Annotated in this window: 215 protein-coding genes and 17 pseudogenes (2 of these 232 only partly in view); 130 read left to right on the plus strand and 102 right to left on the minus strand. The window is 55.7% G+C overall.

Translation table 11 applies throughout. The features are described 5' to 3' along the window. From QFZ34_RS05540 to trbI, 4 genes are all read left to right on the plus strand, one after another. Window positions 1-646 carry the 3' portion of a conjugal transfer protein TrbF gene (locus QFZ34_RS05540; protein ID WP_307278997.1) on the plus strand. 17 nt of this gene lie to the left of the window's left edge, so the window shows 646 of its 663 coding nt (coding positions 18-663); its start codon lies off the left edge, out of view; the stop codon is at window positions 644-646. Window positions 647-723: 77 nt separating this feature from the next. Then, window positions 724-1,503: a P-type conjugative transfer protein TrbG gene (gene trbG / locus QFZ34_RS05545; RefSeq protein WP_370878714.1), complete on the plus strand. Its 780-nt coding sequence runs from the start codon at window positions 724-726 to the stop codon at window positions 1,501-1,503. Continuing rightward, window positions 1,503-1,958: a conjugal transfer protein TrbH gene (trbH, locus tag QFZ34_RS05550; protein ID WP_307277932.1), complete on the plus strand. Its 456-nt coding sequence runs from the start codon at window positions 1,503-1,505 to the stop codon at window positions 1,956-1,958. Before trbG ends, trbH begins: the two co-directional genes overlap by 1 nt. 12 nt (window positions 1,959-1,970) lie before the next feature. Then, the gene (gene trbI, locus QFZ34_RS05555; protein WP_307277935.1) at window positions 1,971-3,284 is read left to right on the plus strand and encodes an IncP-type conjugal transfer protein TrbI; all 1,314 of its coding nucleotides are present in this window, start codon (window positions 1,971-1,973) and stop codon (window positions 3,282-3,284) included. A 371-nt stretch (window positions 3,285-3,655) separates the two neighbouring features. On the opposite strand, the gene QFZ34_RS05560 is transcribed toward trbI, so the two are convergent. Next, complete coding sequence (locus tag QFZ34_RS05560) at window positions 3,656-4,054, minus strand: type II toxin-antitoxin system VapC family toxin (RefSeq protein WP_307277938.1); 399 nt, start codon at window positions 4,052-4,054, stop codon at window positions 3,656-3,658. Continuing rightward, window positions 4,051-4,302, minus strand: a complete 252-nt coding sequence (locus tag QFZ34_RS05565) for an AbrB/MazE/SpoVT family DNA-binding domain-containing protein (RefSeq protein WP_307277940.1) — start codon at window positions 4,300-4,302, stop codon at window positions 4,051-4,053. The genes QFZ34_RS05560 and QFZ34_RS05565 overlap by 4 nt, the downstream gene beginning before the upstream one ends. A 700-nt stretch (window positions 4,303-5,002) precedes the next feature. Between QFZ34_RS05565 and QFZ34_RS05570 the strand changes: the two genes are divergently transcribed. Further along, complete coding sequence (locus QFZ34_RS05570) at window positions 5,003-5,314, plus strand: DUF736 domain-containing protein (protein WP_307277941.1); 312 nt, start codon at window positions 5,003-5,005, stop codon at window positions 5,312-5,314. Between the two features lie 420 nt (window positions 5,315-5,734). Here QFZ34_RS05570 and traG read toward each other — a convergent pair whose 3' ends face one another. The 3 genes from traG to traC are packed head-to-tail and all read right to left on the minus strand — an operon-like array spanning window position 5,735 to window position 8,145. Continuing rightward, window positions 5,735-7,648: a Ti-type conjugative transfer system protein TraG gene (traG, locus tag QFZ34_RS05575; protein ID WP_307277943.1), complete on the minus strand. Its 1,914-nt coding sequence runs from the start codon at window positions 7,646-7,648 to the stop codon at window positions 5,735-5,737. Next, a complete protein-coding gene (gene traD, locus QFZ34_RS05580) occupies window positions 7,635-7,850 on the minus strand; it encodes a type IV conjugative transfer system coupling protein TraD (protein WP_307277946.1) in 216 nt (71 codons plus the stop codon). The genes traG and traD overlap by 14 nt, the downstream gene beginning before the upstream one ends. Window positions 7,851-7,854: 4 nt before the next feature. Further along, a complete protein-coding gene (gene traC / locus QFZ34_RS05585) occupies window positions 7,855-8,145 on the minus strand; it encodes a conjugal transfer protein TraC (RefSeq protein WP_307277949.1) in 291 nt (96 codons plus the stop codon). A 274-nt stretch (window positions 8,146-8,419) separates the two neighbouring features. On the opposite strand from traC, the gene traA reads away from it, so the two are divergent. From traA to QFZ34_RS05625, 8 genes and pseudogenes are all read left to right on the plus strand, one after another. Further along, the gene (gene traA / locus QFZ34_RS05590; protein WP_307277953.1) at window positions 8,420-11,719 is read left to right on the plus strand and encodes a Ti-type conjugative transfer relaxase TraA; all 3,300 of its coding nucleotides are present in this window, start codon (window positions 8,420-8,422) and stop codon (window positions 11,717-11,719) included. Beyond that, window positions 11,716-12,246: a conjugative transfer signal peptidase TraF gene (traF, locus tag QFZ34_RS05595; protein ID WP_307277955.1), complete on the plus strand. Its 531-nt coding sequence runs from the start codon at window positions 11,716-11,718 to the stop codon at window positions 12,244-12,246. Before traA ends, traF begins: the two co-directional genes overlap by 4 nt. 16 nt (window positions 12,247-12,262) lie before the next feature. Further along, window positions 12,263-13,406 (plus strand): annotated as a pseudogene (locus QFZ34_RS05600) (conjugal transfer protein TraB). Window positions 13,407-13,423: 17 nt separating this feature from the next. Continuing rightward, window positions 13,424-14,032, plus strand: a complete 609-nt coding sequence (locus QFZ34_RS05605; RefSeq protein ID WP_307277956.1) for a TraH family protein — start codon at window positions 13,424-13,426, stop codon at window positions 14,030-14,032. A gap of 190 nt (window positions 14,033-14,222) precedes the next feature. Beyond that, a complete protein-coding gene (locus tag QFZ34_RS05610; protein ID WP_307277958.1) occupies window positions 14,223-14,888 on the plus strand; it encodes a helix-turn-helix transcriptional regulator in 666 nt (221 codons plus the stop codon). Between the two features lie 216 nt (window positions 14,889-15,104). Next, window positions 15,105-16,155 (plus strand): annotated as a pseudogene (locus QFZ34_RS05615) (class I SAM-dependent methyltransferase). Window positions 16,156-16,186: 31 nt separating this feature from the next. Next, a complete protein-coding gene (locus tag QFZ34_RS05620) occupies window positions 16,187-17,587 on the plus strand; it encodes a hypothetical protein (protein ID WP_370878692.1) in 1,401 nt (466 codons plus the stop codon). A 102-nt stretch (window positions 17,588-17,689) separates the two neighbouring features. Continuing rightward, window positions 17,690-18,214, plus strand: coding sequence for a GNAT family N-acetyltransferase (locus QFZ34_RS05625; RefSeq protein ID WP_370878715.1), 525 nt, complete (start codon window positions 17,690-17,692; stop codon window positions 18,212-18,214). Here the strand turns inward: QFZ34_RS05625 and QFZ34_RS05630 are convergent. Then, the gene (locus QFZ34_RS05630) at window positions 18,162-18,620 is read right to left on the minus strand and encodes a hypothetical protein (RefSeq protein ID WP_307277966.1); all 459 of its coding nucleotides are present in this window, start codon (window positions 18,618-18,620) and stop codon (window positions 18,162-18,164) included. The two genes, QFZ34_RS05625 and QFZ34_RS05630, sit on opposite strands and share 53 nt — an antisense overlap. A gap of 636 nt (window positions 18,621-19,256) precedes the next feature. Between QFZ34_RS05630 and QFZ34_RS23315 the strand changes: the two genes are divergently transcribed. Then, complete coding sequence (locus tag QFZ34_RS23315; protein WP_370878693.1) at window positions 19,257-19,613, plus strand: glycoside hydrolase family protein; 357 nt, start codon at window positions 19,257-19,259, stop codon at window positions 19,611-19,613. 302 nt (window positions 19,614-19,915) lie between these two features. Beyond that, window positions 19,916-20,134 carry a hypothetical protein gene (locus tag QFZ34_RS05635; protein WP_307277968.1) on the plus strand — a complete coding sequence of 73 codons (219 nt, stop codon included), beginning with the start codon at window positions 19,916-19,918 and terminating at the stop codon, window positions 20,132-20,134. A gap of 35 nt (window positions 20,135-20,169) precedes the next feature. On the opposite strand, the gene QFZ34_RS05640 is transcribed toward QFZ34_RS05635, so the two are convergent. The 4 genes from QFZ34_RS05640 to QFZ34_RS05655 all read right to left on the minus strand — a co-directional run bounded on the left by QFZ34_RS05640 (window position 20,170) and on the right by QFZ34_RS05655 (window position 23,025). After that, window positions 20,170-20,445: a hypothetical protein gene (locus tag QFZ34_RS05640; RefSeq protein WP_307277970.1), complete on the minus strand. Its 276-nt coding sequence runs from the start codon at window positions 20,443-20,445 to the stop codon at window positions 20,170-20,172. A gap of 167 nt (window positions 20,446-20,612) precedes the next feature. Next, window positions 20,613-20,822, minus strand: a complete 210-nt coding sequence (locus QFZ34_RS05645) for a cold-shock protein (RefSeq protein WP_307277973.1) — start codon at window positions 20,820-20,822, stop codon at window positions 20,613-20,615. 505 nt (window positions 20,823-21,327) lie between these two features. Next, window positions 21,328-21,888, minus strand: a complete 561-nt coding sequence (locus QFZ34_RS05650; protein ID WP_307277979.1) for a Clp protease/crotonase-like domain-containing protein — start codon at window positions 21,886-21,888, stop codon at window positions 21,328-21,330. Window positions 21,889-22,836: 948 nt separating this feature from the next. Then, window positions 22,837-23,025: a hypothetical protein gene (locus QFZ34_RS05655; protein ID WP_307277981.1), complete on the minus strand. Its 189-nt coding sequence runs from the start codon at window positions 23,023-23,025 to the stop codon at window positions 22,837-22,839. Window positions 23,026-23,599: 574 nt separating this feature from the next. Between QFZ34_RS05655 and QFZ34_RS05660 the strand changes: the two genes are divergently transcribed. From QFZ34_RS05660 to QFZ34_RS05670, 3 genes are all read left to right on the plus strand, one after another. Next, a complete protein-coding gene (locus tag QFZ34_RS05660; protein ID WP_307277984.1) occupies window positions 23,600-24,076 on the plus strand; it encodes an Hsp20 family protein in 477 nt (158 codons plus the stop codon). 58 nt (window positions 24,077-24,134) lie between these two features. Then, window positions 24,135-24,431 (plus strand): DUF982 domain-containing protein, encoded by a 297-nt coding sequence (locus QFZ34_RS05665; protein WP_307277987.1) that lies wholly within the window; start codon window positions 24,135-24,137, stop codon window positions 24,429-24,431. 668 nt (window positions 24,432-25,099) lie between these two features. Beyond that, on the plus strand, window positions 25,100-25,528 hold the full coding sequence (locus QFZ34_RS05670; protein ID WP_307277990.1) for a hypothetical protein: 429 nt from the start codon (window positions 25,100-25,102) through the stop codon (window positions 25,526-25,528). Between the two features lie 706 nt (window positions 25,529-26,234). On the opposite strand, the gene QFZ34_RS05675 is transcribed toward QFZ34_RS05670, so the two are convergent. The 6 genes from QFZ34_RS05675 to QFZ34_RS05700 all read right to left on the minus strand — a co-directional run bounded on the left by QFZ34_RS05675 (window position 26,235) and on the right by QFZ34_RS05700 (window position 31,345). Further along, complete coding sequence (locus tag QFZ34_RS05675) at window positions 26,235-26,819, minus strand: suppressor of fused domain protein (RefSeq protein ID WP_307277992.1); 585 nt, start codon at window positions 26,817-26,819, stop codon at window positions 26,235-26,237. Window positions 26,820-26,877: 58 nt separating this feature from the next. Beyond that, the gene (locus QFZ34_RS05680) at window positions 26,878-27,138 is read right to left on the minus strand and encodes a hypothetical protein (RefSeq protein WP_307277996.1); all 261 of its coding nucleotides are present in this window, start codon (window positions 27,136-27,138) and stop codon (window positions 26,878-26,880) included. Then, window positions 27,138-28,949 carry a Hint domain-containing protein gene (locus QFZ34_RS05685; RefSeq protein ID WP_307277999.1) on the minus strand — a complete coding sequence of 604 codons (1,812 nt, stop codon included), beginning with the start codon at window positions 28,947-28,949 and terminating at the stop codon, window positions 27,138-27,140. Before QFZ34_RS05685 ends, QFZ34_RS05680 begins: the two co-directional genes overlap by 1 nt. 339 nt (window positions 28,950-29,288) lie before the next feature. Then, entirely contained in the window at window positions 29,289-29,609 is a 321-nt protein-coding gene (locus QFZ34_RS05690; RefSeq protein ID WP_307278002.1) for a hypothetical protein, read from the minus strand. Window positions 29,610-30,374: 765 nt separating this feature from the next. Beyond that, on the minus strand, window positions 30,375-30,740 hold the full coding sequence (locus QFZ34_RS05695; protein WP_307278005.1) for a DUF982 domain-containing protein: 366 nt from the start codon (window positions 30,738-30,740) through the stop codon (window positions 30,375-30,377). A 278-nt stretch (window positions 30,741-31,018) separates the two neighbouring features. Further along, window positions 31,019-31,345 (minus strand): hypothetical protein, encoded by a 327-nt coding sequence (locus QFZ34_RS05700; protein WP_307278008.1) that lies wholly within the window; start codon window positions 31,343-31,345, stop codon window positions 31,019-31,021. 150 nt (window positions 31,346-31,495) lie between these two features. On the opposite strand from QFZ34_RS05700, the gene QFZ34_RS05705 reads away from it, so the two are divergent. Beyond that, window positions 31,496-31,690, plus strand: coding sequence for a hypothetical protein (locus QFZ34_RS05705; RefSeq protein ID WP_307278011.1), 195 nt, complete (start codon window positions 31,496-31,498; stop codon window positions 31,688-31,690). A 614-nt stretch (window positions 31,691-32,304) separates the two neighbouring features. On the opposite strand, the gene QFZ34_RS05710 is transcribed toward QFZ34_RS05705, so the two are convergent. After that, window positions 32,305-32,658: a DUF982 domain-containing protein gene (locus QFZ34_RS05710; RefSeq protein WP_307278014.1), complete on the minus strand. Its 354-nt coding sequence runs from the start codon at window positions 32,656-32,658 to the stop codon at window positions 32,305-32,307. A 209-nt stretch (window positions 32,659-32,867) separates the two neighbouring features. Between QFZ34_RS05710 and QFZ34_RS05715 the strand changes: the two genes are divergently transcribed. Together QFZ34_RS05715 and QFZ34_RS05720 are read left to right on the plus strand one after the other, a co-directional pair. Further along, window positions 32,868-33,365 carry a YciE/YciF ferroxidase family protein gene (locus QFZ34_RS05715; RefSeq protein WP_307278017.1) on the plus strand — a complete coding sequence of 166 codons (498 nt, stop codon included), beginning with the start codon at window positions 32,868-32,870 and terminating at the stop codon, window positions 33,363-33,365. A gap of 60 nt (window positions 33,366-33,425) precedes the next feature. Further along, window positions 33,426-33,662: a DUF6894 family protein gene (locus QFZ34_RS05720; protein WP_307278019.1), complete on the plus strand. Its 237-nt coding sequence runs from the start codon at window positions 33,426-33,428 to the stop codon at window positions 33,660-33,662. Here QFZ34_RS05720 and QFZ34_RS23320 read toward each other — a convergent pair. The 8 genes and pseudogenes from QFZ34_RS23320 to QFZ34_RS05755 all read right to left on the minus strand — a co-directional run bounded on the left by QFZ34_RS23320 (window position 33,583) and on the right by QFZ34_RS05755 (window position 37,223). After that, window positions 33,583-33,930, minus strand: a complete 348-nt coding sequence (locus QFZ34_RS23320; RefSeq protein WP_370878694.1) for a DUF6678 family protein — start codon at window positions 33,928-33,930, stop codon at window positions 33,583-33,585. The genes QFZ34_RS05720 and QFZ34_RS23320 overlap by 80 nt on opposite strands. After that, window positions 33,866-34,093, minus strand: coding sequence for a DUF6678 family protein (locus QFZ34_RS23325; RefSeq protein WP_370878695.1), 228 nt, complete (start codon window positions 34,091-34,093; stop codon window positions 33,866-33,868). Before QFZ34_RS23325 ends, QFZ34_RS23320 begins: the two co-directional genes overlap by 65 nt. A 247-nt stretch (window positions 34,094-34,340) precedes the next feature. Further along, complete coding sequence (locus QFZ34_RS05725; protein ID WP_307278022.1) at window positions 34,341-35,201, minus strand: FkbM family methyltransferase; 861 nt, start codon at window positions 35,199-35,201, stop codon at window positions 34,341-34,343. 130 nt (window positions 35,202-35,331) lie between these two features. After that, the gene (locus QFZ34_RS05730) at window positions 35,332-35,508 is read right to left on the minus strand and encodes a hypothetical protein (protein WP_307278025.1); all 177 of its coding nucleotides are present in this window, start codon (window positions 35,506-35,508) and stop codon (window positions 35,332-35,334) included. After that, window positions 35,501-35,743: a hypothetical protein gene (locus QFZ34_RS05735; protein ID WP_307278028.1), complete on the minus strand. Its 243-nt coding sequence runs from the start codon at window positions 35,741-35,743 to the stop codon at window positions 35,501-35,503. The genes QFZ34_RS05730 and QFZ34_RS05735 overlap by 8 nt, the downstream gene beginning before the upstream one ends. Next, a complete protein-coding gene (locus QFZ34_RS05740; protein ID WP_307278031.1) occupies window positions 35,740-36,093 on the minus strand; it encodes a hypothetical protein in 354 nt (117 codons plus the stop codon). The genes QFZ34_RS05735 and QFZ34_RS05740 overlap by 4 nt, the downstream gene beginning before the upstream one ends. A gap of 22 nt (window positions 36,094-36,115) precedes the next feature. Then, window positions 36,116-36,535: a hypothetical protein gene (locus QFZ34_RS05745; protein ID WP_307278034.1), complete on the minus strand. Its 420-nt coding sequence runs from the start codon at window positions 36,533-36,535 to the stop codon at window positions 36,116-36,118. A gap of 11 nt (window positions 36,536-36,546) precedes the next feature. Further along, window positions 36,547-37,223, minus strand: a pseudogene (locus QFZ34_RS05755) (SOS response-associated peptidase). Window positions 37,224-37,564: 341 nt separating this feature from the next. Here QFZ34_RS05755 and QFZ34_RS05760 point away from each other — a divergent pair. From QFZ34_RS05760 to QFZ34_RS05770, 3 genes are read left to right on the plus strand one after another with little or no spacing between them, the layout of a single operon-like run. Beyond that, entirely contained in the window at window positions 37,565-38,326 is a 762-nt protein-coding gene (locus QFZ34_RS05760) for an ImuA family protein (RefSeq protein WP_307278044.1), read from the plus strand. Further along, window positions 38,241-39,764, plus strand: coding sequence for a DUF6504 family protein (locus QFZ34_RS05765; protein WP_307278047.1), 1,524 nt, complete (start codon window positions 38,241-38,243; stop codon window positions 39,762-39,764). Before QFZ34_RS05760 ends, QFZ34_RS05765 begins: the two co-directional genes overlap by 86 nt. Then, window positions 39,761-43,027, plus strand: coding sequence for an error-prone DNA polymerase (locus QFZ34_RS05770; protein WP_307278050.1), 3,267 nt, complete (start codon window positions 39,761-39,763; stop codon window positions 43,025-43,027). Before QFZ34_RS05765 ends, QFZ34_RS05770 begins: the two co-directional genes overlap by 4 nt. Window positions 43,028-43,247: 220 nt before the next feature. On the opposite strand, the gene QFZ34_RS05775 is transcribed toward QFZ34_RS05770, so the two are convergent. Beyond that, a complete protein-coding gene (locus QFZ34_RS05775; RefSeq protein ID WP_307278053.1) occupies window positions 43,248-43,580 on the minus strand; it encodes an NUDIX hydrolase in 333 nt (110 codons plus the stop codon). A 464-nt stretch (window positions 43,581-44,044) separates the two neighbouring features. Between QFZ34_RS05775 and QFZ34_RS05780 the strand changes: the two are divergent. Next, window positions 44,045-44,211, plus strand: a pseudogene (locus tag QFZ34_RS05780) (IS5/IS1182 family transposase); the annotation flags it as partial. Between the two features lie 13 nt (window positions 44,212-44,224). On the opposite strand, the gene QFZ34_RS05785 reads toward QFZ34_RS05780, so the two are convergent. Further along, entirely contained in the window at window positions 44,225-45,217 is a 993-nt protein-coding gene (locus QFZ34_RS05785) for an ornithine cyclodeaminase family protein (protein ID WP_307278056.1), read from the minus strand. A gap of 137 nt (window positions 45,218-45,354) precedes the next feature. On the opposite strand from QFZ34_RS05785, the gene QFZ34_RS05790 reads away from it, so the two are divergent. Next, entirely contained in the window at window positions 45,355-45,816 is a 462-nt protein-coding gene (locus QFZ34_RS05790; protein WP_307278060.1) for an Lrp/AsnC family transcriptional regulator, read from the plus strand. Window positions 45,817-45,909: 93 nt separating this feature from the next. Here the strand turns inward: QFZ34_RS05790 and QFZ34_RS05795 are convergent, their stop codons facing one another. Beyond that, complete coding sequence (locus tag QFZ34_RS05795; protein ID WP_307278064.1) at window positions 45,910-46,179, minus strand: helix-turn-helix domain-containing protein; 270 nt, start codon at window positions 46,177-46,179, stop codon at window positions 45,910-45,912. Between the two features lie 124 nt (window positions 46,180-46,303). Here QFZ34_RS05795 and QFZ34_RS05800 point away from each other — a divergent pair, with 124 nt between their 5' ends. The 7 genes from QFZ34_RS05800 to pepT all read left to right on the plus strand — a co-directional run bounded on the left by QFZ34_RS05800 (window position 46,304) and on the right by pepT (window position 55,210). Then, window positions 46,304-46,882, plus strand: a complete 579-nt coding sequence (locus tag QFZ34_RS05800) for a hypothetical protein (RefSeq protein WP_307278067.1) — start codon at window positions 46,304-46,306, stop codon at window positions 46,880-46,882. Window positions 46,883-47,175: 293 nt separating this feature from the next. Then, window positions 47,176-48,807, plus strand: a complete 1,632-nt coding sequence (locus QFZ34_RS05805) for an ABC transporter substrate-binding protein (protein ID WP_307278071.1) — start codon at window positions 47,176-47,178, stop codon at window positions 48,805-48,807. A 6-nt stretch (window positions 48,808-48,813) separates the two neighbouring features. Continuing rightward, a complete protein-coding gene (locus QFZ34_RS05810) occupies window positions 48,814-49,791 on the plus strand; it encodes an ABC transporter permease (RefSeq protein WP_307278073.1) in 978 nt (325 codons plus the stop codon). 12 nt (window positions 49,792-49,803) lie between these two features. After that, window positions 49,804-50,679, plus strand: coding sequence for an ABC transporter permease (locus tag QFZ34_RS05815; protein WP_307278076.1), 876 nt, complete (start codon window positions 49,804-49,806; stop codon window positions 50,677-50,679). Next, the gene (locus QFZ34_RS05820) at window positions 50,676-52,535 is read left to right on the plus strand and encodes a dipeptide ABC transporter ATP-binding protein (protein ID WP_307278080.1); all 1,860 of its coding nucleotides are present in this window, start codon (window positions 50,676-50,678) and stop codon (window positions 52,533-52,535) included. Before QFZ34_RS05815 ends, QFZ34_RS05820 begins: the two co-directional genes overlap by 4 nt. A gap of 81 nt (window positions 52,536-52,616) precedes the next feature. Then, window positions 52,617-53,852 (plus strand): CapA family protein, encoded by a 1,236-nt coding sequence (locus tag QFZ34_RS05825; RefSeq protein WP_307278084.1) that lies wholly within the window; start codon window positions 52,617-52,619, stop codon window positions 53,850-53,852. Between the two features lie 65 nt (window positions 53,853-53,917). After that, complete coding sequence (gene pepT, locus QFZ34_RS05830) at window positions 53,918-55,210, plus strand: peptidase T (RefSeq protein ID WP_307278087.1); 1,293 nt, start codon at window positions 53,918-53,920, stop codon at window positions 55,208-55,210. A 52-nt stretch (window positions 55,211-55,262) separates the two neighbouring features. Here the strand turns inward: pepT and QFZ34_RS05835 are convergent, their stop codons facing one another. Next, window positions 55,263-55,529, minus strand: coding sequence for a helix-turn-helix domain-containing protein (locus tag QFZ34_RS05835; RefSeq protein WP_307278090.1), 267 nt, complete (start codon window positions 55,527-55,529; stop codon window positions 55,263-55,265). 352 nt (window positions 55,530-55,881) lie between these two features. Between QFZ34_RS05835 and QFZ34_RS05840 the strand changes: the two genes are divergently transcribed. Beyond that, window positions 55,882-56,253 carry a transcriptional repressor TraM gene (locus QFZ34_RS05840; RefSeq protein WP_307278092.1) on the plus strand — a complete coding sequence of 124 codons (372 nt, stop codon included), beginning with the start codon at window positions 55,882-55,884 and terminating at the stop codon, window positions 56,251-56,253. Here QFZ34_RS05840 and QFZ34_RS05845 read toward each other — a convergent pair. Next, window positions 56,201-56,917: an autoinducer binding domain-containing protein gene (locus QFZ34_RS05845; RefSeq protein WP_307278095.1), complete on the minus strand. Its 717-nt coding sequence runs from the start codon at window positions 56,915-56,917 to the stop codon at window positions 56,201-56,203. The two genes, QFZ34_RS05840 and QFZ34_RS05845, sit on opposite strands and share 53 nt — an antisense overlap. A gap of 653 nt (window positions 56,918-57,570) precedes the next feature. Between QFZ34_RS05845 and QFZ34_RS05850 the strand changes: the two genes are divergently transcribed. From QFZ34_RS05850 to QFZ34_RS05880, 7 genes and pseudogenes are all read left to right on the plus strand, one after another. Further along, window positions 57,571-58,323, plus strand: coding sequence for a FadR/GntR family transcriptional regulator (locus QFZ34_RS05850; protein WP_307279000.1), 753 nt, complete (start codon window positions 57,571-57,573; stop codon window positions 58,321-58,323). 59 nt (window positions 58,324-58,382) lie between these two features. After that, window positions 58,383-59,288, plus strand: a complete 906-nt coding sequence (kdgD, locus tag QFZ34_RS05855) for a 5-dehydro-4-deoxyglucarate dehydratase (RefSeq protein WP_307278097.1) — start codon at window positions 58,383-58,385, stop codon at window positions 59,286-59,288. A gap of 75 nt (window positions 59,289-59,363) precedes the next feature. Beyond that, the gene (locus QFZ34_RS05860; protein WP_307278100.1) at window positions 59,364-60,872 is read left to right on the plus strand and encodes an ABC transporter substrate-binding protein; all 1,509 of its coding nucleotides are present in this window, start codon (window positions 59,364-59,366) and stop codon (window positions 60,870-60,872) included. A gap of 74 nt (window positions 60,873-60,946) precedes the next feature. Next, the gene (locus tag QFZ34_RS05865) at window positions 60,947-61,861 is read left to right on the plus strand and encodes an ABC transporter permease (protein ID WP_307279003.1); all 915 of its coding nucleotides are present in this window, start codon (window positions 60,947-60,949) and stop codon (window positions 61,859-61,861) included. A gap of 10 nt (window positions 61,862-61,871) precedes the next feature. Further along, window positions 61,872-62,789, plus strand: a complete 918-nt coding sequence (locus QFZ34_RS05870) for an ABC transporter permease (protein WP_370878697.1) — start codon at window positions 61,872-61,874, stop codon at window positions 62,787-62,789. After that, window positions 62,786-64,455, plus strand: a pseudogene (locus QFZ34_RS05875) (ABC transporter ATP-binding protein). Before QFZ34_RS05870 ends, QFZ34_RS05875 begins: the two are co-directional and overlap by 4 nt. Window positions 64,456-64,613: 158 nt before the next feature. Beyond that, window positions 64,614-64,913, plus strand: coding sequence for an I78 family peptidase inhibitor (locus tag QFZ34_RS05880; RefSeq protein ID WP_307278102.1), 300 nt, complete (start codon window positions 64,614-64,616; stop codon window positions 64,911-64,913). Window positions 64,914-65,398: 485 nt separating this feature from the next. Here QFZ34_RS05880 and QFZ34_RS05885 read toward each other — a convergent pair whose 3' ends face one another. Then, complete coding sequence (locus tag QFZ34_RS05885) at window positions 65,399-66,289, minus strand: LysR family transcriptional regulator (protein WP_307278104.1); 891 nt, start codon at window positions 66,287-66,289, stop codon at window positions 65,399-65,401. Window positions 66,290-66,395: 106 nt separating this feature from the next. Here QFZ34_RS05885 and QFZ34_RS05890 point away from each other — a divergent pair, with 106 nt between their 5' ends. Further along, complete coding sequence (locus QFZ34_RS05890; protein ID WP_307278106.1) at window positions 66,396-67,064, plus strand: NAD(P)-dependent oxidoreductase; 669 nt, start codon at window positions 66,396-66,398, stop codon at window positions 67,062-67,064. A 456-nt stretch (window positions 67,065-67,520) separates the two neighbouring features. On the opposite strand, the gene QFZ34_RS05895 is transcribed toward QFZ34_RS05890, so the two are convergent. Beyond that, window positions 67,521-67,763: a hypothetical protein gene (locus QFZ34_RS05895; protein WP_307278109.1), complete on the minus strand. Its 243-nt coding sequence runs from the start codon at window positions 67,761-67,763 to the stop codon at window positions 67,521-67,523. A 438-nt stretch (window positions 67,764-68,201) separates the two neighbouring features. Between QFZ34_RS05895 and QFZ34_RS05900 the strand changes: the two genes are divergently transcribed. After that, on the plus strand, window positions 68,202-68,834 hold the full coding sequence (locus tag QFZ34_RS05900; protein ID WP_503128819.1) for a DUF8467 domain-containing protein: 633 nt from the start codon (window positions 68,202-68,204) through the stop codon (window positions 68,832-68,834). Between the two features lie 224 nt (window positions 68,835-69,058). Here QFZ34_RS05900 and QFZ34_RS05905 read toward each other — a convergent pair whose 3' ends face one another. Continuing rightward, the gene (locus QFZ34_RS05905) at window positions 69,059-69,745 is read right to left on the minus strand and encodes a hypothetical protein (RefSeq protein WP_307278114.1); all 687 of its coding nucleotides are present in this window, start codon (window positions 69,743-69,745) and stop codon (window positions 69,059-69,061) included. Between the two features lie 277 nt (window positions 69,746-70,022). Here QFZ34_RS05905 and QFZ34_RS05910 point away from each other — a divergent pair, with 277 nt between their 5' ends. Next, window positions 70,023-70,262, plus strand: coding sequence for a hypothetical protein (locus QFZ34_RS05910; protein ID WP_307278119.1), 240 nt, complete (start codon window positions 70,023-70,025; stop codon window positions 70,260-70,262). Between the two features lie 51 nt (window positions 70,263-70,313). On the opposite strand, the gene QFZ34_RS05915 is transcribed toward QFZ34_RS05910, so the two are convergent. Further along, on the minus strand, window positions 70,314-71,081 hold the full coding sequence (locus QFZ34_RS05915) for a helix-turn-helix domain-containing protein (protein ID WP_307278122.1): 768 nt from the start codon (window positions 71,079-71,081) through the stop codon (window positions 70,314-70,316). 181 nt (window positions 71,082-71,262) lie between these two features. Here QFZ34_RS05915 and QFZ34_RS05920 point away from each other — a divergent pair, with 181 nt between their 5' ends. Both QFZ34_RS05920 and QFZ34_RS05925 read left to right on the plus strand, forming a co-directional pair. Next, window positions 71,263-73,518 (plus strand): marine proteobacterial sortase target protein, encoded by a 2,256-nt coding sequence (locus QFZ34_RS05920; RefSeq protein ID WP_307278125.1) that lies wholly within the window; start codon window positions 71,263-71,265, stop codon window positions 73,516-73,518. Beyond that, complete coding sequence (locus QFZ34_RS05925; protein WP_307278128.1) at window positions 73,515-74,126, plus strand: class GN sortase; 612 nt, start codon at window positions 73,515-73,517, stop codon at window positions 74,124-74,126. The genes QFZ34_RS05920 and QFZ34_RS05925 overlap by 4 nt, the downstream gene beginning before the upstream one ends. 725 nt (window positions 74,127-74,851) lie before the next feature. On the opposite strand, the gene QFZ34_RS05930 is transcribed toward QFZ34_RS05925, so the two are convergent. Next, a complete protein-coding gene (locus QFZ34_RS05930; RefSeq protein ID WP_307278130.1) occupies window positions 74,852-75,325 on the minus strand; it encodes an SRPBCC family protein in 474 nt (157 codons plus the stop codon). A gap of 37 nt (window positions 75,326-75,362) precedes the next feature. Then, window positions 75,363-76,232, minus strand: coding sequence for an SDR family oxidoreductase (locus tag QFZ34_RS05935; RefSeq protein ID WP_307278133.1), 870 nt, complete (start codon window positions 76,230-76,232; stop codon window positions 75,363-75,365). A gap of 96 nt (window positions 76,233-76,328) precedes the next feature. Between QFZ34_RS05935 and QFZ34_RS05940 the strand changes: the two genes are divergently transcribed. From QFZ34_RS05940 to QFZ34_RS05960, 5 genes are all read left to right on the plus strand, one after another. Further along, window positions 76,329-76,511 (plus strand): hypothetical protein, encoded by a 183-nt coding sequence (locus tag QFZ34_RS05940; RefSeq protein WP_307279033.1) that lies wholly within the window; start codon window positions 76,329-76,331, stop codon window positions 76,509-76,511. A 294-nt stretch (window positions 76,512-76,805) separates the two neighbouring features. After that, entirely contained in the window at window positions 76,806-77,597 is a 792-nt protein-coding gene (gene xth / locus QFZ34_RS05945) for an exodeoxyribonuclease III (RefSeq protein ID WP_307278136.1), read from the plus strand. Window positions 77,598-78,790: 1,193 nt separating this feature from the next. Then, window positions 78,791-78,988 carry a hypothetical protein gene (locus tag QFZ34_RS05950; protein ID WP_307278139.1) on the plus strand — a complete coding sequence of 66 codons (198 nt, stop codon included), beginning with the start codon at window positions 78,791-78,793 and terminating at the stop codon, window positions 78,986-78,988. 860 nt (window positions 78,989-79,848) lie between these two features. After that, window positions 79,849-80,331 carry a PDDEXK family nuclease gene (locus QFZ34_RS05955; protein ID WP_307278142.1) on the plus strand — a complete coding sequence of 161 codons (483 nt, stop codon included), beginning with the start codon at window positions 79,849-79,851 and terminating at the stop codon, window positions 80,329-80,331. Then, window positions 80,318-81,808: a ParB N-terminal domain-containing protein gene (locus QFZ34_RS05960; protein WP_307278145.1), complete on the plus strand. Its 1,491-nt coding sequence runs from the start codon at window positions 80,318-80,320 to the stop codon at window positions 81,806-81,808. Before QFZ34_RS05955 ends, QFZ34_RS05960 begins: the two co-directional genes overlap by 14 nt. Window positions 81,809-82,406: 598 nt before the next feature. Here QFZ34_RS05960 and QFZ34_RS05965 read toward each other — a convergent pair. The 11 genes from QFZ34_RS05965 to QFZ34_RS06015 are packed head-to-tail and all read right to left on the minus strand — an operon-like array spanning window position 82,407 to window position 91,010. Beyond that, window positions 82,407-83,189, minus strand: a complete 783-nt coding sequence (locus tag QFZ34_RS05965) for an HAD family hydrolase (RefSeq protein WP_307278148.1) — start codon at window positions 83,187-83,189, stop codon at window positions 82,407-82,409. Next, window positions 83,167-84,072 carry a Pycsar system effector family protein gene (locus QFZ34_RS05970; RefSeq protein WP_307278150.1) on the minus strand — a complete coding sequence of 302 codons (906 nt, stop codon included), beginning with the start codon at window positions 84,070-84,072 and terminating at the stop codon, window positions 83,167-83,169. The genes QFZ34_RS05965 and QFZ34_RS05970 overlap by 23 nt, the downstream gene beginning before the upstream one ends. After that, complete coding sequence (locus QFZ34_RS05975) at window positions 84,069-84,635, minus strand: VUT family protein (protein ID WP_307278151.1); 567 nt, start codon at window positions 84,633-84,635, stop codon at window positions 84,069-84,071. The genes QFZ34_RS05970 and QFZ34_RS05975 overlap by 4 nt, the downstream gene beginning before the upstream one ends. Beyond that, window positions 84,628-85,365 carry a 7-cyano-7-deazaguanine synthase QueC gene (gene queC, locus QFZ34_RS05980; protein WP_370878698.1) on the minus strand — a complete coding sequence of 246 codons (738 nt, stop codon included), beginning with the start codon at window positions 85,363-85,365 and terminating at the stop codon, window positions 84,628-84,630. The genes QFZ34_RS05975 and queC overlap by 8 nt, the downstream gene beginning before the upstream one ends. After that, window positions 85,352-85,708 carry a 6-carboxytetrahydropterin synthase QueD gene (gene queD, locus QFZ34_RS05985; protein ID WP_307278154.1) on the minus strand — a complete coding sequence of 119 codons (357 nt, stop codon included), beginning with the start codon at window positions 85,706-85,708 and terminating at the stop codon, window positions 85,352-85,354. Before queD ends, queC begins: the two co-directional genes overlap by 14 nt. Next, window positions 85,705-86,337 (minus strand): 7-carboxy-7-deazaguanine synthase, encoded by a 633-nt coding sequence (gene queE / locus QFZ34_RS05990; RefSeq protein ID WP_307278157.1) that lies wholly within the window; start codon window positions 86,335-86,337, stop codon window positions 85,705-85,707. Before queE ends, queD begins: the two co-directional genes overlap by 4 nt. Continuing rightward, complete coding sequence (gene dbpB / locus QFZ34_RS05995) at window positions 86,337-87,440, minus strand: DGQHR domain-containing protein DpdB (protein WP_307278159.1); 1,104 nt, start codon at window positions 87,438-87,440, stop codon at window positions 86,337-86,339. The genes queE and dbpB (QFZ34_RS05995) overlap by 1 nt, the downstream gene beginning before the upstream one ends. Beyond that, window positions 87,358-88,725 (minus strand): tRNA-guanine transglycosylase DpdA, encoded by a 1,368-nt coding sequence (dpdA, locus tag QFZ34_RS06000; protein WP_307278162.1) that lies wholly within the window; start codon window positions 88,723-88,725, stop codon window positions 87,358-87,360. Before dpdA ends, dbpB (QFZ34_RS05995) begins: the two co-directional genes overlap by 83 nt. Then, entirely contained in the window at window positions 88,722-89,846 is a 1,125-nt protein-coding gene (gene dbpB / locus QFZ34_RS06005; protein WP_307278165.1) for a DGQHR domain-containing protein DpdB, read from the minus strand. The genes dpdA and dbpB (QFZ34_RS06005) overlap by 4 nt, the downstream gene beginning before the upstream one ends. Next, window positions 89,843-90,778, minus strand: a complete 936-nt coding sequence (locus QFZ34_RS06010) for a hypothetical protein (protein ID WP_307278167.1) — start codon at window positions 90,776-90,778, stop codon at window positions 89,843-89,845. The genes dbpB (QFZ34_RS06005) and QFZ34_RS06010 overlap by 4 nt, the downstream gene beginning before the upstream one ends. Beyond that, window positions 90,762-91,010, minus strand: coding sequence for a hypothetical protein (locus tag QFZ34_RS06015; protein WP_307278169.1), 249 nt, complete (start codon window positions 91,008-91,010; stop codon window positions 90,762-90,764). Before QFZ34_RS06015 ends, QFZ34_RS06010 begins: the two co-directional genes overlap by 17 nt. On the opposite strand from QFZ34_RS06015, the gene QFZ34_RS06020 reads away from it, so the two are divergent. Continuing rightward, window positions 90,997-91,857 (plus strand): HNH endonuclease, encoded by an 861-nt coding sequence (locus QFZ34_RS06020; RefSeq protein WP_307278172.1) that lies wholly within the window; start codon window positions 90,997-90,999, stop codon window positions 91,855-91,857. The genes QFZ34_RS06015 and QFZ34_RS06020 overlap by 14 nt on opposite strands. Next, window positions 91,857-93,014, plus strand: a complete 1,158-nt coding sequence (locus QFZ34_RS06025) for a DGQHR domain-containing protein (protein ID WP_307278174.1) — start codon at window positions 91,857-91,859, stop codon at window positions 93,012-93,014. Before QFZ34_RS06020 ends, QFZ34_RS06025 begins: the two co-directional genes overlap by 1 nt. Here the strand turns inward: QFZ34_RS06025 and QFZ34_RS06030 are convergent. Together QFZ34_RS06030 and QFZ34_RS06035 are read right to left on the minus strand one after the other, a co-directional pair. After that, window positions 92,978-95,215 carry a hypothetical protein gene (locus QFZ34_RS06030; RefSeq protein WP_307278177.1) on the minus strand — a complete coding sequence of 746 codons (2,238 nt, stop codon included), beginning with the start codon at window positions 95,213-95,215 and terminating at the stop codon, window positions 92,978-92,980. The genes QFZ34_RS06025 and QFZ34_RS06030 overlap by 37 nt on opposite strands. Next, complete coding sequence (locus QFZ34_RS06035) at window positions 95,206-95,979, minus strand: hypothetical protein (protein ID WP_307278180.1); 774 nt, start codon at window positions 95,977-95,979, stop codon at window positions 95,206-95,208. The genes QFZ34_RS06030 and QFZ34_RS06035 overlap by 10 nt, the downstream gene beginning before the upstream one ends. 486 nt (window positions 95,980-96,465) lie before the next feature. Between QFZ34_RS06035 and QFZ34_RS06040 the strand changes: the two genes are divergently transcribed. Next, the gene (locus tag QFZ34_RS06040) at window positions 96,466-97,539 is read left to right on the plus strand and encodes a hypothetical protein (RefSeq protein ID WP_307278183.1); all 1,074 of its coding nucleotides are present in this window, start codon (window positions 96,466-96,468) and stop codon (window positions 97,537-97,539) included. Window positions 97,540-97,599: 60 nt separating this feature from the next. Next, a pseudogene (locus QFZ34_RS06045) lies at window positions 97,600-97,773 on the plus strand (ISL3 family transposase); the annotation flags it as partial. Between the two features lie 128 nt (window positions 97,774-97,901). Here the strand turns inward: QFZ34_RS06045 and QFZ34_RS06050 are convergent. From QFZ34_RS06050 to QFZ34_RS06065, 5 genes are all read right to left on the minus strand, one after another. Then, entirely contained in the window at window positions 97,902-98,399 is a 498-nt protein-coding gene (locus tag QFZ34_RS06050) for a DUF2569 family protein (RefSeq protein ID WP_307278185.1), read from the minus strand. Window positions 98,400-98,837: 438 nt separating this feature from the next. Beyond that, a complete protein-coding gene (locus QFZ34_RS23330) occupies window positions 98,838-98,942 on the minus strand; it encodes a BrnA antitoxin family protein (protein ID WP_370878716.1) in 105 nt (34 codons plus the stop codon). A gap of 41 nt (window positions 98,943-98,983) precedes the next feature. Beyond that, the gene (locus tag QFZ34_RS06055; protein ID WP_307278187.1) at window positions 98,984-99,217 is read right to left on the minus strand and encodes a hypothetical protein; all 234 of its coding nucleotides are present in this window, start codon (window positions 99,215-99,217) and stop codon (window positions 98,984-98,986) included. 1,757 nt (window positions 99,218-100,974) lie between these two features. Next, on the minus strand, window positions 100,975-101,343 hold the full coding sequence (gene tolA / locus QFZ34_RS06060; protein ID WP_307278189.1) for a cell envelope integrity protein TolA: 369 nt from the start codon (window positions 101,341-101,343) through the stop codon (window positions 100,975-100,977). 143 nt (window positions 101,344-101,486) lie between these two features. Then, window positions 101,487-101,630 carry a hypothetical protein gene (locus tag QFZ34_RS06065; protein WP_307278192.1) on the minus strand — a complete coding sequence of 48 codons (144 nt, stop codon included), beginning with the start codon at window positions 101,628-101,630 and terminating at the stop codon, window positions 101,487-101,489. A 574-nt stretch (window positions 101,631-102,204) separates the two neighbouring features. Here QFZ34_RS06065 and QFZ34_RS06070 point away from each other — a divergent pair. Then, window positions 102,205-102,408, plus strand: coding sequence for a CsbD family protein (locus QFZ34_RS06070; protein ID WP_307278195.1), 204 nt, complete (start codon window positions 102,205-102,207; stop codon window positions 102,406-102,408). A gap of 575 nt (window positions 102,409-102,983) precedes the next feature. Here QFZ34_RS06070 and QFZ34_RS06075 read toward each other — a convergent pair. Next, window positions 102,984-103,472: a LysR family transcriptional regulator gene (locus tag QFZ34_RS06075; protein ID WP_307278197.1), complete on the minus strand. Its 489-nt coding sequence runs from the start codon at window positions 103,470-103,472 to the stop codon at window positions 102,984-102,986. 317 nt (window positions 103,473-103,789) lie between these two features. Continuing rightward, entirely contained in the window at window positions 103,790-104,269 is a 480-nt protein-coding gene (locus tag QFZ34_RS06080; protein WP_307278200.1) for an Lrp/AsnC family transcriptional regulator, read from the minus strand. An 85-nt stretch (window positions 104,270-104,354) separates the two neighbouring features. Here QFZ34_RS06080 and QFZ34_RS06085 point away from each other — a divergent pair, with 85 nt between their 5' ends. After that, window positions 104,355-105,317, plus strand: a complete 963-nt coding sequence (locus QFZ34_RS06085) for a DMT family transporter (protein ID WP_307278202.1) — start codon at window positions 104,355-104,357, stop codon at window positions 105,315-105,317. A 138-nt stretch (window positions 105,318-105,455) separates the two neighbouring features. Here QFZ34_RS06085 and QFZ34_RS23335 read toward each other — a convergent pair. Together QFZ34_RS23335 and QFZ34_RS06095 are read right to left on the minus strand one after the other, a co-directional pair. Then, window positions 105,456-105,623 (minus strand): annotated as a pseudogene (locus QFZ34_RS23335) (aldo/keto reductase); the annotation flags it as partial. A 77-nt stretch (window positions 105,624-105,700) separates the two neighbouring features. Continuing rightward, window positions 105,701-106,583 (minus strand): annotated as a pseudogene (locus QFZ34_RS06095) (NmrA family NAD(P)-binding protein). 256 nt (window positions 106,584-106,839) lie between these two features. Here QFZ34_RS06095 and QFZ34_RS06100 point away from each other — a divergent pair. From QFZ34_RS06100 to QFZ34_RS06105, 3 genes are all read left to right on the plus strand, one after another. Beyond that, window positions 106,840-107,739: a LysR family transcriptional regulator gene (locus tag QFZ34_RS06100; RefSeq protein WP_307278207.1), complete on the plus strand. Its 900-nt coding sequence runs from the start codon at window positions 106,840-106,842 to the stop codon at window positions 107,737-107,739. 1,061 nt (window positions 107,740-108,800) lie between these two features. Then, entirely contained in the window at window positions 108,801-109,049 is a 249-nt protein-coding gene (locus QFZ34_RS23340; RefSeq protein WP_370878701.1) for a DUF982 domain-containing protein, read from the plus strand. Between the two features lie 277 nt (window positions 109,050-109,326). Beyond that, entirely contained in the window at window positions 109,327-110,199 is an 873-nt protein-coding gene (locus QFZ34_RS06105) for an AraC family transcriptional regulator (RefSeq protein ID WP_307278210.1), read from the plus strand. Window positions 110,200-110,244: 45 nt separating this feature from the next. Here QFZ34_RS06105 and QFZ34_RS06110 read toward each other — a convergent pair whose 3' ends face one another. The 4 genes from QFZ34_RS06110 to QFZ34_RS06125 all read right to left on the minus strand — a co-directional run bounded on the left by QFZ34_RS06110 (window position 110,245) and on the right by QFZ34_RS06125 (window position 113,541). Continuing rightward, window positions 110,245-110,874, minus strand: coding sequence for a glutathione S-transferase family protein (locus tag QFZ34_RS06110; protein ID WP_307278212.1), 630 nt, complete (start codon window positions 110,872-110,874; stop codon window positions 110,245-110,247). Between the two features lie 576 nt (window positions 110,875-111,450). Next, window positions 111,451-111,714 (minus strand): hypothetical protein, encoded by a 264-nt coding sequence (locus QFZ34_RS06115; protein ID WP_307278215.1) that lies wholly within the window; start codon window positions 111,712-111,714, stop codon window positions 111,451-111,453. 65 nt (window positions 111,715-111,779) lie between these two features. After that, window positions 111,780-112,346 carry a GNAT family N-acetyltransferase gene (locus QFZ34_RS06120; protein WP_307278218.1) on the minus strand — a complete coding sequence of 189 codons (567 nt, stop codon included), beginning with the start codon at window positions 112,344-112,346 and terminating at the stop codon, window positions 111,780-111,782. After that, window positions 112,339-113,541, minus strand: a complete 1,203-nt coding sequence (locus QFZ34_RS06125; protein WP_307278222.1) for a metallophosphoesterase — start codon at window positions 113,539-113,541, stop codon at window positions 112,339-112,341. The genes QFZ34_RS06120 and QFZ34_RS06125 overlap by 8 nt, the downstream gene beginning before the upstream one ends. A gap of 585 nt (window positions 113,542-114,126) precedes the next feature. Here QFZ34_RS06125 and QFZ34_RS06130 point away from each other — a divergent pair. From QFZ34_RS06130 to QFZ34_RS06160, 7 genes and pseudogenes are all read left to right on the plus strand, one after another. Beyond that, window positions 114,127-114,630 (plus strand): DNA-binding transcriptional response regulator, encoded by a 504-nt coding sequence (locus QFZ34_RS06130; RefSeq protein ID WP_307278225.1) that lies wholly within the window; start codon window positions 114,127-114,129, stop codon window positions 114,628-114,630. Window positions 114,631-115,008: 378 nt separating this feature from the next. After that, window positions 115,009-115,920 (plus strand): helix-turn-helix domain-containing protein, encoded by a 912-nt coding sequence (locus QFZ34_RS06135; RefSeq protein ID WP_307278227.1) that lies wholly within the window; start codon window positions 115,009-115,011, stop codon window positions 115,918-115,920. A 384-nt stretch (window positions 115,921-116,304) separates the two neighbouring features. Next, entirely contained in the window at window positions 116,305-122,358 is a 6,054-nt protein-coding gene (locus tag QFZ34_RS06140) for a CLIPPER-2 domain-containing protein (RefSeq protein WP_307278230.1), read from the plus strand. Then, window positions 122,355-126,128 (plus strand): TonB-dependent receptor, encoded by a 3,774-nt coding sequence (locus QFZ34_RS06145; protein WP_307278231.1) that lies wholly within the window; start codon window positions 122,355-122,357, stop codon window positions 126,126-126,128. Before QFZ34_RS06140 ends, QFZ34_RS06145 begins: the two co-directional genes overlap by 4 nt. Window positions 126,129-126,227: 99 nt before the next feature. Beyond that, window positions 126,228-126,515, plus strand: coding sequence for a hypothetical protein (locus QFZ34_RS06150; RefSeq protein WP_307278234.1), 288 nt, complete (start codon window positions 126,228-126,230; stop codon window positions 126,513-126,515). A 1,165-nt stretch (window positions 126,516-127,680) separates the two neighbouring features. Next, a pseudogene (locus QFZ34_RS06155) lies at window positions 127,681-128,442 on the plus strand (GntR family transcriptional regulator); the annotation flags it as partial. A 43-nt stretch (window positions 128,443-128,485) separates the two neighbouring features. Further along, window positions 128,486-129,034, plus strand: coding sequence for an aminotransferase-like domain-containing protein (locus QFZ34_RS06160; protein WP_307279036.1), 549 nt, complete (start codon window positions 128,486-128,488; stop codon window positions 129,032-129,034). A gap of 58 nt (window positions 129,035-129,092) precedes the next feature. Here the strand turns inward: QFZ34_RS06160 and QFZ34_RS06165 are convergent, their stop codons facing one another. Further along, entirely contained in the window at window positions 129,093-131,276 is a 2,184-nt protein-coding gene (locus tag QFZ34_RS06165; RefSeq protein WP_307278237.1) for a TonB-dependent siderophore receptor, read from the minus strand. Between the two features lie 230 nt (window positions 131,277-131,506). Between QFZ34_RS06165 and QFZ34_RS06170 the strand changes: the two genes are divergently transcribed. From QFZ34_RS06170 to QFZ34_RS06185, 4 genes are read left to right on the plus strand one after another with little or no spacing between them, the layout of a single operon-like run. Next, entirely contained in the window at window positions 131,507-132,283 is a 777-nt protein-coding gene (locus QFZ34_RS06170) for an ABC transporter ATP-binding protein (RefSeq protein ID WP_307278240.1), read from the plus strand. 6 nt (window positions 132,284-132,289) lie between these two features. Continuing rightward, complete coding sequence (locus tag QFZ34_RS06175) at window positions 132,290-133,273, plus strand: FecCD family ABC transporter permease (RefSeq protein ID WP_307278243.1); 984 nt, start codon at window positions 132,290-132,292, stop codon at window positions 133,271-133,273. Beyond that, window positions 133,270-134,301, plus strand: coding sequence for a FecCD family ABC transporter permease (locus tag QFZ34_RS06180; RefSeq protein ID WP_307278245.1), 1,032 nt, complete (start codon window positions 133,270-133,272; stop codon window positions 134,299-134,301). The genes QFZ34_RS06175 and QFZ34_RS06180 overlap by 4 nt, the downstream gene beginning before the upstream one ends. After that, a complete protein-coding gene (locus QFZ34_RS06185) occupies window positions 134,298-135,251 on the plus strand; it encodes an ABC transporter substrate-binding protein (protein WP_307278248.1) in 954 nt (317 codons plus the stop codon). Before QFZ34_RS06180 ends, QFZ34_RS06185 begins: the two co-directional genes overlap by 4 nt. Before the next feature lie 8 nt (window positions 135,252-135,259). Here QFZ34_RS06185 and QFZ34_RS06190 read toward each other — a convergent pair whose 3' ends face one another. Continuing rightward, on the minus strand, window positions 135,260-135,994 hold the full coding sequence (locus QFZ34_RS06190; RefSeq protein ID WP_307278251.1) for a sucrase ferredoxin: 735 nt from the start codon (window positions 135,992-135,994) through the stop codon (window positions 135,260-135,262). Between the two features lie 437 nt (window positions 135,995-136,431). Between QFZ34_RS06190 and QFZ34_RS06195 the strand changes: the two genes are divergently transcribed. Further along, window positions 136,432-136,737, plus strand: coding sequence for an NIPSNAP family protein (locus QFZ34_RS06195; RefSeq protein WP_307279013.1), 306 nt, complete (start codon window positions 136,432-136,434; stop codon window positions 136,735-136,737). Window positions 136,738-137,030: 293 nt separating this feature from the next. Here QFZ34_RS06195 and QFZ34_RS06200 read toward each other — a convergent pair whose 3' ends face one another. From QFZ34_RS06200 to QFZ34_RS06215, 4 genes are all read right to left on the minus strand, one after another. After that, the gene (locus tag QFZ34_RS06200; RefSeq protein ID WP_307278254.1) at window positions 137,031-137,540 is read right to left on the minus strand and encodes an Hsp20/alpha crystallin family protein; all 510 of its coding nucleotides are present in this window, start codon (window positions 137,538-137,540) and stop codon (window positions 137,031-137,033) included. 98 nt (window positions 137,541-137,638) lie between these two features. After that, window positions 137,639-138,118 carry an Hsp20 family protein gene (locus QFZ34_RS06205; RefSeq protein WP_307278257.1) on the minus strand — a complete coding sequence of 160 codons (480 nt, stop codon included), beginning with the start codon at window positions 138,116-138,118 and terminating at the stop codon, window positions 137,639-137,641. Between the two features lie 375 nt (window positions 138,119-138,493). Then, a complete protein-coding gene (locus tag QFZ34_RS06210; protein ID WP_307278260.1) occupies window positions 138,494-138,790 on the minus strand; it encodes a DUF982 domain-containing protein in 297 nt (98 codons plus the stop codon). Window positions 138,791-138,993: 203 nt separating this feature from the next. After that, the gene (locus QFZ34_RS06215; RefSeq protein WP_307278263.1) at window positions 138,994-139,611 is read right to left on the minus strand and encodes a TetR/AcrR family transcriptional regulator; all 618 of its coding nucleotides are present in this window, start codon (window positions 139,609-139,611) and stop codon (window positions 138,994-138,996) included. Between the two features lie 88 nt (window positions 139,612-139,699). Here QFZ34_RS06215 and QFZ34_RS06220 point away from each other — a divergent pair, with 88 nt between their 5' ends. From QFZ34_RS06220 to QFZ34_RS06295, 16 genes and pseudogenes are all read left to right on the plus strand, one after another. Then, entirely contained in the window at window positions 139,700-140,473 is a 774-nt protein-coding gene (locus QFZ34_RS06220) for an SDR family oxidoreductase (RefSeq protein ID WP_307278265.1), read from the plus strand. A gap of 135 nt (window positions 140,474-140,608) precedes the next feature. Further along, window positions 140,609-140,886, plus strand: a pseudogene (locus QFZ34_RS06225) (transporter substrate-binding domain-containing protein); the annotation flags it as partial. Window positions 140,887-141,219: 333 nt separating this feature from the next. Next, a complete protein-coding gene (locus tag QFZ34_RS06230; protein ID WP_307278268.1) occupies window positions 141,220-142,110 on the plus strand; it encodes a LysR family transcriptional regulator in 891 nt (296 codons plus the stop codon). Window positions 142,111-142,243: 133 nt separating this feature from the next. Beyond that, window positions 142,244-143,047, plus strand: coding sequence for a carbon-nitrogen hydrolase family protein (locus QFZ34_RS06235; RefSeq protein ID WP_307278270.1), 804 nt, complete (start codon window positions 142,244-142,246; stop codon window positions 143,045-143,047). A gap of 11 nt (window positions 143,048-143,058) precedes the next feature. Next, a complete protein-coding gene (locus tag QFZ34_RS06240; protein WP_307278273.1) occupies window positions 143,059-143,730 on the plus strand; it encodes an RraA family protein in 672 nt (223 codons plus the stop codon). A gap of 35 nt (window positions 143,731-143,765) precedes the next feature. Further along, window positions 143,766-144,806 (plus strand): ABC transporter substrate-binding protein, encoded by a 1,041-nt coding sequence (locus QFZ34_RS06245; RefSeq protein WP_307278275.1) that lies wholly within the window; start codon window positions 143,766-143,768, stop codon window positions 144,804-144,806. A 32-nt stretch (window positions 144,807-144,838) separates the two neighbouring features. Further along, entirely contained in the window at window positions 144,839-145,954 is a 1,116-nt protein-coding gene (locus QFZ34_RS06250; RefSeq protein WP_307278277.1) for an ABC transporter ATP-binding protein, read from the plus strand. Further along, the gene (locus QFZ34_RS06255; RefSeq protein ID WP_307278280.1) at window positions 145,951-146,832 is read left to right on the plus strand and encodes an ABC transporter permease; all 882 of its coding nucleotides are present in this window, start codon (window positions 145,951-145,953) and stop codon (window positions 146,830-146,832) included. The genes QFZ34_RS06250 and QFZ34_RS06255 overlap by 4 nt, the downstream gene beginning before the upstream one ends. Window positions 146,833-146,837: 5 nt before the next feature. Beyond that, the gene (locus QFZ34_RS06260; RefSeq protein ID WP_307278284.1) at window positions 146,838-147,632 is read left to right on the plus strand and encodes an ABC transporter permease; all 795 of its coding nucleotides are present in this window, start codon (window positions 146,838-146,840) and stop codon (window positions 147,630-147,632) included. A gap of 707 nt (window positions 147,633-148,339) precedes the next feature. Continuing rightward, entirely contained in the window at window positions 148,340-149,398 is a 1,059-nt protein-coding gene (locus tag QFZ34_RS06265) for a Fic family protein (RefSeq protein WP_307278287.1), read from the plus strand. A gap of 620 nt (window positions 149,399-150,018) precedes the next feature. Then, window positions 150,019-151,167 carry an epoxide hydrolase family protein gene (locus QFZ34_RS06270; protein ID WP_307278291.1) on the plus strand — a complete coding sequence of 383 codons (1,149 nt, stop codon included), beginning with the start codon at window positions 150,019-150,021 and terminating at the stop codon, window positions 151,165-151,167. 735 nt (window positions 151,168-151,902) lie between these two features. Then, on the plus strand, window positions 151,903-152,877 hold the full coding sequence (locus QFZ34_RS06275) for an MBL fold metallo-hydrolase (RefSeq protein WP_307278294.1): 975 nt from the start codon (window positions 151,903-151,905) through the stop codon (window positions 152,875-152,877). A gap of 470 nt (window positions 152,878-153,347) precedes the next feature. After that, on the plus strand, window positions 153,348-154,034 hold the full coding sequence (locus QFZ34_RS06280) for a cytochrome P460 family protein (protein WP_307278297.1): 687 nt from the start codon (window positions 153,348-153,350) through the stop codon (window positions 154,032-154,034). A gap of 34 nt (window positions 154,035-154,068) precedes the next feature. Further along, window positions 154,069-154,488: a cupin domain-containing protein gene (locus QFZ34_RS06285; RefSeq protein WP_307278299.1), complete on the plus strand. Its 420-nt coding sequence runs from the start codon at window positions 154,069-154,071 to the stop codon at window positions 154,486-154,488. A 63-nt stretch (window positions 154,489-154,551) separates the two neighbouring features. Next, window positions 154,552-155,157, plus strand: a complete 606-nt coding sequence (locus QFZ34_RS06290) for a sulfite oxidase-like oxidoreductase (RefSeq protein ID WP_307278303.1) — start codon at window positions 154,552-154,554, stop codon at window positions 155,155-155,157. Further along, the gene (locus tag QFZ34_RS06295; RefSeq protein WP_307278306.1) at window positions 155,150-155,887 is read left to right on the plus strand and encodes an FAD-binding oxidoreductase; all 738 of its coding nucleotides are present in this window, start codon (window positions 155,150-155,152) and stop codon (window positions 155,885-155,887) included. Before QFZ34_RS06290 ends, QFZ34_RS06295 begins: the two co-directional genes overlap by 8 nt. Window positions 155,888-155,981: 94 nt before the next feature. Here the strand turns inward: QFZ34_RS06295 and QFZ34_RS06300 are convergent, their stop codons facing one another. The 3 genes and pseudogenes from QFZ34_RS06300 to QFZ34_RS06310 form a co-directional block, all read right to left on the minus strand. After that, window positions 155,982-156,899 (minus strand): YeeE/YedE thiosulfate transporter family protein, encoded by a 918-nt coding sequence (locus tag QFZ34_RS06300; protein WP_307278308.1) that lies wholly within the window; start codon window positions 156,897-156,899, stop codon window positions 155,982-155,984. Then, window positions 156,899-158,126, minus strand: a pseudogene (locus QFZ34_RS06305) (bifunctional alpha/beta hydrolase/OsmC family protein). Before QFZ34_RS06305 ends, QFZ34_RS06300 begins: the two are co-directional and overlap by 1 nt. A 221-nt stretch (window positions 158,127-158,347) precedes the next feature. Then, a complete protein-coding gene (locus QFZ34_RS06310) occupies window positions 158,348-158,872 on the minus strand; it encodes a DUF417 family protein (RefSeq protein ID WP_307278310.1) in 525 nt (174 codons plus the stop codon). A gap of 117 nt (window positions 158,873-158,989) precedes the next feature. Here QFZ34_RS06310 and QFZ34_RS23345 point away from each other — a divergent pair, with 117 nt between their 5' ends. Further along, entirely contained in the window at window positions 158,990-159,466 is a 477-nt protein-coding gene (locus QFZ34_RS23345) for a MarR family winged helix-turn-helix transcriptional regulator (RefSeq protein WP_370878717.1), read from the plus strand. 168 nt (window positions 159,467-159,634) lie between these two features. After that, on the plus strand, window positions 159,635-160,618 hold the full coding sequence (locus tag QFZ34_RS06315; protein WP_307278313.1) for a LysR family transcriptional regulator: 984 nt from the start codon (window positions 159,635-159,637) through the stop codon (window positions 160,616-160,618). Here the strand turns inward: QFZ34_RS06315 and QFZ34_RS06320 are convergent. The 4 genes from QFZ34_RS06320 to QFZ34_RS06335 all read right to left on the minus strand — a co-directional run bounded on the left by QFZ34_RS06320 (window position 160,615) and on the right by QFZ34_RS06335 (window position 163,276). Next, window positions 160,615-161,313 carry an FMN-binding negative transcriptional regulator gene (locus tag QFZ34_RS06320; protein ID WP_307278315.1) on the minus strand — a complete coding sequence of 233 codons (699 nt, stop codon included), beginning with the start codon at window positions 161,311-161,313 and terminating at the stop codon, window positions 160,615-160,617. The genes QFZ34_RS06315 and QFZ34_RS06320 overlap by 4 nt on opposite strands. A 201-nt stretch (window positions 161,314-161,514) precedes the next feature. Beyond that, window positions 161,515-162,054 (minus strand): DUF417 family protein, encoded by a 540-nt coding sequence (locus tag QFZ34_RS06325; RefSeq protein ID WP_307278317.1) that lies wholly within the window; start codon window positions 162,052-162,054, stop codon window positions 161,515-161,517. 479 nt (window positions 162,055-162,533) lie between these two features. Continuing rightward, the gene (locus QFZ34_RS06330; RefSeq protein WP_307278320.1) at window positions 162,534-162,668 is read right to left on the minus strand and encodes a hypothetical protein; all 135 of its coding nucleotides are present in this window, start codon (window positions 162,666-162,668) and stop codon (window positions 162,534-162,536) included. A 215-nt stretch (window positions 162,669-162,883) separates the two neighbouring features. Continuing rightward, window positions 162,884-163,276: a winged helix-turn-helix transcriptional regulator gene (locus tag QFZ34_RS06335; protein WP_307278323.1), complete on the minus strand. Its 393-nt coding sequence runs from the start codon at window positions 163,274-163,276 to the stop codon at window positions 162,884-162,886. Window positions 163,277-163,357: 81 nt separating this feature from the next. Between QFZ34_RS06335 and QFZ34_RS06340 the strand changes: the two are divergent. Both QFZ34_RS06340 and QFZ34_RS06345 read left to right on the plus strand, forming a co-directional pair. Next, window positions 163,358-164,090 (plus strand): annotated as a pseudogene (locus QFZ34_RS06340) (SDR family NAD(P)-dependent oxidoreductase). A gap of 618 nt (window positions 164,091-164,708) precedes the next feature. Beyond that, window positions 164,709-165,008: a hypothetical protein gene (locus QFZ34_RS06345; protein WP_307278325.1), complete on the plus strand. Its 300-nt coding sequence runs from the start codon at window positions 164,709-164,711 to the stop codon at window positions 165,006-165,008. A gap of 168 nt (window positions 165,009-165,176) precedes the next feature. On the opposite strand, the pseudogene QFZ34_RS23410 reads toward QFZ34_RS06345, so the two are convergent. From QFZ34_RS23410 to QFZ34_RS06355, 3 genes and pseudogenes are all read right to left on the minus strand, one after another. After that, window positions 165,177-165,328: pseudogene (locus tag QFZ34_RS23410) on the minus strand (GMC oxidoreductase); the annotation flags it as partial. 29 nt (window positions 165,329-165,357) lie between these two features. Then, window positions 165,358-165,507: a hypothetical protein gene (locus QFZ34_RS06350; RefSeq protein ID WP_307278327.1), complete on the minus strand. Its 150-nt coding sequence runs from the start codon at window positions 165,505-165,507 to the stop codon at window positions 165,358-165,360. Between the two features lie 88 nt (window positions 165,508-165,595). Further along, window positions 165,596-166,505 (minus strand): annotated as a pseudogene (locus QFZ34_RS06355) (LysR family transcriptional regulator). A gap of 187 nt (window positions 166,506-166,692) precedes the next feature. Here QFZ34_RS06355 and QFZ34_RS06360 point away from each other — a divergent pair. The 4 genes from QFZ34_RS06360 (at window position 166,693) to QFZ34_RS06375 (ending at window position 169,741) form a co-directional block, all read left to right on the plus strand. Further along, window positions 166,693-167,655: an MBL fold metallo-hydrolase gene (locus QFZ34_RS06360; protein ID WP_307279015.1), complete on the plus strand. Its 963-nt coding sequence runs from the start codon at window positions 166,693-166,695 to the stop codon at window positions 167,653-167,655. A gap of 25 nt (window positions 167,656-167,680) precedes the next feature. Further along, window positions 167,681-168,265 (plus strand): dioxygenase family protein, encoded by a 585-nt coding sequence (locus tag QFZ34_RS06365; RefSeq protein WP_307278330.1) that lies wholly within the window; start codon window positions 167,681-167,683, stop codon window positions 168,263-168,265. A 33-nt stretch (window positions 168,266-168,298) separates the two neighbouring features. Continuing rightward, window positions 168,299-168,577: a twin-arginine translocation signal domain-containing protein gene (locus QFZ34_RS23350; protein ID WP_370878703.1), complete on the plus strand. Its 279-nt coding sequence runs from the start codon at window positions 168,299-168,301 to the stop codon at window positions 168,575-168,577. Window positions 168,578-168,643: 66 nt separating this feature from the next. Continuing rightward, on the plus strand, window positions 168,644-169,741 hold the full coding sequence (locus QFZ34_RS06375; protein WP_307278332.1) for an aldo/keto reductase: 1,098 nt from the start codon (window positions 168,644-168,646) through the stop codon (window positions 169,739-169,741). Between the two features lie 458 nt (window positions 169,742-170,199). Here QFZ34_RS06375 and QFZ34_RS06380 read toward each other — a convergent pair whose 3' ends face one another. Then, a complete protein-coding gene (locus tag QFZ34_RS06380; RefSeq protein ID WP_307278334.1) occupies window positions 170,200-171,084 on the minus strand; it encodes an NmrA family NAD(P)-binding protein in 885 nt (294 codons plus the stop codon). Between QFZ34_RS06380 and QFZ34_RS06385 the strand changes: the two genes are divergently transcribed. The 3 genes and pseudogenes from QFZ34_RS06385 to QFZ34_RS06395 all read left to right on the plus strand — a co-directional run. Continuing rightward, a complete protein-coding gene (locus QFZ34_RS06385) occupies window positions 171,083-171,211 on the plus strand; it encodes a hypothetical protein (RefSeq protein ID WP_307278337.1) in 129 nt (42 codons plus the stop codon). The two genes, QFZ34_RS06380 and QFZ34_RS06385, sit on opposite strands and share 2 nt — an antisense overlap. A 36-nt stretch (window positions 171,212-171,247) precedes the next feature. Next, on the plus strand, window positions 171,248-172,288 hold the full coding sequence (locus QFZ34_RS06390) for an AraC family transcriptional regulator (RefSeq protein WP_307278339.1): 1,041 nt from the start codon (window positions 171,248-171,250) through the stop codon (window positions 172,286-172,288). 107 nt (window positions 172,289-172,395) lie between these two features. Continuing rightward, window positions 172,396-172,735 (plus strand): annotated as a pseudogene (locus QFZ34_RS06395) (DDE-type integrase/transposase/recombinase); the annotation flags it as partial. Between the two features lie 32 nt (window positions 172,736-172,767). On the opposite strand, the gene QFZ34_RS06400 reads toward QFZ34_RS06395, so the two are convergent. Next, window positions 172,768-173,619 carry an SDR family oxidoreductase gene (locus QFZ34_RS06400; protein WP_307278342.1) on the minus strand — a complete coding sequence of 284 codons (852 nt, stop codon included), beginning with the start codon at window positions 173,617-173,619 and terminating at the stop codon, window positions 172,768-172,770. A 402-nt stretch (window positions 173,620-174,021) separates the two neighbouring features. Here QFZ34_RS06400 and QFZ34_RS06405 point away from each other — a divergent pair, with 402 nt between their 5' ends. The 8 genes from QFZ34_RS06405 to QFZ34_RS06440 all read left to right on the plus strand — a co-directional run bounded on the left by QFZ34_RS06405 (window position 174,022) and on the right by QFZ34_RS06440 (window position 183,153). After that, window positions 174,022-174,945, plus strand: a complete 924-nt coding sequence (locus QFZ34_RS06405; RefSeq protein WP_307279019.1) for an AraC family transcriptional regulator — start codon at window positions 174,022-174,024, stop codon at window positions 174,943-174,945. Window positions 174,946-175,786: 841 nt separating this feature from the next. Continuing rightward, complete coding sequence (locus QFZ34_RS06410; protein WP_307278344.1) at window positions 175,787-176,707, plus strand: SDR family oxidoreductase; 921 nt, start codon at window positions 175,787-175,789, stop codon at window positions 176,705-176,707. A 273-nt stretch (window positions 176,708-176,980) separates the two neighbouring features. Further along, a complete protein-coding gene (locus QFZ34_RS06415) occupies window positions 176,981-178,012 on the plus strand; it encodes a methyltransferase regulatory domain-containing protein (RefSeq protein ID WP_307278347.1) in 1,032 nt (343 codons plus the stop codon). 115 nt (window positions 178,013-178,127) lie between these two features. Beyond that, window positions 178,128-178,589, plus strand: coding sequence for a hypothetical protein (locus QFZ34_RS06420; RefSeq protein ID WP_307278350.1), 462 nt, complete (start codon window positions 178,128-178,130; stop codon window positions 178,587-178,589). A 630-nt stretch (window positions 178,590-179,219) separates the two neighbouring features. Continuing rightward, window positions 179,220-180,293, plus strand: a complete 1,074-nt coding sequence (locus QFZ34_RS06425; protein WP_307278353.1) for a porin — start codon at window positions 179,220-179,222, stop codon at window positions 180,291-180,293. A 310-nt stretch (window positions 180,294-180,603) separates the two neighbouring features. Further along, window positions 180,604-180,948, plus strand: coding sequence for a hypothetical protein (locus tag QFZ34_RS06430; RefSeq protein WP_307278355.1), 345 nt, complete (start codon window positions 180,604-180,606; stop codon window positions 180,946-180,948). A gap of 63 nt (window positions 180,949-181,011) precedes the next feature. Next, the gene (locus QFZ34_RS06435) at window positions 181,012-181,650 is read left to right on the plus strand and encodes a DedA family protein (protein WP_307278357.1); all 639 of its coding nucleotides are present in this window, start codon (window positions 181,012-181,014) and stop codon (window positions 181,648-181,650) included. Window positions 181,651-181,734: 84 nt separating this feature from the next. Continuing rightward, window positions 181,735-183,153 (plus strand): HlyD family type I secretion periplasmic adaptor subunit, encoded by a 1,419-nt coding sequence (locus QFZ34_RS06440; RefSeq protein WP_307278360.1) that lies wholly within the window; start codon window positions 181,735-181,737, stop codon window positions 183,151-183,153. A gap of 117 nt (window positions 183,154-183,270) precedes the next feature. On the opposite strand, the gene QFZ34_RS06445 is transcribed toward QFZ34_RS06440, so the two are convergent. The 7 genes from QFZ34_RS06445 to QFZ34_RS06475 form a co-directional block, all read right to left on the minus strand. Then, window positions 183,271-185,472, minus strand: coding sequence for a xanthine dehydrogenase family protein molybdopterin-binding subunit (locus QFZ34_RS06445; RefSeq protein ID WP_307278362.1), 2,202 nt, complete (start codon window positions 185,470-185,472; stop codon window positions 183,271-183,273). Window positions 185,473-185,500: 28 nt separating this feature from the next. Continuing rightward, a complete protein-coding gene (locus QFZ34_RS06450) occupies window positions 185,501-186,193 on the minus strand; it encodes an Isoquinoline 1-oxidoreductase subunit (RefSeq protein WP_307278365.1) in 693 nt (230 codons plus the stop codon). Next, a complete protein-coding gene (locus QFZ34_RS06455) occupies window positions 186,190-186,657 on the minus strand; it encodes a (2Fe-2S)-binding protein (RefSeq protein WP_307278367.1) in 468 nt (155 codons plus the stop codon). Before QFZ34_RS06455 ends, QFZ34_RS06450 begins: the two co-directional genes overlap by 4 nt. A 306-nt stretch (window positions 186,658-186,963) precedes the next feature. Then, window positions 186,964-187,095 carry a hypothetical protein gene (locus QFZ34_RS06460; RefSeq protein WP_307278370.1) on the minus strand — a complete coding sequence of 44 codons (132 nt, stop codon included), beginning with the start codon at window positions 187,093-187,095 and terminating at the stop codon, window positions 186,964-186,966. Between the two features lie 39 nt (window positions 187,096-187,134). Further along, window positions 187,135-189,354 carry a xanthine dehydrogenase family protein molybdopterin-binding subunit gene (locus QFZ34_RS06465; RefSeq protein WP_307278372.1) on the minus strand — a complete coding sequence of 740 codons (2,220 nt, stop codon included), beginning with the start codon at window positions 189,352-189,354 and terminating at the stop codon, window positions 187,135-187,137. 3 nt (window positions 189,355-189,357) lie between these two features. Beyond that, window positions 189,358-189,810, minus strand: coding sequence for a (2Fe-2S)-binding protein (locus QFZ34_RS06470; protein WP_307278375.1), 453 nt, complete (start codon window positions 189,808-189,810; stop codon window positions 189,358-189,360). A 12-nt stretch (window positions 189,811-189,822) separates the two neighbouring features. Next, a complete protein-coding gene (locus QFZ34_RS06475) occupies window positions 189,823-190,254 on the minus strand; it encodes a c-type cytochrome (RefSeq protein ID WP_307278377.1) in 432 nt (143 codons plus the stop codon). A 478-nt stretch (window positions 190,255-190,732) separates the two neighbouring features. On the opposite strand from QFZ34_RS06475, the gene QFZ34_RS06480 reads away from it, so the two are divergent. The 10 genes and pseudogenes from QFZ34_RS06480 (at window position 190,733) to QFZ34_RS06525 (ending at window position 201,748) form a co-directional block, all read left to right on the plus strand. Next, a complete protein-coding gene (locus QFZ34_RS06480) occupies window positions 190,733-190,990 on the plus strand; it encodes a hypothetical protein (RefSeq protein ID WP_307278380.1) in 258 nt (85 codons plus the stop codon). Window positions 190,991-191,125: 135 nt separating this feature from the next. Continuing rightward, window positions 191,126-192,379, plus strand: a complete 1,254-nt coding sequence (locus QFZ34_RS06485) for an efflux RND transporter periplasmic adaptor subunit (protein ID WP_307278383.1) — start codon at window positions 191,126-191,128, stop codon at window positions 192,377-192,379. 12 nt (window positions 192,380-192,391) lie between these two features. Further along, window positions 192,392-195,537: pseudogene (locus QFZ34_RS06490) on the plus strand (efflux RND transporter permease subunit). A gap of 146 nt (window positions 195,538-195,683) precedes the next feature. After that, window positions 195,684-196,403, plus strand: a complete 720-nt coding sequence (locus tag QFZ34_RS06495; protein ID WP_307278386.1) for a response regulator — start codon at window positions 195,684-195,686, stop codon at window positions 196,401-196,403. A gap of 11 nt (window positions 196,404-196,414) precedes the next feature. Then, window positions 196,415-197,914: an ATP-binding protein gene (locus tag QFZ34_RS06500; RefSeq protein WP_307278389.1), complete on the plus strand. Its 1,500-nt coding sequence runs from the start codon at window positions 196,415-196,417 to the stop codon at window positions 197,912-197,914. A gap of 331 nt (window positions 197,915-198,245) precedes the next feature. After that, on the plus strand, window positions 198,246-198,383 hold the full coding sequence (locus tag QFZ34_RS06505; protein WP_307278392.1) for a hypothetical protein: 138 nt from the start codon (window positions 198,246-198,248) through the stop codon (window positions 198,381-198,383). A 521-nt stretch (window positions 198,384-198,904) separates the two neighbouring features. After that, window positions 198,905-199,519, plus strand: a complete 615-nt coding sequence (locus QFZ34_RS06510; RefSeq protein ID WP_307278395.1) for a hypothetical protein — start codon at window positions 198,905-198,907, stop codon at window positions 199,517-199,519. After that, window positions 199,510-199,983 (plus strand): hypothetical protein, encoded by a 474-nt coding sequence (locus QFZ34_RS06515; protein ID WP_307278398.1) that lies wholly within the window; start codon window positions 199,510-199,512, stop codon window positions 199,981-199,983. Before QFZ34_RS06510 ends, QFZ34_RS06515 begins: the two co-directional genes overlap by 10 nt. Window positions 199,984-200,141: 158 nt before the next feature. Beyond that, window positions 200,142-201,143 (plus strand): XdhC family protein, encoded by a 1,002-nt coding sequence (locus QFZ34_RS06520; protein WP_307278400.1) that lies wholly within the window; start codon window positions 200,142-200,144, stop codon window positions 201,141-201,143. Beyond that, complete coding sequence (locus QFZ34_RS06525) at window positions 201,098-201,748, plus strand: nucleotidyltransferase family protein (RefSeq protein ID WP_307278402.1); 651 nt, start codon at window positions 201,098-201,100, stop codon at window positions 201,746-201,748. Before QFZ34_RS06520 ends, QFZ34_RS06525 begins: the two co-directional genes overlap by 46 nt. 223 nt (window positions 201,749-201,971) lie before the next feature. On the opposite strand, the gene QFZ34_RS06530 is transcribed toward QFZ34_RS06525, so the two are convergent. From QFZ34_RS06530 to QFZ34_RS06545, 4 genes are read right to left on the minus strand one after another with little or no spacing between them, the layout of a single operon-like run. Beyond that, entirely contained in the window at window positions 201,972-202,343 is a 372-nt protein-coding gene (locus QFZ34_RS06530; RefSeq protein WP_307278404.1) for a nuclear transport factor 2-like protein, read from the minus strand. Between the two features lie 13 nt (window positions 202,344-202,356). Beyond that, complete coding sequence (locus tag QFZ34_RS06535) at window positions 202,357-203,259, minus strand: SDR family oxidoreductase (protein ID WP_307278407.1); 903 nt, start codon at window positions 203,257-203,259, stop codon at window positions 202,357-202,359. Between the two features lie 38 nt (window positions 203,260-203,297). Continuing rightward, entirely contained in the window at window positions 203,298-203,828 is a 531-nt protein-coding gene (locus QFZ34_RS06540) for a DUF1097 domain-containing protein (protein ID WP_307278410.1), read from the minus strand. A 52-nt stretch (window positions 203,829-203,880) separates the two neighbouring features. Further along, a complete protein-coding gene (locus QFZ34_RS06545) occupies window positions 203,881-204,618 on the minus strand; it encodes an SDR family oxidoreductase (RefSeq protein ID WP_307278413.1) in 738 nt (245 codons plus the stop codon). A gap of 112 nt (window positions 204,619-204,730) precedes the next feature. Here QFZ34_RS06545 and QFZ34_RS06550 point away from each other — a divergent pair, with 112 nt between their 5' ends. Continuing rightward, a complete protein-coding gene (locus tag QFZ34_RS06550; RefSeq protein ID WP_307278416.1) occupies window positions 204,731-205,633 on the plus strand; it encodes a LysR family transcriptional regulator in 903 nt (300 codons plus the stop codon). Window positions 205,634-206,170: 537 nt separating this feature from the next. Here the strand turns inward: QFZ34_RS06550 and QFZ34_RS06555 are convergent. From QFZ34_RS06555 to QFZ34_RS06565, 3 genes are all read right to left on the minus strand, one after another. After that, window positions 206,171-206,863: a class I SAM-dependent methyltransferase gene (locus tag QFZ34_RS06555; RefSeq protein ID WP_307279022.1), complete on the minus strand. Its 693-nt coding sequence runs from the start codon at window positions 206,861-206,863 to the stop codon at window positions 206,171-206,173. A gap of 426 nt (window positions 206,864-207,289) precedes the next feature. Then, window positions 207,290-208,180, minus strand: a complete 891-nt coding sequence (locus QFZ34_RS06560; RefSeq protein ID WP_307278419.1) for an NAD-dependent epimerase/dehydratase family protein — start codon at window positions 208,178-208,180, stop codon at window positions 207,290-207,292. Then, on the minus strand, window positions 208,177-208,638 hold the full coding sequence (locus tag QFZ34_RS06565; RefSeq protein WP_307278422.1) for a MarR family winged helix-turn-helix transcriptional regulator: 462 nt from the start codon (window positions 208,636-208,638) through the stop codon (window positions 208,177-208,179). The genes QFZ34_RS06560 and QFZ34_RS06565 overlap by 4 nt, the downstream gene beginning before the upstream one ends. 402 nt (window positions 208,639-209,040) lie before the next feature. On the opposite strand from QFZ34_RS06565, the gene QFZ34_RS06570 reads away from it, so the two are divergent. From QFZ34_RS06570 to QFZ34_RS23425, 3 genes are all read left to right on the plus strand, one after another. Further along, a complete protein-coding gene (locus tag QFZ34_RS06570) occupies window positions 209,041-209,511 on the plus strand; it encodes a DUF2147 domain-containing protein (RefSeq protein WP_307278424.1) in 471 nt (156 codons plus the stop codon). Window positions 209,512-209,691: 180 nt separating this feature from the next. Beyond that, the gene (locus QFZ34_RS06575; RefSeq protein ID WP_307278426.1) at window positions 209,692-210,420 is read left to right on the plus strand and encodes a glycosyltransferase family 25 protein; all 729 of its coding nucleotides are present in this window, start codon (window positions 209,692-209,694) and stop codon (window positions 210,418-210,420) included. A gap of 195 nt (window positions 210,421-210,615) precedes the next feature. After that, window positions 210,616-210,939 (plus strand): hypothetical protein, encoded by a 324-nt coding sequence (locus tag QFZ34_RS23425; protein WP_503128820.1) that lies wholly within the window; start codon window positions 210,616-210,618, stop codon window positions 210,937-210,939. 222 nt (window positions 210,940-211,161) lie between these two features. Here QFZ34_RS23425 and QFZ34_RS06585 read toward each other — a convergent pair whose 3' ends face one another. From QFZ34_RS06585 to QFZ34_RS06600, 4 genes are all read right to left on the minus strand, one after another. Further along, window positions 211,162-211,671 (minus strand): nuclear transport factor 2 family protein, encoded by a 510-nt coding sequence (locus QFZ34_RS06585; protein WP_307278429.1) that lies wholly within the window; start codon window positions 211,669-211,671, stop codon window positions 211,162-211,164. A gap of 100 nt (window positions 211,672-211,771) precedes the next feature. Beyond that, window positions 211,772-212,548, minus strand: coding sequence for an SDR family NAD(P)-dependent oxidoreductase (locus QFZ34_RS06590; RefSeq protein WP_307278431.1), 777 nt, complete (start codon window positions 212,546-212,548; stop codon window positions 211,772-211,774). A 76-nt stretch (window positions 212,549-212,624) separates the two neighbouring features. Continuing rightward, window positions 212,625-213,518 (minus strand): NmrA family NAD(P)-binding protein, encoded by an 894-nt coding sequence (locus QFZ34_RS06595; RefSeq protein WP_307278434.1) that lies wholly within the window; start codon window positions 213,516-213,518, stop codon window positions 212,625-212,627. A gap of 65 nt (window positions 213,519-213,583) precedes the next feature. Then, window positions 213,584-214,009, minus strand: coding sequence for a MarR family winged helix-turn-helix transcriptional regulator (locus QFZ34_RS06600; RefSeq protein WP_307278437.1), 426 nt, complete (start codon window positions 214,007-214,009; stop codon window positions 213,584-213,586). Window positions 214,010-214,198: 189 nt separating this feature from the next. Between QFZ34_RS06600 and QFZ34_RS06605 the strand changes: the two genes are divergently transcribed. Continuing rightward, on the plus strand, window positions 214,199-214,603 hold the full coding sequence (locus QFZ34_RS06605) for a hypothetical protein (RefSeq protein WP_307278440.1): 405 nt from the start codon (window positions 214,199-214,201) through the stop codon (window positions 214,601-214,603). 72 nt (window positions 214,604-214,675) lie between these two features. Here the strand turns inward: QFZ34_RS06605 and QFZ34_RS06610 are convergent, their stop codons facing one another. Together QFZ34_RS06610 and QFZ34_RS06615 are read right to left on the minus strand one after the other, a co-directional pair. Then, on the minus strand, window positions 214,676-215,647 hold the full coding sequence (locus QFZ34_RS06610; RefSeq protein WP_307278443.1) for an alpha/beta fold hydrolase: 972 nt from the start codon (window positions 215,645-215,647) through the stop codon (window positions 214,676-214,678). A gap of 97 nt (window positions 215,648-215,744) precedes the next feature. Then, entirely contained in the window at window positions 215,745-216,431 is a 687-nt protein-coding gene (locus tag QFZ34_RS06615) for a glutathione S-transferase family protein (protein WP_307278446.1), read from the minus strand. Window positions 216,432-216,538: 107 nt separating this feature from the next. On the opposite strand from QFZ34_RS06615, the gene QFZ34_RS06620 reads away from it, so the two are divergent. Beyond that, window positions 216,539-217,111, plus strand: coding sequence for a TetR/AcrR family transcriptional regulator (locus QFZ34_RS06620; protein ID WP_307278449.1), 573 nt, complete (start codon window positions 216,539-216,541; stop codon window positions 217,109-217,111). A gap of 200 nt (window positions 217,112-217,311) precedes the next feature. Here QFZ34_RS06620 and QFZ34_RS06625 read toward each other — a convergent pair whose 3' ends face one another. After that, complete coding sequence (locus QFZ34_RS06625) at window positions 217,312-217,467, minus strand: hypothetical protein (RefSeq protein WP_307278452.1); 156 nt, start codon at window positions 217,465-217,467, stop codon at window positions 217,312-217,314. Window positions 217,468-217,983: 516 nt separating this feature from the next. Here QFZ34_RS06625 and QFZ34_RS06630 point away from each other — a divergent pair. Further along, window positions 217,984-218,287: pseudogene (locus QFZ34_RS06630) on the plus strand (cation transporter); the annotation flags it as partial. Between the two features lie 246 nt (window positions 218,288-218,533). Here the strand turns inward: QFZ34_RS06630 and QFZ34_RS06635 are convergent. Continuing rightward, on the minus strand, window positions 218,534-222,277 hold the full coding sequence (locus QFZ34_RS06635) for an autotransporter domain-containing protein (RefSeq protein WP_307278455.1): 3,744 nt from the start codon (window positions 222,275-222,277) through the stop codon (window positions 218,534-218,536). A 411-nt stretch (window positions 222,278-222,688) separates the two neighbouring features. Here QFZ34_RS06635 and QFZ34_RS06640 point away from each other — a divergent pair, with 411 nt between their 5' ends. The 6 genes from QFZ34_RS06640 to fhuB all read left to right on the plus strand — a co-directional run. After that, window positions 222,689-223,477 (plus strand): DeoR/GlpR family DNA-binding transcription regulator, encoded by a 789-nt coding sequence (locus tag QFZ34_RS06640; protein WP_307278459.1) that lies wholly within the window; start codon window positions 222,689-222,691, stop codon window positions 223,475-223,477. Between the two features lie 461 nt (window positions 223,478-223,938). Continuing rightward, on the plus strand, window positions 223,939-224,454 hold the full coding sequence (locus tag QFZ34_RS06645) for an RNA polymerase sigma factor (protein WP_307278461.1): 516 nt from the start codon (window positions 223,939-223,941) through the stop codon (window positions 224,452-224,454). A gap of 103 nt (window positions 224,455-224,557) precedes the next feature. Then, complete coding sequence (locus tag QFZ34_RS06650; RefSeq protein ID WP_307278464.1) at window positions 224,558-225,553, plus strand: FecR family protein; 996 nt, start codon at window positions 224,558-224,560, stop codon at window positions 225,551-225,553. 158 nt (window positions 225,554-225,711) lie between these two features. Beyond that, window positions 225,712-228,156 (plus strand): TonB-dependent siderophore receptor, encoded by a 2,445-nt coding sequence (locus QFZ34_RS06655; protein ID WP_307278468.1) that lies wholly within the window; start codon window positions 225,712-225,714, stop codon window positions 228,154-228,156. 56 nt (window positions 228,157-228,212) lie between these two features. After that, window positions 228,213-229,046, plus strand: coding sequence for an ABC transporter substrate-binding protein (locus tag QFZ34_RS06660; protein ID WP_307278471.1), 834 nt, complete (start codon window positions 228,213-228,215; stop codon window positions 229,044-229,046). Continuing rightward, window positions 229,036-229,919, plus strand: the 5' end (the start) of a protein-coding gene (gene fhuB, locus QFZ34_RS06665) for a Fe(3+)-hydroxamate ABC transporter permease FhuB (RefSeq protein ID WP_307278474.1). Its footprint extends 1,102 nt past the window's final position; 884 of the gene's 1,986 nt are visible here — the first part of the coding sequence; it begins with the start codon at window positions 229,036-229,038; its stop codon lies beyond the right edge, outside the window. The genes QFZ34_RS06660 and fhuB overlap by 11 nt, the downstream gene beginning before the upstream one ends.

The following is a 229,919-nucleotide window of genomic DNA, read 5'->3' on the forward strand; positions in this document are numbered from 1 at the left end:
AGCAGAAAACCCCTATATGGCCGCACGGCTGGAGTGGAATGAGCGCTACGGCTCCTATATCCACGCGGCAAGGACATGGCGGATCGTCGGCATGGCCGGCATGTTGATGGCGGTAATCGGCTTCAGCTATGGGCTTTTCCAAAGCACCCAAGTGAAGCTCGTCCCCTACATCGTCGAGGTCGACAAGCTCGGAACCGCCGCAAGTGCCGGCTTCCCGCAGCAGATCGAATATGCCGACCCGCGTGTGGTGCGGGCCACGCTTGGCGGTTTCGTTTCAAATTTTCGCTCGGTGACTCCCGATGCGATTGTACAAAAGCACTATATCGACCGCACCTATGCGCTGCTCAGAACTTCGGACCCCGCGACCGAGAAGGTGAACAACTGGTTTCGCGGCAATTCTCCCTTTGAAAAGGCCAGGAACGCCACCGTAGCGGTTGAAGTCACCAACATCGTAGCGCTGTCAAAACAGTCCTATCAGGTCGACTGGACCGAATATGAACGCGACCGGAAGGGCAAGGAAACTGCGGTTCGACGGTTTCGAGGCATTGCCACAGTCACCCTCAATCCACCACAAGATGAAAGCATCATCCGGCTCAATCCGCTAGGTCTTTACCTGCGTGACTTCGACTGGACGGCGCAGCTTTAAAAGGTATGAAACCAGACATGAACGTCAGCGCAATCTCCGCCAGGGCCGTCCTGATTGCATCCATCACCCTCCTTGTCATGACCACATTCGTTCCGGTCGCTCTGGCTCAGAGCATGAGCGCAAATGAAGCGAAAGGTACAAACATATCCGGCCAATGGCGGGGAAGCCGCGGACTCGTCACGAAAGGGGCGGATGGCAAGGTCATCTTTCTTTTCGGGGAAGTGCAACCATCCGTCGTCTGTTCACCATTGCAGGTGTGCGACATCGAACTTCAGGCCGGCGAGGTGGTCCGTGACGTGCTTGTCGGCGACACAGTGCGCTGGAAGGTTGAACCCGCCACCTCGGGTGCAGCCGGTGGACAGGCGATTCATCTGATTGTTAAACCCTCCGAGTCTGGCCTGGTCACGTCCATGGTGGTGACAACATCGCGGCGAACCTATCACATTCAGCTCAAATCGCATGCAAGGCAGTATATGGCACGTGTGGGTTTCGAATATCCCGAAGACGTTTCGGCGAAAGTCTCTGACATCAATGCACGGCTGGAAACCGGCACGATTTCCGGCGCCGGTTTGCCCCCAGAACAATTGAATTTCGGCTATTCACTTTCCGGAACAGCAAGCTGGCGCCCTGTGCGCGTCTACAGTGACGGATCGAAAACCTATATCAAGTTCCCAAAATCCGTATCAGCCCAGGATGCACCGGTTCTGTTCGTCGTGTCGGGGGGCCAGAACCGCGTTGTCAACTACCGCATGAAAGGCGATATGATGATGGTCGACTACAATATTGACCGTGCCGTACTTGTCTCCGGCGTCGGCTGGAAGCAGCAAAAGATCACCATCAAGCGGGGAGGGCGGTGATGCGATTGCGTTCACCTGTTCGCGCCATGATGGTTGCCGGGTTTCTCGCCTTTGTTCTTTCAGGGTGTGCATCGGTTGCACCAACGAGATTGATCGCGCGCACTGCGCTGCCTGAAATCTCCGATACTGCCGCAGGCGCGATCGCCGGCGACATGGTCAGTCGTCTTGCCGAACAGGTGGGGCCCCGGACAGCTGCCGTTGCCTTGAATCAGGATGATACGCCGTTCGGACGGGCGCTTGAGGCAGCGCTCAAGGGCTGGGGCTATGCGGTTGTCGCCGACCAGAAGGCCGAGGATAGAACAAAACTCATCTCGCTTGTCTATGCGGTGGAGCCGTTCGAGGGACAGATGCTTGCACGGCTGTCGACGGCGAGCCTGAAGATCGGCCGCGTTTACAGCATAACAAACGTAGGCGCGACGCCGACAAGCCCGCTTTCGGTTATGCAGAGCAGCTAGAAAGGAGCGGTCATGGTGCAATCGCTGCAGCTTGGCGGAACGCAAAACAGCAACCAGGCCACCAGCATGCGGCGCGTCAATCGCCTGCCTGTATTCGTCCTGATTTGTCTGGCTGTCGCTTTTCTCGTCATCATATTCTTTGGTCTTACGGGACGTGGGCTTTATCCTGGTGACGAACCAGGCATTGACCAGTCTGCGGGATACCCGGCCTCTAGCTATGCCGATCAGTTGAAACAGGGTGTGGCCGACGGCATCATTGGCGAGCCTCAGCCGTCCCCAAGCTTCCAGCCCTCTCCCGTGGAAACGAAGCCGGACACATCCGCCAACCCTTTCGGGATGCAGACAAACCATACGGGCGAATACCAAAAGCGCGATAGCGGCCTGGAAGAGGACGAGGTGTGGCGGGCACGTCTTCAACGCGAGCAGGACGAACAATATCTGCGCGAACGGCAACGCCAACGCATGGCGCGTCTGCAAGCGAATGCAGCAGCCCATGATGCCCCTCTTGCCCTTGACCCTGGCAAGTTTGCAAGCAGGCCGGGCGATGCGACGGACACGTCCAATACACTCAAATCTTCATACTCCGCATCTCAAGCTTCCGGCTCGGACCTTTATGCCGCAGCGCTGAGAAATGGTCTTGCCGGTCAAAATTTTGATCCGAACGGCCAGGCATCCAAGCAAGACTTCTTCAATTCAGACATCAGGGAACTCGGATATTTGCCGAACCGGGTCGTCCCGCAGCAATCGCCCCATGAGCTCAAGCGCGGGTCGGTCATTCCTGCAACGCTGATCAGCGGCATTAACAGCGATCTGCCCGGCCGGATCACCGCACAGGTCAGCCAGAACATCTACGACAGTGCAACCGGCCACCGCCTCCTGATCCCGCAAGGAGCCAAACTGTTTGGCCGGTATGACAGCAAGATCGCGTTCGGGCAAAGGCGGGTTCTTGCTATCTGGACGGATATCATTTTCCCGAACGGCTCGACGCTTCAGATAGGCGCAATGGCCGCTGCCGATGTGCAAGGGTATGGCGGCTTCAAGGACAAGGTGAACAACCACTATTTGAGGACGTTTGGTTCGGCCGCCCTCATCGCGGTGATCGGAACGGGAATCGACATGGCCCTGCCTGAAAGCTCTACGCGTGCGACTCAGGATACCGCATCCGACGCAGCCAGGCGAAACTTTGCAGAATCCTTCGGACGTGTCGCCGAGCGCACGATCAACCGAAATCTCGACGTCCAGCCGACGTTGGAAATTCGCCCGGGCTATCAGTTCAACGTCGTTGTCGATCAGGACATGGTTTTCCCGGCGGCATATGGAAAATAGCGTGTCTGATATTTACGAAGCGGAAAACTAGTCGACGCGCACGATCACTTCGGTTGGTTGGCGATGAGGTAGCGCTCGGCTTAGCGATGTCAATGACTGTCGGCTACAATGATGAGGAGAGGGGAACAACGTGCATATTCGATCTATGAGTTAGCCCGATAATTCCAGGTTTCAGCCACGTTGCTGGCCAAAACATGCGATTATTGCTACATATCAGGGCCACCTGCGGGCTATTGGCAGAAACTTGCGTTTGGAAAGACGCCGGTAAGAGGCTCTCGACAATCTCCGGCAGACGAAAGGTGACTATCTTACAAACCCAGACAGCCGGGTGCCCAGTTCTGCGACCGTCGTGCTAATAATGCGAGGCGCTGTCAGGACAGGAGCTGCGCCACCTGTCCTTGATCTGTCAGCAGTTCAACTGCCTGTTTATCGAACGACATAAAGGTTTCGCCGCCCGACCAATTGCCCTCATATGCCATGATACCATCCGCGAAATCACCACCAGCTTCTAGAATGGCGAGTCCGGCCTCAACAGCAGGACGATTCATCACAACATTTCCAGCATCCAGCAAATCACGGATCGTCAGGGCTACATCTTCCTTCGGGAGCTTCGCTCCGCGCCGTAGTATCCAAACCAGCTCACACAGGCACGGCAAGGCTACCGCGATAAGGGAAGCCTCTTTGAGAAGATTGCTGGCGGCACGGCCTTGCTTTGCGTCGTCCTGTAAAACAGCGCGCGCGAGTATATTTGTATCAACTGAGATTTTCATTCTTCACCCGCCCAACCAGAGGCGGCAATCTCGTTCATTTCGTCAATCGTCATCGGCTTTCTGACCTTGCCCGCATGCCGACTGATGAAACTATCAATTGTGCCTTTCGGCCGCGCCGCTTTCACCCGAAGCTCACCGCCCGGCAGTTTGTCCAATTCTATCCGTTCGCCGGGCCTAATGCCGAGATGTTGCAGTAAATCCCGCTTTAGCGTGACCTGTCCTTTCATTGTAACCCCTAGTGAAGTCACGACTCTCTCCTTTTTGCTCAGTAGGTCATGTACAGTAATGCAAATTCTCATTACTTGCAAGTGGGATTGTTTAGATGGGTGCAAAGCAATCGCGAGGGCTCAAGAAGGCCTAGCGGTCTTTACGCCATCAGGAAATTTCCCACAGGGACGAATGATTGCTGCGGCAAAGATAAATGGTTGACGGTAGGCCCATCTGATCATGTACGCTCGAATGCCAGGTCTTGATCTGACCATGCCGACTCCATATCTGTCTCCCCCCGTCTGTGCTCATTGGAAGTCCATGTGACCTCGTTCGCTTGCGTCTCTTTTTTGATTGCCAGGCCGGGGCAGGCTGCTTCCGATAAGCGGCGGCGACATTGGCGCGGGTCACCGCCATGCCATTTCGCTCGACGTAATCTGGTGACGAGGGACATGCGTCCAGGGTTCCTTCCATTGCAGTCCAGGCCACGTCCTTCGCGGGCTCGATGGGGCATGTCTGATCGGAGACCGGCTTCGCCTCGACCGTTATCCGCAACGGCCATCCGCAGCTTTCTTCCCCTGCGAACTGAGTTCGCATTCCTCGCGAAACAACAAAGCTGCTTCCTGCCGTCCTCCACTGCGTTTCGGCCCCTGCGGGGTGCGGTCCGATCGTCGCCGATCTTTGCGACAGCCATCGAGGCCGCGATGGGCGCGGCCCGAAACAAGCGAAAGGAACAAGACAATGGCTACCATCGGCACCTTCACCTCCACCGAAAACGGCTTTACCGGCTCGGTCCGTACCCTCGCACTAAACGTCAGGGCCCGCATTGCCCGCATCGACAACCCCTCCGACAAGGGCCCGCACTACCGCATCTATGCCGGCAATGTTGAGCTCGGTGCGGCATGGCAGAAGCGCTCCAACGAGAGCGAGCGCGACTACCTCTCGGTCAAACTGGACGACCCGAGCTTTCCCGCTCCGATCTACGCCACTCTGACTGAGGTGGACGGTGAGGCAGCCCTGCACCTCATCTGGTCCCGTCCAAACCGGGATTGAAGCCATCGGTCCAGGGGCTCCGCCAGCGAAGGCGGGGCTCCACCCGGGGTTGCCAGGAAGCACACGGGCATGTGGGCCTGGCATTCGTGCCGGACGTGAGCGATCCGGTCGCAGCGCAATCAATGCCCGGACGGAAACAAGACGGTTTTTGCTAACGTCCGGAATTGCGCACACGCCTCAGTCACGACTTCCACACGGTGGTAATGCTTGAGGAAATGGCTCGCGCAACCCAACCGGTTGAATGGCAGGGCAAAGCCGCGCCCGGTTACTTGTCACGGTGATCACGATAGCTGCTTTCCTTGTTTAAGCTGGGCGATTGCTCGACCCATCTGCGGATTTTCCAGGGTCGATATCATCCAACGCCTTTTCGCGCCGATCATCCCGTTCCGAAACGAACACAATAGGTTCGTCGCATCGATACTATGTTCTGTAAAAACGGCTTTTGCCGACGACCGATTTCATATCACTGCGCCGGAACCAGATCGCGCGACCGCATCGCAGCGGTGGGTTGCCCGCTGTAAACACGATCTGCTCGTCAGACCGCATTCGCATGATTTCATGCGGCAGGATCAGGCGGCGGACCGAAAGCTGTTTGGATCGCGAGCGTGACGATCCCCGCATCCCGGAGGAACGGTTTGTCTGGTCAACCTCGACCGTGGTATCGCCGCAACGCCTGGAAAGATACTCTGCTGTTTCCGGATCGTTGATCGCCGCAAACGAGATCCAGGAAGCGGACTCGAACCATTTCGAAGTCGCGTCGCGGCCGCCATAGGCCTCACGCATCTGTCCCAGTGACTGGAAGATCAAGATCAAGGTGATGCCGTATTTGCGTCCGGCATCGCGCGCGGTTTCAAGGATGCGCAGATAACCGAGGCGGGCTGCTTCATCAAGCAGGAAGAGTGTTCGGCCGGTCAACTCGCCCTTGCGGTTGTAGACCGCGTTCAAAAACGAGCCGATCACCACCCGGGCAAGCCCGGGATGCGCCTCGAGCACCTTGAGATCCAGCGTGATGAAGATGTCTGTCTCGCCTGCGGCAATGTCATCGGTCGAAAATGCACTTCCAGATACGAGGGCGGCATAGTTCGGATAGCTGAGCCAGTGCGTCTCCTTGACTGCATTGGCATAGACGCCGCTGAATGTTTCCGGTGTCATGGCGATGAACGGAGCTACATTTTCCTTCACAAAATCTGAATCCGACTGGTCATGGATGCGCGCGAGCCGCTCCCGAAGTTTCGGTTCGGGTTCGGACAGGTTGACGCGGACCTGTCTCAGACTCTGGTCCATCACATGCAGGTTCCCGGACAGGCAGACGTCGGCGATGAGGGCAATGAGGAGTTGCATCGCGGATGCGCGAAAGAAATCATCACGGGCGGATGCCTGCCGCGCACTGTCTGTCATCACCCAGGTCGCGACGGCAACGATATCCTCTTCTTTCGAATTGCCAAAGCGGCCGATCCAATCGAGCGCGTTGAACCCTGTTTCAGGATTTCCCGGATCAAGCACGATGACATTCCGGCCCGCCTTGCGCCGGTGCTCGACCACCATCGGCGCGACCTCGCCTGACGGATCGAGCACAACGAGACCGCCTCCCCATTTAAGTGCTGTGGGAACGGTGACGGATGTCGTCTTGAACCCTCCCGATCCCGCAAAAACCACGCCATGCGTTGAGCCGAATGTGGCATCGAAACAGAGCATCGGCGCCTTGCCACCAGTCCCCCAGGTCTGCGGCGCGTCGGCCCTGAACGCAATATCTGTGACGCTGTCGCGGTCAACGCGGTAACGTTCGCCGACAACAATGCCGCCCGTTTGTGGAAACAACTTTGCCGCCTGTTTCATGCTCATCCATTGGCTATCGCCATGGATTGCACGCTTGCCCCCGATACGGCGCGGCGCGGGTCTGACAAAAGCGGCATTGCCTATCAGCGCAACTCGCAACGCAAATATACCCGCAAGCAGCGTAACGCATGCGCCGATCATGATCGCCGAATCCGCATAGACGAGGACCGATTGACCCTTTGGCACATTATCGGACAGTTCGACCAGGCGGACGCTTTCGCGGATCGCAGCAATGACAACCGTCAAGAAACTTGCGCCTGCAACACTCCATCCGGCAGCCTTGATGTTCGCTGCGCTATTGGCGGCAAACAAGGTGAGGGTTCCGATGACGCCAGCCGTAACGTAAGGCACGGCAAGGCCAATACGGCCGAGTATCATGCGCGCCTGATCGGATTTTCCAAATGCGGCCAGCCAATGTTCGATGCCCGCCATTGCGAACATTGACGCTATCATCAGGGATGCGGGCATTGCTATCAGCAGCAGCTTACGCATCGTCATGGCCGAACGCCTGCGCGCCGATTGCTGTCAGGCGGTCACGCTCTTTTTCATCGTCAGCAAGACGAATGCCAGCGTCGATCAGAAGACCAAGCAGGAGGGCGCGTTTCTCATAACGCAATCCCGCCTTCACGATCAGCCCGCCGAGTTCGATTTTCCCGCGGGTGTCCTGTCTGCGAGCCTCGGATGTCGTCAACCGTTTCATCCGCTCAAGCCTCGCCAGCGCTGTTTTTAATCGCGCCGGACGGGAGCGGCAACGAACCGTTTGCAGCGCTTGATCCTGCCGGTTTCGCCTCGGCCGAGCCGTTTCGGTCCGGGCGAAACCGGGCGGCGAGCTCTTCGAAGGCTCTCAGTAGTTCCGTTTCGTCAATCGCAATATCGCCGATCCCCGCCTTGAGGGCGAGGCGGCCGATGCGTTCTGCCTCACGCGTCTCGGCCTGTCGCAACTGGTCCTGAAGGAGGGCGATTTCTTGCCTGATCTTCGCGGATGGTTTCTTCATTGCGGGTCTTCCTTTCAAGATTGCTGCGGAAATTCCTTTTGGGGTTACAAGCCGCTCTCGGCTTGCAAGGATTGCGCAGACAAGCGCAACGCGCATCCCCGTTTATTCTACAGTCGGCAAGGCCGGCACTTTGGTAGATCATCCCCTCCGTTCCAAAGGAGCGGTCCAAGGGCGCAGTAATACGTCGCTGTCGCGACCCCTTGGCTGACATGGCCCGGTGTCAGCCGCTTCCGGACGAACATGATGCCTGTTTTGTCGTCGGAGAAGGTTTGCCTTGGCTATCACCCATTTCACACCCCAGCTGATCGGACGCAGTGCCGGCCGCAGCGCGCTCCTGTCGGCCGCCTATCGTCACTGTGCGAAGATGACCTATGAGAGAGAGGCGCGGACGGTCGATTATTCCAACAAGCGCCATCTTGCCCATGAGGAGTTTCTGCTGCCACCCGGTGCGCCTGATTGGGCAAGAGCGCTGGTTGCTGATCGTTCGGTTGCCGCAGCGGCAGAAGCCTTCTGGAACCGGGTCGAAGCTTTCGAGAAGCGCGAGGATGCCCAGTTCGCCAAGGAGTTCATCATCGCGCTGCCGGTGGAGCTGTCGAAGGACGAGAACGTTGCACTGATGCGTCAGTTCGTGTTCGAACAGGTCCTGTCTCGCGGGCAGATTGCCGACTGGGTCTATCATGACGATCCCGGCAATCCGCACGTTCACCTGATGACGACGCTCAGACCTTTGACCAAGGACGGTTTCGGCGCCAAGAAGATTGCCGTCATCGGTGAGGATGGCCAGCCCGTACGCACAAAACAGGGAAAGATCCGCTACCGGCTTTGGGCCGGCGAGAAGGAGGAGTTCCTGCAGCAGCGAGGTCGCTGGCTTGATCTGCAGAACGAGCATCTGGCGCTGCGCGGTTTCGAATTGCGTGTCGACGGGCGCTCCTATGCCGAGCGCGGCATTGAGCTTGTTCCAACCACGCACATTGGCGTTGCGGCCAAAGCCATCCAGCGCAAGGCGCAAACACAGGGATGGCAGCCATCGCTCGAAAGGATTGACCTTCACGATGCATCAAGGAAAGAAAACGCCGCCCGGATCATGCAGCGACCACAGATCGTTGTTGATCTTCTGTCCAGTGAAAGAAGCGTCTTTGACGAGCGCGACATTGCAAAGGTCCTGCACCGCTATATTGACGATCCGGTCACCTTCCGCAACGTCATGGCGGCCATTCTTGACAGCACAGAATTGCTCCGCATCGACCGCGATGCCATTGACATTGCCACCGGCGCGCGGATCCGCGCCCGCTATACGACGCGCCAGCTGATCCGGCTGGAAGCGGCAATGGCAAAGCGTGCGATGTGGCTGAGCGAACAAGACAGCCAAGGTGTGCAGGCACAGGATCTTCAAGCGGTCTTGGCGCGCCATCATCGCCTCTCGTCCGAGCAGAGAACGGCGATCGAACATGTCACCGGCGGTGCACGGATTGCCGCTGTGGTTGGCCGTGCCGGTGCCGGCAAGACCACGATGATGAAAGCTGCCCGCGAAGCCTGGGAAGCCGCCGGTTACCGCGTCGTTGGCGGAGCGCTCGCCGGCAAGGCGGCCGAGGGGCTGGAGAAGGAAGCCGGTATAAAAAGCCGGACTTTGGCTTCATGGGAATTGCGCTGGCGCGAGGGTCGCAGCGCGCTGGATGAACGAAGCGTCTTCGTGCTTGACGAGGCTGGCATGGTGGCATCGAGACAAATGGCCCTCTTCCTTGAAGCGGTGGTCAGGTCCGGCGCCAAACTCGTGCTTGTCGGCGATCCCGAACAGCTCCAGCCGATTGAAGCCGGTGCATCGTTCAGGGCGATCGCCAACCGCATTGGTTACGCGGAGCTCGAGACCATTTATCGGCAACATGAAGACTGGATGCGTACGGCCTCGCTCGCGCTTGCCCGGGGCCGTGTGGCGGAAGCCGTCCTTGCCTATGAGGGCAAGGGTCGCGTCATTGGCGAAAGTCTCAAAGAGGATGCCGTGGCGCGGCTCATTGCTGACTGGAACAATGACTATGATCCGGAAAAGACCACTTTGATCCTCGCCCATCTTCGCCGTGATGTGCGCAAGCTGAACGAGCTCGCCCGCGACAAGCTCATCGAGCGCAGGATTGTTGGAAAAGGACATGCATTTGCGACCGGGGAGGGTGTCCGTCACTTCGATATCGGTGACCAGATCGTGTTCCTGAAAAATGACAGCGGGCTTGGTGTCAAGAACGGCATGATCGCCCGCGTCGTTGAGGCGGCACCCGGCCGCATTGTTGCCGGGATCGGAGAGGGGAATGAGCGCCGCCAGGTCACGATCGAGCAGCGTCTCTACACCATGGTCGACCATGGTTACGCGACGACAATCCACAAGTCTCAAGGGTTGACCGTCGACCGCGTCAAAGTGCTGGCCTCGCTCTCGCTTGATCGTCACCTCGCCTATGTGGCGATGACCCGCCACCGCGAGGATATGGCACTTTATTACGGCACGCTTTCCTTTGCAAAAGCCGGCGGTCTGGTCTCGCTCCTTTCGCGCCGTGCGGGCAAGGAGACGACGCTCGACTACGAACGCCATGAGCTCTACCGGCAGGCGCTGCGCTTTGCCGACAATCGCGGCCTGCAGATTGTCCGTGTTGCCCGCACCTTGCTTCGTGATCACCTCGAATGGACGCTGCGCCAGACACGCAAGGTAGCCGGGCTTGCCCGGCGTCTGCGCAGTGTCGGCGAAAAACTCGGCCTTGTTGAAATCAGCAATACCCCTGCCAGAAAGGAGATCAGGCCCATGCTCGCCGGCATTCCCTTCAATCCTTCTGCCCTGGAGGAAACAGTAGAGCAGAAGCTTCTGGCCGATCCCGCCGTCAGGAAACAATGGGACGATGTGTCCGACCGTTTCCGCTATGTCTTTGCCGATCCCGAAATCGCTTTCCGAGCAATGGACTTTCATGGGGTTCTGACGAACGACAAGGTTGCAAGGCAGACGCTTGAGCGCCTTGTCGCTGCTCCCGCCACCATCGGGCGGCTTGCCGGCAAGACCGGACTGTTTGCCTCAAGCCTGGACAAACAGGCGCGGCGCGTTGCCGAAGCCAATGTGCCGGCGCTCAAGCGCAGCATTGAAAAATACCTTGATCTGCGCCAGGCGGCGCAGGAGCGGATAGGCAAGCAAGAACAGGCGCTGCGCCAACGCCAATCGATCGACATTCCGGCACTCTCGCCGGCGGCGCACCTTGTGCTCGAACGGCTTGGCGACGCCATCGACCGCAATGATCTGCCGGCAGCCCTCGGCCATGCGATCAGCAACCCCGCGATCAAGGCGGAGATCGACATCTTCGGCAAGGCCGTGGCGGAACGGTTCGGCGAGCAAACCCTGTTGATGAATGCAGCGCGCCATGCCTCAGGCAGCCTCTTCGACAAGGCCGCAGAGGGGCTTGCTCCGGCAGAACGCGAGAAGCTTGTAAAAGCATGGCCGCTCATGCGCACCGCCCGGCAGCTTGCCGCCCATGAGCGCACCGCAGAAACGCTGAAAATGACCCAAAGCCTTCGTCAAGCCCAACAGCAGCAGGTGTTGAAGCAATGAGACGGGCGAGCGCCATCATTATCATCACCGGCACCGCCCTCGGCTTCCTGGCGGCGGTCGGAACCGCCTGGTTTTGTGAATTTCGGTTCAACCTGACCCCCAGCGAGCCACTCGGATTGTGGCGTATCATCCTGTTGAACCGGCCGGCTAGGAACGGCGACCTGGTCTTCGTGTGCCCGCCTGAGAGCACATTGTTCCACAAGGCGCTCGAGCGCGGCTATCTCAGGCGCGGGCTTTGCCGCGGGGGCTACGCGCCACTGATCAAGAGTGTGGTCGCAACATCGGGCCAGCATATCAAGATCGACACGCACGTTACTGTTGATGGCACTCCTGTGACCAGTTCGGCCGTGCGAAAAAGCGATGGCAATGGCCGTCCGGTCAGTCCCTTTTCAGGCGGTGTCGTTCCACCCGGGTTCATCTTCCTCCACTCACCCTTTGCGAGCTCCTATGATTCACGATATTTCGGGCCGGTTCCGGTCAGTGGCGTGCTTGGTCTTGCCCGGCCGGTCCTTGTCTGTAATCCCTGATCGGCTGCACGGCCCCATCCTTGTTACGTTGTCAATCACCATCGGAACGGGTGGCTGGAGCGGCTATGTGCTTGCGCTTCCGGCAGTCCTCCTCTTCCCGGCGCTTTGGGCGCATGCGCGATCGCGCTGGATGGCGGCCCTCGTGTCGGCGGGATATTTTCTGGCAGCCACCCGAGGCCTGCCGCAGGGTGTTGCCAATTTCTATGGCACTGATCTGTGGCCCGGATTTCTGCTCTGGATCGGAGCCTCGCTGTCTTTTGTTGCCGTGCATGCTGCACTGTGGACCAGGCATCCAGGAAGAGGAAGGGCGGTGCGGTATTTGATAGCGGCCACACTCATGGCCGTACCACCCTTGGGGATTGCCGGCTGGGCTCATCCGGTAACTGCCGCGGGCATGGTGTTGCCAGGCTGGGGGTGGTGGGGCCTGACGATCACTACAGCTGGCCTCGCCATCATGACAACTCGGTGGGGGTGGCCGCTCGCCGCTCTTGTATTCGCAGGGTTTTGGCTCTGGTCCGCTGCGACGTGGACACCGGCAGATCAAACCGAAGGCTGGCAGGGGATTGATCTGCGACAGGGCAAATCGCTCGGCCGCGATATCGCGCTTGGCCAGCACCTGGAGCTGATCGCATTGGTTCGCGTCGCAGCAGGTCATGGCGCTCGCGTTGTCGTGTTGCCTGAGAGCGCACTCGGCTTTTGGACTCCGACCGTCCAAAGACTCTGGCAGGACGGGCCTGCGCGGGTCAAAAATCACAGTGATGGCAGGTGCCGCCGTCGTCGATAAGGCAGGCTACGACAATGTTCTGGTCGCGGTTTCGGATGATGAGGCAGAGATTGTGTACCGCGAACGCATGCCGGTACCGGTTTCAATGTGGCAGCCATGGCTTGGCTGGATGGGGCGGGCCGGCGGCGCCCGCGCTTACTTCTTTGCCAATCCGGTCGCGCAGCTCCAGAACAGGAAAATAGCGCCTCTCATCTGCTACGAGCAGCTCATCATCTGGCCCATCATACAGTCGATGCTGCACGTGCCCGACCTTATTGTGGCAACCGGAAATGTCTGGTGGACCTCTGGCACCTCAATCGCTGCCATCCAGCGAACCAGTGCAAGTGCCTGGGCGAGGCTGTTCGCCATTCCCATCGTCACCGCATTCAACATGTAGAAGGAGGAATTATCGCAATGCTCGACGCTGCCCTTATTCAGCAGTGTGCTGATCCGTCGCTTGAAACCTCGCTCGTCCAACATTTTATCGCGCGGGCGGGCTCTTCCGATCCGCTTGCCGTGACCGTCCGCTCCGGAAACCGCGTCATTCTCGTTGAAAAACCCGCCACTCCTGATGAGGCAGTGGAACTGATCCGCCGGAACGTCGCCCGCAATATTGTGCGCGTCGGAATTACCCAATATCCGGCTGGTCTCGGCATCGTTGAGGCCGCCCAGATCGAAACCGACCTGGTCGACAGCTGTGCGAATATCCGCATGGGGACGGCTTTGTTTGCCAAGGTCGATCGCATCGTCCTGAAATGGTACGGCGCTCCGGCGAACGAGGCGTTTGAGGATGCCATCATCGCATGGCAGACCGGCTATTTCGAAGGGAATGCGGTTTTTGGAGCGGCCGATCCGGGCGGCAACGGGCCTGTCGTGCCGGTACAAGAACAGACGGCTGCGGCGCTGGAAGAGGATGAAAATGAGCGGCCGCAGCATGAGGCCCGCCCGGGTACCGAGGCCGAAGACGACCCGAACAGGGCGGCATTACGCGTCGATCTCTCCGCAATTGGTGGCATCAAATGATGTGCATCCGATCAGGTTCCGGCGCACCGCAATTCGTCAACAAGAAATATCTCATGGCCTGCGCCGGATCCTCGACCGGATGGAAACCTGCAATTTCAGTGCACTGTAGAGGAACATGATGGAAAATCACCAACCGTCGCCGTTGCCATGGTCGTTGGCAGTGTTGCAAAAAGTGGGCAGCAAAAGGGATATGGATCTGGCCCTTGCCAAAATAAGGGACCGTTTCCGGTTTGCTCACCTGACCTTCCTCGTGGTCCGCTCCGCAAACCGGACAGACAGCTACCCCTTCTGTTGCACGACCTATCCAGACGAATGGACCTCCCTTTATCTGCGCAACAACTATTTCGAGATCGATCCGGTGATCGAGCTCAGCCGCACAGGTTTTCTCATGCTCGATTGGTCAAATCTCGACCGGCGCTCCTCGAGGATTCGGGACTTTTTCGCTCAGGCTAATTCATTCAATATCGGAAGGCATGGTGCTACCCTCCCGATCAGAGGACCGGGCGGCGAACGCTCTCTCTTTTCCGCCACATCCAACCTGCCGAGGCTCGAATGGCGGCAATTGCGTATCGCGAGCAATCACAACATCCAGATTCTGTCCCACTACCTGCACGAGAAAGTGCTTTCCCTGACGGAGCTGCGGGAAAGCAGCAACTACCGGACGCTCTCCAGACGCGAGCAGGAGTGTCTTCAACTTCTGGCGCAAGGTCTCGTCCCCAAACGCATTGCTCCCAGATTGCATATTTCGGAAAGTGCCGTGCGCCTTTATCTTGGATCCGCCAGACGCAAACTCAATGCCGCGACGATCTATCAGGCTATCGGAAGGGCAAGCTTTCTTGAGCTAATCTGGACCTGACCGCCTCTGCATGTGGTCTCTCCCAATGCCTCAGGCGTGTTTTTTCCAACTGCAATCCGCTCGTCAATCTGTCGAAATCAACAGGTTGCGCCGTCGCCCCTCATCCATCAGTTCTACCCGACCACGGATAGCCACAGGAACCCCTGTAGCGGGCTGGTTTCCAAAGCCTGGACTGGAGCGGCACCTGTCGTTTGGCATGATAGCGAGGATTACGCCATGGTGGACACAAGGACGATAGATGCCTGGCGGAGGGCTCCGCGCATCAATTCGTTTGCCGCCTTCTTTGAAAGAACCGCAAGCGGACTGGACGGGGCTCCGGACCTCGGCAAGCCGGAGCCTGCGATGGACCTGCTTTCGTTCGATCTCGACTGCATGTTGTTCTGGGACACGCATCGGCGTTTGTGGGGGCATTTCGACAGCCATTATTTTGCAAGCATTCCCTTTCGCCTCGAAGAGGAATGCCGCCTGGGCGCGGCGATCCTCTTGTTTGGCCAGACGGTATGGGCGCGAAGTGGCCGGCCTGCCACGATCTATACTCTGGGGGCAGGCGCCGGCACACTTGCAAGGGCATTGGCAAAGCTCGGGGACGGGCGTCTGAAAACGCTCAACTGCAGTCCAACAAAGGGAAACTGGGTCTGTTTTTTTGCGCGAAGAGGCAGCGACGATGCTCACTTTTACCATGGACCATTCTTCCAACTGGACGATGAGCGTTACGAGACAGATCAAACGCTTGAACCGTTCAGGGACGGATATGATGTGTTGCTGGAAGATACGACCTTTCAGATGTATGGCCCCGACCGGGACAACCAGACAGCTTTCATAGCGCCTAGGGTGAAGCGGGGCGGCGTCCTGGTGCAGGTGCAGAAACTGAACCACCCTAACCTTCAGGTCTATCTTGAGCGGGAACGTCAGAAAGACAGGGAGTTCAAGTCGAGGTTTTTTTCTACGGAGCAGATAACGGAAAAGAAGCGCGCTGTTCTGGATACGATGAAAGATCTCCAGGTCGATCTCGAGCGAACGCAATCGGCACTTCAACGGCATTTCCGCTACGCCGTCCTCACGTGGAACAGTGGAAATTTCTACACCATCGTCCTCCTCCAATTGCCTGGGATCGGTCCGTGATTTCGTCACATCAATGGTAAAGCCGGCGCTGCCGTCAGAGTTTTGCTACGAACAATTGCCGCGCATTCTCGTAAATGATGAAAATGATCCGTTACCCTCGGACTGGACATGGCGCGCACCCTGGCCGATCGGCGGTGAAATGTGAACGGCAGTTTCTCAAGCAAGAGTAGATGCAAATGAGCAGAGAGCTGCGAGATTCGGGTTGCGATAATGCTGTAGAGGAGGTCAGAAGAGCGTTGTCTTTTCTTCTGCCCGATCTTGACGGGTTCTGGAGGCGTTCGCTCAAGGATTATGCCTGTGCAATTTATGACAAAGGTGCCCGCGGCCAATGTCAAGTTCGCGACGAGGCAATGATCAGGCTGCAAAAGTTTGTCGCGCGCATTGCGACAAGGTCAGGAGCCAGTCTAGCCGATGCAGAGCGTGCAAGTGCGCAAATTGCGGATTTGCCGATCATACAAAGCGGTCCTCACTGTCATTTGCTGATCGAGACGGATGCCTTCTATACGCACCTGTTCAGCGCACTCGGCCTGGTGGCCCACCATTGCTCATGGCATATCTGCTACAGTTCTTCGACGGTGAAGTTCGTAGAAAAATCCAAAAAGGGCCCCGGATGGCTTTCGCTCGGCAGCGAGGCGGTAAATGTTTTCGGTCTGTCGCGAAGCCGGATGGATCCTTTCAGTATTTGCGGTTTCAACGGGCGCTATCGATTTACCCTGTCCGGGCAAAAGGGTGAGCCAGCAAATGCTGCTGTCGCTAAGCTCAAAGTTATTTTGCCGGAGCGGGACTTTCCGTCAGCAGCCGAGGCGATCAAAGCTGCCAATCAGATTCTGTGGCGCAGATCATTTCCTGCGTCCCTCGGATTGCTGCAATTCGACGATATCGACGTTGCTGACCTCGTGGCGGAACATTTTGAGGATAAAGCATCCTGGCTGTCGGCCAGTTTTGCCGGCGCCGGTCTCTTCGCGAAAAACATACTAGGCGCGTCGAGACAGCTCAATGCAGGACCATGGGCGGGATGGGTGCGTCAAACAACGGATTTTTTCTGGGGCATGGAGGGCGGCAGGATATATCCCCTGCGTTTGAACGACGGATTCCTCTCGGGCGGATCCGATACGAGCTTGAAGATAAGGTTTGAACCCGAAAGCATTGCAATCTCATTGCGCCAACGCAAACTGGTGCCCAATCTCCTGGTGACGTTTCTAGTGACGTCCATTCTTCCCGGGGTTCGTGTCCTCGGCGGCTGCCGGCAGGTCGTATATTATCCCCTCATGCGCTATCTTGTTGCCACCGCACTCGTGGCTTCAGATGATCGCGATCTGCTTGACGCAATGCGTGCTGACGAGCGTCCGGGCATGTGGGGACACCGCGTCTTGCGGCCACCGGACGGCTGTCCATTTCTGGAGATCGAGGAAAGCGGCGATGCGTTGGAGGTGGCTGCAAGATATGGCGGCAGACCGCTTGAAGGGGCCTGCGGTAACCTTGCCAGTTTTACCGGTGATCCCCTTTGGGCAGAATTATCCACGCATATCCGCCGGCGTGCAATTCATCCTGCTTCCCCGGAGTGGCAATGGGCATAGTTCTCATGGGTTCCGGCGCGAATGCGACTGGAGGACTCTCGAACACCGTCGCTGACCCGTACCGAAAGAAACCTTCATTTATTGGAGTTGTCCATGGATACAATGGAAATATTGATCAGGCGGATTTTCCCTGATGAGTTCGAGATCTTCCGGCGCATCCGCCTCGAAGCCCTTCGTTCCGAACCGGCTTCATTTGCAAGCCGCTTCGAGGATTGGGTCGCACTTTCCCATGAAGAATGGCGTCAACGACTGCATGATCCCGTCTTTGTCGTTTTCAACGCGGACGAACCGGTCGGTATCATGGGTTTAGTGCGCGAGCGCCCGGCAAAAATGGCTCATCGCGCCACGCTCGTCATGGTGTATGTGCGGGCAAGTTTCCGCGGTACAGATTTGGCCGTGTCGCTTCTGGACGTGGTCCTCGATTTTGCAAAAGGAGAGGGGATCTGCCAGCTTGAACTCGCAGTCAGCGCAGAAAATTCCGCGGCGTTGCGCTTCTATAATCGCTACGGATTTATTGAGGTTGGCCGGATTCCCGGCGGGCTCCTGGATCGTGACAGGGAAGTTGATGAGGTCTTTATGGTGCGGCGGTTGAGAGCTGTACAGCCGTGCGACGCTGAGACAGTTTGAAGTGTGTGGTTATCGTGAACGCTGCTGCAGTACTCCCTCGCGTTGCAGATTTAGTGGAGTTGGCAAGCACTGGTGGAAGAACAATCAGTTCGAAATGGCTTGGAGACGGTGTCCGAAGGTCGGGCGGGTAATATGGCAGGATGATATTGGTGCTGAATGGATAATGGTAGGCGGCCCACAAGCCTCGGAACTGGAATTGTCCTCGAGGAGCGTCAATCGCGATCCGGTACTGTTTGCCCGACGGCATTTCCAGCGTGGTCGATCCCTCCAGTAATGCGGCAGCCAACACTTGGGGCTCGCCGTCAAAATCGCCTTTCGGGAGTGTCTGACCGTTGATGACCTCGAACTGCAACGTCGCGTGAACTTCGTGCCGCGCACCGTCTGCCAAAATTAAAATGTAAGGCATTCCAGGTTTTCCTTTAGGTGGACCCGAGACGCTCTGTTGCAGAAGTCTATCGGAACCGCGTCGAGTGCCCCCCGGCAAGAGCGAAACCGGTTCCATTCATTAAAGTTCCAAAAGAAAACCAGCACCAAGGCTGGGCAAATTAAGTTCGTCACAAATGGCGCTCGAAAGGCGTGGCTGAACACCATAGGTCACAACGCGCAGGATTGAATTTAGCTACACCGTACCCCAAGCGAGGCCTGATCCCTATGGGACACTTCGGAGTGGCGGCATCAGGCCCCTAGCCGACTTACGATCAGCATTACCAACAATAGCACTTTTCAAAGTTGACCACTACTAACACGATAGCCCGGTGCATGTTCAACCGAACAATGCCGGCCCAGAGCAATCGACACCGCAGCCATAATTACGATGGCCAGAAGATAGGGCCACGTTCGACTGAGATAAGGTTTGTCCTCCGGGTCCATGTTCTGTGATCTCTAGGCTGACCAATTCTGCATCACTACATCTGATTCAGCAATAATCAAATTGTTCCAATTTAACTCAGGAAATCAATCATGAACACCAATCAGCGGGCGGGAGGCTATTGCTGCGCGTGAAGGAAATGTACTGACCGCATACGTGGCTGTCTGACCATAGGTGTGGGCCATATTTCAGCCGCAGGCCGCCGGTCGTCAAGGCGGGCATGAAAATAACCACTGCCGAGTCCGATGCGTACTTTTCCGCGAACTGGCAATCTTCCAATCCTTTGTACTTAACGCCGGCAAGCTCGATATGAACCAGAATGAGTTTGACGTTCTAGTATCGCTCGCCTTCAACATTGGCGGCAGGACATCCTCGAATTCCACATTGATCAAAAAAGCTGAATGTGGGAGATCCTCCCGGCGCAGCCGATCAGTTCCTTGTCTGGAACAAGGTAGGCGGATAAAAGGGCTCCGTCCCCGCCGAGCAGCGAAACGCAAGCTGTTCCTTACGCCGGAATGCCTAGATGCATAATCTGCGTTTGCCGGCAAAAGCGGCCAATCCGTCCATCGAAACGAACGGGCGAATTGTAAAATTGTTGCGAAGGCCTAAAAAGGGCGAAAGAATAGCAGCGATAGTTACTGCCTTTGATCATCTGTATTCTTCCGGGCAAGTTTGACTCCAGTTCCCGGTTGACGAAACGCGAAGCCACGTCTTCCGTGTCAAGCATTCCTTGTTCGAACAAGTGCAATTTCAGCCGCGCCGCTTTGTCTAAATGCGCTAGGCAGCGTTTTCACACGAACCATGTTAGTATGAACGTAAGGGGAGCGAAAATTATGCAACAGTCCGATGCGGGAGGCAAATATAATACGTCCCTTAAAGAAGGCGATCCCGTGCAGGTATCGCAGAACGCCACAGGGATGGCAAAATGGTTCGAAGCAACGGTCATATCAAATTCGGAGGCGGCCTTGACTGTGAAATTTGCAGATAATATTCAAGAGGTGGTGCCTTGGAATTCAGGACGAATACGGGAATCCGGAGGGGTGCGAGAATAAACATTTCCGTATACGCAGGCCGATGATGGATTAACCTATGCACGATCAAACGTGAAAGAAGTCAACAAGGTCGTAACGAAATTGCTGGCTTTCTCTTTCACAAGTGTTTCTGTCCATTGATCGGATCCCCGAAGCATCAAGCCGCTGTAGATGCTGTCGACCGCAGCTTCTTCAATACGTTTGATATGGGATTTGAAAACCGCTTCATCTCCGGTTTTGTAGATATCACGCACGACCATCCGCAAAATCTCCTGCATGGCAATTTGCCAAGCTGTATTGATCGCCTGCAATTCATTCGCTGGATCTGGCATCGAAAGCTCCGTTGGGCTTAACTGTTTCTGGAATTGCCAGAAGCGTTTTGGCCCCGTCATAAGTGCTTTGAAAATAAAAAAGGCCAGACACATGCCTGACCTTCCCATTTAGTTTGCTTTCAACAGTGCCGGTACATCCGTGGTCAAAGGAAAGCAGGTACCAATTTTTAGATCGCCTGTAGATTGCAAGCTGACATTTTGCCGGACTTGTTGTCGCGCTCAAGGTCGTATCCGACCTTCTGGCCCTCAACGATCTCACGCAGACCTGCGCGTTCGACAGCGGAAATATGGACAAACGCGTCCGTTCCCCCATTGTCTGGTTGGATGAAGCCGAAGCCTTTAGTGGAATTAAACCATTTAACTGTGCCAGTGGTCATAACGAACCCTTTCATAGCAATTATAGATACCGCAATGCAAAAAAGCACGGTGGATGATGATTTCGATTTTGAAGGGGAAGTTCGTCCAGGGCACGTTGCCATCGTGCAATAACAAAAGTCTGACAAGCAATATCGACAATAGACAAATACGCCCAGAGTCTGCCAATGTCAAATCAACTTTCTCTTCTATCCTCAACTTGAAAAGCTCTGGCTTGCGACCACTCGCATAACCGAACCCGGTAGCCAGCGCTGCATGACGGAGGTTGTGACTCGCCCATTTGGTGGGTCACTATTCCATCTTGAAGGGTCTGTCCTGCATGAGTTGTTGGACCGGCCTGTTTATCAGTTCCTAATCAATCCGGTCTATCTGACCGTCATGTTTAAACGCGCCAGCGCTCTTGTGTTGACCCGCGATACCAGTTGATTTCGCAACGCTCCGCAAGCCCACAGGGCGGCCCGGTGCGACCGCGTTGTGGGTTCTGATGCTGATAACTTCGTTCCTTCGTCATAACAACCGGGCGATGAGCCCCAGCTCACGTGCTTCATCCGAGCTCAGGTAGTAATTTTCCTTGGCTCGCTCATAAAGGGTCTCGGCATCGATCAGACTGCCTTTGGCCAAGTCCTCGAAGCCTTCCCATTCAAGCCGGTGCGCCGTTTCAAGAAGCGCTACCTGCTCTTTGGCAATTTGTATCATTGCACGCATTGGACCGTCGAAGTTCACGGATTTTGTTATACGACGTTCATGGACCAGGAAGGTTGTATCTTTGGTTGCAAAACGATTAGGGGCCGGGAAAGCACCCATAATAGTCATTCCCGCTGAGTACACGATCGTTTTCCCGATAAAGTAGGCGGCCCTTCCGGAGTCGCGTATGAAGAGCGATATTTCGAGAGCGATACGACGAGCGATGTCGGCGTCCCCACCTTCCGTCATTACTTCGAGAACCAGATCTTCATTTGTGAGGCGAATTTGTGCGAGGGCATTGAGTACATCCCACAAGGTGCCGCTTGAAATATTGCCAGCTATGCGAATGTTAGGTTGATAAAGCAGGGTAGCGTCCGCGAGCATAATGTTCGTCCTATGATGGTCAGGGCAACACAGAACACGCCATTTTTGTATAAGTTCCCAAAACTCATATTGCTCACGAAACTCGCGGCGGGAATTCAAAGTTATGATTTTATGACTGAGCAATCAGACCCACCAAAAAGCAGCCGGTTCGACGATGAAGAATTTACGCAATATTGAACTGGCATTGCGTCATGCTTCAAAACGCCTTGATCGCGATCCGGCCAATCATCCTCGTACGCAAGAGATGAGGGCATTTATTGCCGATCTTTTTGATCGGGGTCACCGTGATTTTGAACTACGAGAAAGGCCTGGCTAAAAAGATTGAAGTGGCGTCTCCTGAAATCGAGGGTGTCACAACAAACCCTACTTGAAGCCTGTCTCAGTACACAATCGCCAGGTTCTATCTCGGCGAAATTAGAAATTGACCTTGCGCGCGGTAAGGACATTCGTCGCGAGACCGTGACCGTAGAGACGGTGATGATTTGGACAAATCGCTAACCGCTCCATTTATGAGGACATGTTGGTCTGGATGATCACGGGGGGGCTAAGGTCCATAGAAGTTCAAGGGCCTGGTACTGATGAGCGACTGGTTCCAGGTGCGGCGATAGGTAGTGTGAGTAGAGATACTCTTAAGCGTTTGATGATTCGTCGCACGATTAAGCAACATCTCGATAAGGAAATTCGGTTCGCTGCAGTCAAACATCATCCCACACATTGGTATTTGCTGCTTATTGGAATTAGTTAAAAGCCTTTCCCATTATGTAGAACAACGTTTGGAACAAGTGGGTTAATGCAAGTATTAAGTCTGGGGTGACTTTTCTACGGTCGCCCGCTCGATAACAGTCTGTTGGTTTGCCGACCGTAGAAAGCCCCACAGACGAACTGGAGAAAGCTGGACGTTTGGCCATGACATGATGTCGTGCTCCAAGATAATTCAGCCCCCAAGTATCAGGAAACAGCTAGCAATGAGGCCACCGCTGCTGCGCCGATCAATGCAATTTGGGCAAATTTCTCGGCAACGGCTTTTTGTCCTGCATTGTGCTGCGTGTCGCCGAAAATTACGATACATGTTGCCGCCAAACCGCTCGCTGCCGTTAGTGAAATAGTGGCGAAAAAAACGAGATTGAGAGAGATCATTGTAACCTCCAGTTGATCATTACGACCATTATCGCTCAGTTCTGGGAGGCGTGGATAAGTTTTAGATTATTTGGAAATATCCTGTTTCGGGCATTGTTGACGCAGTTTGGTTCGGCGGCCTCGGCGGAGATGGCCAGAGAGAACGAAAGGCATAGCCGAACTGATTGGCCGATGACCGGGTTTCAGGAATGGATCTGAAGTGGCAAAATAAATACATCGGCCGCGACAGCAGCGTTAAACGGTATCAATATAAGCGTTGAAATGTACGCGATTTGCTTGAACGCTTTGAAGTTCATCTGCTGAGCCCCAAGATGGCAATCATGCCTGCGAATGAATTACTATTCTACATTTCCGCGATTATGCCCTCGTGTGCAACTCTGCGTTAAAATTGTATAAAAAAGGCCAATCGAGTAGTTCCAGGTGAGGCGGTTTTCCCGAATTTTTTTCCTGAATCCTTGAATTCAATTTGGCCAAAACTAAATCATTTTGCGTCGATCGCATAAGTAGGATCGACACCGCTGGAGGCCTCAACTTCGGCGTCTCAGCGTCATGTTGCTTCAAGGAGGATATGGCAATGACAGCAAATTCTAATTTCGCTCCACTGTTCCGGTCCAGTGTTGGTTTTGACCGGGTGTTCAATCTCCTGGAGAACGCTCAGCGTGCACGGTCGATCAGCGACTGGCCTCCGTATGATATCGCGAAGACCGGTGAAGATACCTACAGGATCACCGTCGCTGTCGCAGGCTTCTCACAAGACGATCTGGATCTGACGTATCAATCCAATCTCCTCACGATCATCGGGAAGAAAGAAGAGGCGCAACAGTCTGAGTATCTTCACCGAGGCATTGCCGGGCGACCGTTTGAGCACAGGTTCGAGCTCGCCGATCACGTGCGTGTGGTAGGCGCGGGGCTTGAGAATGGTCTGCTTTCAATTGAATTGATCCGAGAGGTCCCGGAAGCCATGAAACCACGCAAGATTTCAATTGGCACGGAAAAAACGGTCTCGGTATCGAAGGAGTTAGAAAAGCCCAAACATCAAGAAGCGGCTTAGCATAAGCAACCGGGGAGGGCGCTAAGAGCCTTCCCCTTATATAAAGGGAACAACTGTCATGATGGAGAAGTATTTCACGAGGCCCGTTTCCATCCTTGTTGGCCTCGGCGTGCCGACAGATATCCGCTCTGTTATGGAAGCATACCAGCTGCTGAATGACTGGCCAGCCCATAGCCGGGATACTGCGCATAGCCTTGCTTTGAATGCTTGCAAAGGCGTGCTGACAGGTACGATTGAAGCGGAAACAGCTCGTGGACTATTTATCGCTTTCGCGAAAAAGCACGACTTACTCACACCTGAGATTGGCCCCGTGTTAGGCCATAGGCACGGCGGAGGAAATCTGCGCGTCCTGTAATTGTGCAGCCCGGTGTCCATTGTGGATGCCGGGCTTTTTTTGGTCTGTTCATTTGCAACTATCCCTGCACATTGGTGCGCTTGCGGCAGTCTTCGGACCTCTGATTATTCTCTAATAAAATCCGCAAGCTGCACAATGCTTTCCCGTTCCAAGGAGACCCAAACAGTCGTGTCTCCGCCGGATACCTTCAGAACATGATATGTAGTGCCATCCTTTCTCTGGCGGAGTTGGCAGTCAAGAAATCCTTTACCCAGTGAGGTATCGATCGCCAACTGCTTGATAATCGGATCGCTAACGAGCCCTTTAACAAGTGCAGCAGATTTCGTGATTCTCGAAAACATCATCACACTCCAGTTAACCTTGTTATAGCGAGAGATTATCATGAGATGGACCAAAGGCGAGCCAGAGCCAGAACACCTGACACAATAGGCGTGGTGCACAAAGACCATGGCCCGATGCTCGCAACATGGCAGCCCCATCGTGGCGTCTTCATCGGGGTTAAGCCAACCGGCGATACACCATTATCAAGGTTGCGCCACTCCAACCGGCGACAACCATTGTTTATCACAAGATGTTTGTAAGGTCGTGACTGCAATCCAACGTCTAATAGATTTGTTTAATGTTCTGTTTTAGGCTCACAAAATCATGAACCGGAGATCGAGACCGCAATGCGCAGTTCTCTACTTTGCACTTTGTGCAGTCTCTTTTTGACCGTGGAAAGTGCCTTCGCGTTGCCAAAAACTCTGACCGCGACACAACTGGTTGATATTTGCAGTTCATCAACAGTTTCAGCCGCGGCGGCAAAAGGTGACCAATTAAGTTGGCAAAGAATGAGCGATGCGGATTTCAATGAATGGCGCACCGGCTTTCTTGCTTACAACGGCGGGTCAGTCGATATCGTTGGATGGCACCACGGACAAGGCGAGCACGTCGTGAGTTTGTCGTTCTGGATTGCGCAGGGCCCCAATAGCCACAAGGCATGCAACTACAGTCTGGGCAGTGATGCCGGTTTGTTGGGTGGGTTGACAGAAATTTTGGGCGCACCGGAGACGCGGTTGAGGGAATGGCTGGAAACGCTTATTGGAAAACAGAGCTGATGGAAGTGTACTTTACACAGGTTGGGACAAGTACATTGGTAAACATCAGCTATAAAAAATAGCAGAGATTTAGCGATGATCGCGGCATGCTGCTATTGAAAGCTATTCGTGAGGGTTAGTCTCTGCCCCGGTAAATGAATAAGCCAAGTGTAATCAGGCCCAGCATTGCAACAACATAAATCAAGATTTCGTCGGTCAAACAATCTCTCCCGTCCGGACAATCGGACAGGTTAGCATAAAAAGAATGGACTTGGTCAATCGCCTGTCAATCCTGCCAGTTATCTCCAGCCAAAATAATTCCAGACAACTCGGTCAAGTATTAGCAATGGCAACAAATTAGCTGCAAATAACGACAGGGCAATCTTGTCTCGTAAAAGCAAACCTATTGTTGCAAGGATTACGCCTGGTACGTTGAATAAAATCGCAACCAAAATCGAGAAAACTGCTGCTGAGCCTGCACCGGATGGGGCGCCTGCCGATGCTCCCAAGGATAATGCGTGAGGTAGCAGGGAGATCGCCGCACAAGTTGCGGAAATCTTAGTGCACCAAAGAAACCCATATTCTCGAAAAAATGGCACGACACGTCCTTCCCTGCCACCGCTGTATCAGAGTGCTGTTGAGAACCCCTTGCTGCCGTCACTAAAACTTTAGGTGAATTCATGCTCAAGCGTCTTTCAGCTAGAGCGTTCGCCTGTTTGATTTGCAATCACATGACGCTGGTGCGCATCACATCAAAGTAGTTCACGCCAGCAACGTCGAATGCTGTCTTCAATGCGTCAATACCGAGTTCCACCGTATACTGCACTTCTGCATTGGAGATCGGAATCAACCAGTAGAACTTGATGGACTTGTTCTGAAATGGGAGGTTTTCTAAAGCCGGTCCATCCAAATAGGGTAAGGAAACCAAGCCGTGGGAGCATGTCGAGCCTTGCAACCATGGGCGACCGAAATTCACCGTGTGCCAAAGATCCAATGGCTCCGAAGTGCGGTGAAAATGTACAGTGACGACTAAGAGTTCCACAATCTCTGGTGAATCCACAGGGCTGAAAATGTGTAAACCAACTGGGGTGGCGTCGTATGCTCTCGACATACCGCACGTAACAAAAGTCCACATATTTCGGTCAGCAGTAGGCGGATATTTTCTTATTTGAAATGTAGACCCCAAGTCATCAATTGGGCCCTTTTCAAAGGTGCAGCGCATCCCGGATCTATCCCAGACCTTGTCGTAATGGCCAGCAATTCTGTCCGCCAAATCATCTAGCTCTCCGGTTTGGCCACGGGATTTGAACACCTCGCTTACACCGAGAGTGATATAACATGCTCAAGCGCCTACCAACCCGCGAGAAGTTCTAATGGCCACTAACCGCAGCATCTTTGAGCAACTGTTGGCCAAGTACGATCAAACGCTTGCCGAGGCGTTCTTTCATGGTATCGAGGTTAAGTCCGAGATCATGCTTCGAATATTTGTAGAGCGCTTGGAACGCGGTGATTGCCGGTGCTGTAGAAGCGATGCGGCTTGAGGATGTCTGCGAGAACGACGGCGATGCTGGGCCGAGAGCAATCCCTGCGATAAGGGCGATTCTGAAAAATGGTTTCGTCGAATTGGCCATTATTCGTCTCCTGCATTGAGATAATCCAAATCCACGCTCAGAGTCGATGGAGACTTGAACAGTAGGTTTGGAAATGCAGATGCTGGAGCGAATAGAGCGCAAGCAGCAACCATTCCCAGTGGTGCCGTTTCAACACTTTCACGCCGTTCACTTGCGATGATGGGTTTTAACCATCGCTGCTGACCGCCAGCATTCACGCTCAACTCCAAGCATCTGCTTCCATAAAGGTCTGCGAATAACGTATCTGGCACCCTTAATAAACCTTTGGTCCATCGCCATAATTTGTTGTCGTAAGATTCGACGGGGTGGCATTGCTGATCCAGGTAAACGTCCGCCATCTCAATACGACGGCATTGTCCTTTGTCATCGCTGATCTGGAACCCATTGAAGGAGATACCAAGTTTTCGCGTGTCTCCGCCGTCAGACCACTCCGCCGGTATAAACGTTTCTGATAAAATATGGACGTCCCGAGCATTTGATGGAATCTGGAACCGCATCAGATTACCGGTGCCCTGCGGATTAATACGCATGCCATCGGCAACAACATGAATATCCATATCACTTGTCGTCGACCAGCCGAGTAGCTTTGCTCTTTCACGCAACCGAATAGCCACAGCTTCTACGGATGATCTATCCAACGTCAGGGGGCGACAATATTGTGCGGTAACCTCGCAGATGTCGATTCTGCGCCGCTTGTAAGAGCTTTGGTGGAATAAAGCCCGGGTCCCGCAATCAAGATAGCTTTCGGTGGGCAAGCCATTGGCTATCAGGATGTCATGGCATTCGAGCTCCACATGCCAGTAAGTAATTTCAGCGACATCCACCTGTTTGATTGTCGCACCGTTAATGAGATAACCGATTGGAATAAGCACTTCATCCAGAACTCGCACGCAGACGGCATGCCCGGGGGAGATCCACAAATCGGCGTATGGCTGTTGCTCACCAAAGGCATTGGCTTGAATACGAACCGGGCGGGATATCTCGTATTGGCTCGAGCGCGTGCGTTTCAGATTGTAACAGCCAAGCCAGACAATCGGACGCTCAGCACCGCTTGACGTGACCACCAAGTCACCAACTTTTAGCGCCTCAACGGCGACATCGCCTCTCGCCGTGCGGATGAGAGTTCCTTCCACAAAACACGGAGCGTTTGGATCCACTTGGAGTGTGGTGATTTTTCCAGTGCCTACATCGAAGACCAGATCGGAGACGTTTACGTTAACACCAAACTTGAGCGTATAGGTGCCCGCCGTTGTCGTATAAGTCACCGTATGACCGTCTAAGGACATCCCGGTTATGCTGGCGCCATTCACATTGAAATTGATAACATTGTGCATGTAAAAAGCTTCAATGGTCCCGTCAAACTGAGTGGAGAAAGAGAATACAGAACTCTCCACAGGCGAATGGTCGGGATCAACCGATGCCATCTTGATGGTTTGGGTAGAATTTGTGCCATTCCACTCATAAGAAGCTCCGCTGCCAATCTCAACTATCCCTGTGGCTGAGGACACGCCAGAACCGGCAATGAAATTGGCGCCATGCAAATATATCAAACCGCCCGAAATCACTCCGGGATTGAGGTATCCGACCAGTATTGAGTTGCTGACCAGCAGCGAGGAGTTGTTTAATACTAAACTAGCTACGTCCACGACATAGGAAGTAGTGCTGGTGTTGTTCAGTATTGCAACATCATCCATTCCTGGAATGCCGTTATCCCAGTTCGACGAAGTGTTCCAAGGATTGAAAATCGGGTCGACGTTGGGATTTGACCACTGCATGTTGTCAGTGCCGCCAATCCAAGTAGTTGTTACCATGATCCCTTCCAATCAATAAATCTATTCACGCCGGATCTGGCGAAAGCCTCATGAGAGCACTTCGAACAGCACCGATTGAGGCGTTGACCTCCAGGCTTTCCCTAAAACCAACTATTCCGTAGAACGTTCAAGCCTTTGCGCGATGACGTCAGACATGATGCGACGGCTTCGTCAGTTGTAATATTGGCTGAAGCGAATAGAGCGCGATTGGCGTCAAGGGATCGCCTCTTGCATTACAGTCCATATCTGACACGACGCGTCAGGGGGAGATTTGCCCTGCTAGGCTCTGTGTCGCATCCTGTCCTTGCGCCACTTCAAGTTTGCGAGCTGGCTGTCCCATTATTGACGCGATAGGTCATCCGGCCTTTCCGCTGATCTGCTTCGTCTCTTTTGTTCCCTGATACGGCGCTGGGCTGTGCGTTTGTCTTTTTCTCGTTTTTGCTCCAGTGCCATTTCGCGGTTCACCACCAACGTGCTGATGATACCTGGGTCTTTAATTCCACGTTTGTAGAAGTCTATGATTGTAGCTGCCATGCGCTCACTATACTCGTGGGTGTGAGTATCCCGGCTCAATGTTTGAGAGGCTAGGCGTTGAGCTTCCACCAGAATTTTAGACTCAGATTCGGTGTATCCCAACGCGACGAACGTTTGAATAAACACTTCTAGTTCCTTATGAGTTTTGGTTTTGGAAAACTCATATTGCTGCGGAAGGTTCCGCCGATGTTTGGAGTTTAAGTGTTCGTGTGATTGGACTGGTGCCGCTGAGCCGGTCTCAGTCGAAACTTTTCAGCGTCTTCAGAACGGTCAGCGGATGCATCTCACGATAGTCCTAAAAAATCTTGACGATAGCCCGCTCGCTGCATCCGGCAGCATGTGCAATATCTGCGAGTGACACATCTTTGTCTGAGTTCGCTTGCATGAATGCTTCGGCATTGACCAGATATTTGGGCAGGATACGCGAAGTCTGGCATGGTTCCTCCGCTCAAGCCGCCAACGTCAATGCAATAGTTTGCTAGCGGTGGTTTGACTGAATGAAGGAATTCAATCTGAAGCAATTGATCGTTTGTTTCATCGCGGAGTCGGCAGAGCTCGATCTTAATTGCCATCCCGGCCAATCTGCCGAAATCACGCTCACCACCTATGAGAAACTTTTCTATAGAAGACCGGAGGCTCGCAGATCTATGGTTTGAGTTCCGGCCAAGGATTGCACACGTTCGTTCCAGAGCGCGAGCGATGATAATTTCATCAGATTTATAATCTCTGTAAGTAAGCTTCGTCATTGGCATGCTCCCCGACTTGGCGGGAGCACGTAGGTCTCTCAAGCACCAGTGACCATCGTTTGGCTGGCGACACCTTAAGTGTCTATTAGCAGATAGAACTTGTCAATTCGCGCCGTTGGTGGGTGTGGGAGGCTTGGCGCTTTGGTTAGTTTTCAACGGGGAAGCGCCAAGCCAGTTGCCGGTCGGGTGGTTCCTTCGGCAACCGCATAAAAATGCAGTGTCTACCAAAAAGTTCCGAATTCACGGGGTGCTCCTTAGGCTCGCCGCGGCATCTTTCCTTGCGCCACTTTTCCTGTTTGCCGGTTGATGGCGGTCGGCCAACTGCTTCGACGTAAATGTCAGCTTCCTTGGTGGCTTCAATGAAAGCCATTCGGGCGACGCCAGGTGACAGATTGCCGTCATAACATTCCAGCAAGGCATGCTTGACGATATCAAGCCTTTCGGTATCCGTACCCGGCCACTCATTCACAATGAATTCTGCCGCCTGCATTATGGAGGTTATTACCTTCATCTTGCCGAGCTGGCGGGGTCACTACGGTTACTTCTTTGAACGGAATATCTTCCATGAGGCGCTTAAACGACTCTTGCTGTCGCTCAGTTCCTAATCTAAGCGCTCAATCTGGCCATCGCTCAATTTAAACACGCCATCCTGACCACCTTGAGCATTAAAGTCCCTCTCAAGTTCGTCCCATCGCCCGAGCAGCAATCCACACTCGCTGCAATATATTGGCGTGTGGCTCATAACGTTTTCTGGGATTTCCAGATAAATCGTTCCGCAATTCCTGCAGTTCAGTTTGTGGTTGAGTCTGTCCATTCCTGCGATATCCCGTCGTGGCTGATCGCTTCGTCGCTCGCATAGACATCATCGTCAGCAAGTGCTCCACGCGTTCGAGCCATGTCAACCAAGCTCATTTCTCGGCTTATTGCCATTGAACTCAGGATGCTCGCACGGCGAACACCTGTATCGAAAAACGTCATGATGCTTCGCGCAAGACGATCACGTTGGACGTGGGGACGACTTCCTATTTGCTGAAATGCCAGTTCATAGGCATTCGCCATTATATCCCAGTCGAGGGATGAATATTTGTTGGGGTAGACATGTCTACGAAAAGGCATAATCGTGCTCCTCCCACTAGGCGAAGAGCACACTTCGTCTCTCAAGCATCAACCGCCAGTTCAATGCTCAGTGTTGGTGCCGCTGCCAGTATATATCTCACCGCAAATTAGTCCATGCTTTATCCCGCAGGGAACTAATTCTGATGCGGCATGTTCTATGACGAACCGAGGGGCAGTGTTGTGGATGGTGACGAGGCAAAAAAGAATGGAACCAATGCGGACACTCTGCGCTTGCAAATGCAAAAGTCGACTTTTGGCCGGGCAATGCAATCCGCACAAGCTCCTATTATGTTGGATGGAAAGTTTGCCGATCTATTAAAACGCTTACATGAAGCCGAGAAGTAGGGGTGTTGACCTCTCGGAGACGAACGAGGCGCGAGCTTATGACTTGCCATCGCTCTTATGCTCCCCACAGCACCAGACAATGCCGCACCGACCTGAGCAGCCAGTGCTGCCCCACGCCTTGTGTCTTTTATGAACAGCCGATGCAACCATATTTCGAGACCGGCGATTACTTGCTGCGGCTGAGCAACTAATAACTGCAAATTCGACCAAATTATTTACTTTATAAATTGCTTGCACTTGTCTGTACCCGAATCCCCTCATTGATGGATAAATAGCGTCTTTGCTACCGGGGAATTGGGGAACCACATGAATGAAAGATGGATACGGCCAGACCGGTCAGACGCCGACACTTTTTGGCTGGCGTAAGTTGCGCCGTACTGATCATCAGCCTGCGATGGTCAGCTTCTGCTGCGGAGTATTTCGTGAGCAAATGATGCGCAACCGCGGGCGGCTATCGGCCCGTCACGCCGGACGGCGCACGTCAGACAAATCCCATGGTATCGTCAAGCAACCACGGCTGACGTTTCCGACAAGGTGGATTCGAGGTGATGCTAAACGCTTGTGCGGATCTGCCGGGAAAATGTTGTTTTGCAGGCTGTTGCAAAAAATCCGCTCTATTTGATCGTCAAGTTCATAAGGACTTTCGGATCAGGAATTATTTCGTCTAGCGGAGAGGCCTGCCCATCAGCCAGCGGCAAAGTAATCAGCTCGGCGGCAGTGTCGAGCACCTTTTTAATTTTTGTTCTTCCAATGTGTATTCCAGCTTCTTTTGCGGCCGCTACAAAAGCAGCCCGGGCTTTGTGCTTAGAGGCTTTATTGTTAATTGCGTCCAAACAAATTTGCCTCGCATGATCTAAGGTCGAGCTTTGATAGGCGGGCCAATTCATGAGCAGATACTCGGTGGCTTCTTCGAGCGTTCTGAAGGTTCGGGGGCCGAATTCAGATTGAATTTTGACAGGTCGGAACATTTTAGTCTCCCTTGTGACGAGGAGTAATAACTTTGGCGATCGCTCTGGGTTCCCAAATTTTTAAAGTGCGAGACGACCTAGCTCAGTCGGTTCTTAAAAGAAGTTTTGACCTCAATTAAGAGCTTGGCAATTTTAAAGATAAAAACGGAACTCAACGCATGAAATCCCGTTGCTCATGTCTCAACCAAACCAGCAAGGGAGACGTGAACATGCCACAAGCAAAAACTCTGGAAACACTTTTTCATGAAACACTCAAAGACATATATTATGCGGAGCGAAAAATTCTAAAGGCGCTGCCCAAAATGGCTAAAGGCGCGACCACGCCAGAATTGAAAGCAGCATTTGAGAAGCACCGCGATGAAACGGAAGTTCATGTAGAACGCTTGCAAGGCGTTTTCGAAGCCATAGGTAAGCCTGCTCGCGGCAAGACCTGCGAAGCTATCGAAGGGATTATCGCCGAGGGCGAGGAAATTCTCGAAGATTTCAAAGGCCAGCCAGCACTCGATGCCGGACTTGCATCAGCGGCACAAGCTGTCGAGCATTATGAAATTGCCCGATATGGCACTCTTGCTCGCTGGGCGAAGGAACTTGGCTATACCGATGCCCATAAGTTGTTAGTCGCTACGCTTGGTGAAGAAGAAGCAACCGACGAGGCACTATCGGCGCTGGCTGAACGTTCCCTCAATCAATCAGCCTTGGCGGCATAATGCGATACGGCTGGGCGGCGCAAGGCGCGCGCCCCCAGCCGTACCGCAGGGAGTACGTTGATGCTGTATCGCTACGAGTTTTTTGAAGGAACAAGCCGGGACACTGTTCGCGACATCGAACTCAAAAACGATCTTGCAGCCATTGAAGAAGGCTATCGAACAGCCTACGAAATGGTCAAAGACGGGGTAAAAACCGGCTTCGATAAGTCAAGCTGGTCTATACAGATTTTTTATGATCGAAACACATTGGTGGGAACGATTGCCAACTCCCATCAGAAGCGTAACCGTAAATCATAAAGTACCCGTCCTTGCTTACAAACGGAATTTGGTAGCGCTTGAGAATTGCAAGTAATTCTGCTTCGCAGGAAACAACATCAGGCGAGATCAGTTGTCCCCTGTGTTTCAAATAGCGTGGGCGAATTTTCAGCCATTCAATGGAATACAGCGGATAGAGAGTTTCTACCGACCAGTCCCCCCAGGAACCTACATCCTCGCGAAACTCAAGGCTTGGTTCCGGGCCAGCTAAATCCTTGCGAACGTAGGGCGGACAAAATGGGCAGTTCATTCTCAATCGCTGTCTGTAATTCCATCCATTTTGTGTCGTTCATATAGGAAGTCAGTCCACGCCGCTGGATTTCCCTCCTGAACTTCCTCGCGAAATTTTTGGTCCAGCGTTTTTTCCATTTGGAGAACTTGAAGAGCAATGGAGAGATTGGGAAGAGCTTCACGGCTTCCCGCTAGCGAGGTTTATGGCCCCTGGATCATTCCAGCACCAATGTTTAATGCTCCTGCAAAACGGGAGGTACGGTGACTTCTTTGAAGAGTTTATCTTCCAAGAGTCGGTGAACGACTCTTGCAGCGAATCAGTTCCCGCTATTGCCAGGACGTAAAGTGGTTATGGTCAAGTAAACCATCGGGGGATATAATAAGAAAGTGTACAATTGCGGTCTGTCTTGTGGACCATGGAATCGAGGTTTATCCCTTACCGCTGTCCCTAACCTCTTTCGAATCAATCCTGCCCCGCCTGTTCAACACCTCACGAAGCCAGTGCGGCAAGACGATATCAAACTTACGTCGCAGAAATTTTTCCAACCGGGTGCGCGCCTTAGGCTTCGCCATCAGATGCGGGTTAGGCAGCGAACAGAGATAGTACATATTGATTTCATGTGCCTCACACCAATGGGCGCTTTCATCAATTGAGAATAAGTATCCATCAACCGGCAAAGCGTCTAGCAGCGCAAAGCAATGGTCTTTGGCGCTCGGAAAAAGAAAATTATGGATCTCGATATCCAGCACAGGCAACTGTCTGAGCAGTCGACGCGCGCCATGCAGCGCCGCGACTTCATGGCCTTCTACATCGATCTTGAGAAAATCAACATCCCCTAACAACGCATCGTCTAGAGCAATAACCTCTACCGTGAAGTCGCCGTCTGGGGCGTGGATCATCTCGTCGTTCAGTATCACATTGCTGGTGTCGGCTAATACTTTATGGGTGCCGGTTTTGTCGCCTATTGCCTTGCCGTGGGCCGTTATGTTCGGCATTCTATTTAAGACTGCATTCTCTCGAACGACTTGGGCGTTACTCTCCAGTGCATCAAAGGCCGTCACTTTCCCTTTCGGTCCAGTCTTTTGCGCAAACAGCACGGTCATGAGGCCGTGATGCGCGCCGCAATCAACGACGTGAGATCCGGGCTTGACGAAGTGCAAGCATTTTTCACGTAGTAAATTATGGTTATCGTCAACGGTAATATACCATTCGTACCCCACTGCATCGGCGATGGAGAACGGGATTGTTCTATCCCGATATTTGATATCCGCCACGAAGGGATAGTTCATTCCGTTGCCCCATCATATGCCCCTCGATCGAGATTAGATTGAAGTTATCGTTGAATCAATCCGATTGCTCCAATGCACGAATGGTCCGGTGCAAGGTATTCTGGCTTAGGCGAGGGCGGTATTTCAGACATCAGAACTTTTTCGATAAGATAGGGTCATATTCCAGGGCAAGTATGACCATGACCAACAGGACCATTGCGACGCAAATAAACCCAAGTTGATAGTAGCCGTTCGGCCAAACCACCTTGGACTCTTGAGATTTATCAGCCCACACCGCCTCAATCTCTTCGTTTTGCTTTTCAGACATCGGGTTTCTTCATTAATTTCGACATATGTATTCTCACAGACTCGGCCACTGTTGAATCAAGGGCGAGCGCAGTATTGTCAGCCACGGCAATCATAGCGGTTAAAACCTCGGCCTTCGTCCAGCCCAAGGTGTTCGCATCTCCCAATATCTTCAACAGCGCATCCTCGATAGCCATCTGAGAGTCGATTTCTCGTTCCGGATATCGACCTTCCAACCTTGGAGCGATGATGATCATGTGCCATCGCCCTCAAATGCTGTCTCGTTGTAAACGGGATCGTTTGCAGCCGCATTGGTATAGAGAACGTGCAGCTCACCCTCGGTTTCGTCTGGCACACCCGTGAAAATGTAAATCTCGCCAAGTTCGGGATGATTGGCCCGGACAGCCTCAAAAGGAAACTCGGTCGAATCGGCAGACTCGGCGATGGTGATATTCTCTACAATTTCCTCGCCGTGAGATTCGACATTGAACGAACCGGGCAGTTCCTCAACGTCAGTCATATTCGCTTCGACTTCTCCCATGTAATCTTCATCGAAATAGCTCTCGATGCTGTAGGTTTTCCCGCGAAATCTGACTTTCCAAGGCATGGTACTTCTCCTTTTGCTCAGGTCATCGCAGAATGTGCGAAATGACAATGTCTGCAAATATGAAGGTGACGACGATTGATGCTATTTGAATCCCGCCAATCGTTCCATGCACCTGAGTACTGGCAATTGATCCTGCCGACTGATTGGGAAGCAACCCGGGCGGAACACAATGCTTATGTGACTCGACGCTCCTGACTAGCTTGTCATAGTTCCTGTTGACATACAGCAAAAAGAAGGTCGCTGTGGCGAGGAATATGAGAATTAGATTCAGAACAAAAGATGGGCTTGTATACTCGATCAGCCATCCCTTGAGCGTTGCGGGTAGCGGATCACCGATTGATAGTGCAGCGCGAACAGCGATAAGAACGAGCAAAAGTACCAACTCGACGATGAAGCCGATCTGGAGTTTACGTTTTGCGTCACGTTCGAAATATCCGGTCATCTAGAAATCTCTCAGAGCAAAAGCGGCTCTTCTTCGATCTTCTTTGGCGGCGCTAGAACAATCAAATCGCTGTCAGGCAGAGGGCGCTGCAGTTGCAGTGCTTCGCGGGGTGACCCGTTGAGCCAGATGTCGAATTCTTCTCTTGTGCGAAGGATGACCGGCATCGCCTTCTCGTGAATCGGTTTGACAACAGCATTGGCATTGGTCGTTAAAAACCCGAACACCTCAACATCAATCTGCCCCTCTTTGGCTTTCCTGATACCGCGCCAAGGCGTCCAGAGACCGGCAAAGCAAAACATGGCTGATCTTCGTTCAAAGCAAACCAATGCAGGGGTTTGCGCTTGGTGACTGGATCTGGCTTCGGTCCGTACTCTGAAAAACTGGCCGCCGGCACAAGGCATCGAAACTCTTTCCCAAGCCATTTTTTCCAGTGGTAAAAATGGAGGTTGCGAATGTTTGTGGTGCTGTAGTTCACGCCTGTGCTGGTGACAGCCTTGTCGGGCGAAGGCATTCCCCAGCGCAACATGGCTAGTTCCCGTTCCCCGTGGGCATCGTTCCTGACGATAGGAGCGGGATAGTCCGGAAAAATTTCCAGATCGAACTCGGTCATATTCGTCAGATTGCTGCGCGTCTTGAACAGGTCGGCGACTTCCTGGTAGCTGCTTTTGTGCCTGTAGAGGTTGCACATCAATCATCCCCCTGAGCTGCCTTTGCCGGTCGCGCATGCCTTGTGACTGGCCCCGTGACCAATATTCTATAGGGAGGTCCTTCCCGCCACCTTTTTCTTCCAGGCAGTCGGTCCATCGCCTTCCCGCAAGTTGGGCAGCTTTACGATTTCCTATATCAAATCGTTCAATTGCAGCGACAGCGCCGCCATTTACTTAAAAATTTAAACCTGTTTTGAATCCGTGGCTTATCCTGCAGGCTGGCATAAACCTCGCAAATTCAGTTGACTCCACACTACGAAAGTAAGAACAAAAAGGGAACAATAAAATCCGTGTGCGCATTACAGCGCCAAAAGGATCGTGAATGAAAGACGCTCTAACCACACCTGTCCTTGCCCAACTTCGTGACCGTATTGAACGGCTGCATGGAGGAAGGGCGCGTGCAGCGGAGGTTCTTCCCTTTGGCGTCAAATCGATAGACCGCGTTTTGCCAGGTGGAGGGCTTGCACTTGGCAGCCTGCATGAAGTGGCCGGCGGCGGCAATGGCGCGGTCCATGGTGCGGCTGCAGCCCTGTTTGCAGCAGGCATTGCCGCCAGAACCAAAGGCAAGGTGCTTTGGTGCATTACCCGGCAGGATTTGTTTGCTCCGGCGATTGCTCAAGTGGGGCTTGGAAGCAACCGCGTGATCTATGTGGAGGCGGGCGACGAAAAGGCCGTGCTTTCCTGTTTTGAAGAAGGTCTTCGCCATGGTGGTCTCGGCGCTGTCGTGGCCGAGGTGGCGCGGCTATCAATGACCTCATCGCGGCGCTTGCAGCTCGCAGCAGAGGGATCCGGCACGATCGGTATTGCAGTGCGGCGTTGGCGGCGACAGGCAGAAGCCGCTGATTTCGGCCAGCCGACAGCATCCGTCACCAGATGGCGGGTAACCGCGCTTGCCTCATCGCCTTTGCCGGTGCCCGGCGTCGGCCGTGCACGCTGGCAGCTGGAACTGATCCGTTGCCGTGCCGGAGAATCTGCCGATTTTGAAGTGGAGGCCTGCGATGACAAGGGTCGTCTCGCTCTTCCTTCCGACGTGGTCTACGGATCGCCTCAGAAGGAAATTGGGCGACGCCGCGCCTCCGCCTGAGGTTCCGCTCGTCCTTATTGGCCGTGATGCCCGCCGCCGTGTGGTGAGTGCCGTCAACGGGGCAGCGCTAGGCACCGGATTGCGCGTCGGCATGGCGGCGACCAAGGCGCAAGCCTTGGTCAGCGGGCTGGTGACCATGGACGCGGATCTCAAAGCCGATGCCGAAGCGCTGGAACGGTTGGCGTTATGGGCCATGCAGCGCTATGCGCCCATCGTTGCTGCCGATCATCCAGATGGCATTGTTCTTGATACGACAGGTGCCGATCATCTGCTTGGCGGGGAAGAAGCTATGCTCAGTCAAATCGTGCAGCGGTTCGGGGCCTCGGGCATTTATGCCTGCGCGGCCATCGCCGATACATGGGGTGCGGCCCACGCGCTGGCGCGAACGAGTGCCGCACCCATATCGATAGTGCCATCGGGCTCCAGCGCCGCGGCTCTTGAACAATTGCCAATCACTGCACTGCGACTATCTGCCGATACTGCCGAGAGCCTGCGCATCCTCGGCTTCACCACAATAGGACAGCTTGATATGACGCCGCGCGCACCTCTGACCTTGCGCTTTGGGCCCGAGCTCGGACGACGCCTTGATCAGGCTTATGGACGGATTGCCGAACCGATTGACCCCGTCCGCACGTCTGACCTGATCGAGGTGCGCCGTGCCTTTGCCGAGCCCATCGGCGCTAGCGAAACCATCGCCCGCTACATTGGTAAACTGGTTGAACAATTATGTGCCTTGCTGGAAACAAAAGGTCTTGGAGTCAGACGGCTGGATCTGTTGTTGCACAGGGTCGACAACCGCATTGAAGCTGTCCGGGTCGGCACCGCACTTGCCGTGCGCGATGTGAGGCGGCTGACACGGCTTCTTTGCGACAAGATCGGCACGATTGATCCGGGCTTCGGGATCGAACTCATGACCCTTGTTGCAACAATTGCCGAGCCTCTTGGCATGAAGCAGACAATTTCATCATTGATCGAAGAACCGGAGGCGGATGTCTCGGCACTGATTGATACATTGACGAACCGTGTCGGGGAAACCCGGATTTACCGCGTTGCATCGGTGGCCAGCGATGTTCCCGAGCGATCGGTCAAACGGGTTCCGGCACTTTCACCCGATATTGCAGAAACCTGGCCATTTGATTGGCCGCGGCCGACGCGTCTGCTGAAATTTCCCGAACGGATCGAGACCGTGGCATTGCTGCCGGACCATCCCCCCGCATCCTTCACCTGGCGGGGCATTCGGCACCGCATCAAGCGGGCCGACGGTCCTGAACGCGTATTTGGTGAATGGTGGCACCGTGATGCCGAGATGTCTGCTGTCAGAGATTATTTCATTGTCGAAGACGAGGCGGGAGAACGGTTCTGGGTCTACCGGGCAGGAGACGGCGAGGACGCTGACACCGGATCACACCATTGGTTCATGCATGGACTATTCGGATGAACAATAATCGCTACGTGGAACTGCAGGTCACCTCGCATTTTTCCTTTTTGCGCGGAGCCAGTTCCTGCGAGGAACTCTTCACCCAGGCCGCAGCCCTGGGGATCGAGGCACTTGCCATAGCCGATCGCAACAGTGTTGCCGGGATTGTCAGAGCCCATCAGGCCGCCAGGGACACGGGTGTCAAACTGATCGTCGGGTGCCGGCTTGATCTTTGCGATGGCATGTCGGTTCTGGTCTACCCGACGGATCGCCCGGCCTATTCGCGTCTTTGCCGCCTGCTGTCGCTTGGAAAAAAGCGCGGCGGCAAGGCGAGGTGCATTCTCGATTGGTCCGATGTCGTCGCATATTGCGAGGGCATGATTGCCGTCCTGTTGCCGGACCGGGCTGATGACCTTTGCGCCGTCCAGCTGCGCAAGCTCAAGGACGCTTTTTTTGACAGGGCCTACGCGGCGTTGACCTTGAGGCGGCGGCCCAACGATCAGCTGCGGTTGCATGATCTGTCCAATCTCGCCGCACAGGCTGGCGTGCCGACCGTCGTGACCAATGATGTGCTCTTCCATAGTCCCGAACGCCGCATCCTACAGGATGTCGTCACCTGCATCCGTCACAATGTCAGCATCGATGATGCGGGCTTCAGGCGGGAGCGCCATGCCGATCGCTACCTGAAGCCGCCGGAAGAAATGGCGCGCCTGTTCAGCCGCTATCCGGAGGCACTGGCCAGGACGCTCGAGATTGCCGGCCGCTGCCGGTTTTCCCTTGACGAACTTGCCTATCAATATCCGCAGGAGCGAACGCATCCGGGACTGACATCCCAACAGGCATTGGAGAAGATGACCTGGGAAGGCGCGGCCGTCCGTTTCCCTGAAGGGCTGCCCGATAAAGTGGTGGCATCATTGAAACATGAATTGAAACTGATCGAGAGCCTCGGATACGCACCCTACTTTCTCACCGTCAATTCCATTGTCCGCTTTGCCCGCTCGCGCGACATTCTTTGCCAGGGCAGGGGATCGGCGGCCAACAGCGCCGTCTGCTATGTGCTTGGGATCACGGCGATTGATCCGGAGCGCAATGATCTCCTGTTTGAGCGCTTTGTCTCCGAAGAACGGCGTGAACCTCCCGATATCGATGTCGACTTTGAACATGAACGCCGAGAGATCGTCATGCAGTGGGTGTTCGACACCTATGGGCGCAATCATGCCGCGCTTTGTTCGACGGTCATCCGCTATCGATCCAAGGGGGCATTGCGTGATGTCGGCAAGGCGCTCGGATTGCCGGAAGACGTCACCAAAATGTTGTCCTCACAGGTTTGGGGCTGGGGAGAAGATATCGAGACAAAGCATGCCGAGGGTCTCAATCTGAACATGACTGATCGCCGATTGCGGCTTGCGCTTGATCTGGCGCAACAATTGACCGGAGCACCCCGGCACCTGTCGCAACATCCTGGCGGATTTGTTCTCACCCATGACAGGCTTGATGAGCTGGTTCCGATCGAGCCGGCGGCCATGGCGGACCGCCAGGTCATCGAGTGGGACAAGGATGATATCGACATTCTCAAATTCATGAAGGTGGACTGCCTGGCCCTCGGCATGCTGTCCTGCATGAAACGCGGCTTTGATCTTCTTTCCGAGCACAAGGGCATCAACATGGATTTGGCAACCATCCCGGCCGAAGATTCACGCACCTATGCCATGATCCGGAAGGCAGACACGCTCGGAACGTTCCAGATTGAAAGCCGTGCGCAGATGTCGATGCTGCCACGGATCCGCCCCCGTACCTTTTACGATCTGGTCATTCAGGTGGCCATTGTCCGCCCAGGTCCCATTCAGGGAGATATGGTGCATCCCTATCTGCGGCGGCGGGAGGGCAGGGAAGAGGTCATTTATCCCAAGCCGGAACTGGAAAAGGTCCTCGGAAAAACGCTCGGCGTGCCGTTGTTTCAGGAACAGGCGATGCGTGTGGCCATCGAGTGTGCGGGCTTCACGCCCGGCGAGGCAGACCAGCTGCGAAGGGCGATGGCCACCTTCAAGCACACGGGCGGTGTGTCCAGATTTGGCACCAAGCTCATCGAGGGCATGGTTGCCAATGGGTATGAACGCGAATTTGCCGAGCGCACCTTCAAACAGCTGGAAGGCTTCGGCTCCTATGGGTTCCCCGAAAGCCATGCAGCATCATTTGCCTTGATCGCTTACGCGTCTTCCTGGCTGAAATGCTGGCATCCTGACGTCTTTTGCGCCGCGCTTTTGAACGCACAGCCCATGGGATTTTACGCTCCGGCCCAGATTGTCCGCGATGCGCGCGATCATGGCGTGGAAATCAGGCCCGTATGCATCAATGCCTCCCGCTGGGACTGCACCCTCGAACCAACCGATATCGACGATAAATTTGCCGTCCGTCTCGGCATGCGGATGGTCAGGGGGCTGGCAAACAGGGATGCCGCCAAAATCGTCATGGCCCGCAACGATGAACCCTTTAGTTCTGTCGATGATCTATGGCGAAGGGCAGGCGTATCGCCATCATCACTCGTAAAGCTTGCCGAAGCGGATGCCTTTCAAGCTGCGTTTAGCCTGGCACGACGTGAGGCTCTTTGGGCAATCAAAGCGTTGCGCGATGAACCGCTGCCCCTCTTTGCCAGCGCTTCGCACCGCGCCGCGCAAACGGTTGCAGAATTGCGCGAACCTGCGGTGCAACTGCACCCGATGAAAGCGGGAGGCGAGGTGGTGGAAGACTACCGGCATGTGGGATTGTCCCTGCGTGATCATCCGGTGTCATTTCTCAGGCAAAACTTGCAGCAACGCCGCATTATAAGCTGCGCCGAGGCCATGCAGTCGCGCGACGGCCGATGGGTGGAAACGGCAGGGCTTGTTCTGGTTCGCCAGCGTCCCGGATCGGCAAAAGGTGTCATGTTCATCACCATTGAAGACGAAACCGGCATTGCCAATCTTGTCGTATGGGTGAAGGTGTTCGAAAAGTACCGATCCCTCGTGCTGTCGGCCGGTATGATGGGAATCAAGGGTAAAATCCAGCGCGAGGGCGATGTCGTTCATCTCGTCGCCAATAAACTGACTGACCTGTCATCAGAACTGGCCAGCGTTGGCGATCGGGATTCAGCCTTTCCCCTGCCGCACGGGCGCGGCGATGAGTTTCACCATGGCAGCCCCGCGCCGGATGCAAGGACGGTTCCAAAGGGCATGAAAGCCCGCGATTTTTATGATCCCTATGCCCACATCGATACCATCAAGGTGAAGACGCGCGATTTTAAGTAATCGATGAATTGGATTATATGTGCAGATATCTCACTGCCGCCAGCGCCCCATCGAGGTCTGTTAAGTTTCCTTCACTGACGACTGACAGGAAAGCTTCCTTATCAAAGCAGATATGGTTTTGCCAGGTCTTGTGGTTCGTTCATCGGCTCAGCCACTTTTACAGCATCAAGCATGAGATAAATGTGTTTGCGTGCAGTCGAATATGCAGAGATGAAAGTCGTCACCAAATGGACGAGGTCTCGTCGTAGCCGACTTCCTCGATGGTCTCTCTGCGGGCGGCGACTTCCGGACCTTCATTTTCGTCAACACAGCCGCGGGGAATTTCCATCAGATATTTTCCTGGGCCCGCGCGAAACTCCTTCAGCATTACAAAACATCCTTCCGATGTCACAGGCAGGCAAACTGCCACGGCTGCTTCTTCACGGATAAAGAAGGTTGCGGTGTTCCCGAGAGGCGTGCGCTGGCGGATGCGCTTTACCGTTAGAAATGGGTTCGAATAAACTGTTTCTGTTTCGAGAATTTCTGGTGCCGGGTCATCCTTGTTTGTCATCATTTCTCTCTTCCGAGTGCTAAGTGCAGGAGTCGGTGGCTCACTAAAAATACCCTTCTTAGCTGCGGGTCCCGGATTGAATTCATCATTCCCATACCAACGTACAATAACCGAGGGCGAACGATTGGACTACCTTCTGTAAGTCAGCCTCTTCCATCCCCTTTGAGGAGGGTCTACGCGGGCGAAGCATATCAACCCGCAAAGTGGATCCTCCCACGATCCGCACTCCAGGTCATCTTCTCATGAAGGCGGCCTGGCATGCGGAAATGGATTTATGCTGGCCAAATACCGGCATAACGATTGAGATATTGATATCGTTAAAACGTTGAGTTGCAGACGGTTATCGGGAAGATGAATCGGAGACAGTGAAGCGATAAGCAATAAAATAATGCTGTTTTCAGCTTTTACGGTTTTCGCCTGCTCGTATTCCGGTGGCTGCAGAAGGTGAGCCGCTTCTAATATTGCCTGCCGCACCAAAATATCCACTGGACTAAGACCTGTATGTCCAACGTCACCTAATCGAATGCTTTTCCAAACTGAAGCGGCTCAGAAGAGTTGCAACGCGCTTCGCAAGACGGCGAGAAACTACCTCGCCGTCGTCACCATCGCAGCAATCGTCCTATCGATCAGATAACCGTCCAGAGCGTCTAGAGAGAAATAGCTTGGCCCAATCCCAGGTGTTTGGCCTCGCGGTAAGCGAGGTCGGCTGCCACCATATCCTCCATTGCGACGCCCATGGCCTTATAGATAGTGATCTGCTGATCAGAAGTCCGACCCTGGCGCCGCCCCAACAACATCGCACCAAGATCAGTGCCTGTCGCGGGATCAATATTTGCAAGTTCACAGCAGCCCACGGGTGTTGGCGCGAACGAATCCCGTGTCTCAACAAAGAGGGTGCCGCGCGCCATCAAATCGATCGGAAGTTCGCCGCCGGGAGGGGCGACACCAACCGAGGACACGTGCGTTCCTGCTTGAATCCATTCAGCCGATATCGCGGGAACGTAGGAGTGCGTCGCGAGGCACACAACGTCTGAAGAGCGTATCGCCGCCTCGAGGTTCTCGACGGCAGTGATACCTGGATGACGTGAAGCCAGCGCCTGCGCATCAGCATAATCTTTCGAGAAAACTCGGATTTCCTGGAAATCTCGAACGAGCGGCAACAGGTGAAGGTGCTGGCTGGCTTGAACGCCCGCGCCCACGACCGTCACGACTTTGGCATTGCGTCTGGCGAGTTCTCGCACCGAGAGGACCGCTGAACCAGACGTGCGTACGGCGGTGATGTAGGTACCATCCATAATGCAAACAGGCATTCCTGTTTCTGGATCAAAGAGATGTATTGTTGCAAGGTGACTGGGGATGCCCCGGGCGATATTGCCTTCGAACACATTGACCAGTTTTACGGTCAAATGCATCCCCTTCATCCAGGCCGGCATCGCCAACGAATAGCCTGCATTCGGAATATCGAGTTGTGGCCGCGCTGGATTGACGACACGGCCGTCGGAGAGCGCTTTGAACCCATCCGCCAGCGCGTCGAGCAGCTTGCGCAGGTCGATACATGTTTTGACCTCCGCTTCGCTCAGCGAGAGTATCTTGATCTCACCCTTGGTGTGCGTGCTTAAGGCAGATTGGGTCCTGTGCATAATGTTGCTTGCCTTCGTCTGGTTGGGGTTTAACTTCTTTCCAACCGTATTGCGGCAAATGATGCGAAGAAATATGGTAGTTTCTGCTTCTTTGCGTGATTATCACGCGATGCAACCCAAGAAAGTGTGAATTAGAAATGAGTGACTTGGACCGTGTCGATCGGATGCTGCTCGGGCTGTTGCAAGAAGATGGTCGGCGAACTGTTCTTGACCTCGCCGAACGCGTTGGATTGTCGCCCACCGGCGCATCGCAGCGCATCAAGCGGCTTTTCAGTGAAGGCTTTATCCGCGCTGTGCGTGCCGTGCTCGAGCCTTCCAAGATCGGACGCGGCACACTCGTCTTTATCGAGGTAAGGCTCGACCACACCGCGCCGCACGTCTTCGACCGCTTTGCACAGGCTGTTGCGAAGGCACCCGAAATCATTGAATGTCATATGGTGATTGGTGGCTTCGACTACCTGGTCAAAGCACGAATAGCGGACATGGCGACGTTTCAGGAATTCCTGCAGCGGGTCATTCTGCCACTTCCCGGCGTCAGAGAGACCCACAGTTACGCATCAATCGGTGACGTGAAGCCTGACGCATTGTTGCCGCTTTGACCTTTCCGATTCTTCGGGACGGTTGAGACTGTAAATCCAGTCTAGACGGAATTCTCGGCGAGCTCTGCTTGATAGGTGACATCGCCCAACACATCAGCCTTTCGTGGTTTCTTGCTCGTCATTCCCGCTTCTAAACCGCACGCCTACGCCGCCGCCATTGCGAGCGATGAACTCTATGCCGGCTTCCTCTAGAGTTATTCTGATGAGTTTTAAATTTGCTGCCGTAATGGACGGCCGCCCGTCTTCAGATTCTGAACGGCGTATCGTCGTAACTCCAATACTTGCAGCCTTTGCGAGATCATCTGCGCTCCATCGGAGGAGTGCTCTCGCTGCTCGAATTTGAGCTCCCGTTATTCCGTTCATTTTTTTCTATTTCTCATTGAAGATAATACGCCAACATGATATGAAAACAACCAAAGCGGCTGAAAGCGGTGTTTCGACCACCGCCTTCAGCCTAACCACTACCAAGCTGTAAGGAGCTCGGATCATGGCTGATTCCGACAATAGCAGAACTTTGCCTCCGGTCACGCGGAGAGATTTCCATTTGGCGCTGGCGGCGTCTTTACCCACATATCCGCACCTTGCTGCCGGGATTACCGCACCGGCAGAGGCTTGCGATGACGATCCGGCGGTCATGACGTGGCGCGAATGGTGCGCTGCACGGCTGGACGCAAGTAAATCGTGCCGGCGCCAGCAGAAGCTTGAAGCGAAACTCATCTCAATGGCCGGCTCGCCGCAGAGTGCAGCCGATGCCTGGAAGACTGCCGATGAGAAGCTAGGGTACAGCAGAGCCCTCGACCGGGAGCGGAAGGCATTTATCGCCGAGAACAGAGTTGCAGAGATTTTGTGGTACACACCGGCCCAAACAATCATGGGCGCAACTGCCAAGTTGCACGCCATCGTCGACAAGTGGCAGCCTGATGCTGCCTGCGACGAACATCCCTGGCCGCAAATCCGCGCTGTCATTGCCGACCTTTTGAAGATCGACGCGCAAATGTCGCTTCAGAGAAGCGGGCGTGATCAGGTGTCGCCGCCGAGAAGGCGGATGGCGACCGGGGGTGGTTAGCATGTCGCCCGCGGCCGGCAACGGTCACTCCGTCCGGCGGAGCAAAACGTATGGGTTTCTTCATCGTCATAGCCCTTTCAACCCGGTCAATGCGGGCGCCTTCTTCAGTTTCCGAATAACGCATTGTCCGTCTTCACAAAGGGAGTGATTCCGTACTGAAGCGTATTCATCTACAGAGAATACTCTTCAAAAACAGCAAAGCAACGGCCCGGTATCGCGCCGACATGTGGTGGAAGTCCTTCCGCCGCAGTGGGCCAACTGCGTTCAGAATCTTAAAAAAGAGGGAACTTATAATGAAATCAGGAAACCCGTTTCGTTTATGTCTTTTGTCGGCCCTGCTGATTGTGATCCTGTCGTGGATCAGTTTTTCCGGTGCGGCACGGGCACAGGAAGGACTTCGGATCGCGACATCGTACAAGTTGATGACGCTTGATCCGCATTACGCCAACCTCAACGAGAATACCTCGCTGCTCTCCCATATCTATGAGCGGCTCGTCTATCAGGACGAGCATCTTGACCTGAAGCCTGGCCTTGCCGTCTCATGGGCTGCGACATCCGAAACGCGGTGGCAGTTCAAGCTGCGGGACAATGTGCGCTTTCATGACGGATCGCCGTTTACGGCGGATGATGTCGTGTACACGATCGAACGCATCCGGGACTTCGTAAAATCGCCGAGTGGCGGCTTTCGCTCCTATGTCAGCGCAATCAAGTCGGTGTCAGTGCCCGATCCCCTGACTGTCGTCATCGATACCAACGGCAGTGTTCCCAACCTGCCATTATCATTTTCTTCCATCTTCATTATGCACCGGCCGGGGCCGGGGTTTCAGACGACGGAGGAACTCAATGCCGGTGGTGCCTCCTCAGGCGCGGGCGCTCCCGTCGGTACGGGCGCACCCGTCGGCACGGGGCCTTACAGGTTCGCAAGCTGGAGTTCCGGGGAGATGCTCAAGCTAGAGCGAAACAATGACTACTGGGGCGACAAGCCTGCCTGGCCAGAAGTCACGTTCAGGATTATTGAAAGCCCCGCTGCCCGTGTTGCTGCCCTGACCACCGGCGATGTCGATGTTGCCGACGCCATCCCGGCCCGGGATGTGGCATCCTTGAAACAGCGCGGCGCCAGAATTGCGAGCGTCGGTGCAGCCCGCATTAATTTCCTCCAGTTCGATGTGGAAAGAAACACACTCCCCGGCGTGACAGGCAAAACGGGAGTTGAGATACCCAATCCCTTCAGGAAACCCTTGGTGCGGCGTGCGCTTGCCATGGCGACGGACCGGGGTGTTCTGGTTGACAAGATTCTTGCCGGTTACGGCACCGCTGCAGCACAGGTTTTTCCGAACGGGCTTCCCGGCACCTCCGCCAATCTGAAGCCCGAAGCTCCAGATTATGACAAGGCCAAAGCCCTTCTGGCTGAAGCCGGCTTTCCCGACGGTTTCAGTGTTGTTCTGGCAGGTCCCGCGGGCCGTTATCCGGGTGACGGCGAGAGCATCCAGGCAATCGCCCAAAGCTGGGCCCGTATCGGGGTGGCCGTCCGGCCCGCTGCCTCTCCCTTTTCTGTTTTCAACACCAAGCGTGCCGCCGGCGATTATGGGCTCTGGTATGGTGGCACCTCCGGCGAGGCGGTCGATGTCATCCTTCATGCACTCCTTGCTTCACCAGGTCCGCAGACCGGCAGCGGTGCCTTGAATTTCGGGCATTATCGTAACCCGGCTTTTGACCAGATGCTGGCAAAGGCGCAAAGCACTCCGGACGGCCCCGCGCGCAACAAGGCCCTTGCCGAGGCGACGGATCTGGTGATGGCCGACCAACCCATCATCCCGCTCTATCACTTCCACCATATTGTCGGTTACGGCAAGCGGGTTGCCTCCTATGCGATGCATCCCCGCGGCTGGACGACCGCCATGCAGACATCTGCCGTGACGGAGTAAGCGATCATGGCCCTCATTTCAGCTGCCCTGGCAAGGTTGTCGCAAGCCATCCTTCTTCTCTTCGCCATGTCGTTGATCGGCTTCCTTGGCATTCACAGTGTCGGCAACCCGGTCTTCAACATCGTCAACATCGAAACGGCGACGCCCGAGGATATCCGCAATGCCACGATCGCGCTTGGACTGGATCAACCGATCTGGCACCAATACGGCGTGTTCATCGGCAATGTGGTACGGGGGAATTTCGGAACCTCGTATATCTATCATATGCCGGCCTTGGCACTTGTCATCAGCAAGCTGCCCGCAACACTTGAGCTTGCCTGCGTCGCAATGCTCGTTGCAGCACCCATCGGCATTGGTCTTGGGCTTCTCGCCGGCAGGCAAAGCGGAACCGCTTTTGACCGGATTGTTCTCAAGTCCAGTGTATTTGCCTTGAGCATCCCGTCTTTCTGGCTCGCCATGATGCTGATCCTTGGCGGCGCTGTCCTGACCGGATGGTTTCCGTCCGGCGGCAGAGGCGCGACGCTTGGTTTGCTCGGACAGGAATGGAGTATCCTCACCCGCAACGGGGTCTGGCATATTGTCCTTCCCGCTTTGGCGCTTGCCATACCCAATATCGCACTGATCGCGCGGCTTTCGCGCTCGGGCACGATTGAAGTTGAAAGTCTCGACTTCACGCGGTTCTGCCGCGCCAAGGGCCTTTCCTCAAGGCGGATACTGCTTCGCCATACCCTTCCGAACATCAGCGTGCCGATTGTGACGATCATCGGCCTGCAGTTCGGCGGCATGCTGGCCTTTGCGGTGGTGGTGGAATCGATTTTCGCGTGGCCGGGTATCGGCAAGCTCCTGATCGACTCCATCCAGCTCCTCGACCGGCCGGTGGTGATGGCGACGCTGACCTTCATTTCGGTGATTTTCGTCGCCCTCAATGCCTTTGTCGATCTCTTTCACGCCGTGCTCGATCCGCGCGTGCGCCTGTCCTCATAAAGGTGAAGTCCCATGAAAACCGAAATCCTTCCGGCCCTGAAAAAGCCCCGCTATCGTGAGGTCCTGACCATCCCCATGATCGTGCTTGCAGCCTATATCGTGCTTGCACTTGCCGCACCGGTCATCGCGCCGCAAAACCCCTATGATCCGCTGCAGATCTATGGATGGGAGGCCTCGTCTTCTCCGGGCACGCCCGGCACCGGCGGCTATCTCTATCTGCTGGGAACGGACGGGCTGGGACGAGACATCCTCAGCACCATAATTTATGGCCTGCGCATCAGCCTGGTGGTTTCGGTCACAAGCGCTGCCATTGCCGCCCTGATCGGACTGACCGCCGGCGTCAGCGCTGCCTGGTTCGGCAGCTGGGTCGATATCGCCATCATGCGACTGGTCGATCTTCAGCTCAGCCTTCCGACCATTCTGGTCGCCCTGGTCGCCATTGTCACGCTCGGCCCCGGGATCGACCGGATCATCCTGGCCCTGATCATCGCGCAATGGGCAACCTATGCCAGACTGGCGCGCAGCGTCGCATTGAGCGAGACGAACAAGTCCTACATGGATGCCGCCCGCCTCATGCGGCTGCCGACGCCCCGGATTATCTTTCGCCACCTTTTGCCCAACAGCATTGCACCGGCTGTGACCCTCATCCCCATCGAGATCGGTCATGCAGTCGCACTTGAGGCAACCTTGTCCTTTCTTGGCCTCGGCGTTCCAATCGACAAGCCTTCGCTCGGCTCGGCCGTCGCAGCCGGGTTCCAGTACCTTTTGACCGGACAATACTGGACCAGCCTCTTTCCCGGTCTCGCGCTGTTCGGCCTGATCGCCAGCATCAACCTTGTCGGCGAAGAGGTCCGGCGCCGTCTTGATCCAAGGAGCCGCCCGCTATGACATTTGAGAGCCGAACAGCACCTCTTCTTCAGGTGAAGAACCTTAATCTGCGCTATTCTTCTGCGCCCGGACCGGTGACGATCCTGCAGGATGTGAGTTTCGAACTCGGGCGCGGCGAAATCGTCGGCATCATCGGCGAGTCGGGTGCCGGAAAGTCGACCCTTGGCAACGCCATTCTCGGTCTGCTTGCTCCCGGGTTCCAGCGGGTGTCGGGATCGATCGAACTGGACGGCAAGCCAATCAATGCCATGCAAGGGAAGGGCGACACCATGGCAGGAGATGGCGATGCCATCAGGGGCCGCAGGATATCCGCCATCTTCCAGGACCACACTGCCTCGCTCGATCCCTTGATGAGCGTCGGCGCACAGGTGCAGGAAACGATCCTGGCAATCAACGCTTCTGTTTCGAGAAGGCAGGCACGCACCCGGGCTATCGAGCTCATGGCCCGCGTCGGCATTCCAGAGCCTGAGCGCAGATACGGCAATTATCCGCATCAATTCTCCGGCGGACAAAGACAGCGCGCTGTCATCGCTGTCGCGCTTGCGGGTTCTGCCGACATCATCATCGCCGACGAGCCGACCTCGGCACTTGATGCCACAGTTCAAAAGCAGATTTTGAAGCTCCTGCGAACTCTCGTCGATGACACCGGCATTTCCATCGTCCTCGTCACCCATGACATGGGCGTGGTGTCCGAGATCACCGACCGGGTCCTCGTCATGAGAAAGGGCAGGGTGGTCGAACAGGATCGCACTGCGGTCATTCTTGATGCACCCGCAAATGACTATACGCGCTCCCTGCTTGCCGCAGTTCCGCGATTGCGGATTTCGGCGGCAGCGGGTTGCGCGCAGTCGAGTGGCAGCGGGACCGTCCCGGCGGAGGCAGGCGAGGGCAAAGGGCATGATAATCTGGCCATTTCCACCAAGGCGGGCAAGGAGACCATCCCGGCAGGGACCCATGGCCGCGCGCCGCACCTGCCCGGCCCCGGAAGCGTCGCGGCGGCTGCCGGCAACGGTCCAGAAAACGGCAACAGGTCCATTTCCACCAATGTAGGCGCGGACAACACCATGCTTCTCGTGGCAAAGGGTGTTTCCAAAACCTTCGCTCGCCAAGGGTTCGCGTGGGGCCTGTCCCGCAACAAGGCAAGTTTCGCATTGCGCAATGTCAGTATTGAGCTGCCGCGTGGCGCGATCACCGGCATTGTCGGCGAGAGCGGAAGCGGCAAGACGACGATCGGCCGGATCATCGCCGGCCTTGATATGGCGCCGGCAGGGACGGTCACGATCGGCAAAGACGCATTCGATGTTTCGAAACGAGGCGGACGCAACGGCCTTCTTGGCCGGGTTCAGATGATTTTCCAGGACCCTTCGGTGTCGCTCAATCCGAGGATGAGTGCCGGCGAGACATTGCGCGAGGCCATTCGCTTCGGTGCAAAAGCCGGTCCCGAAGACGAGCCCGCCGCCGCTGCCACCATGATGGACCGGCTCGGTCTGGCCCGCAGTCTGCTTTCCCGTTATCCGCATCAGCTCTCGGGCGGTCAGAAGCAGCGCATCTGTATTGCGCGGGCGCTTTTGGCACGCCCGCAGATCATCATCGCGGACGAGCCGACCTCGGCGCTTGACGTGTCCGTACAGGCCGAAATCATCGAGCTTTTGAAGGACACCATAACAGCGCAGCACATGACGATGGTCTTTATCTCCCATGATCTGGCCGTCGTGCAGCAGCTGTGCAGCTGCGTCTACATCTTCAAGGACGGGCAGGTTGTGGACTCCGGATCCTCCGACTTCGTCTTCTCACAATCCACACATCCCTACACACGCACCCTCATCGACGCCCGGCCCGCCCGGTTCACCTGTTGAGGGACAAGGAAACAAGCATCGACAGAACGCTTCCCACACCCGCGTTGCGGACATCAAAACAACACTGCACGAAGGCAACTCATGAATGACAGGTTCACATTGGCCGTTACAGGCCAGTCGCTTATAAAACACGATATTCGCAGTCTCGGCACCCCGGCATTTGATGAGGTCCGGCAACTGCTGCATCACGCAGATCTTTCATTTACCAATTTCGAGGGGACGATCCTTGGAAGCCATGGCGGCTGGCCCTTGAAAGGGTCATTCTTTGGCTGCAGCGACGCCGTCGTTCTCGATGCTTTGCAGGCAACCGGTTTTGGCGGGCTTTCGCTTTCCAACAATCACGCCTTCGACCTTGGCCCATCCGGTGTGCTTTCAACCCTCGAAGAGGTGGAGAAGCGCGGCTTTCTCCATGCCGGCCTTGGCCGCAACCAGAGCGAGGCGTCGCGGGCAGGAAGCGCGACGATCCGGGGAAGATCTGTCGCCATCGTCGCGATGGATGGCGGACCAGGTCCAGATTTCATGTATGCAGCCAATGCCGGCAAAAATCGACCGGAAAGGCCCGGTGTCAACAGGCTTGGTCTGTCACAGATCATCGAGCTCGATCACAAAGCCTTTGACCAGATGCGGGTCGTCAGGGAAAAAGTCGGCTATACGGCGATCGACCTTACCAATGACAGTCAGCCTGATGATCCACCCTTTGTAGACCCGCATGAGGAGATCGGACTTGGCCGTGCAATCTTCAAACGGGCGCCAAGGTGTGGCAGGAGTGTCAAAATCGATGAAGACGATCTGGCCCGCAACCTTGCGGCAATAAAGGCCGCTGCAAGCGATGGATGCCTTGTCATGGCCTATCTGCACCATCATCACTGGGCCTCAAACTGGTATCAGGTGCCGGACTGGGTCAGCGCCGTTGCCAGACAATGTATTGACGCGGGCGCCGCCATGTTCGTCAGCCATGGCGCGCCCGTGCTGCAACCGGTGGAAATCTATCGCCAGCGCCCGATTTTCTACAGCCTTGGCAATTTCATCTTCCATGTCAGGTCGCAAACGTCGGCGTGGCATGCACCCGAGGTCTGGGAGAGTGTTGTTGGCCTGTGCGCCTACGGAGACGACAACACGCTGATCGACATCCGGTTTTATCCCATTGTGATCGGCGGAGAAGACAGCCTTGGCGGTCACTCCCTCGAGGGCCGATTGGTTCCTCACCTTGCGACGGGGGCAAGCGCGACACGAATCCTGCAGCGGTTCAAACGCCAGTCGGCAGATAGGGGCGCCGAGATCGACCTTGCTGACGGGATTGGCATCCTGCGCGTCTGAGCCTCGGATACTCAAGACCAATGCGCTGCAAATCATCATTCCGATACCACTGAAGAAAGATCAAAATGTCTTCGACCCGGCAACCACCAGGTATCCGCGACGAACTTGTCAGCCGCTTCTTCCGGTATGTAGCGATAGAAAGCCAGAGCAATGCTGCTTCACCCGATCTGCCATCGTCTGCGGGCCAGCTTGAACTCGCCAGACTGCTTGCCCGTGAGATGCGTGACCTCGGTATTGAGGAGGTCATCGTCGATGAGCACGCCATCCTCACAGGGGTGAAACGCGGCAACTGCCCGGCCGCACCGCCTGTCGGCTTCATCGCCCATCTCGATACCGTTGATGTCGGTCTTTCTCCGGTTATCCGCCCGCAGATCAAGCGTTTCGAAGGATCGGACCTTTGTCTCAACCCCCGACAAGACATCTGGTTGCGCGTCGCCGAACATCCGGAGATTCTTCCCTGGAAGGATGAGGACATTATTGTCAGCGATGGTACAAGCGTCCTTGGTGCCGATAACAAGGCAGCCATCGCGGTTCTTATGACCCTGGTGGCACGGCTGGAGCGGTCAAAGCGCCACGGAGACATTTTTGTCGCCTTTGTTCCCGATGAAGAAATCGGATTGCGCGGTGCGAGAGCGCTCGATCTTGATCGATTCCGATGCGATTTCGCCTACACCATTGATTGCTGCGCGCTCGGCGAAGTGGTCGTCGAGAATTTCAATGCCGCATCAGCCGATATTGTCTTTACCGGTGTCACCGCGCATCCAATGTCGGCAAAGGGCATTCTCGTCAATCCGCTGCTGATGGCTCTCGATTTCATCTCTCACTTCGACCGTCACGAAACACCTGAATGCACACAAGGCCGCGAAGGCTATTACTGGTTCAAGGATATCGTCGCCAATGAACAAGAAGCGCACCTCAAAGTCATGATCCGTGATTTTGACAAGCAAGAATTCGAGCGGCGCAAACGGCGCATCGTGAATGTCGCCGACCTGGTGAGATCGCAACACCCCACCGGAACGGTGCATTGCCAGGTGGCCGACACCTACCATAACATCGCTGATCACCTGCATGCCGACCCTCGCCCGGCACAATTGCTCTTTCGCGCACTCGAAAATCTCGGGATAGAAAAAAAGCTTGTACCGATGCGCGGAGGAACCGACGGGGCGGCGCTGTCAGCCCGTGGTTTGCCAACCCCCAACTTTTTCACCGGCGCCTGTAATTTCCATTCGCGCTTCGAATTTCTGCCTGTGTCAGCGTTCGAACAATCCTACAAGACCGCTCTCATGCTGTGTACGCTCGCGGCAGAAGAGGGCAGCGGACACTCGGTCTCCAAGTTGATAGGCGAGGTCCATGATTAAGCACGATGATCGGAATTTATCTGAAACAGCGGTGAGTTTACACGCGTTGCGATCATACATCGGAGGATGGATTGAATTCCGATTTGGCTGTCTTGCTGGCAGCGGAACGGTGCCTGGAAACGAGGAGCTCGAATGCTTCCACCTCAAGGATTTTTGCGATGCCGTCCACCATATCGATGGTCGGGCTGTAAACGCATCTTTCCAGGGAACTGATGTAGGTGCGATGGATGTTTGCACGGTGCGCGAGTTCCTCTTGCGAAAGCCCCCTGGCGTGTCGCAGCGTCCTGAGATTGAGCGCAAAGATCTCTCGAATATCCATGATCCGGAGTCATGCGCGTTGCAGTGCATTCAGCTACAGAGTATACTCTGCAATCGATATCGCCCGCCGCTGCGTGGGCCTCGTCTTCGCAAACGGCGAACTCGTTCAATGGTTGAGCACGAAGTTCTAATGGGGAATCGACACCGATGGACGAAAACGAGAGACCTGGAAACGTGCGCGAACTCGGCACACGTTCCATCATTCTGACGCGATCATTGTTGAAGATCATGAGTGACGCTGTATGCATTGAAGTGTTACATATGTTTGGTACACGATTCAGAGGTTCCGTTCATCCAGCTTCCGTACAACGTTGCTGGCCAAACAAATCAAGATCAAAACTGGCGAGATACGCGTGAAACCAAAATCCAGTAATCAAACAAGTAACAATTTTGACCGCACAAGCCTTACATCAATGAGCAAGGTTGAATTGGAGCTCTGCGTCATTGACGCCATTCGCGAACATCGGCGCCTGTTGGAGTCCGATCAGATCGTCTATGAAGAATGGGAAAGCGCCAGGGCAGACCCCCAGGTACCTACGGAGCAGATCGAAAGACTTGCTGCAGAATGTCTTTCGCGTCAGGAAAGAACTGCTGCTCAACAAAATCACTTGTCCGAACTCCTTGATCTGTTGGGATATATACCCAAGGTGCCGGAGGACAGCCCTGAAGAAGTCAATAGCGCTCAAGAATACCCATGTCTTTCGCGATCCCGATTGCGTGATTGAGATTGGTCGCTTCAAGTTTTGCGCGCACATTATCGAGATAATATTGAATCGTTCGATGGCGCTTGTTTGTCAGTACGGCGATGTCCGGCATATATTTGCCCTCCGCCGACCATTTGAGACAGACGAGTTCCATTGGTGAGAGCAGAAGCTTCGGCATGCTGAGGGGGCGCTGCGCCACTGTACGCCAGCGATGGTGGATATAGAGCACCGCCCGTTCTGCCCTCCTCGGGTCGCCGATAATGGTTGCATCGCATTCCGGCTGAGAGGAAGCGAAGGTGAGCATGAGGGTGGAACCGTAGCTGCCTTCAACCGGAATTGTAATGCCGGATCGAATATCAAACATGAGCGCCTCGGAGCGAAACTGTTTTTCTTCCCTCGACAGATCGCCGCGAGGCCAGGCGTCTGCCGACCATGCAAAGGGTTTCATGTGCCGCTTGGCTGTCGTTACAACCGGATCGATACGGGAATATCGATTTGTAAAATAAATTGACTGCCATTCCGCAGGATAGGAATTGAAAGTCTTGATTTCATTTCCGGCCGTTTGAAGATAGGCGAAACGCTCGAACCCGCACGCAATCGTGAAACTCTTCATTGCGCTTTCAATCATGCGTTCGTCGATAGCGACATCGAGCGTGTCAATGAGCGATTGAAGTTGTCCGTCCAAACCTAGGGTCTCCTTTTGGCATTGCAGATCTTTGGCGCCAGCCGGGAACAAATCGAGTGCTGATAGTAAAGATAATCGATGCGCCCCGGGTTAATCAAGCCGCTCCAGGTTGCGATTTGATACCTCTTTCACAAAAATTGTGGGTATGGCGCGCGCACACAAAGGTTCGGATATTCCAGGTTTAAGGTGCGACTGATCAAGCAAACCCGGCGACATGGCGGCGGCAGACCGGCTTTCTCGTTTTCGGCTTCCACTACCCGTTCCCGGGCCTTCTCGATACTCAAGACGGCCTCCGGCTATGCCTTGGCCCCTCCGTTTTAATTCGCTGACGCATGGAGCCCCCACCAAAGACATCGCACGCGCACTCCGATCAGGTTTCTCGCGATGCCGTTTATGCCTCCGGTTGCAGCGATCGGTTCCGGACACGACCCCTACTGCCGCTGACGCAAATGACGCCGTGAAGTTGGTCGCTCCGGCCAGTTTACTGGCTTGCATTAGCATGCAGCATGAGAGGTGCAACGCATGCGTCGACAGAGATTGAATATTTCCCCGGCTGCCCCTGTACCAACATCGACCATTCCCATAAGATGAAATCACAAGGAACGGGTCGAGGTCATATGATGACTGAAGTAAAATCGGATATACGCGGGCAGATGCTGAACATGAAGCGAAGCGGCGGGCGCCCTTCCTTGTCCTTTCAGGTCGCCGATGCGATACGGGGACAAATCGAGGCCGGCTACTATGCCCCCGGTGACAAATTGCCGACCGAGCCGGCGCTGATTGAGAAATTCGGCTTCAGCCGGACAGTGATACGCGAGGCCATCGCGGCGCTGCGCGCCGACGGCCTGGTGGAATCCCGGCATGGGTCGGGCGTGTTCGTGATCGGGCCGCGCCAGAGTGATCCGGGCCTGCGTCTGTTCACAGAGGAAACAAGCAAGATTTCCGACATTATCGAGGAGCTGGAACTTCGTATCGGTATCGAGGTGGAGGCTGCTGCGCTCGCCGCAGTGCGCAGTTCTCCGGCGCAGGAGGCCGAGATTCAATCGCAGGTCAACATCTTTGCGGGACTCGTCGCAGAAGGCAGACCAACGGATGAAGCCGACTTCCAGTTCCATATGGCGATTGCAGCGGCCACGAACAACGCACGGTTCCGCACATTTCTGGAGCACATCGGCCGGCGCATGATCCCGCGCGTGAAGTTTCGCACCGTTATGGGCGGCGTCGATCCTTTGCCCAGCAGGGACGGACCTATCCTTGACGAGCATCGCAAAATCGCCGAGGCAATCATGGCGCGAGATCCGGATCGGGCGCGGGAGGCCATGCGCCGCCATCTCGTTACAGGCATCAAACGCTATCGTTCGCTCACGCCATGGCAAAATGAACAAAAAGAAGATGAGTCTGGTTGACTCATCTTAAAAGTCATCATATGACTTCCTGCAGAATGCATCTGTTGGGAGGGAATAGAGTGTCGCCTGAAGAAATCAAGTCGCGAGTCGGTTCAGGGCTTTTGTCTTTCCCCGTCACACACTTCACATCGGACTACCACCTCAATCTGGACAGTTACCAACGGCACGTTGAATGGCTTTCGGGTTTTGAAGCTGCTGCCCTGTTTGCCGCCGGAGGGACCGGTGAGTTTTTCTCGCTTTCACCGGCCGAGGTCGGACATGTCACGCGTGCAGCAAAGCAAGCGTCAGGCGAGGTTCCGATCATCGCCGGGTGCGGCTATGGCATGTCACTTGCCCATGAGACGGCGAGGATCGTCGAAGGCGCAGGCGCAGACGGGATTCTCCTCCTGCCACACTATCTGACTGAAGCGCCGCAGGAGGGCATCTTTGCGCATGTCAAAGCAGTCTGCGATGCAACCGGCCTTGGCGTCATTCTATACAACCGCGCCAATTCGGTGGCCAATGCCGATACGGTGGCGCGCCTGGCAGATGCCTGTCCCAACCTGATCGGGTTCAAGGACGGAACCGGCAAAGTGGACCTGGTGCGTCATGTTACGGCCAAGCTGGGTGACCGGCTCTGCTACATTGGCGGCATGCCGACCCATGAGCTCTTCGCAGAAGGTTTCAACGGGGTCGGCGTAACGACCTATTCCTCCGCGGTTTTCAATTTCGTCCCGAAACTCGCACAGCGCTTTTATCGCGCGATGCGCGCGGGCGACAGAGCCGTCATGGAAGAGATACTTCGCAGTTTCTTTTTTCCTTTTGCAGCCTTGCGCGACCGCAAGGCCGGGTACCCGGTTTCCATCATCAAGGCCGGCGTCGATCTCGTCGGCTATGGACCCGGTCCCGTACGCCCGCCGCTGATCGACCTCGATGGCGAGGAACGGGAAATACTGCGCCAACTGATTGCCGCCGCGGGCGGCTGACCGGCAAGTTCGGTCGGCGCCCGGAGACGGTGCCCCGATCCTGATATCGTCATCGTTTCATCTGGGAGGAATGTAATGAAAAGGACATCTATTCGCATTATCGCAGGAGTACTGGCAATTGCCGGCTGGACCGGCCCTGCCGCGGCGCAAAATGGCGCTCAGATCAATATCGTTCTGCCTGAACAACCGGCAAATCTCGAACCATGCGGCACCATTATCACCAATGTCGGCCAGATCTTGAGCCGTAACGTAGTCGAGCCGCTGACCATCATCGATCCGGCCAGCGGTCAGCCGGTCGCCAGTCTGGCAACAGAATGGACGCAGGTCGACCCCAATACGTGGAGATTCAAGCTGCGCGAGGGCGTGACGTTTCAGGACGGCGCCCCCTTCAACGCCCGGGCCGTCAAGTTTTCCATCGAAAGGATGACCGGCGGCAAGGTCACGTGCAGCAACATTGCCAAGTTTGGCGACGCCAGGCTTACCGTCACCGCAATCGATGACCTGACCGTTGAAATCAAGTCTGACACGCCTCAGCCCATCTTGCCGACCCTGCTCAGCGTGATCATGGTTGTCTCTCCGAACACACCGGCGGACAAGGCGGTAAACGACCCCGTCGGTACCGGTCCTTTCAAGCTCTCCAGCTTTACGTCCCAGACCGTCGTACTGGAGTCATTTGACGGCTACTGGGGCAAGAAACCGGCCATTGCCAAAGCAAGCTATGTCTGGCGTCCCGAATCGTCCATCCGTGCGGCGATGGTTCAGACCGGCGAGGCCGATCTGACACCGTCCATCGCGATCCAGGATGCAACAAATCCGGATACCGATTTCGCCTATCTGAACTCGGAGACCACGGCGATCCGCATTGATGCAGGCTTCGCCCCACTTGATGATGTTCGTATCCGCAAGGCGCTCAACCTGGCCATCGACTGGGAAGGCCTGTCCCAGCTCTTCGGCAAGGATGCGCAGCGCGCCTCGCAAATGGTCGTCAAGGGTATCAATGGTCACAATGATGCCCTGGCGGCCTGGACCTTCGATGCAGCAAAGGCCCGCGAGCTGATTGCCGAAGCCAGGGCAGCCGGTGTTCCGGTCGATACCGAAATCGAGCTGATCGGGCGCAACGGCATCTATCCGAACGGCTCAGAAGCCATGGAAGCAATGATGGCGATGTGGCAGGATGTCGGACTGAATGTGAAACTGACAATGCTCGACGTGAATGACTGGTTGCGTTATCTGCAAAAACCCTTCCCGGAAGGGCGCGGCCCCAATCTCCTGCAGATGATGCACGACAACAACAAGGGCGACGCTGCTTTCACGATTCCGATTTTCTATACCTCGGTCGGCAGCTATTCGACCATGAACAATCCAGAGCTCGACAAGGATGTGGCAGATGCCATGGCTGCGACGGGTGAAGACCGGACAGCAAAGTTCAAGGCGATCTTTTCCAAGGTTCACGACAACCTGGCTGTCGATATCCCGATGTTCCACATGATCGGTTACACCAGGGTGGGAACAAGGCTGGACTGGAAGCCGGACATCACCACCAACAGTGAAATACCGCTCGCCAATATCGGCCTGAGGAACTGACCCATTCCGATGTCGGGACCGGGCGCGGTTTTCGCGCTCGTTCCCACTCCAGATGAATCCAGAGGCTTCGTATGATGTTAGGCTATATGGGCAGGCGCGCGTATCACAGCACCATTTCAGTAATTGGGCTCCTGACGCTTGTCTTCTTTCTCACGCGTTTGACCGGTGACCCGTCGGCGCTCTATCTGCCTCTGGACTCAAGCATTGAAGCGCGCGAGGCGTTTGCACGCCTCAATGGCCTCGACCAGCCCATCCATACACAATTCCTGCACTATCTGCGCAACCTCCTTTCTTTGGATTTCGGACAATCCTTGCGCCAGAACCGCTCGGCCATAGAGGTGGCACTGGAGGCGTTCCCGGCTACCTTGAAACTCGCAATTCTTGCCATGACGCTCTCTACCGTTCTTGCTGTTATTGTTGGTGCGCTGGCCGCGGCGCGCCCCGGAAGCCTGTTCGACCGCGTTGCCGGACTGGTTTCGCTCACCGGCGCCAGCATGCCCGATTTCTGGATCGCGATTGTCGGGATTCTCGTTTTTTCCGTTGGCCTTGGTATGCTGCCGACCTCCGGTACCGGTACGGCCCTGCACTGGATCATGCCGATCATCGTGCTCATGCTTCGCCCGTTCGGTCTTCTGGTCCAGGTGGTGCGCGGCACAATGATCTCGGCACTTGCTGCCCCCTATATCAAAACGGCTCACGCCAAGGGGATGAAGCGACGGCGCATCATCTTTGGACACGCATTGCGCAATTCCCTGCTGCCCGTCATTACCGTTGCCGGCGATCTTGCCACCGGTCTCATCAACGGCGCGGTGGTTGTCGAGACGATTTTCGGCTGGCCCGGCATCGGCAAACTGATGATCGACTCGATCATTCAGCGCGATTTTGCTGTGGTGCAGTCGACAATCCTGGTCACTGCCATTGCCATCTTTATCGTCAATATCGCGATCGACCTTCTCTACGTCGCTCTCGATCCGCGCATTCGCTACTGAGGAGCTCGATATGGCCGACGTGACGATGCCGCTGCCGAAACTGCCTGGAAATCTGCGCCAGCTGGCAATTTACCTCAGGCGCGACAAGCTTGCACTGTGCGCAGCGCTCTTCCTGATCTTGCTAATTGCCTGCGTGGCCTTCGGACCCCTGCTTGTCGGCGAAGCGGCAAGCAGGCTGGGCCTGAGGCAGCGCAATCTGCCTCCCTTTTCTCTCGATCACGGATTCATCTATTTTCTCGGTGCAGATACGCTTGGCCGGCCGATCCTGGCGCGTTTGATCGTCGGTTCGCAAAACACTCTTGGCATCGCGGCTGCCGCCGTGTTCTTCTCGATGTCTGTCGGCGGCGCGCTGGGCCTTGTTGCCGGTTATTCGGAACGCTGGTACTGCCACGCCATACTGCGTCTGGCGGACGTCATTATGAGTTTTCCCTCATTGCTGCTTGCGCTGATCGTCCTTTATACGCTCGGCCCCAGCATGATGAACCTTGTTATCGTTCTGGCGATCACGCGCATGCCCATTTTCATACGAACCGCGCGGGCAGAAGTGCTCGAACTGCGCGAGCGCATGTTTGTCAGCGCAGCCTTGTCCATGGGCGCAAGCTCCCGGCGCATCCTGTTTTGGCATATCGCGCCTCTGGTTCTCCCGACGCTGGTCACGATCGCGGCCATCGACTTTGCAACAGTGATCCTGGCTGAATCCTCGTTGAGTTTCCTCGGCCTTGGCATTCAACCTCCGGACTTCACCTGGGGCGCGATGGTGGCTAACGGACGCGGTTATCTGGCCTCGGCATGGTGGATCGCCTTCTGGCCAGGCCTTGCAATCCTCCTGACTACCCTTTCCCTGAACATTCTCGCCAGCTGGGCCCGGATTGTTGCCGATCCTCTTCAACGCTGGCGTCTGCAATCGCTGCGAAAGGCTCCCCGATGACCGGTACGGGCAAACCCATTCTCCGGATCGAAAATCTGACAGTGGACTTCCTGTCCGAGGGTGACCCGGTACGGGCTGTCGACGATGTTTCTTTCCATGTCTGTTCGGGTGAAACGCTGGTTATTCTCGGGGAGAGCGGATCGGGCAAGAGCGTGAGTACCGGAACAGCCATGGGGCTGATCGACTGCCCGCCCCGGCGATATTGTCAGCGGTTCGCTGGTGTTTGACGGTATCAATCTTTCCAATCTTGACGAGGAAGAGCGGCGTGCGTTGAACGGCCGGCGCATCGCCATGATCTTTCAGGATCCGCTGGCCTATCTCAACCCGGTCTATACGGTCGGCCGGCAGATCGCAGAAGTATTCGAGAGCCACAGCGAACATGGGCGCGGATCGGTGCGCGACAAGGTCGTGCAACTCATGCAACGGGTTGGCATCCCTGAACCTGAAAAGCGCATTGACCATTACCCGCATCAATTCTCCGGCGGTCAGCGCCAGCGCGTGATGATTGCCATGGCAATTGCGCTTAAACCGGATATTCTGATCGCCGACGAACCGACGACCGCGCTCGACGTTAGCGTCCAGGCGCAAATCCTCGACTTGCTGCGCGATCTTCAGCGCGAAACCGGCATGGCCATGATTATGATTACCCATGATCTTGAGGTTGCGGCTGCCATGGCGGATCGTATTATCGTCATGAATGGCGGCAAGGTCGTGGAAAGCGGCAATGCCGAGGAGGTCTTTACCAGTCCGGGCCACGCCTATACACGCCGCCTGATGGCGGCGGTGCCACAACGGGACCCCGGAAGGCAGCGCGTGTCCACCGCGGTCAAGGGCGACGTTCTTTTACAGGTCGAGAACCTCAGCAAGCACTATATGCTGACCTCGGGCCTTTTCATGCCCAAGCGGGAGTTCAGGGCGGTGGATGATGTCAGCTTTGTCCTGCGCCGAGGCCAAACGGTTGGAATTGTCGGCGAATCCGGGTCGGGAAAATCCAGCATCGCGCGCATGCTCTTGCGACTGAACGATCCGACGTCGGGCAGGGCGCTGTTTGCGGGCGAGGATATATTCCAGCTCGAGGGCAAGGCACTCAACGGCTTTCGCAGGCGGGTCCAGATGGTGTTCCAGGATCCCTTCGGCTCGATGAATCCGCGGATGAATGTGCGGGCAATTATTTGCGAGCCGCTGGTGATCCACCCCGGACATCCTGCCGCGTTCGCGCTGGAATGATCGGGTGGTTGAGTTGCTGCAGCTTGTCGGATTGAAAGCGGAGCACGCCGACCGTCATCCTCACCAGTTTTCAGGCGGCCAGAGGCAACGCATTGCTATCGCAAGAGCGCTCGCCAGCGATCCGGAGCTGATCGTCTGTGACGAGGCAGTATCCGCTCTTGATGTCTCCATCCAGATGCAGGTGATCGAGCTGTTGAGCGAGCTGAAAGAGCGGCTCGGCCTTTCCTACCTCTTCATCACCCATGATCTGCCGATCGTGCGCGAGTTTGCGGACCGCGTGATCGTAATGCAGCAAGGAAAGGTCGTGGAAGAGGACGATACGGAGGATTTGTTCGCCTCCCCTCGGCATCCCTATACGCAAGCACTGCTGAGTGCGGTACCGAAACCGAGATGGATGGCCGGTCGATCCGCAAGCGAGGTGACAGGCACAAGCCGATGAAACGTTCTCGAGCATTCTAGATTATCTTGAAAAGGCCACACAGCTGCTGGCATGGTAACGTTAGCTAGACTGAAGCAAAAATCCACAATGACAGCGGATTCGTGAGGCATGGATCCGCCCGCGATCGAGTTTGGATAAATACATTGAGGTCAGATCACATGTCGAGAGCAAACCGGACCATCTCCATCCTTCTCATTGGGCTCTTACCAGCGCTTGCATCGTGCAACGACAAATCCGTATCGCTTCAACCGGCTCAAGGTCTGTGTAGTGCCGATGCCGCCCGGAAACTGGTCGGGAAGCCCAAGCCGACAGACGCAGAAGCAATGCGTCTGTCAAATTCAAAGCTTGTGCGGCAGATAGAGCCGGGCCAGATGGTCACCCATGACTACAGGCAAGAACGGGTTACGATCGAAACGGATCCAGCATCCGGCCGCGTTGTTGGAGCGACTTGCGGCTAGGTAAAATCAGGAATTGTTCCTCTGGAACAACGCAGCACTTGTAAAACTGCATGAAATAGTCGGCGGTTCGCTTCCGATCAAGGCGTTCGACGTTATCAGCCACTCAGTGCTAATCCTGCTGTTTATGGTATCAGTTTGACCATCTTTTCATTTCCCGGTGATCCACAGATTTGGCCGGAGATCCGCGATTAGCCGCGCCTTACGAACACTTTTGTCGTTGCAGCAGTCTCGCCAGCATCTGCGCGGCGTGCTGCTTTCTCACTCGCCTCGTACGCGACTTGATGCTGATTAACAGAAGCGTTCGGAAGACAACTCGAGTGCATTACCGCTGGTCAAGAGATTACACGTGCCGATGGACGCTTCACGGCCGCTGGTTCAACCTTCGTTTGTGGGCTGTCAATCTTTCGAGCAGGCTGCGGAGAGCTGGGCGGCCCACAATCAAGCTCTCCTATCTGTTTCCCGAAGGTATGCGGGGCATGGATGTCCTATCTTCCGATATAGGACGCCAGTTCATCAGGCGTCCCATTGGGAAACGCTTGTTTCAGAAAATCCAGGAAGGCGGAGACCCGAGCGCTCAGCAGTCGCCGCGAGGGGTAGAGCGCCCAAAGCGCGATATCGGATCCCTCGATATCTCCCCAATGGGTCAGGCTGCCGTCATTCAGATCGTGGGTCACCAGCGAAATCGGCAGACGGGCCGCACCGACACCGGCGCGAACGGCATCCCGGACCATGATCAGCGAAGACAAGACAAGGACCGGTTCGATCTTGATCTTCGCCGGCCCTTTGGGGGTGGTAACACTCCAGGTCTGCCGGTCGCCAGACCCACGGACGACTCCCGGAGCCGCATTCTCTCCGGCGAGACGAGGCAAATCAGGGCTCGCGACGACAACCAGGCGATCATGAAGGAAGGCGCGACCAACGAGGCTTTCATCCGGATCCGGATTGACCCGAATAACCAGGTCATAACCTTCCTCGATCATATCTACGGCCCGATCCTCCGTGGTGACTTCAAGCTTCACGTCCGGATATTTGAGGGCAAATCCCGCGGCGATCTTGCCCATGGCGGTCTGCGAAAGAAGAAGTGGCGCGCTTACCCTCAACCGGCCGCGGGGTTTCTCCGCCCCTGAGACAATAGCGGATGCCGTCTCGTCGATCTCTATAAGAAGCGCCGCTGTCCGTTCGTGAAGGGCGCGTCCTTCCTCGGTGAGTTTCAGGTTGCGGGCGCCGCGCTCGAAGAGCCGGAGCTCAAGCGCAGCCTCCAGCTCCGTTACCCGCCGCGACAGCGTCGCCTTCGGGCGATTGGAGGCTCTCGCTGCTTTACCAAAGCCCCCGTGACGGGCCACGAGATTGAAATCCGCAAGTGCGACGAGATCCATGAGTGTTCCAACTGTGAGACAGAGTGGCCAGATTGGGAGTCTATTGGACGCACCATGAACCGTGCATATTCGGGGTGTCAAGCAAATCCAATACGGAGATATCGAAATGACAACGTCCGCTCCTCAGTCAAATCTGGCCGCGTTCCCGAAGATCGTCATCCTGGGTGCCACCGGCCCGACAGGTCGCTATATCGTAGCCCAAGCTGTGGCCAGCGGATACGACGTCACCGTCCTGGTCCGTTCGCCAGAGAAGGCAGCTGAACTCAAGGGCGCCAAGATTGTCGTTGGCGATGCCCGCGACGAAAAGGCCCTTCGCCAGACCCTCAAAGGCCGCGATGCGGTGATCAGCGCCCTTGGTACGCCAGCGAGCCCTTTTCGTGAAGTCACGCTTCTGTCCACCGCGACCCGCGCGCTCGTCAATGCCATGAAGGCAGAGCAGATCTCAAGGCTTATCGCGGTTACCGGGCTTGGCGCCGGCGACAGCAAGGGACATGGCGGCTTTCTCTTCGATAACCTGATCTATCCTTTGCTTTTGCGGAAGGTCTACGCCGACAAGAACCGCCAGGAGGCGATCATACACGGAAGTGATCTCGACTGGACCATTGTCCGTCCTTCGATCCTGAACAAAAAACAGGAGCACAAACCGGTCCGAGCTCTGACCGATCTCAGCGACGTACATGGCGGTACGATCTCGCGTAAAGACGTTGCCACCTTCCTGCTCGATCAAGTCACCTCGAGCACATGGCTCAATAAAACGCCGTTCATCACATGGTAACCGCGAGATCCAAATTGAAGCCAAGATCTCCACTGCGGCCCGATACGAAGCTGAGTTTCATGAACTCAAGGGCTTGGAAGGCCAAAGGAACGCCCGCACCAGGAACGTGATGGATCAGTTGAGGGTGCCCTGAGACATCCTTTAATTGATGCCAAAGCAGACAAGGAGAAACCTGTGTCTGATCAACGCGGTGGGCGATAGCGCAGTGGCCATTGTATGTTTGGCGACATGCCCCATGTCTCCTGGAGACAAAAGTTTTCAATATACTTTGAAGGGTAGTGGATTTAGGAATGCCTGGCGCCATGGTGAGCTCAACGGGGAGCGCGGTCGGATGGTGCTTCGGCAAACGGGGGCCAAGAACGTCTGGAAGATGGTAAAAGTTCCGACAATCAAAAGCCAATGGACACGCGTCATTTATAAGGCTTGGTTGTCTTCACCACATTCCTCATTGACCTATCAGATATTTTTACGTTTTCGTAACCGGCCGAGCTCCGTTTCTACTGAGCGTAGTGTATTGGCCCCAAGAGCCAGTCCCATCCTATCGGCCACTTCAACTATGGCGGACAGGATTTCATCCCGGTCCCAACCGGCCTCTTGGGCGTCACCGATGATGTTGATTATTTCATCTTCGACAGCACGTTGACACTCTGCAAAGCGCTCGGGGTGGCGGCGGTCGATGCGTGGTCGCATTATGGACATGCTTTCCCTCCAGTAGCCGATTCGGCTTGTTTGAGCGATGGTATTCGATCCCGAGTTGCGCACGCAAGCAGTGCGCCGACTCAGCAAATGCCGACGACTGCTAATGTCTGAGCCTGCGACAACAATGTCATCAAATTACGGACATCGCGTCAGTGCTTGAGCGAACATGCCTCACAGTTTCAGCTGCGGCGCAACTGGGCAGTGTCCACTCAGCGGTTTCGTTCGAAACGTTATGTGGACCGACTACGAATAAGAGTGCTTGCAGTACTCACGCGAAGTCAAATCGCTTTGCCAACGTTGTAAGCTGTCCCCGGACATATCTCTAGTCGCTGAGAATCGATCATTTTGCCCTGCGCCGTGACTGGCCTTGCGCGGCTATTCGAGCTCGTTGAATGTACCCTCCATGGAGCTATCGGCGAGTCAGTTAATGGGGAGGTTATGGGCTTGAGGAAGCAGAGGCGGTTCGTCATGCATCCAGACGATGAAGAGGAATTTGAACAGGAGGTGCTCGCAGAAGAGGGTGTCGTATTGGTTGATGGGCCGATCTGGACATCCGATTCGCCAGCCAAATTGAACTCACTTGATCGGATAGGAAACTATTGCATCATTTGGTCCGCGCTGGATCGTCCATCCCTGAGTGCGCAGTACAAGGGAGGTGAATGGCATTGCGATTCAGAGATGGCGACCATTCAGTTTCTCCGGAGCAGGATACATGGCGATCTGCTTACCGAGGGTTCGCTTTCCATCAGCACTGACCCGGCTACACAGACCGAGTCGAGGCGGATAGAGAAACGTTTTCATTCCTATTTCATGCACATGAAATCCAACTATTGGAACTCTGCTGTTTGCTGGTACAGCTTAACTCCGTTTTTGCCGGCGGCGCCTGGCCGCTCGGCAAATCCAGGCATGCCTGATTCCAATGTTTGGGTTGGTCCTCACGCCCTCCGTTGGTTGAGGGCCGACAAGCATCGCCGCGTCAGGCAACATTCGAGCTTCGGTGCTTATGCTGTTCTTGGCGAGGACGTTCAGAGGCTTATTTCGGGTAGTTTGCCCACACCAGACCTCTCGTAGCTCTGCGGCACGGTGTTTTGCACTTCGCTGGAGTTTCGGTTGAGCCAATATCCGCGACGGCCAAAACCGAAGAAATTGCCTATGCCGATCAACCCATGAACCAGCCGGGCAAGGATCGGCAAAGCCACAGCGTGGGAATGCCCTGGCTGTCCCTTGCGGCAATGGTTCACTGCAGGCCTGCGACGTCAGGCGGAAAAATTATCGCGCACTTCCAAAAACCACTTCTAGCTATCCTGTTGACTGATCAATTTATGGCGATGGGTTATCCATTGACCAATATATATGAGCAGTGCACACCCGATGGGCGAGCCCACTTCGCTGACGACTGTACCCAAAGTTTTAGGGAGCGTAAGAGCTGTCCCCATTGATACAGAAGACGAATAAGTCAGAAAGGCAATTGCCCCACCAAATACAACACCGATCAATACCCCTGATCCGATGTATCGGTCGATTTTTAGAGAATCTTGCTGGACAAGCTTCGCCAAAAGCCAACCCAATATCCCGTATTCAATTGCGCGAAGAATACTGATTGTCGCCAGGGAAAGTACTGCCGGCTGATCCGCTACCTTCAATATTCCATTCATGGTTTTCTGCGCTGATTTCGCGAAAGCAACTGCAATCGGCGCTGATGCCAGTGCGATGAGTCCCGCCACGGACGCGCGAGCTTTGCTCAGGAATACGCCGATGCTGACGCCTGTGCAGACAAAGAATGACCATGTGACGCCTTGAGCCAAATCAGAGATAAACAAAACACCCGCAGGGGCGCTGCCTCCGGCTAGTTTGGCGGCAAGTATAAACCCTTGCATGACAAACCCCAACAGGACCGAGAGCAATGCAACTGTCGCAATTTGGCGCAGGGCATCATCGCCGATTGTGCGCGTTGGTTCGTGTTCCAAACGATCTTGTGCCAAGGTCATCCTCCCCAAAATTCACCAGAGCGCAGAATATCACGAAAACCAAACCAGCACAGGCTCTCCGCTTGCTTCAGTCGCCTCGGCAAACTGTCCTGGTCCGATGGTTCCCGTGAACAAGATTCCAGGGAGCACCCACCAGGTTTTCAGTTCCTCTCGCAAAGCAGGCAATTTGGCCGCTAGGCCTCACACGACGCTTTGCAGCCAAAAGGAAGAATTCGTTTCGGCCTTGCAACATTAATGCTAAGCGGGCGGCGCTGTACTTAAAGGAAGCGTTATGAAGAAATTGATTCTCGTTTTTTTGACGATTATTATTGCGGTGATGGCTCTTGCCGGCTCTCGCTGGTATCGCTACGTCAGCAACACGGACAGCCCTTACGATGAAATTGGCATCACCCTCAACAATGCCGCGCCAGACCTGATCAATAGATGGGGATGTGCCATGCTTGAAACCCGTTTTGCCAATTCCATACCACCATATGGTTGCGCTGGCGAAAACGCCACGCAGTGGAAGTAAAGACGATGGTTTCTCGGTTGGGTCAGCTGTTCAGTTATCCCGTACAACCGATCATTGCGCTGCTACACCAGGCAAAAACATGGCGAACGGTTCTTCCACAGCGCGCCTGAGAAAAGCGGCATAAGGTGCAAAACCTGCTTGATCAGGACTTATTCGGCCCATCGGAGCCTCGGCCAGTGTCTTCATTGGAATATAGACTATCGGGGCAGCCACCGGTGTGAGTTGTGCGCCCCGTCCAGCCTGCAACGTGGTAAGTATTCCGTACATTTCACCGGTAATGGAAGGTCGGGACCCAATGACCAATCTCTGCTGACCGGATGTGTTGGTAGACAGATAGATATGGCCGGAAAGATTGGGGATTGCCACTGTACCCTGTTGGGTGAAAGCAGCGTCTAATCTGTCTTTTTCATTGAACAGGATATTGGAAGAGGCGTTGCTCCAATGAATCTCGGTGCAATAGGCAAAGATCGCCTGCCTGTCACCGAACGATGGGCGGATCGTCAGATAAAGACCTTCTATCCACGCCACCGATGCCCGTGAGTATGCCCCAAATTGCTCATCTGCATGGCCATTTGAAACGGCAGACGAAACATTCTGTACGTCTGCAGGCCGCAGGCGCATGGCCAGCGCCTCTTCCAATCGTATCGTCGTTGCCAGCGTAAACGGTCGGTGGCCTGATAGGGCCTTTTCCAGCGTTGAAAGGCTTATCTTCGCAAGATCGGCCAGATGCTGCCTCGAGATTCTGCGACGCGCCAATTCTTCACGAATTCGCGCGGCAACAGCCAGGTTCTGTTTTTCGGAAAGTTCGTCGCTATCCATTCACCTGCCCGAATATGTAAGGGTCCGCACATTCCGTCACATATCCACACATCGCGGCATCCGGCAAGGCTGGAGATGGCGCATGCGTGCGGAACATCACGGAAGCTTACGCTGGCGGCAAAATGGCACGTGGATGAAATGGGGAAAGCTTCCCGACGGGAGCATCAACAGGAGCTTTCCGATGAACCCTTTAACACTCAACCGCAAAAAAAGATCAATACCCCGCTGGGTGGGGCACAGTTGCCGAGCAATTGGCCTGATCAACCTTCTCGTTCTGCCACTGATCGCACTTGCTGCGACCCTGTTTTCTGCAATTCCTTCGCGTGCAGAAGTTTCTTCTTTTCAAACACAACAAATGACACTTGATGACGTAAAATCCGGTTCGTTGCTTTTGCAGGGCACCGCGCCAGGCCACTATGTGGAAGCCACCCGCGTGGCGACTGATGTTGACATCGTTGTCAGCGGCCCGACGGCTCGCACTCGCATCACCCAGATATTCACAAACCCTTCCAATGACTGGGTCGAGGCTGTCTATGCATATCCTCTGCCGGAGGACAGTGCAGTCCACGGTCTTAAGATGGTCGTCGGCAAACGCGTTATCATGGGAGAAATCAAGGAGCGGCTGGAGGCGAAAGCCATCTACGACAATGCAAAGGCAGTTGGTCAGAAAGCCAGCTTGGTGGAAGCGGCGCGACCTAATCTTTTTACCAACTCGCTCGCCAATATCGGACCGCACGAACAGGTCGTCATACAGATCGATCTACAGGAGCCTGTCCGCCTTTCAAACGATGTATTTTCCCTTCGCGTGCCGCTGGTTGTTGCACCTCGCTATAATCCTGCCCCAGTAACGCAATCAGCGGATGTCTCCGCCAACAGCAACGGTTGGAGTGTTGTGCTTGATCCCGTTCCTGACCGCGAAAAGATTACATCTCCTGTGCTCGATCGCCGTATCAACGCACCAGTAAATCCGGTGAGTATCAAGGTTCGTCTACAGGCGGGATTTAACCTTGACGAAGTCAAGAGCCATTTCCATTCTGTAAAGACGGAAACCATCAATGCCCAGACGCGGACTATCACTCTCCTTGATGGCACCCATGCCGATAGAGATTTTGAACTGACCTGGAGGCCGAAGGACAGCAAGGTTCCCGCAGTCGGACTTTTCCGGGAACATGTCGGCGACGAAGATTATGCCATTGCCTACGTAACACCTCCCGTCATCCAGCAGCAGAAAGATGCACGTCCCCGCGAGATTGTCTTCGTCATCGACAATTCCGGCTCCATGGGCGGTCCTTCCATGGATCAAGCCAAGGCCAGTCTGGATTATGCATTGAGCCGTTTAAAACCCGCCGATCATTTTAACATCATCCGATTTGATGACACAATGAACCTACTTTTTGTTGACACCGTCAAAGCCGATGCCAGGAACGTTTCCGTGGCTCGTGAATTTGTTGGCAGCCTTCAGGCATCCGGCGGTACTGAAATGCTTGAGCCGTTACGGGCGGCGTTGAATGACCCCCGTCCGGCCGATCAGTCTTTTGTCCGCCAGATTGTTTTCCTCACCGATGGTGCTGTTGGCAATGAACAGCAACTCCTGGACACAATTGCCGCAAAACTCGGTCGCTCACGGGTTTTCATGGTCGGCATCGGCTCGGCTCCGAACAGCTACCTGATGAACCGCGCAGCTGAGCTCGGTCGTGGCAGTTTTACGTTCATTGGTTCGGGCGAACAGGTCAATGACCGTATGCGTGATCTGTTCGTTAAACTGGAAAACCCTGTTGTAACCAACCTTGTCGCAACATTCTCGTCCGGCAATGGGGACATGACACCATCCCCATTGCCCGATCTTTATCAGGGCGAGCCTTTGGTCATCGCAGCAAAGCTTGGCTCACTTTCAGGAGTTCTTACTGTAAAGGGAACGATTGGCAGGCAGCCTTGGGAGCTGACGGTTCCAGTAGCCAATGCTGCGACCGGTGAAGGCCTGTCTAAGCTCTGGGCGCGTCGCAGGATTTCCGATGCGGAAGTCGAGAATACGCTTGGCATCTCTGGCATCGACGAAACCAACAAGCGCATTCTCAAGCTGGCTCTTGACCATGGTCTAGTAACCCGTCTTACCAGCCTGGTTGCGGTCGACAAGACACCGTCACGCACTCAAGAGCAGCCTTTGACACGCTCTGACGTTCCGCTGAATCTTCCGGCGGGCTGGGATTTCGACAAGGTCTTCGGTGAGCACGCGGACCGCAAAGCTGATATCGATATACAAAATATCAAGCAGATCGCTTTGAACAAGGCGTCCGAGGTGGCCGGAGACGTCCAAGGACAGCTACCTCTGCCTCAAACTGCAACCGATGCTGAACTACGCATGCTTGGAGGGCTTCTGCTCCTCTTGGCCAGTGCCGGTCTGTTCCTCAACCGTAAATTCGGACGCAAATCATCATGATAGCGATGCCAGAAACATCCAAGGGCTGGGCGGTCTTGCGCCCAGCCCTTAGGCTCATAACTATGATGGCTGCTCTTACCGGTTTCATGCTTTTCGGCCAGGGCATTTGGGTGCATGCGAAGGCTGAGCTCGCACAGATACTCCTGGAACGCGCATTTGCCGAAACGCTCGCAACCGGCAAGACTGTAAAACCATGGTCCTGGGCTGACACATGGCCTGTTGCCCGCATAGAGGTTCCCCGCCTGGCTGAGAGCGCTATCGTGCTGCATGGTGCAAGTGGTCAAGCCTTGGCTTTTGGCCCCGGTCATCTCGAACGAAGCGCTGAGCCCGGCGGCGATGGCACGACAGTCTATGCCGCACATCGCGATACACATTTTGCGTTCCTAAAGAATGTGGGTATCGGCGATGACATCATGGTCACAGGAAAGGATGCCCAAGCCTTCCACTACCGGGTGACGGAAACGGCAATCGTTCGGTGGGATCAATCCGGGGTCGACGCCGAGGCACTCGGCAAAAATCTCGTGCTTGCTACCTGCTGGCCATTCGACAGCATCACGTCCGGTCCAATGCGCTATCTCGTGAAGGCGACGCTTGTTCCGGGAAATTGAAAAGTGGCTCTTCAGCCACCCCATCGGCTGGACGACGCAAATTCCGCGTGTTTGCAAAAGGGGCGACGACGCAGCATTTTGAAGCAGTTATCCCAAAGATAATTATCAATCATTGGAACGCTAATCCTTGCCCCTGTGCGATAGCTTGAGTCGATGGATTTGACCCGAAGCATTTCACCAAGATGCAAGACCATCTGGACGGGCGCACGTTGGGAAAGGCGACCCGATATGCCAACGATGGTGAAATCTATTACTGCATCGCGTCAATTCTCAAATTTGCCCCTTTATCCGAAGATTTGGATTGTCTCGGATAATCAGAACCACAATTTATCGATGAATTTGCGTAGGCTGGCCCGCGCGAGCAGGACTTTATCGGGATTATTTTTCCATGTTGGACAATGTCCCAGTTGCCGGCAAGGCTGGCTGATATTACAGCGTAATCTCAGTACCGGAGATATTTATGCGCACTGCGAAGAGTGCGAAACGGGGTTCATCACCCCAGGCGATCTATGGCCGCCCTTAAATGGCTTTCTCATTGTTCTCGAAGAACATGACGACGAGACTGAGAATCCTTCCAAAGAAATATCCATAACGGTCTGGACGAACTTTATTGTAATAAGGTTCCCCTTGAGTAACGCTGCCGGGCTTGCCGGATAATCAAGAGGTGCAAGCTCTGCACAAATGGCAGAGCGCCGAGATGGCTCACGGCGCCTTGCCGCGGTGCGTCAGAGGCTGCCCTCCGCAAGCAGCTCTCGTGTCCGTTTCAGGGTCGATAGCAGGGCCGATTTGTATCCCTTTTCGCTGTCGAACTGCGTCTGTTCCGCATGTTCTTCCGGACCATTCGGAACTTTGCCGCGCAGGCCGATGTAGCAATAGAATTTCAGCTGCAGGGCCCCTGTTTCATCTTCGAAGATTTCGTTGATGATCGCGCCCTCACGTGGACCAGTGGCTTGAAAGAAGGTGACTTTGCTATGGGGTTCAAGGGTGATGATCTCCCTGATGTCGAAGTGAGCGATGGTGGCTTCGCGCACGAAATGCGTCGCACTCTCCTCGATGACATCACAGCGGGTGCAGAGGCCAGCCGGGAGAAAGAGGCGCGCATCGCGTGCCTTCAGTTCCAGTCCCTTCCAGACTTGCTCGCGGGTCAGCTTTGTTTCGCCTTCGGGATTTACGGGGATGGTAGCGGTTGAATAGATCATGACGATGTTCCTTGTTTGGAAACGGTAGACGGCAGCCTCAGGCAGAGGGAGCAGTATCCTTGGCGAAGTCGCGATAGGAGCGGAGCGGGCGGCCGAGAAGTGTTGTCAGGCGCTCGACGTCGCCGCCCTCGGGCAGCATGCCGTCGGTCAGGAAGCGCTCGCCCATCATGCGCATGTCGTAGGCCATCCACGGCGGCATGAACTGCTTCAGGCTCTGCTCGAAGACTACAGTGTCACCGCCTGCATAATTGATCTGGCGGCCAAGAGCGTCGGACCAGATGGCGGCGATATCCGTTCCTGTGAGTGTGTCAGGACCGACAAGATTGATGCGATCGGTCGGAAGCGCTTGAGGAGCCTGTTCGCGACGCAGCAGTTCAATTGCTGCAATCTCCGCGATGTCGCGGACATCGATCATGGCGAGACCCTTGTCACCGACGGGCATCGGGTAGATGCCATAGTCCGTGATGACGTCTCTGATTGTCAGATCGTTCTGGATGAAGTAGGCCGGGCGCAGGATAGTGGCATTCATGCCCATCTGCTCGATCATCCGCTCCACGCCGAACTTGCCGGCAAAATGCGGGACGTTGACGTAGATGTCGGAGTGAATAACCGACAGGTAGACGATCCGCTCAACGCCGGCCGAGCGGGCAACATTGAGCGCGATCAGGGCTTGGGTGAATTCATCGGATACCACGGCGTTCAGTAGGAAGAGCGTTGAGACGCCTTCGAAGGCCCTCCGAAGCGCGTCGACATCGAGGAAGTCGTCTTTGGCAACGGCAACATCGGTCGGGAAGTTTGCTTTCGAGGGATCACGGACGAGAGCGCGAACGTCTGCGCCACGATCGACAAGGCGTTGAATGACTTGGCTGCCGATATTGCCGGTGGCGCCGGTCACGAGGATAGTCATGGGATTTTCTCCGGGGTTGATATTGCTTGACGCCCCGAATATGGATGGATCAATATCGATCCAATAGATCGCTTATCTAGACACTCCGTCTCACTGTTGGAACAGAAAACGGATCTCGTCGCGCTTGCTGACTTCAACCTTGTTGCCCGCCACGGCGGCTTCGGTAAAGCCGCACGAGCCACCGGGCGGCCGAAGGTAATCAAACAGAATCGGTTAGTTTGTACCGCGAGGCGGCAGATCAAGGTCATGCCGGAGCGCAATATCGACTGGGTCAAATGAGTGAGTATGGTATAGGCTGTGGGAAAATCGGTAATAGGAACCACTGTAGCAATTGGCTGACAAATCGGCTGTCCATCTCGAAGAACAAGGGTTTGGTGTGCACAGGCAACGGGAGATCATGATGGCGAAGCGCAAGCTCATCCACATTGGAACCGACAAACACGGTGAGCGGAAAAATGAAGAGAGCACGTTCACTTTGTCTGTCAATGTTGGTCAATTCCCATCCTCCGACAAGTACAAGGTAAAAAACGACGCCAGGTCTGGCTCGGGTTACCAGAGCGATCATAGATCCACGTGAAAATCGCCACCTACAATGTCAACGGCGTAAACGGCCGTCTTGATGTCCTTCTCCGTTGGCTCGGCGAGGCGGAGCCGGACGTTGTCGTTCTTCAGGAGCTGAAAGCGCCGGACGCCAGATTTCCCGCCAAGGCTATCGAGGCTTCGGGCTATGGCGCGGTTTGGCACGGTCAAAAATCCTGGAACGGCGTCGCCATTCTTGCCCGGGGAAAACAGCCGCACCTTACGCGAAAAGATCTCCCTGGAGAGCCCGAGGATGAGCAGAGCCGGTTTATCGAGGCCATCGTGGACGGTATTGTGATTGGCGGCCTTTATCTTCCCAATGGCAATCCTTATCCCGGCCCGAAATTCGACTACAAGCTCCGCTGGTTCCGGCGTTTGCATGACTATGCCGCGGAGCTCCTGGAACTTGAGGTTCCGGTCGTGCTGGTGGGCGACTACAATGTCATGCCCACGGAACTGGACGTCTATAAACCGGAGCGCTGGAAGGACGACGCCCTGTTTCGCACAGAAGTTCGGGAGGCCTACCAAAACTTGATCAATCAGGGCTGGACTGATGCGCTGCGGCAGATGCATCCGGGAGAACGGATCTATACGTTCTGGGACTATTTCCGCAACGCCTACGGACGCGACGCGGGCCTGAGACTCGACCATTTCCTACTCAGTGCCGATCTTGCAGGACGATTGGCAAAGGCCGAAGTCGACAAGCACGTGCGCGGCTGGGCCCATAGCAGCGATCACGCGCCAGTGTGGATTGAGCTAAATGACAAGATCAAGCGGAGAAAATGAAATGTTGACCAGCAAACGATTTCCGCAGCGGTCTGAAAAACCTGTTAGATCGAGCGGCGGCTTCGGATCTAGGCATCCATTGCCCCTGGAACCGAATATGAGACTTGACTGTGTGCGCTCTGCAATTGCGCTTTGCTAAATTGGCCGATCATGAACAGCTAACTCGCACCCGTCGCTAGATGGTTGTGGCACAAGCACGCATTCCTGTACCGGATGTGCATGGTATTCATCGCGGCGAACGACTTGAGGCTGTCACAAAGGCCGAACGGCTTCGTAATTGGGTGACTTTGATCGAGAACCTGTACGGAAACTGAGTTCTCCCATTTGGCTCCAAGAAGCTTACGCTGCTGGCGTAATCCTTTAGCGTGCTCGAGCGCATGAACCTGGTTTTGCTGAAATCGCTATTGCGGCTACCGCGGATGCCAACGGCCTAACGGTGTTAACCGCTAACGAAAAGCACTTTGGACCGATGGGGGTAAAATGGTGGAATCCGTTGAAGGAATTGCCGCTTTCTTCATAAAGAATGCAGTCCCTGTAAAGCTTAGGTGAATCTAGTTGCGCGTCCGGAACGTGGACCCAATTCAAAAATCTCACTATCGAATGGGTCTGTACAAAATAGAAAGTCCTGGGAAAACGGTCGTTTGAAAATGCCGATAATAGAAAAAACGCGCATGTTTACAGGTGACAGAATGCCCGAAACGCAAGGAAAATGTGCGTTTGCACAACGCAGGATCGCTTTGAACCTTGGGGCAGAGTTCTGTGGCTAAACCCTTTCATTGCCGCTGCCGGCTTATTGTATGCATAGTCCGATAAGATGAAGCTAAGCCGTAGTTAGGTGCTATTAAACAAAAAATATTAACGTAAACAAGATGTTAAGTTCTTGATAGTTTGGTTAGGCGAAGATGCGGTCCCCAGGCCGGATGTGGCTGTGGCTTTTACTTAAGAACTGCAATTTTGCAGTTCCAAGGTAAAAACGATCGCTTTTTTACTTTAGGACTGCACTGCGAAAGTGTCGGCGGCGGTTCTCGTGAAGCGTCGGTGCTGCAGGAATTCCTCATACCGATCAAGGGATACCTGTAGGTCAAGGCGTTATTATCGGCGGGCAGTGCGAAAGTCGCGGCTCGGCATTTGTCAGAATGTAAGCCGGGGACGAGGGCTCGCCTTGTGTCATAAAATGATGGGATACACCTTTTATGATACTTACATTCCAGGACGGGATAAATGACACTCTATTCGCTTTGGCGGCGGCACGCGAACGTTGTCACATAGACGGACGTATAGATGACAGCCGTGATCGGCTATGCACGGGTGTCAAAAGCGGCATTTTGCCCGACCATGGACTATCGGCTGGATGGGACGTCGGCGTTCGCAATTTGCAACTTGATGGTTGAAATTGTTAGCGAAAAATCAAACGCTTTTTATCAACTAAACCTAACGACCATCTGACGTTTTTCAAATTGCACTTCTTAATTAAAAGCCACACCAGGTTTCAGTGGCGGCTGCGGCTTCTGGCTAACGATTTCAATTTGTGTGGCTCACAGACTGTTAGTGGCGATCGGGTTATTAGAACGCAATTGAACTGCAGCCGGAAGAATCCATGCTCTAGGGAGGTACCCTGGCGAGAGCAGACCATGACTTTTGCACGTCGGCGTTGCGGAAATGGACGTTCCTACCGCAGACGCGTTTGGTGGCCCAACTCGATAGATAGGTCACCGTTGTCTTAGGTTGGGCCATAATGCCCCATCGGGTAGCTACTGGAGCCAGGCAACTTTAGATGGGGCGTATGCATCGAGACGACTAGCTTCTTTTCTTCAATTTAGCCAAACGGCAGTAAGTGCCACAAATCGTCGAGCGGTCGAGTAGGGAAGGGGGAGCGAGGGCTTCGAGCATATTAGGCCGAGGCTAATCGGACCAAAGTGCGTACGTAAACGACTTCAAGCGAGCACCAGAACAAAATGGGAAATCATGTAGCGAGTGCAGTCAATCTCAAACTTCGTGTGAATCCACTTTAATTTCAAAGTGGCGCGCCACGGTTCAACGCACCGAGATTCTTCGGTCAGAGCGGATTTTGTCCTCTGTCCGGTGGCCGTGCTCCGTATTGCCGGTCGGCAGACTAATCAAACATCACGTTCTCGCCTCGCAAATCTCTTGGCCCTTAGTCAGAACACAAAATTCGCAACGCCTAAAATAAATCTTCTCGCTGTCTATACAAATCTCCGAGATTTATGATAGTTAGGTGGAGATTAACCGATTGCCGAAAGAGATTAGTGTGATTGCAGACGATGACAACGGTGCTAAGGAACGCGAAGTCCGTGATTATTTTGCCCAACACTTGGGTCGATCACGTCCGCACGAGCATCTAGCAAGGAAAGAGCAGGGATATGTTCTCTCACGTCTGAGAGCCGACATGCGGACAATTGACCTCCACGACACGATCCGCGAGTGGGAATTCAAACTTCACGCAGACTATCGCGCAATCGGCCAGATTCTGACTTACGTCGCCCTTGCCCGAAGAGAACTTGGCTTCCGGGCCGTCCGTGGCGTCGTCGCTGCATTTTCTTTTGCCGATGAAGTCTCGTTGGCAAACGAGGTGATGAACCTGAACCTTGAACTCGTCACGCTTCCCGATTGGATGCGCGGCGCCGGCAACGTCACAGGGCGGCCAACCAGATTTATGCTTCCCACAATACCGAATATTCAAACCAGAGCGAGGAACGACAATGAAAATTCCTAATCTTACACCCCAAGTCATTCACACAGATTCTATTCCCAAGGATCCAGCCTATGGCGGCCTGAGGATCCTCAGGGTTCAGGACGATCCCCAGGCTCTGCAGGCCATGCAGACTGGCGCTTACGAGTTCCAATCGCCGGCGGCAGGATACAGCAACGTCAATGGCATCCTTTCGAGGAAAGGATTCATTGCAAAAGCCGGCCAGTCACGGGTCGCTGTGACACTGAACATTTCGCTTCAGACATTTGTCGATCTCGTCAAGTACGATCCGTCGAACCCGCCGCCACAGGATTACAATGCGCTTGGCATGAAAGACATGCACGATCGGACCCAGAGCGACTTCAAGGGCCAGAAGGCGGCGAACAAGAATGATTTCAAAGACTATCTGCTGGAGGGGATCCGCGGCGACCGCACGCTGTTCTTGCCCACCATATCTGGATGGCAGTCGTCGAAGGTGTTTGACAGAACGGTATTCGTCGTTCTCGATGAAACCAACCCTCATGGGCTCTACGGGATGGCGTATCTTCCCAAAGCACCCGTCATGCAGGCGGATGGCCAGACGCAGACTGCGGCACTTTTCGCCGTGGCAAATTCCAAGGATGCGATCGATGCTGGTGCCCTGGACGACATGATCATAACGCTGGAAGTCGAACTTAACGTCGACGAACGCAAGGCCGGCCAAAGTTTCGCTGATCGCAATGGCAGGGGGTCGAAGAAAAACAAGAATCTGGTTATCAGCCTTGATACCTCGTCTGCCCTGAGCGAGCTTCGCTTTGCAGCACAGCAAGGTACGGTTTTCGAGGAAAGGCTTGCGACGGGTCGAAACACCAGCACGAGCGAAACCGCCACGAAATATATTGTCGATCTCAGCACCATGGAGCAGATGCTGCTGAATGTCATAAGCCAGGGGCGCATCAAGCCGGAACATTTCAAGCGGTTCCACGTGCCCTATTTTGAGCCGTTCGCCAGCGATTTTCTCACGATGCTTGGCGAGCAATTCTCGGCCCAGTGGCTGGAAAACACACCGGCAAACAGTGATCCATTCCGTCGCATCTACGTCCATGGCTGGCCCTTCGCCTTGAAGGCAATCGCCTTGGCGTATCACCGGGCTCGCATTGACGAGATTGGTCCACTGGCTGCGGCAATCGGTGTTCCGGACGCCAGCAAAACCGTTGATGAAGCGTTCAAGGCGGAAGTCGAAAAGCAAAAGAGCAACTGGGAGCAAAAGCCCGTCATATCGCTCGAGGAGTTGCGCGATCGTCTCACAAAAATTCGGTGGGAACGGTATCGCAAGCACTGGACCGATCTGACCGGAACAAAGATTAAGGATGGCAAGATACGTCGCCTTCCCCTGAAAAGCGCCGGTGGGAAAGATATGGCCGTTGGGCAGGCACAGAACACAGCTTATATTATCAATGCTGTTGTCGATAAGATCCTGTCTGACAATTGGGCGGACCTGACCCAGGCTATTGATGCCTAGTCAAAAATCTCATTGATAAAAAATAGGCGCGATTTCGCGCCTATTTTGCGTTTTCAAGTGCGTTCAGTATCCATGCTCGAACGTCGTTGAGCGAGTATAATCCGACTTGGCTTTTCCCCGTTTGCCGATCGGCTATATCCCAGTAGGTGTGAAATGGACCCCTGGTATAACTGCGGCCTGGTTTTCTTGCGATTTGGAATCGGCCATTGTCAGCTTGATACCCGTCGGACGTACGTTTTAAAGTGACCTTCGATGTTGTTCGGTTCATCTTGTTGCCTCATATCGTGTACATGATATTGTAGGCGTATCATGTACACGATATCTCGTCAATAACATGTACACGATTTAAGGTGATCTTGACTCGAAATATTTCGCATGCGATCCCGCAAGCCATGGGCCGCAAAAAGAGATTTTCGGAGAACATCAACCTTACTTTGCCGGACGGTGCAAAGGCGCGCATGGACGCGCATCTCAGGCAGGGGGAAGATCGGCTGGCCTTTATTAGGGCAGCTATTGACGCTGAGATCTCCCGCAGAGAGAGTGATAGTTCAGACGACGTCAAGCCGTCATCATAGGGCCAAGACGATATGGTCCGTCTTCAGGCGCTGGCGAGGACAGTGTCTGCTGCAGATTCAAACGTAGCCGCTTTATGAGAAATTGAAGCGTCGGAGCCAATTTCCCATATCGGTCTGAATTTGCCCTCGACGTGGATTGCCTCAATGCCGGCTGCCGCCGCTGGGATAATATCGCGAGTGATCTGATCGCCAATCATGAACACCTGAACCGCAGGACCGAAAAGCCGTTTCAGGCGGATAAACAACTCTTTGCGCTTCGGAGCATCGATGACGCGATCGATATATCCGTCAATATTGTTTGCCCGTAGCACATTTTGGACCCGCTGCCTTCCGCCCTCGGTGACGATGACAAGTGTCGCTCCGGCACGGTGCATCTTTTCCAACCCCTCGGGGACACCGGGCAAAAGCTTAGGCGTGCTGCGAAGATCTGAAAAGTACCGGCTTTCGATCGCTGCAACGGCATCATCCGACAGCGGTATCGCGGTCGGATCACTCCATGCTGTTCGCGCGGCAGTGGCTGGGTCGCTTCCGTCGAGCCTGTGGCATAAGGCAGCGATCAGGAGACGAGGTGGGTAACGAAGGCCGAGATGATGACGGGATGCCAGTTCTTGGTCCACCTCTCGCACATAGGCGAGCCGGTCAGGTGCACCGACGTTTTTCTGCAGTGCCTTGGCGATACCCGTGAGCAATTGAAGTTGAGCAACTGCGAAGACGCCGTCCGTATCCCAAAGGGTATTGTCCGCGTCCAGACATACCACCTGGGTCGATACAGTGCCCTCTCTTCTATTGGCAGTTGCGATTAGCATTGAGTGCGGCATCTTTTTGGCCTGTGGCACAGTCGTTGGTGACCGCGCTTCGAATCATAGCATTAGAATCCTTTTGTGGCGGGCTTACAAAGACAAACGTTGCACTGAACGCGATTAGCCAAAAAAGCAGGACCTTGATTGCCCATGATTGCAGCTGTTGGGCGGGCTCTAGGTATCTTAACTTGTCGGCCACTTTCGTTGCCACCAAATAGGCCTCGGTAATGTAGTTTTTAAGGTATGCGAGCTGCAAGTCCCCCTTAAGCTTACTGGGGTCTTCGGACAGGAAGGCCTTGCTCCAGTCTTCCGGCGAGACCTCGGCGATCGGCTTGAAGAACACATAGGATTTTGGTTTTCCGTTCTCGCTGGCGACCTTGGGATAGCGGAACCTGGCGCGGATCGCATGAAACGTGACCAGTGCGCCGGATACCGCCAGTAGCCCAAATACGATGAAGAGAACGTACGACAAGGGCACAAGCGCATCGCGGTAGGTCGCAGAGTTGCCGATGGAAAAACCGTCCAAGAAGGTCCGTAAAGGGTAGGTGTCGGCAAACCGGGCGAACAGTACGCCCGAAAAGGCGCTCAGAAATGTGATGATAGTCAGCAACCGCGTTGCTTTGCCGTCCTGATAGTCGGTCAATGCTTTGACTTCGTCCAACGACTGCCTGGCGAGTTTCAAGGGGGATTCCAGATTTCCATCAGCCGGGAGCGTCAAGTGTGCGAGTTCGCGGCTGGCGCGTTCAAGCACTAGGTTGGTTGTAAGATGTTTGACCTCACCGTCTTGAGACACCTGCGGATAGTGCTCGAAGTGATGGCCCCTCAGCGCGTGCCAAATCGCTTGAAACGGACCGACGGGATCTTCTGCGTTGGAAATGTTTTTGGTCATGCTGGATAGAGCCCCAATTTGCGATCGCGTTTACGAAGCATGACAAGGAATGGAAGGCTCGCTACGACCATGATGGCCTTTCCAAGAACCTGGCCAGCGAGAAAGTCCAACGAACCGAAGGCCAGCCAGAGAAACATGGCACTGTCGACGATCAACCCGACGACGCTGCTGCTGAGCGCCGCAATGACCAAGCCGCGACGCTGCAAAGGCGTGAAGACGAAAAGATCGGCGATCTCCGAGGCCAAAAAGGCTGAGGCCGAGGCAAGGGCGAGGGCAGGGGCGGTGAACGTGGTTGACAAGATCGCGCCGACCACAATCGCCGCCACCGACCAGACCAGTCCGAGACGCCTTTGAACCAGGTCACGAAGCACAAGCGCCAGACCAACAAGCAGAACGCCGCTCGGCGCCGTTAGTCCAAAGCCCACTGGGATCAGGCACGGCCCATTGGGGACACAAACCGTTCCAACGTGACCAATCATGTAATTGGCTGCTGGCACGCAGGCTGCGAAGGCAAGTAGAAATACAATGCCTTCGACGTGACGAATACGATCTGCATCAGCCATGAGGCGTCTCCACCGTGCGGGTTTTCTCCGCGACAAACTTGTTATAACCCTTGGTACGCAGGTCACATGCTGGGCACACACCGCATCCGGAGCCCCAATCATGCCGTTGGCCGCGATCGCCGAGATAGCAGGTGTGGGTATCCTCGACGATAACATCTATCAACCGGGGTCCGCCCAAGCTGCTCGCAAGCTGCCAGGTCGCCGCCTTGTCGATCCACATAAGCGGTGTCTCGAGCACAAATCGCCTTTCCATCCCCAGATTGAGGGCAACCTGGAGCGCCTTGATCGTGTCGTCTCGGCAATCCGGATAGCCTGAATAATCGGTTTCGCACATGCCGCCGACCACATGCTTCAGACCCCGGCGGTAGGCAAGTGCGGCGGCGAACGTCAAAAAAATCAGATTTCGGCCCGGCACGAATGTGTTGGGGAGCCCCGTGCTCACCATCTCGATTTCGATGTCTTTTGTCAGTGCCGTGTCGGAAATCTCGCCCAGCGCAGAGAGCGAGATCGTGTGATCCTCGCCAAGGCGGTTCGCCCAGGCCGGATTGATCCTGGAGAGTTCGTCTCGCAGTTTCGAGCGGCAATCCAACTCCACTCTATGCCGCTGGCCATAGTCAAATCCCACGGTTTCCACGCGTGGAAAACGATCGAGTGCCCAGGCAAGGCAAGTCGTGGAATCCTGTCCACCGGAGAAAAGAACTAGCGCACCTTGTGTCTCAGTCGCCATCATATTCCGCCCAGCAAAAAGGAGTTTCGAAGACCTTGACCGACGACAACTGATCAAGACGTGGTTTGGCTCTTTCCCAGATCCAGACCGCGATATTTTCCGCCGTCGGATTTGAAAGCCCATCGATGTCGTTCAAGGTGTGATGGTCTAACTGTTCCAGCAACGGCTTGAACGCGCTTTCGACATCAAAGAAATCGATCACGAAGCCAGTATGCGGATCCACCTTACCAGAGAGTTGTACGTCAACGCGGTAAGAGTGCCCGTGCATCCGGTGGCACTTGTGGGTGCTGGGAACATTCGGCAGGCGATGGGCCGCTTCGAAGGTAAAAGCTTGCGTGATTTTCATGGGATACCAATCAACTTATGGGTCTGGAGGCTCAGCCGCCACGGGGGATTTTCGAGACAGTAGGCAGCAATCGCAGCGGTATTCTCAAGCCGTAAGGGGCCGTCCATCGGCTGAAGCCAGTGGTGATCAAACGACAAACTAGCGAATTGATCGGGACGGGCATCGACCTGAGGGTAGACAAGCTTCAGTTCGTTTCCCTGCATCTGTTTTAATTCAGAGCCCGCTTTTGGGCTGACACAAATCCAGTCTATCCCGGCAGGAGCTTCGATTGTCCCGTTAGTCTCGACGGCAATATGAAAGCCGGACTCATGGACGGCCTCAATCAAAGGAGTGTCGAGTTGCAACAGTGGTTCGCCGCCAGTAAATACAACGAAGCGTCCTCGATCTCCCGGTCCCCAGGTCGCGGCGATCGCCTCGGCTAGAACTGCTGCATCCGGAAATTTGCCGCCGCCAATTCCATTCGTTCCAATAAAATCGGTATCGCAGAATTGGCAGATCGATTTCGCGCGGTCCTCCTCCCTTCCCGACCAGAGATTACAGCCCGAAAATCGGCAAAAGACCGCAGCACGCCCTGCCTGCGCGCCTTCACCCTGAAGGGTTTTAAATAGCTCTTTGACGGCATAGGTCATCAGGCCTCCGGCAGACCGCTTAGCGGCTCAATGAGGGCAGCGCGGCGCGCTTTCGCGTCGGCGCGCACGATTGTAATCAGGTATTGCGCTAAGCTGACAATGTCTCGATTGACGTTTTGCACCGATTTCCAGTGGCGCTGGTCATCAGACGCGAATTCCCAATGGCCCGAGGTCCAAGCCGTTTTGCCAACGAGTGATGAAAGGCCCTTTGAGAAATCCTGCCATGTGCGGGCGCCGTCCAGCAACGCGAGCACTTCCATGACATAGCCAAGTGCCATTATACCTGCGCCATGGACGAGGCGGGACGTCTTTGGCGTATGATCCTTCCAGTCGTCCTTGAACACGTATTTGACGGCGGCGTAGAACTGATTGATCACCTCGAAGCAGAGATCCTCCCCATTGGGTTCGCGGATCATTTCCCGCATGACACCGTCTGTCGCGGAATTCATCACTACCCGCTGGATGGCGGTATCGCGGATGATGCCGGCAGGGTTGGTGTGCTGATGGATCATTCCCTTGAGCGACGACTTAGCATCAAAATTGAGCCGGGCCACGAGTTCAGCGGCAAATGCGCGATCGCCGAGACGTCTTGGTAGTCCTCCGACTGTCGGAAGCAGTTCATAAATCAGCGACTTCGGCAATGGTCGTGTGTTGTTGATGAGGACGAATTGGCGGCGAAGTTCGGCTTCGTCTTCGCAGACGACGCCCGATATAAACACCTGGAAATCTTTGTCAGGTAGTTGTGAGAGTGCGGTAAACCGCTGTTGTCCATCAACGACGAAGCCGACAGGACCATCATCCGATGTTATCTTGACCACGCAGCGTCCAAGGTCATCAAGATCTTCGATCTCCATGCCCGATGTGAATGCCACAACGATCGGATTGGGCAGGATCGCCTCCGACTTTTCCAGATAATCACGGATCTCGCGAATATGGCCGGCGATCTGCGGCCGCTGAAAACCACTGAGTTTGCCGTTACTGTCACGCGCAACGCGCTCGATGAAGGCAAACTGCTGTAGTTCAGAGGCAAGGGCTGCAAACGAGACTACTATATGCTGATCGCTCTGCCGCGCCTTGATTGCCTGGAATTTGAATGTCGTCATTTACTTCACTTCTGCATGGTAGCTTGCGGACGAGGGCCTCATAGACCCCGAGATTATGAATGCCGCGTCGTTTGTTTCGATTGCTGGCTCGGAAAATCACGACTTCAATGGAGAGCGATTTGCAGATCGGGCATCCGCACATCTTCCACGGCCTGTCAGTGAGCGTGCGCTTATAACGGCTTCGCAATTCGTCTATCGCCTTCACCCCGGGAAGATCGCCAATAGGCGCGCCCATCAGCGCCGGCGCCGCGTAGGCGATCACGGCTTCAAGGGTATCTTCCAGGCCCAGATCGCCACGGTCATAGGAGCGAAGCGCGTTTAACGCATCGGCTTCCATTAAGACTAGCTTCTCTTGGTTCAGGGCGCCCTGCTTAGCCAAGCGTTGGAGCTTTGGATTTTCGAGCGCCTGGGGCACGCGTATGGCGGTGTAGTAAGCCAGAGCGCCGCTTGGCGTCGGTAGATAATAGTTCGCTTTTGCATCCTTAAAGGCACGGATCAGCGGCGAAGTGGTGTCGAAACTGGTAATGTTGAAGGGCTGAAAGCTCTCGATTTCATCCGCCTTTGCAAATCCTAGGATGTGGAGCCGTACGTTTTGCGGAATGACCTCGCGGATGGCGCGCAAGCAGGCTTTAATCTGTGGCGCTTTCAATGGCACCGTGCCGCCGAGGGCCAGATAGGTATAGCCCATCGCCACAAGCCTGCGAGCCGCTTCTGCCATGCTTCCCGGTGACCATCCCTGGATTACGCCGAGGGGAATGAAGCGACCGGACATGTGTAATGTCGCCCTGAGGAACTCTGCCGCGTTTTCCAGTGTGATGTCGAAGCGACTGCGGGCTTCTGCCGTACCGCCATCGAAGCCGGTCAGGCTTTCATCAAAGTCGAAGATGATATGGTCGACTGAACAGCCATGCGTGAAGCGGCCGTCGTCATAGAATTCGGCGGTATCCTCCGGCGTATAAGGAGGCCGCTCGTCTTTGTGATAAGTAAAGGCTCCGCAGTCACCGAAGATAGGAAGCCGATCGAACGGCGGCTTATCAAGCCTCAAAAACTCTCGCGCGCCAACGCGGCGAAAGCGCATTGCCTGAGCCTCAGTGTATTTGCCTCCGACCGCTGCCCCCCCAACGATACCGCGGGAGACAAGCATGCCGTCATAAGGTGCATATCCCATTAGCTCGTGTGGATAGGCATCATCCCAATAAGGGGTTCGCCCCTCTGCATATCGATCGCGGAGAAAATCATATCCGGGATCTACGTGATCGAGACTGTCGGCGAAAATGAACTTCATCGGTTCGGCCTCGACAGCCTGCGATCCAGTTGCATCAAATGGTCCGCCAGCTTGGTAATATGTTGCGGCGTCCCCTGAATCTCGTTCCAAGCCCAGCCAAGATCTGCCCACATACCGTCCGTCCAAGCGCAATGGGGTTCTAGTCGCCTCAGCGATTCGCGGATTTCCACGTCTGGATTTTCCGAACTATCTGCTCGAAGCATAATTTGATCCATCAGTGCGCCCATCGCCTTGATACCGGCCGAATGCATTAGACGACTTTCGATGGGAGCCAGGCCCCAAGCTGTTGGGAATGTATCGCGCACAGCAGACCAATAGAGCGCCAGTGTCTCGAACATAGCGTCCGGGTTCGCTGTCTCCGGGGAATGCTTATATTGGCTAAGTGCTCCAAGCGGCGGTCGCAGATTCTGTTTGATCGCCGCTATAAGAGCGGTATCGCTGATAACGCTGGCGTCCTCCGCATTGTCGGATGCACGTTTGATTAGTTTATAGAACGGGGATTTCGGCTGCCTGTTGAGGAGATTGCAGAGTTCGCTCGGCAGTCGGTTGACCGCAAGATCTTTAGGAAGAAGGGTCCCGACCTCTGGCAGCAATTCGTTTATCAACCTCACATCAAGAGCTTTTACTTTGTTTACAAGAATGAATTGTTCCCGATGGATTTGCAGGTCCCGTGACACGAATCCAATCACTGGCACGGGAAATCGGCTGTTTTTCGCTTTGGCAAGCGCAAGTGAGCGCTGCTGCCCGTCCACAATCCACGCGGCCCGGTCGCCTGCTGTTCGGAAAGGAATGGTGAGGGTGCCGGAAACTCCAACCTCGGCCAGACCATTAGGTTTTGGCCCACGCGACGGCTCAAAGTGGATCTCGGGGGAGAACGCGAGAGTGATGGCATTCGGAAAAAGAACAGGACCGCTATCGAGGAACTCAACGATTGAATTTACGTGACTGCGGATTTCCTTTCGTTGGAAGCCTTTCAGGTCCTTTTCGTCCCTGTGGATTCGGCTGATATCGGCAACGCGCGTCAGATCAGATCCGTAAAGGAAAAATGCATAGACATCGATTGCGTCGCCCTGCTGCGTCCTGACCGCACGCACAACGAGGCTCTCTGTCTCAGATATCATGCGAGCCCCCCTTCTTTTCGCACTTCTGCCGCAAGACGAGCAAATCGCTTTTGCTCACAAGCAACGGCCAGTTCATCTCGCAGCACCCGTAGAAGTTTTGTGGTCGATCCGCCGGTTCGATCCCAATGTTGGCGAAGCAGAGTTTTGATATCCGTATCGGAACGGCGCACGCCCGATGACACGTTTGGGAGGCTCCAAGGCATCAAGAGACGCTCGACATGTTTCGTCTGGCTGACAATGCCGCCGTGTGGTTGGTCCGTCATGACCGTCGTTGCGAAATGGTGAAGCGCTCGGGAAGTGAAATCGATCATTGTTCCGCGGATCGGACTTTGCGGGCCATTCAGCCTCGTGTCGTATGGCAGAATTTGGGCCGCAAGTCGTCCAGGAAGCGTTGTGTTTGCTGATCCCGCGAAAATTCTTAGGCGGTCCAACGTTTCGTCGGGTAGATCCAGCAGAATCGGCTCAAGCATTCTGAGATAGGCTAAGCCAACGGCGAGGAGGATCAGTCCATCGGTGGATATCAGAGTGGCGCGTACGTCGTCCAGGTCGATGAGCGTTTGCCACCAATCTGCCCCGGACACGCTAGGCTTGATGTGATCCAGTACGCAATCTGCCGACCCTGGTGATACTGTGAGGTTGTAAGCAGGAACCGGTTGCTCCGATCCTAGAAAGCCCAGCCCGGCCGAAACGACATAGAGTCGAGCTTTGACGCAAGCTGCCGCAGAGACAGCCAGTGAAAAGGAGCGCCCGCTGTAGAGGTCCTGTGCGACTGAAATCTTCGGGGCTAAGGAAAGACGATTTTTCCACTCGGCGCTCACATCAGAGAGGTTGCCGAATGGGAGGCTACGAGCCTTCGTTCGAAAATCAGCCTCGTGATGCTTACTGTTGGCGCAAGCGGTGATGATTGCATGCATATCAGTTCCAGCCGACATCACGGCGCTCATGGGTGTAGCAATTCGATACTGGAGATAACTGCGGCGGCGATAATAGGTCAACCCAGAAACTGCGACGTTTATTTAGCAGCCCCTGAGAAACTGCAGAGTGTGACATCTTCGCCACTTTCTTATTGTTTGACAGTTGTAAAAAGCGTTGGCTTTTGGAAGCGTTGGGCTGTAACTTCTCCGATACCTGCACTGCATTTTGATGGCTCATGATTGAATTCATTGACAACTCCGAACCTTGGCGCCCAACCACCTCGGGCGAACGTTTGCTGTTTTTGCTCCTCACAAACCATAAGGAAGCGCGCTACCTCTCCAATGTTCTTTCTGAATCTGGACTTCGATTTGCGAGACGATATGGCGATTGGTCGAATTTTCTGGTTGGCGCTTCGCTGCTCCATGTGCAGCAGCGGTTGATAAAACTCGGCAATGACGTAAGAGACACCGTACCAAACCGTCTTGATCAAATTCGCGAACTGAGAGCACGTACTTGCGATATCCTACAACTGACGCCGATTGAATACGACGCAGACTTTGGTGAACTAATCCAAGAGGTCCTTATCAGTGCTGAGCAGATCCATAAAGAACCGAGCGCCGGGCTAAAGAGACTTGTTTGCAAGGCTGGGAGTCAATGTTGCTACAGTTGCGGTAGATTGTTCGGAGGTGTTTATGAAGATGCACCAGCGGGGTTGAAGGCAACGGCGGATCACGTCTGGCCGCGGGCGTTAGGCGGCGACTCTGTCGAGCAGAACTTGCTACCGGCTTGCGAGTCCTGTAACTGCATTAAAGGCCATCTGGCGACTTGGCATATGGCGTGGATTCAGCCGATCGTATTTTCCGATATCGACGAAATGAACGGACCGCCACCTATTCCGCGAGAAGTGCAAATGGCACTTCACATGCGCGCAGCGACAGCCTATGCCCGCGCGAATGGCACGACGCTTCGAGACGCTTTTCTCACGATTGGTCCACGGGATCGCCCCGCGAAAATTGATCAGGATCAAGGCTATGATTTCTTCAATATGCGTGTCCACGACGAGGCGCGCACAATGATAAAGTGGATTCCAGGCTGATGCAGTATGAATACGATGCTTTCGTTTTCCAACAACGCGCCGATGGAAGCGGGCCGCTTTTCGCCATGTTCCAGGCTCCAGCAGGCGAGGTGGATGCCTGGGCGGACGTCGATCGACTAGGCCCCGACAATAAACTTGGACCCCAACGCGAACCAAAAAAGAGCCGGATTTCGAGCATCAAGCGGTTTTTTGCCGATGATCCGAACAATACGATTCCGACCGCGATTGTCGTCGGGCTGAAAGGCGTTGTTGTCGAGGTGCAAGGGAACATCTCGAAAATTAAGTTCGAGGCGGTGGTAGATCAGCCGAAGCCAGGCCTGATCATCGATGGTCAGCATCGTTTGCGCGGTCTCCAAGCCGTCAGTGATGCCACATTTGTGCCGATCGTCGCCATACTCGAGGCAACAGATCTCGAAATGGCTTTCCAGTTCCTTGTAATCAACAACAAATCGGCCAGGGTCCCTCCCGATCATATACGAGCGCTTGCGCTGAATTACTCGCAGGATCAACTCGAAACGCGCCTCCGGACCGCTCGGCTTTCCCAGAATCCAAATCTAGGGTCCGTAGGCGTTTTGGATGAAGACGACGAAAGCCCATTTCGCGGTATCGTGGACTGGCCGAACAATCCCGCTGACTCCCGGATCATCGCTCCGTCGGCCGTCGAGTCAATGGCGGCTGAGGTCAGATCACTCGGCTTTGGCGAACTCGAAGATTTGGATAGTGTTAACGCGTTCCTGATTGCGATGTGGTCCGTGATTAAAGAAGAATGGCCGAACCTTTTCGTGAAGGGAAGCAAACTCATGTCGAAGGTGGGGTTGATTTGTATCACGCAGTTCGTGTGCACCACGATGAAAACGTGGGCACGTAATCCGCATCTCCGGACTCAAGTAGATCCTGGCGACCCCGATAAAGTTAGAAATGTTACGCGAGATGTCTTAAATACTCTCAGCCCCCGTTTTTTTGAAGCAGATTGGACAAGCACCAGCTACGATACCCGCGCGGGACGTGATCAGATCATGAACGATCTTGAAGCCCTTTCCTTCAATGTCGCCAACTCGGAGCACTGGTATGAAGGATTGAAAATAATCGATCGAAATTGGCTTCAAGTGCATCTTTCTGATCACGCAGGTGCAACTCCTCCAGTGGATGCGGTCTGAGGGGCATAAGCACTCGTGCGTCCGTGCTCACGGGTCTGCATCATGACGGCCGCATCCGTGATGCAAAGGAGGTCAGGATTTCCAATATGTGTGTAACGGATGCTGTCGCCTTCGGCTAGGGTTCTGGAAATGTGCTTTTTCAACGCTTCTTTATCCAAGCCTGTTGCATCGAGTAGCTTTTGTTTCGTTTCGGACCACCAGTCGGGGTCCCTAGTATGAACGAGCATGTTGATCGAGCCTCTCAGGGGGAGTGCTCGATCAACATCAACCACTTTCTCTTTCTCTAGTCGGGTCATCAGGTCTGATAAAAAATCGAGCCGCAGCATGCCGCCGACAATCTCACTCCAGAGAATCGGGCGCTTCGACTCACCGACCACGGCCTGAGTGTACCAAGCTGCTCTTAATGCAAGACGAGATGCCAACGACGCAGCATTCTTCGAGCGAACGGGGAGGAATGTTCCTACCACGGATATTGCGCCGCATGCTAGAAAGCCAGCGCCCGCTGTTGCATGCGTACGGTCCGGAGACTGCGTGTCACAGGCACTCAGTAGCACAACTGGTGGAGGGCGCATTTGACCGCGGAGTTGCCAGATATCGATTTTTTCAGCGCCGATATGTAGGACGCCGACGCCGGTATTCTTATCATGCGATCCATGGCCATCGAAAATCATCATTGCGCCACGAAATCCGTTGATAGCGGCGATGAACTCTTCGCTCGTGTTGACCCAAACTTGGTAAAATTTCAGCCGCGCGTTTGAATTAGTCGCTATCACACTCATCGCCTGTCTGACATCATTTCGGATCGGATCGCTCGGACCGAAAGATGAGACGACGAGAACTTCCGCAAAGGCGTCTGGTGGAAGATAAAGTGTTTGGTTGTTTGCAAGCTGCGTCATCATCAAATTGCCGGGCGTGGCAGGAATGCGGGACACATTGAGAGCAATGCTCATAGGAAGATCGCCGATTGGTAACCATTCCAGCGGCGCATCTGCAACCAGTTTAACGCCCGTTTGACTGCTTGCGATGATGTCAACCAAATCAGCGGGAGCGTGGCGTTGCAGTGACCGTTGAACCGACTGAAATACTCGTTCAGCCTTGTTGCTACCATTGACGGTTCCACCGCCTCTAGCATAACCCGTAAAATCGCGTAGTTCCGTAGCCCTATTAACTCCGTTCGGTAGCCGCACCGTCGACGCTAGCGTCGAAGCTGCTCGCAGGCTGACAGCCAGGGTCTGGGCGTTCAATTCCTTCGTGCGCATACCAAGGATGTATTGGCCGGCAGGCAACATCAGGGGCGCTACGTCGGTCCCCGACCCTTGGAACATGTATCCGGTTTGTTGTTGAAGGAGGCGGATCGTTTCTCTAATGCCGGGCGGTTCATCACCGGTCGGTCGAGGAAGGCGTTCGCGTGTGTGTGCATACAGTGCGGGCGCGAGGACAATCCGGTCTGGCTTCGGTGGGTAGGAAAGAAAGGCTGGAACTAGTTCGCCGCTATCTTGAACCGCAACCACTGCTAGAGCGGCCTCCACCATCGCCTTAATGTGTGGGCGTTCATCTCTAGGCGGTGAGGTGAGGGTTTTCTCTCCTTGAAATTGATATCCCAAAGACTGCAGTACGATCAGGTTTGCGATAGTGCTGTTATGGGGTTTGGCAACCATAGCAAGAATAGGCGCCTTGGGTGCGTGCCAGGCAGACAAAGTCGTCGAAAGCTCGTCGACTGGTAACTGCGCGTTCAAAAGCCGAAGCTTTTCCGCGACTGCGCGTAAGTGATCGCGGACATGGATCCATCGCGCATTTTCTGGCCTTAGCGACCTTTTCCCGGTGGTGGAAATTTTCAGGATGGGAAAGGTTTGACGTTTCTCCCATTCGGTAACAGCGGAAAATGCCTTGGCGGTGCCCGTCATCACGACCCAAAATGGGTCGTCTTGCGATATGGTCAATTTGAGGAAATTGCTCAGCGAGAGAGGGGTCCAACTCCACCCGTGTCCCGTCAGCCGCCGTGACTTTCTTGCTTGGAAAGACAATCCGAAGTCGAAAACATCTGCGGGCAAATGTGGTATCAACCGCATAGCCCACCCCATGTCTAGCATTCCCGGAGATATACCTTGGAACAAACTGGCATCTTCCAAGCTGTCGTCGGTCAGCACGATGACGTAGCGTATTGCGTTAGAAAGGCTATGCGGGGACGTCTTTATTTCCATTTGGCGATCTGCTCTTTGCCTGTCGAGGTCAAAACTGCGCTGAGAAAGGCGCTTGATCTTTCATGGTCGATTTCCCTGCGACGAGCCTTAATAATGTGGTGCGGTTTCGGATCGCCACTAATATCTTGGACTAAGATAAGTCCGACCCCATGCTTCGCGCATTCATCGCGCACTCTTATCTCTTGCTCAGGCGAGGCAAGTGTCCAATCTTTGGGATTGAGAGGAAAAACGACGTAGGCCTTCGTAGCTGCACTTGTATGTGAAAGCGCCTCAAAAACTGCGAGCACGTTTGAAGAATCGGGACGTTTGACTTCAAACGTCACCACGTCGAATTCGTGCCCGATGGTGAACGGAAATTTCTTATGAGATACCAAAGTGAAGTCAGGGCGCGTCCAGGGGCCGACAATTTTCGCGTTTCGACGCGCTGTGTTTTCAACGAGAAATTCGGAGTTGCTGTAATTATTACCCAGCCAGATCGCCTTGATCTGTTTTTCGACCTCCGGGTAGTAGCTCTCCTCGCCGATAACGGCGTCCGCGGCGCTAACCCCTCTTGCCAATCCGATGTATCCTTGCCGCTTAGTGACGAGTAGCTTTTTAGCGATGCCGAGTTTCAGTGTTGCATCGGCTATTCCGTCGTCGTTTGAACAAACATAGCGTTTTAACCAAGTCCGAGTTAGGTCCGCTTTCTCCGCAACCAATTTTTCTACGATGGTGATCAGTAGTTCCAATGTACGAAGCGACGGCGGGGTGTTGAGTTCTTCCATTTTTTCGTTCCAGCTTAAAAATCTCGTCTATAGTTGTCTTACGTGATAATTAAGAAAACGCTGAGTCCAGAAATCACAACTTGTATGATTTCAAATATTATTTTCAGAACAATACACAGATCCGTATTCTTTCATGGCAAATGTTGGAGTAAGATCCAATTAGCCACTGTTTGTTGGTGCGCATTGAGCTTATGCCATGGGTAAGGGAGCCCAACTACGCATATGCATCATTTAATCGTCACTGCCGACTTTGTAGTGATCTGATCATTGAAGGGCCTACACAGGCACGAAATCGGTTTGTCGGCTAATTCCAGTGGCGATGATGCCAGCAGCCATTTGAGACGCATACAGCGACTCGTTGACAGATTACTCGCATACCCTTGATCTCTGACACGGCACATTTGCCGTGCTGCTGCGGAGATGGTTGATCGCGACGCGATTTCGGTAATAAACTCTCATAAAATGTCCTCGATCAGGAGACGAGCCGTGAAGCGCAAGAAGCGAAATCCAGAAAAGTTCGATCCTGTAGAGTTGTTCACGGCCATGGGCCGCAACTTTGACTACAAGCTTGATGCCGAGGGAGACATTCGAGACTTCCTTGATCGGGTGGGCAACTCTTTAAAAGCCTCGATCTCGAATCCTGCGATGCTGCACGGGAAGCGAGTGGAAACAATGTTCGCCCACGTCGCTGGTGCTTTGGGGAGGTGTAGACTGATCAAGCAGGAAGACGCTGGTGCGGTGTTCGTGAACGGCGGCGATCTTGAAATCCCGGACTATCGTCTCGTCCTCACCGACGGAACTGCTCTTCTGGTCGAGGTGAAGAATTTCCGATCGAAGGACTACAGGAAGGGCTTCGCGATCCGCGCCGACTACCTCTCGAAGCTCGAGGCATACGCCGCACTGAACGGCCTCCCGCTGAAACTGGCAGTCTACTTTCCGAACCCTAACACATGGGTACTTCTGTCACGGCAATCATTCACTGCCGATGGTGATATCTTTCGTGTCAACTTTGTCGAGGCGATCGCCCGAAACGAGATGGCCCTGCTAGGGGACCGAATGATTGCCACGCTCCACGACTTACGCATCGACTTTCTAGCCGACCCAGCCGAGTGCTCGACGCCTGACGCGAACGGAGAGGTCCAGTTTACCGTACGTGAAATTCGCATGTCTTGCGCAGGTAAGGGGGTAACGGACGAAGCCGGTAAGAATATTGCGTTCTATCTCATGCGGTACGGCGAGTGGGTCGAGCAGGAGAACACGGCCATTTTTCAGGACGGGAAGGTAGTCGGAATGCGCTTCACGTACGCGCCGATGGAGCCGGTGGAGGAGCAAGGTCCACATATCGCGGGCACACTGAGCAACATGGTTAGCAACGCATACAAGGAACTCACTGTCCAGAGCGGAGCCGTGGTCGCCCTAGACGTAAAGCATGATCCTGACGTTTTCTCACTGGGCATTCCGGAAGGCTATAAAGGATCGCTGCCGCTCTGGCAGTTCATCCTGCAGCCGAACTACGACCTGCGCGCACGCGGAATCGAGCGGGAAGAGCAGGAAGCCTAGCGCGGCTAGGCTGCGGTCACTGCCGCCTTCATCTTGTTCATGGTGTGCAAATGAGCACGGAATTTTAGATTGGGCGTCGGCAAGGATGAAGCTGCGGTTCATGCGGCAATCGTCGCACCCTCGTTCAATGGCCAGACCGAAGGGCCGATCACCAAACTCAAGCTCGTCAAACGACAGATGTACGGTCGCGGAAAGCTCGATTTGCTCCAAGCAAGATTGATCGTAGCCATTTGATCATGCGATGCACCAAAACTGCGTCAGAGCCAATTTTGCATGCCGAAACACATGTATGAGGCGAGTAACGTCCACTAAGGCCGGGTTTTTGTGCAGATATGGTCAAGGCAGCGTTCAATATCTGTGTGCTATTGAATTACGAATGTTTCTTTCACCCGTTTTGATCGAAGCAGATACGGTACTACGATGGCACAGACCGCAATGTCTATCGCAGCTGTCCTTATAGGCGTTCGCGCCGCTCTCATTACTTCGGAGATATCACCTGCAACCGGTGTGTAAGCTATAAGTATATATACGATCCAAAAGGTTGAGAATACCGCCTGAAAGGTCACCAGTCGGATCATCCATTTCGGTGCACGAACATCTGTAGCTAATGCCAGCTTCAAGGCATATAAAGCCACTAACGCCACTGCAATTGTTCCGATCAGGACAAAGAGCACTAACCACCATGTTTTCGGCGTGTATGAACTCTTTAGTCGTATAGACAATGTTTCGGGACTGAAGTAGGCGGATCGCAGTAAATCTATGAAACTCCATAGCCCGTCAAGCACATTGCCTGATATCAGAATAACCAGAAATATTAGCCAACCACCAATTGGTATAGAGCGGCCATCAACTTTGTTCACAGAGGTTCCAATCAAGTTAGCAAATCACTCAATCATTCGAGGTATCGGAGGTGTGTAGCAACTACCCTCTTGAGGTGTAACATCAATCTTATCGCCCGCTTTCAAGGATTCCTCCGGTTGACCAATAACAGCAACAACCTCGCATTCAAATTTCTGCCCTCGGTATTCTCGAGTGAAGGCGATTCTCCCGAGCAGTCGAGGCGGACTGCTTTGTCTAGTTAAGGTTGAACGTGTTCTTTCCGTTCGCCAAACCTCAAGAAGAGTTCCTACAACGCGGGGATTGTGTTCGACCCGGTAGGATGTGATTTGTTCTATCAGAACAATTGCACCTATTGCTAAAATGAGGCTACCTCCCCGATACAGCCAGCGCCATTTTCGCCATAGTTTCTCTTCGACAGAGAGGGTTTTTTCTCCGACACTGGTTTGGTCTTGTTCAGATCAAGCACCTGCGGCGTTGCGTAAAGCATCGTTCATTTTACGTTGCCAGCCTTCGCCGTCTGCTTTGAACTTGTCAATTACATCGTAATTGGTTTTAGCTCGCATACGGGGCCAATTCACCAACGGCAATGATCGCACCTGGATACCTATTTCTTAAACTCTCGATAATACAGGAACCCAGAAATTGCAGCATAGGTTGCTGCGATCACTGCAAGTCCTATAGCTTCGGAAAGAGCTCGTCCCTGATATTCGACTGCTATAGCGATAAATCCAAAGCAAATAGCAAGGCAGGTGCATAGTGCTTTCCAGTCGCTATTTTGAATAATCCATTTTGCGATTTCCAGCAGGCGAGTTTGAATTGCAAGATAAATTTGAAGCATTGTCGCCGCTCCTCATGCCATGACGGCAACTAGAACCCAGTACCATTGTGTAGAACAAGATTTGGAACAAGTGGGTTATTGCAGGTATCAAGTCTCGGCGTGACTTTTATGCGGCCTCCCGCTTGATAATAATCCGTTGGCTTGCCGATTCGAATTGCAACTTTGCACGCCGTTTCTGTTCCGCTGATGTTAGCCACAAATTTACATCAGCCATTTTAAACGAACCGTAACGGCCAGAAACAATCCACACTCGTTCGATAGTCGCTGCGGAATATGGATGGCTGTTAACATATTCGACTTCGCGATTGAGTTCATATTCCACTGCACCTATGCTGATTGCTAACGCCAGTGCATAGAAGCATATCGCGCCTTTCCGCTTTAGTAGGAACGCTTTCAACTCAAAATGCCGTCCGGATTTATATCCCCTTCGACCACGGCAACAAAGTCTCCCAGCGCAGTCACCCCTCCAAAAACAGTTCTTTCCCAGACCAGCTATACACAAGCTACCACTGTGTAACATGGGACGTATGCAAGGGGCTCAGCTTATCCACCGGGTTACTCGTGACAGTTTGGTGACACGATACATCCTCAATTTGAGGAAGAAGCCCATTTTAAGCGATAGTGGTTGTATTGATTGACGCACCCGACAGGATTCGAACCTGTGCCTTCGAGGGCAGCAAGTCCCAACTATCCGACTTGTGCACTACCTTCAGCGGCTATGCCGCGAATGCAAACCCGAATCCCATCCAGTGTAATCATAAGAAGGCTGGCGCCGCTGTTGCAGCGTAAAACGGGATTTCTAATTTCGTAATGTGATCAAACGCTTCCTGCAAGAAGATTAGTCATTGTAGAACTTCAGGCAACAATCAATTTTGCTGGAAATTCGCCTATTATCGGCATTTTCAAAGGAAGGTGTTCTGATGGGAATCTCTTTGTACAAACCATAAGCTCACACGACGACAGCTGTATCGTTGACGCTCAGCCACAATCGCTTTGATGAGTTCTTGGGCAATGTGATCACTTTTTCAGGCCAAGCTGTTTGTGCGTTCTTCTTGTTGCCTCCGAGCTACGGGAGAGTAGTGGGAAGTGTGCTGTTAATGCAGCCGAGGACGTGGGCTCGATGGACGTAGACCGAACCAAGGTTGATGTGACCAAGTTGAAACCCAAATTGAACGGCTGGAAACTCAAAACGGCGGCGTTCGGGATCGCATGACGCGAATGAAAGTCACGCTTTCAAATATGGCGATCAACATTGACCGCGTTGCGCGGTACGTGACAGCACTCAAGCGCCGCGGGGAAACCCGCAAAGGTGATTGATGCTCGTTGGCCAGCGTGATCAAAATCTGCAGGTTATGAATGAGGTTGGAGAAAATAGAGCGTGACCGATGAACTGCAATTCCATAACTGTAGGAGTCCAGTCCTTGTCTGAACCATTCAAGAGGTTTCCGCCATGAAACAGAATGAAACCAACAATCATTTTGAAGTTCAAAAGTTTAAGGATGAGATGAAAAACCCTCAAGACCATGCTTTTAGGATCCGAACAAGAAAGGAGATGTCCAAAGGACGGTGGGAATCGGTTTCGTTGATCGTCGTCCTGATCGCGGTTGTGTTAGGTGCTTATCTGTTCCTTTAACATTATCCAGCTTTGGGCTGGCCAGTTATGCCGGACATCATATCAAGCTTGAGATGCTACCGAGCGTCTGGTGACGCCGTTTCAGCCAACAGTATTTCACCGATCGGATGAACCGTTCTAGTGATTACGGATAGAAAGTAAGAGTCACCTGACTCCATTGATCATACTTGTCTGGAGGTAGTTTAAACGGTTGAGCACGATATACCGATCGCAGCGCTCGGTTTTTCATTTTGTTCCGAGTTATAAAATCGCCGCCTTTGCCAGACACCGCTGGAGTGTCGATGATCTTACCGGCGCGGCTCAGTCGAATTTTCACTACGACGACAATATCTCTGTTTCCTTTGATCTCACTTTCACTCAATAAGCCAGCTCTGCCCTCCGTTCTGTGTTGTGGATCCGGTGCGGGTGTCTGTGAGAATGAAGGCGATGATAGGCCGAGAGCAAATCCACCGATGAGGATAAGTCTGAAAAATGAGTTCGGCCTTTGTGCCATGATTGGTCTCCCGCATTGAGATAATTCTAATCCACGCTCAGAGTCGATGGAGGACTTGGATAGTAGGTCGAAAATGCAGGTTTTGGACCGGCTGGAGCGCGTAGAGCGGGATAGGAGAGCCCCGCTGTTCGCAATATGTATTTCTAACGATAGGAAGTCGGATTTGGCACAGAACGATCATAAGTGAATTTATCTACCACACTTGCTCCGACCACATCGAAGGGTTCGCCCTTATCGACGACAGTCATTTTTCTGGTGAAATCAATTGCGCGACCCGTCTCGGCCAATATCCTCACTCCGAACACTGCACTGCGACGATTCCGCTGCCATTGCCCGTTGAATGAGACGACCATTTTACCATCGACGATTGTGTCTGGCTGGCGGACGCAGTTTGAAAAGGTGGGCGGGTCAGAGTGAGCGATCATTAGCGGTCTGGGATACCGGAACCAATTGCCTTTCGTGTCACTTTCAAACATGTCGCGACCATTGAATCTTTGTGCAAGTAAAAGACGATCCGAGGTCCCACCCGGTGGTGTCCACACCAGAGTAACCTGATACCGGCTGACACTTCTACTGTCGTTGTAGATTTTGTTCACTTCGGCGCATGAGCTGTCTGCAATAGCTGGCGACGTGGTGCTAAGTCGCCATCAAAACAATGAAAGTCCGACCCAGCATTACTATCCCCGCGGCTATAGCGGTACAATCCGTTGCTGACCGAGTGAAATCAAGCCGCCATACGTATCGGTCAGACATTTTCCGGCGTTTCCCATCGGCCGTTCCACCCGGTTAAGCCCGAAAAGATCGGAACTTTTCGCTCCGCAACCACGTTGGTCTGACATCACCGACGTGGAGGAAAAAATCATGGCATGGGATCGTGTTGAAGGTAATTGGAAGCAGGTCAAAGGCAAGGTCAAAGAGCAGTGGGGTAAACTCACTGATGATGATCTTGACGTAATCAACGGGAAGCGTGAGCAGCTCGAGGGAAAAATCCAAGAGCGCTACGGCAAAGCCAAAGATGAAGCCAAGCGGGATGTCGACACTTGGTATGACTCTCAAACTTGGTAAGTATGACTCGATTGAAGAAGCCCTGGTGTCCTTGCTGATGCCGGGGCTTTTTGCGTTGTTATTGAGGCTTGGGCAGTGACTTCGGTTTTGAACGCTTCGATAGCTTTGGTTGCAATCGCAGGTTTTACCTTCCAGCTTGGCCTGATTCTGCAAATAGTCTGCCAGATGCGTTCCGTCCTTCTGTTTTCCTCTACGTCCAATCCGTGGTGCTCTGCGAGAATGCTGTTCGAATAACGTCGGACATGGCATTACTTGCAACATTCGCGGTGCGGGGATTTCGCACCAGCACAACATTTGTAGAATCAATCACCGGAAAGCCGTCGTTCTCATCCAAGGCACGACAGTTCATAGGAATCTTACTTCGCGCAAGTGGCGCAATTGCGAGGCCTGATACTACCGCGGTTACCAGCCCTCCGCTGGTATCGCACGTATAAGCGATCCGATAATCGATATTGTTCTTTTCCAATGATCCGAGGGCGGATGTTTTGCACCAGCTCGATTTATCATAAAGCGCAACCGGAACAACGCTATTGTGGTGAACGCAATGCGCCTCCGATGTTACCCAAACCGTAGGGTCACACATAAAGGATTTCTCCTTTAGCCGGATGTCCTGGTTCAAAGACAACTGCAATATCAAGTTCGTCTAAACCAATAGCTGCAAGCTGCTCAACCGAGTATCCGCATTTCACCGTAACTTCGACTTCAGGATGCCGGTTGGAAAAAGCTGCCAATGCCCGAGGAAGGATCGTGTCCCCGTATTCCTCAGGAATACCGATCCGAACTGGTCCATGGAGTGGCGTGCACCTCAGCGTAGCGACAGTGTCATCTAATAGTCCGATAATTTTGGTGGCATTGACCATCAACTTTTTACCGTGGGTCGTCAGTGTGACTCCTCTCGACCCGCGCTGAAAAATGCTCTCTCCAAGCGTTTCTTCCAGCTTTTTAATTTGAATGCTGATGGCGGATTGCGTTCGCCCGAGTTGCTCTGCCGCGCGCGTTACATTGCCACTGTTGGCCACAACGACAAAGGTCCGAAGAAGTTCACTATCAAGTGTCGTCGACATCCGAGCTTTCATAAAAAATAATAATGTCTCTCATGATTTCTATCAATTTTCATAATGTCAATCTTTTCCTCATTGTTAAGTTGAAACTGCTGGAGAGGAAATAAAATGGCGCATTGGCCGACGTGCTTGAAGGCATTTCTCGATAATCGCAAAAAGGCTAACGATCGTCGAAGATGGTTTCTTAGCATACTGAACAAGCCCGAGTTGCTTAGAGATATTGGAACAGACCCCCACAGTGCTCGACGTCTGGCCGGCGGCTTGTATTCCCGATGGCGTCAAACCTGGTTATGAAAAAATCACCCGCTGTCATGACTTTACTATAGGGGTGGCAAGCGCCGTTTGACGGAGGTTCCCTTGATGACAGCCGTGCTGGTGACGGCGTGCTCGGAAAGCGCCTCTAGAACATCGTCCATCTGTTCGATCGACTGAACGACCAGGCGGGCAAGGAATGGATCGTCACCGGTGATCTTGTCACACTCGATGAATTCCGGCCGTTCCTGAATCAGCCGTTCGACCAGATGCAGTTTGCCGGGTAGCGGTCTGATCCTCACCATTGCCCTGATTTGGTAGCCGATAGCGCGTGTATCCACATCGAGGGTGAAGCCTCGAATGACGCCAGCAGCTTCCAGCCGGCGAACACGTTCTGACACGCTCGGCGCGGACATGCCCACCAGACGGGCAAGCTCGCTCATCGACAGGCGGGCATCGGAATCGAGCGCGGCAAGAATGCGGGCGTCTGTCGCGTCCAGCGTCGATTTTCCGGTTTGAAGTTTCTGGGGTGGTTTTGCCTTCGACATGAAAGGCAATCTATGCGAACTGCTCTTGTCATTCCATATAAATCAGTCGGATCGCATTGCATGATGACTCCAACAGGAGAAAATCATGCTGCTTGGAATCATTGCTGGCCTGACCACGTGTGCGTTATGGGGCCTAACCTTCGTCGCTCCGCGCGCCATAGCACCATTCACGGCATGGGATTTGACCATTGCCCGCTACGGAATCTTCGGCTTGGCCTGCCTTCTTCTGATGGCCGATCGACGGTTTCGGCCCGTTGGCATTGCCACGCCACGGGTTCTGATCGGGTTGCTGCTCGGCGGGGCGGGATATGTCGGTTACTTCGTCAGCGCCGCCTTTGCCGTCCAACTTGCAGGGGCAGCAATCCCGCCGGTCATCATCGGCACCATGCCGGTGTTTCTGGCGATCATCGCTAATTTTCGGGACCGTTCTGCACCGTGGCAGACACTTGCCTTACCTTTAACGTTGATTGCAAACGGCGTGGCGATCGTCAACGTCGCGGCGATCAGCACGGCAAACGCTGCCGGTACTGCTTCGATTCTACTTGGTATGCTTGCCAGTTTGGCGGCTCTGTTGATCTGGATTGCCTACGGGCTGGCAAATGCAGCAGTGATGCGGTCAGCCGATGCTCCGGATGGTCTGCAATGGACAGGGGTACAAGGTATCGGTGCAGCGATCGGAAGTCTTGTCCTGCTACCGCTGGCATCTTTCGATCTGGTAGGCACGGCATCTCATTCGGAGACTCTCCGATTTGTCGTCTGGGCACTCGTGATGGGGCTGGCAGGCTCGTGGTTCGCGACGTGGTGTTGGGTAGTTGCCTCCCGTCGCTTGCCGCTGGCACTCTCCGCCCAGCTCATCGTTGCCGAAACAATTTTGGGCCTCGGCTACGGATTCATGTTCGAGGGCCGTTATCCATCTCTGGCCGAAGCAATCGGAGCGGTTTTGCAATTCGCCGGCGTCTGCTCCGCCATCGCAGTTTTCGGTAAGCCACCCGCTCTGCATGTCTTGCGTCAGAAACTCCCTCGGGACACAACTGAAGAAACTGCCTGAAATAATCGGTGGTTCGACACCTCTCAAGGCGAAGAAGCGTCCCGGCGCGGTGACCGGCGCAGGGTATCGGGGGAGCTTGTCATGCCAGAGCTTGGTGGTGACGAAGAGGTCCGCGCGGTTTATGCCGTAGGCCGCCAGCGCCGCGCTGACGGCGGTTTCATTGCCGTACATGGCGGCGGTATCGATGTGCCGGAAGCCGAGTGCGAGGCCGCATTCTACCACGAATCGGGCGGCATCGCCCGGCATCCGGAAAGTCCCCAGTCCTAACCGGGGGATAGCGACACCGTGAGTTTCAATCGTTTCCATGATCGTTCCTTTCAAGCTGCGAGGGACGCGGCGCCGGCAGAAGCCGTCCGGGTCCGCTACCCGTTCTCGCGGCGCGCTCAGGCGGTCCCGCTCGCGGTCGCCTGTCGGACCAGCGCTTCGATTACCTGCTCAAGTGGCGTGGTTCCCCTCGTACGGTTTCCGCGGTCAGCCTTGAAGTCGATCCAGCCTTCGTTGAATCCGTCGAGCATACGCATGCGCGGCTGTGGGTTACGCGAACCCTGAGCACGGAACAGGCCCTCCCAGTTGGCCCGCGGGACGATCTCCACCCGCACCGGATGCCCGAGCACCGACGCGAAGGCATGGGCGAGATCGTTGGGCGAGACCCGAGCTGGGCCTTCCAGTTCCCACCACGCGCTTGCCGATCCATTGCTCGCGGATCAGCTCTGCGGCGACCCGGCCGATATCTTGCGTCGCCACCATGGCGAAGGTCTTGTCGGCAGGCTGGAGGAAGCTGTGCAGCACGCCTTCGTCGCGGGCTGAGGCCACGTCCCAGGCCGCATTTTCCATGAACCAGCCGGGTCGCAGGAAGGTGACAGGAAGATCGAGTTCGCCGAGGGCTTCTTCCAACAAAGTCCGCTGGCTCAACAGATTGTCCATTTCTGCATCGGCGCCGATGGTGGAGAGGCAGACAACCCTTTCCGGGCGGGCAGCAAGAAGAGCCGTCGTCAGAACTTCATTCTGCTTTGCCGCCTCCGGATAGCCAGGCGCCGGATCAAACTCCGACGGCGGCAGGATGAAGACGCCAGTGGCGCCCTTGAACGCGGCGGCAAGCTGCGTCGCGTCGCCCATGTCGGCAAAGGCGATGTCGCAACCGCGCTTGCGCCAGATTTCCGCTTTTGCGGGATCGCGCAGCACTGCACGGACCGATTCTCCGGCTTCGATGAGGGCTTTCGCCAGCGCACCGCCGACCTTGCCGGTAATTCCTGTAATCGCAAACATGATATGTCTCCTGGTGTTGGGGGCGGGAATGGATCAGACGAGGCCGTCGTAGAGGCCATGCTCAAATGTGCCGTAGAGCTCTGCAAGGCCAGAGACTTTCGCGGTTCCGCCATGCCGCTGGCGCCATCCGGGCGCTGCGGAAGTATCTACGGGGCGCAGAAAGATGATTCACGCGCATTAAAATCAAAGATAAGATGACTTCAAATCATCATGATAAGACGGTCGGCGAAGACCGGCCTAGCGACGGAGAGAAAGCATGAGTTTCGACACACGGCTGCTGACCGGGGTCGGCGTTTTCGGGGCGGTGACGGAAGCGGGCAATTTCGTGCGGGCCGCGGATGTTCTCGGCCTCACGCCATCGGGGGTCAGTCGTGCGGTAGCGCGGCTCGAACAACGCGTCGGCGTCAGATTGTTCGACCGCAATCCGCGTGAAGTTACGCTCACCGAAGAGGGTGCCCGCTTTCATGCAAGGATAATACCGTTGCTGGCCGGGCTGGAGGAGGCGGCCTCCGAAGCCGCCGGTTCGGCGGCATTCGTTGGCGGGCGACTAAGGGTTTCGATCGATCCCTGGTTCGCGCGCGTGGTGCTGGTGCCGAGGATCGGTGAATTTCTGGCGCGCTATCCCGCTCTGACGCTCGATCTGACCACCAGCAACTATCGCGAAGAGATGATGAGCGGCGCGGACGTCGCTGTGCGTTTCGGTCCGCCGGACGAATCGTCGCTGATCGCGCGCAAACTGCTGGACGTACCGGTGCTGACCTGTGCCGCCCCAGGCTATCTTGCCCGCCACGGAGTTCCAGCGACGCCCCACGATCTGATGCACCACGATTGCATCCTATTTCGCGACCCGCAGACCGGACGACCGTTCACCTGGGAATTCCAGGGGGACAACGGTGCCATCGAGATCAAGGCAGCGGGGCGGTTGGTAATGGACGATCCCTCCGCTGCCGTCGCGGCCTGTCTTGCGGGGCAAGGCATATTCCAGAGCTTTGCCATCGGTCTCGACGAGTGGCTTGAGAGCGGGGCCCTCACGACGATCCTGAGGGAATGGTCCGGCGAGCAATTTCCGCTCTACGCTTATCATCCGTCACGCCATATGCCGCCGGCCAAGGTGCGGGCATTTCTGGATTTTGTTCAACGAATTGCGGCGACGTAGCGCAGGGCATTGATCGACTTTATCCGGCGTTCGGCCACGACCTTTGGCATCAATCCTGCAAGCCAAAATGCAACGCGACAGCATGTCGGTGGTCGACAACGAACTCAAGGTCTAGGGTCCCCTGTGTCGGTTCGCATGAAACCGGGGCGAATTTAAATAATTGAGTCTGCGGAGTTCCTTAGCGAAACCTACCTAGACTTTTGATTCGCCTCATCATTTGACCGGCAGCTCTTTAGTGGATCGTAAATAACCTTCCTTGGGCTGGCTTGACTCTTTCGAAAGAGCGGAACAAAAGAGGAACGCAAGCAATTTTAGGGGACATGAAGTCCATGCAACGCGAGCCGGGAAAGGTCCGTGAACGATGTCGCGTGTCGAGCAATACTAGGCAAAATCTTACCCTCTCGGCGGTTCATTACAGTTCTTTCTTTAAAGGGTTTATCTTCCATGAGTCGGTGAACGACTCTTGTAGCGATCGGTTCCGGTGTGATTGACATGTGATAGGGTCTTAAAAGCCGTGGTGGAGGATTGGCGTGAGAAACTTTGTGTTGGTTTGTTTGATCATCTGTGTATCAGGCTGCACAACCGCTGTTCCGTCTACCACGACCGATCCCGCAAAAGTTCCTGCTGACTTCCTTCATCGACTTCGGCTTTTGGCACGATTATGGAAGGGTTATTCTCCAAGCGCTAACTGAGTTGCGGCTGTCAATTAGGCTGATGAGTCCCCATTGTCGTTTGAGGGAAAGCAATAATATCTCTCCAAAGACAGATGAATGCACCGCACTCACGGCAATGAACAGGTGAATCGGCGAACTCTTCGACAGGGACTTCCGTAAAGATGACGCTGCATTCATTGCAGATTATTGGTTTGACGAGCTTCTGCATATGCGGCTGACCAGAAAACAGATGCAGGAGCCAGATGTATTCGCACAGCAGCGGCGGCAGGTGTGTTGTTAAAGTGGAAGTAATTGTCCAGTTTACCATGCATTCAAATTGATTGCTACGACAGCGTACTGTGAAGTGTTTGGGCTGGAACTTTACCGTCAGTTCCAGCGTTTCGAACCATGGACACATATCTCTTCGATCCGATAATTGCACGCACAGTAAGAGGCCAATATCGAAAGATTGCCTCGGTGCAAGAAGCGTTAGACTTTCTGGAAAATAATTGGCCGGACGAAAGCGCTATACTGCGAGAGCAAGCCCGGTATGCTTGCACGAAGTGTATTGAATACGATCTTCCGACGAACAATGCCCGCACGAGTTTCATCTCGGCGATAACGAAATCTGGCATTTTGGTTACGGATTGGAATTAAACCGTTCCTTCGTCCTTATGTTCCCCGCAGTACCGGACAATTCCATATATACATTATCCCGACCGGGGGCGTGCTGGCCTCGCACTCGACCCATCGTCCAGCGGAGGGACTGCTTTCTGGTCGCCCTTGCGCTGCTCGCCTAGAGATGCTGCTGCGGGGCATGTGGTGGGCCTCTTGCGTCTCAGTTTCTGGTAGCAAAAGATGTCCCGGGTCGGGAGTTCAGCAGGATTTGTCGGTTCGACCCATGCCATAGTGTTCATGCACTGGAGTGAAGAACATGAGCACATCTAAAGCCCAACAACGATACGAAGCACGACTGAATCGGGTCATCGATTATCTTTACACTCACCTTGAAGAGGACATCCGTACTGAGGATCTTGCCGGGATCGCCTGCCTCTCAACTTACCACTGGCACAGGATATATGCCGCCATGCGCGGCGAGACCATCACAGCGACGATCCGGCGGCTCAGGCTTTCGCGGGCGGCTGAACGGCTCGCGAACTCGGACATGGCGCTTGAGATGATAGCCGAATGTGCCGGCTACAGTTCGGCGGATGCCTTTGGACGCGCCTTCAAAGATGCCTATGGGAAGAGTCCCGTCGACTATCGTCTGACCGGCAGCCACGTCGCATTCAAAGTCGCTGTGCTTTCCGAGGACAGCGCCGGGTTTCCTGTTTCCATAGAGACACTCCCTCCGGTCCGCTGTGCCAGTATCACCCATAGCGGCGCCTATATGCAGATCGATCACGCAATGGGGAAGTTGTTCGCTGCGCTTGGAGCGCAGGACCTTCTGGCGCCAGATCAGCGGATGCTGGCTATTTTTCACGACGATCCCGACCTCGTGCCAGTCAAGGACCTGCGGTCTCAAGCCTGCGCCCCGGTCGCCGATGGTGTCAAGCTTGCCCCACCAATCGAGGAAATGGTTGTGCGCGGCGGCCTTTATGCGCGGCTGCGCTATCAGGGCCCCTATGGCGATATGAAAGGTGCCTATCGCTGGTTGCTCGGTGTGTGGCTTCCGCAGTCCGGTCACGAGGCGGACGACGCTCCGATCTTCGAAGCCTACCTCAACAATCCGCAACAGGTCGCGCCCGCTGAACTTCTGACAGACATCTGTTTGCCGCTAAGGTGGATCGGCGGTTCTGACGGTTGAATAGAGGCGATCAACACTCCCACTTAGATCTCAAATGCCGGCCGGTTATAGAGAAGTTGGACCGGGGAGGATATCGTAAGGATGGCGCCAGCCCGGCAATTGTTTGAGCCGCGCCTTCCAGGCCTCAATGGCGGGGAACTCTGAAGATTCAATTCCGGTTGGTTCTGGCATGAATACATAGCCTGCCAGAGAGATGTCGGCGATCGTCGGACGGCTGCCCAGAATAAAATCCTTGCCGACAAGGTGCTTGTCGACAATGCGATAGGCGCCAACCGCTCGTTCCCTGAGGAAGGCCGTAACCGGGGTTTCTTCGGACTTCTTCACCCCGACCATAAACCGCAGGGTTGCATAGTAACTTGTGAACTTGTGATTGTCGAAAAGCATCCAGCGCCAGATTTCGCGCGCCTCGTCATCCGACGTTGGCCCGAATTGTCCGGTAGTCTTTGCCAGGTAGTCAAGGATCACCCCGGACTGGCTTAGCTTCAGGCCATTGTGCTCAAGAACCGGCGCTTCGCCTTGTTCATTGACTTCGCTACGGTATCGGTCGGTGTGTGTCTCTCCGCCCAGATAGTCAACAAACACGCTCTCCCAATCTGCACCCGCGAGCTGCAGAAACAAAGCGACTTTGTAACTGTTGCCCGATAGAGCAAAGCAATGGAGCCGGTAGTCAGACATGGCGTTCCCCCAATGGCGCGCGCCTGTGCGCGGTTCTGTGGTGCATCGCACGGTCCCGGCCGCAAATCCAGATGTCTCCGATCGAGGCTCGAAAATAAGTTGGTTTTCTGGTGCGTCGGCGCTTTGGCCAGCTTCCTAGGGGAGTGAACTATCCCATGCGATCGAAATAACAGGTCGGCGGTTCGAGCCTCATCTAGGCAAGCGATCGCTAAGGATCCGTCGGCTGTTAGCATCCGCAATACCAAAGTTTTTAAGCTTTGGGTCCGGACGCGAGGGTCTTTTCCACTTGGCCAGATGGTTCGTTCTTCCACATCAACATCGGCTGGCGTGATAACGATATGGTTCAATCAAGTTAAGACAAAAAAGAGCCGGACTAGAAAGCCCGGCTTTAATTGTGAAGGTTAAAACCTCCAGAGGGGAACAGCCGACGCGGAAAAATGGGAGGAGCCCGCGTCGACTGATTTTGATGTAGGAGGGCTGCATGAGGGTTTCAAGCCAGATTGCGCAAAACCTTTCTTTATTTTCAATGTCTGGGTGAACAGCTTGGGGCATTGCGTCGAGAAAGTTGCCAGCGAGCTATTGCAGTCCAACCAGCGCGATCGCTCGTTCGTGTCTGCCGAGGATTTCGGAGACGCTTCGAGATCCGGCTCGATGAAGCTCAAACGCCGTCCCGATCTCGGTTGGAAGGGCTTGATCAGCCTTGATCGTCTCCAACGTCACGGCTCCAAACTGTTCGAGCCGTTGAACGGCACCCTTTTCGACACGGTGCAGCGGGTCTGCTCCCATTCGGACATTTCGGTGACCGGAATTATAAGGGATGCAAATCAGCCCATGTTTCATGGAGTATCTTTCGCGAACTCCCAATTTTTCACCCTTAAGCTGCAGAGTTTTGGAGCGCTCGAAAATCAGCAATTGTCTAACATATTGCGGGTAACATCTTCCAGTTTCTGAGCGCTCGGCCACTGGTATCGCACATACACAACTTCGGGGTAGCGAGCCATTACGTTTCGCTTTTCGGCTATCATATGCCCGTTCAATTTCTCGTAGAAGTGGCGCGCTGGATAATTGGCAGCAAGAGTGAGCAGATGAATTGGCTCAATTCTCCTTTGCAACGAGAACTTTCCAATGCTCGCCGTCAGGAGGCTACAAGCCACCCCTTTTCCTCGATGCGCTGGATTAACGTACAGATTATGAAGGTATGTTCCGAACTCTTTTTCTTCATCGAGCAGGAAACACGAAAAGCCTGCCAAGCCATCGTTGGAAAATGCCAGTGTTAGACACAACCTCGCAGGATCGATGCCTTGCGAAAGACGCCGGTGCCAGAGGTTCGCTTTTTCATCAGGTAATATATCAGCCAAATATGTTTCCGGAAGCATACCCGCATAGGCTTGCTGGCTGACATGAATATGAAGTGCAGTTATCGCATTTTGATCGTCTGATGTGGCGTCTCTGATTGAGATTTCTCTACTCATTTACTTTACCTGTGCTAGTGGCAAAATTCTCAGAAGCAGAGACGACTTTACGCTTTTTGTGGCCTTCAATCGCGGCGAGGGCTGCTCCCGCAAGCACCAGGGGGAGAGCGGTCAGAAATGCTGATGAGATCGGCATGTCGAACAGAAGTAGATCTGCCAGAATTGGCCACAGGATTGCAAGATATTCGAACGGCGCAAGCAGCGATGCTTCGGCGTGGCGGAACGAAAGCGTCATCGCAATATGTGCGAAGCCTCCCAGCAAGCCAGCGAGAATGAGGATGGGAAAAGCATACGAGTCAGGCATAACCCAGCCAAATGGCACGCTCGCAATGCCGCCCATCATTGACCGCGTGCTGGTGCGCTTCTCAACGAGGGCAGTTTCTATGCCCCCAACAACGTCTCGCCATTCTACGGCTTTCGACACATCAATGGTCAGGCGTTCGAATTGTGCAATGCTCGTCAATCGCTCTTCGATGGAGATCGAGCGATCATCGCCGATCGTCACTAGGGAAACGGTCTTTTCGCCGGCCTCGTTGATGTCACGGCCCTGCGGCATACCCGGCATAATGACGGTCCGCTGTCCGGCGTGCTGCGAACGCTGATGGATGTGACCAAGCGCCCAATAATCGAAGCCTGAACTGTGCAGATCGGCAACGTTGCAGGGACCATAAGGGTCATGGCCGGAAGCACCGGCAAGACTGGTGTGCATGATCCCGATATTCACAGCGTCCGGGAGAGGCGGTTTATACTTTGGCAGTAGGCTGTCCGGAGCCTGCGGTTTGGCAAAGCTCAAGCCATGGATGGCAATATCGAAACCATTCTGCCGCAGCTCGAGGGCTTCGGCGCGGGCACCAAAGATTTTCACCGAGGGCGGCAGAACCAGTTCCTGCGTTATTTTCGACAGCGCGTCGTGATTGCCGCGGATCTTATAAACGCTAATGCCGGCCTCATGCAGTCGCTGCATTTGCGTTGCCAGGAACCGGGCGGTTTTCATGGAAGTCTGATCGCCGTCGTAAAGATCGCCCGCAATAATCAGTGCATTGACCTGCTCCTCCAGGCAAAGATCAATGATTGCGATCAAGGCCTGACGCGTGGCATCGCCGATCAGACTGGCAAGATCCGGATCACGCAGCGATAAGGAACGGAGCGGCGAGTCCAGATGAATGTCAGCAGTATGAATGAAGCGAAACGGCATGTAATCCTTTAGAGTCGAGGGAGAACCGAGCAGTGGTACTGTACACGTTCTAAAAAATGCGTCAGCGGCGCAGCGTCCATTCACGGACGTTTTCAGTGGATTGATGCCGATATGAGTTTGACCTGCGGCTATTGGATCCACCGTTGTCTGGTTCATGTTCTCAATAAAACACACGGCGCAATGAGCGCAATGGTCAAGTTTTTGCCCGTTGGGAGGGGGGCAAACCGATCAAGGCCCTAGTAGTTATTGAATGATCGAAATGGGGGCCGCTGGCGGACCGACAGCTGTTGGGTATTGGGCTAGTCAACGGCGAGGTTCGCTGGGAGATGTTTAATCGAATAGCTTGAACGACCGAAATGAAGGCGCGTTCCGGACGTGGCTGCACTGGCGTAGCGGACGGACATCCACGATACACGCCTTTAATTTGCCAGCATCGTCAGGCGAGATTAGTGTTCCGTATGCAGGATTGCATTTTAACGGCGGAGGACAATGCAACGAATTTAATTTGAAATTTTATCTATTTTGCCGCAATCATCTTATGGCCAGTTCAGCAACTGCACTGGCCAGTTCTTGTGGGGCACTCAAATGAGTTTATCAGACCCGACGCCAGCAAAGCCCATTGTGGTGCTCCTTGTGGAAGAAGAGTTAGTCCTGCGCTTTTTTATGGCTGAACTTCTGGAGGATGCCGGGTTTTCTGTCGTTGCAGCCTCCACGACGAAAGAGGCAACTTTGGCGCTAGCAACCCATCCTGAAATCAACGCCGCTATTGTCGAACTGACATGCGCCGGACCAACAGCCGATATGACTCTCGCAGAAGTGATAGCCCTGCAATTTCCCCGTATAGCGCTGTTTTTAACGACGGGCCCTGTTCCCGCTGCCATTGAACTGCCGCTACGTGCGACGGTGCTGTCGAAGCCCTACGATCCTCCAAGGATTAGAGCCCTTATCGAGCAGGCAGTGGAAAAGGCTTCAGTACATACAGAGCCTTTCATTCCAGCCAGATTGGAAGCCTCGGTCACGGCGCTTGAAAAGCCCCAATCACAACAGAAGTCTAGGCCGAGCGAAGATCCGCAAGGCGAAAGTGGTTGATCCTGATCGGGTCGTTTAGGCTCGCCCATTTAAGTTCCCCCAGGGCAAGTTATGAAAAATTTTAGTCTGGTGCATTGCGCCTACTTAAATATAAATATTTGATTCAAATAGAGTTTGACAGGTAGAGCGCAGGCTCGGGAAGAGTTTCATCCTTTTTGTCATCACTGAAGAAATATTAAAGCCATTTACATCTTTTGATTTATGTGATTTGCGTATTCTTACGACGGACACCGGCATGTGCCCAAGCCTTGCCGGTGCAGTTGATCTTAACCCCGCTGTTCGACGTCACTCACCGAGGAGTAGCGTAATCACCTGCACGCTTTGCGAGCAAGTGAAGAAGTATAACTGAACCTAAATTTTGACGCTTGGCTCTTGATCATGAACGGCCCGACACACCACTCGATAGTAGAAATTGATCTTGACAATGAAACGGGCCTTCTATCTTCCATACCGGAGGGAATCGGACGTCGTTTTGAAACGTCGGTCGGTGGTGTTGCCAGCGTAACGAGGCCGCCAGGTTCCATGGTGTTTCGCACCAATGCAGAGTTTGCAAGCGTGCTTCTTGCTCCTGTGCCCAATATGGAATCCGCCTTCGCCAGCGACAGAGTACAGGTGTTTGACGCTCCCGTCGGTACGCTGATCGTCAATCCTTCCAATGTTGACCGCGTCATCCGGTGGTCCGTTACCAAGCAAAATGCTGCCATTGCATTCAGCAAGAAAGCCTATACCGATCTGGCGACCGCCGAGCTTGATGGCGGAAACTGGGAGTTGCAGCCGCCCCGTTTTGGGCATGTCGACGTAAAAGCGCTGCGGATTGCCGCGGCAATGGCCGCAGAGATTTCAGACAGGGCGATGAATGCCCTCTATCTGGACTCATTGTTTACCATATTTGGCATCCACCTGATAAGGACGTATTCGCAACCGCGGGCCGCTGGGCCTGCAAAGCGAAAGCCACTTCCGAAAAATGTGGCAAAACAGGTGATCGAATACATGCATGCGCACTTGGCGGAAAGCGTGACGATCACCGATCTCACCCGGATATGCGGCCTGTCTCCGAGCTATTTTATTCGGGCCTTCACTTTGACCTTTGGCGTCGCACCCTATCAATATCTGACAATGATCCGGCTTGACCGGGCGGAACGGCTACTGATTGAAACTACGCTCACAATCGAAGATGTGGCATTACAGTGCGGCTTCTCCAGCCAAAGCCACCTCACCAACATGATGAAACGCTTTAAGCACGTGACGCCAGGTCAAATAATCAGGACGCGCCGTCCGGCGCAGCGATAGTAGAGCCGCGCTGAACCGCGGAGGTACTGTTGCACGGCTGCAACGTCATTAACCTACGCTTCACTTTTTATAAAGAATCGCAACCCTTTGTGCAGCATCGTACAAAAAGGGCAACATTGTGTAATCACTTTGGCAAAAATATGTGCTGAACATTAGCTCGATTGAGATGGATTTTGAGCCGAGTTGATTCGGAAATGCACATTTAAATGCGGCGCCCAACAAAATCAGCAGGTTACGGAATATCTATTTCAATCAGGGGCCTTGGGGACTCTTAACATTGCATGCTTGAGCTGATGCTTCGCGAGTGCGGAGCATCGTCGGAGAATTAAGGCGTTTCGAAGGCAGCGTTGCGACGCGCTTTCGGCGAACGGAGATACTGTGCCTATGAAAAAGGTCGCTGTTGGCGGTGATTCATCAAGTGTCATTGGTCGGAAAAGTCGAGCGCGGCTGAGGTGGTCATGTTTCGCCGCTGGAGTGCTTCCCTTTCTTTTCTCGCTTAGCTCCCTGACCCAAGGCGCTATGGCAGCACCCGGAACGCCAGGCGTGCCTCAAGCTGCTCCTGTAATCTACACCGATAATTTCCAGAATCGCCCGGGACCGACCCCAATCGTCAGACTGAACGGCTATACAAGCAGCGGCGGTCAGACCTATACGGCCAATCCCAATTGGCTGTCGATGTGCAATGGCTGGATCGCGTCAGCAAATCAGTCGACAACAGCAGCAGCTCAGGTGGCTGATTGCGGCAACAGTCAGGGTGTGTGGAACCAGACACAGCGCCTTTCGTGGGCGCTCGGCATGCATACCGGGCAGAGCCAGGCGGCGGCCCGAGGCAACTATGCCGTCTCGGCGTTCACATCCGGTAACCCCGGTGCGGGACTGGTGGAATTCCAGACAGCGACGAATATCCCATTTGTCACCAGCAACCGTTTCATTACGTTCGGTGTCGATGTGGCGGCCGTCAACTGCCAGGTATCTGCACCATTGCTGCAGTTTTCTCTGCTTAACGGCAGCGGCGGTGCTACGCCGGTCGGATCGCAAATCAACGCATGTACAAGCGCCACAACGCAGAACGTGCCGGCTCTGGGCGTTGCAGCCGCGGGCGATATCAATACAGGAACCTACACCTCCAACGGAGCTGTTCTGATCAGCGGCGACTCGTTCGGCGTAAGAATGGTCAACAACAATGGCAGCGGCACCGGCAACGACCATGCCTTTGACAATATTCGAGTGCTCGACGCCACGCCCCAGCTCGACAAGGCTTTCTCGCCAACAAATCTGGCCGTTGGCGAACGGTCAACCTTGACCCTTACCATCACCAACACGAGTGAACGGGGCGCCAAGAATGGCTGGTCGTTTACAGACAATCTTCCGGCTGGCCTGACCATCATAGCGCCGGCCGCAACTACGACCTGCCCCTCGGGTGTGGTCAACGCGCCGCTCAATGGCTCAACAGTTGCAGTCTCCGGCAATCTTTCTGCCGGCATGGCATCTTGCACCGTAACAGTGGCAGTGACGTCTGCGACGGCAGGTAGCTACACTAATGATGCATCAAATATCAGCGACGGTGTCGGCGTAAGCCCTCCCGGCAGCTCGACCGTGACATTCGGCGCAGCTTCCCTGACCATCGACAAGACCGGAACGCTCAATGATCTCAACGGCAACAGCCTGATCGATCTTGGCGAAAGCATCAGCTATTCCTTCCTCGTGACCAATACCGGCACCGTGATGTTGACCAATGTCACCGTGAATGATCCTCTCATTTCGACATTCGATCAGGGTCCACAGACGCTGGCGCCGGGCGCTACCTTTACCTTTACGAGCACATATACGCCGACCCAAGCGGATATCGATGCGGGGCAGGTGACAAATACAGCCACCGGCACCGGTACAACACCAGGCGGCGGCACTGTTGACAGCCCGCCCGACACGGTTGTTGTTCCGCCGGATCAGACACCCGGCATGACGATCGACAAGACGGGAACGCTCAATGATCTGGACGGTGACAATCTGCTCGATGCGGGCGAGACGATCAGCTATTCGTTCCTGGTGCGCAATACCGGCGCAATCACGCTGACCAACGTCACCGTGAATGACCCGCTGCTGACCAATGCCGGTATATCGGTTACGCCTGCGCCGCAGACGCTGGCGCCCGGTGGCAGTGTCACCTTCACGGCCGTCTATACGCCGAGCCAGGCTGAGATTGATGCTGGTTCAGTGTCGAATACGGCAACGCCCACGGGCACGCCTCCTTCGGGTCCTCCGGTTGAAGGCCCGCCCGACACGGTTGTCGTTCCTCCCGATCAGGCGCCTGGCATGACGATCGACAAGACCGGCACGCTCAATGATCTTGATGGCGACGGGTTGCTGGATGCGGGCGAGACGATCAGCTATTCCTTCCTTGTGCGCAACACGGGTGCGGTGACGCTGACTGATGTCACTGTCAACGATCCAAAGGTGGCTGTCATCGAGGCGCCGCAGACACTAGCTCCCGGCGCGACCTTCACCTTTACTGGCACTTATACGCCGTCACAGGCGGAAATCGATGCAGGCTCGGTCTCCAATACCGCCACCGGCACCGGTACTCCGCCCTCGGGTCCACCCGTTGAATCACCGCCCGATACGGTTGTGGTTCCGCCGGATCAGGCGAGAGGTATGACCATCGAAAAGACCGGCACGCTCAACGATCTTGACGGCGATGGCCTTCTCGATCCAGGCGAGACGATCAGCTATTCCTTCCTGGTGCGCAACACCGGTGCGGTAACGCTGACCGATGTCACCGTCAACGATCCAAAGGTGGCGGTGGTGGAAGGCCCGCAAACGCTTGCGCCGGGCGCCACCTTCACCTTTACCGGCACCTACACGCCAAGCCAAACAGAAATTGACGCGGGTTCCGTCACCAATACGGCCACCGGCACCGGTACGCCGCCTTCCGGTCCCCCCGTGGAATCGCCGCCTGATACCGTTGTCGTTCCTCCAGATCAAACGCCTGGCATGACGATCGACAAGACTGGTACGCTCAACGATCTTGACGGTGACAACCTCCTCGATCCGGGCGAGACGATCAGCTACGCGTTCCTGGTGCGCAACACCGGCAATGTGACACTGACCAATGTCACTGTGAATGATCCCAAGGTCGCGGTTGTCGAAGCGGCGCAGACGCTGGCACCAGGTGGCAGCTTTACCTTCCATGGTACCTATACGCCGAGCCAGACGGAAATCGATGCCGGTCAGGTGTCTAATACGGCGACGCCAACAGGCACGCCGCCATCTGGTCCGCCGGTGGAAGGTCCGCCCGATACAGTCATCGTGCCGCCGGATCAGGTTCCGGGTCTGACCATCGACAAGACCGGTACGCTCAACGATCTTGACGGCGACGGCCTTCTCGACCCGGGCGAGACGATCAACTATGCTTTCCTTGTCACCAACACTGGCAGCGTGACGCTGACGGGCGTGACGGTCAACGATCCGAAGGTTGCGGTTGTCGAGGCGCCGCAGACATTGGCACCGCGTGGCACCTTCACCTTCCACGGCACCTATACGCCGAGCCAGAGTGAAATCGATACCGGTCAGGTGACCAATACGGCCACAGGCACCGGGACGCCGCCATCCGGTCCTCCAACGGAAAGCCCGCCCGACACGGTTATCGTGCCACCGGATGTTGCATCAAGCATGACCATCCAGAAAACCGGTACGCTCAATGATCTTGACGGTGACAATTTGCTCGATCCGGGCGAGACGATCAGCTACGCATTTGTGGTGCGCAACACCGGCAATGTGACGTTGACGGGTGTCACGGTCAATGATCCGCTGCTGATCAATGCTGGCGTTGCCCTGGATCAGGGGCCTCAAACACTGGCTCCTGGTGGCAACTTCACCTTCACCGCGACCTATACGCCGACCCAAGGTGATATCGATGCAGGCTCCGTCTCCAACACGGCGACGCCGACCGGGACGCCGCCTTCAGGTCCTCCCGTGGAAGGTCCGCCCGATACGGTCATCGTTCCGCCGGATCAGGCATCGGGCATGACGATCGACAAGACGGGTACGCTCAATGATCTTGATGGCGATGGCCTTCTCGATCCAGGCGAGACTATCAGCTACGCGTTCCTGGTGACAAACACCGGCAATGTGACGCTGACGGGCGTGACAGTGAATGATCCGCTGCTGATCAATGCCGGCATCGCACTCGACCAGGCTCCGCAGTCCCTCGCTCCTGGCGCTTCGTTCACCTTCACTGCCACTTATACGCCGACGCAGGCACAGATCGACGCGGGACGTGTCTCCAACACGGCAACCCCGACAGGCACGCCGCCTTCGGGTCCCCCGGTTGAGGGTCCGCCCGATACGGTTGTTGTTCCGCCGGATCAGGCATCCGGCATGACCATCGACAAGACCGGTACGCTCAATGATCTTGACGGTGATGGTCTTATCGATGCCGGCGAGACGATCACCTATTCATTCGTGGTCCGCAATGTCGGTGCGGTTACGCTGACGGGTGTCACTGTCAATGATCCGATGCTGCAGAGCGCGGGTGTTGCTCTTGATCAGGGTCCCCAGACGCTGGCTCCCCGCGGCAGCTTCACCTTCACGGCGACCTATACGCCAACGCAGGCGCAGATTGACGCGGGCCGTGTGTCCAACACGGCAACGCCGACGGGTACGCCGCCTTCGGGGCCGCCGGTAGAGGGTCCGCCTGACACCGTTATTGTTCCGCCAGATCAGGCGTCAGGCATGACGATCGACAAGACCGGCACGCTCAATGACCAGAATGGCAATAATGTCATCGATCCGGGTGAAACGATCGATTACGCCTTTGTGGTGCGTAACACCGGTGCTGTGACGCTCACCAATGTCACTGTCAATGATCCGCTGTTGCAAAATGCCGGTATTGTGCTTGATCAGGCTCCGCAGACGCTGGCGCCGGGTGCAAGCTTCACCTTCACGGCAACCTATGCACCAACGCAGGCCGAGATCGAGGCTGGCAATGTCTCCAATACGGCCACCGGCACCGGCACGCCGCCATCCGGACCACCAGTGGAATCGCCGCCCGATACGGTTGTCGTGCCGCCTGTCGAGCTGTCACGTCTGACCATCGAAAAGACCGGCACGTTCAATGATGTCGACAGGAACAGCTATGCCAGCATCGGGGATACGGTAACCTATACGTTCACGGTGACGAATACCGGCGGGCAGGTCATTACCGGTGTAACACCGGTGGATGCGGGGCCGACCTTCAACGGCAAGCCGGCGACGGGAAGCCTGTCGCCATTTACGCCGGCAAGCGTGACCCTTGCCGCCAAGGCATCGCAGACGTTCACTGCGACCTATACGCTGACGCAGGAAGACATCGACAATGCTGCCGGAATTGCCGATGGCATCAAAAACGCCGCGACAGCTGAAGGTGTGACCGGCGGCAATCCTGTGCCGTCGAACACATCGTCCACCACCGTCACGATGCCGGCGGCCGAACCTTCCGACATCAGCATCATCAAACAGGCGGGATTGCGTCAGATCAAGCGGGGCCAGAAGGCTCCGTTCACGATCAAGGTGACCAACCACTCCAGCAGAAATGCCGGTGCGGTGTCTGTCACCGACATCATCCCGTCCGGCTTCCGCTTCGTCGAGGGCTCGGCAAGCGTTGATGGTGTGGCGGCAACGCCCAACATCAATGGCCAGCGTGTCCGCTTCGACAATGTCGTGCTTGGGCCGAATGCCGAAGTGATCATTCGCGTGCAGATGCTGGCTTTGAGTTCTGCAGGACCTGGCAAGCATACCAACAGGGCCACTGTGAATGGTCCTGACGGTGACGCTCTGGCGCCGGAGGCCCGGGCCGATGTCGAGATCATGATCGAACCGGTGTTCGATTGCGGTGACATTGTCGGCAAGGTGTTCGATGACGCTAATGAGAACGGCTATCAGGATGATGGCGAGCTCGGATTGCCGGGCGTGCGCATCGCGACCGTCCGCGGTTCGCTGATCACCACGGACAGGCATGGACGCTTCCATGTTGCCTGTGCGGATCTGCCGGATTCACGCATTGGCTCCAACTACATCATGAAGCTTGATCCGCGCACATTGCCGACCGGTTACCGCGTCACCACGGAAAACCCCCGGGTTATCCGTTTGACGGCCGGCAAGATGTCAACGCTCAACTTCGGCGCATCGATTGGCCGTGTCGTTCGCCTCGACCTTTCCGATGCTGCTTTCGAGCGGGGCACGGCAGTGCTGCGCAAGCAGTGGGACAAGGGTCTCGATCAACTGATCGAGACGCTCGCAGCCGAGCCGTCAACCTTGCGCATCGGCTATGGCGCAACGGCAGACAGTAAACTTGCCAAGGCACGGATCAAATCCATCGAGGAGGAAATCACGCAGCGATGGAAATCGGTCAAAGGCAGGTACGAACTCAACATTGAGACCCGCGTGGAGGCAGCCCAATGAACACCACCCTCATGAGCTCGAATGCACGCAAGTCCTTGTTCGCTCCTCGTGCCTATGGCAAGCGCAATTTGCTCCTCGCCGGCTGTGCGGCGCTCGCCCTCCATGCAATGGTACCCTCGGCCATTGCCCAGGAAAACTCGCCTCTGCGTGGCAAGGTGATCGACAACAGCCGCGTTGTGACCACACCGATCCCTGCCAATGTTGAGCAGGAACAGCCGGGCGATGGCGGAGAAATCCCGTTCTCGATCAGCGTCGATGGGGCACCCGTGGTTGAAAGCGGGTCGCCGAAACAGGGGCGGGTGACGGCAAAGAAGCCGGATTTGCAGCGCAAGGCCGATGTCGGCCTGAGCGCGGTTGATATCCAGGTCAAGTTTGATGGCCTCGACGCCCGCCCGATCCTCAACGTGTCGACGACACCGGTGCGCCGTGCCTATAATGTCGGCGAGCCGGTGACGTTTTTGGCAACAGCCAATTATCCGGCCTTCATCAAGCGCTCGGAAATCCGCATCTTCGAAAAGGATGAGCCACTGACCGGCGATCCGGTTGACGTCATACCCGTGAGCGTCAACAGCCAGGCCAGCTGGGTGATGCCCAAATCCGAGGACGACAAGACCCGGTTCAAATATATCCTGCGTGTCTATGACGGGGAAGGCCGTTACGACGAGACCCTGCCGCGCTCGATTGCGCGCACCGACCGGGAGCTGCCGAAGGAAGAGAGCAAGATCACCGATGCTCCTGCGCCCGGCATGGGCGAGGACAATACCGGTTCGCGCAACATCCAGGTGCATGGCGGCGCGGTGACAGTCTACGGGCGCAATGTGCCGGAAGGCTATCAGGTCCGCGCCCTGGATGATGTGGTGCCGCTTGACCGCAATCAGTCTTTCGTCATGCAGCGCATCCTGCCGCCCGGCGAACATGATGTCGACGTGGCGGTGCTTGGCTCGCTGAAGGGAAGCGCGCTCGATTTTAGCCGGCAGATCAATATTCCGCAAAATGAGTGGTTCTATGTCGGACTGGCCGATCTTACCGTCGGAAAGCGATCCGGCGATGCCAATATTGAAGCGGTCCGGCCTGGCGAATATGACAAGGTCTATACCAGGGGCCGCCTTGCCTTTTATGTCAAAGGCAAGATCAAGGGCAAATATCTCCTGACGGCTGCAGGCGATACCGGAGAGGACGATATTGATCATCTCTTCCGCGGTCTGGACGACAAGGATCCACGAAGCCTGCTGCGCCGGGTCGATCCCGACCAGTATTACCCGATCTATGGCGATGACTCGACTGCCTATGAGGATGCGCCGACCAATGGCAAATTCTATGTGCGGCTTGATCGCGGCGACAGCCATGTCATGTGGGGCAATTACAAGGCTGTGATCAAGGGTACCGAGTTCATGCGTTCCGAACGGGCGCTTTATGGTGCAAGCGCCGTTTATAATTCCGAAGAGACCACATCATTCGGCGAGCGCAAGAGTGAAGTGAACCTTTACGCGGCCCAGCCCGATACATTGCCGCAGCGCGATGAGTTCCTTGGTACGGGGGGCTCTGCCTATTTCCTCAAGCAACAGGACATCACCATCGGTTCGGAGACGGTGACGGTTGAATATCGCGATCAGGTGACCGGACAGGTGATAGAGCGCAAGACCCTCGTCTATGGCGAGGACTACACCTTCGATTATCTCCAGGGCATGCTCATCCTCAAGCGGCCGCTGTCTTCATCGACCGGCACCAGTTCTCCGGTGCGCGAAGGGGCGCTTGGTGGCAACAGGGCCTACCTGATCGCTCAATATGAATACAGTCCTGCCTTTGGCGAGGTTGATGGTTACGTCTATGGCGGGCGCGCACAACACTGGTTTGATGAAAAGGTTCGTATTGGTGTTACCGGCATGAACGAAACCACCGGCGTTGCCGACCAGCAGGCCTATGGCGCCGATATCAAGATCCGCCATTCAGAAAAAACCTATATCGAAGCCGAGATTGCCCATTCGAAAGGACCTGGCTTCGGCACTTCCCGCTCCACAGATGGCGGCCTGACCCTCAGCGATGTGGGGACGACCGGCACGCGCAATCATGCTGCAACAGCAGTGCGCGCACGTGGTCAGGTGGCACTTCAAGAGATCACCGGCAATGGCATGAAAGGCACGATCGGTGGCTATTACGAGGAAAAGGAGGCAGGCTTCTCGACCCTGTCGGACCAGATCTCGGTTGATCAGGTTATCTGGGGCGTCAATGCCGATGTCGACATCACCAAGGATGTCGATCTGAAGCTGACCTATGACGACTTCAAGGAGGGCCGTGATTATGACGACTTCTATGACCGGGACATTGGCGGCCGCACCAAGCGCAAGGGCGAGGCGGTTATCAGCAAGCAGCTCAACGAGTACTGGAAAGCGTCGTTCGGTGTTTCCTATACCGAACTGCGCTCTCCCATTGCACGGCTATCGGGCAAGAATGGCTATGATGGCGAACGGCTCGATGCTGGCGCTCGGCTCGAATATGCTCCCGATGCCGATCACAAATATTATGTGTTTGGCCAGGGTACACTCGATCGCTCGGGCGATGTGAGGCGCAATGACCGCATCGGTATCGGCTCGAAATATCAGCTGACCGAGAAGATCGCACTCGAAGGCGAAGTCTCCTACGGCAATACCGGCTGGGGCGCTCTTGGCGGCATCACCTACTCGCCAACGGCCGATGACAATTACTATGTCGGCTACCGGCTTGATCCGGACCGTGGTTTTGATCTTGACCGGGTCTACGATCTGGAGGGAACCGACAAGGGCACCTTCGTCATCGGCATGCGCCGCAAGCTTGACGATACGCTCTCCACCTATGCGGAAAACAATTATGACCTGTTCGGGCGCCGCAACTCTTTGACCAAGACCTATGGCGTCGTCTACACGCCCGACAAGAAGTGGACCATCGACGGCGGCTTTGAGGCCGGAACAATCGAGGACGATACGCTCGATCCAAATACCGGCCTTGAACGGTCCGACTTTGACCGCAAGGCGATCTCGATGACCGTGGGCTTCAAGGATGAGGAACGGGGGATCAATGCGCGTATCCGCGGTGAAGCCCGCTTTGAAGAGTCAGACGACGATAGCCGCAACCGCAACACCTATCTGTTTGCAACAGGCCTCAGCTGGAAGACCAGCGAGAACTGGCGGGTTCTGGCCAATGTTGATGCGGTTTTGTCCGACTCTGACAGCGAAGGGTCGTTCCGCGACGGTGATTATGTGGAAGCCTCCTTTGGCTATGCCTACCGGCCGGTTGACAATGACCGCCTCAATGCGCTGTTCAAATATAGCTGGGTCTATGATCTTCCCGGTGAAAACCAGGTCAGTGCAATCACCGGTGATGATTATGGCCCGGCGCAGCGCAGCCACATCATCTCGGCTGACTTCACCTATGATCTCGTTCCCTGGCTGTCGGTCGGCGCCAAATACGGCTTCCGCTATGGCGAAGTCAGGGAAAGGGTGCTCGATGGCGATCGCGGTTCCTTCTCCGGATGGGAAACCTCCACAGCCCATCTGGGAATCATCCGCACCGATCTGCATATCGTCAAGAACTGGGATGGTCTCCTGGAAGCTCGTGTCATGCATATGCCGGAAGCCAAAACCACAGATTATGGCGCGCTTGTCGCGCTCTATCGTCATGTCGGCGAGAACTTCAAAGTCGGTGCCGGCTACAATTTTGGATCATTCTCCGATGATCTGAGAGACCTTACCCTTGATGACGAAGGCGTGTTTTTGAATGTCATCGGAAAGTTCTGAACACAGGTAAATGAGAATCCTCCGCTTCAGATTGGAGCGGAGGTATAACCAACGGTGTCATTCGAGATTGCTCCATGAACCCGGCGAGCGGCACCTGCCATGAATGATATGATGTGCATCGAAACCATGCTGACGCGGGCGGAACTCCATGAACTGGTCTGGCAGTATCCGATCGGTGAGTTGGCCCGACAGTTTCAAGTTCCAGCCACGTCGCTGGCCAAAACCTGCGACTATTACTACATATCAAGACCACCTGCGGGCTATTGGCAGAAACTCGCGTTCGGGAAGATGTCGGAAAGAGAGGCTCTCGACAATCTCACGTTTGCGGCGGAGGAGAAGGTAACGATCTATAATAGCAAGGGAAACCTAGACAGCCGTGTGCCATGATAGACCTTCCCGTTGTCAAGTTGCTGGAACCGCTGAAATGCACCGAGTGCGGATACCTTCACGCTGTGGTGCCCCTTGAGGACTCAGACCGATCACCAGTTCATTGCCGGGAGTGTGGCGCCTTCCTGTGTTTCTGGGCTGACGCCCTGGCAATGGCGAAACTCGACATTGGGCGCAGTGCCATGCTGGAGGTATTAGCGACCCGCGACCCGATCGCTTGTCTCAATGCCGCTTTGGTGCAGCTTCTGGACAATGGGAAAATGTTGCCATCGGCAATAACCAAACTTTTGGACGAGCCAGGACAATAATCGCTTTGCGTTTGCCGCTTGTTTGATGGCATTTCGGGCGCGGTCGCCCGCGTGACGACTGCACGAACCACTCGATCACCTTCCAAAGGGCATGGTGCTTGCCGGTAATGCCCTCTGCCGCGTGTCGTCTGCTTACCAACATTAAGTGGACTTCATCGCCAAACTAAACGACAGCTTTGGGCATCAGGCGACCTTAATTGAAATGGCTCGATGAGGCGCAAAGAAGCCATCGCATCAGCACGCATGCTTAGATTTTCCAACCTTCAATATGCTTGGGCAGTTTGTAACCAAACGTTGTAGAACGCCGTCCGCCACATAGTATAATGCGGTCAGTGGATTGTCATTTCAATACAATAGCTTAATGGGTATTGTAGACATTTGTGCTACAATCGAAATCGGTGAAAATTAGCCTATTATCGGCATTTTCAAAGGAAGAGTTGCTGATAACTTCCCTGCTTGTACGCAGCAGTAATCCGTAGGTGGTGGCCGACGAAGCAGCGCTTCACGTCGTTATGGATGCGATTGCCCGATAGAGCTGTAACCGACGGAGGCGCGTCGATTATGGCATCAGAAACGATAAATAACGTCTGAAGCCTGGCCCACATCATTCAGTAGATGCTCCAATAGTTTTGTTATCCTTGAAGGAGGACTCTGGGCTTCGCGATAAGTCCGCAACTCTCAGTTGAACTTTGTTGGGAACGGCTTTGCCGGTTCGGGCCCTCCTGAATGAGGAGGTTGCGGTCGATGCCATTTTTAGCCTTTTCGGAGAATCTGCGTTCGATCAGGGCTACCTACTTTCTGTTGAAAAATCAGAAAACCGTCCTAAAGAGGGGCGCAAGGGTTCATAGGAAAAAATGATGCGTCTCAAATCACCTTGGAGTGCCCGACTTGCAGAGAGCGAAGGAAATCCTTCCCATCGTTTGCTGGAGGCGCTGTCCCAGGACATTTTATCTGGGCATCTGAAGGGGGGAGACAGACTTCCTCCGCATCGCGAACTGGCATGGACGCTTCGCCTCGGTGTCGGCACTGTAACCAAGGCGTATGCGGTTCTTGAGCGGCGCGGTCTTGCTCGAAGCATCAAGGGAAAAGGAACCTTCGTCGCCGAACTACAGTCCGAAATGGGACAGTTGATCGATCTGTCCGTCAACGCCATCCCGCCTATGCTCAGCGACCGTTTGCTCGCAAGAACATTGTCAACAGTCGCCCGTAAGATCGATGCCCAGCATGTTCATCTGAGACCTCCTCTGGCAGGCCATAATGCTCACCGCAGGATCCTCGGTCGATGGCTTGAAAGCCTTGGCGTCATTGCTGAACCGAACAGGATCATCCTGACGGGCAGCGGCCAGCAGGCTCTGTGGCTTGCGTTCGATACCTTGTGTGGGGGTAGGGGGCTGATTGTGACGGAGCGGCTGAGTTATTCAGGCGCAATCGCCCTCGCACGTCATAGGGGGCATCCGATCCAAGGTGTAGAGATCGACCCAGAAGGCATGGTTCCAGCGGATCTTGCGCGCGTGCTCGACAGACAAACCGGCGATCCACGCCGCAGACTAGTCTACGTCACCCCGACGCTCCACAATCCGACGACCGCATCGATGAGTTCGGTTCGCCGGCAGGAAATCATCGAGGTCTGCCGAAAGCGAGATGTCCCCATTGTAGAGGACGGTGCTCTATACGCTGGGTGTAACGCCCGAACGCCCGCCTCTGGTGGCGTTGGCGCCAGACAATGTCTTCCACGTGACAAGTCTTTCCAAGACGATGACATCAGGCCTTCGGTTGGGTGTGCTGGTCTTGCCTCCAAAATGGATCAGCCGCGCGGAAGAGGCTTTGCAAATTCTACCGCTGGCCGCGTCGCCACTCGATTATGCGCTGTTGGAAGAGTGGTTCTCCAGCGGGGTCGTGGATGCAACGCGCGTATCGCTTCAGACCGAAGCCGAACGCAGAGCAAATCTTGTCATCTCGCTCCTGCCTAACAGGAAAGTGGTGACTGACCCTACCGCATTTCATGCGTGGATGCCCATGCCGCACGCGCAGGCGGAAACCTTCGCTGCATCTGCTGAATTGATGGGTGTGCTCGTAACACGGCCGGATGCGGTACGAGCCAACCCTGAGGATGGCGACACCGGCATACGCCTGTGCCTTGGTAGCCCATCCCTCGACGAGCTTTCAAGAGGATTGTCAATTCTGGCGAAATTCCGAAGCGGCGCTTTATAGGCTCGCTTCGAAATTATGATCGACGTTGTTTGGACCGGTGCCTGGGCGTCACGATCGCTTACCAGCGGATCCGGGCAGAGGCCATGATCTCGCGGCCATCACCATATCGGCAGATGGCGAACTCGCAATAGGCGTAGTCCTTGCCGAACAAGTTCGTTGCGTTGAGCGACAAAGAAACGTTCTCGTCCACATCATAACGAACCAGTGCGTCAACCAGAGCATAGCCGGGGATGGGGCGATCGATCCCGGATGCCTTCGTCTCGCCTTTGTAGCGAATGCCGCCGCCAATGCTCAAACCTTCCATCCCCAATCGAGCGAAATCATAGGTCAGCCAAAGAGAGGCCTGATGATACGGCGTATCTTCACTGCGTCGTCCAATTTCGGAGGCAACTTCGCTGCGGGTAATTCTGGCGTCCGTATAGCTGTAGGAGGCCACCATCGTCAGGTCATCGGTAAGGTCGGCCTTCACTTCCAACTCCAGGCCGCGAGCACGCTGCTGGCCGATCTGGGTAAGATCGCCAGCAAGATTGCCCGATACGACATTATCTTGCGTCAGTTGATAGACGGCGGCGCTGAACAGCATGTCGGTGCCCGGCGGCTGGTAACGAATGCCTGCTTCGATCTGCTCGCCGGTCGTAGGGTCGAAGTTTGCATTGTTGGTATAATCGGCAACCGAGACGGGGAAGAAGGACTGGGCATAACTGACGTAGGGAGCGAGCCCGTTCTCCGCTTCGTAGACAAGACCCGCACGCCACGTTGTTTCCTGGGTGTCGCGGCTTACGGAGTCGCCGTTTCTGTGAGCCGTGAATTTCTGATCCGCCCAATCATGGCGCAACCCCAGCAGCACATTCCATCGCCCGTAAAAATTGATCTTGTCCTGAAAATAAACGCCATGTTGCGTGGTTTCAGTTTCGCCGCCACGGTTGCGAGCAGGAGAGCGATCAATCGTGAAGCCTGTTCCATACACTGGATCGTTCAAATTGATCGGAGCAACAGCAGCGCGGAAGTTATCTGAATCGTAGTTCGTGTCGTAAAAATCGTAACCCATGACAAGTGAATGGGACAGTGGGCCCGTCTCGACATCGAGCTCGATATTTGTGTCGTGGGTGAAGCCTCTGGCGCGGTCGTGCCGATCACTATACTGCCGGGCAAGCATACCGGTCGTAGCCGCGGTGTTGATTGCGGCCGCACCCGTTTGTGCCATCAGATACCGCCAATCCAAGTCTGTCTGATAGTAACGCGATTTCGACGAGAAGCGCAGGTCATTATCGAACCGGTGTTCGAATTCGTAGCCAAGTGCGCTCATGTCGCTGGCCATGCGGTCGTAACCCGGTTCTCCGATAAATTCATCCCGCCCGACGAAGGACGGACCGTTCCCGATTCCCTCAATCAGTTGATAGGGAATTGGCGCGGAAAAGCGCGTGCTGCTATGCTGATAGAAGCCCAGAACCGTCAGCGATGTGTCCTCGTCCGGGCTCCACTCAAGTGCCGGAGCAATGTAGAAGCGATCGTCATTGATCGCATCCACGTTGGTATCGCTATCGCGTCCCATCACTGTCAGACGATAGGATAGCGTATCGGTTATCGCGTCGCTGAAGTCAGCGGTCAGTTGCTTGCGGTTGTGGGAGCCACCTTCAAACCCGATTTCTCGAAGTGGCTCATCGGTTGGACGTTTGCTGACACCATTGATGAAGCCGCCGGGAGAAAGTTGCCCGTAAAGAACAGAGGACGCGCCGCGAACGACGTCCACGCGCTCTAGGCCAAAAGGCTCCTGCGTGCCGTCATATGAGTTGTTCTGAAGCCGCATTCCGTCGCGCAGCAAGCCGCCTGTTCCCGGCTCCACATCAAAGCCCCTGATGCGGAAACGATCCGCCACACGGGAGAATGTGCGCGGCTGGGCTGTAAAGCTTGGCGTATAAGAGAGTACATCAGCCAAGGTGCGCGCATCGCGATCCCTTATTTCGGTGGCGGACACGACCGACAGCGATTGGGGTGTCTGCAGTATGGGCGTGTCTGTTTTCGTGCCGCTGCTGCTTGTTTGCGCGACATAACCATCAATGGGCGCCGTGGAGCGCTCCTTGGCGTTCAAGACGATAGTCTCCAGGACTATAGAATCAGCCGTACCGTCCTGGGCAAAGACATCCTCTGCTGCCAAACCTGCCCAGGAAAGAACCGCAATGGACACCAATGCTGAAGAGCAGGAGAGAGCTCTGATGCTGAATGTTTCGAGATACCGACGCATTGAACCCTCAATATTTCAAGACGATGCTTGACCTTGTCGTGCAAACATGACAGTCGCACTCAGGTATGATGAGGGGTCACTATCATGGGATGCACTTTGGGAAAAATGCTAAAGTGTCTCAATACACTTTTGCCGTTGCGCGCGGTTTGCGATCCGGTGTTACAGGTGGCCAACAGAGTGTTAATTCATGTGCGTTGCTGGTTTTAACCTCGGCGAGCGGATAACCAATTATGATCTCGATCAGCGACCTACACGTATATCACGGTAGCGCCCATGCGCTTCGAGGCATCGATCTCGCGATTTCAGAGCAAAGGTTCACGGCCTTGATCGGGCCCAACGGATCAGGAAAATCGACGCTTCTGGGCGCCATGGCTGGAATAGTCCGTGCAGAAAGTGGAACTGTTGCTGTTCAAACACGCGACGTTTCCTCCTATTCGAGACGTGAATTTGCGCGTCTTGTTTCCTTTCTCCCGCAAAAGATGCACATACCGGCCGGGTTGAGCGTTCGCGAGCTGCTGGTGCAAGGGCGTTTTCCCTGGCGCAATTGGCTGGGCGGATGGTCGACGAGCGATGAGCAAGCTGTCCATCGCGCAGCTGAATTGTGCCAGATTGAAATCCTGCTCGACAGGCCGCTTTCAAGCCTTTCCGGCGGACAAGCACAAAGGGCATGGATCGCGATGACATTGGCACAGGACGCTGAGGTCATCCTTCTGGATGAGCCGACGACGTATCTTGATGTTGCAAATCAACTCGGTCTTCTGGACCTTTTATCCATCCTGCGCGATGCCGGCCGAACAGTGGTGGCGATCCTTCATGATCTCAATCAAGCGGCGCGTTACGCGGATGAACTCGTCATGATGCGTGATGGCCTGGTCGTGGCGCAGGGACAGACCCCGCGGATTTTCAACGACCGGAATATCGAGAAGGTGTTTGGCATCCGCTCAAAAATGTTGACGGACGCAGAGACCGGAGATGTATTTTGTATTCCATCTTCGCTTTCGAAGTAGGCCGATATGCCGTTCGCCAGACATGTCGGTCAATTTATCGTTGTTTTTGCTGTTCTCGCCATAGCGGCGATTGTGCATCTGGCGCTGGGCGCACGAGCGCTTGAATGGGAAGTTGTCTGGAACGCTTTGCTCTCTCCGGACAGGGCAGATCCTCTTCATAATATTGTCCTCGACCTGCGGTTGCCTCGTCTTTTCAGCGCACTGATCGTTGGGGCAGCTCTCGGCTTGGCGGGTGCCCTGATGCAGGGGCTAACGGAGAATCCCCTTGCGGACCCGGGCCTGCTTGGCATCAATAGCGGCGCGGCCTTCTTCGTGGTCGTTGGACTTTTAGTTCTACCAGGCAATACGCTGGCAATGGTTCCGTTCCTTGCCCTTGCAGGCTCAATCGTTGCCGCCTTCCTCGTTCTTCTCAATGCGGGCACGGAGCAAAATCAGGCTCGCCTTGTCCTGTCCGGCGTCGTCACAAGCGCACTTTTCAGCGCGCTAACATCCGCCATTCTGCTCCTTGATCAACAGGGGCTGGAGACGCTAAGGCGCTGGCTCGTCGGCTCTTTGGCTTTCGAAACCAGCGAGGCTAGATGGCAGACGCTACCTCTCCTGGCCGTCGCCGTCGCCATTACCGTCTGTAATGTTGCCGGTCTCAATCTGTATCGATTGGGTTCGCATACAGCCGCCTTGATGGGTTTGCGGGCTGGCCGCTTTCGCTTTTCAATCCTTTTGGCAATCGTCCTCTTGTCGGCCTCGACGGTGTCCATCGCCGGTCCTATTGGTTTTGTCGGCCTTGTTGCTCCTCATGTTGGTCGCCTGCTGTTTGGTGGAGACTACCGATCTCTCGTCATTTCTGCGCCCCTCACTGGTGCGCTGATGGTTGTAATTGGCGATGTGGTCGCGCGCGTCGCCGTCAGACCGCTCGAACTCAACACAGGTATTGTCACGGCACTGGTTGGGGCACCTGTATTCATCGCCCTCGTTTTGCGGAGGGTCAAATGACAGGCGTCTCCGTGAACGCAGACCAAAGGTCAAGAGATCGCCGGGCTCGTATGGTTCTTGGCCTTTTCCTGTTTTCGACACTGGTGGTCGCTTTCCTCTCAGTCACACTTGGCAGCTATCCCATGACGCCCGGAGACGTTTTGCGGGCAATAGTGACGCCGCAAAAGAATGATATCGTGCGAACCATCGTCTTCGACGTTCGCTTGCCTCGGATCCTGCTGGCCATTTTGTCGGGCGTGGCGATGGCGCTTTCCGGCGTTGTTCTTCAGGTACTGACCCGCAACGCGCTTGCAGCGCCCGGGTTGGTGGGAGTTGAAGCCGGAGCCGGTACGGCAGTTTTGTCGGCCATGATCGTCTGGCGTTCAGACGTCACCACCGAATTCTATCCTCTTGCGGCCTTCGTCGGCGGGGTCTTCGTCGCTTTGCTCATCGCTTCACTGTCCTGGAACAGGGGTGTCTCACCTTTACGGCTTGTACTTGTAGGGGTCGGCATTACGGCGATCTTGAGCGCTGTGGCCGATACGATGATAACTTACGGACGCATCGACCAGGTGGAGTCAGCGCTGCTTTGGTTGGCAGGAAGTTTACACAATGCAGGATGGGGCAACGTCCGCGGCCAGTTTTTGTGGCTCGTGCTTTCAGGGGTGCCCGTTCTGGCGCTCTACCGCCATTTTGACCTCTTCCAACTGGGTGATGCGGTCGCAAGCAGCCGCGGATTGGATACTGGTCGGTTTCAGCTTTTTGCCTTGTTGTTCAGCGTAATGTTGACAGCGTCCGCAGTTGCCAATGTCGGAACAATGAGTTTTATCGGGCTTCTTGCCCCGCACGCCGCGCGCCTTCTTGTCGGCGATCGGCACCGTTTTCTGCTCCCCCTGACCGCCGTCATGGGGGCATTGATCGTGCTTGTCGGCGATACGATCGGCCGCACGCTTTTTGCGCCGCTGCAAATTCCCGCTGGTCTCGTCGTGGCGGTTATTGGCGCGCCATATCTTCTTTTCCTTCTGTCGCGGAGAGGGCAGTCCCGATGAAAATACGAATAGTGTTTGTGGCTCTGCTATGTCTGCTTACAGGCGCTGCTGCTAGTTTGGCGGGGGAGACGAGACGATTTGCCAATCAGTTTGGCACAGCAGAGGTGCCGGTTGCGCCTCGCTGCGTCGTCTCGTTGCATGATTTCAGCCTGACCACCCAGCTTTTGGAATTGGGGATCACGCCATGTGGTTCGTCTGGCCGCAAGAGGCTGTTTGACGAGACGATCTTTCGCGGCGCCTCCCAACGTTACGACACGTCGGCAATCCGCTATGTCGGCACCCATCAGGCACCGGATATCGAAACCATTGCAGCCCTGAAACCGGACCTCATCGTTGGCCTGTCATATCACAAAGGATTACGCGGCAAGCTTTCATCCATTGCGCCAGTGGTTTTGCTGCCGGTGCGCGAAAAAGGCATTATGGTCTATGCGGAGCAATTGGCGGATCTCGTTGGTAAGAGCGCGCGCTATCTGGAACTACAAAAGGAATATCGCAGCCTCGCCGGTGAGTTTGCCAAGCGTGTAGACGATCCGGACACCATCACCGTAACCCCCATGGAAATCTACCGCGACGGTTTCAGGATCATCGGTCGCGGCGGAATGGAACAGGTCATCGCCGATTTCGGCCTCGGCCACGTACCTGCATTCAACAACAGCTCTCGCGACATTCCCTATAGTCTCGAGCGGCTAAGTGATTTTGACAGCGATGTCATCATTGACACCTATGAAGAGATGCTTGGAGAAGAAGCGGAAACAAAAGCGTTTCGTTCCACCGCACAATGGCAGAACCTTTTCGCTGTTCGTAACCGCCAATTCCTTTATTTCAACCGCAGCCGCTATGGCGAGACGATGAACGGGCTGATCGGGTCCGCGACCCTGCTTCTGTCCCACATCGGCGAAAGAAAAATCCTGAAGCAAATCGACGGAAACACATCACCTCAGCATAACTGATCAATTGGTCAGTCTAGGGGTTCGACAGAAACAACACGCCAGCGATCCGCCGTTTCGCCGGAGCCGGCTTTAATTGTGCTGCAGCGAGTATTGACCTCATAACGCAATTGCTCCAACCGAATGCGCACGCTCAGCGACGATACCGTTGCCATAAAAAGAGCCTCTCCTGTTGCGCGCGCAGGCACAGCATTCTCGTACAACCCGACATCCGCGGCAATACCTTGAAGAGCAGCGAAAGACAGTGCAGCATGTTCAGCTACCTGCGCTGCCGGATCAAGCGTCGGATTGCCACGATAGGCGGGTAGGAACGGGACACCCCTGGAAATGCTCTCAAGAAAATCAGGGACATTTCTCGGCTCAAGTCGGCCATAGCGCTGCCGCAAAGGCAGAACCAGAAGCGATGCCGCAAAACGGCAGCCGCCAAGATGCGTTGATTGCAACACGCGGAATCTCCTGGGATCGGCAAGTTCCTTCAGTGCCTTCCATGTTGCAAAGCCATATCGCGCGCAGCACGGATCCTGTTTGCTGTCTGTACAGCAAAGGATGGCAAGGCGGTCGTCAATCTCACCGTCGAACGTGCCCCCGGCTGCAATGTTGAGAAGCTGGCTTGCCGATGTCTCTGGTGTGGCAAACCGTTGGGATCTACCATCGTACGAAAAGCTAATCTCATCTCCGTCAACGAGAGCAACGTGAATGCCGGCCGCGTTTGCGATGGTGATTGCCTCTGAGAGGATTTCCGGCATTTCGCTAGAGCTGGTTCTGGGAACTCGCCAGTGGCGGCGAGGCCAATGTAAAAGCGCGTAGCGCTGGGCAGCAACTCCGGACCCGGGCAAAGGCTCCCCGCGGTCGTTGCAAATGTCTCGGCAGAATTGATGAGAGGTCATGATCCGAAGAACTTAGGAGATAATTGCTCGTACCGACAAGGCCAAAAGGCCCCGAAATACCAACGAACTTGTGATCGGGGATCGGCGTTATGGCTGCGGGAGGGAGTCGCCTCCGATTTCCGTGGTCGATTTTATGGGTATCCCGGTCAATTCCAAGGCGGATTGTGTCATGCGGAATGGATCGACTGGTTCAGGAGCCGGCGCCTTGATTTCCAGCTTGCACTTGACGGAGAACGGGACCAGAAGCGGGCAGGCAGCGCATGCAACAGCAAATACGGTATCGAAGGAGTTTTTTATTGATTACCTGCTACATCAGATACGTCATTGACCCCCACAAGCTTTCCGAGTTCGAGCAATATGCGCGGCTCTGGATCCCGATCGTCAACAGGATGGGCGGGACGCATCATGGGTACTTTCTACCAAGCGAGGGCGCCAACACTATCGCCTTGGCTCTGTTCAGCTTCCCAAGTCTTGCGGCCTACGAGGATTATCGGATCAGGATGGCTACTGACCCCGAGTGCATCGCTGCCTATGAATTGGACAAGCGCAATCGTAGCATCATCAGCTACGAGAGGTCCTTTATGCGTCCGCTGTGGGTCTAGAGGACAACGGCCGCCAACATTTGAGGTGCACCAACCTGACCTTCGCTTCTTGATTGAGCAGCTTGGACTGGAGCGCGACGGCTTGAAATGCGAGCAACGGCGTCCTCGGGAAATACAGACCGGCCTACAGACAGAGCTTTCCGCCGGTTATCATTCGAGGAACGGATATCGGAAGCCCACATCGCGGTTGAAGTGTGAAATGTCTCTCTAACAATCTCCATCCTCTTATATCCTTACCTGTTGGCGAAGGATGCCGGCGGCCGCCACCAGGCCGGCCGCTGGCGATTTGGTTGTTAGCTGTTGATCGCGATGCGCTTGACCTGCGTCTGCGCCCGTTCGCTCTTGGTCAGTGTCAGGGTCAAAACACCGTTCCTGAAGCTCGCATCGACCTTGTCTTCCTCGACCTCGATCCCAAGCGGGATGCGGCGTTCGAAGCGGCCGTAATAGCGCTCGGAGAATTGCTTCTCCTTGTCTTCCGTCTCGGAGCGTTTCTCGCCCTTCAGCGTCAGCACGCCATCATTGAGCAGTACCTCGATGTCATTTTTATCGAGACCAGGAATCTCAGCAGTCACCTTGATTTCCTTGTCGCTCTCCGAGACCTCAACGCTCGGCCAGCCGGCACCGAACGCGGAGCCGTTGCCGAAGGACGGCAGGCCTGAACCGAAGTCGCGGAAGACGTCATCAAACAAGCGGTTCACCTCGCGATGAAGCGACAGAAATGGATCGCGGTCATCATTGCGCAGAAGGCTCGGAACCCGGTTGCCATTGTTGCGGCTCCAGGGAATCAGATCACGTACACTCATGGTTTTCTCCTTTTCGTTCTATCGATGAACAATCGTTCCTGTCAGCGCCGGGACGATGCCCGGCGCCGTTCGCTTATGCAGGGATGGGTTATTCTGACCTAAGCAGCCTGCAGTTCGGCTTCGATCTGCTTTGTCTCGGCCCCAGGCAGCGCCGGTCCGGCAGCAATCTCGATCCGACGCGGCTTCATCGCTTCAGGGATTTCGCGCTTGAGATCGATGGTCAGCAGGCCGTTGACCAGGCTAGCGCCCACGACCTTAACGTGATCGGCAAGCTCGAAGCGACGCTTGAAGGTTCGCCCGGCGATGCCGCGATGCAGATACCGGCTGTCATCCTCGCTCGCCTTCTGTCCCGACACCACGAGCATGTTCTGCTCTTGGGCGATATCGAGTTCGTCCTGCGAGAAGCTGGCCACCGCCATGGTGATGCGGTAATCGTCCTCGCCGGTCTTGACGATGTCGTAGGGGGGCCAGTTGTCGATCGTTTCGACGCGGCTTGCGGCATCGAGGGCATTCAACATTCGGTCGAAGCCGATGCTCGACCGGAACAGGGGAGAAAAGTCGAAAGTAGTGGTTCTCATAGCCACATCCTCCATTGAAGCAATATGGGTACAAGGTTTAAATTCCGCCGACGATGTCCTCATCGCTCGACGGGCCGGTCCCGACGGGGCGCCCGGCAGCATCAATTTAGTTTTGGTCATCTGGCTGTTCAAGAGGTTGCCGGCCGGCAATACGAGATTTTTTCGGCCAGCGCATACCTATAGAAAACTAGCAACACGCTTGAAAACGAGACGAGCGATGTATGGCTGAATTGCGCGCGGCTAAGCGATGTCCATTGGAGCTTGCGACAGGGAGAGGATTGTTCAGTCAAATTTAAAAACGGTTATCAAATGAAAAACCGAACGCCGGTTCGGCGCGAAAAAGTGTGTGACCAAGCACATCTGGAGCAGTCATGGCTACCTGCCCGATGCGTTCTGCTCATTGGGCTGCCGTAGATGCAAGGGTATATCTTTGACGTTGGCAAGCTTGCCGTGCCTCTTGAGAAAGCGGCGGAAATTATCTGCGACAGCTTGAGCCGGGAGTTGGCCACTCGCTGCCTTCCGGCAAGCGTCTACCATCACCTCGTAAACAAGGTCGCGCCTGTCTTGCGGCCATTCTTTGAGGAAATCAAAAACGTCATCGAGCCCGGTGATCTCCTCAATGTAGTGCTTGCGCTGAACGTAGAGCGGCTGCTCGAAAGTTTCGAACGCCATCGTTTCCCTCCTTTCGTATCAATGAGCGCGGGTGATTTAGGAATAGCAAATTCGGGCATCAAGAGGTCGATTTAACGCCTTGGACCTGGCCTTGAGTGTCGGCGGTTCAGGCCCTTTAAGGCGCCCGTGTGCGAACCATCGATAAAGTCCCGCGACGCTTGCGGCTGTACGAACACCGTCATGGTCTTTCGGCCAAACTCCTATTAGGTGCCACGCTTTCCGGGCCAGGCCGTGAGTGCGAGATCGATCAGCCGCTTCAGCCGCGCATTGCAAGCACCATCGCAGGCCTGCGCGGACATCCCCTGGATAACCGCACCATAGAAGCGGGCGAGCGTATCGGTATCGGTTTGTGACGGCAGTTCACCTTCGTCGACGGCACGGTCAAAGCGGGCTTTGAGAGTCTGGATCGACGTCTCGCGCAATGCCGCCGTCATCTTCGCGACTGACGCATTCTCTTCCGCATATTGCAGGACGGCGGTCGAGACCATACAACCCCGCGGCTTGTCCGGCTGGGTGTCACCGTCTGCGATATCGTATAGGTAGCGGCCAAGGGCTTGGTAAACCGGGAGGTTGGATTGCAGAATTGCCAACCGGCGACTGTTTTCACGGGCAATGCTGAAGTCGAGAGCCTGACGGTACAATTCCTCCTTTGATCCGAACATCGAATAGAGAGTTGGCGGATTGATCCCCATAGCTTTCGTGAGGTCGGCGGTCGAGGTTCCTTCGTAACCACGCTCCCAGAACAAGCGTGCCGCTATGTCGAGCCCGATGTCGCGATCGAGCACGCGCGGTCTGCCTCGTTTGCGAATTGGATCCGTCATTAAAATAGTGATCCCTATTAAATAGTTGACAGAAGGTTTCCCGCTCTTACTATAGGGATCACTATTTAATTTAGCAACGGAGTGATCCATGTCCCAAAGACTAGCAAACAAGATAGCTCTAATTACCGGAAGTTCGCGTGGTATCGGCCGCGCGGCTGCCTTGGCCTTTGCGAAGGAGGGTGCGGCGCTGATTGGCGTGCACTACACCGCCAATGCAGATGCTGCCAATGCCACCGTACGCGACATCGAGGCGCTTGGTGTCAAGGCCGTCGGTGTGAGGGCCGATCTCAGACAGGGCAAAGACGCGGCCGACAGCCTCTGGGCGCAGTTCAGCGAAGCTGCGCGAACCGCGACGGGCTCGTTCGCTCTCGATATCCTGGTGAACAATGCTGGCATTGCGCCCGCACTGGCGTTGAAGCAGACGAGCGAAGCTGCTTTCGACGAGGTGATGACGATCAACTACAAGGCGCCGTTCTTCCTGATTCAGGCAGTGGCCGACTACATTCGTGACAACGGCCGCATCATCAATATCTCCACCGGGTTTACGCGGATCGCGACGCCGACCCATCCCGCCTATGCGGCCTCCAAGGGGGCGCTTGAGACATTGACACTGGCGCTGGCACCTGAATTTGCAGCTCGCGGGATTACGGTCAATGCCGTCCTGCCGGGTGTAACCGAGACGGATATGAATGCCGAGTGGCTGGCATCGCCGGATGCGCGCGCCGGCGCTGAAGCCCTCTCGGTCTTCTCACGTGTCGGAAAGGCGGAGGACGTCGCCGACGTCATCGCCTTCCTCGCATCGAACGATGCGCGTTGGATAACGGGCCAGATGATCGATGCGACGGGCGGCGCCCGTATCTGATCGATCCCGATGCCACGCTTGCAGTTATTCGAACCGCGGCAGAGGCTGCTTCCTTGACGGGGTGCCGGTGAAGGTCCAGTACCGATCAGTTCACCACAGGAATCGCGCTTTTTCAGCGCGATCTCGCCTTCACTCGACGCTACTCTAGTAACCGCTGCAGTCAGCGGCCAGGCTGAAATGGTTGCGACGTCGGCGACAATTGTTGTCAGCTTGTCAAGCGCAATCCGACTCTCGATTTCAAACCCAAATTCGTGATCCGCACTTTCGATCTCGCTATCGGTGTTCGCAAAGGTGAACCGGAACTGCTCGGCAAGCTAAACGAATGGATAGAAGCGAATTTGAAGAACGGTAAGCTAAATGAGATATACGCGAAGTTCCATGGGACTTCGCTTCCAGAGAAGATCTTGAAGTGATGAATGTAGGTGGGTGCGATTAGCACCCGCCTATGGCCTCCGCACCGCCGATACAAGGTGCATACATGCCTATTGCAAAAACCTTGCTGTTCAACGATCGTATGAAGACAAAACACGATAGTTGTCAAATGGATACGCTGATCTGGAGGGCAGGTCCCTCAATGACAACCACGGCAGGATCTTAAGAGAAAGCGCTGCCTTAACAGGCAACGTTTTTCGCCTTGGGAACAGTATTGTTGGCTATCCAGTGTGATCTTGGATTTTCCGCCAACATCGAGCATTAAGCATTGGCATCAATATTGTTTTGCAGGAAGATGGCGGAAAGGGACCCATATGAACCTGCGTTTTGTTGAAACATTTCTCTGGATCGTGCGCTTGGGAAGTTTCAGCGCTGCGGCTGAAAAACTGAACACAACACAGGCTTCGATTTCCAACCGCATAGCTACACTCGAGCGCGAGCTCGGTGTTCAGCTGTTTGATCGCGATATGCGCACGGTCAAATTAACGCCAGTCGGACAGCAGGCTGTTTCGAAAGCCGAGGACATCGTAAAGGCTGTCAGCGAGTTTCGCGAAGCCATTGCCGATCCCACAAGTCTCAAAGGTTCAGTCAGCATCGGAACTATCGATTCAATCGTGCATTCGTTTTTGCCGCGTCTCGTAGAGCGTGTCCAAGAGCGCTATCCGGGAATCGCCATCGATCTTAATGTCGACACCAGCCTTAACATGGCGCGAGAAATTATTGAGCGGAAAATCGATTTGGCTTTGATCATGGGCCCCGCGCTTGATCATGGATTGATCAATATCGATCTTGGCACGTATCGTTGCGTGTGGGTAGCAAGCCCGAAATACCGCTTGGCGGGGAAAAAACTTACGCTTGCGGACCTTGCAAGTTATCCATTGCTGGCCTTTTCAAAAGGAAGCGTTCCTCATCATGGGCTGTTGCAGCAGTTTCGCGAAGCTGGGCTTGAGGCACCGGCGATCTCGAATTCCAACTCGCTTGCGACCATCATGCGCCTTGCCAAAGATGGTCTTGGCGTCGCGCCTCTGCCGCGCGTGATCCTGGGCGAGTATGTTGGCGCAGGTGCATTGGAGATTCTTGACGTCACACCGGCTTTTCATCCGCTTACCTTCCATGCGGTCTACGCCGATCATCCGGACAGTCTTCTACCGTCGATCATTGCCCAGATGGCAGCTGAAGTATCGCTCTGCCTGGCGGACGCTTAAGCGCATACACATGCGACACAAGCGGCAAGCGGCGGACGCATAAGAAAATTCTATAGGACTGCTCAATTATTTCGAGTTTGTCTCACCGCAACATTTTGCGCACGATCCATTCATTGAAAATGGAGGAATGAGCGTGAAAGTCAGTCTAGTGCAAATGAACTCGCAGGACAGTAAGGCTGCAAATCTTGAAACAGCCGCACGTTTGATCAATGAAGCCGTTGCGAATGAGGCACCTGATCTCATCGTATTGCCCGAATATTACGCATTCCTTGGTGAGGGCCGGGACAATATCTATGCCAATGGTGAGACGTTTCCGGATGGCGACGGCTACCGGCTGATGTCGGGCCTGGCAGCAAAGCACAGTGTGACGATTCATGCTGGCAGCATCGTCGAACAGGATGGCAACAAATATTACAACACGACGATCGTTTTTGGCCCCGACGGTAAGGAACTGGCAAAATACCGCAAGATTCACTTGTTCGATGTGGATACGCCAGGCGGCACGATCTACCGTGAGTCAGATACGATCAGCCGCGGCGAAGAGGTCGTCACCTACCAAGTAGGAGACACAAAGGTCGGTTGCGCCATTTGCTACGATGTGCGCTTTCCTGAACTGTTCCGCAAACTGCGCGACGAGGGTGCCGAAGTCATCGTTCTTCCCGCAGCCTTCACGCTGATGACCGGCAAGGACCATTGGGAGGTGCTTGCCCGCGCCCGCGCAATCGAAACGCAGACCTATTTCCTGGCGGTTGGGCAGACACTCTCCCACGCCGAGGGGCGCAAATGGTGCTGGGGCCACTCCATGGTCATCGACCCGTGGGGCCATGTCGTGGCGCAATGCTCAGATGGAGTTGGAACAACCAGTTCCAAACTGAACCTCGGCCACGTTACCAAGGTGCGCGGTGATGTACCCGTTGCTCGCCACCACGTTCTTTGAGAGGTCAGACCATGTTTGAAGTCAATGAAATGCCGCGCCAGATCGATGCTGATTTGATCAAGCTCATGGAACGGGTCGAGACAGCAACGATTGGGCACTTCCTGCATTCAGGGTTCGTCGATCGAGAGATTCGCGCGGTTCTGCCGGAAAAACGTGTTGCCGGAACCGCTGTCACCATCCGGATTCCGCATGCGGATTCGACTATCCTGCACTACCTGACCAAGATTGTCCGTCCTGGCGATTTCGTTGCAATCGAACGGTGTGGTGATGATCGCCATGCCTGCTGGGGCGGCGTTGTTACACATGCGATGAAACTGGCTGGCGTTGTCGGCGCGGTAATTGATGGTCCGGCCACGGATTTTTCCGAGATACGCAAGGTGGAAATGCCAATGTGGTGTCGTGGACCGTCACCGATAACGACCAAAATTCTGGGCTTGGAAGGAGCGATTAACGTCCCGGTTACGGTTGGCGGTCAAGTTATCAAGCCGGGCGATGCGATCATTGCCGACGAAAGTGGCGTTGTGATCCTGGCACCATCCGAGGCGCGGGCTGCCGCTGAGAAGGCGCTCGGCATGCAGGAAAACGAAATCGAATTGCTCGAACGCCTGCGCAATGGCGAATTCCTTCCCGACATTTCGGGAGCAACGAAAATCGTGGAGGGTCAGAAGCGTCAGGTCGCTTGATCGATAACAATCAACTCAAAAAAACAGGGAACGAGATGATGTTTGCAAGACTTTCAATGGCTGTTTCAGCACTCACAATCGCTGCGATATCCAGTGCCTCTGCCGAGACAGTGACACTGACGGCCTATAGCGGGATATTTCAGGAACATTATACCAAGGCCGTTATCGAGCCTTTCATGAAGAAATATCCCGATATCACCGTGCAGTTTTACGGCATGCCAAATTCGGCTCAGATGCTTGGCACTTTGCGCGCACAAAAGAGCAGTCCGCAGATCGACGTGGCCATTCTTGATGTGAGTGTGGCCAAGGCTGGCGCGGACGAGGGCATTTTTGACAAGATTGACGAAAGCGTCTCGCCGAACGTCAAGGACCTTTATCCTAATGCACGTGTGGAGGGTGTGGCCGGGGTCGGCGTTACCTTCGACAACCTTGTCCTGATCTACAACACGGATCAGGTGAAGGAGGTGCCCAAGTCTTGGAACGCGCTTTGGGACAAGCAGTATGAAGGCAAGCTGATCATCCCCTCAGTCCCGGATATTCAGGGAACGACTTTCACCATCATTTCGAACAAGCTCGCCGGTGGCACTGATTACAAGACAGACCTTACAGCAGGCATTGCCAAAATCGGCGAGCTTGCTCCCGGTGTTCAGACATGGGAACCTAAGCCAGATGTCTATGCGCCTATTGCCAATGGACAAGCAGCCTTGGGCATTGGCTGGAATGCCCGTGCGCAAATTTATTCACAGACGTCTGGCGGAAAGCTGGGTGTCTCATTGCCCGATGAGGGCAGTGGGTTTCAGATCAACACGATCAATCTCGTAAAAAATGCTCCGGCCGGAGACGCGGCGAAAAGATTTATCGATTACGCGCTCAGCCCCGAAGCACAGGCAGCGTTTACCAGCGAAATGTTTTATGCGCCGACAAACTCCAAGACAGTCGTTGCCAAGGAAGCCATCGAGCGCACAGCCGCAGACGATATGGACAGGATGATTGATATCGATTGGCTGGCCATAGCGAAAATTCGAGATAACATCACCGAGCAATGGCGCCGCCGTATCATCCCGCTCAGCCGCTAATCCCTGTCAGCGACGAAAATTTGGAGGCTAGAATGATGCATCAAACCATCAAAGGCAGCGGCGTTGAAACTGTCAGAGACCCTTATCTTTGTCTCGAAGGCGTCAACAAGAAGTATGGCTTGGTTGAAGTCATTTCCAATCTGAACCTTGAGGTTCGGAAGGGCGAGCTCATTGCCTTGCTCGGCCCATCCGGTTGTGGCAAGACGACGACGCTACGCATGATTGCTGGTCTTATCTCACCGACCGCTGGCAAGATCGCGGTCGATGGTCGCGACCTAACCCATATCGCCCCGCATGGCCGCGATATGGGACTGGTCTTTCAAAGCTATGCGCTGTTTCCACACATGACGGTGGCCAAAAACGTGGCCTTCGGCCTGGAAATGCGTGGCCTGTCGCGCGCGGAAATCAATATAAAAGTTGCCAGGGCACTTGCCATGGTCCAACTCGAACATCTTGCCGAACGAAAGCCTCGGGAACTCTCGGGCGGCCAGCAACAGCGTGTCGCATTGGCTCGCGCTCTCGTCATCGAACCATCGATACTCCTACTTGACGAACCGCTTTCAAATCTCGATGCGAAACTGCGCGATGAGATGCGGACGCAAATCCGGGATATTCAGCAGCAACTCGGCATCACGACCGTTTTCGTGACACATGATCAAGTAGAAGCCTTGAGCATGTGTGATCGCATCGTTGTTATGAAGGGCGGGCTTATCGAGCAGGTTGGAACGCCACATGAAATTTATGAACGTCCCGCCACACCGTTCGTGGCTTCCTTTGTCGGCCGGACAAATCGTATCAAAGGCAAGCGGAACGCTGATGACGGCATACGAATTGGATCATCGACAATCCGGTCCGCTAATTCTGCGGAGCAAGGCGACGTGATGGTGATGGTGCGTCCGCATCGCATTCATATTGATTGGGATTTGGCTGGGGCAGAACAACAGACCGAAACAGCAAACCGGATGGCTGCACCGCTCTCGAGAGTCACTTTCGTTGGTGACGTCATCCAGTATCATTTTGATGTTGATGGTTCAGATTTCATTGTTGAGCAGTCGACTATGAAGTCTCAGGCAAACCATCGTCCGGGCGTGAAGGCAGTGCTATCCTGGAATATTGAGGACACGCTCGTCTTCGGAGTAGATCAATGACGGCAGTAACTTTTGACCTGCCTGTCAGCGTGCAGAAGTCGTCCAGCACGGCCAGCATAGCTGTCGGCTTGCTATTGCCGATCGCATTGGTGAACGCCATCGGCTTCATTCTCCCCGTGCTCAATCTGGCAAGAATGTCTTTCAACGAAGCCCTGCCGGGTGGTGGTATCGCGGAGACGTTTACCGTCGGCAACTGGACGGGATTGCTCCAGGATAGCTTCTATATCGAGTTGATCACCAATTCGATCATGGTCAGTTTGGCAATTACCCTCGCAACCCTGTTGGTGAGCTATCCCATTGCCCTATATCTTCATCGTGCGTCGGGTGCTTGGCGCACATTCTTGACGGTGCTCGTCATTTCGCCGCTTCTGACTTCGGCGGTGGTGCGGACCTATGGCTGGATCGCGCTCCTTGCCGAACAAGGTCCCGTTGCCAATGTGATTGCAGCGATGGGGTTTCAGCCGCCACGGATGATGTTCAACACCACCGGTGTCGTCATTGGACTGACCGAGATCCTCATGCCCTATATGATCTTGTCGCTAATGGCCGGATTCGGTCGGCTTGACCCCAAGGTAGAGGAGGCGGCCCGAACACTTGGCGCGACACCTTTCAGGACGTTCTGGCGCGTTATCCTGCCTCTCACTCTGCCAGGCATCGCTCTTGGCTGCCTTCTTTGCTTTGTCCTTGCCATTTCCTCCTTCATTACGCCGAAGCTTATGGGTGGCGGACGGGTGTTTTTGCTGGCGACGGAAATTTACGATCAGGCAATCGTAACGTTGAATTGGCCGCTGGCTGCGACGCTGTCGATGCTGGTGCTCATCATTTTTGGAGCGGCATTGGCTGTTTATTCGCGCATCCTGCGTGTGATCGAAGGATAACGATAATGGAAGAAAATCCAACCTCCTGGTTTATGCGTGTGACCGTGACCATCCTGTTTCTTTTTCTGCTGGCGCCGGTCCTGCTTGTATTTCCGATTTCCTTCAGCGGCGATCAGGTTCTCGCCTTTCCGCCAAGCTCGTGGTCATTGCGGTGGTATGAAGCCCTCCTTGGACACACCGTCATGATGTCGGCGTTCCTGACCAGTCTTGGACTTGCGGCCGTCGTTACCAGCCTCTCGTTGATTGTTGCGATTCCTGCTTCCTATGCGATCGTTCGGTTGAAGGTCACGGGATCGGAATTCCTGTTCAACCTGTTCACCGCGCCATTGCTGTTGCCGACAATCGTTCTCGGGCTAGCCATACTGATAATTTTCGCTTCTATGGGTCTCCTGGCGACGTTCACAGGCCTTGTTGTCGGCCATCTGGTGATCACGCTTCCCTATGCGTTGCGGGTGCTGTCCGTATCGCTCGGCAATCTCAACCTTTCATGCGAAGAGGCGGCTTCATCACTCGGAGCCAAACCTCTAGCCGTTTTCAGAAAGGTTACCTTGCCGATGATGGCGCCGGGCATCGTCGCCGCAACCGCGCTCTGTTTCCTCGTTTCGTTTGATGAAGTGGTCATCACGCTGTTCTTGACAGGCCCGAGAATGACCACGCTGCCAGTTGAACTGTTCCATCATGTCGAGAGTCAGGCTGATCCGCTGGTAGCGAGTGTTTCGGTTCTTCTGATCCTGATGACGTTGGCAGTAGTTATGATCGTAGACCGGACAATGGGTCTGACGAAAGCCTTTATGAAATAGTGGGTCCAAACGTCTGACTTGGCAAACTGTTGCAGCCCACACTCCTGCATGCCGTGCCTCTTGTTCTTCTGTCGCACGGAACCGGCGCTACGGCAGACCATTGGAAGGGGCTGGGCCATCGGTTGGCGCGTAAAGGTTCGTTGCTCTGAACCACCGCCCTAAGCGACAAAGCACTCAGTGGATGTTCATTTCAATACAAGCCTTTAATGGGTATTGTAGCCATCAGCGCTACAATCGAAAGTACCGGAAATTCGCTTATTATCGGCATTTTCAAAGGAAGGTTTCCTGACAACTTCCCTGATTGTAAGCATCATTAATCTGTACGTCGTGCGTTCGTCTCCACCGAAAGCGGGCAGGCATGTGTCGAGCGTAATTTTGGGGAAGCGCAGTTTCGGCATGGTAGCCAACTTTAAGCAGCCTTCACGCCGGCCTCGTAGAGGAAACCCAATTAAGCACCAGTGTGACACCGGCAAACAAGGTTGACAACGCCCTCGGTCAAGCTGGATGCCCGAGCTTCCCGGCTCCGATCTCTCTGAGGTCAAAGCGGAGATGGCACCAACTGATCTGGGCCGGCTCCAACGCAATTGAGGTCGTCACCGGCGGGGCCTATTCTCTTTCTGATCAGAATTGCAAAAATGCCTTTATTGGATGGGAATGGATGGATTAATGGATGCTGCCGTGCCATATCTGTTTTTGGATGGAAACGGATGGGTTATTGGATGCCAGCGCACGATCTCTCGAAATTGCGGATCACCCCCGAGGTTCTCTCGCTGATCGCCCAGATTGACGAATTCAAGGGAGCGTGGCGTGCCTTGGGTCGCATCGCTCCTGACCGTCTCTCCAGTTTGCGGCGGGTCGCCACGATCGAGAGCATCGGTTCGTCAACCCGTATCGAAGGCGCAAGACTGACCGACCGGGAAGTCGAAAGACTCCTTTCGAACCTGCGCATTAGTTCATTTACAAGCCGCGATGAGCAGGAGGTTGCAGGCTATGCGGAGGTGATGGAGACCATCTTTTCGGCCTTCGACACAATCCCGCTTGATGAAAATCACATCCGCCAGCTCCATCGAGACCTTCTGGCTCACTCGACCAAGGATGAGCGTCATCGGGGCAGCTGGAAGGCACTCTCCAACAATGTGGAGGCTTTCGATGAAGACGGTCGGAGCCTGGGCATCGTTTTTGAAACCTTCGAAACACCCGGCCGAATGGCCGATCTCGTAGCCTGGCATCAGGCTCAGGAGAAGGACGGTATTTTTCATCCTCTTCTCGTCATCGCGGTTTTCATCGTTGTTTTTCTGGAAATCCACCCATTTCAGGATGGCAATGGTCGCCTTTCACGGGCCCTGACCACGTTGCTGCTCCTGCGGGCTGGCTATGCTTATGTGCCCTACAGCTCTCTCGAAAGCGTCATCGAGCAGAACAAGGAGGCCTACTACCTGGCCCTGCGCCGTACGCAGGGGACGATCCGCACCGATCAGCAGGATTGGAACCCCTGGGTTGAGTTCTTCCTGAGAAGTCTGCAGAAACAGAAACAACGGCTGGAGCGCAAGATCGAGCGCGAACGCATCCTGCTGGGCGACTTGCCGGAGCTTTCCGTTGCGATCCTCGAACTTGCACGTGAGCGTGGTCGTGTGACCGTGTTGGAGGCGGCCAATGCCACGGGGGCAAGCCGGAATACAGTGAAGGATCATCTGCGGGCGTTGACCGAGCAGGGAAGCCTGACCCTGCATGGCGCTGGTCGAGGTACCTGGTACGGCCTGAGCTAAACGGCAGAGCGACCGGCGGAAGGCCGCTAAACTATATTGTGCAGACGGTAAATGCGTCACGAGGATGGGAGAAAAACTCCCAGATGGAGAACCGCGCGATCGTTATCGACATGTATTCGCCACAGATTGTCATCCGGGCCGGGGAAAAGCGGCGGAGACTCGAATGAAGAAGCTTCCCGCCGCTTGTCGCCAATCTTCTGGAATTCGCCGATGATGCTCATCCCGTCAGTTCGTAGGCAATGCGACTTCGGATCAATTTCAGCTATTTAGTACCAAGACGCTGCTGGTCAATGGTTCGCATACGTCAAGGCGAGCACCCAAGTAGCGAAACTGAGAAACCAAATGCTGGACTCCGTCCCTGCTAGCAAGCTTACCGCCAATGGACTAGAAGGACATATGTCAGAACGGGACGATCATACCATCCGGAGGCGACGGTTGCCCCAGGTTGCCTAGTAATCACGCGGCCAAGGTGTTCAATAGCGTTAGAGACGGCGCTAAGGCCGCAAGGCCTCAGGCTGGCCTTGATTGCACCAGTCAAGCTCCTGTGCTGGAAAGGGCCGATGCTCCGTCAAGATGGATATGGCTGTTCAAGCGTTCGCGGACGATTCGAGGAATAAGATATGATCATTCGTCCATTCACGATCGCGGTTCCCGCCGAAGCTCTTCTGGATCTAAAGCATCGTTTGTCCATGGCCCGCTGGCCTAAAGCACTTGACGACGCTTCCTGGGAGGACGGAGCAAGTCTCGCCTTTCTCCGCAAGCTGATGGATCACTGGCAGAACTGCTTCAACTGGCGCGCCGAAGAAGCGCGGCTTAACCAACTGCCGCAATTCGTAGGATCGGTCGATGGCACCGATATCCATTTTATCCACCAAAAGGGCGTTGGGCCGGCGCCTTTGCCGCTGATCCTCACTCATGGCTGGCCGGGTTCCTTCACCGAGTTCGAACGCATCCTGCCGCTCCTGACAAATCCCGGTGCCCATGGTAACGATCCGGCGGATGCTTTCGATGTGGTGGTTCCCTCGCTTCCCGGCTATGGATTCTCGTCCGCGCCTGCAGAGTCGGGCGTTGGATCACGCGACATCGCCGGTCTTTGGCATGAACTGATGACATCGCTCGGATACGAACGGTTTGGTGCGCAAGGCGGCGACATCGGCTCAGGCGTGTCCACGTGGTTGGCGCGGCTGTTTCCGGACAAGGTTCTTGGCGTTCATCTTAATTACGTGTCGGCAGGGTTCCGTCCCACTCTGGCTCCCGGTGAAGAGCCGACGGAAGAAGAACGGGCCTACCAGATGAGAGCTGCATCATGGGCCGCGACCGAGGAGGCATATTCGGCGATGCATTCCACCAAGCCGCAGACTTTGGCTTTCGCGCTTTCGGATTCACCCGTGGGACTGGCAGCCTGGATTTCAGAAAAGTTTCGGGCGTGGACGGATTGCGACGGTGATCTTGAAGGCATTCTCTCGCTGGATACAATTTTGACCGATATCTCGATCTACTGGTTCACCGGCAACATCAATGCCTCGCTCCGACTTTACAAAGAGAACCGCCTCGACCCTCTCATCTTTGCCCCAAATGAGCGACTGACGCCGCCTTTGGGGATCGCGCATTTCCCCAAGGAACTGCCTATCCCGCCGCGGTCGTGGGTCGAGCGGGTCGCCAATGTCACACGATGGACTGAAATGCCGAGGGGCGGCCATTTCGCCGCGCTTGAGCAGCCGGATTTGTTGGCAAATGAGATCAGGGAGTTTTTCCGGCCGCTCCGCTGAGATTGAGGTGGACGACGCGGCTGCGTTTCGCGATAGAACCGGATGATGCGGCCAGATTGTGGGCAGCACCCCGCCGTCGAGCCTGAGATTAGCACCTGTTATGTAGCGCCCGTGGTCTGGCGAGAAACGAAATGGTGTCAGCGATCTCTTCCAGAGTTCCCACATAGCCAACTGCCACCCAAGCAAACATCTGCAAAAGCGCTTGCTCAATCTGTTCCCGTGGTTCATCTCTGGCATTCCGTTGCTCGGTTGCGACGTCGCGCATCAAATTCCTTCAAAGCGGCCAAACTCTGGACAATGCCATCGCTGTGATCGGGCCAATGAGGTCGTGGCTGTGCAGGTCGGCCACGGACCGGACGTGGCCACGTTGATTGAAATGGTCTTATGCGGTGTGAATCGCGCAATGATTGACTACGACAGAATGCCAGGTCGCAACAGTTGCCGTTAAGCTGACGAAAACCGCGTGTGTCGACCATTCCTCGGTAAATCGCTGCCTGTTGTGATCGAAAGAGCTGACACAGCCTACAATGATGATTGCGCATGGTACCATACGCGATGCGCATTGGCCTGTTACAAATCGAATATGTATTGCTATCTATACGTTTGATTGAGGGCAAGTTTCTGCTTAATCGTATAGTCCGAGCCGCATTATTTGAGTATTGGTGGAGTTGCCGAACCTTCGCCTCAAGCTATTTGACACCCCAATTATTCTTGCTCGGAAACCTTGGAGACGCCATGCACACCCGCCGTTCACTCCTGATCAATTGCGCTAAGATTGCCCTCGCTGCCGGGACGTCAACTGCGGTTCCCGCAGCTGTCTTCGCCAAAGCGCCTATGGTAGGCAAGCAAGCGGCTGGCTTCTACCGGGTCAAACTCGGCTCCTACGAAATCACCGCACTCTCTGACGGCACAGCGAAACTACCAATGTCGAAGATCTATAAAAACATTGGCGAGGAAGAGGCGGAAACATATCTGGTCGACAGATATCAGGCAGGCGCGGCGGAAGTTTCGGTCAACGCCTTCCTTGTCAATACCGGAGAACGGCTTGTCCTAATAGATGCCGGCACTGGAAATTTATTGGGCCCGTCATTGGGTAGGCTTGTCTCTAATATCGAGGCCTCTGGATACAAGGCGTCCGATATCGACGACGTGATACTGACCCACATCCATGCCGACCACTCCGGTGGGCTTATTGCCAATGGAAGCCGCGTGTACGAGAACGCGGTTCTGCATGTCAACCGGCGAGAGGAGCTGTTCTGGCTGAAAGCCGACGCCGAGAGTAAAGTCGATAAGGTTCTCGGCCCACAGATTACTCAAGCCGAACAATGCGTCGGTCCGTACGCGGATGCTGGCAGGTTAAAAACTTTCGATGACAATGCTGCGCCTGTTCCTGGTTTCGGCTCGGTCCTGCTCTCCGGTCACACGCCAGGGCACAGCGGCATCATTGTTGAAAGCCAGGGCGAGAAAATAGTCTTTTGGGGCGATGTCGCACATGGCGATGTTCTCCAGTATGATCATCCGGAGGTAACGGTGGACTTTGACGTTGATCAGAAAGCCGCTGCGGCTACGCGTGCTGTCGCGTTCGCAGAAGCCGCTGATCAGCGATATCTGGTTGCCGGCGCTCATCACGCGTTTCCCGGAATTGGTCATGTCCGTCGTGACGATAGCAACTATGAGTGGGTGCCGATCGTGTACCGGGCCTCTTACTAGGCCTTGTTGCCCGGTCGCCGAGATCTCGCACTCCGGGGGCTTGGCGACAGACGGCTGGTTTCGCACGATGTAGGGAAGACAGTATGTCCTAACGAGCGCGATCTCTCAGTGAGAGGTCGCCTGTCGCTTAATAGCGCGGCTACAATATAGGGATCGCGGGGCTGTTTTGGCATTACCCTCAAGGGTAATAAATTGACGCCAGTCGCCGTGAATATAATCTTTTAGCGCGTGAGCGGAATGTAATCACATCCTGGCCGAGGTCGCTGAGCATCGTGCGCGCGGTGGCAGCATACCCACGCAAATCGCTGGCCGTTCTGATCAAAAGAGTCGATCAACCCCACAATGAGCATTGCGCATGGCGCCATACGCGATGCGCATTGGCGTCTGACGATCAGAATATGCAATATTTTCGGCGGGTTAGCTCGCGAATAGATTCTGCTATGAGCGTGCAATTCAAAGGAGGAGCTTTCATGAGGCGCATCTTGACACTGTCGGGACTGGCTGGCTTAGCCGTTCTTTTGGCCGGAGCTCTAATAGGTGGAATACATTCGGCTGTGAGCGCCAGCGGTAATCCATCAGCGCCGACGGCCAAGCTCGCGTTTACCGAGAGCGGCCAAGCCGAGCTCCCGAGGGGTTACAGGTCGTGGGTTCACGCCTATGTGGCCTGGGAGCCGATAACCACTTCTTTGCTGGACGAAGAACTCACTCCCACGCCGGAGTATCATAATGTCTATGTAGAGCCTTACGCCTACCGAACCTACATGGAGACGGGAAAGTGGCCTGAAGGATCGCTGATCGTAAAGGAGTTCAGCTTTACCAGCGTTGACGAAAAAAACTGCGATGGCCCACCCGCGTATCTGTGTAACGCCTGGTTCGGCAAAGTGATTTTCCAACACGGTTTTACTGGTATCGCTCTCATGCTCAAGGATAGCAAACGGTACCCTGAGGACGCAGGAGGCTGGGCATATTTCACGTTTGGCCATCAGGAGCCCCCCTATCAGAAGGTTGCAACGAAGCATCCGAAGGCGCGGTGCGCGCAGTGTCATATGGACCGCGCAGGCGCAGAGCAGGACTACGTGTTTTCCGTAAACCAGCCCGGTTTAAGCCGGGAAGGAGATGACGCGAGACACAATCTTGAGGCTGCTTTTCCTAACTGACGACAGGCCGATAGGCCAGCAAGGGAGAAATTTGATGATTGACTTGAAGAGCCTTCTTTTCTGTGCGGTGGTCGCCGGCGTGGCTAATTATGCTTATTGCGCATCTGCCGAGGATCAGGGCGGCGTCAATGGAATAACATGGACGGAATTGGAAAGGGTCCCGCTGGCGGGCTCACCAAAAAAGGAAGAAATCCTCGGTATTGCCGTCATTGAACCGGGGGTAACTGTAGAACTCCACATCCACGAAGAATATGAGGTCGGATATCTTCTCGAGGGCGAGTTCAGCTTGCAAACCGAGGGTGAAGCCGTGCGGACTTTCAAAGCTGGCGATAGCTATGCTATCCTGCCGGACAAAGCCCACGCTGCCACGAGCACAGGAAAAACTGCGGTGAAGGTCTTGGTCACCTATATTGTAGAAGCTGGAAAATCGCTTGCTGAGCTGCCGAAAAAATAAATGATTTTCGAGACGCGTCTATCCGCGTCCGGACCACACACAACACCAAAGATCGGAAGCGGAATGGTCACGAGGGGATTTTCTGGAAAATCCATGGACAACAACTTCATCAACCCTATTCCACCGGGGCAGCATGTCGTTGAAGGGTTTCCGGTTCTTACCGCTGGTCCGACGCCCCGGGTGGAAACGGGAGACTGGAAGTTCACGCTTAAGGTTGGCCCCAAGCCGTTGAAGATCTGGACATGGCAAGATTTTCAGGACCTGCCACAGACAAAAATGACCCGCGACATCCATTGTGTCACGTCCTGGTCAAAGCTGGGTACCCTTTGGGAAGGGGTTCTTGTCGATGACATCCTTGCCACCGCAGGGATCGTCCCACCGTCGGAATTCCTTCTTGCTCATTCTTATGACGGATATTCCACGAATGTGCCGCTTGCTGATCTGATCCTGGGAAAAGCGATGGTGGCGACAAAGTTCAACGGCGAACCGCTCGCGCGTGATCACGGAGGGCCTGCTCGCCTTCTTGTCCCGCATCTGTATTTCTGGAAGTCCGCCAAGTGGGTAAACGGGCTGCAGTTCACCGACCGCGACGAACCGGGTTTCTGGGAACTAAGAGGTTATCATATTTACGGAGATCCTTGGAAAGAGCAACGCTACACCCATGACTGACATTTCGTCCGTTTGGCAAACGGCATCCATTTCCGGCATCTATCGCCAGACGAAGACGATCAAGAGTTTCTTCCTTGCACTACGCGAGCCGTTCTTCCATATCGCCGGACAATTTGTCGATGTCCGACTGACCGCGCCGAACGGTTATCAGGCAGTTCGAAGTTATTCGATCGCATCCGCACCGAATAGCAACGGCATGATTGAGATCGCAATCGATCGATTGGAGGACGGCGAGGTTTCGTCCTTTTTCCATGATGTGGCCCTGGTCGGGGACCTCATTGAGATCCGTGGGCCGCTGGGCGGTCATTTCACAATGGCACCCAATGGTGAGGGGCCCGTCCTTTTGGTGGGAGGAGGTTCCGGCGCGGTTCCCTTGGTGGCGATGGTCCGACAGCGGGTTGCATCCGGGAAGGATCAAGCCCTCTCATTGCTGGTATCGGCCAAGACATGGGACGATGTCGTGTTCAGGGACGAAATTCTTTCGATCAGTAAGGCAATTGCTGATTTTACCTTTACGCTGACGTTGACACGGGCCTCCACGGCGACGGAGGAATATTTCAACAGGCGAATTGATGCTGCGATCATTAAGGTGGCACTCGACCGTCTACCGAGCCCGCCCGAGCAAGTCTATGTCTGTGGCTCCAATGACTTCGTCAACTCGGCAGTCGAGCAAATCCTAAAGTCTGGCGTAAATGCTCTGTCGATCAGGACAGAGCGCTTTGGGGGCTGACTACAAGCATTGGCTGGATGCTTTGTTTGGGCTTAAGGCTTCGCCGCCCACGTCCGTATCTCACTACCAACCTTCTTTCCGCGTTTAACGATCTTCAATGGAGGTTGAAGCGCGGTACGGTCAGCAGCAGAGCGCCGATCGTGGCGAGCACAATGCCATAGGCGAGGAAAGCTGAAGGGCTGCCGGAGGGAATTCCCTGCAGGATCAGGCTGTCATTGCCTCCAGGCACCAACGCGCTCCCGGCACCCATCAACATCCCTCCCGCAAATCGATCCCGCACGGCAGCGAGCTTTGGCCGCGCCAGCCGAAACCGTCCCCGCACGACACCGTTTGCAATGCTGCCAGAAACAAGGCCCACCAGGCCCAGCACGGTCAACCAGTTCGACGTCCCGATGAATCTCAATGCCAGCATCCATGGCCACGGCTGATGCAGAGCTCCAACGAACGCACCGATGATCCCTATGACAGCCATCAGCATGGAAAGCTGCAATACGATGCCAATGGGCCTTCGCCACACGAGAAACCGCACTCCTATGAGGAGCGGCAGGCCGACGAGGACAATGAGCAAGGCATTTTCCGGAACTGGACTCTGTTCCGGTAAAGTAGAGCGGCCTTCCCCAAGCGCATCGAGAATGCGGAACGAGAGGTATGCTCCGGCTCCGGTCAGTAGAAACTCGGCTCGTCCTTCGCCCAAGCGGGCTATAGAGCCAAAGGCGCAACCGCAATTCATCGTCGCGCCCGCACCGAACAGTGCAGCGCCAAGACACAGCCACCCCACGGGCTCCCATTGAGGAACCGCCGTATCCGGTGTCAGAAGCCACGCGACCAGCAACGCCCAAAGACCGCACTCGAGAAATCCCAAAAGCCCATCAGCTCTTCGCTCCCGGATCAGTTCAGACATCGCCCGAACGGCACAGGTTGTCCCATGCTGGATTGCGACGCCCAGCGCAAACGCCGCCGTGAATAGAACGCCCGCCAGTGCCGGAATGGAAAAGCCATCAAGAAAGTTCATCACTGACCCATAATGTGCGTCACAATGACCGACGACGCCTCAAGAGTCCTGTGGACCGGGCAACGGTCCGCGATCCTTAGTAAATCCGACCGCCATGGCATCCGCCACACCGCCCCGGATGCGAATTCGGCGCTCGAAGCGATCGATTCTCGGTACCGCCGCGCTCTTGTCGATACATTCCGCGCGGTCGGACGCGTGGACTTTTATGTGATCTACTTCGACCGAAATCTGATCAAGCTTCAATTCTTTTTTCTCCGCGTACATGCGCAACGTCATTGAAGTACAGGCGCCGAGCGCGATTGCGAGAAAATCGTAAGGGGTTGGTCCGGTGTCGGTGCCACCGTCCCCGCGAGGCTCGTCGGCCATCAGCCGGTGCCCATGAGCATCCACTCTCTGCTGGTATCGACCGTGCCCGGTTTCGGTGACGAGGATCGGACCGGAATCACGCGGACTTAGACCCTTTGCTGCGGTGCCGATGTAACGCGATGACCAGCCCGCAATCACGCTGGCAGCATACTCGGCATCCTGGGCGCGTGTCAGAAGATGATCCGCCCCGTCGAGGGAGACAAAGCTTTTGGGGTGTTTCGCCGCCGCGAAAATCAACGCGGCGTTTTCAATTCCGACGGTGTCGTCGCGCGGCGCGTGCAGGATAAGAAGCGGCTTGCGCAGAGCCGCGATCCGCACCGACAAATTGGCGGTCCTCGCATCCTCTATGAACTGCCTCTCTATTTTGAATTCGCGGCCATGTAATGAAACTGCCGCTTCGCCATTTCCCTCGATTTCGGCCAGGCCCGATCCAAAATTGTGCAGGACGTGAGCTACGTCTGCCGGAGCGCCGATAGTCACCACAGCCTCGATGCCGGGGATAGAGGAGGCCGCGGCCAAAACTGCGGCACCTCCAAGCGAGTGACCAATGATGAGGCGGGGCGCCTCGCGGACCTCAGCCAGATAGTCTGCTGCTCGTTTGAGGTCCTCGATATTCGATGAGAAATTCGTTGACGCGAACTCTCCATCCGAGGCCCCCAGACCTGTAAAATCGAAACGCATAAGAGCAATTCCATGCCGTGCAAGGGCGGCGGATATCCGGCGTACAGCCATCAAATCCTTCGAGCAGGTGAAGCAGTGCGCGACAAGGGCATAGCCGCGGACGTCCCCGTCTGGCATGTCGAGCCGGGCAGCAAGGATGCCGCCTGCGTGCCCAACGAATTCCAGTTTTTCGGTTTTCATTGTGGTTTTCCTTAGAAAAGTGAGGTGTCCGGGGTATAGGTTTTGCCCAGCCCCTTGGCGTTCTTGCACGATCGAAGAGGACGAAGCCTGGCGTCCAGCCGTTCCCGTCTGTCGAGGGAAGCGAGATCGTCACGGCCTCCGACAGGTTCTTTGCCGATGTAGGTTTGACGCTCCGTTTTGCGACGTCGATGATTAACCCATTCCTTGACTGCAGCGATCGATCAGACCGCTTGGGAAATCTGGGCCTTGGCGCGTGTGAGACTTTCGCCAAAAATGACGATGCTTACGCCAAGAAGCGACACGTCTTTGAGCAGGAACTGGCCAACAGGATTGATCCAGGGGAAGCCGCCAAGTTCGGCGTACCAGATCGGTAGCGCGAACATCACGGAAACCGTGGTGAGAAACGTGAGCGAGCCGATCGCACCACCGAGTAACCCGGCGCGTGCCGACCAGGGCGATGCGATCAAGAGGACTGCGGTGAAGATTTCCGCAGTGCCCAGCAGGGCCGTAGCACCGGCTTCTCCGAAGGCGGGATAGAGCCATGACAGCCATGGGGTATTTGTGATGAGAGGCTTGAGCGCATCGACTTCGATCTGAGTAAATTTGAGAAGGCCGATCAGCAAAAGCGGCAAGACCACCCCCGCGAGTGCTACACCGCGGCCAATCTTCGTTATCGTGGTGGCGGGTGCAATGCGATCCAGGCCTGTGATAGCGCGATCGGCGACGGAGGTAATGTTCTGTGTCATTTCGTTTTCCTTTGATTTGTATGCGCTAAGCATATATTAATTTTACTTGATGTCTATGCGTCATGCATATATATTTTCGTAATGGATGAGAAAAAGACAGAAAACGTGATCGGCGCTATGGTCCTGGGCCTGGCAGACGCCGTTCTGAGAGACACAGAAAACCAGGCTCCGGAGAAAGGGCAGGCCGCAGCGGCAATCGCGCTTTTACGGCACGAGCCTGGAATGCCTATCGAACAGATGCGACGCGCTTTGGGGCTTTCCCACTCGGCGACGGTCCGCCTCATCGATCGGCTTGTGACCGATGATTTGGTCGTAAGACGACCAAGCGCAACCGATCGGCGAGCTGTCGCCCTACATCTAACGGAAGCGGGGGACACAAGATGTGACGCAATCTTGTCTTCTCGCTTCGAGCGTATAGCCAGAGCTTTACAGGGCTTGGATCCCGCTGAAAGAGAGACATACCGATTACTCACCGAGAAGCTTCTATCGAATTTCGTCGAAGATCTTGATCACGCTTATTCGGTTTGTCGCTTGTGCGACTTCAGTGCTTGTCCAGACTGCCCAGTGGTTTGTGCTCTCCAAACTAAAACGTGACCTAGGCGCTACGTTTTGAAGTGTTAACAAGTATAAACTACTTGCTCCCTCGACATTTGGGAAGTCGGCAAGCGGTTGCGCAGCATGCGAATGTAGCATCGTAAACTGCTATATTCGCATGAGCCACAACGGCATGTACCACGTAGTCTATTGCCAACGGAGGGATAAATGCTCGATATCAGATGGCTAGAAGACCTGGCGGCAATCGCGGAATACCGCAATCTCACCAAGGCAGCTGAGAAACGTAACGTTACGCAGTCTGGGCTAAGCCGCAGGCTGCAATCTCTGGAGCGATGGGCCGGCGTATTGCTCATCGACAGAAGCAAGAATCCTATCTACCTGACGAAAGCCGGCGAAGAAATGCTGGCGATATCAAGCGATGTCGTTGGGCGGTTGAACGGAACACGCAGAGCGATACGGGACGAAGCTGACAAAAGAATGACAGCTGTACGGTTCGCCGCGCCGCATGTCCTTTCCGTGACATTTTTTCCAAATTGGCTCCCTGTCCTCCAACGTCAGGTCGGATCGCTTCCCCTCAACGTTCGATCCGGCAGCCTCCGATACTGTTGCGACGCCCTTGAAAACGGAGAGGTCGATTTCGTCGTATCCTTCGTCGATGCCCGAACTGACCTGAATAGCGCGGATGACGCTCTCCCTCTTTCAAGGTGCGATTCGATACTTGTGGGGAGAGATAAACTCGTTCCGTTATCAGTTCCGGATAGGGCAGGTGAACCACGCCATCGCTTGATTAGCGGCAGCGAAACCGAGGTGCTTTATCTAGGGTACGAGACGGTATGCACTCTAGGCAAGGCCGTCGACGGCGCCATCGGACGGGATGGCTCCCTGTCCCGACTACGCCTAATCTTCGAAAATGCTCAGGCCGACGGTCTGCGCGCGATGACCCTTCTGGGGATGGGAGTGGCGTGGCTACCTTTGAGCATGACACACAACGACATCCTGACTGGCAAGCTGGTCCGGGCTGGACCAGAACGCCTGGACGCTGATCTCGACATTAGGGTTTTCCGCGCCAACAGGCATATGGCCAAGCGCTCTGAAACAGTCTGGCGTGAGATGTCGGCGCGATCCATGACGGCCCGGAGAAAAATCGCAGGGCCATTCGACAAGATGCTAATTGGCGGTGACGTTATTTAGCTGGAAGTGCCAACACCACGTTTCAACGCCCGAAAAAGGGATGGCAGTGACCCCGAATTGCCGTCATACCCTCCTACGAGATGGGCCATGCTCACGTCAGCCAGCACACCGCGTTCCAGCAAGCCTGCGACGACGCCAAACTTGTCTTCCGGTGCATCGCCGGGGCTTAACTTGACTGTGAGATCAAAGCTCTCGATCTCCAACCGATACCCCTGAATCAACTTGCGCCAGCCTTGCCAGAGATCAGGCGCCAACTCTTCGGTTCGCCAGCCACCTTCCGGTTCACTGGCCAAGACCAAATCTTTGATCTGCGCTTGCAGCGCTACGTCATCCATAAACTCCAGTCGGCCGTTCATGATCAGGCTGACGTAGTTGTAAGTTGGTGCGGTCCTGCTCCGATCGGAGTAAGGCTGCGGAAAGCTTGAGGTAAACCAACTCGGCGAGATCGCGGCACCAGGGCCTTGAACCAAAATAGTGACAGGGACACCAATGTTCATCTCGCCAGCGATGGGGTTGGCTCTCGCCAGATGAAATTCAAGCGCGCCGACCGGAGTTTTGCCGTTTCGGAAAGTAAGGGGGGCATGGGCAATCCGTGGTCCTCGGGATCCGTTCACCGAGATGGCCGCAAACGGAAATGTATCCACCAGAGCACGGACGAGAGCCGGATCGGTGTGTTTGTATTCAGCGTAATGCATGCTTCGTCCTCGATAAGGTTTGCCTTGACCGCTGTCAGCGACCATTGGGTACGCAACACGAAATCAGGGTGCTCGGACTTTGTTTATGCGGCCGGTTGCCAGTGAAGTTCAGCAACGCACGACTGCAGCAGAACACACCGTTCTTCATTGTCAATATACAACGGAATTTAGCCTTCCGAATTTCGCGACATCCAATGCGGTTCACGCATCGGCTATTACGGTTTCCGCATGGAAGCCCGTCGCGGCGCGGTGCTTGATTAAGCTTTCGCCCAGCACAGCGACACTGATCCCAAGGAGAGCAACGTCCTTGATCAAGAATGATCCGACGAAGGTAAGGTACGGCGCGCCACCCGAAGCGGCTTCCCAAATTGGCAAAGCGAACAACGTCGAAGCAGTCGTTGCAAACGTCAACGCCCCGAGAGCCCCGGCAGCAAGCCCGGCTCGAACCGACCAGAAGGACGCGATGAATAGAGCTGCTGTGAACAGCTCGACGACACCGAGCAGATAGCTCGTACCAGCGAATCCAAATACCGAGTAAAGCCATGCCAACCAAGGTGTCCCGTTGATCAGCGGCTTGAGAGCCTCGATTTCTACTTGGGTAAACTTAAGAATGCCAATGAGGAGAAGTGGCAAGACAACACCGGCCAGGGAAATGACGCGGCCAGCAGCGAGTGTAAAGCGATCAGCTGGCCGAGCACACAGATAAGATGCAGGAGCGGGATGGGTGTTAGTAGTAGACATTTGAACGATCCTCTATCCTGGATAACACTCATGAAATTGTATGCGTTAAGCATATAACATGCGATTTACAGGATGCTATGCACGACGCATATATTAACATGTGAGGTTAGCGAAAAGGTGAAAACGTCCTGGGCCGTTCTCAGGAAAGATTTAGCAACGAATACGGCAAAAAGGTTTTTGCCAAATCCGTTATCATGCTGAGTGCATCAAGCACTGATTTTGCTGGCTTTACACCGCTTCTCACTAGAATGGTGAACGTGCTCCAGCATCACACAGTTCAGCCCTAATTACCCTTGATAGCCAGACGTTCTTTGCCGATCAGCGTTTGTAGACTTGTGGGCTACAATCGAGAATGCCCGAAAATTGCCTATTATCGGCATTTTCAAAGGAAGGTTTGCTGGTGGACGCGCTTTTGTACAACGCTTAAAAGCAGCCCGATTCTGTAGGACAGTTCCCAAGAGCGAATGTGGGTTGTCTCTTCAGAGAGCTTCGAAAGCGGCCAGCAAATTGTCGCGTTCAACCAGCCCCTGCCGGCCATCAATAGTGCCGACCCCAAGCCTTGCAAATACAACAATACGGTCTTGGCCGCTCTGCCCATCCGACGAACCGTCCAACCGGCTTGTTTCTCTGAGCTTTGCCGTTCGAGCTGCGAAGCCACCCGCTTCCAGTTTTGCCGTGAACCAGCCAACCGGATTTCGTTTTAAAGGTAGGGATGATTGCCATTGTCTGCGTATGTGCTCCAGCTGACACCGGCAATTGCTGTGCCAACAATCGCTGAATGAAGGCTGCTTGCGGCAACAATGCGCCAGAAGCGGACACAGGGACGCCGTCAACGACGACTTGCCGTCTTGTCATAGCTCAGCGTGGCTGCCTCGACCTTGTCGCCGTTGGCCGCTGCCCACAAGCACAGTGCTTCAAACGGCTCCCGCAAGGAATGTCCTAGCGGAGTAATTGCGTACTCCACTCCGATCGGCTGCGTTGGGAGTACGGTTCTCGTCACAAGGCCGTTCCGCTCAAGTCTCTTCAAAGCATCGGCCAGAGCCTTGTGCGTGATCCCATCGAGACGCCGCTTGAGTTCGTTGAACCGCGCAGGTTTCGGACAGATCACTGTCAGTATCAGGATCGTCCATTTATCAGCGATCTTGTCGAGCACCGGGCGAACCTGCGCCATGTCGCAAAGCGCGCGATGAGAAAGGGCTTCAAGGTCGGTATACTCGTCCATATCTAGGCTATTCCAGGTGCGTAATTGATATCAGATATCCAGCGTATATCATAGCGAGACCATTCAGTGAAAGGATTTACGATGGATCGCATGAGTAACAAGGTGGCTTTAGTCGTCGGCGGCGCGAAGGGTATCGGCCTGGCGATTGCAGAGCGGCTTTCTGCCGAAGGCGCAAATGTCTTCATTACCAGTCGTAGAGGTGAAGATGCTGAAAAAGGCGGCCAAAGCCATCGGCAATGGCGCTGTCGGTATTACCGCTGACGCAAGCTCTCCGGAGGACATGGTGGAGGCTGTCGAAAAAGTGCGCAAGGCATGCGGTCGTATTGACGCGCTCGTTCTGAATGCAGGTCTCTCCGAGCCTGCGCAGATCCCCGAGATAACGCCGGAGCATTTCGACCGCCACTTTGACGTCAATGTCCGCGGGATGGTGTTCGGCCTCCAGGCAGCTCTCTCCGCGATGACAGAAGGCGGCTCGGTCGTCCTCGTCGGGTCCATAGCCGGGAGCGCGGGCTACGCGGCCTACGGTACCTACTGCGCAACCAAAGCAGCCGTTCGATCCTATGCCAGAACCTGGACGGCAGAACTCGCACCCAAAGGTATTCGGGTCAACGTCGTTGCACCCGGCCCCACGGATACGGACATGATGGCTGCTGTCGCGGAAGACACTCGCGCGGCAATTGTCGCTCCGATTCCGATGGGTCGTATGGCACGGCCTTCAGAAGTGGCTGCGGCCGCCTTGTTCTTGTTGAGCGATGACGCGAGCTACATAGCCGGTGCCGAGCTGTGCGTCGACGGCGGCTTGCGGCAGGTCTAGGAAGCCGCCGAAATGGTGTACCCGATCTCGAGTAGGTCGGGTACGCCCTGCGCATCTTGCCCTTGCCCCACGTCTCCAGCTTGCCGGTAGATTGTGGCAGTCCTAGAGCGTCGATAGAGATACCCGCGACTCACTGATAGGCGCTGCCAGGCAGCAAATTTGATGCCGCAAGCCCCGCATATTTCGCATAATTGGCGTTCTGGACAACCTGAAGTCAGCTGAATTCCATCATAGTTCGGATCTGGCTCGACTTCTGAGAAAGTTGGGTTCGCTTTGTGTGCCGCCGGAGCGAGAGCTGTTAATGAACACTGACGACCAATGCCGGAAATCAGTTGTCCGGGGTTCCAATTCCATCCTATCAGCGGCTGTCTGAGGATGCATCCGGTGTTGCTTTGTGGCCCGACAGTCCCGCCCAAAGGGCTACCCCTGTGCGAAATAGAATATTCGTAAGCTCGGTAGCTTCGCAATTGATGGCAAAGACATGTCGCAGCTTGCCGAATACGAAAGTTTGACATGGCGAGGCGTCCTTCGCATCAGCGTTGTAAATTAGATCAGTTTGCTAGACTGCCGGATGTTTGCTCTCGATAGACTATAGCAACCGAGACAAGGGCGACCACGATGGTTACTACGGGAACAAAATTCCAGCCGTCGAAACTTATCCTCCCCTCCAGAAACCGCGCGATAATGTTCGCAGTTCAACTGGAGGCTACAATGATTTCTCTAAATCTGGTTTTCTTCGCCACTATTTCGCTAACGGCGGCTAGCGGCTTGGCAGCAACATGTATCGGGTTATTTGGTGATACCCGGCATAACGCAGGCCAACGAGCAGTCGCTGAGAAGTTTGCTCAAATTGCGTTGATCGGCGCAGCAGCGGTGGCCTCATTGCTGGCTGTTTCCTCACAATCGGAGGCGGAATAAAAAGATGTGTAACGAGAGAGGCTGTCATGATGGCCAATCGCGCGCGCCGTCGTCAAGGTCTGGCAGTTGCTTTGCGCCGGCTTCCGTACCGCGCGCAGCCTTGCTGCGGAGCCGTCGACGATGCCGTTGATCGCATCGGAATTCTTTCCGGATCCATTTCCGGTGCCATCGAGCGAAGGTCTCGGCGACCGCGAGCACCGCAGTATGAATCGGCCCTGCGGTGAGGTTGGGCATAATTGACGCGTCCACTAAAAAAGATTGTCGAGCGCCTTGAGTCCTAGATTTGCGTCGACGACGGCGTCAGGGTCCTTACCTTCACGCTGCGGTTCCCCTTTAGGACTCAGACCAATCACCCGTTCATTGCCGGGAGTGTGGCGCCTTCCTTTGTTTCTGGGCTGATCTTGATCATCTTGATCCGGACAGTATCGCCAAACCGGCGAGCGGCGAACTTTAACGACGAGGTTGTGGCTGGGATCACCAGAGCCTGACCGGCCGTCACATCCTCTGCGATTCCTAACGATTACGTCAACTTGCCGGCGAAAATGGTTTATCCCCCAGTCATTCTTGGCCCAGGCGGCGCGCTGGCGCTACTCGGGGGTTGGGCACCATCTCTGGCTGCGGATATATTCGAGGAAAGCCCGCACGGCCGCGCTCGTATGCCGCCGGCTCGGATAATACAGATACCAGCTTGGCAGCTCCTCCTTCCAGTCGCTCAGCAATTCGATAACTCTGCCCTGTTTTACATCATCACGAACGTAATCCTCAAGCAGGTGAGCGATTCCCGATCCGGCGAGCGCGGCTTGGAGCTCTTGATGCGCCGAACTGAGCGTCAACCGGCCTTTCGGGGTGATTTCCAACTCCTCACCATTGCTTTCGAATTTCCACGTCACCATGGTTCCGCCGGGGAAACGACGACGGATACAGTCGTGCTGTAAGAGGTCATTGGGTGAGTCAGGCCGACCGCGGTTGCTAAGATAATTCGGTGAGGCCACGATTGCATATCGTAAGGCGGGCCCGAGCGGCACGGCAATCATGTCCTGGGCAAGTTGGTTGCCGAAGCGTACACCAGCGTCAAAACCTTGCTCCACAATATCTATGATCGCAGCATCGCTGATGATCTCTACATTGACGTCGGGATAAATTTTCATGAACTCAAAGGTCAAAGGACACAGAAAATGGTCGGCGGCCGGACCCGGTGCATTGATCCGTACGGTGCCAGATGGACGTTCGCGAAGCTGATTGAGATCGTCGATTGCTGTTCTGATGTCATGAAGAGCGGGCCCTAGCCGCTCGAGAAGGCGCTCGCCCGCTTCAGTAGGGGGCAACGCTGCGTGTCGTCCGGTTTAGCAGCCGGATGGCTAGCGCGTCTTCGAGCGCGCTGATCGATTGACTAATGGCGGATGAAGAAACGCCCCTGCCAAGCGCAGCGGCTCTAAAGCCACCACAGCGCACGACGTCTTCAAAGATTTCCAAGCTGTCAAGGCGCAGTGGCCGCATTGCAAAGTCCTGCTTAATAAGCTGATCGGTTTTGATTAGCTTATCTGTACTCTTGATCCGTGTCATCCTTCGAAAACATGTCGCAAGCGGCACTGCGGATATGGGCTTTGCCGTCAACCGTTGAACCGGGACCTGATACTTGAAGGATCAAAGCATGGCTGAAGTCACGCTGAATCGCAGGAAAGTCATGCTGACAGCCGCCTCGGTGGCGGCCGGACTGGCCTTGCCGACCGGCATGGCGATTGCGCGGACGGCGCCGGCCGCGTCGCCCTCGGCCGCAGCTGGAAATGCCGGCCATTACCGCTTTCGTGTCGGCGACATCTCGGCAACGGTGTTGAGCGACGGTCTGATCGGCGGCCCTCCGCGGGTCTATGCCAGCAATGCGCCGGAGGCGGAACTGCAGGAGGTTCTGAGGCACGCCTTCCTTCCGGCCGATCGCCTGACGCTCAATCTCAACACGCTTCTTATCGAGACGAATGGCAGGCGGATACTCATCGAAGCGGGCGCCGGGCAGACCATGGGTCCGCAAGGCGGTCGCATCTTCGAGAATCTGGCCGCCATCGGTCTACAGCCAGAAGACGTCGACGTTGTGGTCGTCTCCCACACGCACCCGGACCATGTCGGCAATCTTCGAACCGCGGATGGCGGCAAGGCATTTCCACGGGCGGCAATCTTTGCGCCTCAGGCCGATTGGGACTTCTTTGTCCGTAACGATCCGAACCTGTCCTATATGCCGGTGCCGGAGGATTTCCGCCGCAATTTCGCCGCCGCCATCAAGCGGAGCGTCGAGCCCGTGATGAATGGGATCGAGTTGTACGAAGCGGGCGCGGAGATTGTACCCGGGCTGACCACCCTTCCGGCATTCGGCCACACCCCCGGCATGGCGAACTTCCTTGTTCAATCCGGCAGTGATCAGCTCCTGCTCACGGCTGATCTCGCCTACCACCCGATCGTCAATATCGACCGTCCATGGGTGCCTGGGCCAGATCGCGACAAGGACACTGCCCTCGCATCCCGCCGCCGCATCTTCGATATGGCGGCAGCAGACCGGCTTCTCGTTCTCGGCTTCCACTATCCGTTCCCGGGTCTTGGCCGAATGCTCAAGACGGATGCCGGCTATGCCTGGGTCCCGGTCAATTGGCAGTTCTAATTCGCTGATGCATAAAGATCCCGCAATGACGACATCAAGGCGCGCATTCCTATTGGGTTTTCTCACAATGCCGCTTGTGCCGCTGGCTTCAGCGATCGCTTCCGTACAGGAGGCGCCCTTGCTGCCGCTGACGCGCATCTGCGCCGACGGAGATGAACCGACGCCCGCTCGTGAAGCCGGACCGTTCTTCAAGCCGAATTCACCGTTGAAGCAGGATCTCTATCCGGATGCGCCGCACGGCGAGCGCATCACCATTGCCGGCTTTGTCCTCGACGACCGCTGTCGCCCAATGCCGCGTAGCCTCGTTGAAATCTGGCAAGCCGACGACAACGGCGAGTACGATCGATCGGGCTTCCGCTTGCGGGGACATCAGTTCGCCGACGAGCAGGGACGCTGGTGGTTCAACACCGTCGTGCCGGCTCTGTATCCGGGACGCACGCGGCACTTCCATTTCAGGGTTCAACGACCGGACGGAGATGTACTGACGACGCAGCTCTTCTTCCCGGGCGAGCCGAGCAATGCAGGAGATCGGATTTTCGATGAAGCGCTGCTCATGACGATCAGCCAGACGGGCGACGGTCAGTTCGCCCGCTACGACTTCGTAGTCTAAGTCATGACAGCACTATTCGGTAGGAGAAAGTCCATGAATGAACTTGAACCATCACCTCATGACCCGGGTAACGACCTGTCGATCAGCCGACGCGACGTGCTGACCGGCGTGGCCATTACCGGCGCCACACTTGCTGGAATCGGCGATGCGACTGCCGCGACGCAACCGGTTCCGCTGCTCAACGAGGCTGGCGTGAAAGGGCTTGGCGAGGTCGCCATGGTGGGCGTCGCCGCAGCGATCTGCAACGCGATTTTCGATGCCACGGGGCGGCGGCTTCGAGAACTGCCGATCCGCATTGAGCACCTCTTCTAGAAGCCCGATCGCCTGTCGGCGGCGCGCCGTCCGTACATAAGGCAAACATAAAAAGGAGACTATCGCATGAGCGAACAGCAACATTCCGGCGTCAGCCGACGCGGCTTCATAGGTGCTCTTGGCACGGGAGCCACCATACTGGCATCAACACCTCTCTTTGCAGGGAAGGCCCACGCCCAACGCCAACCAAGCCTGGCGACGACGACGTCCACGACATCTGCACGAACACGAACGATTCCGGGAACGCAGCAGACCCTCACCACACTCGGTCTAGGCACCTTCCTGACCTTTGATGCCCGCCCCGGCGATGACCGCAACAATCTAGCCGAGGTGTTCCGGCGCTACGTCGCGGGCGGTGGTCGGGTCGTCGATACGTCGCCTCTCTACGGATCGGCAGAAGTCTCCGTCGGCGCATTCCTTGCCGGCACACCGGAGGCATCGGAGATCTTCGTCGCCAATAAAATCTGGTCGACCGGCGAATATCTCGGCGACGAGAGCCATGCGGCGGCAAGCTTCGAGCAGTCGAGGCTGCGCATCTGGCGCGACACGATTGACCTCATGCAGTGCCACAGCATCGTCAACGCACCAGTCATTGTCCCGTTGATGCAGGCCTGGAAGAAAGAAGGTCGCATCCGACACGTTGGCGTCACCCACCATGAAACCGGCGCGCAGGATCAGCTCGCCGAACTGGTCGAGCGCGGCGGTGTCGATTTCATCCAGACGAACTACTCGATCTTCAATCGTAGCGCCGAGCGACGACTGTTGCCGGTCGCCGCAGCCCGTGGGGTCGGCGTCCTCATTAACCTTCCACTCGAAAAAGCGCGTCTTATGAAGGTGGTGGAAGGTCGCCCTCTGCCTGACTTCGCTCGCGAATTCGAAGCGGGGACCTGGGCGCAGTTTTTTCTCAAGTGGGTTATGGCGCATCCGGCGGTGACGACAGTGCTCTGTGGCACATCAAATCCGGAGCATGCCGAGGATAATGTCCAAGCCATGTACGGGCCCTTGCCGGACGAGGCGATGCGCCGGCGCATGGTGCAGCATATGGAGACGATTCCAGGCTTCGCCGATATAGAAAGGATGGCCTGGTATCCGGGCAAGGACGCCCAGTATCAAGGACTGATCCGCACGGCACAAGCAAGAGCTCGTGCTCGTGCGAGCCAATGAGATTCGCCCAAAAAGCAGATAATCTCACGACCGGCGTGCGCGGATGACCGCAAGATAGACTCTTTTCCAGCATTGCGCTGCTAACAAAGTTCTTCAAGAAGCTCGATGTTCAGCCATGCATCGTTTTCGAACCAGCAGATGATAAAGTCTTCGTAAGACAGATGTGGAGCCGTCTTTGTCAATGCACGCTTTAGATGATCGGCCAAGCAGCACCGCCCAATAGCGATCGCGCCTCAGTGAGGGGTGAAGATCCTCGCTGTAGGTCTGCGACTGAAAAGCCGAGATCATCCTCGGTGGGGGATGCCCAAGGTCTGCCGTCTGAAGGGCGATCACAAACCAGGACACCATCAATGCGGCGATCAAAACTGATTGCCGTCGCTGTCGCAAAATTCCCAATAGTGTGGCCAGTCAAATGCATGGCTTGATGCTCTTGTGAATGGCGTATCAGGAACGTCGTTTCAGTCGAGCATGGCGGGCTTGAGCGTGTCCTCGCACCATCGGCGAAAGGTTGTCGGCGTCGTGTTTTCCGGCGACCTCGACACCGTCAGGTCCAGGCCATGATCCTTGGCCCAAGCCATGTCGGTCATGCCCTGCGCCATCGCGGTGCACATGCCGTACTGCACAAAGCGCTCCTTGTAGGCGTCGAAACTGATCTGCTGGTAGGTGGCCGTCTTGCCGATCACATCGGAGATGATCTCGGCCATGTCGTTGAACGAAATGTCCTCGGGTCCAAGGACCGGCACCTCGCTCTGGCCTGTCCAACTGTCATCGAGCAGCCAGCGTGCTGCGACGGCGGCGACGTCGCGCGTCGCGACACTTGGAAGTTTGAGGTCGCCGGAGATCGGCATGAAGAACCTGCCCTGATCCCTGATCACTGCCGCCTGCCGGGCGATGTTGTCCATGAAGGACGGATTGGCCAGACCGCGAAATGCGACGCCTGTGTCGGCGATCAAATCGTCCATCGCCAGCGAGCCGGTGACGTGGCCCGCTCTGTTGGCGAGCGGCGAACCGCGCCCAAGCGCCGTGATCGAAACAACGCGCTTGATATTATGCTCTTTCAAAGCTGCTACCGCGGGACGGGTGAAAGCGACATAGGCAGCCATGACCGAAACAGCCTTCGGGTCGGGAGGCACGAGCCAGAATACCGCGTCGGCGCCGCTGAACGCTTCGTTCACGACGCTTGCGTCTCCATGAGAACCTTTGATGATCTCGACATTGTCTCGCACCTCTTCGGCAAGATGCGATGGATCGCGCGCGATCAATCGGAGTGGTGCGCCCGATTGGAGAAGGTTCTGAACGACTTGACGGCTAATGTTGCCGGTGGGGGCGGTTACAACGATCATGGTTTATTCCAGTTTTGAGGGCGATAGCGCAGCCGCGCCCGCTGTCTGGCTGGGCAGACCTGCCGCAGCCAGTCTTTTGTTCGAGCTTAAGGTAGGTGGTTGTATCTGGACGGTCTATACTGCATAATCTGTGTTATCTTCGCAATCGTCCGAGAGTAGCCCCATGGATCCCCTATCAGACGTTCTTTCGCTGCTAAAACCTCATGCCTATGTATCTTCCGGCTTCGATGCTGGTGGTGAATGGGCTGTCCAGTTCGGCGATCAGCACAAGCTCATCAAATGTTATGCTGTCATCTCGGGTAGCTGCTGGCTCACTGTTGAGGGAGTGCATGATGCGGTGCGCCTGGAGGCCGGCAATTGCTTCGTGCTGCCAACGGGCCGCCCCTTCCGGCTTGGCAGCAGCATCGATGGGCCAGCGGTCGGAGCCGGAGAGATATTCCCCGCAGCGCGAAGGGGCGGTGTCGTCACACTCAACGGCGGTGGCGGATTGTTTCTCATTGGAAGCCGCTTCGGCGTGAAGGGTAATCACGCCGATATGCTGCTGGGCCTGCTTCCTGCGATCGTCCACATTCACGAGCAACCGGGGCAAGCAGCCTTGCGCTGGTCCGTCGAGCAAATGATGAAGGAACTGCGTGATGAGCAGCCCGGCAACGCCCTTGTGGCGCAGCATTTGGCTCATCTGATGCTGGTGCAGGCACTACGTGTGCATCTGGACACGAGTGGCGGGGACCGTTTCGGCTGGTTCTTCTCTTTGGCGGACAGACATCTCGGTGCCGCGATCAAGGCAATCCATGCGGGACCCGCATATCAATGGACTCTGCAGGAGCTTGGCGAGATTGCCGGCATGTCGCGCTCAACATTTGCGCTCCGGTTCAAGGAACGCGTGGGCGAACCGCCGATGCAGTATGTGGCGAGGTGGCGAATGCTGCTTGCTTGCGACAGGCTGGAGAATACAAGCGATCCCGTCTCGGCGATTGCCGCCTCGCTCGGCTATGAATCGGAAAGTGCGTTCAGCACGGCCTTCAAACGCGTCATGGGATGCTCGCCTCGACAATATGGGCGTTGGCGCAAGGTTGAATCGGAGACCGGTTCGGTTGCTATGGACTTGCCTGCCAATCGGATGCACCCCGGTGCCATCAACGGGACCCGTCATATTGAGCACAACGGTGGCAGCGGACTCCTTGCGGTGAGAACTCGGAACTGAACCGTATTTCCCAAGGGGCTTACCACGACGATCGGAAATAATACCGTTTGTCCGGCTCTGGCGCGATTGCGATGTACTCTTCTGGCTTGAAGTGAGCCAGGAATTCAATGTTCAAAGGTCGCCATTTTGACCAATCTGTGATCCTTTTATGTGTACGATGGTATCTGACTCACAATCTCAGCCGCGCACTCTGAAGGAAATGATGGCAGAGCGGGGCATCGACCTGGATCGCTCTACTGTTCATCGCCTGGTATCGCAATAATCCGAAATTGCTTGAGCGCGTCATCGAAGGGAGCGTCAGGTCGCACGTAAAGGGAACCTTGATGACACTCACATCAAGGTCAAAGGCCAGGTGAATGTACCTGTATCACGCGATTGACAGCAACGGCGATAGGGTTGAGTTTGATTTCATCAAGCGACCGCGATTTGACCGCCGCCAAGCGCTTTGGCTCGACGGGCATACCCCCTAGTCTTCATTCTCAACCGAGGCCGCCGTTCGCGAAGATGTTTTGACCGTTGATCCATGCGCCGTCGTGGGAGCAGAGAAGCGCGATGACGTTTGCGATGTCCTGTGGTTGGCCCAGACGCTGCAGAGGTGTCGCTTCAGGTATGCCTCGGAGTGCTTCCTCGCCATGCTGGCGCAGCAGCTGGGTATCCACGGCGCCTGGTGACACGGCGTTCACCGAGATATTGCGGCCCGCCAGCTCCTTGGCGAGAACGCTCGAGTAAATTTCCTGCGCCGCCTTAGTGGCTGCGTAAGCACCCGTATATGCGGGCTTCTGGAGAATGATGCTCGAGCTCAGACTGACGATCCTGCCGCCGTCGCGGGTGCGCCGTGCCGCCTCGCGCAGAACATTGAAACTACCCGTCATATTGGTTGCGATCATTCGATTGAAAGCATCGTCGGTCATTTGGGCAAAGGGACCAACATTCATGATCCCGGCATTGTTGACCACCACATCAACGCCGCCATAAGCCTCGTCATGGGCATCGAACAAGGCCTTGACAGCAGCTGGATCTGCGACGTCCGCCTGACGCGCCATTGCGCGCCCCCCAGCCGCCTTGATGTCAGCTACGACTTGATCGGCCAGTCCGCGATTAGTGAGGTAGTTCACCGTGACGGCATAACCGACGTGAGCCAGAAGGCGGGCAGTGGCCGCGCCGATGCCGCGCGACGAGCCAGTGACAAGGGCAGCCCGGCCGGCGCCGGGAACGGTTCCAGGGTTTGCTGCGGAAGTTTGGGCCGAAGCCGTTCCACTGAGAGCAAGGGCAGCCGGTGCGGCGGCAGCAAGCGCCAGGAAGATTCGGCGGGAGTTATCAGTATCGGACATCGAGAACGTCTCCTTTTCGAGAATTGCGAAAGCTCGCGGATACGGCCGAGGCCGCGTTCAGTCGTCGCTGCCCCCGAAGCTAAAGAGCAATGCACTTGGTTTGCTACGACAAGCAGCAGCCCAGAGCCGAAGCCATTTTTATTTCAGCCGTATTCGTTCCGTCCGAAGTGACAGACACTGCTACCGGTAGAGTTTGCTTTCATTGAATATCTATTGACCGCGCTGCTGTTTCTGTCATGCTAAACGCACTCCTCGCTTGGTTGGCACCTTATAAGCTATATGGAGTGTCAGATGATCAAAATGCCCGAACTATCAAGAAACTTGCCTATTCCTACAGGCGACGCTACGCTGCCGCGAGACGGCCGCGTTTTGATATGGCCTCACAACCAACCGGAGGTTCGCGTGTCGTCATCGCTACTTGTGGCGGTCAGCGCCTATATCGAAGAACAGGGTGGAGGGCAGGGCCTGTTTCCGACGCAGATAGAAGGCTTCAACATTATCCGATCTTTCCAGACGATGATGCCGATGCGGGCGCTTTATCGGCCGTCACTCTGTGTCGTGCTCCAGGGCGCGAAGGAGATCCACTTCGGAGAAGATAGGCTGGATTACGGAGCGTTGGAATGCCTGGTGGTTACCGTCGAGCTCCCGGCGAAGGGTCGGATCGTAGAGGCCTCTCCTGAGGCGCCATATATCGGGGTCACCATAGACTTCGATGTGGCGACAATGCGCGAGGTCCTGGAGCAGCTGGACGCCCCGCCAATTCCGACCTCAGATCCTGGACCTTGTGTTTTTGTGGGCAAGGTCGATGAATCATTGGCAGACTGCCTTCTGCGTCTGATCCGGATGACAAAGACACCGAAGGCAATCCCGATCCTATATCCATCGGTGATGCGCGAGATCTGCTACTGGTTGCTGAGTGGACCGCATGGCGCTGAACTATGCAAGCTGGCGCTCCCAGAATCGAATATCGAGCGCGTGGTCAAAGCCATATCCATGCTTCACGTGAATTTCGCGCAGACGCTGCGGATCGAACAATTGGCAGAGATTGCTCGGATGAGCCCGTCGTCTTTCCACCAGCACTTCAAGGCGCTGACCTCGATGTCCCCGCTTCAGTTTCAGAAGCAACTGCGCCTTCTCGAGGCGCGGCGCTTGATGTTCGCAGAAGCTGCAAACGTGGCGGAGGCTGCCTACCAGGTGGGCTACGAAAGCACTTCGCAATTCAGCCGCGAATATTCACGCACGTTTGGGGCTGCGCCAAAGCAGGACGTCATGAACCAGCAGCGCCTGTACAGCAAGTACGCCAGCAGGAAGGTGCAGAGCGCGTAGCTTGTAAATGCTGCTCCTTCTGGGCCGATCCAGTTGATCGGCCGCCTTCGTTTCGCTCGTTCCGGGCTTCATCGCTGGCTGGGGCCGGTCTACATCATGTCGGCCGGGGCGGCGGGACTTGGCGGACTTGCCTTATCATCAGTCAAGGCACGATCGGCGGCCCGTTAATGGATGTCGGCTTTGGCCTGTACGGTACGCTGATGATTCTGTGCGCAACCCTGGCTTACGTCCATGCCCGGTCTGGCCGCTACGAGCGGCACCGCGCCTAGGCACTCCGGCTTTTTTCGCTGACAATAGGCTTTTGGCTTAGGCTTTTGGCTCTATCGGATGAAATGCGGCCTTTGGCCTCTTCTGTTCGGAAACATTGGTCGCGCGGCGGGCTTTAACGGCTGGTTCGACGAAATCATGGTATTCTTTTTCTACGTCCCCAATCTCATCGTCGCCGAAATGTTCATCCGCGCGGGTCGAAAAGGCCAAGGCGGTTGCTAATTGGGGCAGTTGCTCTGCTCTTGGTTGCAAGCGCCTTTGTCATCGCCGTGACCTGGATTTTCACTGCTAACGCCAGGGAACCGAGGATGGTCAGCAGCATCATATGAGCCGCCGACAGTTCCGGGTCGGCAGAGCAAGCCGCTCTCGCGCAATCCTGGGGCTCCGTTGGAACCTCGGCCGTTCAGGTCTTGTTCCGACGAATATTCGATCGCACGGCGTAGGAATAGGCAGGTTTTTTGCGAGTTTGGGCATAGAGGTTTGCCGCGCCTTGGGCAACTTAGCAATCAAGTGAATAGCGGGTGTGTTGAGACAATCGAAATCTCGCGAAACTACCTAGAAGGCAAGAATTGTTATGACGAAATGGACGAGCAAAAACATCCCTCCACAACGCGGCCGCTCCGCAGTCGTGACCGGCACCGGCGGGCTGGGTTTTGAGGGCGCTCTTGCCTTGGCTCGTGCCGGTGCCAGCGTTCTAATTGCCGGGCGTAATGCTCAAAAGGGCACCGAGGCGGTGGCAGCGATCAAGCAAGCTGTCCCTGGAGCGCAAGTGCGGTTTAGCAAGATCGATCTTGCCGACCTCGCCTCGATTGCTGGGTTCGCCGCGCAGGTCGCGCAGGACCAAGACAATCTCGATCTGTTGATCAACAATGCCGGGGTCATGGCGCCGCCGGAGCGCCGGGAGACCAGCGATGGCTTCGAATTGCAATTCGGCACGAACTACCTTGGCCATTTCGCGCTTACCGCGCATCTGCTGCCGCTGCTCAAGAAAGGGCACAAACCCCGTGTCGTGAGTCTCGGCAGCATTGCTGTCCGGGATGGCACCGGCGCGATCAACTTCGACGACCTGCAGGCCGAGCATGACTACAAGCCGATGCCCGCCTACAGCCAATCGAAGCTCGCCTGCATCATGTTTGCCTTCGAACTGGACCGGCGCAGCAAGTCAGCTGGATGGGGTGTGGAAAGCCTGGCGGCGCATCCCGGGGTCTCGCGCACTGATCTCCTTCCAAACGGATCAGGTCCACAGAGCACAGCCGCCAGAATGCGCCGCTTCCTGCCATTCCTGTTTCAGCCCGTGTGGCAAGGCGCCTTGCCCACGCTCTATGCGGCGACCGACCCGTCAGCGCGGGGCGGCGCTTACTATGGGCCTAACGGTCTGGGCAGGATACGCGGCTATCCGGCAGAGGAGAAGCCGGCCAAGCAGGCGCTGGACGCCGTCGCTGCAGCTCTCCTTTGGGATATATCTGAAGAACTGACAAACGTGATGTTCGTCTGAAGCGTGCCGAGATCTGCGCAAGGCGATGATGATGGCGGGTGGTTTTACAAAGAGAGTCCATTCCCGTGATTGTTACCCAATTTCTCTCCAACGGTCCGTTTGACGTCCCATATCGCATCCGCATCACGAGCGTGTCCTTCACGGGAATGGTCGAAGTCACCAACCGTTTTCCGGCCCGTTGCGCCTCCTGCCTATCCCGGCCGTTCCTCTCCTTTCAATTCAACAACAATGGACCGCAGGCCCGATCCCTGAGCCTGTCCTGGAGTCTCACTGATGGCATGGTCGTACGGTTACTTTACTGATCTGAACTATTCACATGGCTATTATTCAGAAATGAACCCGGCCATGCTGCGCTTAGCTTGTCTCGGCCAGGCGATAGAGTCGCAACTGTGCGACGAGCCGACCTATCTTGAGCTTGGTTTCGGACAAGGGGTCTCGATCAACATACACGCGGCGGGTTCCGCTGGATCGTATTGGGGAACGGACTTCAATCCCGCGCAAACGGTGGAGGCCCGCAAGCTCGCCGCAGCTTCCGGTGCCGACCTGCATCTGTTCGACGATTCCTTCGAAGAACTCGCCAGCAGGAAGGATCTTCCCGATTTTGATGTCATCGCACTTCACGGTGTTTGGAGCTGGATATCGGAAAGGAATCGGAAAATTATAACGGATATCATCAGGCGGAAGCTCCGCCCCGGTGGGATTGCCTATATAAGCTATAACTGCCTGCCCGGCTGGGCCCCGGTCATTCCAATCCGCGAGTTGATGTCCCTCTATCAGGATTGTGGCGAGGGGAAAAACAGGGGACCCAGTGGAATGATTGAAGGCGCTTTGCAATTTGTAGGAGATGTCGCAAAGGCCGGTTCGATCTATTTTCAGGAGAACCCGATCGCCGGACATCATCTCAAACATTTGACGAAGCAGGGACCCAACTATCTTGCCCATGAATATTTGAACGCGGACTGGCATCTCGGGCATTTTTCCGACATGGTCCGCAGCCTTGAGGATACCAAGCTTTCATTCGTCGGATCAGCCAGTCTTTTGGGCGGCATCGACGCTCTTAGGCTCAGCGAGGACGGCCGCAAGCTGCTCTCCCAAATCGGTCATCCAGTCATGCGAGAGACGGTGCGCGATTATCTTCTGAACAGACGGTTTAGAAGTGACATTTTCATCAAGGGGCCCCGAAAACTGACGGACTCAGAACATCGCGATGCATGGCACGCGCAGGCCTTTGTGCTGGTAAAGCCGTCAGCCGATATTCCAAAAAAGATCCCATGCGGCCCGGGAAGAAGTGGAACTGCCAGCTGAAAAGTATGATCCTGTCATTGAGGCCATGTCTGATGACGGATACAGGCTAAAACGCGTTGACGAACTTTTGAGGCATCCCAAACTTCAGGATTTTGAACCCAAAGACGTCGTTGAAGTGCTGACGGTTCTCACCGGTGCAGGTTTCATGAGTCCGGCACAGCAACCCTCCGGCAAAGCAATAGAGCAATGCAGGGCGTTAAACAGGCATATTTTGGATCGCGCCCTCGTCAGCATGGATATGCATCACATGGCATCGCCTGTGACCGCAGGTGGAATCGCGGTGCCGCACATGACGCAACTATTCATTCGCGCTTTGAGCGAGGGCAAACGCAGTCCTGATGCGGTGGCTAACTATGTGTGGGACTTTTTGGACAGCATTGGTGAACGCCTATTGAAAGACGGCAATAGGATTGAATCCAAGAATGAAAACCTCAAGCAAATTGGGATTTCAGTAAGCAAGTTCCTAAAGTTCGATCGACCGCTGCTGGAAGCCCTTCAGATCATTGAACCTTGTGTGAATGCCGCATCCTTGATGCGTGGTCAAAAAGTCATGGCTAGCGGCGCAGGAAGCCCTTGAATTTCTCAAAAAGTGTTCCGGCGGCCGTGCAGCCTTATTTAGTGGCAAGCGGCGGCGCGTGGATTTGGAACGGGCGCCCATCCGATATCGCGATTCAGACTGCAACGACAGACGGGCGTAACAAGGTATGACCTGCACCCCATTCTTGTACATTTGGCTACAATTTGATCGTTCGTTGGGACAATCGTGGGACACCCTTCGTTTAAGTTGGTTCCAACCGTTTCTGATGTTTCAGTCGCATGAGATGCGGCGAGAGATGAGGAGCAAGTTTGCAATAGTTCGAAACCGCAGCACACCGATGCGACGGCTTGAGAGGAATGTCGCAATCAAGATATAATCGGTCAGGATAGTTCGCAGAAACCTTTAAAGAAGTCGTTTGCCATTTTGCGTAGCCGGCTAAGGGTTTCTCGAACTCATCTTTACCGAATTGCGAAGCCATGTCTACATCTATGTTGAATATATATAAGGAAAACAAGATGTTAAGGACAAGCGCGAACGGGGATCGATTGGCTGTTGCTCAACTGCAACGCGAAAAATAGATGGCGTTGTGGATGCAAAAAATAGCTTTGACACGGCAGAATATTTCGAGCTTAGTACGCGGCGTAAACAGAACACTCATGGAGATTTATGATGAATATTAAGAGCTTGCTATTGGGCTCCGCTGCCGCACTTATTGTGGTGTCGGGCGCTCGTGCCGCAGATGCAGTTGTTGTTGCAGAACCAGAGCCAGTTGAATATGTCCGCGTTTGCGACACATACGGCGCTGGCTTCTTCTACATCCCAGGCACCGAAACCTGCCTGAAGATCAGCGGTTACATGCGCTATGACGCCCGTGCCGGTGGCAATGCATATAATGGCGAAGACCGTGACACTTATTCCCAGCGTTCGCGTTTTTCCCTTCGCGTTGATGCACGCGATGAAACGGAACTCGGCACATTGCGTTCCTATGCCGAGTTGCGTTTCAACTTCGTCGACGGCAACAATGCCGATTCCGTCGAGTTGAACAACGGCTTCATCGAACTCGGTGGTTTCCGTGTCGGTGCGACAGACTCACAGTTCATGACCTGGACTGGCTATATGGGCGATATTATAAACGATGACGTGATCCTGGCAGGTCAGTATGTCACCAATCAGATCAGTTATACTTGGGCTGGTGGCAACGGTCTCTCCGCCATGATCGGCGCTGAACAGGGCATGGAAACCGACCAGGGTTACGGTGATGTCGACTACACCATCGATGATTACATGCCCCACATTGTTGCCGGTGCGCGATATGAACAGGACTGGGGCAAAGTCTCCGGTGTCGTCGGTTATGATTCGGTTTCCGAAGAATGGGCTGGCAAGGTCCGCTTGGATGTGAGCCTCAGCGACACGATCTCGGCTTGGGTAATGGGCGGCTACAAGTCCAATGGCGACGAGTTCGAGAACAACTACTTCGGCGCATGGCACGGCGACTATGCCGTGTGGGGCGGGCTTGCAGCCAAACTTTCCGAGAAGGCAACCTTTAACCTGCAAGGCGCCTATGAAGAGGACGGTACATTCGCTGCTGCCGCCAACGTAGCCTACGAACTGGTTGCCGGCTTCGTGATCACGCCAGAAATCAGCTATACGTCTTTCGGCGGCGAACGCCAGGACCGGAACAACATCGACGGCAACGAAGATGATGCCTTCGAGGGCATTATCCGCTTCCAAAGGAACTTCTAAGTACAAGCGAAACACGATTCCGGGACACACGCCCCGGAACATTGGGGCAGTTCCCGTATTGGGAAATGACCCATCCTCATGCCGTAGAAGGACTGCGGCGTGAGAAAATAATGATCCGATCTCCAGTCAGGTCATTGTTCATGAAACGGTGGGCTTCGTCCGGCCCACCGTTTTTTTACTGACGAACCCGCTCTGACGTCGGCTTGTAGGAATAGGCAAATTCATTGCAGGTTAGGGCATTCTAGTCATTGGACTCTTCCTCTAGCTTGATGGGAACAGCAGGGCAGATCCCCAACGGTCTTGGCCAGGCATGCTGATTGTTCTGGCCATCCGCATCCTGACTGGTCTTGCTGTGCTAACCCGCAATCCGGCGCATCGCGGTCTCACATTGGCCACGGTGGCCGACGCAACCCGAAACTTCGTAATTCACTCCAAGAAAAAGGGCATGAACAATGTCCAATCCCGATACCTCCTGTTGCAGCTTGCCGACACTCACCGCTATGGGCCGAAAAGTGGGCATCGCCAGCCCCCCGCGCGGGAACAAAGCGAGCGCGGGCCTAACACGCGCCGCGTTTGCGGCGGCGGTGAACCACGTTTATATCGCCCGCTGGCTTTTGGACCTGTCCGAGACCCTGATAGCCATGCAATTCCATGAGCAAAATGCGCTGCCAGCAACCCGAAATTGGGATGCGCAAGCGGGCAAGTGCAGGGTATAAGCATGGACCCGCTTGGAAGTCTCATCGATTGGATCGCTGTTTATGGCATGTTTGGCCTCTTTGCGATCGGACTGGCCGAGCGTTTCGTGCCCATTCTTCCGTCCTACGGCGTTTTGGTCGCCATCGGCATTGCGTCTGTGGACAGCGCTTGGTCACTCCCGGATGCCATTATCTTTACGACGGCCGGAAGCTTCAGCGGGGGACTGGTCCTCTATCTGCTGGTGCGAGCTGTGGGGCAGGACCGGTCTATCAAGCTCCTGTACTGGTTTGGCAGGTTGCTCGGCTTATCACCGGCGCGCATCGATAGAACCTTATCGTCGTTCCGGGCGCGTGAGCGAACCCTGATCGTCATTTCCCAGCTCATCCCCGCAGTGCGCCTGATCGCGCCATTGGTCGCCGGGCTTATTCCCGCGAACTTCGGGCGATTTGCCGGAGGGACGATACTGGGCATCGCTCTTTGGAATAGCCTGTTCATCGCCGTCGGATACTTTGCCGTGATAGCAGTTCCCGGGATGAACGCGTTGGCCCTGGCGATCAAGGTGCTGGTTTTCCTCATCGCAACTGAAGTGCTGCTGGCGCTTGCATGGCGATTTGCTGTCCGCCGCCCACGGCGCGCAGCCCCGCGAGAAAACCGGTCATGACAAACGCGACTGCTGCTTTGATAAGTGCCGCATGCAAGGTGTTGCTTCGACTATTCCGGCCGACCCAAAGGTGGCAATCCAATCATGACCGATAGAATCAATCGTCCCGAACATGTCGCGCAATTGCTTGCTCGGCCTGCCGCTGCAACGGAGGTTCATCTGCCGACGAAGCTTGGCACCGTTCCTCCCGAATGGGTGAAAGACCTTGAGCAGGAAGACGAAAGGTCCCCGTTGCGCAGGCTGGTCATCGCCGGAATCACCACAATCGCCATTGCGTTTGGCGGTTTTTTCACCTGGGCCTACTCAGCCGAACTGGGAAGCGCGGCGGTTGCAGTTGGAATTGTGATCGTCGATTCGAAGCGCAAAACCATCAGCCATTTCGAAGGCGGCATTTTGGATCGCCTGCTGGTGCGCGAAGGCGATGTTGTAAAGGTCGGTCAGCCGCTCGTTAGGCTGGATAACACGAGGGCCCGCTCGGAACTGCGGGCCTTACAGAGCCGGCGGGTCGGTTTGATTGCCAAGCTTGCCCGCCTGCGTGCGGAACAAGCCACCGCGGCCAGGGTCGAATTTCCGGAGGATTTCAGTGCTGGGGATGACGTTGCCGCTCGGAACGCCATGAAGGCAGAGCAGATATTCTTCGAAAAGCGCTCGTCTCAGAAGATGGGTCGTGTCGATGTGCAGCTAAAAACCATCGAACAATATACCGAGCAGGCCAGAGCCTCACAGGCGCAAATAGCAGCGACTGACCGGCAGATCGCCCTGATTACAGAACAACGCGATGCTATCGCTGGCTTGGTCAAAAAAGGGTTTGCGGAGAGATCCAGACTGACAGAGATCGATGCACGATTGAGCGCACTTGCCGGAAATCGTGGTGAATATGCTGGCGACAAGGCAATAGCAGAACAGGCGAAGGCTGGTGCAGAATTTGCTCTCCATGGCATTGAAAGCGACTTACAGTCCGAAATTGCCGGCGAGATTACGGCAAGCCAGAACGATCTTGCCGATGCTGAAGAGCGGATTATTGCTGCGAAGGATGTTTTGCGCCGAGTTGAGATAGGTTCTCCGCAAGCAGGTATCGTTGACAATATTCGATTGCGTACACCTGGCGGTGTTATTGCGGCTGGAGAAGAAATACTTGATATTGTTCCAGAAAACGAACCGATGGTCGTCGAGATGAGGATCAGTCCGCGCGATATTGATGGCGTGGCAGTCAATTCTGTGGTTCAGGTCAGATTAACTGCTTTCAATCAGCGTTCCTTGTCACCCCTCAACGGCAAAGTCACCTATGTTGCCGCCGATCAATTGATAGATGAAAGAGATGAGTCGGCTTACTTTGTGGCACGCGCCGAGATATCGGCCCAATCTTTGGCCGCCAATCCATCCATCAAACTCTATCCCGGCATGCCAGCAGAAATTCTTATCGTTCATAAATCACGCCGCGCCATCGACTATCTTGCTGGCCCAATTACTGACAGCTTCAACCGGGCGTTCAGAGAAGATTAGTGAGAAAAACTTTTCAACGCATCTGATCGTGGTCTTGCTGGCAAGCGCACTACCCCCGCCACCGCGCAGGTTGTCAGCCTGTTCGATGCTTGCGTTACCAACATTAGTGCACAACAGCTAAGATTGCACGGACACGTCCGTGTTGCTGCGAGCGGTTCCGTCGAGGAACGGCAGGTGTAAGGTTGGCTGACCAGTCAATGCCAAGATCGCGTTCGCCACCGCCGGTGCGATGGGTGCTACCCCAGGCTCGCCCATTCCGGTCGGCCTGCTCGTGGAGGCGATAATGTGGGTTTCGACGACCGGCATCTCGTTCATACGCAAAACCAGGTACTGATCGAAATTGGTTTCCTGAACGATACCGTCCTTTAGCGTGATCGCGCCATAAAGAGCAGCAGACAGACCGAAGCCGATGCTCCCCTCCATTTGCGCTGCGATCTGGCCGTGCGCGATGGCGATACCGCAATCGACGACAGCAACAACGCGGCGGACGATAGGTCGGCCATCGACCAATCGCACCTCGGCGACTTGGCCGACGATTGTGCCGAACGCTTCGTGAATGGCAAGCCCCCGCGCCCAGCCGGGCTCGATCGGACTGCCCCAACCTGCTTTCAGGCAAAGCTCTTCAAGGACTGCCAGCCGTCGCCTGTCTCCCACCTTCTCGTAGAACACACGTCGGTACGCTGCCGGGTCGAAGCCGGCTCGCCGGGCAAGTTGATCGACGATATGCTCCATCACCAGGGCGGTATAGGAGTGACCGACCGAGCGCCATAAGCCGACCACGACCGGAAAAGTTGGGGTGAAGATCTTGCCATCGACGGTCGAAGCGGTCGAAAAATACGGGGAGTGGGTGATCCCTTCGGTAGCCAGAGAGTTCGGCCCAACGGGAAGAAGCGATTGGCAGACGCTGTGGATGCGCCAGCGCGTCGGAAACCCGTCCGGACCCAATTGAACCCACACACGGTGATGCGACATGGGCCGGAAACAGCCGGATGCTATCTCGTCCTCGCGGCTCCACATCAGCTTGACCGGGCGGCCATCGGTCCGCTTCGCGATCCGCACACATTCGACGAGATAGTCGGAGCTCAGGACGCCGCGCCGGCCGAATGACCCCCCTGCCGGCACCACTTCGATGTCGACCTTGCCAGGAATGGTGCGGGCGGCAAACGCTGCATAGACTTGGTCAACCGTCGCCAGATGCGCGCCCGATGTGATCGAGACGTCCCAGCCATTCACCTGGGCAACACAATCGAGTGTCTCCATTGGCGCATGCGCGAGATAGGGAAAGTCGAAGGCGAACTCCGCGACGTCACCACCGAACGGGACCTCAGGATCGTCGCCCTTGGAATCGAATTCTCCCGGTTCCAAATCGCTGCGTCCTGCCGCGATAGCGTGATAGTAGCCGACGAGTTCGTGCGTGGAGCGCGTTTCGGCTTCGCTGTCATCCCATTCGATGCGAAGCGCATCGCGTCCCTGCCATGCGGCAAAGGTCGCTTCGGCGACCACGGCAACGCCGGTTTCGATCGCAAAGACATCGACGACGCCCTTTATCTTGCGCGCGTCGGATGCATCGAACCGCGCCAGCTTGCCGCCGAAGCGGGGGCTATGCGCGACCATCGCAACCAGCATGTCCGGGCGCTGGATGTCCTGCGTGTAGACCTGGGCGCCCGTGCTCTTCGGAAGGCTATCCTTGCGCCGCACCTTGCCGGAGCCGATCAGCCGATAGTCCGCTGGCTGTTTAAGCACCGGCGATTCCGGCGGCCTCTGGCGCGAAGCGTCGGTAAGGAGATCAACGAAGGTGGCGGTGCGGTTTGAGCCTAGATGGGATACCATGCCGCCGCGTACGTTGATCTCGCCGCTCGGAACGTCCCAGCGGACGGCAGCCGCTTTGACAAACATGGCACGCGCCGCGGCACCGGCATTGCGCATCAGGTCCCAATTGGATGCAATGCCGTTTGACGCTCCTGTCATTTGTGGACCATAGGCGCGAAAATTGCTGCGCGAATCAACCACGCGCACTCTGTCCCAATCCGCGTCGAGCTCCTCTGCAACGATTGCCGCCAACCCGGCATGGATGCCCTGGCCCAGTTCCTGCTGCCTGCTAACGACCGTTACCCAACCGTCGTCGGTGATGCGAATGAAGGGTCCGAAAGCACTCGGCTCAGGATCCTTACCGCCAGCTTGCAGGATGGCGCCGGCGACCTGCATCGGGTTGGTGGCGACATAGCCAACGACCAGCGCGCCGCCAACCAGCGATCCGCCAAGGATAAACCGGCGGCGAGACATCCGAAAGCGCCTTTTCTTGGCTGGTTTATCGGTCATGGACATTCTCCTATCGGTCTTGACCGGATCACTGAGGGCACTCTGCACCGGTTTCGAGCCAAGCTTTGATCAACGCCCCGAACTGCGCCTGAGTGCCGGGTGCGGGTGTGCGGTCTGCGCCTGGATGCCAGGCCCAGCCGACCAGTCCGTCCTTCGTCATGTGATGGAGCAGTTCTTCGCGCGTCATATGCGACCGTGCCGGGTCCAGAAGCTGCCGACAGATATCGCCAAGCCGCTTGCCCTGCCAGGCCATTTCGATCGGCGCGAGCATCCATGCTGGATTGCCGGGCACGCCGGATGGCTCAAAATTCGTCTCGCCATGGCAGGTCGAGCAGCGCAGCGTCGCAGCACCGCCTCCATCCAGACCACGTGTGACCCATGGCGCATGGGCGCGCATGGCATCAGTCTGCGTCGGTCGATCGGTTTGCGGATGACAATTCATACAGCGTGGATGCTGGATGACGCGTCCAGCTTCCTCGAACAGCGCGCCCGAACGTTCGTTCAGATCGGCTATCGCAGCGAAGTCATCGGCCCGGCGCAGGCGTTCGACCTCGGCAGACTGCAGCTTGGTTTCGATAGACAGTGTCTGTGGCATGGTTCCAGGGTACAGCGCATAAGCAAGGCCGCCCGCACCCGCCGCCAAGATCAGTCCAAATATGGATAAGAGCCCAACTTTTAGTCGACGACGCAAGTTTCCGAAAGCGGATGCACGCCAACTCATGTTGGTGTACCCAACTTCAATGCCGCTTTATGGATCGCAGCGCGAATCCGGTTGTAAGTCGCGCAGCGACAGATGTTGCCGCTCATGGCCAGATCGATATCGCGGTCGGTAGGGCTTTCGACGGTGCGAAGCAGCGCGATCGCGCTCATGACCTGCCCGGACTGACAAAAGCCACATTGCGGGACGTCGAGCGCAACCCACGCCTCCTGGAGCGCCCTCACGTCAGCGCCTTCTACAGCCTCGATCGTGGTGATCCTTGCGGACGAAGCCGCATCAAGTGACAGCGTGCATGAGCGCGTCGGAACATCGTCGATGTGCACGGTGCATGCGCCGCACTGCGCTATTCCACAGCCATATTTGGTGCCGGTCAGCTTCAGCGTGTCGCGGAGCACCCAGAGGAGTGGAGTCTCTCCGTCATCTTCGACGCGGTGAACCTGGCCATTGACGGAAAGCGTGTAAAGCATGAACAACTCTTCGGGTTTCAACGAATTTGCCGAGAGACTATTCTTTTCCCGTCCTGACGAACACGCGCGATCCTTCAGAAAAACTGCCCATTCCTACAAATGCCTGCATGGCCCTTTCGTGACGAATGAGGGCAGGATCCGGGAAAATGGGGCCAGCTATGAGGACGAGCGAAGCGTTCAAGATCAGAAATTCAGGAATAGTTCGATCAAAGTGCTAATTGGTGAAACCCGCTTGATTTGAGAACATGTGCTCCCTCGCTGAGGGCCAGTCATCAGTGCAGGAGAGCTGTTACTACATTTGATCGGCTAGTCTTCATCTCGAATGCTCGGTACATTCCAGCCGTGGAGACATTGACCCAGATGGCCATACCAACGGGGCGGGTCGGCAGCGATGGGAAAGCCCATAACCGCGACGGTCGCGGCTATGGAAAGACGCATGCGGCAAAACCTGTGAAGGCTTTGCCGCCCGAAGAAGCTCTAGCTGTCCAGCGCCGCCTTCACCCGTTCTGGAGTGAAGGGATAGTGACGAAGCCGCACACCGCCGGTGAGCCGCGCAACAGCATTGGCGATTGCCGGACCGGTAGGGGGCAGACCTGCCTGACCAATGCCGCCAAAGGGACTCCCCGGCGTCGGCACGACAGCCACCTCGATTTCAGGCGCCTCGGACATGCGGATCACCCGATACGTGTCGAAGTTCGACTCCTGAACCTCGCCATCGATAACGTTGATTTGCTCGAACAGCGCATGACCGGTCCCGTTGGTGATGCCGGTCATCATCATGGCCTCGATATGGAGGGGCTGGATCGCTACACCGGGATCGATCGCGCACCAGACCTTATGCACCCGGATGACGCCGGTCTCCCGGTTGAGTGAGACCTCGGCCACCTGCGCGCAATGGGAACCGAAGGCATCGGAATAGGCCAAGCCGAGCGCCTGGCCGTTCCGCGCCCGATCCCAATCAGCCATCTGGGCAACAGTCTCGATCACCTTGCGCGCGCGCGGCTGGTCCTTGAGCAACTCCAACCGCAGCGCTAAGGGATCCATGTCTCTGGCGGCAGCAATCTCGTCGATGACACATTCAATCGCAAACCTTGTATAACCGACCCCCACCGCGAACCAGAATCCGATAGCGAGACCGTTGTCTTGACGCAGGTATTCGATCTGATGGGCTGGCACGGCGTAGTTGAATTTTGCTCCCTCGGTCACCACGTCGTCGTGTCCGCCGGCTTGCTCGAAGACCGGCGGCAGTGTGCGTGCAAAGATCGAGTCCGCTACGATACGATGCCGCCATCCGATGATGTTGCCCTCGGCATCGAGCCCGACCCTGACGTGCTGTGCCTCCAAGGGCCGGAACTTGTCGTAGCGGACGTCGTCCTCGCGACTCCAGATGACCTTGACCGGTCGACCCTGCACCGCCTTGGCCAGCGACACCGCGTCAACGATGAAATCTGCCTCCGCCTTGCGCCCGAAGCCGCCGCCGACGAAGGTTGTATTCACCTTGACCTTGTCAGGCGTGGTGCCCACCACCTCGGCGGCAAAGCCCTGTGTGCCAGTCGGGCCCTGGGTGGGCGCCCAGATCTCGACCCTGTCGCCGGTGACAAGTGCCGTGGCATTCATCGGCTCCATGGTCGCGTGGGCGACGTGGTCGCTCATATAGTCGACTTCTATCACCCTCGCGGCCCCGGTGATCGCCGCCTCAGCGTCACCATTGGCGTGCGCTGAAAGGCCTTGCTGCTCGAGGTCGCGGCCGACGGCGCGGTATTCGTCCAGCAGCCGCTGGCTCGTGTAGCTTCGGACGCGTGATGTCGTGCTCCAGGTCACGTTTAGTAGGTCTTTTGCACGCTTGGTCGCTTCAACCGTCTCGCCAATGATGCCGACGCCGTAGGGCAGCGGAACAATATGAGTGACGCCCGGCACCTTGCGCGCTTCAGCGTCGTCGATGGTCTGGGGTCCTTCGTCCTGAACCGGTGCCCGTAGGACCGCTCCGTAGAGCATCCCCGGAAGCTGGACGTCGATACCGAAGATCGCGGTGCCATTGACCTTCGAGGGTACGTCGATACGCCCGATTGTTCGGCTTCCGATATAGCGCCAGCGGTCGCTTGGCTTTAGATCAGTCTCTGCCGCTTGCGGCAGCGGGTCCGGAAGCACGGCCTTGGCAGCGATCTCACCGTAGTCCAGCGAGCGGCCTGAAGATGGATGCAAGACCCTATGGGGCTCGGTATTGAGCTCCCTCACTGGCACATTCAGCATGCCAGCCGCGCCGGCTAGCAGGATCAAGCGTGTCTGGGCACCGGTCAGGCGGAGCAGTGCATGGTAGCCGCGTGTCGATTCGCTGCCGCCAGTGAGCTGAACGCCATAGAATCCGGGATTGCCGTAGGTCTCGGCATCGGAGGGAGCCTGCACGACCCGCACACGGTTCCAGTCGGCATCCAGTTCCTCGGCGACGAGCAGTGGCAGTGTTGTTGTGATGCCCTGACCCATCTCAACGGCTGGGGCGATGATGCTGACCGTTCCGTCCCCGCCGATCGTGATCCAGGCGTTGGGACGGAACTCTCCTTCGGCGACGGCGGCCATGGTCGCGCCGTAGGCAAGGTCGGCCAGCGTTCCGAATGAGACCGCGATGCCGAGGCCGCCAACTGTCATCAGGAAGCTGCGCCGCGAAAGTACGTGGGATTGAGCCTTCAATATCTGATTCATCGCTTAGCCCTCTCTCGCTGCTCGCTCAATGGCACTAATGATGCGGACATAGGTCCCGCAACGACAAATATTGCCGTCCATGTGAGCGATAATCTGTTCGCGCGTGGGGCCGGGAGTATGCTCGAGGAGCGCTGCCGCCTGCATGATCTGGCCGGACTGGCAGTAGCCACATTGCGGCACCTGCTCGATAATCCAGGCCTTCTGCAGCGGGTGGCTGGAATCTGGCGATAGGCCCTCAATGGTAGTCACCTTCCGCCCCGCAACGTCCTCAAGGAAAGTCTGGCAGGAACGCGCCGGCTCTCCATCGATATGGACAGTGCAGGCGCCGCATTGCGCAATCCCGCAACCGAATTTGGTACCGGTGAGCTTCAGATGCTCGCGGATCACCCACAGGAGCGGCGTATCCGGTTCGGCGGCGACATCAACCGCATTCCCATTAATCGTGAAGGCTGTCATGAGTGCTTCTCCTTAATCTGGTGATTGGCTTTCGAGGTAATCGATGATTGCGGCTCGTTGCGCCGCATCGGGGACGCTGACAGTCATCCGTGTCCCGCGCACCATCTGCCGCGGGGCGGCCAGGAAGGTGTCAAGTGACTGGCGGTCCCAGGTGATGCCCGAAGACTGCATTGCGCCGGAATAGTTCGCGCCTTCGACGCTGCCGGCAACGCGACCGATGATGCCAAGGAGTTGGGGACCCATTTTGTTTTGTCCCGGCTCGATGTTGTGACAGGTGGCGCAACGTTGCCGAAACAAGCGCTGTCCATCGGCCTCCTGAGCGGTGGCTAAAAAAGGATAAACCAAGGCGGCAAAAGGCAAGAGGGCTGCGAGCAGAGCGCCCGCCGGTCGCTTGATGCGGCCGGTTGTCGGCGCGGCTGCGGCATGGATCGTGTTGGAAATCATCGTATCGCCTCCATATTCAGGCGATACGATAGTTATGCCCGTAAGAACGATCTATGCTTGGAAATCCGTCATACCTTTTCAATCGTCCGAGTTTGGTGCTCAAGACCTCTGCAATAAGGGTGTGTCTGTTTCTTCGAGCGACACCATCGTAGCCACCGCTGTTGCAGGAGACAAACATGTATCTGCCCTGCCAACCAACAATGAGCATGATGTGCACTTGGCCGGGATTGGCAGATAACTGAGAGGCTTCTCGTCGCCCCGGACGGAGCTCGGTTCCGGTCGCAACGTCGCGCTCGTCGGGGATTTCACCTTGTCCAAAGAAACCGCGTACACGGCAATTCGTCTGTTTTCTAAATGCCTGCCGACATCTCAGTTGTCATCCGGATCACGTGACCGGCACCAATCGTTACATCTTCGGCACAACCAGGGGACATCCCAATGGCAACATACCGTTAGTGAAGCAATTGGGAGAAGGCAAATGCAGATCGGACTTTGGGAACTGCGCGAGCTCAAACGAGCGCTCGCTACTTTCTGCGACGATAATAAACTCGAATTGGGGGATGAAACCGCGCTCAAGGCGGCGCAACAGCTGCTCCAATTTGCCCAGCAGGGAGCGCAGAGCTCCGATCAGTTGCTCCGTCAGCTACGCTCTCAAGACGTGGGTCCGCCCCAGAAGTTCGGCCACAGCGAGCCAGCTGTGCGCCAAAACAAGGATGCTCATCCTCCTCCGCGATAGCTGAGTGACACATTGATACACTTTGGGGGACCTGCGGCACACCCACGCGACAACTCCCCATTACGTTCCGGTAACCGCCATGGCGCAACGGTTGCGTGGGGTGTGCCACCGAACAACTTTTCCATGGTGTTTCGAATGATCCGACCTTTCCGACGCGTCCTGTTCCAAATGATCATGGTGACTTGCTGGTCCCTTGCCTTGTACGGATCCAACCCCAATGTCGCGGCCCAGCAGTCAGGCAAGACGGAAGTTCCGGAAGTAAGCGTTCAGACATTGCAGCAAAGAGACGTGACGCTTACGCGCGAATTGCCAGGAAGGGCGAGCGCCCATCTGGTCTCTGAGGTCCGGCCTCGGGTAACGGGTACCATCCTGCGGCGGGTTTTCAGGGAGGGCAGTCTCGTTGAGGCCGGCGACGTGTTGTACGAACTCGATCCGACGCCCTTCGAGGCCGCTTATCGAAACGCGCAAGCTGCCCTTCAGCGGGCGGAGAGCGCGGTTCCAAGTGCTCGAGCGCGGTTCGATCGCTACCAGAGGCTGAGCACCGCCAATGTGGTCAGCCAGCAGGAGCTTGACGAGGCGCGAACCCAGTTGCTGCAGTTGGAGGCGGACGTTGCAGCGGCGACAGCAGCGGTGGAAACGGCTCGGATCGAGCTCGCCTACACAAAGATTGTGGCGCCGATCAGTGGTCGCGTCGATGGTTCGGCTGTCACGCAAGGCGCTTTGGTCACCCAGAACCAGGCGCAGCCTCTGACGACAATTCGTCAGCACGACATCATCAATGTGGATCTTGTACGGTCGAGCGCCAGCCTTCTGGCGCTGAAGGCGCTCACATCCAAAAGCGCCAAATCAAGTGAAAAATTTGTAACGGTCGAGCTCAAGCTTGAGGACGGTTCGTGCTACCCGATTCCCGGCAAGCTGCAGTTCGTTGGATCTTCCGTCTCGCAGTCAACAGGAATGGTCTCGTTGCGCGCCGAGTTTCCCAATCCCGACGGCATCCTGATGCCGGGGATGTATGTGCGTGCGCTGATCGAAGAGGGCTCTGTGGAGAACAGTTTCCTCGTGCCGCAGCGTGCCGTTTCCCGCAACCCCCGCGGCCAGGCAACTGCAAGATTCGTCAACGGGGAGATGAAGATCGAGGAGCGTATTCTCACCGTCGATCGCAGCATCGGCAACAGCTGGCTCGTCACCGCCGGCGTCACCGAGGGCGACCGCGTCATTGTCGAGGGATTCCAGCGAGCGGGAGTGGGGCGGCAGGTCCGGATAAAGGATGTGATTGTTGAAGATCAGACGGGGGAACTGAGAGATGTGCAGCAAGCCTCTGCACCGTCGCGCGAGCCACGACGCGATGCCCAAGATCTCGCGAGATCGCCCACCCCGTCGCTTCAATAGGATTCTACATTCATGTCCCGCTTCTTCATCGAACGACCGATCTTTGCCTTCGTCCTCGCCATTGCAATCATGATGGCTGGCGCTTTGTCGATCCCAGCGCTATCGATATCCCAATATCCGCAAATCGCACCGCCTGCCGTCCGGATTACCGCGAACTATCCCGGAGCCGACGCAAAAACGGTGGAGGATTCGGTTACCAAGGTGATCGAGCAAGGCATGACCGGGATTGACAACGTCGATTACATCTCATCGAACTCCGCATCGACTGGCGAAGCTTCGATCACGCTTACTTTCACCAGTCAAGCCGATCCAGACGTGGCGCAAATGCAGGTTCAAAACAACCTCCAACTCGTTGAGGCGCGGTTGCCGCAGGCCGTGCTCGACAGCGGATTGACGGTCTCGAAATCAACGGCGAGCTTCTTCTTGATTGCCGCTCTGGCATCTTCCGACCGGAGTCTCAGCGGAAACGATATTGCCGACTTCATCGATACGTCTCTGATGGACTCGTTGCGAAGGGTGCCAGGGATCGGTGAGGCGCGGCTTCTAGGTTCTGACCGCTACGCAATGCGAATCTGGCTCGATCCCGACAAACTGGCACAGCATGGCTTGATGGCCAGCGATGTGACGCAGGCTGTGCGCGCACAAAATACCCAGGTCTCCGCAGGGCAGCTCGGTGCCCTGCCGCAACGAAGTGGCCAGCAACTCAATGCGACGGTCACGGCCGGGAGCCGCCTGCAGACGGTAGAACAGTTCGAGGCGATCATATTGGATAGCGCCGCCGATGGCTCTGTTATCCGCCTGAACGACGTGCGACGGTTGAACTGGGGGCCGAGAGTTACAACAATTCGAGTACATATAGCGGCACGCCGGCTGCCGGGATCGGTTTCAGGCTGACGGCCGGCGCCAACGCGTTGGAGACGGCCGAGGGCATACGCGCCGAGATCGAGCGGCAACGCGTGAATTTTCCGACGAGCGTGGACGTCCATTATCCCTTCGACACATCGCCTTTCGTCCGATTGTCCATTGAAGGTGTGGTGGTGACCCTCATCGAGGCCATCGTCCTCGTCTTCCTGGTCATGTATCTGTTCCTGCAAAACATCCGGGCCACGATCATTCCGACATTGGCCATTCCGGTCGTGTTGCTCGGAACGTTCGCCGTCCTGGGGCTGTTTGGTTATTCCATCAACACGCTCACAATGTTTGGCATGGTGCTCGCTATCGGTCTCCTGGTGGACGATGCCATCGTCGTTGTCGAGAATGTCGAGCGGGTCATGGAGGAAGAGGGCCTCGGTCCACGCGAGGCGACTATCAAGTCAATGGGCGAGATCAGCAGCGCCCTGGTCGGGATAACAACCGTTCTGGCCGCGGTGTTTATTCCGATGGCGTTTTTCTCAGGCTCCGTCGGCATCATCTACCGGCAATTTTCAGTTACCATCGTCACGGCGATGATCCTGTCGGTTCTTGTCGCGTTGGTGCTCACGCCAGCTCTTTGCGTAGCGCTCCTCAGAAAACCGAAACATGGGGTCGCCAAGGCCACGCCGTTTCGATGGTTCAATGCCGGGTTTTCCGGCTTCACGAACATCTACCAGCGGACGACCCATGCCCTTCTTCGCCGCATTGCCATCAGCGTCGTCCTGTTTATCGCAATTGCCGCTGGAGTTGGCGCTCTCTTCACTAGCCTGCCTTCCGCCTTTCTTCCTGAAGAGGACCAAGGGCGTCTTGTGACGGCGGTGCAGCTGCCACCCGGCGCAACGGCTGACCGAACGCGGCGGGTCCTTGATCAGGTGATCGAGCATTATATGACCAATGAGCGTGATTACGTTGAGGGAATTTTCGGCTCGGTTGGCTTTAGTTTTGGGGGGCAAGGGCAGAACGTAGCAACCGTATTCGTAGCTCTCAAGGACTTCGAGCAAAGACGAACCCCTGAGTCCAGCGCGGCGGCGATTGCGCAACGCGCCATGGCCGCTTTCCGGAGTATATCGGATGGCCGCGTGGTCGCGCTTGCTCCCCCGGCGATCCCCGGCTTCGGAAACAATAGCGGCTTCGATTTCTTTCTCCGCGACACGGGCAATGCCGGGCACGAGGCCCTCATGGCCGCACGCAACCAGCTCCTGGGCGCCGCCACACAAAGTGAGAAATTGACCGGCACCCGTCCGAACGGACAGGATGATACGCCGCAGTTTTTCATATCTATCGATCGTGACCGCGCAAGCGCGTTGGGCATCGAGCTGTCGGATATCGACGCGACGCTGTCCACCGCGTGGGGCGGCACATACGTCAACGATTTCCTGGACCGTGGCCGCGTGAAGCGCGTATATGTGCAGTCCGGCGCGGAGTTTCGCATGCAACCCGAGGACTTCGAGCGCTGGCACATCCGAAACAATGCGGGTGAGATGGTCCCGCTTTCCTCGTTCTCGACCGGGGATTGGAGTTTCGGGTCGCCCCGGCTGGAGCGGTATAATGGTGTCTCTGCCGTGCAATTGCAGGGTTCGCCCGCGGCGGGCGTGAGTTCTGGGCAATCGATGGAAGAGATCGACCGCATGGTCGAAGATCTGCCGGAGGGCTTTTCACACCAATGGACCGGATTGTCGGCGGAGGAACGTCTTGCAGGCAACCAGGCTCTCCAGCTCTACATCATCTCGGTGATCGTCGTTTTCCTGGCTCTGGCGGCACTCTACGAAAGCTGGACGATACCCTTCTCCGTGATGCTTTCGGTTCCCGTGGGCATTTTGGGAGCCTTGGCCGCGGCAAGCTGTTTTGGTCAATTGAACGACGTCTACTTCAAAGTCGGGCTGCTCACGACGATCGGGCTCACGGCCAAGAACGCGATCCTGATCGTCGAGTTTGCGACGGTGGAGGAGTCGAAAGGAAAGACACTTATCGAAGCGACAATAGAGGCTGCGCGTCAGCGCCTGCGTCCCATTCTCATGACCTCCTTTGCCTTTATCTTGGGGGTCTTGCCGCTGGCGACCGCCTCGGGCGCCGGCGCTGGCAGTCAAAATTCCATCGGCATCGGAGTGATGGGCGGAATGATTTCCGCGACACTTCTCGGCATATTCCTGATCCCGGCGGTGTATGTCGCAACACGAATGTTGACCAGGATGGGAGCGTCGAGATCGCCTCGTTCTCAGCCGGCAGCCGATGCGCCGGCAAAGTAGCATAAAGGCCGAAACGCCAGGAACGACGTCTTGCCAGTCCTGTCGCCATGCGCAACTGAAAGGCTAGGAGCTGTGAAACTTTGATACACTTTTTCGGCTGCGATATCCTGCTGTTTAATGTATCGTTCGGGAAATGAGGTGCCAATATGGACGATGCCGCGCATATAGTGGTTGTTGATGATCACGGCGATATTCGAGATCTCGTTCAACAATATCTTGAACAGCAGGGGTACAAAGTCAGCGCTGCAGAGGGCGGCGCTGCGCTGCGCCGTCTGCTCGAAAAGCAGGTTATTGACCTGATCATCCTTGATGTGATGATGCCTGGTGAAGACGGGCTCTCCATCTGTCGCCATCTGCGTGCATCAACTGGAACCCCCATCATTTTTCTGACCGCGATGGCGGACGATACAGACCGGATCATTGGACTGGAACTTGGTGCGGACGATTATCTTGTGAAGCCTTTCAATCCCAGGGAGTTGTTGGCTCGCATTCGAGCCGTATTGCGCAGATCCGGCAATATGCCTTTGCAATTCGCCGGCGCAAATCCGAAGAATGTCCGTGTCGGACCCTGGCGCGTCAATTTGGGACGGCAAGAGATTTCCGGTGATGACGGCGTTGGGATTCCTCTTAGCTCAGCTGAATTCCGCCTGCTAAAAGTTTTCATCGGGCGACCGGGACTCGTCTTGAGCCGCGAGCAGCTTCTTGATCTGACAGTTGGTCGAACCGCCGATATCTTTGATCGTAGCATCGATAATCAGGTCAGTCGTCTGAGAAAGAAAATTGAGAACAATCCCAAAAATCCGACGATCATCAAGACGCATTGGGGTGGGGGATACAGTCTTTCGGCGGAGGTGTCGTTAGAGTGATAAGAATTTGGATGAGAAGTCTTGCTGCGCAGTTCCTCGGGTTCACGCTTGCGGCGTTGCTTATAGCCCAGGCCATGACTTTTGTAATATCGTGGAATGAGCATTCGAAGGCGCTGGATGCGGCCGCGAAAAGCGAATTTTTCAGTCGTGCGCGCACGATGACCCGTCTCGTCAATGCGGCTGTCCCCCAATTTCGGCAGCAGGTCCTTACCGCCAGTGAAACGGGAGATTCGCGATTTTGGATCAGCGATCGCGACGCTGCGGACACGCCCTCGTGGCGACTGGAGGCCGTCAGGCAATTTACCCGCCCGCTCGAGAATTATGTTGATCTTGTCCGGGTTTTTGAAGGTGGCACGGCAGTAGCACAAATACCGAGCGCCAAGAAGGTTGCGTCCTCCAATCACGACGAAGACTGGAAAACCCCATTTCAAGAGTTATGGGCGCTGCCCCAGCCCGTGAAATATACGTACTTCGAGGGAGCTCGCGGATATGGCATGGTGGTAAAACTGGATGATGGGCGGTATTTGAACACTGCCTTTTACGTAAAACAAGATAGCTGGTGGACGTCGACGTCCCTCAGCTCACTTGTTCTGACCGCTGCCGTGCTCGCGGTAATCGGCGTTTTGATAGGAAACCGCATTGCCCATCCCCTTAAAAGTCTGGCCCGAGCTGCCGAGGCACTTGGGCGCGGGGAGAACTTGCCTCCTTTGGAAGAGAAGGGACCGGAGGAAATCCGGCGAACGGCCTCCGCCTTCAACCAGATGCAAGCGCGTCTGCATCGCTTCATTGATGACAGAACGAAGATGCTCGCTGCGATTGGTCACGACCTGCGCACTCCACTGACCACTCTCCGGCTGAGGACGGAGTTCGTCCAGGACAAGGACATCCAGCAAAAAATGCTGATGACGATCGAAGAGCTTCAGAGCATGACCGAGGCTGCAATCGCGTTCGCCCGGGGCGAGTCGACAGAGGAAGAAACCCGCCCGATCCAGCTCGAGGCGCTGGTCGGTAGCATATGCGATGATCAGGAGGATTTGGGTCATGCGGTAACCCTGATTTCTGCCGGCAAGATAACGTATCGGTGCCGGCCGGATGGGCTTAGACGTGCGGTACGCAACATCATCGAGAATGCGGTCCGGTACGGTGACGAAGCTACGGTCCTTATTCTTCAAACGGTACACAGCATCGATATTGTCGTGGAGGATCGTGGGCCAGGTATCCCGGACGAGATGAGGGAAAAGGTCTTCGCTCCCTTCTTCCGATTGGAGACATCCCGGAACAAGCAAACTGGCGGAATCGGGCTTGGCCTTGCCATTGCGCGGGCTGTCGCCCGGCAGCATGGCGGTGACATCACATTTGTTTCCAGGGATATCGGAATGCGCACGATTATTTCCCTGCCGCGTCATGACGAAGGTGAAAGCGGGCCGGCCATCACCTCAAAGCGTTGGAGTTTCGCAACTGCGGTAAAACTGTCGCGCCGCCGACGACAGGCAAGCCCGGCCTCTTCTTGATGCGTTTTTTGTAACGAAAGCCGTTTGAGAATCAAATGCGAGAGCATTCGTCTGTCCCTGTATCATTGTGAGCCTCTTCCAGAACGCAGCCACATGCCGGGGGCACTTGTCATCTGGCACTGGCAAGTCGTTCGCCGGCCTCGATGAACTTGCGGTTCCGATTTCGCCGCAACCGCGACATCTCGTTACACTTCATTACAGTTCGAAACGCTGCCGGGATATTCCTGCGACAGCGTCTCGATAAGCTGCCTCAAGTCGAAACGGGCCTGATACCTCACGGTTGACCCGGCCATCGCTTCGATGAAGATCCACGAAGATAAGAGGTATAGTCATGGAAAATTACCGCGAATATTATTTGAGCCGTTTGCATGGCAGGACTTACGGCGTCGTTCGCAGATTGCTCGCTGATGTCCTGCTCCTGGTCTTGATTATCGGGTTTGGCACGGCGATGAATTCCCTGGTGGCCTGATTGACCGGCGCTCTCCTTCTCGCGGCATCCGGTATGGATCGCGGTGAGAAGGAGTGACCGGTCAACAAAGAAGTTCGCGTATCAGGTTCAGGCCCAAGTCCTTTGACGTCGCTTATGATGGAATTTTCTGTCCGTTGAGCGGCGGCAGTATGTGCATTTTCCTGAGTTTGTTCTTCCGGTCAAAGGCGAGGTGGAAAAGGACCTGTTTGACGATCTTCATTCTGCATTTTGCCATTCAGGTGCCGAAGAATTGGAGGATCGGGCACAAAATCCACAGGTTCGGGCATTCGGCTGACCGGCGCGCGCAGTTAGCTTGAAAGTGCGCGCCCTGATCTGGATTGCGAACCCGCACCAGCCAGGTGCGGCTGCATGAACAGGCATTTCCCGGTTTTACGGACGGGTCGCAAGGACACGGGCCAGCATGATTGGGCCAAATCATGATCCGTAGCAGCGCAAGACGCCGCATTAATGGTGTGTAACTCGCCACCCAGGGACGTGATGCCTCCCGGACAGTCCAATTGATGGGGCAGAGGCAGACATCGGATGTATGGCTTGCGGACGATGGCAAGGATAATGCGGACGATAGCGCATGGAGCGGACTTTACGGAGACTGTAGTTTGAAGGCAAAACCTGGGCTCACGATCACAACGCTGAAAGGCAACAGCATGATTGCATGGATTAGTCGCACGTTGTTTGGAGCTGTGTTTGGCTTTGCGGCGCTCACCGGCATAGTGTCTGCGCATCATGGCGTCACGGGCAGATATGACGCCTCCGCACCGATCCTTTTGCATGGAACTGTAACCGCGGCCACGTTTACGCCTCCTCATCCGGTCTTCACGGTCCGGGTAGAATCCAGACAGATTCCTGCGCAGGATCTCGGCAGACCGGAGGAGTATTTCGGGCCGCTCAGTACCCGCACGGAAGATGTTGGCGCCGAACGCGACGTCGAGCTTTCTCCCGTGCGCCTTTTTTACGATCTCGCCGACAGGCTACGCGTCGGGGATCAGGTTACCATCATCGCCCTTCGCAACTGCCTGCCTCCCCATCAATTGCGCAGCACCTGGTTACGGTTATCGGACGGCGAGGTTGTGTCCTATACTGGGGACTGGGCACCGGGAGTGGACGGATGCAACTGAGTGCAGCCTTCCAATGGATCGAGGCGATGCCGCTCGTTCGGATGATTGTGACGATCCCTGGTCTCTATCCAGCCGTCTCGGCGCTGCACATTATGGGTATCGCACTCCTTGTAGGCTGTATCGCCACCGTCGATCTTCGTCTTCTTGGTATGTTCAGCATAAAGATGAACGAGGCGCTTCCGGGCCTTATCCGTATGGCGCTATGCGGGTTCGCAATTGCCGTCACCACAGGGCTGCTCCTAGTTTCGGTGCGGATTGGACATTACGTCAACAACCCGGCTTTTTTAACAAAGATTGCAATCCTGATTATGGCTGCGACGAACGCATTGCTTCTGCGCCAGGCTGCCGGTTCGGCCGATGTGAGGCTTGTACTGGAAACTTTTCGCGGTCGTATCGCGGCCGGTGTGTCTCTGGTGCTGTGGACCAGCGCCGTCTTTTCAGGCCGTTGGATTGCCTTCCTATGAAGATTGAGGGAAACCCGGAGCTTGACGGATTTCATGTTCGGCAAGATGCAATTGACGTTGATTTCAAACGACGCCGTTTTCTGGGGCCGGCGGCTGTTTGTCTCCGGTGTCGCAGGTGTCAGTGTGGGAGACCGCCCCACAGCTGCGGACACGACCTGTTGGAACTTTACACCAGATGTATCGGCGACGGGGCCGAAAACCCGCAGGGCCGTGCCGTGATCCGATATGCTGAGCACATCGAGGACGTACTGGCGGCCTGGCTTGTTCACCGCAGTGCAGGCGGAGCAGCCCTTGTTGTAATCACTGTGACAGAAGGCGGCGGCGCCAGGGCGCCAGGCACGGTGATGTCGGTGTCGCAAACAGGCCAGCGCGTCGGCTACGTGTCAGGCGGCTGCCTTGATGCCGATATTGGAAGGCATGCGGTTGAGGCGTTGTCAGATGGGAAGGTCAGGAAATTGCGTTATGGCTCCGGCTCGCCATTCCTGGACCTGCCGCTTCCTTGTGGCGGTGCGATCGAAGTGCTGATCATCCCAAATGCCGATCCGTTGGTCGTGCACCTCTGCAGTGATTTGCTTGCGGCCCGCATTCCCCTGCGTCTTGGCTTTCGCGCTTGTGGTGAGATTCTCCTCGCTCCCAGGGAGGAAGCCGATCATGTTTTTACCTATTTGCCGAGGCTGCGGATCCGGATAGCTGGACGCAGCGGCGATGCCATTGCGCTGCAAAGGGTCGCCGTGGCAGCCGGTCTGCCGGCTCTTCTTCAGATGCCGGAGCAGGAGTTTGACAATGCTGATCCAGCGCTCGATCTGTCAAGGGGACTGCGGATGCAGATACCAGCAGCATTGCCGGCTGTTGACGATGATCAATGGACGGCAGTTGTGCTGGCCTTTCACGACGCCGACTGGGAAGACCCTTTGCTCCTTCAGGCATTGGATGGTCCGGCGTTCTTTATCGGCGCGGTGGGCAGCCACAAAACGCACGAAAGGCGATGCAATCGGCTGCGCGCGCTGGGAGTCAGCCAACAACAAATCGCACGCATCCGGGGGCCGGTTGGCCTTGTCGCTTCAATGCGGGATGCCTCGTTCCTTGCCGTGTCAATCTTGGCGGAGATCCTCAGTTGCTGGAAACATGTTGTGAACGACCCTTTTCAGACACGGCCATAATCCTTCTTGCCGCCGGTCGATCAAGCCGCTTCGACGCTGGCGACAAGCTTATGGCTATGTACAGGGGAGCCCCGCTCATAGAACAGAGCGCGCGACTTTTAAAAGACGAAGCCGTCGCTGTCCGCATCGCCGTCGTTGGACAACACCATCGCGCCCGTAGCGAAATCTTGAAGGCAACGGGCTGGTCGTTGGCCATCTGCCAGACGGAAGTTCCAGCGTTGGCAACTTCACTCTCGGAAGGCATACGCTGCGCAGAGGAGCATCAAGTAGGTGCTGCGCTGATCATTCTTGCCGATATGCCCGAGGTTTCCCAACGTCATTTACGCGCCTTGCGCCAGGCGATTACAGCGGGCCGGTCAGCGGTCTTCTCCCGCAATGGCAAGACGCTTACTCCGCCCGCGGCCTTTGCGCGGGACGTATTTGATCGGCTCACAAAATTGCGAGGAGACAAAGGCGCGCGCGGGCTCTTCGCCACACTGGCCGGGGCTGGCGCGATTGAGATCGATCCTTATGAAGCGATGGATATCGACACGGTTGCAGATCTCGAACGGGCGCAGGCCCGGCATATTGACGATCTGCAGGATGGATTTCAGTGCCCGCGATGAAACCGTCGGCTGCCGGAATGCAGCAGCCCCGAAATATATCGCCGCAACAAGTCTCTGTTCGCTCACAAGGTCAGGCAAGCCTCGATCCAACGCAACGATGCCGGATTATTGGCAAGGCACGGCCAAACATTATTTTCCCCCGACAAGAACTGCGAAGCAGGCAGCCTCGTCCTCGGTGGCCGGATGAAGCAGCCACGTATCAAGACATACCTGCACGCTGTCGCTAGTTGGCTTTCGCTTCCAAAATGCTGAGAAGAGCGATTTTTCCGTCAAGGAGCTGAAAATTCATTTCGCCCGTCCCGGTGAAACCCTTTCCGGCGACTTTGACCGTGACGCGAAAACCTTGGAAGAATACTGCCCATGTTATAATGGTCAGTTGCGATTGGACACCCACATTGTCATTTTGATCCCACGCCGCTAGCTCCGCCCGACCTTGATATTTCTGATCGCCATCGCTCAGGACGGCATCTAAGGTGAAACATTCCAGGACACCGTTTGAATCTCCGGCATTGGTGCACAGCACGAAGTCCCGGATGGCGTCCGGCAAATCGGCGGGGATGTTTTTCGACATCTCGGTTGTATGGTCTGTCTGCAAGATTTCACTTCCCCTATGATCTGATGTTTGTCGGGTGGAGCAGATCGGAGAGCCCGAAGCGCTGGAGCAGCCGTTCGCGCATCACCATGGCGACCGCATTGACCGGCGCATCCCCAAAATCGCTAAAGTCCACTTCAGTCCGGTAAGGTCGTGATCCGTGTGGAAGATCAATGATCCTGAGAGCTTCGTCGGCGATGGCCTGCACATCAGCGGTCACGTCCTCTGCAAAAAGCGCCCTTGTCGCCTGTTCGTTTCGGGCAATGGCATCTTCGTAACGCGCCAGATATTCCTTCTGGACTGTCTCGTCCGCCGGAAATTCGGCATTCGGAAAATGAGCGGTGCCTTCGATGAATGGGCCAGGCATCAGAATTGAGCTCTCGATGCCAAATCGGGCGAGCTCGTAGGAGATACTGTCTGCAAACGAGTCCATTGCTGCTTTCGCCGCTGTATACGGAGCAAGGAATGGTGGAACGACGCGGGATGTGCCGCTGCCAATCCAGAGAAGAAGACCCAGGCCTTGTCGGCGCATCACCGGCAACACGCCACGGTTCACCCGCAGGGCTCCGACCGTATTCGTGTTCAGGCTTGCCAGGATTTGCTCCGGCGTAAAGGCTTCAGTGATCCCGAAATACAAATGCGCCGCGTTGTGCACCAGGACGTCGATGCGGTCCTCATTCTCCAAGACGGTCTGGACTGCCTGCGTGATGGAGGCGTCGGAGTTCACATCGAGTTCTAGCGGCCGCAGATTGACCTTATGGTCGGATGCGAATGCCCGGGCCTCGTCAGCCTTGTCCCTGTTACGACCTTCAACGAAGCGCATGGTGGCGTAGACGGTGTGCCCTGCCTGGGCGAGGCTTCTTGCTATGAGCCGGCCCATGCCAGTGCCGGCTCCCGTGATAATGACGACCTTAGTCATGGTCTTCTCCGTGTGTTGCGTTCGGCGCGTCGGCCAAACTAGGCCGGCAGGATACTCCGGACCTTCTTTTCTACCGTTTGGACAAGCCACCCCGCGATCGAGCCGATTGCAGTGGCGCTTCCGAGCTTCGCGATTGATGAGAGCTCCGGCTCGATATGCGCGGCGAAGAAAGTGATCATCCCAATGAAGTAGCCGAGCAGATTGCTGAGGACCGGAAGGCCGCGCATAGAGATCACCAAGAGCGCCACGCACAATACGACCAAAGGGAACGCCACGCTGCCAAGGGTTGGCGCGAGCAATGGCACCGCTAGTGTGGCAGCTGCGCCGACGCACAGTCCGAATATGGTGCAGACCCAGGTCTGGAAGCCCTCAGCGGCAGAGGGACGGCGTGTAAAATAGGCAACCCAGCCCATGAACATCGCCCACGGTGGGAGTGTCAGGAGCAGACTCGTCTGGGCAGCGGTCGCGGCTGTCAGCGCCGCCGTGACGGTCAGTATGATATAAAGACTGGTGCCTGTATTGCTGGAACCGTGTCCGGCAGGCGCGGTCGTGTTGGTTTCATGTGACATCTCTTTATCTCCTCAATCTTTTTTGATGGTCGTAATGGCTTGCGGGGTGGAGTCAGCACATTCCACCGTTCGCCCGCAGCGTTTGGCCGTTCACCCAGGCGCCTTCCGGCCCTGCCAAAAACGAGACAACGCGGGCGATATCTTCGGGTTGACCGAGCCGCTCGAGCGGGTTCATCTTGGCCATCCGGTCGATGAGCTCGGGGCTCTTCCCGTCGAGGAAGAGATCCGTGGCGGTTGGGCCGGGCGCAACGGCATTCACCGTGATTCCTCGGCCACGCATTTCCTGCGCGAGCACCTGCGTCAGCCCTTCCACCGCGGCCTTGGTCGCGATGTAGACGCCATAGGACGGGAGACGCATGCCGATTACGCTGCTGGACAGGTTGATGATGCGCCCGCCCTCGCGGAGCCGCCTGCCGGCCTCGCGAGCGACATTGAATGTACCTTTAAGATTGATCGCGACGGTCTGATCGAAGGTATCGTCGGCGAATTCGACGATCGGCGCGAGCCGCATGATGCCGGCATTGTTCACTGCGACATCGATGCCGCCGAAGGACCCCTCGGCTATGTCGAACATCGCCGTAACTGCCGCAGGGTCGGAAATATCTGCCTGAACCGCAATCGCTTGGCCGCCTACGGCTGCGATCCTGTCGACAAGCTCCTGCGCGGATACGGCGCCACGCGCATAATTCACGACGACCTTGAAGCCGTCGCTGGCTAGACGCTTGGCAATACAAGCGCCAATCCCGCGGGACGAACCCGTAATCAGAGCCACCTTGTTATGTTCGCTCATGTCTTCTGCCTTTCCTGATTGGCCGCAGCGCGGCTGATCAGGAATTTAGCGGTTCCATCATGATAAAAATAATGCATACTTATCATCGCAAGGATGACTGAAAGTATGTGTTATGCGCTTCGATAGCCGAATGCTGAGCGGAATAGGGGCCCTAGCCGCCGTCGTTGAGGCCGGTAGCTTTGCGCGCGCTGGTGAAGCGATGGGGTTGACCCAGCCCGCGGTGAGCCGCGCCGTTGCCCGCTTGGAAGAGCGCGTGGGCATTCGCATTTTCAATCGCACCGCACGGGCGATTTCGCTCACTGACGAAGGACGCCGCTTTTACGAAACAGTGGCGCCGTTGCTTGCTGGCATCGAGGAAGCGGCGGTGAGTGCGGGAAACAGCAAAGCGTTAGTACGCGGACGATTGCGTGTGAACGTCGACGGAACCTTCGGACATTACGTTCTTGCGCCGCGGCTGGGGGAGTTCCTGGATCGCCATCCCGCCCTTTCGGTCGAAATCAGTGTCAGAGACAGCATGGGCGATCTCGTCGCCGAGGGCGTTGACGTCGCCGTCCGGTTCGGTGAGCCTGAGCCTTCCTCGCTTAAGGCCCGCTTGTTGTTGGAGACGCGCGTCCTGACATGCGCTGCTCCGGCCTATGTTGCCAGGCATGGCGCCCCGGCGCGTCCCGAACAGCTCGGACAGGACCACCAGTGCCTGTTGATCCGCAATCCGGCGACCGGCCGTCCGTTCGAATGGGAATTCAAATGCGGCAAGGAGGTCGTCCCATTTGCCGCATCTGGCCGTCTTGTGGTCACCGATACCGGCTCGCTCCTCGGCGCGTGCCTAGGCGGCACCGGGGTTGCGCAGTTACTGGAAATCTATGCAAGAGACCTGATCGCACAGAACAGGCTTGTTCATCTGCTGCCGGACTGGGCCGACGAAACCTTTCCCCTCTATGCGTTTCATCACCGCTCCAATCTGATTTCGGCCAAGGTACAAGTCTTCCTCGATTTCGTTCGGGCCCTGGCGTCATAGCTGGGCATGGGGTCGGGCACGGCCGTGGGTTGCTACTATCTACCTGCTGGTAACCAAGTCAGATGCTCGAGTGTGACAAACTATCCGCATATGATCGTTCGATCAGAACCTCTGATTAGATTAATCTGGAGTACACCTTTCGACGCGATCATCGGCGGTGCGCGCAAAGCGCGATAGCGCGCTTAAGCGCCGGTTCTCGTTGCTTGAACTCCGGATGCCGGACATGACAACGTGTCCGATACCCCCGGGAAGGGCCCGAAAGGTAACGCCGGTGCAGATTGCGCCAAGGCTGGCTTCGGTAGTCAATGTAGACCCAGAAGGCCCATCAGGTTTCTCGCCCACTCCATGCACGACGACGCTGGCGGCCGCTTCCTTGAAGAAGTGCTCGCCGTCGGCGGTGAGACGTGCTCGGCCGCGGCGCTGCACGCGATGGGTCGACTATGAATCGTGGAACGCCCAACACCAAAGCAGTGCGTCGGAAGCTGCTACATTGCAGCGATGGTCGCACAGCGCAGGAAGCGTAAATCGAGATTGAAGTCAGGCATGCTTCTCCCACGTAGCAAAACTCCTGCCGCCGCTGGATTGATAGTGGGCGTGTCGTGCCTCCGCCATCTTACTCGACGGCACATGCTGCCGCGACGAGAAGCGGACGCGGTCGAAAGGGACTGCATGGGTACGCCTGATCCTGTAGACCGCCGCGGGAGGGAGGTTGGCCAGCGTGCCGCCGATTCGTACTGCCTCGAGACCAAGATGGTCCAGCAATCTATGCGGAACTGGGCAACGGGGGCCATAGGTGAACTGATAGAACGCGCCATCCGGCTCCATCTTGCGGAACGCACCTATGAGGATCGCAATCACTTTGCGGGGCGGCATCGACAACAGGGGCAACCCGCTGACCACGGCGCCAGCCGACCGTCCGTCGAAAAGTTCGACCGTATGCAGGCGAGCTGCATCCATCCAGACCGTGTGTGCTCTGGGATAGTGGAAATGGAGCGCGGCGGCGAACTCCGACCCGAACTCGATCAGGGCGAGGTCTTCTTGTCTAACGCCGCGCGCGACCAGAGCGCGTGTGAACGCACCGGTCCCGGGTCCTAATTCGATCACAGGACCGATATCGCGCGAGATTTCGGAAGTGATCAAGGCAGCTAGCGCGCTATCTGACGGCGCAATTGCCGCAACGCGCAGCGGATTTTTAAGCCAGGCTTGAAAGAAACCGAATGTTTCGGCCATACATTGTTGTTTCATTGGAAATGACCTCGGACAGGTTTCGTTGACGTGCGGAGCGGCCGACGGCGCGCCGCACGAGGTGTCATCGGGACCCACATAGCGCGCACCGGTCGATCTGGGAGGTTGCGCTCACTAAAAACAGCGTCGTAAGCAGCACCGGGACGCGCCATCCACGGATGTATTCATCGTTGCTCGCTTTTGCCATGTTGGGAAGCACTGTCTGGTGATCTATTGACGATGCGGTGGTTTCTGTCATGATTGACGCTTCCCTTGGCCGTGACTGACATCACCACGCTAGAGGAAATCTCCAATGATCAGAATACCGGATACCGCAAGAAACTTGCCTATTCCTACAAAAAGCCATATGGCGCCGGTCGAAGGGCAAGTGCTGCGCTGGCCCGCCTCTCCTTGGCTCGGAGCGGCCTTCTGTTATGCCGCGAAATAAGTCCCAGGGTGACCAGGGGTTAACGATATGCTGGACACCCGGCTGCCGCCGGCGCGCATCACATCAGGTTTTCCTGCGCGGCCTGATAGACGGTTCTCACGACCGGCTGAAAACCAAGACTGCGAGCGAGCGAGACATCCATGTGGAGGTGCCAGGGATTGCCCAGCGGCATTGAGGACGGTTCCATGTGTTCCTCCGACCAGGGCGACAAGCTCGTAGATCGAAGTCGGCGCCTCATCGGCGATGTTGACGATGCGTGCATCCATAGCGCCGGTCAGAGCGAGAGTCATGGCGGTGGCGATATCGCGATGATGAATTATGCTCATCCTTTGGGCGGGATGCATTTTGAAATTGGCAACAAGACGGGGCAACTCTTCCAGATGTCCGTCCTTTTCGCCATAGACGAAGCCCAACCGCTGGATCGACCAGTTCAGCCCACTTTCGCGCAGCGCGTTCTCGGCAGCAAGTTTACTGGCCGGGTAGGCTTGTTGCGGGTCGGCTGCATCGTCCTCGCGGCCAGGGCGCGGGCTGTCCGCATCATAGATATTAGACGTGCTCGCCAGGATGAAACGCGCCTCAGGCGCGTGCGCCTTCACTGAGGCGATGAGGTTGCGTGTACCTTCGAGATTGCTCCTCCAGATCAGATCGGTGTCGGGCGTGCGAAAAACCGCAGCGAGATGAACGACCGCAGAAATCCCCTCCACGGCCGATGCGAGCGAGGCGGTATCAAGCAAGTTGCCCTCGGCCCAAACCATCCCGGCGGGTACTTCTTTGCCCGGTCGTAGCAGCGCGCGGCAACGAAACCCGGCATCCACAAGGCGCGGAAGAAGACGGGCTCCAATGAGACCAGTTGCACCAGTTAGCAAGACTGTCATGGATAGTTTCCTTTCTGTAGCAGGTTTTCGAGACGTTCCGTTGCGGTCTGAAGCACCCGGACTGCGATCGCGATGTCCGCCTCGTCGATGCCCTCGAACGCGACCGAGCGGATGAAAGAGAAATCGGGCAACTCGCCCCACAACTTCGCGCCAGTGGCGGTGATGCGCAGAAGCTTCTGGCGCTGATCAACCTGGTCGGGCTCTTGCTCGATGAGACCCTTACGCACGAGCGTTGCGACGATGCCGGTCATTGTGGCGCGTTCGATCGACAGCAACCGCGCGAGATCACGCTGCATGGTCGGCCCGGCAGTTGCCAGCTGGTAGAGCACGTACCACTGCACGGACCCAAGATCGTAAGGACGCAGGCGAGAATCCATGACCGCCCGGCCGGCGAAGTAGCATCGCTTCGTCCATGCTCCGACAAGGCTCCGATCTGTCTCTTTTCGCTCATCAATCACTGACACAGCCTCCCATCTTGTTAGCTACCTAGCAAATATGAGGTACCAAACAATGTCAAGGGAACTGCCTCGCCTAAACCACGATCTGGCGGGAGAGGGGTGGGCATTGACCGACGGACCGCAGGCAGTTTTGTGGCCTCCTTACCAATCGCGGCGCGATCTGGCTGAAGCACCCTTCTTCCTAGTCAACTGCAGGATCAGGCAGGAAATTTGTGGTTCTTGACATTCGTCACTCCGCAGCCGGCGTGTAGCTTGCAAGTGCAATGCCTGGCAGCTGCCTACCGGTTCCAACGCCGCGCTTCTTTTAAGGAGAGCCTGGGATCATTGGTATCCATAGCAATTGCAGGCGGCACGACCCCGCACGCGACTGCCATGCGCAAATAGACAAAAAGGAAATGTGGAATGGTGAAATCAGTAAAAGGGCCCTTACTGGCCGCAGTGCTCACGGCAGGATTGATAGGTTCCCCGGTTGGAGAGGCAGTCGCACAGGCCTCTTCGCCGGATCAGATTGCAGGGGTCTGGGAGTCCGAAGACGGCAACATCAAACTTGAGATGTTCGATGCCGGAGAAACCTATGCGGCCCGGGTCCTTTACGGAAAGCTTCTGGTCGAGGCGGACGGCAAGACCTTCAAGAAGGACACTCTCAATCCGGATCCGAACCTCAGAAGTCGTTCTTTGGACCGCGCAGTTCTCGTGAGCAACCTAAAGTGGGACGGAGCCGACGGTCGCTGGGAAGGCGGAAATTTCTACAGCGGAGCTACCGGTCAAACCCATTCCGCCCAAGCTGCGCTTGTGAGCGGAAAACTGGAACTTCGCGCCTATAGGGGTACCACCATACTTGGCCGGACCATGGTGCTTCGCCGCATGCAATAAAGCATAAAATCGCTGCCAATGCGGGAGTGTCGCAACAGGCCGCCAAACGAGCAATTTTGCTGTGGCCGATAACCGGAACGGGCGATATTTGGCTTTCGTAAGGTGTTACCCAGCAGAGGCCGACCTGTTACTCCGTCCCCGCCAGTCGAGCGGGTTGATGTTAATTATGGAAACGGAACAATGATCAAAGCCTTCATCATTCATTTGTCGAAGTCAACGGAGAGGGTGGATCAGGTCGATCGACTTAGAAAAGAATTGAGTATGCCGACCGAAATAGTAGATGCTGTGGATGCTTCAAATTTGAGCGATGCGGATGTTCAGCGAGTATACAAATCTAGACTACACAGTCCCGGTTATCCATTCGGCTTGAACATACAGGAAATTGCCTGCTTCCTTTCACATAGAAAGGTATGGCAGGCGATTATCGATCAAAATCTCCTTGCAGGTTTAGTTCTGGAAGATGATGTGGTCCTGACACCAGATTTTGCCAGAGTATTCGCAACGGTTGAACAATACATGACACCCAATAATTTCATCCGGTTTCCGGTCCGGCCAAACAAAGAAAAGGGATTGGAGCTTTTAATTGTGGACGGAGTTCGCATTCTGAAAGCTATGCCGGTTGGACTGGGTATGCATGCTCAGCTCATTGGACAGGCTGCAGCTAAACAATTGTTAGCGGTCACCCAAATGTTTGACCGGCCGGTGGATACAACTCTTCAAATGAACTGGGTAACGAGACTGTCACCTCTCGTTGTCGTGCCGGGTGGCGTCGCGGAGAATTCCGCTCAATTGGGTGGAAGTACGATACAACGCAAAAGACCTTTCCTCGAGAAAATAAAAAGAGAAATTTCACGGCCAATCTATCGGTTGCGCGTTCTGATTTACTCCCGTCGAGCGGTCGGCTCTTAGCTTTTTCTTGGGGAGAGGCAATCGGCTTTGCTTAACGAGTACGACAACTGCATATTCTCTGTGCATTGTTTTCGAAAGCTGGGATCACCGGTTTATCTTCTGTTTTGAAATGTCACATTGCTTATAGGTATGCCACCAAAAAAAGCTGAGTAGCATGGCACCTCCTTGATTTGGGCCATCGCGATATTGGCGTTATTGTGGGTTCGCCTTGCCCAGAGGATACCGGTATGCATCGAGATCGACAACATTCCGAACGGTGTGCAGCTGGTTTCGGGTCGCACCGCCACGGTGCGATTGAACAGAAGAGCGACTGATGACATCGCGTCTGCTTCTGTCAAGGACATCGTGGTGGTCGCCAACAGGATACGCTGCCACACCAAAGTATTTTGGTGTACAACTTATCCCAAACGTGACGAAGGTTTATCGCACCCTTCAAGGTTTGGCGTTAACTCCCTTAAAGGGCCTAGGTTCACATCCTTTCAAGGCGATCAATCGAAACCGAAACGGCTGGGTTGCTGAATCATTCGGTGGCTCATGCGGCCGCCGCTTGTGCCCTCATTTGCTATAAGCGGCTGAATGGGATTTAGCAGTGCTAGATCGCCCGGGCGACCCTTTGGGCGCAACCAGACGGACCGGGTTCGGGCCGGGTATCGCAGGGGTATGGACCGCCGGGGCGCCGGCCGGATCGTGACCCTTCTCCCGTGCGATCGAAAATCGGTAGGCCTGAGCTTCATCACCTTTCTAGAAATGAAACGCTTTGTCTTCGGCAACATTCTCGACCCGCTTGTGGCGCACACGCCAGTCGCCAGCTTCCGTTCTGGTGAGCCGATCCGTCACCATGGCGTAGGAGATCAGCTTCGGCAGATGCTCGTCATATTCCATGATCCTCATCGGCGCGGACTTGAGTTTGCTCGCCTCGCTCGATGGCGCGATGCGGATGAGCAGGATGTAATAGGTGACGATGACGTCGTCGCCATCGCCGGCGTCGATCACGTGGTTGCAGTTGTGCCGCCGAACGCCATGGGTAATGGGCTCGTAGGCCTTCAGGAATGCCGCCAACTCCTCTTTGCCAGCACTTCGGCCAAGCGGGTGATCGACGATCACATCGTCCGAGAATGCGGCAAGCAGTTCCTCGGGTTCCCAACGGTCGAACAGGAAATTGACCCGGTTTACGAAATCAATAGCCTCGAACCGGGTATCGGCGTCGATGCGCCGCTTCGGCTGGGTAAGCGGCATGGCGCTGGTGTTCATGGAAGATTCCTTTTGCAGAGGTTGGAGGGCAACACGTCGCCGCGGCCCGGAGAAGACAGGGGTCTGAGGACCTAGATCAAAGGCGGGCGCCTTTGGGGCGCTAGACAAGCGAGTCCACGACGCCGCCGTCGACTCTCAGCGCCGCACCGGTCGTGGCGGAAGCGAGGGGGGAGGCGACATAGACCACCATGTTCGCGACCTCCTCGACGGTTGCCGGCCGCTGGAGAATCGAGGTCGGACGATGTGTCTTGACGAAGTCGATGCCGACTTGCTCGAAGGACCGCTCGGCCGTGACGTGCCCCTTGAGCATTTCGGCGGCGCCTTCGGACATGGTCGGGCCAGGCAGTACGGAGTTCACCGTCACGCCCGTGCCGGCCATGCGCTTGGCGAGACCGCGCGCGACAGCGACGTCGGCGGTCTTGCTGACGCCGTAGTGGATCATCTCGACAGGAATATTGAAGGCGGATTCCGAGCCGAGGAAGATGAAGCGCCCCCATGATTTGGCGGCCATCTTTGGAAGGTAGGCGCGCGCCAGGCGCACGCCGACCATGACGTTGACCTGCCAGTGGCGGTCCCAGATAGCATCGTCGGTTTCGAAGAAATCCAGAGGCTGAAAGATGCCGAGGTTGCTGACGACGATGTCCGGCTCGGGTTCGGCCCGGATCATGGCGTCACATCCCTCGGGACTGGCGAGGTCGAGCGCATGACCGCGTGCACGGCCACCGAGGCGCGCCACCGCCGCATCGACCTTTTGCCGGGTGCGGCCGTTGATGATTACTTCCGCGCCCGCCTCGTGGAGGCCGCGGGCAATGGCAAATCCGATGCCTTCGGTCGATCCTGTAACGAGGGCGACTTTACCTGATAGGTCGATGTTCAATTTGTTTCTCCTGGAAGGTTGGCCGGGCGACGCGTGCATCGCGCCGCTCCAGCGAATTGGACGGAGCCGGTGCGGCTTACGCCGCCGCGTCCAGCGTGTTGAAGGCGGCCTGGTGCGACGCGACGAACTCCTGAACGGTCATCGGCGGCACGCCGGTCACCTCAGTGATGATCTTGTCGGCGCCCGAGAAGATGCCGTTCTGGTAATCGAGGGCGATCGCGCAGAAATGCTGGATCAGAAACTCGGGCAGGCCGAACTTTTCCAGGCGCTCGCGATAGGCGGGGATGGTCAGCGGCTGGTAGCTGATCTTGCGACCGAGCACCTCGCTGATGGCTGCGGCGATGCCCGGCTGGTCAAGCTCCGTTGGCCCATGAAGCGTGTAGGTCTTGCCGATATGGCCGGCCGGATCGGCCAGCAGCGCTGCGATCAGGCGGGCCTGGTCCTCGGCTGCGATCGGGGCATGACGTCCAGCACCGTAGGGCAGGTCTATGATGCTCTGTTCAACGATCGTCTTGCGCGCAAACGGATAGAGCAGCCATTGCGAGAAGAAGGTCGGCCTCAGGTGGATGGTGGGAACGCCAGACCAGTCGAAGACCCGCTCGGCGATCCAGTGATCGCGCGCCGCATGACTTTTGGAATCTTCACGTGCCGAGATCTGCGACATGTTGATCACGGCCTTGAGGCCGGCGCGCCTGGCCGCATCGGCGAAATATGCCGTCGTCTGGATGATGCCGGGACGGACGGGGTAGCAGAAGTAGGCAGCGGTGGTGCCGGCGGCGGCGCGGATCACGTCGTCATGCTCGAAGAGGTCGCCGACCACGACCTCCGCGCCGTCGCTGCGAAGCGCCTCGGCGCGCTCGTCTTCCTTATGGACCATAGCCCTGACGGCGTGGCCCTTCTCGAGCAGGCGTTGGACGGTGCAGCGGCCGGTCTCACCGGTCGCGCCGGTAACGAGGAACTTGTCAGTCATTTTCATCTCCTTGAGTTGGTTGCTATAAAGTGTGTAATTACACACTTTCAGGTAAAAAAAGGGAGCTAGCCCCCAAGGTTCAGCTCCAGGATTTCATCGCGCATGCGCACGGCGCGGTCCTGTCCGACCTCCTGCTCAAACGCGGCCTGTGCGCCTTCCCAGAGAGGTACGGCCTCCGCCACCTTTGCAACGCCCGAAGGAGAGAGCGTGACATCGAAGGCGCGGCCGCTATCGGCTCTCCCGGCGACAACCCAGCCGGCCGCCTGCAGCGGCTTCAACGCGCGGACCAGCGTCGTGCGCTCCATGCTCAGCATTTCGGCCAGACTGGTAATCTTGAGGCTCTGATAGGCCTCCAGCAGCGACAGGATGGAGAACTGCGATACCGACAGTCCGGCAGGGGCCAGATGATTGTCGTAGAGACGGCTCAGATGCCGCGCGTTCTGGCGGGCGGCGAGGGCGTAACAGAGATGGGGACCAGTGGGTGTCGGCATGGGGCATTTCTAAATGTGCAATTGCACAGTGTCAAGTCCAAACCTCGGCGCTCGACCGATAAGATACAAGTCTTTGCCCAATGCTCATTGTTTGAAGTGCAATTACACACTAAGTTCAGGAATGTCGTAGTCGAGTTTGGATCGCGCTCGCGCGGCCATCCCAGAAATCACGCCATCCGGAGAAACGACATGTCGAGCAGCAACGGAGAAAAGCACCCATTCCTCGATGACCTTGCCGATGACGCCGAACTGAGAGGAACGGTCCTGCGCCGTCCGGTTTCGGGTCGTGACAATATTAGGCGCTTGGTTGAGGCAGTCGGCACGCTCTACGCCGCGCAGACGTCCACCTTCTATGGGGCGATCGATCAGCGCCATTTCCTGCAATACAAGGCAACACTTCGCGCCGGCCTCGATCTGGAAGCGGTGGGTGTCATCGAGCGTGACGACACCGGACTCGTTCGGCGCGTGGCGATGACGTTTGCGCCTTTGGACGCTGCGCTGTCACTGTCGGCAGGTCTGGCCGGCGTCGTCGGGAAGGAGTTTGGTGACGATCTCTTTTACGACGCGTCGGTGAACAAGGTCGCGACGTCCTGATTGCCAGCCCTGCATTTGCATTGCACGCAAGGCGCCGGGGGCTGTGGCCAGCCCCCGGCCTTTCGCATGCCATCAGCCGCGAAGGAACGCCAGCAGGTCGGCGTTCAAGCGGTCCTTGTCGACATGCAGCAGCCCATGGGAGCCGCCTTCGTAGACAATGAGCTTGGCATGAGGCACGAGCCCGGCGGTCAGTTTCGCGGAGATTTCCAGCGGCACGATCTGGTCCTCGCTGCCGTGGACCACCAGCGCAGGAACCGTGATCTTCTTGAGGTCGTCGCGGAAATCGGTTTCCGAGAAGGCGCCAAGGGCATGGTAGGCGGCAAGAAATCCAGTTGCCTGTCCCTGCCGCCAGTAACTCTCCCGCAGGCCTTCCGACACATGCGCGCCCGGACGGTTGAAGCTGTAGTACGGCATGGTGACATCGAGGTTCCACTGGGAGCGGTTTGCCTGCACGGCGGCGCGAAACGTATCGAACAGTTCCTTGGGAGTGCCGTTCGGATTGGTCGCGGTCTTGAGCAGGAAGGGTGTCACCGAGGAAACGAAAGCGACCTTGGCGACGCGGCTCTGGCCATGGCGGGCGATATAGCGTGCGACCTCGCCGCCGCCCATCGAATGACCGACGAGGGTCGCCTCGCGCAGATCGAGCGCTTCGACCAGTTGCGCCAGATCGTCGGCGAAGGTGTCGTAGTCGTAACCACTGGCCGGCTGGCTCGATCGCCCAAAACCCCGACGGTCATGGGCGATGACGCGATAGCCGTTCTGCAGCAGGAAGAACATCTGGTCTTCCCAGGCGTCGGAGGAGAGCGGATAGCCATGGCTGAACACCACGGCCGGCCCGGTGCCCCAGTCCTTGAAATAGAGGCTGGTGCCGTCCTTCGTGACGAGGCGGTCGCCTGTGGCCTCCCCGGCGCGGACAGGCGCGGGGGTCTTTGCATCGGCGGGGGTTGCGCCGGCACCAGCCGCTGCAAGTCCGACGCCGGCGATGGCGGCCCCTTTCAGCAGGTTGCGCCGGGAGGCGCTTTCGGGTGTTGAGATCGTGGACATGAGGAAACTCCGTGAAGTTGTGCCGCCTGGGGCGGCGCGGGTGGCGGATGGGATTGGACGTGTCGGTGCGATATTCGGACCGCACTCGTGTGGAGGATCAGAAGCCGAGCCTGCGCAGATCGTCAGTGACGAACATCTGGCCGCTGCGATTCTTGACGCTCGGGAGCTCAGAGACGTTCGCGCGCCAGGACTTCAGCGCGGAATGATCGTCAGGGATGGCGATGCCGGCGGCGTCCGCGAACATCAGTCCGGCGAACACCGTGATGTCAGCCATCGAGAAGGCATCGCCGGCGACGAACGAACTGCCCTGCAGCACCGTGTCAAAATACCTCATGCCAACGAGAGCCTTGTCGCGCTGGCGGTTGCCCCATTCCCGGCGGCCAGCCCATTCAGGGCTCTTGAACACCTGGAGCTCGGCGCCGAGGCCCGGCGTTGCGTGATGGAAATAGTTGCCGACCGCATCAAGCAGCTCGGTCTCGGCCCGCTTCTGCATCATGTGGATGACGGCCTTTTCCTTCGGCGTCTTTCCCGTGAGCCGCGGATCGCCGTCGAGATTGTCCAGGTATTCGGTGATGGCGGTGGCCTCTGCGATGTAGGTGCCGTCCTCGAGCTGGAGGACCGGCAGCACGCCCGAGGGGTTCTTTTCCAGGAAAGCCGGTTGTTTGTGTTCGGCGCCGATGAGGTCGACGGAGACGAACTCGACCTGCGGTTCGAGCTGTTTTTCGGCAAGCACGATGCGGATGCGGGCGGGGTTGGGAAAGCCGGGGCGATCGAAGATTTTCATGGGAGACTCCTTTACCTGTCTATCGATAGATAGTTTACTATCTCCAGATAGCTCTTCCCTTTTGCGGCGTCAACAACTATCTATCGAGTGATAGGGAATGATCGACGATGGCTAAAATCAAAACGGATATGCGCGAGGCGGTCTTGACCGCCGCAAAAGCGACAGTGCAGTCGCATGGCTACAATGCGCTCAGCTTTCGCGAACTGGCGAAAGAGGTGGGGATCAAAAGCGCCAGCGTGCACTACCACTTCCCGACCAAGGGCGACCTCGGCGCCGCGTTGGCCCGTCGCTATACCGAGGAGGGGGCAGCCTACCTCGCGGAGCTCCTGGCGACGTCCGAGGACGCGACCTGGTGCCTGGACAGATATACTGAGATATTTCGCTCGGCATTGGCCAACGACAATCGCATGTGTCTGTGCGGCATCATGAGCGCGGAACTTGACGATCTTCCGACGGAGGTTCGGGTCGAGGTCGACAAATTCGCCGCCATGAACGTCGGTTGGCTGGCCAAGGTGCTTTCGCGCGCCAGACCTTCCGCAAGCGACCAGGACCTGCAGGAGCACGCGATGGCGATCTTCGCAGCCATCGAGGGCGCGCAACTGGTCGCGCGCGGCTGCCAGGACATCGGCATCTACGATCGGACAATCCGGGCCTATCGCGCGACGGGTCTCATCCCGTGACTGTTGACGGCAAGAAAAGTGGAATTTGGGTGTCGTCGCGTTTCTTCCAACTTTCGGGAACGCTGATGGAAGTCAACCATCAAGCACCGTCCGCACACCGCCAAGCAATCGCGCGACATCGAACATTCAGCCTGACTCGCTATCACAAGCCTCACGGCAAGCGCAGCGACTGAGAGCGCTGCTAAGACGTCAAACCGCGATCAGTCGGCAGCTTCGCAATAAGCGGGCACCTCTACGATGTTGGCGAGGACTTTTGCCTTGATCAGATAACGTCGCAAGCTCTCCCGGAGCGACGGGAGCTGGAATACACCTTGAGCCGCCATCCGACATGCTTTCAGCACGACGTCGTAGGTCATGCTTCTTTTTCCGGTAGGCCATTCATTAAGGAGATCGAAAACATCTTCGAGAGTGGCGAGCGTCGGATGAGCCACGTCCGGCCCGGACCCCGCGCCGGCACCGTAGAGTTGAACACTGATCTTTCATGTCACGGTAAGTGAAGATACATTTATGGCTTTGGTTCTAGTCTCAGTTTGCATTGACACATGCGAGTTCAGTCGAAGCGGCGCAGGATTATTGGCCAGAGAACATCGCGATTGACAGCGACACAAAACCGACCAAGAACGTTGTCGCCGTCAGAATGAATTTCAGTTTCAGGTCGTCGTTGATTGTCATTTTATCATCTCACAAAATGTTGCGGCAAAAGCCACCGCTATCCCAAACAAAATCAAGTAGCGCCACACTGATGTGTCGAACTCGTAGTACCCCTCATCATCGCGGTTATCGGGCATCTCCCGGCCTCTCGTTAACTAGATGATTAAAAGTTACGCAGTGGTCAGTTTTAAAGCAACCGCCAAAAATGCATAGCTGACATTCTTGCCGTAGCCCTTCTTGCCGGCAGCATCTCTGGCTGGCTTTGGCTCGATCCGGCTGTGGGTATTGCCGGTGCGCTTGTCGTCGCTAAATGGTCGTGGGGCCTTATTCGCGATGCGGGTGGCGTGGTTGTGGACTATGTTCCGTCAAATGAAGATCTGCCGGAAGAAATCCGCGCGGTCATTGAAGAAGTGGCGGCATGATTACCGATCTGCATATCTAGCAAGCCGGCCGGGTCATCACGGTGCCACCGTGTCCCTCGTCAGCGAACATCCAAAGGCGCCTTCATCCTATTGCGCGAAACTTGCCGAGCAGCGCCTCGCACCAGGCAAGCCGGGTAGCCGCGCTACAAAGCGTCGGCACAAGGATTTGCTGCGGGCTTGCCGATGTGTGTGGTGCGATAACCACAACACGATATTGATGACGCGCGAGGGGCGGGCTCCGCCACAGGACGGGACCAGCCCCCAATCGGTTTCGCTTTTGAACTGTCCAATCAAATGGTCAGTGCGACGCGTTCCAGGCGCCAAGGCTTTTACGATGCAACTTCAGGGTTCAGAATTTCACACTGAACCGTGCATCTACACCGTTTTGCCTCACATCCGAGCCGAACTGGCCGCTATATGAGACCCCGAATGTGGTCCTGTTGCCAAGTTTCACATCGACGCCTGCTTCAATAAGGCCCGTGTCCTTTGCAATCGGCGCGCCGGCGATTGTGAAGGCGCTTCCGCCGTTGAAGGCGAGCGTGGAGAGGGGGGTGGTGTCGCCATAGGCGTGCTGCCAGCCGACCGTGGCGCGCGCTTCCGCCTCTACGGTGCCGAGTGTGAAAGGCGCAGCGGCCCGCAGTCCCAACGTGGTGAAGGTCGTGCTGGTCGTCTCGCTTTCCGCCGCCAGCGCCGCCGAGCCTCCACTCTCGCTAAAGTCCTCTGTCTTTACCCGCACATGGGCAAGATTAGCAAAAGGCTCGAATGAGACGCGTTGTGTGTCGATGCGGTAGCCCAGTTCTCCGAAGGTCTGGAACGTTCCGGCGTCATAGTCGGCCTTGAGGCGATCCTCAAAACCGGGAAAGGCTACAGAGCGGGACGTTTCAATCGAATGCCAGCTGTAGGCAAGGCCGGTGCGGAAAGAGAGAGCATTGAAACGCCCGCCGCCATAGAGACCGACATGATAATTGTCGCTCTCGCCGGAGCCTTTCGCATAGAAGGTGGAGCGGCTGTATCCGGCCAATGCGCCCAGGCGCCAGTTTGTTGCGACCGCGGCATCAAAGCCGGTGATGAATCCGCCTGTTACTTGATCGAGGTCGGAAGCATTGCCGTCGCCATTCGTCTCGCTCCAGGTGCCGAAAGCATTTGCCCACGCTGCCATGGTTGGCGCGTCGACCGGCACGCCAAGCGGCTTGGCGTCTGGCCCGAAGCCCATCACCGGGACATGGGCTGCTGCCACATCGTGGAAGGCCGCTCTGATCCGATCGTTTATCCCGTCTCGGATAAGGTTGCTGTCATTGATGAGTGCGGTTTTTGCCGATGCGTGCATCTCCCCCGAGAGCTGACTGAAGGCCACGCGCGCATTCGTTTCGCTGTCCTGCATGACAACGGCGTCGAAGACTTTGTTGCCGGCGCCGAGAGCTTCAATGGCTGCGGCGGATGCTTTCTCATTGCGCGTAAGGCCGATAGTTGAAAAGGCAACATCGTTGCGGGCAATGTCAAGATAAACATTACGCGGGTCGTAAGCGATGTCCATATCAACAAACGGCATGTTCTGGCTCAGATCGGCGAACGTGCCGGTAATGCTGTCACCGGCTGAAAGGATCGCGTAGCGCTGTCCTGGCATGTAGGTCCCGGCGAGCTTAGCAATGTAGATATCGCCGCCTTCAATCGTAACCTTGCCGCCTGCTGCAACCTTGTCGCTGGATCCGCCCGGCGCGATGTCGACAAGATAGGTCGAACCGTCCTTGAGCACCAGATCACCTGAAATCGAAAGCGTGCCGATACTGTTGCCGGGTGCGAGCGTCCCACCACTCGCAACTGTCACGCCGCCAATGGTGCCCGCACCGCCGAGCGTCCCGCCCGTCGCCACGTTTACCTGGCCTGCAAGACGCGCCCCCGAATGATCCTTGTCGCCGACGAGAAGCCCGCCGCCATTGACCGCCGTCGCGCCGGTATAGCTGTTCGCGCCATTCAAAATAACCCAACCTTCGCCGCTCTTCGTCAGTCCGCCTGTTCCCTCGATCGTGCCGTCAAATCTGGTGTCTAGTGCTTGGTGAAGATCAAGGGTGGCATTGCCGAGCTTCACCGTGCCGCCCTTGCCGGACAGTGAGGAGGCCACGAGATGGAAATTGTTGAGATCGAGCACACCCCCGTTGACCGCGTAGGGTGTATTGTTGACGAAAGCCTTGGCCATACCGGCGCGCAAGGTGCCAGCCGCAACCACGGTGCCACCGGTATAGGTGTTGGCGGTCATAAGGTCGAGTGCACCCACGCCGCGCTTCTCCAGAATCCCCGGACCAGAAATCGCCTGAACCATAGCGACCGGCACGGCTGGATCCGAGACATCAATCCAGCCTATTCCTTCCAGGCGGACGGCCTTGTCGATCCTGGTCACAGGGGCGGTCCAACTGGCCCATTTGTCGTCCGGCCCCGCCGTGCGGATACCGCCATTGGCGAGCGTGATGGTGCCATCGGCTAAACCCAGCGCCTCGCTTTCATCTATCGCCACGGTCTTGCCGTCGGCGATCACGATATCCTTGAAGCGGCTGTGATCATCCACGCACATATCGCGTGCGCCCTGTAGGGACAGTTGCTTGACATCGCCGCAGGCGAGTTGGAGTTTCAGCGGTGCGTAGTGATCATTTTCAAAATCAATACCCGTCAGCCGCTTGAGCTCAGCACGTGCCGAAGGGTCATCGAGGTTGAGGGCGGTTCGCAGTTCCTCCCAGTTTTTCTGGACCTTGGTGAAGTCGCTCGTTACGGTCTGGAACGTCACATCCGTCTTCACGTGGTCCATGAGGATATATCCCCAATCCTCCCAGCTCAGGTCTGTGTAAGCAGCTTTGCCGGGATACTGATCGCGATGCGCCTCGAAATAGCTCTTGATGACGGTGCGATAATAGCCGTCGCCCGTTGAATCGAGCAGTTCAGTGCGGCGTTGGTTGAAGATTTCCATCTTGTCTTCGGGAATAAAGGGCTTCAACTGTTCGAGAAACCCGGGGGCGGTTCCATCCCGGTCGTAGATGGCATTGGAAACCAGATATGCCAGCTGATCCTGTGTGATGGCTTCTTGCGGGACTGTTTCCGGCAGCCGATAAATTGGTGTGCCGTTGGCATCCGCCAATTGTCCGAGATAAACGTCGGTGCGGTTGTTATTGCGCGAAAGCCTGAACTCGCCAGCGCCATCGAAGCCGCTGGCGCCGCTGTCGAAAATCAGTTGCACCTTGCCATCGGCATTAGGGATTTCTTGCACACGGGGACCGTTCCAGCGCAGTTCATGGGCTACCGCCTCATGGTCGGAGAGGGGAATTCCGTCGGGGGCGACGCTTACCGATTCGCCCAGAACGCCGCCGACATATTGGTCATTGGCCTTGTCCTCCAGCTTCCACCACTTGGCATAAGGACGAGACGCCACGAAATGATCGATCTGGGTGCGCCCCCACGAGGGCCATTTGAACGCTTCGTCATCCTCGCCAATGCTGGGCCAGGTCGTGCTGCCGTCGGCCAGTTCATGCGGCGCGAACTTTTCCCGGTCCTCCGGGTTTTGAAGAATTTGGTAATCCTTTTTAAGGATGTTCATCGTGTTGGGCGTATTTCCGGCAACAGGATACATCTCGTCGGTAAAAAGACCGTTGGGACGCGTCTGGGACGTCTTGTTGATGTAAGCTTCGGCAGCTTGATATTCCGCCGAGCCGATTGGATGGTTGCGCGCGACATACTGCAACGCCCATGCTTTGTAATCTGCGTTTCCCGTTGATCTTGCTTGGTCCAGCATCAGTTCCTGCTGAGGCACCTCGAGGAGGCCGCGTTCTGAAATATCGCCCGCGTTGAAATCACCCGTCATGAGGATGGGGTTGACCTCGCTTCTGGCCCAGTCATTGAGTTCCTTCGCCTCCCTGACGCGATGATCGAACGGATCATCCCAATAATTCAGATGCTCGGTGGCAACGATCGTCACCGGCCGTCCACCCTCGGCGTCAATTTTCATAAATGGTGTTTTCTGCACGCCTGCCAGCCCGGTCGTCATCGGCAGTGTTGATGCCAGCCCGGTGTCGCCATTACTATGCAACAAATAGGAAGGAAGCTTGGCCACAAGGTCACTTCCGTAGGCACCGTTATATTCCTGGATCGTGATTACATCGTATTTGCCATTGGCGAAGAGTCCCCAGGCGGTCGGGTTCAGATTTCTTGCCCCCCAGGTATTGAGAGAAATGATCCGGAGCGTATTGTCGCCTGCATCAGCGGCAAGCGCCGGCAGTGCGGTTCCTGCTTCCAGTACCATGACAGCGCTGGCGAGAACGCTGATTCTGGCAGCTGACATCATCCGGGTATTTTTTGGCTGTTTCGACATAAGGCGGCCCTGCGCTGAGAGTTAATGTTGTTTTGGCAACATTACCGATCATATATGTCACTTTGACAACATTGATGGGCGGAACCTTGCATTCACAAAAATTAGGCAGCAAATAGCTGTCGGGCGCAGATTCAGAAAATTACAGGAAATGGCATGACGATCGAGGAAGCCGCCGCCGGTGAGGGGGGCCAGAAAGAACATCGACAGGCTTTTCTCCTGCGCTATATCGAACGAAACCACTACATTTCGATTGACGAGATCACGCGGCTTTTTTCCGTGACGACGCAGACGGCGCGTCGCGATATCATGGCGCTCGAACAATTGGGAAAGGTGCGGCGGCTGCATGGTGGAGCGGCCATAGCGACGCCAGTCGATCCTGTGACGTATCGTCAGAGACGCGTTGATAATGCACCCGAAAAGGAGAGAATTGGCGTAATGGTCGCCGACATCGTTCCCGATGGCGCGGCCGTCTTCCTTGATTCTGGCACGACCTGCGAGGCAATAGCCCATGCGCTCGTCAAGCGGTGCGATCTGCGCGTGGTAACGTATAGTCTGAGGGTCGCTACCATCTTCAGCGAGAATTCAAACTTTGTGCTGGCCATTCCCGGTGGTTTCGTGCGGCCTGTGGATGGCGGGGTTTTTCGCGAGGACACAGCCGAATTTATCCGCAAGTTCAAGTTCGACTATGCAATCATATCGGTAAGCGGCATCGATGATGACGGCGATATCTGCGATGATGACCATGGCGAGGTCTCCGCCGTTTCAGCCGCCCTGGCACAATCGGACCGAACGTTGCTGGCCGTCGATAGCAGCAAATTCGGCAAACGCGCACTTGTCAAACTCGGCTCGCTGCAGGATGTCGATATCCTCGTGACGGATTTGATCCCGGGCGGGCCGCTGGGAGATAAGATCAGGAAAAGCAAGATCGAGATTCATGTCTGAAGGATGTTCGTCAGCATTCAGGTTGCACTACACCCGGCGAATCCAGCGGAGCCTTAGTAATTAACGTACGCCGCCATCTTTGGCGGCTGTTAACTCCATGCGTGGCCCAACCGAGCCGCGTTCGATGATTGACATGTCTATAACAACTCTTTTGGGTGTTTGGCTTTCCCCTTTAAGTCGCCGAATGGGAAGCTCCGCAATGGTTTTCGAAATGTTGCAGATTGACAACATAAGTGCGCGAAATCATGTCCTGGTCGGAATAGCTACGCCTTTCCAGGGATGTGTCATAGCCGTCAATGGCACAATAGAATCAAACACTAAACATGATAAAACGGCACCAGATTTATCCTAAGCTTAGAAACTCTCTAAATCATTGCTCTTGCACGCATTTTTCGATTCTGTAAGTTGACGTTGCTCATGCAATGCATGGAATATTGGTCTCATCTTTTTTGTTGGCGCGCGTGAAGAAAATTGATCTCGACAAGCTTATCCGAACTTTTGTCAAGGTTAGCCCCCGGCTCCAATCGATTGCAAGGGCACGTACCCGATGCGCAGCCACAGCTGAAGATCTAATCCAGGACGCCTGGCTCAATCTTATAAAATCGCAATCCGGGACAGCTATCGAAGCACCGACCGGCTATGTCGTGCGCGTTGCCAACAACACGATCATCGGACATCTTCGCAAGGAAAAGCGGCGTTCGCAGATTGACAACGAGATACATGATCTGCTGTGGGAAACCACTGATGAAATATCGCCGGAACGCGTTGTAATTGGTCGGCAAAACCTCGGGACAGTACAGGCCGCATTGGATAAAATGCCGGAAAAGACGCGCCGTATTTTCCTGATGAACCGGATTGACGGGATTCCGCATCGCCGGATTGCCGATATGTTTGGCATCACCGATGAAGCGGTTTATTATCATATTCGCCGCGCGCTCGAACGGCTAGCCGAGCTTCGCGACGAATTGGCAGACTGATTTTTTCCGTAACTTGTTTAGGTGAACGCCCTGCTCCCACGTCTATAAGGTAGAAAAACCTTCAGACGAGCACGTCCACCCGAAACCGATTATTCGTGAGCATATGAACGAAGACGAGAAAGGTTCTGATATTGATCGGCGTATTTCGCTTGATGCGCGGGATTGGATCGTACGTTTAACGTCCGGCAATGTCAGCGATGTAGAGTTTGACCGCTTCCAGACGTGGCTCGCTCGCTCACCGCAAAATAAGCGGGCGTTTGAACGCGAACGGGCATTCTGGCAGCAGTTGCAGGTCCTCGGCAACACTACCTCCGCTGCGCCGGTAGTTTTTCAGCAGCCCAAGCCAACGCGGATCAGGCGGCGTGTTTTTCTGGCTGGTGGTGGGGCAGCCGCTGCTGCGGTGGCTGCCACGATTGTAATGCCGCGTGTGGAGCTTTGGCGAAAAGCGGATTTCAGTACGGGTATCGGAGAGCAGGCCGACTTCAGCCTGCCTGACGGCACAATCGCAGCGCTAAACACCGATAGCGCGATTGCCATCAACTTCCAAACCGACCTACGCCTTGTCGAACTTTTAAGGGGAGAAGCTGAATTTCGGGTGCGCCCGGGTTTACCGGGCATTTTCCGGGTGGCCGCTCTCGGCGGTAACAGTGACGCCCTCGGCACGACTTTTTTTGTTCAGATCCTTGAGGGCAGGGCCGTCGTTGCCGTATCGGAGGGGCGTGTACTGGTGAGGGGACCAGCCGAACCGCATGATTCCGGTGGAGGAGCCGGAGCAGGTGGCGTCGAACTTGCTGCCCACGAGCAGACGCAATACTCCCGCGGCGAACGGCCCTATACAACAATGCCCGTTGATATTGTTGCCATGCTTGCCTGGCGCACGGGGCGTATAATCTTTGAAGGACGCCCCTTTTCCAGCGCGATTGCAGAGCTTGGACGCTATCTGCCTGAGCGGATTGTGGTGGCGCCGGGTGTCGATACTAGCGTGCCCGTCAGTGCCATATTCTCTACGAAAGAAGTTTGGCCAGGGGTGCAAGCCCTGGCCAGAACGCAAGGACTCTCTACCCGGCGGGTGCCGGGTCTCCTGATAATGATTTCCTGAGTACGCAAAACTTTTCGAAAACGAAAAAAAATAAAACTTTGTCTTTAGGCAAAACGCCCCCTCGTGCGTCTACAACGTGAAGGGACCAGGCAGAAAATACCCACTCCCTTAAATGCGCCTACGACAGGCTGTGCATGATGAGGATCGGGGTTTCGAGAATGATTGATAATACAGGACACGGGCATCGCCGATGGTCGGCGGCGCTGATGATGCGCACGGCCATCGGCCTGACGGCGCTACTCGCTGCCTTGCCGATTAGTCCGGCGGTTGCACAGGCGACTGATGCCCGCACATTCAACATTCCCAGCCAGCGGCTGAACCGGGCCCTGCGTGACCTTGCCGACCAGTCAGGCGTTCAGCTTGCCTACAGAACTTCAGTCGCGTCGGGCGCAATATCTCCTGCAGTCAATGGGACGATGAGCACAAAACAGGCGCTGTCACGCCTTTTGTCAGGTTCGAACCTGAATTACAGCTTCACTGGCGCCAACACTGTTACGATCCTTGCCAACGAACCCACGGATGGAGGCATCAATGCCGACGGCTCTATTCAGCTGGACCCCATTGTTATCAAGGGGCAGAGCGAAAGTGCTTGGGGCCCGGTAGAGGGCTATGTCGCCACGCGCGCGTCAGCCGGCACGAAAACCGATGCACCGATCATTGAGACACCGCAGTCCGTCACCGTCGTGACCAAGGATTTGCTCACCGACCAAAAGGCGGCTTCTCTGGCGGATGCTCTAGTCTACACGCCCGGCGTCAATGTTCAGTCGCAAGCCTTCAGCCGTATGGTTGATGACGTCATGTTGCGCGGATTCAATCTTGCAGGCGGATCAAGCGGTATGCTGCGTGACGGCATGAAACTGCAATCCAATGTTTATGACGGAGGGCAGGAACCCTATGGCCTTGAACGTGTCGAGGTACTCCGGGGGGCATCTTCGGTTCTGTATGGACAGCTTGCTCCGGGCGGCATTATCAACGGTGTCTCCAAGCGCCCGACACCCGAACCTTTGCACGAGGTCAATCTGGAATATGGCAGCTATCAGAAAAAGCAAATGTCATTCGACTTCAGCGATGCTCTCGATGCCGCAGACACGCTACGCTACCGCTTGACCGGTGTCATGCGCGATGCGGACAATTGGGTCGACGACGTGCCTGACGACAAGATTTACATCGCGCCGGCGCTGACCTGGCAACCGGATGCTGCCACGTCACTTACGATATTGTCCAGTTATCAGCATGTGAACACACGGTTCGCTACGCCTCTCGACTACAGGGATGTGAGTTCGGGACGAATACCGCGCGATCTTTTCCTTGGGGAGCCTGACTTCGATCTCTATAAAGCAGACCTCTATACTTTAGGCTATCTGTTCGAGCATGAATTCGACAGTGGCCTCAAGTTGCGTCAGAACGCACGATATTTCCATTCCGATGTGGATTGGCATTACATGATGGGTAACTTGTCCCCGACAGTGGATGGAAGCCTTGACAGGCTGGCAAGCTACCGGAAGGAGAAATCCTATGGCGTTACACTCGATACGTCGCTTGAACAAACTTTCGACTGGGGAGCCACCGAGCATACCGCACTGTTCGGTGTAGACTATTATCGACGCGGATATAACAGCCACCGCTATCGCGGGACAGACTTTGTCCCGCTCGATGTGGATGATCCGGTCTATTCTGGTTACCCGGACCTCAATTTCCGCACCGATCGCGGTAGCGACAATGTCAGCGATCAACTGGGCATCTATTTCCAGGATCAGATAAAGTACGAGAACTGGATATTGCTGCTTGGAGGACGTTACGATTGGAGCGACAGTTCTTCTACCAATTACCAGAGGAGGCTCGAATCGGAGCAGAAGGATTCGGCCTTCTCCGGTCGTGCCGGACTAGTCTATCGATTTGACAACGGAATTGCTCCATACGTTTCGATCAGCCAGTCATTCTCGCCACAGATCGGCATTGACTCACTGACCGGGGAAAATCTCAAGCCGGACGAAGGCCTGCAATATGAAGCCGGGATACGCTATCAGCCACCCGGCACGGACATCCTGCTGAGCGCCGCAGTCTATGAGCTGACACAGAAGAACGTGGTGAGCTTTGACGCGTTCGGCGATTCTTATCAGGTCGGCAAAGTACGTTCACGCGGTGTCGAACTGGAGGCCCGCGCTGAGTACGAGGATCTGGGAATAATCGCTTCCTATGCCTATACCGACACCAAAATTCTCGACAGTGCACTCGACTACGAGGTCGGTCAGCAGCAGGATATGGTTCCGCGGCACACATTTTCGATTTGGGCAGACTATAAACTCGACTCGCTCGGGGTCGCCGGGCTGAAGATTGGGGGTGGCCTGCGCTATATTGGCAAGACCAATGTGACCGATAGCATCGACGTTCTGGGCGAACCGGTTTCCGTGCCGGGTTATCTGCTGGCCGATGCCATGGTCAGCTATGATTTCGGTGCACTCGACCAAAAGTATGACGGGCTCAGCCTGACGGTGAATGCGCGCAACCTCTTCGACAAGAAGTTCTATACCTGTGCTGGAACCACAGGCTGCCGCTATGGGGAACCACTGTCAGTTACCGGAACGCTGTCCTACAAATGGTAAACCGGTACACCGGAATCACGCGGCGGTATTTTATCGGCGGTGCATTCACATGTTGCTTGGCGGGAAATGTAGCGGCGGCCGCGTCTTCCGCCAAGCGCGTCGTATCCCTCGATCTTCTGCCGACGGAACTTTTGCTTACGCTTGGCATACGTCCACTTGCCGTTGGCAATAGCCAACTTTACCGGCGCCTCGTGGTGGAACCGGAACTCTCTCCGGATATCCTGGATCTGGGGCCGCTAACCGAGCCAAATGCCGAACTGCTCCAGAGCCTCCGGCCCGATGCGATTTTGGCAGCAAAATGGCAGGCTGGCGCTTTGGAGCCGCTCAAACGGATCGCACCACTGATACCACTCGCCTCGATAACGCGGGATTTGCCGGGCGTCGCATTGGCTCTACAACTTATGGAACAGATTGCCACCCTGACCGGCACCCAGGAAGCAGCGCTGCATTGGGCAGCCCGGCTCAAACTGGAACTGCAGACAGCCGCGGAGCAATTGACGATGCGCGTACGCCGTCCTGTCTATGTTTGCCGTTTTGCGGAAGACGGGCGGAATGTCGCTTTTTTCGGCGGCTACGGCCTAATCGGGGACGTGCTTGGCCGGATTGGACTGGAAAACGCTTGGAAAGGTCGCGTCAATACATCGGGTGTCACTTCCGCGGGCATTGACAGGCTGGCAGAAAATACCGACGCGCGCATCATCCATTTCGATCGCGGAAGGGAAACGCGCATAGCAATGGAGCGGCTGCAGGGTACCTCACTTTGGAAGGCGCTTCCTGCCGTACGGGCAGGACGGGTGACGACGATGCCCGTGGTCTATCCCAATGGCGGTGTCTATTCGGCAATACGTCTCGCACAACAACTCGCGAAAGCCATTCCGCATGACGGCTAGATGGAGCATGCGAGGCGGGGCAGCACCCGTTATTGGCCTGGCATTGCTGGGATTGTCCCTGCTTTTCTTCTTTGCAAATCTTCAGGCTCTCATTCCATCGGATGAGTGGACTTCGGCGCTGTTCGGAGAGGATCTTTTCAATCTGGCACAACTGAGCGCGCGCGATGCTCTCCTGCCTCGTCTCGTGATGGCATGGCTTTGCGGCGCGGCATTGGGATTGGCTGGCGTCATCTTTCAGCAGGTTTTGCGCAACCGGCTTGCAGAGCCGGGTACGCTCGGCGTCTATGCCGGCGCCAAGGTGGGGTTGGCGATCTGCCTGCTCTGGATGCCGCAAGCCCTGGAGGCGGGATGGGCTCCTGTCGCCTTTGCCGGAGGCGGACTTACTGTTCTGGCGGTGCTGTGGCTGGCTTCTCGCCAAGGATTTTCGCCGGTTGCCATTATTTTGTCCGGACTTGTGCTTTCGCTTTCGCTGGGAGCAATCGGCGCAGCCCTCATTCTTGTGCATTTCGAAGAGCTCAACGCTCTGTATATTTGGGACGCAGGCTCGCTCGTGCAAAACAGTTGGGATAGCGTTGCAGACCTGCTGCCCATGGTTCTGGCATTCGGGCTCGCAGGCGCCATTCTGTGCAGACCACTTTCTCTGCTGGAGCTTGAGGAAGAGGGTGCACGCGGGCTGGGGTTGTCCCTGGCGATGACGCGCTTTGCCGCCATTTCGGTTGCGGTAGCACTGTGTGCCTCCGTGGCCGGTACAGTGGGAACCATCAGCTTCATCGCGCTCGCAGGCGCCACCATTGCAAGGACGGCCGGGGCGCGCCAACTCCGTCACCGGCTGGTTTCGGCACCTTTGATTTCTGCCGGATTAGTTGGTGTCAC

This window comes from Phyllobacterium ifriqiyense (assembly GCF_030817885.1).
Taxonomy (GTDB): domain Bacteria; phylum Pseudomonadota; class Alphaproteobacteria; order Rhizobiales; family Rhizobiaceae; genus Phyllobacterium; species Phyllobacterium ifriqiyense.

Bases quoted from the DNA above. Each gene is read 5' to 3' on its own strand.
- trbG (WP_370878714.1), top strand. From the start codon at position 724: ATGACCACATTCGTTCCGGTCGCTCTGGCTCAGAGCATGAGCGCAAAT.
- trbH (WP_307277932.1), top strand. From the start codon at position 1,503: ATGCGATTGCGTTCACCTGTTCGCGCCATGATGGTTGCCGGGTTTCTC.
- trbI (WP_307277935.1), top strand. From the start codon at position 1,971: ATGGTGCAATCGCTGCAGCTTGGCGGAACGCAAAACAGCAACCAGGCC.
- QFZ34_RS05560 (WP_307277938.1), bottom strand. From the start codon at position 4,054: ATGAAAATCTCAGTTGATACAAATATACTCGCGCGCGCTGTTTTACAG.
- QFZ34_RS05570 (WP_307277941.1), top strand. From the start codon at position 5,003: ATGGCTACCATCGGCACCTTCACCTCCACCGAAAACGGCTTTACCGGC.
- traG (WP_307277943.1), bottom strand. From the start codon at position 7,648: ATGACGATGCGTAAGCTGCTGCTGATAGCAATGCCCGCATCCCTGATG.
- traD (WP_307277946.1), bottom strand. From the start codon at position 7,850: ATGAAACGGTTGACGACATCCGAGGCTCGCAGACAGGACACCCGCGGG.
- traC (WP_307277949.1), bottom strand. From the start codon at position 8,145: ATGAAGAAACCATCCGCGAAGATCAGGCAAGAAATCGCCCTCCTTCAG.
- traF (WP_307277955.1), top strand. From the start codon at position 11,716: ATGAGACGGGCGAGCGCCATCATTATCATCACCGGCACCGCCCTCGGC.
- QFZ34_RS05605 (WP_307277956.1), top strand. From the start codon at position 13,424: ATGCTCGACGCTGCCCTTATTCAGCAGTGTGCTGATCCGTCGCTTGAA.
- QFZ34_RS05610 (WP_307277958.1), top strand. From the start codon at position 14,223: ATGGATCTGGCCCTTGCCAAAATAAGGGACCGTTTCCGGTTTGCTCAC.
- QFZ34_RS05620 (WP_370878692.1), top strand. From the start codon at position 16,187: ATGAGCAGAGAGCTGCGAGATTCGGGTTGCGATAATGCTGTAGAGGAG.
- QFZ34_RS05625 (WP_370878715.1), top strand. From the start codon at position 17,690: ATGGAAATATTGATCAGGCGGATTTTCCCTGATGAGTTCGAGATCTTC.
- QFZ34_RS05630 (WP_307277966.1), bottom strand. From the start codon at position 18,620: ATGCCTTACATTTTAATTTTGGCAGACGGTGCGCGGCACGAAGTTCAC.
- QFZ34_RS05635 (WP_307277968.1), top strand. From the start codon at position 19,916: ATGCAACAGTCCGATGCGGGAGGCAAATATAATACGTCCCTTAAAGAA.
- QFZ34_RS05640 (WP_307277970.1), bottom strand. From the start codon at position 20,445: ATGCCAGATCCAGCGAATGAATTGCAGGCGATCAATACAGCTTGGCAA.
- QFZ34_RS05645 (WP_307277973.1), bottom strand. From the start codon at position 20,822: ATGACCACTGGCACAGTTAAATGGTTTAATTCCACTAAAGGCTTCGGC.
- QFZ34_RS05650 (WP_307277979.1), bottom strand. From the start codon at position 21,888: ATGCTCGCGGACGCTACCCTGCTTTATCAACCTAACATTCGCATAGCT.
- QFZ34_RS05655 (WP_307277981.1), bottom strand. From the start codon at position 23,025: ATGATCTCTCTCAATCTCGTTTTTTTCGCCACTATTTCACTAACGGCA.
- QFZ34_RS05660 (WP_307277984.1), top strand. From the start codon at position 23,600: ATGACAGCAAATTCTAATTTCGCTCCACTGTTCCGGTCCAGTGTTGGT.
- QFZ34_RS05665 (WP_307277987.1), top strand. From the start codon at position 24,135: ATGATGGAGAAGTATTTCACGAGGCCCGTTTCCATCCTTGTTGGCCTC.
- QFZ34_RS05670 (WP_307277990.1), top strand. From the start codon at position 25,100: ATGCGCAGTTCTCTACTTTGCACTTTGTGCAGTCTCTTTTTGACCGTG.
- QFZ34_RS05680 (WP_307277996.1), bottom strand. From the start codon at position 27,138: ATGGCCAATTCGACGAAACCATTTTTCAGAATCGCCCTTATCGCAGGG.
- QFZ34_RS05685 (WP_307277999.1), bottom strand. From the start codon at position 28,949: ATGGTAACAACTACTTGGATTGGCGGCACTGACAACATGCAGTGGTCA.
- QFZ34_RS05695 (WP_307278005.1), bottom strand. From the start codon at position 30,740: ATGAAGGTAATAACCTCCATAATGCAGGCGGCAGAATTCATTGTGAAT.
- QFZ34_RS05700 (WP_307278008.1), bottom strand. From the start codon at position 31,345: ATGCCTTTTCGTAGACATGTCTACCCCAACAAATATTCATCCCTCGAC.
- QFZ34_RS05705 (WP_307278011.1), top strand. From the start codon at position 31,496: ATGTTCTATGACGAACCGAGGGGCAGTGTTGTGGATGGTGACGAGGCA.
- QFZ34_RS05710 (WP_307278014.1), bottom strand. From the start codon at position 32,658: ATGTTCCGACCTGTCAAAATTCAATCTGAATTCGGCCCCCGAACCTTC.
- QFZ34_RS05715 (WP_307278017.1), top strand. From the start codon at position 32,868: ATGCCACAAGCAAAAACTCTGGAAACACTTTTTCATGAAACACTCAAA.
- QFZ34_RS05720 (WP_307278019.1), top strand. From the start codon at position 33,426: ATGCTGTATCGCTACGAGTTTTTTGAAGGAACAAGCCGGGACACTGTT.
- QFZ34_RS23320 (WP_370878694.1), bottom strand. From the start codon at position 33,930: ATGAACTGCCCATTTTGTCCGCCCTACGTTCGCAAGGATTTAGCTGGC.
- QFZ34_RS05725 (WP_307278022.1), bottom strand. From the start codon at position 35,201: ATGAACTATCCCTTCGTGGCGGATATCAAATATCGGGATAGAACAATC.
- QFZ34_RS05730 (WP_307278025.1), bottom strand. From the start codon at position 35,508: ATGTCTGAAAAGCAAAACGAAGAGATTGAGGCGGTGTGGGCTGATAAA.
- QFZ34_RS05735 (WP_307278028.1), bottom strand. From the start codon at position 35,743: ATGATCATCATCGCTCCAAGGTTGGAAGGTCGATATCCGGAACGAGAA.
- QFZ34_RS05740 (WP_307278031.1), bottom strand. From the start codon at position 36,093: ATGCCTTGGAAAGTCAGATTTCGCGGGAAAACCTACAGCATCGAGAGC.
- QFZ34_RS05745 (WP_307278034.1), bottom strand. From the start codon at position 36,535: ATGACCGGATATTTCGAACGTGACGCAAAACGTAAACTCCAGATCGGC.
- QFZ34_RS05760 (WP_307278044.1), top strand. From the start codon at position 37,565: ATGAAAGACGCTCTAACCACACCTGTCCTTGCCCAACTTCGTGACCGT.
- QFZ34_RS05765 (WP_307278047.1), top strand. From the start codon at position 38,241: ATGACAAGGGTCGTCTCGCTCTTCCTTCCGACGTGGTCTACGGATCGC.
- QFZ34_RS05770 (WP_307278050.1), top strand. From the start codon at position 39,761: ATGAACAATAATCGCTACGTGGAACTGCAGGTCACCTCGCATTTTTCC.
- QFZ34_RS05775 (WP_307278053.1), bottom strand. From the start codon at position 43,580: ATGATGACAAACAAGGATGACCCGGCACCAGAAATTCTCGAAACAGAA.
- QFZ34_RS05785 (WP_307278056.1), bottom strand. From the start codon at position 45,217: ATGCACAGGACCCAATCTGCCTTAAGCACGCACACCAAGGGTGAGATC.
- QFZ34_RS05790 (WP_307278060.1), top strand. From the start codon at position 45,355: ATGAGTGACTTGGACCGTGTCGATCGGATGCTGCTCGGGCTGTTGCAA.
- QFZ34_RS05795 (WP_307278064.1), bottom strand. From the start codon at position 46,179: ATGAACGGAATAACGGGAGCTCAAATTCGAGCAGCGAGAGCACTCCTC.
- QFZ34_RS05800 (WP_307278067.1), top strand. From the start codon at position 46,304: ATGGCTGATTCCGACAATAGCAGAACTTTGCCTCCGGTCACGCGGAGA.
- QFZ34_RS05805 (WP_307278071.1), top strand. From the start codon at position 47,176: ATGAAATCAGGAAACCCGTTTCGTTTATGTCTTTTGTCGGCCCTGCTG.
- QFZ34_RS05810 (WP_307278073.1), top strand. From the start codon at position 48,814: ATGGCCCTCATTTCAGCTGCCCTGGCAAGGTTGTCGCAAGCCATCCTT.
- QFZ34_RS05815 (WP_307278076.1), top strand. From the start codon at position 49,804: ATGAAAACCGAAATCCTTCCGGCCCTGAAAAAGCCCCGCTATCGTGAG.
- QFZ34_RS05820 (WP_307278080.1), top strand. From the start codon at position 50,676: ATGACATTTGAGAGCCGAACAGCACCTCTTCTTCAGGTGAAGAACCTT.
- QFZ34_RS05825 (WP_307278084.1), top strand. From the start codon at position 52,617: ATGAATGACAGGTTCACATTGGCCGTTACAGGCCAGTCGCTTATAAAA.
- pepT (WP_307278087.1), top strand. From the start codon at position 53,918: ATGTCTTCGACCCGGCAACCACCAGGTATCCGCGACGAACTTGTCAGC.
- QFZ34_RS05835 (WP_307278090.1), bottom strand. From the start codon at position 55,529: ATGGATATTCGAGAGATCTTTGCGCTCAATCTCAGGACGCTGCGACAC.
- QFZ34_RS05850 (WP_307279000.1), top strand. From the start codon at position 57,571: ATGCTGAACATGAAGCGAAGCGGCGGGCGCCCTTCCTTGTCCTTTCAG.
- QFZ34_RS05860 (WP_307278100.1), top strand. From the start codon at position 59,364: ATGAAAAGGACATCTATTCGCATTATCGCAGGAGTACTGGCAATTGCC.
- QFZ34_RS05865 (WP_307279003.1), top strand. From the start codon at position 60,947: ATGTTAGGCTATATGGGCAGGCGCGCGTATCACAGCACCATTTCAGTA.
- QFZ34_RS05870 (WP_370878697.1), top strand. From the start codon at position 61,872: ATGGCCGACGTGACGATGCCGCTGCCGAAACTGCCTGGAAATCTGCGC.
- QFZ34_RS05880 (WP_307278102.1), top strand. From the start codon at position 64,614: ATGTCGAGAGCAAACCGGACCATCTCCATCCTTCTCATTGGGCTCTTA.
- QFZ34_RS05885 (WP_307278104.1), bottom strand. From the start codon at position 66,289: ATGGATCTCGTCGCACTTGCGGATTTCAATCTCGTGGCCCGTCACGGG.
- QFZ34_RS05890 (WP_307278106.1), top strand. From the start codon at position 66,396: ATGACAACGTCCGCTCCTCAGTCAAATCTGGCCGCGTTCCCGAAGATC.
- QFZ34_RS05895 (WP_307278109.1), bottom strand. From the start codon at position 67,763: ATGTCCATAATGCGACCACGCATCGACCGCCGCCACCCCGAGCGCTTT.
- QFZ34_RS05900 (WP_503128819.1), top strand. From the start codon at position 68,202: ATGGGCTTGAGGAAGCAGAGGCGGTTCGTCATGCATCCAGACGATGAA.
- QFZ34_RS05910 (WP_307278119.1), top strand. From the start codon at position 70,023: ATGAAGAAATTGATTCTCGTTTTTTTGACGATTATTATTGCGGTGATG.
- QFZ34_RS05915 (WP_307278122.1), bottom strand. From the start codon at position 71,081: ATGGATAGCGACGAACTTTCCGAAAAACAGAACCTGGCTGTTGCCGCG.
- QFZ34_RS05920 (WP_307278125.1), top strand. From the start codon at position 71,263: ATGAACCCTTTAACACTCAACCGCAAAAAAAGATCAATACCCCGCTGG.
- QFZ34_RS05925 (WP_307278128.1), top strand. From the start codon at position 73,515: ATGATAGCGATGCCAGAAACATCCAAGGGCTGGGCGGTCTTGCGCCCA.
- QFZ34_RS05930 (WP_307278130.1), bottom strand. From the start codon at position 75,325: ATGATCTATTCAACCGCTACCATCCCCGTAAATCCCGAAGGCGAAACA.
- QFZ34_RS05935 (WP_307278133.1), bottom strand. From the start codon at position 76,232: ATGACTATCCTCGTGACCGGCGCCACCGGCAATATCGGCAGCCAAGTC.
- QFZ34_RS05950 (WP_307278139.1), top strand. From the start codon at position 78,791: ATGATACTTACATTCCAGGACGGGATAAATGACACTCTATTCGCTTTG.
- QFZ34_RS05960 (WP_307278145.1), top strand. From the start codon at position 80,318: ATGAAAATTCCTAATCTTACACCCCAAGTCATTCACACAGATTCTATT.
- QFZ34_RS05965 (WP_307278148.1), bottom strand. From the start codon at position 83,189: ATGCTAATCGCAACTGCCAATAGAAGAGAGGGCACTGTATCGACCCAG.
- QFZ34_RS05970 (WP_307278150.1), bottom strand. From the start codon at position 84,072: ATGACCAAAAACATTTCCAACGCAGAAGATCCCGTCGGTCCGTTTCAA.
- QFZ34_RS05975 (WP_307278151.1), bottom strand. From the start codon at position 84,635: ATGGCTGATGCAGATCGTATTCGTCACGTCGAAGGCATTGTATTTCTA.
- queC (WP_370878698.1), bottom strand. From the start codon at position 85,365: ATGATGGCGACTGAGACACAAGGTGCGCTAGTTCTTTTCTCCGGTGGA.
- queD (WP_307278154.1), bottom strand. From the start codon at position 85,708: ATGAAAATCACGCAAGCTTTTACCTTCGAAGCGGCCCATCGCCTGCCG.
- queE (WP_307278157.1), bottom strand. From the start codon at position 86,337: ATGACCTATGCCGTCAAAGAGCTATTTAAAACCCTTCAGGGTGAAGGC.
- dbpB (WP_307278159.1), bottom strand. From the start codon at position 87,440: ATGACGACATTCAAATTCCAGGCAATCAAGGCGCGGCAGAGCGATCAG.
- dpdA (WP_307278162.1), bottom strand. From the start codon at position 88,725: ATGAAGTTCATTTTCGCCGACAGTCTCGATCACGTAGATCCCGGATAT.
- dbpB (WP_307278165.1), bottom strand. From the start codon at position 89,846: ATGATATCTGAGACAGAGAGCCTCGTTGTGCGTGCGGTCAGGACGCAG.
- QFZ34_RS06010 (WP_307278167.1), bottom strand. From the start codon at position 90,778: ATGTCGGCTGGAACTGATATGCATGCAATCATCACCGCTTGCGCCAAC.
- QFZ34_RS06020 (WP_307278172.1), top strand. From the start codon at position 90,997: ATGATTGAATTCATTGACAACTCCGAACCTTGGCGCCCAACCACCTCG.
- QFZ34_RS06015 (WP_307278169.1), bottom strand. From the start codon at position 91,010: ATGAATTCAATCATGAGCCATCAAAATGCAGTGCAGGTATCGGAGAAG.
- QFZ34_RS06025 (WP_307278174.1), top strand. From the start codon at position 91,857: ATGCAGTATGAATACGATGCTTTCGTTTTCCAACAACGCGCCGATGGA.
- QFZ34_RS06030 (WP_307278177.1), bottom strand. From the start codon at position 95,215: ATGGAAATAAAGACGTCCCCGCATAGCCTTTCTAACGCAATACGCTAC.
- QFZ34_RS06035 (WP_307278180.1), bottom strand. From the start codon at position 95,979: ATGGAAGAACTCAACACCCCGCCGTCGCTTCGTACATTGGAACTACTG.
- QFZ34_RS23330 (WP_370878716.1), bottom strand. From the start codon at position 98,942: ATGCGAGCTAAAACCAATTACGATGTAATTGACAAGTTCAAAGCAGAC.
- QFZ34_RS06055 (WP_307278187.1), bottom strand. From the start codon at position 99,217: ATGCTTCAAATTTATCTTGCAATTCAAACTCGCCTGCTGGAAATCGCA.
- tolA (WP_307278189.1), bottom strand. From the start codon at position 101,343: ATGGCACAAAGGCCGAACTCATTTTTCAGACTTATCCTCATCGGTGGA.
- QFZ34_RS06070 (WP_307278195.1), top strand. From the start codon at position 102,205: ATGGCATGGGATCGTGTTGAAGGTAATTGGAAGCAGGTCAAAGGCAAG.
- QFZ34_RS06075 (WP_307278197.1), bottom strand. From the start codon at position 103,472: ATGTCGACGACACTTGATAGTGAACTTCTTCGGACCTTTGTCGTTGTG.
- QFZ34_RS06080 (WP_307278200.1), bottom strand. From the start codon at position 104,269: ATGTCGAAGGCAAAACCACCCCAGAAACTTCAAACCGGAAAATCGACG.
- QFZ34_RS06085 (WP_307278202.1), top strand. From the start codon at position 104,355: ATGCTGCTTGGAATCATTGCTGGCCTGACCACGTGTGCGTTATGGGGC.
- QFZ34_RS06100 (WP_307278207.1), top strand. From the start codon at position 106,840: ATGAGTTTCGACACACGGCTGCTGACCGGGGTCGGCGTTTTCGGGGCG.
- QFZ34_RS23340 (WP_370878701.1), top strand. From the start codon at position 108,801: ATGGACACATATCTCTTCGATCCGATAATTGCACGCACAGTAAGAGGC.
- QFZ34_RS06105 (WP_307278210.1), top strand. From the start codon at position 109,327: ATGAGCACATCTAAAGCCCAACAACGATACGAAGCACGACTGAATCGG.
- QFZ34_RS06110 (WP_307278212.1), bottom strand. From the start codon at position 110,874: ATGTCTGACTACCGGCTCCATTGCTTTGCTCTATCGGGCAACAGTTAC.
- QFZ34_RS06115 (WP_307278215.1), bottom strand. From the start codon at position 111,714: ATGAAACATGGGCTGATTTGCATCCCTTATAATTCCGGTCACCGAAAT.
- QFZ34_RS06120 (WP_307278218.1), bottom strand. From the start codon at position 112,346: ATGAGTAGAGAAATCTCAATCAGAGACGCCACATCAGACGATCAAAAT.
- QFZ34_RS06125 (WP_307278222.1), bottom strand. From the start codon at position 113,541: ATGCCGTTTCGCTTCATTCATACTGCTGACATTCATCTGGACTCGCCG.
- QFZ34_RS06130 (WP_307278225.1), top strand. From the start codon at position 114,127: ATGAGTTTATCAGACCCGACGCCAGCAAAGCCCATTGTGGTGCTCCTT.
- QFZ34_RS06135 (WP_307278227.1), top strand. From the start codon at position 115,009: ATGAACGGCCCGACACACCACTCGATAGTAGAAATTGATCTTGACAAT.
- QFZ34_RS06140 (WP_307278230.1), top strand. From the start codon at position 116,305: ATGAAAAAGGTCGCTGTTGGCGGTGATTCATCAAGTGTCATTGGTCGG.
- QFZ34_RS06145 (WP_307278231.1), top strand. From the start codon at position 122,355: ATGAACACCACCCTCATGAGCTCGAATGCACGCAAGTCCTTGTTCGCT.
- QFZ34_RS06150 (WP_307278234.1), top strand. From the start codon at position 126,228: ATGAATGATATGATGTGCATCGAAACCATGCTGACGCGGGCGGAACTC.
- QFZ34_RS06165 (WP_307278237.1), bottom strand. From the start codon at position 131,276: ATGCGTCGGTATCTCGAAACATTCAGCATCAGAGCTCTCTCCTGCTCT.
- QFZ34_RS06170 (WP_307278240.1), top strand. From the start codon at position 131,507: ATGATCTCGATCAGCGACCTACACGTATATCACGGTAGCGCCCATGCG.
- QFZ34_RS06175 (WP_307278243.1), top strand. From the start codon at position 132,290: ATGCCGTTCGCCAGACATGTCGGTCAATTTATCGTTGTTTTTGCTGTT.
- QFZ34_RS06180 (WP_307278245.1), top strand. From the start codon at position 133,270: ATGACAGGCGTCTCCGTGAACGCAGACCAAAGGTCAAGAGATCGCCGG.
- QFZ34_RS06185 (WP_307278248.1), top strand. From the start codon at position 134,298: ATGAAAATACGAATAGTGTTTGTGGCTCTGCTATGTCTGCTTACAGGC.
- QFZ34_RS06190 (WP_307278251.1), bottom strand. From the start codon at position 135,994: ATGCCGGAAATCCTCTCAGAGGCAATCACCATCGCAAACGCGGCCGGC.
- QFZ34_RS06200 (WP_307278254.1), bottom strand. From the start codon at position 137,540: ATGAGTGTACGTGATCTGATTCCCTGGAGCCGCAACAATGGCAACCGG.
- QFZ34_RS06205 (WP_307278257.1), bottom strand. From the start codon at position 138,118: ATGAGAACCACTACTTTCGACTTTTCTCCCCTGTTCCGGTCGAGCATC.
- QFZ34_RS06210 (WP_307278260.1), bottom strand. From the start codon at position 138,790: ATGGCGTTCGAAACTTTCGAGCAGCCGCTCTACGTTCAGCGCAAGCAC.
- QFZ34_RS06215 (WP_307278263.1), bottom strand. From the start codon at position 139,611: ATGACGGATCCAATTCGCAAACGAGGCAGACCGCGCGTGCTCGATCGC.
- QFZ34_RS06220 (WP_307278265.1), top strand. From the start codon at position 139,700: ATGTCCCAAAGACTAGCAAACAAGATAGCTCTAATTACCGGAAGTTCG.
- QFZ34_RS06230 (WP_307278268.1), top strand. From the start codon at position 141,220: ATGAACCTGCGTTTTGTTGAAACATTTCTCTGGATCGTGCGCTTGGGA.
- QFZ34_RS06240 (WP_307278273.1), top strand. From the start codon at position 143,059: ATGTTTGAAGTCAATGAAATGCCGCGCCAGATCGATGCTGATTTGATC.
- QFZ34_RS06245 (WP_307278275.1), top strand. From the start codon at position 143,766: ATGATGTTTGCAAGACTTTCAATGGCTGTTTCAGCACTCACAATCGCT.
- QFZ34_RS06250 (WP_307278277.1), top strand. From the start codon at position 144,839: ATGATGCATCAAACCATCAAAGGCAGCGGCGTTGAAACTGTCAGAGAC.
- QFZ34_RS06255 (WP_307278280.1), top strand. From the start codon at position 145,951: ATGACGGCAGTAACTTTTGACCTGCCTGTCAGCGTGCAGAAGTCGTCC.
- QFZ34_RS06260 (WP_307278284.1), top strand. From the start codon at position 146,838: ATGGAAGAAAATCCAACCTCCTGGTTTATGCGTGTGACCGTGACCATC.
- QFZ34_RS06265 (WP_307278287.1), top strand. From the start codon at position 148,340: ATGGGTTATTGGATGCCAGCGCACGATCTCTCGAAATTGCGGATCACC.
- QFZ34_RS06270 (WP_307278291.1), top strand. From the start codon at position 150,019: ATGATCATTCGTCCATTCACGATCGCGGTTCCCGCCGAAGCTCTTCTG.
- QFZ34_RS06275 (WP_307278294.1), top strand. From the start codon at position 151,903: ATGCACACCCGCCGTTCACTCCTGATCAATTGCGCTAAGATTGCCCTC.
- QFZ34_RS06280 (WP_307278297.1), top strand. From the start codon at position 153,348: ATGAGGCGCATCTTGACACTGTCGGGACTGGCTGGCTTAGCCGTTCTT.
- QFZ34_RS06285 (WP_307278299.1), top strand. From the start codon at position 154,069: ATGATTGACTTGAAGAGCCTTCTTTTCTGTGCGGTGGTCGCCGGCGTG.
- QFZ34_RS06290 (WP_307278303.1), top strand. From the start codon at position 154,552: ATGGTCACGAGGGGATTTTCTGGAAAATCCATGGACAACAACTTCATC.
- QFZ34_RS06295 (WP_307278306.1), top strand. From the start codon at position 155,150: ATGACTGACATTTCGTCCGTTTGGCAAACGGCATCCATTTCCGGCATC.
- QFZ34_RS06300 (WP_307278308.1), bottom strand. From the start codon at position 156,899: ATGAACTTTCTTGATGGCTTTTCCATTCCGGCACTGGCGGGCGTTCTA.
- QFZ34_RS06310 (WP_307278310.1), bottom strand. From the start codon at position 158,872: ATGACACAGAACATTACCTCCGTCGCCGATCGCGCTATCACAGGCCTG.
- QFZ34_RS23345 (WP_370878717.1), top strand. From the start codon at position 158,990: ATGGTCCTGGGCCTGGCAGACGCCGTTCTGAGAGACACAGAAAACCAG.
- QFZ34_RS06315 (WP_307278313.1), top strand. From the start codon at position 159,635: ATGCTCGATATCAGATGGCTAGAAGACCTGGCGGCAATCGCGGAATAC.
- QFZ34_RS06320 (WP_307278315.1), bottom strand. From the start codon at position 161,313: ATGCATTACGCTGAATACAAACACACCGATCCGGCTCTCGTCCGTGCT.
- QFZ34_RS06325 (WP_307278317.1), bottom strand. From the start codon at position 162,054: ATGTCTACTACTAACACCCATCCCGCTCCTGCATCTTATCTGTGTGCT.
- QFZ34_RS06335 (WP_307278323.1), bottom strand. From the start codon at position 163,276: ATGGACGAGTATACCGACCTTGAAGCCCTTTCTCATCGCGCGCTTTGC.
- QFZ34_RS06345 (WP_307278325.1), top strand. From the start codon at position 164,709: ATGGTTACTACGGGAACAAAATTCCAGCCGTCGAAACTTATCCTCCCC.
- QFZ34_RS06360 (WP_307279015.1), top strand. From the start codon at position 166,693: ATGCTGACAGCCGCCTCGGTGGCGGCCGGACTGGCCTTGCCGACCGGC.
- QFZ34_RS06365 (WP_307278330.1), top strand. From the start codon at position 167,681: ATGACGACATCAAGGCGCGCATTCCTATTGGGTTTTCTCACAATGCCG.
- QFZ34_RS23350 (WP_370878703.1), top strand. From the start codon at position 168,299: ATGAATGAACTTGAACCATCACCTCATGACCCGGGTAACGACCTGTCG.
- QFZ34_RS06375 (WP_307278332.1), top strand. From the start codon at position 168,644: ATGAGCGAACAGCAACATTCCGGCGTCAGCCGACGCGGCTTCATAGGT.
- QFZ34_RS06385 (WP_307278337.1), top strand. From the start codon at position 171,083: ATGGTTTATTCCAGTTTTGAGGGCGATAGCGCAGCCGCGCCCGCTGTC.
- QFZ34_RS06380 (WP_307278334.1), bottom strand. From the start codon at position 171,084: ATGATCGTTGTAACCGCCCCCACCGGCAACATTAGCCGTCAAGTCGTT.
- QFZ34_RS06390 (WP_307278339.1), top strand. From the start codon at position 171,248: ATGGATCCCCTATCAGACGTTCTTTCGCTGCTAAAACCTCATGCCTAT.
- QFZ34_RS06400 (WP_307278342.1), bottom strand. From the start codon at position 173,619: ATGTCCGATACTGATAACTCCCGCCGAATCTTCCTGGCGCTTGCTGCC.
- QFZ34_RS06410 (WP_307278344.1), top strand. From the start codon at position 175,787: ATGACGAAATGGACGAGCAAAAACATCCCTCCACAACGCGGCCGCTCC.
- QFZ34_RS06415 (WP_307278347.1), top strand. From the start codon at position 176,981: ATGGCATGGTCGTACGGTTACTTTACTGATCTGAACTATTCACATGGC.
- QFZ34_RS06425 (WP_307278353.1), top strand. From the start codon at position 179,220: ATGAATATTAAGAGCTTGCTATTGGGCTCCGCTGCCGCACTTATTGTG.
- QFZ34_RS06430 (WP_307278355.1), top strand. From the start codon at position 180,604: ATGCTGATTGTTCTGGCCATCCGCATCCTGACTGGTCTTGCTGTGCTA.
- QFZ34_RS06435 (WP_307278357.1), top strand. From the start codon at position 181,012: ATGGACCCGCTTGGAAGTCTCATCGATTGGATCGCTGTTTATGGCATG.
- QFZ34_RS06440 (WP_307278360.1), top strand. From the start codon at position 181,735: ATGACCGATAGAATCAATCGTCCCGAACATGTCGCGCAATTGCTTGCT.
- QFZ34_RS06445 (WP_307278362.1), bottom strand. From the start codon at position 185,472: ATGACCGATAAACCAGCCAAGAAAAGGCGCTTTCGGATGTCTCGCCGC.
- QFZ34_RS06450 (WP_307278365.1), bottom strand. From the start codon at position 186,193: ATGAGTTGGCGTGCATCCGCTTTCGGAAACTTGCGTCGTCGACTAAAA.
- QFZ34_RS06455 (WP_307278367.1), bottom strand. From the start codon at position 186,657: ATGCTTTACACGCTTTCCGTCAATGGCCAGGTTCACCGCGTCGAAGAT.
- QFZ34_RS06460 (WP_307278370.1), bottom strand. From the start codon at position 187,095: ATGCGTCTTTCCATAGCCGCGACCGTCGCGGTTATGGGCTTTCCCATC.
- QFZ34_RS06465 (WP_307278372.1), bottom strand. From the start codon at position 189,354: ATGAATCAGATATTGAAGGCTCAATCCCACGTACTTTCGCGGCGCAGC.
- QFZ34_RS06470 (WP_307278375.1), bottom strand. From the start codon at position 189,810: ATGACAGCCTTCACGATTAATGGGAATGCGGTTGATGTCGCCGCCGAA.
- QFZ34_RS06475 (WP_307278377.1), bottom strand. From the start codon at position 190,254: ATGATTTCCAACACGATCCATGCCGCAGCCGCGCCGACAACCGGCCGC.
- QFZ34_RS06480 (WP_307278380.1), top strand. From the start codon at position 190,733: ATGCAGATCGGACTTTGGGAACTGCGCGAGCTCAAACGAGCGCTCGCT.
- QFZ34_RS06485 (WP_307278383.1), top strand. From the start codon at position 191,126: ATGATCCGACCTTTCCGACGCGTCCTGTTCCAAATGATCATGGTGACT.
- QFZ34_RS06495 (WP_307278386.1), top strand. From the start codon at position 195,684: ATGGACGATGCCGCGCATATAGTGGTTGTTGATGATCACGGCGATATT.
- QFZ34_RS06500 (WP_307278389.1), top strand. From the start codon at position 196,415: ATGAGAAGTCTTGCTGCGCAGTTCCTCGGGTTCACGCTTGCGGCGTTG.
- QFZ34_RS06505 (WP_307278392.1), top strand. From the start codon at position 198,246: ATGGAAAATTACCGCGAATATTATTTGAGCCGTTTGCATGGCAGGACT.
- QFZ34_RS06510 (WP_307278395.1), top strand. From the start codon at position 198,905: ATGGGGCAGAGGCAGACATCGGATGTATGGCTTGCGGACGATGGCAAG.
- QFZ34_RS06515 (WP_307278398.1), top strand. From the start codon at position 199,510: ATGCAACTGAGTGCAGCCTTCCAATGGATCGAGGCGATGCCGCTCGTT.
- QFZ34_RS06535 (WP_307278407.1), bottom strand. From the start codon at position 203,259: ATGACTAAGGTCGTCATTATCACGGGAGCCGGCACTGGCATGGGCCGG.
- QFZ34_RS06540 (WP_307278410.1), bottom strand. From the start codon at position 203,828: ATGTCACATGAAACCAACACGACCGCGCCTGCCGGACACGGTTCCAGC.
- QFZ34_RS06545 (WP_307278413.1), bottom strand. From the start codon at position 204,618: ATGAGCGAACATAACAAGGTGGCTCTGATTACGGGTTCGTCCCGCGGG.
- QFZ34_RS06550 (WP_307278416.1), top strand. From the start codon at position 204,731: ATGCGCTTCGATAGCCGAATGCTGAGCGGAATAGGGGCCCTAGCCGCC.
- QFZ34_RS06555 (WP_307279022.1), bottom strand. From the start codon at position 206,863: ATGGCCGAAACATTCGGTTTCTTTCAAGCCTGGCTTAAAAATCCGCTG.
- QFZ34_RS06560 (WP_307278419.1), bottom strand. From the start codon at position 208,180: ATGACAGTCTTGCTAACTGGTGCAACTGGTCTCATTGGAGCCCGTCTT.
- QFZ34_RS06570 (WP_307278424.1), top strand. From the start codon at position 209,041: ATGGTGAAATCAGTAAAAGGGCCCTTACTGGCCGCAGTGCTCACGGCA.
- QFZ34_RS06575 (WP_307278426.1), top strand. From the start codon at position 209,692: ATGATCAAAGCCTTCATCATTCATTTGTCGAAGTCAACGGAGAGGGTG.
- QFZ34_RS06585 (WP_307278429.1), bottom strand. From the start codon at position 211,671: ATGAACACCAGCGCCATGCCGCTTACCCAGCCGAAGCGGCGCATCGAC.
- QFZ34_RS06595 (WP_307278434.1), bottom strand. From the start codon at position 213,518: ATGACTGACAAGTTCCTCGTTACCGGCGCGACCGGTGAGACCGGCCGC.
- QFZ34_RS06600 (WP_307278437.1), bottom strand. From the start codon at position 214,009: ATGCCGACACCCACTGGTCCCCATCTCTGTTACGCCCTCGCCGCCCGC.
- QFZ34_RS06605 (WP_307278440.1), top strand. From the start codon at position 214,199: ATGTCGAGCAGCAACGGAGAAAAGCACCCATTCCTCGATGACCTTGCC.
- QFZ34_RS06610 (WP_307278443.1), bottom strand. From the start codon at position 215,647: ATGTCCACGATCTCAACACCCGAAAGCGCCTCCCGGCGCAACCTGCTG.
- QFZ34_RS06615 (WP_307278446.1), bottom strand. From the start codon at position 216,431: ATGAAAATCTTCGATCGCCCCGGCTTTCCCAACCCCGCCCGCATCCGC.
- QFZ34_RS06620 (WP_307278449.1), top strand. From the start codon at position 216,539: ATGGCTAAAATCAAAACGGATATGCGCGAGGCGGTCTTGACCGCCGCA.
- QFZ34_RS06625 (WP_307278452.1), bottom strand. From the start codon at position 217,467: ATGACCTACGACGTCGTGCTGAAAGCATGTCGGATGGCGGCTCAAGGT.
- QFZ34_RS06640 (WP_307278459.1), top strand. From the start codon at position 222,689: ATGACGATCGAGGAAGCCGCCGCCGGTGAGGGGGGCCAGAAAGAACAT.
- QFZ34_RS06650 (WP_307278464.1), top strand. From the start codon at position 224,558: ATGAACGAAGACGAGAAAGGTTCTGATATTGATCGGCGTATTTCGCTT.
- QFZ34_RS06655 (WP_307278468.1), top strand. From the start codon at position 225,712: ATGATTGATAATACAGGACACGGGCATCGCCGATGGTCGGCGGCGCTG.